Source organism: Pelomonas dachongensis, from assembly GCF_043555865.1.
GTDB classification, from domain to species: Bacteria; Pseudomonadota; Gammaproteobacteria; order Burkholderiales; family Burkholderiaceae_C; genus Pelomonas; species Pelomonas dachongensis.
The window spans coordinates 1-220,771 of the sequence record NZ_JBIGHY010000007.1 but is presented as its reverse complement, the minus strand read 5'-3'; the positions used below and the strand labels follow the sequence as shown (position 1 = coordinate 220,771).

Annotated in this window: 208 protein-coding genes and 1 tRNA gene (1 of these 209 cut by a window edge); 118 read left to right on the top strand and 91 right to left on the bottom strand. The window is 69.7% G+C overall.

The genetic code is table 11. The annotated features are described in order from the left end of the window. The 3 genes in view from secD to ACG02S_RS19235 are tightly spaced (at most 45 nt apart) and all read left to right on the top strand, a layout consistent with a single transcriptional unit that may run on beyond the window. Positions 1-706, top strand: partial view of a protein translocase subunit SecD gene (secD, locus tag ACG02S_RS19245; RefSeq protein WP_394472105.1) — the 3' end only. It extends 1,196 nt beyond the left edge of the window; only the last 706 of its 1,902 coding nucleotides appear in the window; its start codon lies beyond the left edge, outside the window; the stop codon is at positions 704-706. Between the two features lie 12 nt (positions 707-718). After that, the gene (gene secF / locus ACG02S_RS19240) at positions 719-1,756 is read left to right on the top strand and encodes a protein translocase subunit SecF (protein ID WP_394472104.1); all 1,038 of its coding nucleotides are present in this window, start codon (positions 719-721) and stop codon (positions 1,754-1,756) included. Positions 1,757-1,801: 45 nt separating this feature from the next. After that, positions 1,802-4,249, top strand: a complete 2,448-nt coding sequence (locus ACG02S_RS19235; RefSeq protein ID WP_394472103.1) for a DUF1631 family protein — start codon at positions 1,802-1,804, stop codon at positions 4,247-4,249. An 86-nt stretch (positions 4,250-4,335) separates the two neighbouring features. Here ACG02S_RS19235 and ACG02S_RS19230 read toward each other — a convergent pair whose 3' ends face one another. From ACG02S_RS19230 to ACG02S_RS19220, 3 genes are all read right to left on the bottom strand, one after another. Continuing rightward, on the bottom strand, positions 4,336-4,788 hold the full coding sequence (locus tag ACG02S_RS19230; RefSeq protein ID WP_394472102.1) for a Smg family protein: 453 nt from the start codon (positions 4,786-4,788) through the stop codon (positions 4,336-4,338). Between the two features lie 85 nt (positions 4,789-4,873). Beyond that, a complete protein-coding gene (gene dprA, locus ACG02S_RS19225; protein ID WP_394472101.1) occupies positions 4,874-5,971 on the bottom strand; it encodes a DNA-processing protein DprA in 1,098 nt (365 codons plus the stop codon). 157 nt (positions 5,972-6,128) lie between these two features. Next, entirely contained in the window at positions 6,129-7,283 is a 1,155-nt protein-coding gene (locus tag ACG02S_RS19220; RefSeq protein ID WP_394472100.1) for a LysM peptidoglycan-binding domain-containing protein, read from the bottom strand. Between the two features lie 127 nt (positions 7,284-7,410). Between ACG02S_RS19220 and def the strand changes: the two genes are divergently transcribed. The 9 genes from def (at position 7,411) to ACG02S_RS19175 (ending at position 15,877) form a co-directional block, all read left to right on the top strand. Beyond that, positions 7,411-7,947, top strand: a complete 537-nt coding sequence (gene def / locus ACG02S_RS19215; RefSeq protein ID WP_394472099.1) for a peptide deformylase — start codon at positions 7,411-7,413, stop codon at positions 7,945-7,947. A gap of 13 nt (positions 7,948-7,960) precedes the next feature. Next, entirely contained in the window at positions 7,961-8,893 is a 933-nt protein-coding gene (gene fmt / locus ACG02S_RS19210; protein ID WP_394472098.1) for a methionyl-tRNA formyltransferase, read from the top strand. Positions 8,894-8,951: 58 nt separating this feature from the next. Next, a complete protein-coding gene (gene htpX, locus ACG02S_RS19205) occupies positions 8,952-9,812 on the top strand; it encodes a zinc metalloprotease HtpX (protein WP_394472097.1) in 861 nt (286 codons plus the stop codon). A gap of 36 nt (positions 9,813-9,848) precedes the next feature. Continuing rightward, positions 9,849-10,196 (top strand): hypothetical protein, encoded by a 348-nt coding sequence (locus tag ACG02S_RS19200; RefSeq protein WP_394472096.1) that lies wholly within the window; start codon positions 9,849-9,851, stop codon positions 10,194-10,196. A 142-nt stretch (positions 10,197-10,338) separates the two neighbouring features. Further along, positions 10,339-11,085, top strand: coding sequence for a head GIN domain-containing protein (locus ACG02S_RS19195; protein ID WP_394472095.1), 747 nt, complete (start codon positions 10,339-10,341; stop codon positions 11,083-11,085). A gap of 24 nt (positions 11,086-11,109) precedes the next feature. Further along, a complete protein-coding gene (locus ACG02S_RS19190; RefSeq protein ID WP_394472094.1) occupies positions 11,110-11,826 on the top strand; it encodes an AzlC family ABC transporter permease in 717 nt (238 codons plus the stop codon). 8 nt (positions 11,827-11,834) lie between these two features. Then, positions 11,835-12,152 carry an AzlD domain-containing protein gene (locus tag ACG02S_RS19185; protein ID WP_394472214.1) on the top strand — a complete coding sequence of 106 codons (318 nt, stop codon included), beginning with the start codon at positions 11,835-11,837 and terminating at the stop codon, positions 12,150-12,152. A gap of 63 nt (positions 12,153-12,215) precedes the next feature. Next, positions 12,216-13,418, top strand: a complete 1,203-nt coding sequence (locus tag ACG02S_RS19180; RefSeq protein ID WP_394472093.1) for a phosphoglycerate kinase — start codon at positions 12,216-12,218, stop codon at positions 13,416-13,418. Positions 13,419-13,537: 119 nt separating this feature from the next. Continuing rightward, complete coding sequence (locus ACG02S_RS19175; protein ID WP_394472092.1) at positions 13,538-15,877, top strand: NADP-dependent malic enzyme; 2,340 nt, start codon at positions 13,538-13,540, stop codon at positions 15,875-15,877. Here the strand turns inward: ACG02S_RS19175 and ACG02S_RS19170 are convergent. Beyond that, positions 15,819-16,754: a DMT family transporter gene (locus ACG02S_RS19170; protein ID WP_394472091.1), complete on the bottom strand. Its 936-nt coding sequence runs from the start codon at positions 16,752-16,754 to the stop codon at positions 15,819-15,821. The two genes, ACG02S_RS19175 and ACG02S_RS19170, sit on opposite strands and share 59 nt — an antisense overlap. Before the next feature lie 18 nt (positions 16,755-16,772). Between ACG02S_RS19170 and ACG02S_RS19165 the strand changes: the two genes are divergently transcribed. The 3 genes from ACG02S_RS19165 to pyk all read left to right on the top strand — a co-directional run bounded on the left by ACG02S_RS19165 (position 16,773) and on the right by pyk (position 19,376). Continuing rightward, positions 16,773-17,366, top strand: coding sequence for a helix-turn-helix domain-containing protein (locus ACG02S_RS19165; protein WP_394472090.1), 594 nt, complete (start codon positions 16,773-16,775; stop codon positions 17,364-17,366). Positions 17,367-17,382: 16 nt separating this feature from the next. After that, positions 17,383-17,862, top strand: a complete 480-nt coding sequence (locus tag ACG02S_RS19160) for a GNAT family N-acetyltransferase (RefSeq protein WP_394472089.1) — start codon at positions 17,383-17,385, stop codon at positions 17,860-17,862. Between the two features lie 83 nt (positions 17,863-17,945). Continuing rightward, positions 17,946-19,376 (top strand): pyruvate kinase, encoded by a 1,431-nt coding sequence (pyk, locus tag ACG02S_RS19155; RefSeq protein ID WP_394472088.1) that lies wholly within the window; start codon positions 17,946-17,948, stop codon positions 19,374-19,376. Here the strand turns inward: pyk and ACG02S_RS19150 are convergent. Both ACG02S_RS19150 and ACG02S_RS19145 read right to left on the bottom strand, forming a co-directional pair. Next, positions 19,354-20,202 (bottom strand): alpha/beta hydrolase, encoded by an 849-nt coding sequence (locus tag ACG02S_RS19150; protein WP_394472087.1) that lies wholly within the window; start codon positions 20,200-20,202, stop codon positions 19,354-19,356. The genes pyk and ACG02S_RS19150 overlap by 23 nt on opposite strands. Before the next feature lie 56 nt (positions 20,203-20,258). Beyond that, positions 20,259-21,266, bottom strand: a complete 1,008-nt coding sequence (locus ACG02S_RS19145; RefSeq protein ID WP_394472086.1) for an MBL fold metallo-hydrolase — start codon at positions 21,264-21,266, stop codon at positions 20,259-20,261. A gap of 108 nt (positions 21,267-21,374) precedes the next feature. On the opposite strand from ACG02S_RS19145, the gene ACG02S_RS19140 reads away from it, so the two are divergent. After that, positions 21,375-22,127 (top strand): substrate-binding periplasmic protein, encoded by a 753-nt coding sequence (locus ACG02S_RS19140; RefSeq protein ID WP_394472085.1) that lies wholly within the window; start codon positions 21,375-21,377, stop codon positions 22,125-22,127. On the opposite strand, the gene ACG02S_RS19135 is transcribed toward ACG02S_RS19140, so the two are convergent. Then, positions 22,099-22,656 carry an ECF-type sigma factor gene (locus tag ACG02S_RS19135; RefSeq protein ID WP_394472084.1) on the bottom strand — a complete coding sequence of 186 codons (558 nt, stop codon included), beginning with the start codon at positions 22,654-22,656 and terminating at the stop codon, positions 22,099-22,101. The genes ACG02S_RS19140 and ACG02S_RS19135 overlap by 29 nt on opposite strands. 93 nt (positions 22,657-22,749) lie before the next feature. Here ACG02S_RS19135 and ACG02S_RS19130 point away from each other — a divergent pair, with 93 nt between their 5' ends. Beyond that, entirely contained in the window at positions 22,750-23,790 is a 1,041-nt protein-coding gene (locus ACG02S_RS19130; protein WP_394472083.1) for a hypothetical protein, read from the top strand. Positions 23,791-23,809: 19 nt separating this feature from the next. Continuing rightward, positions 23,810-26,680, top strand: a complete 2,871-nt coding sequence (locus ACG02S_RS19125; protein WP_394472082.1) for a protein kinase domain-containing protein — start codon at positions 23,810-23,812, stop codon at positions 26,678-26,680. On the opposite strand, the gene ACG02S_RS19120 is transcribed toward ACG02S_RS19125, so the two are convergent. The 4 genes from ACG02S_RS19120 to ACG02S_RS19105 all read right to left on the bottom strand — a co-directional run bounded on the left by ACG02S_RS19120 (position 26,601) and on the right by ACG02S_RS19105 (position 34,290). Beyond that, positions 26,601-28,169 (bottom strand): alpha-N-arabinofuranosidase, encoded by a 1,569-nt coding sequence (locus tag ACG02S_RS19120; RefSeq protein WP_394472081.1) that lies wholly within the window; start codon positions 28,167-28,169, stop codon positions 26,601-26,603. The genes ACG02S_RS19125 and ACG02S_RS19120 overlap by 80 nt on opposite strands. Continuing rightward, positions 28,166-29,290, bottom strand: a complete 1,125-nt coding sequence (locus ACG02S_RS19115) for a glycoside hydrolase family 43 protein (protein WP_394472080.1) — start codon at positions 29,288-29,290, stop codon at positions 28,166-28,168. The genes ACG02S_RS19120 and ACG02S_RS19115 overlap by 4 nt, the downstream gene beginning before the upstream one ends. Before the next feature lie 248 nt (positions 29,291-29,538). After that, positions 29,539-32,100, bottom strand: coding sequence for a cyanophycin synthetase (cphA, locus tag ACG02S_RS19110; protein ID WP_394472079.1), 2,562 nt, complete (start codon positions 32,098-32,100; stop codon positions 29,539-29,541). A gap of 15 nt (positions 32,101-32,115) precedes the next feature. Beyond that, on the bottom strand, positions 32,116-34,290 hold the full coding sequence (locus tag ACG02S_RS19105; RefSeq protein ID WP_394472078.1) for a cyanophycin synthetase: 2,175 nt from the start codon (positions 34,288-34,290) through the stop codon (positions 32,116-32,118). A gap of 91 nt (positions 34,291-34,381) precedes the next feature. Between ACG02S_RS19105 and ACG02S_RS19100 the strand changes: the two genes are divergently transcribed. Both ACG02S_RS19100 and ACG02S_RS19095 read left to right on the top strand, forming a co-directional pair. Next, complete coding sequence (locus ACG02S_RS19100; protein ID WP_394472077.1) at positions 34,382-36,640, top strand: cyanophycin metabolism-associated ABC transporter; 2,259 nt, start codon at positions 34,382-34,384, stop codon at positions 36,638-36,640. Further along, on the top strand, positions 36,637-37,110 hold the full coding sequence (locus ACG02S_RS19095; RefSeq protein ID WP_394472076.1) for a cyanophycin metabolism-associated DUF1854 family protein: 474 nt from the start codon (positions 36,637-36,639) through the stop codon (positions 37,108-37,110). Before ACG02S_RS19100 ends, ACG02S_RS19095 begins: the two co-directional genes overlap by 4 nt. A gap of 48 nt (positions 37,111-37,158) precedes the next feature. Here the strand turns inward: ACG02S_RS19095 and bfr are convergent, their stop codons facing one another. Continuing rightward, complete coding sequence (gene bfr / locus ACG02S_RS19090) at positions 37,159-37,635, bottom strand: bacterioferritin (protein WP_394472075.1); 477 nt, start codon at positions 37,633-37,635, stop codon at positions 37,159-37,161. Between the two features lie 114 nt (positions 37,636-37,749). Here bfr and ACG02S_RS19085 point away from each other — a divergent pair, with 114 nt between their 5' ends. The 5 genes from ACG02S_RS19085 (at position 37,750) to ACG02S_RS19065 (ending at position 44,327) form a co-directional block, all read left to right on the top strand. Continuing rightward, complete coding sequence (locus ACG02S_RS19085; protein WP_394472074.1) at positions 37,750-37,974, top strand: (2Fe-2S)-binding protein; 225 nt, start codon at positions 37,750-37,752, stop codon at positions 37,972-37,974. A 140-nt stretch (positions 37,975-38,114) separates the two neighbouring features. Next, positions 38,115-38,321, top strand: a complete 207-nt coding sequence (locus ACG02S_RS19080; protein WP_394472213.1) for a cold-shock protein — start codon at positions 38,115-38,117, stop codon at positions 38,319-38,321. Between the two features lie 86 nt (positions 38,322-38,407). Then, entirely contained in the window at positions 38,408-40,699 is a 2,292-nt protein-coding gene (locus tag ACG02S_RS19075; protein ID WP_394472073.1) for a YgiQ family radical SAM protein, read from the top strand. A gap of 118 nt (positions 40,700-40,817) precedes the next feature. Continuing rightward, positions 40,818-43,034, top strand: coding sequence for a putative bifunctional diguanylate cyclase/phosphodiesterase (locus ACG02S_RS19070; protein WP_394472072.1), 2,217 nt, complete (start codon positions 40,818-40,820; stop codon positions 43,032-43,034). Between the two features lie 66 nt (positions 43,035-43,100). Further along, the gene (locus ACG02S_RS19065) at positions 43,101-44,327 is read left to right on the top strand and encodes a 6-phosphofructokinase (RefSeq protein WP_394472071.1); all 1,227 of its coding nucleotides are present in this window, start codon (positions 43,101-43,103) and stop codon (positions 44,325-44,327) included. Positions 44,328-44,334: 7 nt separating this feature from the next. Here the strand turns inward: ACG02S_RS19065 and ACG02S_RS19060 are convergent, their stop codons facing one another. The 15 genes from ACG02S_RS19060 to ACG02S_RS18990 form a co-directional block, all read right to left on the bottom strand. Further along, positions 44,335-45,942, bottom strand: a complete 1,608-nt coding sequence (locus tag ACG02S_RS19060) for a hypothetical protein (protein ID WP_394472070.1) — start codon at positions 45,940-45,942, stop codon at positions 44,335-44,337. Between the two features lie 5 nt (positions 45,943-45,947). Continuing rightward, positions 45,948-47,660, bottom strand: a complete 1,713-nt coding sequence (locus ACG02S_RS19055; protein ID WP_394472069.1) for an Hsp70 family protein — start codon at positions 47,658-47,660, stop codon at positions 45,948-45,950. 480 nt (positions 47,661-48,140) lie between these two features. After that, entirely contained in the window at positions 48,141-49,049 is a 909-nt protein-coding gene (locus ACG02S_RS19050; protein WP_394472068.1) for a hydroxymethylglutaryl-CoA lyase, read from the bottom strand. A gap of 3 nt (positions 49,050-49,052) precedes the next feature. Further along, positions 49,053-51,035: an ATP-binding protein gene (locus tag ACG02S_RS19045; RefSeq protein ID WP_394472067.1), complete on the bottom strand. Its 1,983-nt coding sequence runs from the start codon at positions 51,033-51,035 to the stop codon at positions 49,053-49,055. Positions 51,036-51,128: 93 nt separating this feature from the next. Further along, positions 51,129-51,335, bottom strand: a complete 207-nt coding sequence (locus ACG02S_RS19040) for a hypothetical protein (RefSeq protein WP_394472066.1) — start codon at positions 51,333-51,335, stop codon at positions 51,129-51,131. A gap of 1 nt (position 51,336) precedes the next feature. Beyond that, on the bottom strand, positions 51,337-52,377 hold the full coding sequence (gene bioB / locus ACG02S_RS19035) for a biotin synthase BioB (protein WP_394472065.1): 1,041 nt from the start codon (positions 52,375-52,377) through the stop codon (positions 51,337-51,339). Beyond that, positions 52,374-53,051 carry a dethiobiotin synthase gene (gene bioD / locus ACG02S_RS19030; RefSeq protein ID WP_394472064.1) on the bottom strand — a complete coding sequence of 226 codons (678 nt, stop codon included), beginning with the start codon at positions 53,049-53,051 and terminating at the stop codon, positions 52,374-52,376. Before bioD ends, bioB begins: the two co-directional genes overlap by 4 nt. After that, entirely contained in the window at positions 53,048-54,262 is a 1,215-nt protein-coding gene (locus ACG02S_RS19025) for an 8-amino-7-oxononanoate synthase (protein WP_394472063.1), read from the bottom strand. The genes bioD and ACG02S_RS19025 overlap by 4 nt, the downstream gene beginning before the upstream one ends. Beyond that, positions 54,249-55,529 (bottom strand): adenosylmethionine--8-amino-7-oxononanoate transaminase, encoded by a 1,281-nt coding sequence (gene bioA / locus ACG02S_RS19020; protein ID WP_394472062.1) that lies wholly within the window; start codon positions 55,527-55,529, stop codon positions 54,249-54,251. Before bioA ends, ACG02S_RS19025 begins: the two co-directional genes overlap by 14 nt. Next, positions 55,526-56,137, bottom strand: coding sequence for a DUF4126 domain-containing protein (locus ACG02S_RS19015; RefSeq protein ID WP_394472061.1), 612 nt, complete (start codon positions 56,135-56,137; stop codon positions 55,526-55,528). Before ACG02S_RS19015 ends, bioA begins: the two co-directional genes overlap by 4 nt. Then, positions 56,137-56,730 carry a DUF7010 family protein gene (locus ACG02S_RS19010; protein WP_394472060.1) on the bottom strand — a complete coding sequence of 198 codons (594 nt, stop codon included), beginning with the start codon at positions 56,728-56,730 and terminating at the stop codon, positions 56,137-56,139. Before ACG02S_RS19010 ends, ACG02S_RS19015 begins: the two co-directional genes overlap by 1 nt. After that, entirely contained in the window at positions 56,727-57,518 is a 792-nt protein-coding gene (locus tag ACG02S_RS19005) for an enoyl-CoA hydratase/isomerase family protein (RefSeq protein WP_394472059.1), read from the bottom strand. The genes ACG02S_RS19010 and ACG02S_RS19005 overlap by 4 nt, the downstream gene beginning before the upstream one ends. A 4-nt stretch (positions 57,519-57,522) precedes the next feature. Next, on the bottom strand, positions 57,523-57,933 hold the full coding sequence (gene vapC / locus ACG02S_RS19000) for a type II toxin-antitoxin system VapC family toxin (RefSeq protein WP_394472058.1): 411 nt from the start codon (positions 57,931-57,933) through the stop codon (positions 57,523-57,525). Next, on the bottom strand, positions 57,920-58,210 hold the full coding sequence (locus ACG02S_RS18995; RefSeq protein ID WP_394472057.1) for a type II toxin-antitoxin system VapB family antitoxin: 291 nt from the start codon (positions 58,208-58,210) through the stop codon (positions 57,920-57,922). The genes vapC and ACG02S_RS18995 overlap by 14 nt, the downstream gene beginning before the upstream one ends. Positions 58,211-58,268: 58 nt before the next feature. Then, a complete protein-coding gene (locus ACG02S_RS18990) occupies positions 58,269-59,876 on the bottom strand; it encodes a carboxyl transferase domain-containing protein (protein ID WP_394472056.1) in 1,608 nt (535 codons plus the stop codon). Between the two features lie 150 nt (positions 59,877-60,026). On the opposite strand from ACG02S_RS18990, the gene ACG02S_RS18985 reads away from it, so the two are divergent. The 6 genes from ACG02S_RS18985 to ACG02S_RS18960 all read left to right on the top strand — a co-directional run bounded on the left by ACG02S_RS18985 (position 60,027) and on the right by ACG02S_RS18960 (position 71,488). Next, the gene (locus ACG02S_RS18985) at positions 60,027-60,716 is read left to right on the top strand and encodes a TetR/AcrR family transcriptional regulator (protein ID WP_394472055.1); all 690 of its coding nucleotides are present in this window, start codon (positions 60,027-60,029) and stop codon (positions 60,714-60,716) included. Positions 60,717-60,777: 61 nt separating this feature from the next. After that, the gene (locus ACG02S_RS18980) at positions 60,778-62,406 is read left to right on the top strand and encodes a FecR domain-containing protein (RefSeq protein WP_394472054.1); all 1,629 of its coding nucleotides are present in this window, start codon (positions 60,778-60,780) and stop codon (positions 62,404-62,406) included. After that, on the top strand, positions 62,403-64,775 hold the full coding sequence (locus ACG02S_RS18975; protein ID WP_394472053.1) for a hybrid sensor histidine kinase/response regulator: 2,373 nt from the start codon (positions 62,403-62,405) through the stop codon (positions 64,773-64,775). The genes ACG02S_RS18980 and ACG02S_RS18975 overlap by 4 nt, the downstream gene beginning before the upstream one ends. Positions 64,776-64,933: 158 nt before the next feature. Further along, positions 64,934-68,719 (top strand): ATP-binding protein, encoded by a 3,786-nt coding sequence (locus ACG02S_RS18970; protein ID WP_394472052.1) that lies wholly within the window; start codon positions 64,934-64,936, stop codon positions 68,717-68,719. 56 nt (positions 68,720-68,775) lie between these two features. After that, positions 68,776-69,234, top strand: coding sequence for a (2Fe-2S)-binding protein (locus ACG02S_RS18965; protein ID WP_394472051.1), 459 nt, complete (start codon positions 68,776-68,778; stop codon positions 69,232-69,234). A 10-nt stretch (positions 69,235-69,244) separates the two neighbouring features. Then, complete coding sequence (locus tag ACG02S_RS18960; RefSeq protein WP_394472050.1) at positions 69,245-71,488, top strand: xanthine dehydrogenase family protein molybdopterin-binding subunit; 2,244 nt, start codon at positions 69,245-69,247, stop codon at positions 71,486-71,488. 72 nt (positions 71,489-71,560) lie between these two features. On the opposite strand, the gene ACG02S_RS18955 is transcribed toward ACG02S_RS18960, so the two are convergent. Next, positions 71,561-71,761: a heavy-metal-associated domain-containing protein gene (locus ACG02S_RS18955; protein ID WP_394472049.1), complete on the bottom strand. Its 201-nt coding sequence runs from the start codon at positions 71,759-71,761 to the stop codon at positions 71,561-71,563. 349 nt (positions 71,762-72,110) lie between these two features. Here ACG02S_RS18955 and ACG02S_RS18950 point away from each other — a divergent pair, with 349 nt between their 5' ends. From ACG02S_RS18950 to ACG02S_RS18930, 5 genes are all read left to right on the top strand, one after another. Next, on the top strand, positions 72,111-72,470 hold the full coding sequence (locus ACG02S_RS18950) for a hypothetical protein (RefSeq protein ID WP_394472048.1): 360 nt from the start codon (positions 72,111-72,113) through the stop codon (positions 72,468-72,470). Between the two features lie 9 nt (positions 72,471-72,479). After that, the gene (locus ACG02S_RS18945) at positions 72,480-73,616 is read left to right on the top strand and encodes a carboxypeptidase regulatory-like domain-containing protein (RefSeq protein WP_394472047.1); all 1,137 of its coding nucleotides are present in this window, start codon (positions 72,480-72,482) and stop codon (positions 73,614-73,616) included. A 57-nt stretch (positions 73,617-73,673) separates the two neighbouring features. Then, positions 73,674-73,874, top strand: coding sequence for a hypothetical protein (locus ACG02S_RS18940; RefSeq protein WP_394472046.1), 201 nt, complete (start codon positions 73,674-73,676; stop codon positions 73,872-73,874). Positions 73,875-73,943: 69 nt separating this feature from the next. Then, entirely contained in the window at positions 73,944-74,507 is a 564-nt protein-coding gene (locus ACG02S_RS18935; RefSeq protein WP_394472045.1) for an NADPH-dependent FMN reductase, read from the top strand. Next, a complete protein-coding gene (locus tag ACG02S_RS18930; protein ID WP_394472044.1) occupies positions 74,504-75,412 on the top strand; it encodes a pirin family protein in 909 nt (302 codons plus the stop codon). The genes ACG02S_RS18935 and ACG02S_RS18930 overlap by 4 nt, the downstream gene beginning before the upstream one ends. On the opposite strand, the gene ACG02S_RS18925 is transcribed toward ACG02S_RS18930, so the two are convergent. Further along, on the bottom strand, positions 75,413-76,432 hold the full coding sequence (locus tag ACG02S_RS18925) for an STAS-like domain-containing protein (RefSeq protein ID WP_394472043.1): 1,020 nt from the start codon (positions 76,430-76,432) through the stop codon (positions 75,413-75,415). A gap of 146 nt (positions 76,433-76,578) precedes the next feature. Here ACG02S_RS18925 and fba point away from each other — a divergent pair, with 146 nt between their 5' ends. The 5 genes from fba (at position 76,579) to ACG02S_RS18900 (ending at position 81,987) form a co-directional block, all read left to right on the top strand. Next, entirely contained in the window at positions 76,579-77,643 is a 1,065-nt protein-coding gene (gene fba, locus ACG02S_RS18920) for a class II fructose-bisphosphate aldolase (protein WP_394472042.1), read from the top strand. Between the two features lie 7 nt (positions 77,644-77,650). Then, entirely contained in the window at positions 77,651-78,079 is a 429-nt protein-coding gene (locus ACG02S_RS18915) for a gamma-glutamylcyclotransferase family protein (protein WP_394472041.1), read from the top strand. A 42-nt stretch (positions 78,080-78,121) separates the two neighbouring features. Next, positions 78,122-79,021, top strand: coding sequence for a phosphoribosylaminoimidazolesuccinocarboxamide synthase (locus tag ACG02S_RS18910; protein ID WP_394472040.1), 900 nt, complete (start codon positions 78,122-78,124; stop codon positions 79,019-79,021). A 73-nt stretch (positions 79,022-79,094) separates the two neighbouring features. Further along, positions 79,095-80,222 carry a hypothetical protein gene (locus ACG02S_RS18905; protein ID WP_394472039.1) on the top strand — a complete coding sequence of 376 codons (1,128 nt, stop codon included), beginning with the start codon at positions 79,095-79,097 and terminating at the stop codon, positions 80,220-80,222. Between the two features lie 64 nt (positions 80,223-80,286). Continuing rightward, the gene (locus ACG02S_RS18900; RefSeq protein WP_394472038.1) at positions 80,287-81,987 is read left to right on the top strand and encodes a serine/threonine protein kinase; all 1,701 of its coding nucleotides are present in this window, start codon (positions 80,287-80,289) and stop codon (positions 81,985-81,987) included. A gap of 16 nt (positions 81,988-82,003) precedes the next feature. Here ACG02S_RS18900 and ACG02S_RS18895 read toward each other — a convergent pair whose 3' ends face one another. Further along, positions 82,004-82,954 (bottom strand): tetratricopeptide repeat protein, encoded by a 951-nt coding sequence (locus ACG02S_RS18895; protein ID WP_394472037.1) that lies wholly within the window; start codon positions 82,952-82,954, stop codon positions 82,004-82,006. A 70-nt stretch (positions 82,955-83,024) separates the two neighbouring features. On the opposite strand from ACG02S_RS18895, the gene purE reads away from it, so the two are divergent. The 4 genes from purE to ACG02S_RS18875 are packed head-to-tail and all read left to right on the top strand — an operon-like array spanning position 83,025 to position 86,660. Continuing rightward, positions 83,025-83,531 carry a 5-(carboxyamino)imidazole ribonucleotide mutase gene (gene purE / locus ACG02S_RS18890; RefSeq protein ID WP_394472036.1) on the top strand — a complete coding sequence of 169 codons (507 nt, stop codon included), beginning with the start codon at positions 83,025-83,027 and terminating at the stop codon, positions 83,529-83,531. Next, positions 83,531-84,694 carry a 5-(carboxyamino)imidazole ribonucleotide synthase gene (locus ACG02S_RS18885; protein WP_394472035.1) on the top strand — a complete coding sequence of 388 codons (1,164 nt, stop codon included), beginning with the start codon at positions 83,531-83,533 and terminating at the stop codon, positions 84,692-84,694. Before purE ends, ACG02S_RS18885 begins: the two co-directional genes overlap by 1 nt. Further along, complete coding sequence (locus tag ACG02S_RS18880; RefSeq protein WP_394472034.1) at positions 84,694-85,677, top strand: L-threonylcarbamoyladenylate synthase; 984 nt, start codon at positions 84,694-84,696, stop codon at positions 85,675-85,677. Before ACG02S_RS18885 ends, ACG02S_RS18880 begins: the two co-directional genes overlap by 1 nt. 29 nt (positions 85,678-85,706) lie before the next feature. Then, complete coding sequence (locus tag ACG02S_RS18875) at positions 85,707-86,660, top strand: SGNH/GDSL hydrolase family protein (protein ID WP_394472033.1); 954 nt, start codon at positions 85,707-85,709, stop codon at positions 86,658-86,660. A gap of 66 nt (positions 86,661-86,726) precedes the next feature. Here the strand turns inward: ACG02S_RS18875 and ACG02S_RS18870 are convergent, their stop codons facing one another. Next, entirely contained in the window at positions 86,727-88,457 is a 1,731-nt protein-coding gene (locus ACG02S_RS18870) for a long-chain-fatty-acid--CoA ligase (protein WP_394472032.1), read from the bottom strand. Between the two features lie 57 nt (positions 88,458-88,514). Next, complete coding sequence (locus ACG02S_RS18865; RefSeq protein WP_394472031.1) at positions 88,515-89,216, bottom strand: DUF8198 family protein; 702 nt, start codon at positions 89,214-89,216, stop codon at positions 88,515-88,517. Between the two features lie 35 nt (positions 89,217-89,251). Here ACG02S_RS18865 and ACG02S_RS18860 point away from each other — a divergent pair, with 35 nt between their 5' ends. Continuing rightward, positions 89,252-90,145, top strand: coding sequence for an esterase/lipase family protein (locus ACG02S_RS18860; RefSeq protein WP_394472030.1), 894 nt, complete (start codon positions 89,252-89,254; stop codon positions 90,143-90,145). Here the strand turns inward: ACG02S_RS18860 and hppD are convergent. Next, positions 90,097-91,236, bottom strand: coding sequence for a 4-hydroxyphenylpyruvate dioxygenase (hppD, locus tag ACG02S_RS18855; RefSeq protein ID WP_394472029.1), 1,140 nt, complete (start codon positions 91,234-91,236; stop codon positions 90,097-90,099). The genes ACG02S_RS18860 and hppD overlap by 49 nt on opposite strands. A gap of 108 nt (positions 91,237-91,344) precedes the next feature. Here hppD and ACG02S_RS18850 point away from each other — a divergent pair, with 108 nt between their 5' ends. Further along, the gene (locus ACG02S_RS18850) at positions 91,345-91,827 is read left to right on the top strand and encodes an Lrp/AsnC family transcriptional regulator (RefSeq protein ID WP_394472028.1); all 483 of its coding nucleotides are present in this window, start codon (positions 91,345-91,347) and stop codon (positions 91,825-91,827) included. A gap of 12 nt (positions 91,828-91,839) precedes the next feature. Here ACG02S_RS18850 and ACG02S_RS18845 read toward each other — a convergent pair whose 3' ends face one another. The 5 genes from ACG02S_RS18845 to fusA all read right to left on the bottom strand — a co-directional run bounded on the left by ACG02S_RS18845 (position 91,840) and on the right by fusA (position 96,249). Then, the gene (locus ACG02S_RS18845; RefSeq protein ID WP_394472027.1) at positions 91,840-92,682 is read right to left on the bottom strand and encodes an HDOD domain-containing protein; all 843 of its coding nucleotides are present in this window, start codon (positions 92,680-92,682) and stop codon (positions 91,840-91,842) included. Between the two features lie 65 nt (positions 92,683-92,747). Further along, entirely contained in the window at positions 92,748-92,996 is a 249-nt protein-coding gene (locus ACG02S_RS18840; protein ID WP_394472026.1) for a hypothetical protein, read from the bottom strand. Positions 92,997-93,061: 65 nt separating this feature from the next. Next, positions 93,062-93,253, bottom strand: a complete 192-nt coding sequence (locus tag ACG02S_RS18835; RefSeq protein ID WP_394472025.1) for a hypothetical protein — start codon at positions 93,251-93,253, stop codon at positions 93,062-93,064. 285 nt (positions 93,254-93,538) lie between these two features. Next, the gene (locus ACG02S_RS18830) at positions 93,539-94,129 is read right to left on the bottom strand and encodes a hypothetical protein (protein WP_394472024.1); all 591 of its coding nucleotides are present in this window, start codon (positions 94,127-94,129) and stop codon (positions 93,539-93,541) included. 53 nt (positions 94,130-94,182) lie between these two features. Beyond that, positions 94,183-96,249 (bottom strand): elongation factor G, encoded by a 2,067-nt coding sequence (fusA, locus tag ACG02S_RS18825; RefSeq protein ID WP_394472023.1) that lies wholly within the window; start codon positions 96,247-96,249, stop codon positions 94,183-94,185. 98 nt (positions 96,250-96,347) lie between these two features. Between fusA and ACG02S_RS18820 the strand changes: the two genes are divergently transcribed. Beyond that, on the top strand, positions 96,348-97,751 hold the full coding sequence (locus ACG02S_RS18820; protein WP_394472022.1) for a M28 family metallopeptidase: 1,404 nt from the start codon (positions 96,348-96,350) through the stop codon (positions 97,749-97,751). Between the two features lie 11 nt (positions 97,752-97,762). Here ACG02S_RS18820 and ACG02S_RS18815 read toward each other — a convergent pair whose 3' ends face one another. Beyond that, on the bottom strand, positions 97,763-99,178 hold the full coding sequence (locus ACG02S_RS18815; protein WP_394472021.1) for a DUF1501 domain-containing protein: 1,416 nt from the start codon (positions 99,176-99,178) through the stop codon (positions 97,763-97,765). Positions 99,179-99,189: 11 nt separating this feature from the next. Further along, entirely contained in the window at positions 99,190-100,995 is a 1,806-nt protein-coding gene (locus ACG02S_RS18810; RefSeq protein ID WP_394472020.1) for a DUF1800 domain-containing protein, read from the bottom strand. A 190-nt stretch (positions 100,996-101,185) separates the two neighbouring features. On the opposite strand from ACG02S_RS18810, the gene ACG02S_RS18805 reads away from it, so the two are divergent. Further along, positions 101,186-102,436: a PQQ-dependent sugar dehydrogenase gene (locus ACG02S_RS18805; protein WP_394472019.1), complete on the top strand. Its 1,251-nt coding sequence runs from the start codon at positions 101,186-101,188 to the stop codon at positions 102,434-102,436. Between the two features lie 13 nt (positions 102,437-102,449). On the opposite strand, the gene ACG02S_RS18800 is transcribed toward ACG02S_RS18805, so the two are convergent. Further along, positions 102,450-102,935 (bottom strand): hypothetical protein, encoded by a 486-nt coding sequence (locus ACG02S_RS18800; protein ID WP_394472018.1) that lies wholly within the window; start codon positions 102,933-102,935, stop codon positions 102,450-102,452. A 183-nt stretch (positions 102,936-103,118) separates the two neighbouring features. Between ACG02S_RS18800 and ACG02S_RS18795 the strand changes: the two genes are divergently transcribed. Next, positions 103,119-105,647 carry an EAL domain-containing protein gene (locus ACG02S_RS18795; RefSeq protein ID WP_394472017.1) on the top strand — a complete coding sequence of 843 codons (2,529 nt, stop codon included), beginning with the start codon at positions 103,119-103,121 and terminating at the stop codon, positions 105,645-105,647. Here ACG02S_RS18795 and ACG02S_RS18790 read toward each other — a convergent pair. The 4 genes from ACG02S_RS18790 to ACG02S_RS18775 all read right to left on the bottom strand — a co-directional run bounded on the left by ACG02S_RS18790 (position 105,644) and on the right by ACG02S_RS18775 (position 108,329). Next, complete coding sequence (locus ACG02S_RS18790; protein ID WP_394472016.1) at positions 105,644-105,964, bottom strand: hypothetical protein; 321 nt, start codon at positions 105,962-105,964, stop codon at positions 105,644-105,646. The two genes, ACG02S_RS18795 and ACG02S_RS18790, sit on opposite strands and share 4 nt — an antisense overlap. A gap of 102 nt (positions 105,965-106,066) precedes the next feature. Continuing rightward, entirely contained in the window at positions 106,067-107,512 is a 1,446-nt protein-coding gene (locus ACG02S_RS18785) for a CHASE3 domain-containing protein (protein ID WP_394472015.1), read from the bottom strand. Next, positions 107,478-107,888, bottom strand: coding sequence for a response regulator transcription factor (locus ACG02S_RS18780; protein WP_394472014.1), 411 nt, complete (start codon positions 107,886-107,888; stop codon positions 107,478-107,480). Before ACG02S_RS18780 ends, ACG02S_RS18785 begins: the two co-directional genes overlap by 35 nt. Positions 107,889-108,002: 114 nt before the next feature. Then, positions 108,003-108,329, bottom strand: coding sequence for a BON domain-containing protein (locus tag ACG02S_RS18775; RefSeq protein WP_394472013.1), 327 nt, complete (start codon positions 108,327-108,329; stop codon positions 108,003-108,005). A 187-nt stretch (positions 108,330-108,516) separates the two neighbouring features. Between ACG02S_RS18775 and ACG02S_RS18770 the strand changes: the two genes are divergently transcribed. Then, positions 108,517-109,167: a response regulator gene (locus ACG02S_RS18770; RefSeq protein WP_394472012.1), complete on the top strand. Its 651-nt coding sequence runs from the start codon at positions 108,517-108,519 to the stop codon at positions 109,165-109,167. Between the two features lie 84 nt (positions 109,168-109,251). Here ACG02S_RS18770 and ACG02S_RS18765 read toward each other — a convergent pair whose 3' ends face one another. From ACG02S_RS18765 to ACG02S_RS18755, 3 genes are all read right to left on the bottom strand, one after another. Beyond that, on the bottom strand, positions 109,252-109,446 hold the full coding sequence (locus ACG02S_RS18765; protein ID WP_394472011.1) for a hypothetical protein: 195 nt from the start codon (positions 109,444-109,446) through the stop codon (positions 109,252-109,254). A 148-nt stretch (positions 109,447-109,594) separates the two neighbouring features. Next, entirely contained in the window at positions 109,595-110,758 is a 1,164-nt protein-coding gene (locus tag ACG02S_RS18760) for a GGDEF domain-containing protein (protein ID WP_394472010.1), read from the bottom strand. Continuing rightward, on the bottom strand, positions 110,755-111,219 hold the full coding sequence (locus ACG02S_RS18755; RefSeq protein ID WP_394472009.1) for a CreA family protein: 465 nt from the start codon (positions 111,217-111,219) through the stop codon (positions 110,755-110,757). Before ACG02S_RS18755 ends, ACG02S_RS18760 begins: the two co-directional genes overlap by 4 nt. Before the next feature lie 132 nt (positions 111,220-111,351). Here ACG02S_RS18755 and ACG02S_RS18750 point away from each other — a divergent pair, with 132 nt between their 5' ends. From ACG02S_RS18750 to ACG02S_RS18730, 5 genes are read left to right on the top strand one after another with little or no spacing between them, the layout of a single operon-like run. Beyond that, positions 111,352-112,107, top strand: a complete 756-nt coding sequence (locus ACG02S_RS18750; protein WP_394472008.1) for a TetR/AcrR family transcriptional regulator — start codon at positions 111,352-111,354, stop codon at positions 112,105-112,107. Then, on the top strand, positions 112,104-113,501 hold the full coding sequence (locus tag ACG02S_RS18745; RefSeq protein WP_394472007.1) for a TolC family protein: 1,398 nt from the start codon (positions 112,104-112,106) through the stop codon (positions 113,499-113,501). Before ACG02S_RS18750 ends, ACG02S_RS18745 begins: the two co-directional genes overlap by 4 nt. Before the next feature lie 14 nt (positions 113,502-113,515). Beyond that, positions 113,516-114,625: an efflux RND transporter periplasmic adaptor subunit gene (locus tag ACG02S_RS18740; protein WP_394472006.1), complete on the top strand. Its 1,110-nt coding sequence runs from the start codon at positions 113,516-113,518 to the stop codon at positions 114,623-114,625. A gap of 9 nt (positions 114,626-114,634) precedes the next feature. Beyond that, positions 114,635-117,721, top strand: coding sequence for an efflux RND transporter permease subunit (locus ACG02S_RS18735; RefSeq protein WP_394472005.1), 3,087 nt, complete (start codon positions 114,635-114,637; stop codon positions 117,719-117,721). Beyond that, positions 117,699-118,418: a class I SAM-dependent methyltransferase gene (locus ACG02S_RS18730; protein ID WP_394472004.1), complete on the top strand. Its 720-nt coding sequence runs from the start codon at positions 117,699-117,701 to the stop codon at positions 118,416-118,418. The genes ACG02S_RS18735 and ACG02S_RS18730 overlap by 23 nt, the downstream gene beginning before the upstream one ends. Before the next feature lie 59 nt (positions 118,419-118,477). Here the strand turns inward: ACG02S_RS18730 and ACG02S_RS18725 are convergent, their stop codons facing one another. The 4 genes from ACG02S_RS18725 to ACG02S_RS18710 all read right to left on the bottom strand — a co-directional run bounded on the left by ACG02S_RS18725 (position 118,478) and on the right by ACG02S_RS18710 (position 124,369). Continuing rightward, positions 118,478-119,590 carry a lactonase family protein gene (locus ACG02S_RS18725; protein ID WP_394472003.1) on the bottom strand — a complete coding sequence of 371 codons (1,113 nt, stop codon included), beginning with the start codon at positions 119,588-119,590 and terminating at the stop codon, positions 118,478-118,480. Further along, positions 119,590-120,720: a DUF5009 domain-containing protein gene (locus ACG02S_RS18720; protein ID WP_394472002.1), complete on the bottom strand. Its 1,131-nt coding sequence runs from the start codon at positions 120,718-120,720 to the stop codon at positions 119,590-119,592. Before ACG02S_RS18720 ends, ACG02S_RS18725 begins: the two co-directional genes overlap by 1 nt. A gap of 119 nt (positions 120,721-120,839) precedes the next feature. Further along, the gene (locus tag ACG02S_RS18715) at positions 120,840-123,641 is read right to left on the bottom strand and encodes a TonB-dependent receptor (RefSeq protein WP_394472001.1); all 2,802 of its coding nucleotides are present in this window, start codon (positions 123,639-123,641) and stop codon (positions 120,840-120,842) included. Positions 123,642-123,682: 41 nt separating this feature from the next. Next, entirely contained in the window at positions 123,683-124,369 is a 687-nt protein-coding gene (locus ACG02S_RS18710) for a chitinase (protein WP_394472000.1), read from the bottom strand. Positions 124,370-124,456: 87 nt separating this feature from the next. Here ACG02S_RS18710 and ACG02S_RS18705 point away from each other — a divergent pair, with 87 nt between their 5' ends. Continuing rightward, positions 124,457-125,119 (top strand): response regulator transcription factor, encoded by a 663-nt coding sequence (locus tag ACG02S_RS18705; RefSeq protein WP_394471999.1) that lies wholly within the window; start codon positions 124,457-124,459, stop codon positions 125,117-125,119. Between the two features lie 142 nt (positions 125,120-125,261). Next, positions 125,262-126,644, top strand: coding sequence for a sensor histidine kinase (locus ACG02S_RS18700; RefSeq protein WP_394471998.1), 1,383 nt, complete (start codon positions 125,262-125,264; stop codon positions 126,642-126,644). 53 nt (positions 126,645-126,697) lie between these two features. Here the strand turns inward: ACG02S_RS18700 and ACG02S_RS18695 are convergent, their stop codons facing one another. Both ACG02S_RS18695 and ACG02S_RS18690 read right to left on the bottom strand, forming a co-directional pair. Beyond that, on the bottom strand, positions 126,698-127,480 hold the full coding sequence (locus tag ACG02S_RS18695) for an SDR family oxidoreductase (protein WP_394471997.1): 783 nt from the start codon (positions 127,478-127,480) through the stop codon (positions 126,698-126,700). Then, positions 127,477-127,803 carry a nuclear transport factor 2 family protein gene (locus ACG02S_RS18690; RefSeq protein ID WP_394471996.1) on the bottom strand — a complete coding sequence of 109 codons (327 nt, stop codon included), beginning with the start codon at positions 127,801-127,803 and terminating at the stop codon, positions 127,477-127,479. The genes ACG02S_RS18695 and ACG02S_RS18690 overlap by 4 nt, the downstream gene beginning before the upstream one ends. A 102-nt stretch (positions 127,804-127,905) precedes the next feature. On the opposite strand from ACG02S_RS18690, the gene ACG02S_RS18685 reads away from it, so the two are divergent. Then, positions 127,906-128,823: a LysR family transcriptional regulator gene (locus tag ACG02S_RS18685; RefSeq protein ID WP_394471995.1), complete on the top strand. Its 918-nt coding sequence runs from the start codon at positions 127,906-127,908 to the stop codon at positions 128,821-128,823. Between the two features lie 227 nt (positions 128,824-129,050). Here ACG02S_RS18685 and ACG02S_RS18680 read toward each other — a convergent pair whose 3' ends face one another. From ACG02S_RS18680 to ACG02S_RS18670, 3 genes are all read right to left on the bottom strand, one after another. Continuing rightward, positions 129,051-129,560: a DUF1993 domain-containing protein gene (locus ACG02S_RS18680; protein WP_394471994.1), complete on the bottom strand. Its 510-nt coding sequence runs from the start codon at positions 129,558-129,560 to the stop codon at positions 129,051-129,053. 186 nt (positions 129,561-129,746) lie between these two features. Beyond that, positions 129,747-131,168, bottom strand: coding sequence for an N-acyl-D-amino-acid deacylase family protein (locus ACG02S_RS18675; protein ID WP_394471993.1), 1,422 nt, complete (start codon positions 131,166-131,168; stop codon positions 129,747-129,749). Then, positions 131,168-132,445 carry an alanine racemase gene (locus tag ACG02S_RS18670; RefSeq protein ID WP_394471992.1) on the bottom strand — a complete coding sequence of 426 codons (1,278 nt, stop codon included), beginning with the start codon at positions 132,443-132,445 and terminating at the stop codon, positions 131,168-131,170. Before ACG02S_RS18670 ends, ACG02S_RS18675 begins: the two co-directional genes overlap by 1 nt. A gap of 159 nt (positions 132,446-132,604) precedes the next feature. Between ACG02S_RS18670 and ACG02S_RS18665 the strand changes: the two genes are divergently transcribed. The 7 genes from ACG02S_RS18665 (at position 132,605) to ACG02S_RS18635 (ending at position 140,111) form a co-directional block, all read left to right on the top strand. Next, positions 132,605-133,363, top strand: a complete 759-nt coding sequence (locus ACG02S_RS18665) for a carbonic anhydrase (protein WP_394471991.1) — start codon at positions 132,605-132,607, stop codon at positions 133,361-133,363. An 83-nt stretch (positions 133,364-133,446) separates the two neighbouring features. Continuing rightward, a complete protein-coding gene (locus tag ACG02S_RS18660; RefSeq protein WP_394471990.1) occupies positions 133,447-133,842 on the top strand; it encodes a RidA family protein in 396 nt (131 codons plus the stop codon). Positions 133,843-133,968: 126 nt separating this feature from the next. Then, complete coding sequence (locus ACG02S_RS18655; protein WP_394471989.1) at positions 133,969-136,125, top strand: family 20 glycosylhydrolase; 2,157 nt, start codon at positions 133,969-133,971, stop codon at positions 136,123-136,125. Further along, a complete protein-coding gene (locus ACG02S_RS18650; RefSeq protein WP_394471988.1) occupies positions 136,122-137,333 on the top strand; it encodes an ABC transporter substrate-binding protein in 1,212 nt (403 codons plus the stop codon). Before ACG02S_RS18655 ends, ACG02S_RS18650 begins: the two co-directional genes overlap by 4 nt. Further along, positions 137,333-138,196 (top strand): carbohydrate ABC transporter permease, encoded by an 864-nt coding sequence (locus tag ACG02S_RS18645; protein ID WP_394471987.1) that lies wholly within the window; start codon positions 137,333-137,335, stop codon positions 138,194-138,196. Before ACG02S_RS18650 ends, ACG02S_RS18645 begins: the two co-directional genes overlap by 1 nt. Beyond that, positions 138,193-139,002 (top strand): carbohydrate ABC transporter permease, encoded by an 810-nt coding sequence (locus ACG02S_RS18640; RefSeq protein ID WP_394471986.1) that lies wholly within the window; start codon positions 138,193-138,195, stop codon positions 139,000-139,002. Before ACG02S_RS18645 ends, ACG02S_RS18640 begins: the two co-directional genes overlap by 4 nt. 2 nt (positions 139,003-139,004) lie before the next feature. Further along, the gene (locus tag ACG02S_RS18635; protein ID WP_394471985.1) at positions 139,005-140,111 is read left to right on the top strand and encodes an ABC transporter ATP-binding protein; all 1,107 of its coding nucleotides are present in this window, start codon (positions 139,005-139,007) and stop codon (positions 140,109-140,111) included. Between the two features lie 6 nt (positions 140,112-140,117). Here ACG02S_RS18635 and ACG02S_RS18630 read toward each other — a convergent pair whose 3' ends face one another. Next, complete coding sequence (locus ACG02S_RS18630) at positions 140,118-141,014, bottom strand: LysR family transcriptional regulator (RefSeq protein ID WP_394471984.1); 897 nt, start codon at positions 141,012-141,014, stop codon at positions 140,118-140,120. Between the two features lie 107 nt (positions 141,015-141,121). On the opposite strand from ACG02S_RS18630, the gene ACG02S_RS18625 reads away from it, so the two are divergent. Together ACG02S_RS18625 and ACG02S_RS18620 are read left to right on the top strand one after the other, a co-directional pair. Continuing rightward, positions 141,122-141,805: a Bax inhibitor-1/YccA family protein gene (locus ACG02S_RS18625; protein ID WP_394471983.1), complete on the top strand. Its 684-nt coding sequence runs from the start codon at positions 141,122-141,124 to the stop codon at positions 141,803-141,805. A gap of 167 nt (positions 141,806-141,972) precedes the next feature. After that, positions 141,973-142,578, top strand: a complete 606-nt coding sequence (locus tag ACG02S_RS18620) for an exopolysaccharide biosynthesis protein (RefSeq protein ID WP_394471982.1) — start codon at positions 141,973-141,975, stop codon at positions 142,576-142,578. On the opposite strand, the gene ACG02S_RS18615 is transcribed toward ACG02S_RS18620, so the two are convergent. Together ACG02S_RS18615 and ACG02S_RS18610 are read right to left on the bottom strand one after the other, a co-directional pair. Next, the gene (locus ACG02S_RS18615) at positions 142,579-143,979 is read right to left on the bottom strand and encodes a serine hydrolase domain-containing protein (protein WP_394471981.1); all 1,401 of its coding nucleotides are present in this window, start codon (positions 143,977-143,979) and stop codon (positions 142,579-142,581) included. 41 nt (positions 143,980-144,020) lie between these two features. Continuing rightward, positions 144,021-145,037: a lytic transglycosylase domain-containing protein gene (locus tag ACG02S_RS18610; RefSeq protein WP_394471980.1), complete on the bottom strand. Its 1,017-nt coding sequence runs from the start codon at positions 145,035-145,037 to the stop codon at positions 144,021-144,023. 144 nt (positions 145,038-145,181) lie between these two features. Here ACG02S_RS18610 and ACG02S_RS18605 point away from each other — a divergent pair, with 144 nt between their 5' ends. From ACG02S_RS18605 to ACG02S_RS18590, 4 genes are all read left to right on the top strand, one after another. Next, the gene (locus ACG02S_RS18605) at positions 145,182-146,360 is read left to right on the top strand and encodes an isovaleryl-CoA dehydrogenase (protein ID WP_394471979.1); all 1,179 of its coding nucleotides are present in this window, start codon (positions 145,182-145,184) and stop codon (positions 146,358-146,360) included. Between the two features lie 23 nt (positions 146,361-146,383). Then, on the top strand, positions 146,384-147,058 hold the full coding sequence (gene can / locus ACG02S_RS18600; protein WP_394471978.1) for a carbonate dehydratase: 675 nt from the start codon (positions 146,384-146,386) through the stop codon (positions 147,056-147,058). Positions 147,059-147,139: 81 nt separating this feature from the next. After that, complete coding sequence (locus tag ACG02S_RS18595) at positions 147,140-147,724, top strand: hemerythrin domain-containing protein (RefSeq protein WP_394471977.1); 585 nt, start codon at positions 147,140-147,142, stop codon at positions 147,722-147,724. A gap of 52 nt (positions 147,725-147,776) precedes the next feature. After that, on the top strand, positions 147,777-148,136 hold the full coding sequence (locus ACG02S_RS18590) for an ankyrin repeat domain-containing protein (protein WP_394471976.1): 360 nt from the start codon (positions 147,777-147,779) through the stop codon (positions 148,134-148,136). A 30-nt stretch (positions 148,137-148,166) separates the two neighbouring features. On the opposite strand, the gene ACG02S_RS18585 is transcribed toward ACG02S_RS18590, so the two are convergent. From ACG02S_RS18585 to ACG02S_RS18575, 3 genes are all read right to left on the bottom strand, one after another. After that, positions 148,167-149,591 (bottom strand): M16 family metallopeptidase, encoded by a 1,425-nt coding sequence (locus ACG02S_RS18585; RefSeq protein WP_394471975.1) that lies wholly within the window; start codon positions 149,589-149,591, stop codon positions 148,167-148,169. 16 nt (positions 149,592-149,607) lie between these two features. After that, a complete protein-coding gene (locus tag ACG02S_RS18580; protein WP_394471974.1) occupies positions 149,608-151,038 on the bottom strand; it encodes a M16 family metallopeptidase in 1,431 nt (476 codons plus the stop codon). Between the two features lie 105 nt (positions 151,039-151,143). After that, positions 151,144-151,854 (bottom strand): hypothetical protein, encoded by a 711-nt coding sequence (locus ACG02S_RS18575; protein WP_394471973.1) that lies wholly within the window; start codon positions 151,852-151,854, stop codon positions 151,144-151,146. Between the two features lie 178 nt (positions 151,855-152,032). Here ACG02S_RS18575 and ACG02S_RS18570 point away from each other — a divergent pair, with 178 nt between their 5' ends. Next, on the top strand, positions 152,033-152,284 hold the full coding sequence (locus ACG02S_RS18570; RefSeq protein ID WP_394471972.1) for a DUF3297 family protein: 252 nt from the start codon (positions 152,033-152,035) through the stop codon (positions 152,282-152,284). Here the strand turns inward: ACG02S_RS18570 and ACG02S_RS18565 are convergent. Then, positions 152,253-153,623: a cytochrome P450 gene (locus ACG02S_RS18565; RefSeq protein WP_394471971.1), complete on the bottom strand. Its 1,371-nt coding sequence runs from the start codon at positions 153,621-153,623 to the stop codon at positions 152,253-152,255. The genes ACG02S_RS18570 and ACG02S_RS18565 overlap by 32 nt on opposite strands. Positions 153,624-153,683: 60 nt before the next feature. On the opposite strand from ACG02S_RS18565, the gene ACG02S_RS18560 reads away from it, so the two are divergent. Next, a complete protein-coding gene (locus ACG02S_RS18560) occupies positions 153,684-154,532 on the top strand; it encodes an AraC family transcriptional regulator (RefSeq protein WP_394471970.1) in 849 nt (282 codons plus the stop codon). Between the two features lie 16 nt (positions 154,533-154,548). Here ACG02S_RS18560 and ACG02S_RS18555 read toward each other — a convergent pair whose 3' ends face one another. Then, on the bottom strand, positions 154,549-155,067 hold the full coding sequence (locus tag ACG02S_RS18555) for an MOSC domain-containing protein (RefSeq protein WP_394471969.1): 519 nt from the start codon (positions 155,065-155,067) through the stop codon (positions 154,549-154,551). A gap of 59 nt (positions 155,068-155,126) precedes the next feature. Here ACG02S_RS18555 and ACG02S_RS18550 point away from each other — a divergent pair, with 59 nt between their 5' ends. The 5 genes from ACG02S_RS18550 to ACG02S_RS18530 all read left to right on the top strand — a co-directional run bounded on the left by ACG02S_RS18550 (position 155,127) and on the right by ACG02S_RS18530 (position 160,258). Beyond that, a complete protein-coding gene (locus ACG02S_RS18550) occupies positions 155,127-156,305 on the top strand; it encodes an acetyl-CoA C-acyltransferase (protein WP_394471968.1) in 1,179 nt (392 codons plus the stop codon). 2 nt (positions 156,306-156,307) lie between these two features. Then, positions 156,308-156,937: a LysE family translocator gene (locus ACG02S_RS18545; protein WP_394471967.1), complete on the top strand. Its 630-nt coding sequence runs from the start codon at positions 156,308-156,310 to the stop codon at positions 156,935-156,937. Further along, a complete protein-coding gene (locus tag ACG02S_RS18540; RefSeq protein WP_394471966.1) occupies positions 156,934-157,599 on the top strand; it encodes an SDR family oxidoreductase in 666 nt (221 codons plus the stop codon). The genes ACG02S_RS18545 and ACG02S_RS18540 overlap by 4 nt, the downstream gene beginning before the upstream one ends. Continuing rightward, positions 157,593-159,620 carry a GDSL-type esterase/lipase family protein gene (locus ACG02S_RS18535; protein ID WP_394471965.1) on the top strand — a complete coding sequence of 676 codons (2,028 nt, stop codon included), beginning with the start codon at positions 157,593-157,595 and terminating at the stop codon, positions 159,618-159,620. Before ACG02S_RS18540 ends, ACG02S_RS18535 begins: the two co-directional genes overlap by 7 nt. 149 nt (positions 159,621-159,769) lie before the next feature. Beyond that, on the top strand, positions 159,770-160,258 hold the full coding sequence (locus ACG02S_RS18530; protein WP_394471964.1) for a MaoC family dehydratase: 489 nt from the start codon (positions 159,770-159,772) through the stop codon (positions 160,256-160,258). A 50-nt stretch (positions 160,259-160,308) separates the two neighbouring features. On the opposite strand, the gene ACG02S_RS18525 is transcribed toward ACG02S_RS18530, so the two are convergent. Further along, positions 160,309-160,710 (bottom strand): response regulator, encoded by a 402-nt coding sequence (locus ACG02S_RS18525; protein WP_394471963.1) that lies wholly within the window; start codon positions 160,708-160,710, stop codon positions 160,309-160,311. Next, positions 160,707-162,518: an ATP-binding protein gene (locus ACG02S_RS18520; RefSeq protein WP_394471962.1), complete on the bottom strand. Its 1,812-nt coding sequence runs from the start codon at positions 162,516-162,518 to the stop codon at positions 160,707-160,709. Before ACG02S_RS18520 ends, ACG02S_RS18525 begins: the two co-directional genes overlap by 4 nt. A gap of 106 nt (positions 162,519-162,624) precedes the next feature. Here ACG02S_RS18520 and ACG02S_RS18515 point away from each other — a divergent pair, with 106 nt between their 5' ends. Continuing rightward, positions 162,625-163,758, top strand: coding sequence for an acyl-CoA dehydrogenase family protein (locus ACG02S_RS18515; protein WP_394471961.1), 1,134 nt, complete (start codon positions 162,625-162,627; stop codon positions 163,756-163,758). Here ACG02S_RS18515 and ACG02S_RS18510 read toward each other — a convergent pair. Further along, positions 163,748-165,085: a methyl-accepting chemotaxis protein gene (locus tag ACG02S_RS18510; RefSeq protein ID WP_394471960.1), complete on the bottom strand. Its 1,338-nt coding sequence runs from the start codon at positions 165,083-165,085 to the stop codon at positions 163,748-163,750. The genes ACG02S_RS18515 and ACG02S_RS18510 overlap by 11 nt on opposite strands. A 226-nt stretch (positions 165,086-165,311) precedes the next feature. Between ACG02S_RS18510 and ACG02S_RS18505 the strand changes: the two genes are divergently transcribed. After that, positions 165,312-166,298, top strand: coding sequence for an ABC transporter ATP-binding protein (locus ACG02S_RS18505; RefSeq protein ID WP_394471959.1), 987 nt, complete (start codon positions 165,312-165,314; stop codon positions 166,296-166,298). A 4-nt stretch (positions 166,299-166,302) separates the two neighbouring features. Further along, positions 166,303-167,460: an ABC transporter permease gene (locus ACG02S_RS18500; RefSeq protein ID WP_394471958.1), complete on the top strand. Its 1,158-nt coding sequence runs from the start codon at positions 166,303-166,305 to the stop codon at positions 167,458-167,460. A gap of 17 nt (positions 167,461-167,477) precedes the next feature. Here the strand turns inward: ACG02S_RS18500 and lepB are convergent, their stop codons facing one another. Next, the gene (gene lepB / locus ACG02S_RS18495) at positions 167,478-168,176 is read right to left on the bottom strand and encodes a signal peptidase I (RefSeq protein ID WP_394471957.1); all 699 of its coding nucleotides are present in this window, start codon (positions 168,174-168,176) and stop codon (positions 167,478-167,480) included. Between the two features lie 113 nt (positions 168,177-168,289). On the opposite strand from lepB, the gene ACG02S_RS18490 reads away from it, so the two are divergent. Together ACG02S_RS18490 and ACG02S_RS18485 are read left to right on the top strand one after the other, a co-directional pair. After that, positions 168,290-169,336, top strand: a complete 1,047-nt coding sequence (locus tag ACG02S_RS18490) for a hypothetical protein (protein WP_394471956.1) — start codon at positions 168,290-168,292, stop codon at positions 169,334-169,336. Between the two features lie 70 nt (positions 169,337-169,406). Continuing rightward, entirely contained in the window at positions 169,407-169,613 is a 207-nt protein-coding gene (locus tag ACG02S_RS18485; protein ID WP_394471955.1) for a hypothetical protein, read from the top strand. Between the two features lie 12 nt (positions 169,614-169,625). On the opposite strand, the gene ACG02S_RS18480 is transcribed toward ACG02S_RS18485, so the two are convergent. Then, complete coding sequence (locus tag ACG02S_RS18480) at positions 169,626-169,799, bottom strand: hypothetical protein (protein WP_394471954.1); 174 nt, start codon at positions 169,797-169,799, stop codon at positions 169,626-169,628. Positions 169,800-170,008: 209 nt separating this feature from the next. On the opposite strand from ACG02S_RS18480, the gene ACG02S_RS18475 reads away from it, so the two are divergent. The 8 genes from ACG02S_RS18475 to ACG02S_RS18440 all read left to right on the top strand — a co-directional run bounded on the left by ACG02S_RS18475 (position 170,009) and on the right by ACG02S_RS18440 (position 177,331). Continuing rightward, a complete protein-coding gene (locus tag ACG02S_RS18475) occupies positions 170,009-170,521 on the top strand; it encodes a TspO/MBR family protein (protein ID WP_394471953.1) in 513 nt (170 codons plus the stop codon). Positions 170,522-170,557: 36 nt separating this feature from the next. Beyond that, a complete protein-coding gene (gene tsaB / locus ACG02S_RS18470; RefSeq protein WP_394471952.1) occupies positions 170,558-171,244 on the top strand; it encodes a tRNA (adenosine(37)-N6)-threonylcarbamoyltransferase complex dimerization subunit type 1 TsaB in 687 nt (228 codons plus the stop codon). A 73-nt stretch (positions 171,245-171,317) separates the two neighbouring features. After that, positions 171,318-171,803, top strand: a complete 486-nt coding sequence (gene rimI / locus ACG02S_RS18465) for a ribosomal protein S18-alanine N-acetyltransferase (RefSeq protein ID WP_394471951.1) — start codon at positions 171,318-171,320, stop codon at positions 171,801-171,803. A gap of 2 nt (positions 171,804-171,805) precedes the next feature. Beyond that, entirely contained in the window at positions 171,806-172,612 is an 807-nt protein-coding gene (locus ACG02S_RS18460; protein ID WP_394471950.1) for a uracil-DNA glycosylase, read from the top strand. Next, entirely contained in the window at positions 172,609-174,678 is a 2,070-nt protein-coding gene (locus tag ACG02S_RS18455; protein ID WP_394471949.1) for a putative bifunctional diguanylate cyclase/phosphodiesterase, read from the top strand. Before ACG02S_RS18460 ends, ACG02S_RS18455 begins: the two co-directional genes overlap by 4 nt. After that, entirely contained in the window at positions 174,675-175,757 is a 1,083-nt protein-coding gene (locus tag ACG02S_RS18450) for a class I SAM-dependent methyltransferase (protein ID WP_394471948.1), read from the top strand. The genes ACG02S_RS18455 and ACG02S_RS18450 overlap by 4 nt, the downstream gene beginning before the upstream one ends. A 12-nt stretch (positions 175,758-175,769) precedes the next feature. Then, a complete protein-coding gene (locus ACG02S_RS18445; RefSeq protein WP_394471947.1) occupies positions 175,770-176,081 on the top strand; it encodes a c-type cytochrome in 312 nt (103 codons plus the stop codon). After that, on the top strand, positions 176,078-177,331 hold the full coding sequence (locus tag ACG02S_RS18440; protein WP_394471946.1) for an FCSD flavin-binding domain-containing protein: 1,254 nt from the start codon (positions 176,078-176,080) through the stop codon (positions 177,329-177,331). Before ACG02S_RS18445 ends, ACG02S_RS18440 begins: the two co-directional genes overlap by 4 nt. Before the next feature lies 1 nt (position 177,332). Here the strand turns inward: ACG02S_RS18440 and ACG02S_RS18435 are convergent, their stop codons facing one another. From ACG02S_RS18435 to ACG02S_RS18425, 3 genes are read right to left on the bottom strand one after another with little or no spacing between them, the layout of a single operon-like run. Further along, the gene (locus ACG02S_RS18435; RefSeq protein ID WP_394471945.1) at positions 177,333-177,767 is read right to left on the bottom strand and encodes a VOC family protein; all 435 of its coding nucleotides are present in this window, start codon (positions 177,765-177,767) and stop codon (positions 177,333-177,335) included. A 43-nt stretch (positions 177,768-177,810) separates the two neighbouring features. Continuing rightward, the gene (locus ACG02S_RS18430; protein ID WP_394471944.1) at positions 177,811-178,242 is read right to left on the bottom strand and encodes a DUF6970 domain-containing protein; all 432 of its coding nucleotides are present in this window, start codon (positions 178,240-178,242) and stop codon (positions 177,811-177,813) included. A 30-nt stretch (positions 178,243-178,272) separates the two neighbouring features. After that, positions 178,273-180,540, bottom strand: a complete 2,268-nt coding sequence (locus ACG02S_RS18425) for a C1 family peptidase (RefSeq protein WP_394471943.1) — start codon at positions 180,538-180,540, stop codon at positions 178,273-178,275. Between the two features lie 77 nt (positions 180,541-180,617). Here ACG02S_RS18425 and ACG02S_RS18420 point away from each other — a divergent pair, with 77 nt between their 5' ends. Further along, entirely contained in the window at positions 180,618-181,589 is a 972-nt protein-coding gene (locus ACG02S_RS18420; RefSeq protein WP_394471942.1) for a 2-dehydropantoate 2-reductase, read from the top strand. A 4-nt stretch (positions 181,590-181,593) separates the two neighbouring features. Here the strand turns inward: ACG02S_RS18420 and ACG02S_RS18415 are convergent, their stop codons facing one another. The 4 genes from ACG02S_RS18415 to ACG02S_RS18400 form a co-directional block, all read right to left on the bottom strand. Next, positions 181,594-182,358 carry a substrate-binding periplasmic protein gene (locus ACG02S_RS18415; protein ID WP_394471941.1) on the bottom strand — a complete coding sequence of 255 codons (765 nt, stop codon included), beginning with the start codon at positions 182,356-182,358 and terminating at the stop codon, positions 181,594-181,596. Between the two features lie 268 nt (positions 182,359-182,626). Beyond that, on the bottom strand, positions 182,627-182,824 hold the full coding sequence (locus tag ACG02S_RS18410; protein ID WP_394471940.1) for a hypothetical protein: 198 nt from the start codon (positions 182,822-182,824) through the stop codon (positions 182,627-182,629). Between the two features lie 88 nt (positions 182,825-182,912). After that, entirely contained in the window at positions 182,913-183,485 is a 573-nt protein-coding gene (locus tag ACG02S_RS18405) for an NnrU family protein (protein WP_394471939.1), read from the bottom strand. A gap of 77 nt (positions 183,486-183,562) precedes the next feature. Continuing rightward, entirely contained in the window at positions 183,563-184,027 is a 465-nt protein-coding gene (locus ACG02S_RS18400) for an Lrp/AsnC family transcriptional regulator (RefSeq protein WP_394471938.1), read from the bottom strand. Positions 184,028-184,147: 120 nt separating this feature from the next. Here ACG02S_RS18400 and ACG02S_RS18395 point away from each other — a divergent pair, with 120 nt between their 5' ends. From ACG02S_RS18395 to ACG02S_RS18385, 3 genes are all read left to right on the top strand, one after another. Further along, positions 184,148-185,242 carry a saccharopine dehydrogenase family protein gene (locus tag ACG02S_RS18395; RefSeq protein ID WP_394471937.1) on the top strand — a complete coding sequence of 365 codons (1,095 nt, stop codon included), beginning with the start codon at positions 184,148-184,150 and terminating at the stop codon, positions 185,240-185,242. 38 nt (positions 185,243-185,280) lie between these two features. Then, complete coding sequence (gene amaB / locus ACG02S_RS18390; protein ID WP_394472212.1) at positions 185,281-186,768, top strand: L-piperidine-6-carboxylate dehydrogenase; 1,488 nt, start codon at positions 185,281-185,283, stop codon at positions 186,766-186,768. A gap of 54 nt (positions 186,769-186,822) precedes the next feature. Continuing rightward, positions 186,823-186,907: transfer RNA gene (locus ACG02S_RS18385), tRNA-Leu, on the top strand. Positions 186,908-186,966: 59 nt separating this feature from the next. On the opposite strand, the gene ACG02S_RS18380 is transcribed toward ACG02S_RS18385, so the two are convergent. Further along, positions 186,967-189,021, bottom strand: a complete 2,055-nt coding sequence (locus ACG02S_RS18380; RefSeq protein ID WP_394471936.1) for a putative bifunctional diguanylate cyclase/phosphodiesterase — start codon at positions 189,019-189,021, stop codon at positions 186,967-186,969. A 102-nt stretch (positions 189,022-189,123) separates the two neighbouring features. Between ACG02S_RS18380 and ACG02S_RS18375 the strand changes: the two genes are divergently transcribed. The 8 genes from ACG02S_RS18375 (at position 189,124) to ACG02S_RS18340 (ending at position 198,094) form a co-directional block, all read left to right on the top strand. After that, a complete protein-coding gene (locus tag ACG02S_RS18375) occupies positions 189,124-189,477 on the top strand; it encodes an HU family DNA-binding protein (protein ID WP_474103951.1) in 354 nt (117 codons plus the stop codon). Between the two features lie 12 nt (positions 189,478-189,489). Then, the gene (locus tag ACG02S_RS18370; protein WP_394471934.1) at positions 189,490-190,527 is read left to right on the top strand and encodes a LacI family DNA-binding transcriptional regulator; all 1,038 of its coding nucleotides are present in this window, start codon (positions 189,490-189,492) and stop codon (positions 190,525-190,527) included. 417 nt (positions 190,528-190,944) lie between these two features. Next, positions 190,945-192,303, top strand: a complete 1,359-nt coding sequence (locus ACG02S_RS18365) for a GH1 family beta-glucosidase (RefSeq protein ID WP_394471933.1) — start codon at positions 190,945-190,947, stop codon at positions 192,301-192,303. Positions 192,304-192,573: 270 nt separating this feature from the next. Continuing rightward, a complete protein-coding gene (locus ACG02S_RS18360) occupies positions 192,574-193,878 on the top strand; it encodes a cyclic di-GMP phosphodiesterase (RefSeq protein ID WP_394471932.1) in 1,305 nt (434 codons plus the stop codon). After that, entirely contained in the window at positions 193,875-196,013 is a 2,139-nt protein-coding gene (locus ACG02S_RS18355) for a putative bifunctional diguanylate cyclase/phosphodiesterase (RefSeq protein ID WP_394471931.1), read from the top strand. Before ACG02S_RS18360 ends, ACG02S_RS18355 begins: the two co-directional genes overlap by 4 nt. 22 nt (positions 196,014-196,035) lie before the next feature. After that, positions 196,036-196,359 (top strand): DUF1840 domain-containing protein, encoded by a 324-nt coding sequence (locus ACG02S_RS18350; RefSeq protein WP_394471930.1) that lies wholly within the window; start codon positions 196,036-196,038, stop codon positions 196,357-196,359. 23 nt (positions 196,360-196,382) lie between these two features. Next, positions 196,383-197,003, top strand: coding sequence for a histidine phosphatase family protein (locus tag ACG02S_RS18345; protein ID WP_394471929.1), 621 nt, complete (start codon positions 196,383-196,385; stop codon positions 197,001-197,003). A gap of 149 nt (positions 197,004-197,152) precedes the next feature. Continuing rightward, positions 197,153-198,094: a porin gene (locus ACG02S_RS18340; RefSeq protein ID WP_394471928.1), complete on the top strand. Its 942-nt coding sequence runs from the start codon at positions 197,153-197,155 to the stop codon at positions 198,092-198,094. A 45-nt stretch (positions 198,095-198,139) separates the two neighbouring features. Here the strand turns inward: ACG02S_RS18340 and ruvB are convergent, their stop codons facing one another. The 4 genes from ruvB to ACG02S_RS18320 form a co-directional block, all read right to left on the bottom strand. Continuing rightward, positions 198,140-199,198 carry a Holliday junction branch migration DNA helicase RuvB gene (gene ruvB / locus ACG02S_RS18335; protein ID WP_394471927.1) on the bottom strand — a complete coding sequence of 353 codons (1,059 nt, stop codon included), beginning with the start codon at positions 199,196-199,198 and terminating at the stop codon, positions 198,140-198,142. Further along, positions 199,195-199,764 (bottom strand): Holliday junction branch migration protein RuvA, encoded by a 570-nt coding sequence (gene ruvA, locus ACG02S_RS18330; protein ID WP_394471926.1) that lies wholly within the window; start codon positions 199,762-199,764, stop codon positions 199,195-199,197. Before ruvA ends, ruvB begins: the two co-directional genes overlap by 4 nt. A 77-nt stretch (positions 199,765-199,841) precedes the next feature. Next, positions 199,842-200,495 carry a response regulator gene (locus tag ACG02S_RS18325; RefSeq protein WP_394471925.1) on the bottom strand — a complete coding sequence of 218 codons (654 nt, stop codon included), beginning with the start codon at positions 200,493-200,495 and terminating at the stop codon, positions 199,842-199,844. A gap of 25 nt (positions 200,496-200,520) precedes the next feature. Then, complete coding sequence (locus ACG02S_RS18320) at positions 200,521-201,933, bottom strand: sensor histidine kinase (protein WP_394471924.1); 1,413 nt, start codon at positions 201,931-201,933, stop codon at positions 200,521-200,523. A gap of 91 nt (positions 201,934-202,024) precedes the next feature. Between ACG02S_RS18320 and ACG02S_RS18315 the strand changes: the two genes are divergently transcribed. Next, a complete protein-coding gene (locus ACG02S_RS18315) occupies positions 202,025-202,993 on the top strand; it encodes a PhoH family protein (protein WP_394471923.1) in 969 nt (322 codons plus the stop codon). After that, on the top strand, positions 202,990-203,433 hold the full coding sequence (ybeY, locus tag ACG02S_RS18310) for an rRNA maturation RNase YbeY (RefSeq protein WP_394471922.1): 444 nt from the start codon (positions 202,990-202,992) through the stop codon (positions 203,431-203,433). Before ACG02S_RS18315 ends, ybeY begins: the two co-directional genes overlap by 4 nt. 19 nt (positions 203,434-203,452) lie before the next feature. Here the strand turns inward: ybeY and ACG02S_RS18305 are convergent, their stop codons facing one another. After that, positions 203,453-204,556, bottom strand: coding sequence for a magnesium transporter CorA family protein (locus ACG02S_RS18305; RefSeq protein ID WP_394471921.1), 1,104 nt, complete (start codon positions 204,554-204,556; stop codon positions 203,453-203,455). Between the two features lie 4 nt (positions 204,557-204,560). Continuing rightward, the gene (hemB, locus tag ACG02S_RS18300) at positions 204,561-205,577 is read right to left on the bottom strand and encodes a porphobilinogen synthase (protein WP_394471920.1); all 1,017 of its coding nucleotides are present in this window, start codon (positions 205,575-205,577) and stop codon (positions 204,561-204,563) included. Between the two features lie 360 nt (positions 205,578-205,937). On the opposite strand from hemB, the gene ACG02S_RS18295 reads away from it, so the two are divergent. The 6 genes from ACG02S_RS18295 to ACG02S_RS18270 are packed head-to-tail and all read left to right on the top strand — an operon-like array spanning position 205,938 to position 209,948. Continuing rightward, on the top strand, positions 205,938-206,366 hold the full coding sequence (locus ACG02S_RS18295) for a CopD family protein (protein WP_394471919.1): 429 nt from the start codon (positions 205,938-205,940) through the stop codon (positions 206,364-206,366). Between the two features lie 13 nt (positions 206,367-206,379). Then, entirely contained in the window at positions 206,380-207,483 is a 1,104-nt protein-coding gene (locus ACG02S_RS18290) for a VanZ family protein (RefSeq protein WP_394471918.1), read from the top strand. Between the two features lie 28 nt (positions 207,484-207,511). Then, positions 207,512-207,838 (top strand): (2Fe-2S) ferredoxin domain-containing protein, encoded by a 327-nt coding sequence (locus ACG02S_RS18285; RefSeq protein ID WP_394471917.1) that lies wholly within the window; start codon positions 207,512-207,514, stop codon positions 207,836-207,838. After that, entirely contained in the window at positions 207,835-208,458 is a 624-nt protein-coding gene (locus ACG02S_RS18280) for an alpha/beta hydrolase (protein ID WP_394471916.1), read from the top strand. Before ACG02S_RS18285 ends, ACG02S_RS18280 begins: the two co-directional genes overlap by 4 nt. 24 nt (positions 208,459-208,482) lie before the next feature. Then, on the top strand, positions 208,483-209,640 hold the full coding sequence (locus ACG02S_RS18275) for a D-alanyl-D-alanine carboxypeptidase family protein (RefSeq protein WP_394471915.1): 1,158 nt from the start codon (positions 208,483-208,485) through the stop codon (positions 209,638-209,640). A 14-nt stretch (positions 209,641-209,654) separates the two neighbouring features. Next, a complete protein-coding gene (locus tag ACG02S_RS18270) occupies positions 209,655-209,948 on the top strand; it encodes a DUF493 family protein (protein WP_394471914.1) in 294 nt (97 codons plus the stop codon). A gap of 10 nt (positions 209,949-209,958) precedes the next feature. Here ACG02S_RS18270 and ACG02S_RS18265 read toward each other — a convergent pair whose 3' ends face one another. Continuing rightward, on the bottom strand, positions 209,959-210,588 hold the full coding sequence (locus ACG02S_RS18265; RefSeq protein WP_394471913.1) for a tetratricopeptide repeat protein: 630 nt from the start codon (positions 210,586-210,588) through the stop codon (positions 209,959-209,961). Between the two features lie 56 nt (positions 210,589-210,644). On the opposite strand from ACG02S_RS18265, the gene lipB reads away from it, so the two are divergent. Together lipB and lipA are read left to right on the top strand one after the other, a co-directional pair. Beyond that, a complete protein-coding gene (gene lipB / locus ACG02S_RS18260) occupies positions 210,645-211,313 on the top strand; it encodes a lipoyl(octanoyl) transferase LipB (RefSeq protein ID WP_394471912.1) in 669 nt (222 codons plus the stop codon). After that, on the top strand, positions 211,310-212,278 hold the full coding sequence (gene lipA, locus ACG02S_RS18255; RefSeq protein WP_394471911.1) for a lipoyl synthase: 969 nt from the start codon (positions 211,310-211,312) through the stop codon (positions 212,276-212,278). The genes lipB and lipA overlap by 4 nt, the downstream gene beginning before the upstream one ends. A gap of 9 nt (positions 212,279-212,287) precedes the next feature. On the opposite strand, the gene ACG02S_RS18250 is transcribed toward lipA, so the two are convergent. The 4 genes from ACG02S_RS18250 to ACG02S_RS18235 form a co-directional block, all read right to left on the bottom strand. Continuing rightward, positions 212,288-213,289 (bottom strand): N-acetylmuramoyl-L-alanine amidase-like domain-containing protein, encoded by a 1,002-nt coding sequence (locus ACG02S_RS18250; RefSeq protein WP_394471910.1) that lies wholly within the window; start codon positions 213,287-213,289, stop codon positions 212,288-212,290. Positions 213,290-213,364: 75 nt separating this feature from the next. Beyond that, positions 213,365-213,850 (bottom strand): TlpA family protein disulfide reductase, encoded by a 486-nt coding sequence (locus ACG02S_RS18245; protein ID WP_394471909.1) that lies wholly within the window; start codon positions 213,848-213,850, stop codon positions 213,365-213,367. A gap of 21 nt (positions 213,851-213,871) precedes the next feature. After that, positions 213,872-215,020, bottom strand: a complete 1,149-nt coding sequence (locus tag ACG02S_RS18240; protein WP_394471908.1) for a hypothetical protein — start codon at positions 215,018-215,020, stop codon at positions 213,872-213,874. Positions 215,021-215,163: 143 nt separating this feature from the next. Next, entirely contained in the window at positions 215,164-216,429 is a 1,266-nt protein-coding gene (locus tag ACG02S_RS18235) for a CaiB/BaiF CoA transferase family protein (RefSeq protein ID WP_394471907.1), read from the bottom strand. Between the two features lie 71 nt (positions 216,430-216,500). On the opposite strand from ACG02S_RS18235, the gene ACG02S_RS18230 reads away from it, so the two are divergent. Genes ACG02S_RS18230 through ACG02S_RS18220 form a run of 3 tightly spaced genes read left to right on the top strand, consistent with a single transcriptional unit; the run spans position 216,501 to position 217,678 of the window. Then, positions 216,501-217,010, top strand: a complete 510-nt coding sequence (locus ACG02S_RS18230) for a hypothetical protein (RefSeq protein ID WP_394471906.1) — start codon at positions 216,501-216,503, stop codon at positions 217,008-217,010. 9 nt (positions 217,011-217,019) lie between these two features. Continuing rightward, positions 217,020-217,412 (top strand): PTS sugar transporter subunit IIA, encoded by a 393-nt coding sequence (locus ACG02S_RS18225; protein WP_394471905.1) that lies wholly within the window; start codon positions 217,020-217,022, stop codon positions 217,410-217,412. After that, on the top strand, positions 217,409-217,678 hold the full coding sequence (locus ACG02S_RS18220) for an HPr family phosphocarrier protein (protein WP_394471904.1): 270 nt from the start codon (positions 217,409-217,411) through the stop codon (positions 217,676-217,678). Before ACG02S_RS18225 ends, ACG02S_RS18220 begins: the two co-directional genes overlap by 4 nt. A gap of 12 nt (positions 217,679-217,690) precedes the next feature. Here the strand turns inward: ACG02S_RS18220 and ACG02S_RS18215 are convergent, their stop codons facing one another. After that, positions 217,691-218,500, bottom strand: a complete 810-nt coding sequence (locus ACG02S_RS18215; protein WP_394471903.1) for a GNAT family N-acetyltransferase — start codon at positions 218,498-218,500, stop codon at positions 217,691-217,693. 113 nt (positions 218,501-218,613) lie between these two features. Here ACG02S_RS18215 and ptsP point away from each other — a divergent pair, with 113 nt between their 5' ends. Further along, a complete protein-coding gene (gene ptsP, locus ACG02S_RS18210; protein ID WP_394471902.1) occupies positions 218,614-220,386 on the top strand; it encodes a phosphoenolpyruvate--protein phosphotransferase in 1,773 nt (590 codons plus the stop codon). A gap of 117 nt (positions 220,387-220,503) precedes the next feature. Here the strand turns inward: ptsP and ACG02S_RS18205 are convergent. Continuing rightward, positions 220,504-220,771 (bottom strand): hypothetical protein (locus ACG02S_RS18205; RefSeq protein ID WP_394471901.1); only part of this gene is annotated, 268 nt, incomplete at its 5' end.

Below are 220,771 nucleotides of genomic sequence, written 5' to 3'. Positions count from 1 at the left end.
TTTCCAGATCTCGGGTGCGATGACCACGCAGGAAGCCGCCGACACCGCGCTGCTCCTGCGCGCCGGCTCGCTGGCCGCGCCGATGGAGATCATCGAGGAGCGCACCATCGGCCCGAGCCTGGGCAAGGAGAACATCGAGAAGGGCATTGCCAGCGTGACCTGGGGCTTCGTCGCCGTGGCCGTGTTCATGTGCTGCTACTACCTGCTGTTCGGCGTGTTCTCGTCACTGGCGCTGGGGTTCAACCTGCTGCTGCTGATGGCCGTGCTGTCCATGATGCAGGCCACGCTGAGCCTGCCGGGCATTGCGGCCATGGCGCTCGCGCTGGGCATGGCGATCGACTCCAATGTGCTGATCAACGAGCGCGTGCGTGAGGAGCTGCGCAACGGCGCCGCGCCGCAGCAGGCCATCCACCTGGGCTACAAGCACGCTTGGGACACCATCCTGGACTCCAACGTAACGACGCTGATCGCCGGCCTCGCGCTGCTGATCTTCGGCTCCGGCCCGATCAAGGGCTTCGCGGTCGTGCACTGCCTGGGCATCCTGACGTCCATGTTCTCGTCCGTCGTGTTCTCCCGCGGCCTCGTGAACCTCTGGTACGGCCGCCAGAAGAAGCTCAAGAGCATCTCCATCGGCCAGGTATGGAGGCCGCAGGCCGACGCCCCGGCCGCCGAGGCCCCGACCGAAGACGCTGCCGCCAAGGCCTGAGAAAGCAACACGATGGAACTCTTCCGCATCAAACGGGACATCCCGTTCATGAAGCACGCGTTGATCCTCAACGTAATCAGCTTCGTTACCTTCGCCGCCGCCGTGTACTTCCTGGTCACGCGCCAGCTGCATTTTTCCATCGAGTTCACCGGCGGCACCGTCATCGAGGTGGCTTACCCCCAGGCGGCGGAGATCGACAAGACCCGCCTCACCATCGAGAAGATGGGTTACGGCGAGGTGCAGGTGCAGAACTTCGGCTCGTCGCGCGACGTGATGATCCGCCTGCCAGTGCGCCCCGGCGAGAAGCAGACCGAGGTGGTCGGCAAGGTGTTCAACGAGCTGTGCAGGGTCGAAGCCGGCACTGTCACCGAGCACCAGGAGATCACCGCGCAGGGCGAGCAGGTCAGCAAGCAGATCTGCAAGAAGGCCGATGGTGCCGAGCCGATCAAGCTGTCGCGCTCCGAGGTCGTCGGCCCCGCGGTCGGCGCCGAGCTGGCGCTGGACGCCGCCAAGGCGCTGGGCATGACCATCGTGGGCATCATGATCTACCTGGCCATCCGCTTCGAATGGAAGTTCGCGGTCGCCGGCATCATCGCCAACCTGCACGACGTGGTCATCATCCTGGGCTTCTTCGCCTTCTTCCAGTGGGAGTTCTCGCTGGCGGTGCTGGCGGCCATCCTGGCGGTGCTGGGCTACTCGGTGAACGAGTCCGTGGTCATCTTCGACCGGGTGCGCGAGGCCTTCCGCAAGTTCCGCAAGCTGAACACGCACGAGGTCATCGACCACGCCATCACGTCCACGATCAGCCGCACCATCATCACGCACGGCTCCACGCAGCTGGTGGTGCTGTCCATGCTGCTGTTCGGCGGCCCGACCTTGCATTACTTCGCCGTCGCGCTGACCATCGGCATCCTGTTCGGCATCTACTCGTCCGTTTTCGTGGCCGCTGCCATCGCGATGTGGCTGGGCGTGAAGCGCGAGGATCTGATCAAGAATTCGGCGACAAATCGGGACGACCCCAACGACCCGAATGCCGGGGCCGTCGTGTAGAGTGATTGCCAACCGCCATTCACGCCGCGCAGATCTGACGTTCCCATGACCGCCGCTCGCAACCAGGCCCTGGCCACCCAGGCACGGCGTGTCTACCTGGAAGCCCTGGTGCGGGGCATGACGCCGCTGTTGGCGGCTGTCGGCCAGGGCGCCCACAACCTGCTGTCCCAGGCGGCCTCGCATGCCGTCGTGCAGGCGCGTCGCGATGCGGTGCAGGCCTGGCAGAAGCTGGGCCCCAACTGGCAGATGGCCGTCGTCGGCGCGCTGCGCCACGCGGCCACGCACGGCGTGTCCGAAGCCGGCCGCGAAACCGACGCGTCCTCGGCCCCGTCGGTCAAGATGAGCCTGGTCGACGACAGTACCATCGAGCGCGAGATCACCAGCTCCCGGCTGGCGCTGGTCATGATGGACCGCGCGACGTGGGAGTTCACCGACCTGCGCACCCGCATGCAGGCGCTGGAGGCGCACGACGACCTGGAGCCGCTGGACCTGCTGCGCGCCCACGTGGTGGCGCGCATCGCGCTGGACGCGTGGACCCGCGTGGGCCTGGACGCGCAGGTCTGGCAGCTGCTGCACCACGAGCTGCACGAGGAGTTCGCGCAACTGGTCAGCGAGGCCTATCACGAGACCAACCGCTGGCTGATCGCCCAGAAGGTGCTGCCGGAGGTCGACCTGCGGCCCTTCATCCGCCGCACGGCGCAGGCCGCTTCCGCGGCGACCACGGCTGCCACTGCACAGCCGGCCCTGCCTGCCGCCGCCGGGCCGGTGTCGGCGCCAAGCTCGGGGCTGGCGCCGCTGTCCGAATCGTCGGGCGGCGTCGAGCAGCCGCGCAGCCGCGCCAGTGCGCAGGCCGACGAAGTGATGGCCCAGCTGCAGCGGGTGCTGTCGCGCCACGTGCCCGGTTTCCCAGTCACGAAGAGCCAGGTGCCCGCGCGCCCTGGCGCCGGCAGGCCCAGCCTGGCCGCATTGAGTGCTGCCGCCGAGACCGAGCCCGGCGCCGTTTCCGCACCGCGCCCTTCGCTGGCCACGGCGCCGCAGCTCGCCCAGCCGGCATCGCCGGCGTCGCCGCGCCTGGCGGGCGCCATCAAGCACGCGCAGGAGTCACTGCGTCGCCCTTCCGGCAACAGCAGCGCCGCGCATGCGGACACCACGCCGCAAAGCGCACCGCGCCAGCTGGAGGAGATCGGCGCGCGCAACCAGGCCTTCAAACAGGTCCTGAAGCAGGCTGCCAACACGCCGGCCGAGCGTGCCACCATCGAGATCGTGGCGATGATGTTCCAGAGCATCCTGACCGAGGAGCGCATCCCGGCCACGGTTCGGGTCTGGTTCGCGCGGCTGCAGATGCCAGTGCTGCGCGTGGCGGTCAGCGAGCCTGACTTCTTCGCCGCCGCCGACCACCCCGCACGCCGCCTCATCGACCGCATGGGCGCCTGCGTGATGGGCTTCAACGCGGCCCAGGCCAGCGGCCCGGCCGCCGAGCGGGCCAGCAACGACGCACTGGAGCGCGAGATCAAGCGCGTGGTGCAGGTCGTCGAGGCCTATCCCGACACCGGCCGGCGCGTATTCACGACTGTGCTGACCGAGTTCGAGAAGTTCCTCGACAACTACTTCGAGAACGAGAACCAGGCGTCCAAGCGCGGTGTGTCGCTGGCCCAGCAGGTCGAGCAGCGCGAGACGCTGGCCATCCAGTACACCATCGAGCTGCGCAAGATGCTGTCCGAGGTGCCGGTGCAGGACGGCGTGCGCGACTTCCTGTTCCACGTCTGGGCTGACGTGCTGGCCGTCACCGCCGTGCGCTCGGGCGCGCAGGCCGACATCACCAAGTCGATGAAGCGTGCGGCGGCCGACCTGATCTGGAGCGCCAGCGCCAAGTCATCTCGCGAGGACCGGGCCGACGTCATCCGCCGGCTGCCGCCGCTGTTAAAGACGCTGCGTGACGGCATGAGCCACGCCGGTCTGGCCATCGAGAAGCAGGACGAGCATGTGCGCCAGCTCAACAACGCGTTGGCCGCGGCCTTCACGGCCAAGACGGCGGCCATCCCGCGCGAGCGTCTGGACGAGCTGATGGACCAACTGGAGACGCTGGAGGCCATGCTGCCCGAAGACGTCGAAGGCGACAGCCATGTCGACGAGATGCTGGTGCGCGACCTGTCCGGCCACGAATCCGACGGCATGGAGGTGGTGGCCGAAGGCGGTTCCGCGCCCACGCCGGCGATGGTCGCCTGGGCGCGTGAGCTGCAGGTGGGCGGCTGGTTCATGCTGGACTACCGCGGCCGCAACGAGCAGGTGCAGTTGGCCTGGCGCGGCCTGCGCAAGCAGCTGGCGCTTTTCGTCACGCCCAAGGGCCGCGGCGTGCTGTTCTCGTTGAACCGCATGGCCGCGTTCCTGCAGGCCGGCCTGCTGCTGCCGGCGCAGGACGAGTCGCTGACCGTGCAGGCCACTCGCAAGGCGCTGGCCAAGCTGGACGCCGATCCCGAGCAGCTGCTCAAGTAAGTATTGGTCGGTCTGGGCCGACGCTGATTGGCTCAGGGAATTGAAAACGGCGCGTGAGGCGCCGTTTGCTATCCGGGGAGGCAATCTCAGTGGATCAGCCGCTCTTCCGGTGCGACGAACAGCTCGTCCAGGATCAGCGCGTCGGGCTCCTCGCCCAGGCTCCAGAACACCATCAGCACGATGATCTTCAGGTCTTCCAGGTCCATGCCGTTGCCGCCGATGGCCATCGCGCGGTCGATGACCATCTCGCGCATCGGGCCCGGCAGCACGCCAGCGGATTCGAGGAAGCTGACGAAGCCGATGGACGCCTCGCCCAGGTGGTCGACCTCGGCGGGCGAGTAGACGCGCAGCGCATGCGCACTCTGCTCGCCGTGGTACGCCTCGCCTGCGCTGGCCAGGCCGTCCAGCCAGCTGAGGGCCTCCTGGATCTCGTCATTCTCGAAGCCCACCGCCGTCAGCTTGCGCGTCAGCTGCGCATGGTCGGGACAGGCGTCCGGCCGCCAGTAGGTCTCGTAGAGGTAGACGAGGACATCGAACATCGTGGCGGGATGATAGCCCAGGGCCCCGCGGCGCCTGGACGCGAATAAGCCCTCGGATCCGCCGCGGATATCCGGCGTTAACCCGTCAACCCTGTCGGCGGCGCTGGAACAGCTGACCCGCCAGACGGGCAACGTGGCCTTCCAGTTCCAGCTCCAGCAGCGCCGCGCTCAGCTCGGGGGCGGGCCAGCCGCAGCGGGCCATCAGTGCGTCCAGGCTGACCGGATCGAAGCCCATAGCGTCCAGCAGCGCATGCTGTTCGTGCGGTGCCTGGGCGACCTCGGGGGCGGCCGGAGCCACCTGGCCCGACAGCTCCTCCCGCACATCCTCTGCCGATTCCACCAGCTTGGCGCCCTGCCGGATCAGCGCATGGCAGCCGCGCGACTGCGGCGAGTGGATGGAACCGGGGATGGCGAACACCTCGCGGCCGGCCTCGGCGGCCAGGCGGGCCGTGATCAGCGAGCCTGACTGCACCGCCGCCTCGACCACCAGGCAGCCCTGGCTGAGCCCGGCAATGATGCGGTTGCGCTTTGGAAAGTTGGCCTGCAGCACGGGCATGCCCAGCGCGTACTCGCTGAGCATCAGCCCGCCGCCGTCCAGCAGCCGCGCGGCCAGGCCGGCGTTGCGGCGCGGGTAGACCTGATCCAGCCCGGTGCCGACAACGGCGATCGTGGCGCCGCCGGCGTCCAGCGCGCCTTCATGGGCGGCGGCGTCCACGCCCAGGGCCAGCCCGGAGACGATGGTGTAGCCATCGCGTGCCAGCGCGCGGGAGAAGGCGCGGGCGTTGTAGGCGCCCTGGGCGGTCGGATCGCGACTGCCCACGATGGCCAGCGACGGCGTCGCCAGCAGTTCGCGCCGGCCTTGCAGCCACAGCAGCAGGGGCGGATCGGCGGTGGCCAGCAGTTGCGGCGGGTAGTCGGGGTCGCCCAGCGTCAGCAGCGCGTGGCCGGGCTGCTGCACCCAGGCGCCGGCGTTGGCGATCAGCTCGGCCAGGTGTTCGGGCGGGCGGCTGAAGGCGTCCCGCTGCTTGGGCGGCAGCGTTTGGTCGAGCGCAGCGGCCGGCAGCTCGAACACCGCCTCGGCACTGCCGGCCATGGCCAGCAACCGCCGGGCCGCACCGGGGCCGACGCTCTCCGTCAGCCGCAGCCAGGCGGCCAGCTCGGAAGAGGTCAGCGCGGTGTTCATCAGCGCAGCGGTTGCGTTTGCCGGGCCGGGCGCCGGGTCGCCCCCAAGCCGGCCCGTCTGGCGATGTGCTTGCGGCTCGACGCCGCAAGCATCGCCTTCCCCTCGGGGGACCGACCAGACTCGCTCGCGTTCAGCGATGCGAGGCTAGGCGAGGGGCTCATGGTTGCGTGAACCGGTCCCCAGGCTTGACCGGTTCCTTCACCGAAATGATCAGCGCGTAGGACACGCGTTCGTAGACCTCGAACACGAACAGCACGCCGTGGCGCTCGTCCGGCAGCTTGATGGCCTCGGGACGGGCGGTGGTCTTGTCGGTGACGCGGTCGCCGTCGCGCCACAGCGCAAACACGTGGCCGCGCTCCACGCCGTCGCGCTTGCCGCGGTTCAGCGCCACGATCTGGTTCTGGCCCGCGTTGACGGCCTCGCCGTAGACCGACACGATTTGACCCGCCATGGCCTGGTCGGGTGCGTGCGGCACATAGCGTTCCAGGTTGCGCTGGGGTGCGGGCGCCAGGCGGTCGCCGATGCCCACTTCCTGCTTGACATCCTTGATCATCAGCGTCGCGGGCACGATCTCGGTCTTGCCGTCGGGCGTTTTGCGGTCCGCGGCCGGGCGAATCAGGTCGGCCGTGCCCACGTAAGGCGCCTCGTAGCCAAGGATCTCCTTGGTGGTCGGGTCGCGCAGCGGGCGGGCGTTGCGGAACACGCGGAAGTCCGTCACGCCGCCAAAGTCGCCGCGCGCGTAGGCCAGCTCGCCTTTGCCCAGCATGACATGACCCTCCTGCGCTGCGACGACGCGCGGCGCGGTGGCGAGCTGGTCGGTGTCGAACACGACTGCTTCGGTCAGGAAAGGCTGGATCAGTTGCAGCGAAATCGGGGGGATCGCGTTGCCGCTCAGCGGCGAGACGCGCATCTGCGGGCTCAGCTTGACCGTGTCGCCGGCGCCGCCGCCCACGCGCTGGCCGAACTGCAGCCGAGCGCGGCCATCGGTCTTCACCAGAAACAGCACCTGGCCTGGGTAGATCAGGTGCGGGTTGCGGATCTGGTCGCGGTTCATGCCCCACAGCTCGGGCCAGCGCCACGGGGTCTTCAGGAACAAACCCGAGATGTCCCACAGCGTGTCGCCCGGCTTGACCACGTGCTGGTCGGGGGCGGTCGGTGACAGCTCGCTCAACGGCACGCCCGCTGCGGCGACCTGATCGGCCACGCGCCGTTGGTCGGCCGTGACAGGCAGCGAACTGGTCTGAGCCCAGGCCGACGTCAGCGCAAGGGTCAGGCAGGCCGCAACGATTTGGGCGGGACGGGCAGCGGGCATCGAGGGCAGTCTCCGAGGGAATTGCCGGATCGGCGAAAATCCGAGCGATTCTGCCCGCATTCAACCCGGCCGGCCCGCGCTTGCGAGTGCTTACAAAGCGCGCGCCGTGGCCGCAGCCCCACAAGTCATGGCCCAGCTCAACATCCTCCGCTTCCCCGACCCGCGCCTGCACACCGTCGCCAAGCCGGTGGCCGAGGTGGACGCCCGCATCCGCCAGCTCGTCGACGACATGCTGGAAACCATGTACGCCGCCGACGGCGTGGGGCTTGCCGCCACGCAGGTGGACGTGCACGAGCGTGTGGTCGTCATCGACACCTCGCAGGACCGCGACACGCCGCGCGTGCTGATCAACCCCGAGATCATCAAGACCAGCGAGCGCATGGTGGACGGCGAAGAGGGGTGCCTGTCCGTGCCGACGATCTACGACAAGGTGGTCCGGCATGCCGAAGTCACCGTGCGCGCGACCAACCGCGACGGTGAGCTCTACGAGTTCGACGCCGACGGTCTGCTGGCCGTGTGCGTGCAGCACGAGCTGGACCATCTGCTGGGCAAGGTGTTCGTCGAGTACCTGAGTCCGCTCAAGCGCGACCGCATCAAGACCAAGCTGGTCAAGAAGCAGCGCGAGGACGAGGCGGAAGCCAAGAAGCGCAACCAACGGCTGTGATGCGGGGCGCGTCATGAGAGTTGTTTTCGCCGGCACGCCGGAGTTCGCCGCCGTGGCGCTGGACGCGCTGCTGGCCGCCGGCTTCAGCGTGCCGCTGGTGCTGACCCAGCCCGATCGGCCGGCCGGCCGCGGCATGAAGCTGCAGGCCTCCAGCGTGAAGCAGCGGGCGGTGTCCGCGGGCATCACGGTCGCGCAGCCGCAGGGCCTGAAGCTGGACGGCAAATATGCCGCCGACGCCGCTGCGGCCCGTGACGCGTTGCTGGCCGTGGATGCCGACGTGATGGTGGTCGCCGCCTATGGCCTGATCCTGCCGCAATGGGTGCTCGACACCCCGCGCCGCGGCTGCCTGAACATCCATGCCTCGCTGCTGCCGCGCTGGCGCGGCGCGGCGCCCATCCACCGCGCGATCGAGGCCGGTGACGACCAGACCGGCATCACCATCATGCAGATGGACGCGGGGCTGGACACCGGCGACATGCTGTTGGTGGACCGCGAGCCCATCCGGGCCGACGACACGACGGCCGTGCTGCACGACCGCCTCGCCGTGATGGGCGGGCGGCTCATCGTCGAAGCGCTGCAAGCGGCCTCGCTGACTCGCACGCCGCAGCCGGTCGACGGCGTCACCTATGCCCACAAGATCGAGAAGGCCGAAAGCACCATCGACTGGCGCCAGCCCGCCACCGAGATCGAGCGGCGCCTGCGCGCGTTCGACCCGTTCCCGGGCGGCGTCGCGACGCTGGCGGGCGAGGTGGTCAAGGTCTGGCGCGTCGAGCTGGCCGCAGGGCAGGGCGCGCCGGGCGAGGTCATCGCGCCGGGGCCGGTCGTTGCGTGCGGTGACGGCGCATTGAAGCTGACGGAGCTGCAGCGCGCCGGCGGCAAGCGCGGGCCGGCGGCAGCATTCCTGCAGGCCCGGCCGGTGGCGACAGGCGAGCGTTTCGACGCTTGAAACTCGCCGGCATGGCACCATCTGCCACGTCGTTGTCCATCCACCGGAGTTCGAAGCAATGTTCAACCTCGTGAAGACCGCCGTCCTGATGGCCGCCATCACGGCGCTGTTCATGGCCGTCGGCGCCATGATCGGCGGCCAGACCGGCATGCTGATCGCGCTGGCCGTGGCCGTCGGCATGAACTTCTACAGCTACTGGTTCTCCGACAAGCTGGTGCTGAAGATGTACAACGCCCGCGAGGTCGACGCGAGTTCAGCGCCGCAGTTCTACGGCATGGTGCGTGAGCTGGCGCAGCGTGCCAACCTGCCCATGCCCAAGGTCTACCTGATCGACGAGCAGGCGCCCAACGCGTTCGCCACCGGTCGCAACCCGGAGAACGCCGCCGTCGCGGCCACCACCGGTATCCTGCGCGTGCTGTCCGAGCGCGAGCTGCGCGGCGTGATGGCGCACGAGCTGGCCCACGTAGCGCACCGCGATATCCTGATCAGCACCATCAGCGCGACCATGGCGGGTGCGATCTCCATGCTGGCCAACTTCGCGGCCTTCTTTGGCGGGCGTGACGAGAACGGCCGGCCGACCAACCCGATCGCCGGCATCGCGGTAGCGCTGCTGGCGCCGCTGGCGGCCAGCCTGATCCAGATGGCCATCAGCCGCTCGCGCGAGTTCGAGGCCGACCGCGGTGGCGCCGAGATTTCCGGCGACCCGGCCGCGCTGGCCTCGGCGCTGGACAAGATCCACCGCTATGCGCAGGGCATCCCGCTGAACACCGCCGAGGCTCACCCGGAAACGGCGCAGATGATGATCATGAACCCGCTGTCCGGCGGCGGGCTGCGCGGGCTGTTCTCCACCCACCCGGCGACCGAGGAGCGAGTGGCGCGCCTGATGGCGATGGCGCAGGGCGGCGGCGCGCGTCGTTGATTCAAGTTCCCGTGCCGGCGGCCGATACCTGACGCCATGAAGCGCTTTCCCGCCACCGCCCTGGTCTTGCCCCTGCTGATGGCCTTGTCGGCCTGCGAGCAGCTGGGCATCGACGACCCGGTCAAGGTGGCCGCCGCCAAGGAGGCCGAGGCGCGTGCCATCGGCAGTGCCTGTCGGCACGCGATGCGCGCCATCGAGGACTGCTACGTGCTCAATCCCAAGGCGCAGAAGGCGGCGGTCTACGCCGGCTGGCGCGAGATGGACGAGTACATGCGCGAGAACAAGCTCGAAGGCGTCGCGCCGGTGGTGCCGCGCCCGGGCACCGTGAAGCCGCCACCCGACGAAGAGGTCGAGGAGAAGCCGGCGCGCAAGGCGTCGAGCTGAGCCTGGCCTCGCGTTGCGGCGCAGCGCGCCCAGGTGCATTTCAGCCCCTCGTTCTTGCGCATCGTCGCGCCGGCCTCGGCAAGCGCCGGGCCGCGCCGGCAACATGGCGTCCATCAACACTTCGATCTCGATGGAGCCCGCCATGCACACCACTCGCCGCCTGTTCGCCCTCGGTCTCGTCAGCGCCGCCGTGCTGGGCGGTTCGGCCCAGGCCTGGAGCTGGAGCAACAAGGGCGAGCGCATCGTCGGCAATGGCGACGTGGCCACCGAGGCCCGCAGTACGGGCAGCTTCGACAGCGTGTCGCTGGCCGGCGGCTTCAACGTGCTGATCCGCCAGGGCACGGGCCACAAGGTCGAGGTCAAGGCTGACCGCAACGTGCTGCCCTACATCGAGGCCGAACTGGACGGCCGCACGCTGCGCATCCAGCCGAGGAAGGGCTTCCATCTGTCCACGAAGACGCTGCCCAGCCTCACCCTCGAGATGCCGTCGCTGCGCGCGCTGTCCGTGGCGGGGTCGGGCAACATCAAGGTCGAGGCGATGAAGACCGAGGGCGTCGAGGCCGCGATCGCCGGTTCGGGCGACATCCGCTTCGGCAACCTGGATGCCGAGCGCCTGGTCGTGAAGGTCAGCGGCAGCGGCGGGTTCACGGCGACCGGCCGGGCGCCGCAGGCGACGATCAGCATCGCCGGCAGCGGCGATGTGAAGGCCGCCGACTTCGCGGCCGAGGAGGTCAAGGTCAGCATTGCCGGCAGCGGCGACGCGCAGGTGCAGGCCACCAAGACGCTGAAGGTCTCCATCGCCGGCAGCGGCGACGTGAAGTACGTCGGCGCGCCGGAGATCAGCTCCTCCATCGCCGGCAGCGGCAAAGTCCGTCGGTTCGAGAGGTGAGCCGCTCCCGCCGACAATGGCGGGATGCAGTTTCCTGAACGACTGCGCGCGCTGACTGCGGACGACGACTTCCGCCAGGGCGTGCGTGACATGGCCTCCCCCTCGCTGGGGCTGGCCGCCTGGGGCCTGGTGACGGGCATCACGATGGTCAAGAGCGGCCTCAGCCTACCGCTGGCCATGGGCATGTCGCTGCTGGTGTTCGCGGGCAGCGCGCAGCTGACGGCGCTGCCGCTGATCGCGTCCGGCGCGCCGCTGTGGGTGCTGCTGGCGACGGCGTTCTGCGTGAACCTGCGCTTCGTCATCTTCAGCGCGCAGTGGCGCCACTATTTCGGGCACCTGCCGCGCGTGCGCCGGCTGATGACAACGTACTTCGCGGCCGACCTGAACTTCGTCTACTTCGTGAAGCGCTACCCCGACGCCCAGCCGGCCCCAGGCCAGCAGCGCTACTTCTGGGGCGGCGTGGCCGTGAACTGGCCGATGTGGCAGGTCGCCTCCTTCACCGGCATCCTGCTTGCTGACCGCATCCCGGCGCACTGGGGCATCGGCTTTGCCGGCGTGATGGCGCTGCTGGGGCTGTCGTACTCGCTGCTGGTTGAGAAGATGCTGTGGTGGGTGGCGATCACGGCGGGCGCCGTGTCCATCGCGACCTACTCGCTGCCGCTGAAGCTCAACATCCTGTGCGCCATCGTGGCAGCCGGTGCGGTGGGCTGGTGGCTGGATGCGCGAAAGGGCCGCCCGTGACGGAGTGGATGACCTGGATCGCACTGGTGGGTCTGGGCGCCATCACCGTGGTGACGCGCGGCTTCTTCATGATCGGCAGCAAGCCGCTGCCGACGCCGGACTGGCTGCGCGAGCTGCTGAAGATGGCGCCGCTGGCCGCGCTGGTGGCGGTCGTCGCGCCGGAGATCTTCATGACGCAGGGCCAGGTCATCACGACCTGGCAGGACCCGCGCTGGCCCGCCGCGCTGGCCGCGACGGCCTACTACTTCTGGCGCCGCGAGTTGCTCGGCACCATCCTCGTTGGCATGGCGGTCATGCTGCCGCTGAAGCTCGGTCTCGGCTGGTAACCGCTGCGGAACGCGCCAGGCGCGAGAATGCGGGCCGTTTCGGTTTTCAACTGCCTGCCCACCATGAACGTCATCCGCTTCTCCGACCTGATCGCCGCCGGCAAGGTGGCCGGCAAACGCGTCTTCATCCGCGCCGACCTCAACGTGCCGCAGGACGACGACGGCAAGATCACGGAGGACACCCGCATCCGCGCCTCTCTGCCCGCCATCCAGATGGCGCTGGACGCCGGCGCCGCCGTCATGGTCACGTCGCACCTGGGCCGTCCGACCGAGGGCGAGTTCAAGCCCGAGGACTCGCTGGCGCCCGTCGCCGAGCGCATGGCCGAGCTGCTGGGGCGCCCGGTGCCGCTGAAGTCCGACTGGGTGGACGCCGTCTCCGTCGCGCCGGGTGAACTGGTGCTGCTGGAGAACTGCCGCGTCAACAAGGGCGAGAAGAAGTGCAACGAGGAGCTGTCGAAGAAGCTCGCCGCGCTGTGCGACATCTTCGTCAACGACGCCTTCGGCACCGCTCACCGTGCGGAGGCGACGACCTATGGGATCGCCAAGTACGCCAAGATCGCCTGCGCCGGCCCGCTGCTGGCGGCCGAGATCGACGCCATCACCAAGGCGCTCGCCAATCCCCGCCGCCCGCTGGTGGCCATCGTGGCCGGCTCCAAGGTGTCGACCAAGCTGACCATCCTGCAGAGCCTGGCGGACAAGGTCGACGGCCTCATCGTCGGCGGCGGCATCGCCAATACCTTCATGCTCGCCGCGGGCCTGAACATCGGCAAGTCGCTGGCCGAGCCAGACCTGGTCGACCAGGCCAAGGCCGTCATCGAAGCCATGAAGGCGCGTGGCGCCGAGGTGCCCATCCCCGAGGACGTGGTCACCGCCAAGACGTTCGCTGCCGGCGCGACCGCGTCCGTGAAGGCCGCCACCGACGTGGCCGACGACGACCTGATCCTGGACATTGGCCCCAAGACCGCCGCCAAGCTGGCCGAGAAGCTGATGGCCGCCGGCACCATCGTCTGGAACGGCCCGGTGGGCGTGTTCGAGTTCCCGGCGTTTGCGCAGGGCACCGAGACCATCGCCCGCGCTGTCGCCGAGAGCCTGGCCTTCAGCATCGCCGGTGGTGGCGACACGCTGGCGGCCATCGCCAAGTACGGCATCGAGAAGGACGTGGGCTACATCTCCACCGGCGGCGGCGCCTTCCTGGAAGTGCTGGAAGGCAAGACGCTGCCGGCGTTTGAGATCCTCAGCAAGCGGGCGTCGACCGTCATCCTGTGAGGCGCAGGCGGACCTGGGCCGGGTGATACCGGCTTCGGCATGGATCGCCAAGAAACCTGCATCGGGCGGCGCTGAAACGCGGCGTAACCTCGCGGATTCCCTCCGCGAGACCCACCGCCATGGAAAAGAACAGCGCTCCCTACATCGACAAACTCGCGCCCGCCGAAGCCGCCCTGCGCGACGCGGCCCTCGACTACCACCGTGCGCCCACGCGCGGCAAGATCTCGGTCACTCCGACCAAGGCCCTGAGCAACCAGCGCGACCTGTCGCTGGCCTACTCGCCGGGCGTGGCCTATCCCTGCCTGGACATCGAGCGCGACCCGTCCCTGGCGGCCGAGTACACGTCGCGCGGCAACCTGGTCGGCGTCATCACCAACGGCACCGCCGTGCTGGGCCTGGGCGACATCGGGCCGCTCGCTGCCAAGCCGGTGATGGAAGGCAAGGGCTGCCTGTTCAAGAAGTTTGCCGGCATCGACGTGTTCGACATCGAACTGGCCGAGCGCGATCCGGACAAGCTCATCGACATCATCGCGGCGATGGAGCCCACGCTGGGCGGCATCAACCTCGAAGACATCAAGGCGCCCGAGTGCTTCTACATCGAGCGCGAGCTGTCCAGGCGCATGAACATCCCGGTGTTCCACGACGACCAGCACGGCACGGCCATCATCTCTTCGGCCGCCCTGCTGAACGGACTGGAGCTGGTGGGCAAGGACATCGGCGCGGTGAAGGTGGCGGTGTCGGGCGCCGGGGCGGCGGCCATCGCGTGTCTCGACGTGATGGTGGGCCTGGGCGTGAAGCGCGAGCACGTGTTCGTCTGCGATTCGCGCGGCGTCATCCAGAGCGAGCGAGAGGATGCCAAGGCCGGCAAGCTGGACGAATCCAAGCAGCGCTACTGCCAGGTCACCTCAAGCCGGACGCTGGCCGATGTGGTCAGCGGCGCGGACGTGTTCCTCGGCTGCTCGGCAGCGGGCGTGCTCACCGCCGAGATGGTCAAGACCATGGGCACGCAGCCCATCATCCTGGCGCTGGCCAACCCCGAGCCGGAGATCCGCCCCGAACTGGCCAAGGCCGTGCGGCCGGACTGCATCATCGCCACCGGCCGGTCGGACTACCCCAACCAGGTCAACAACGTCCTGTGCTTCCCCTACATCTTCCGCGGCGCGCTGGACTGCGGCGCCAGCAAGATCACCGAGGGCATGAAGCTGGCCTGCGTGCGCGAGATTGCGGCGTTGGCCAAGGCCGAGACCAGCGATGAAGTGGCAGCCGCCTATGCGGGCCAGGAGCTGGTCTTCGGCCCCGAGTACCTGATCCCCAAGCCCTTCGACGCGCGGCTCATCCTGCGCATCGCACCCGCCGTGGCCGCGGCTGCAGCGGCCGACGGCGTTGCGACCCGCCCCATCGCCGACCTCGGTGCCTATCGTCATTCGCTGGAGCGTTTCGTCTACCAGACCGGCATGTTCATGCGCCCGGTGTTTTCGGCCGCCAAGGCCGCGCCCGCCCGCGTCATCTACGCCGAGGGCGAGGACGAGCGCGTACTGCGCGCCGTGCAGGTGGCGCTGGACGAAGGCATCGCCAAGCCCACACTGATCGGCCGCCCGGCCGTGCTGCAAGCCCGCATCCAGCGCGCCGGCCTGCGCCTGAAGCTGGGCACCGACGTGGCCGTCATCGACCCCGAGGACGACCCGCGCTTCCGCCAGTACTGGGAGGCGTATCACCAGCGCATGAAGCGCAATGGCGTGACGCCGGAGATGGCCAAGTCCGCCGTGCGGCGCAGCAACACAGCGATCGGCGCGCTGGCCATCGAGCTGGGCGATGCCGACGCGATGATCTGCGGCCTGGTGGGCAAGTTTGACCGCCACCTGGAGCAGGTGCGCGACCTCGTCGGCCTGGCACCGGGCGCGCGCCAGTTCGCGGCGATGAATGCGCTGCTGCTGGACAAGATGACGCTGTTCATCGCCGACACCTTCGTCAACGACGACCCGACCGCCGAGGAGCTGGCCGACATCGCCGCGATGGCGTCGGAGGAGCTGCGCCGCTTCGGCCTGCCGCCCAAGCTGGCGTTTGTGAGCCACTCGATGTTCGGCTCCAGCGCGCGCCCGTCGGCCGTGAAGATGCGCCGCGCCTACCAGCTGTTCTCGACCGCGTATCCGGACGTCGAGTGCGACGGCGAGATGCACGGCGACGCGGCGCTGTCCGAGAGTGTGCGCCAGGCCTTCCTGCCAGACAGCAAGCTCACGGGTGCTGCCAACCTGCTGGTGCTGCCGACGCTGGACGCGGCCAACATCCTGTTCAACGTGCTGAAGATCAGCGCCAGCCAGGGCGTCACCATTGGCCCCATCCTGCTGGGCGCCGCCGCGCCGGTACACATCCTGACGCCGTCGGCGACGGTGCGTCGCATCGTCAACATGACGGCGCTGGCGGTGGCGGATGTGCTGGAGGCGAAGTCCGCGCGGGGCTGAATTGCGCCAACGCCACGCCGGCCAGGATGACGCCGGCGCCCAGCAGCTTCGGGAGCGTGAACTGCTCCCCGCCCAGCAGCCATGCCGCCAGGCCGGCCACCAGCGGCATCAGGTAGATCAGCGGCGCGGTGCGTGCCACGCCGCGGCGCTCGTTGGCCCAGCCCCAGGCCAGCCAGCCGATGAAGCCGCCGCCGGCGACCTGCCAGACCGTGCCCGTCCACACCCAGGCCGGCTGCGCAGCCCAGTCCAGCGCGGCGAGTTGCGGCGCGCACCACAGCAGCATGGGTAGCGTGCAGACCAGGCTGCCATAGCCCAGCACCGTCACCCCGCCGTGGTGCTGGATCAGCGGCTTGCTCGCCACCGTGTAGTAGCTGAACAGCGCCGCCGCAGCCAGCAGCGTCAGGTCGCCGAGCCCCGCCTGCCAGTCGGCGGCCAGCAGCTTGTCCGACGTGAACAGCAGCGCGCCCGTGGCGGCCGTCGCCACGCCGGCGATCTGCCCGCGCGACAGCCGCTCCACGCCGCTGAAGCGCAAGATCAGCAACGTGAACACCGGCCCGCAGGCCAGCAGCACGCTGGCGCTGAAGGCGGTGGAGCCCTGCATGCCGTAGGTCGACGCCAGCAGGTGCAGGCCCTGGCCCACCAGCGTCAGCCGCACCAGCGGCCCCACCTCGGCGCGGTCCAGCCGCGGCCAGCGCAGGCCGAAACGCCAGCACAGCAGCGCCACCGCACATAGGGGCATCAGCAAGTAGCGCACGCCGAGGAACCCGGCCGGCCCGATCTGGTTGAACAGCGCCTTGGACAGCGGGAAGTTCAGGCCCCATACCAGCACAACGGCCAGTGCGGCGGCCAGCGGAGCGGTGGTGCGGCGGTCATCCATGCGCTAGCATATTCTCATATGAGAGATGATTTCTCTGAATTGAGCGAAGACGGCCATTTCGAGCACCAGCTGGCCGAGCGCCTGGCCGCGCTGCGCCTGGCGGCGGGCTGGTCGCTGGACGAACTGGCCACGCGCAGCGGCGTCAGCCGGGCCACGCTCTCCCGGCTGGAGCGCGCCGAGACCAGCCCCACGGCGACGCTGCTGTCCCGCCTGGCGCGCGCGCATGGCCTGCCGCTGAGCCGCCTGCTGGCCGACGCCGAGGCACTGCCGGTGCGGCTGCTGCGCGCGGCGGACCAGCCGCGCTGGCACGACCAGCACAGCGGCTTCGAGCGGCTCATGCGCTGTCCGCCGCTGGCCGGCTTTGCCACCGAGGTCATCGAGGCGCGCCTTGCGCCTGGCGCCGAACTGGCCTACGACGAGCCCACCGTCGCGCGCCAGGAGCACCACCTGTGCTTGCTGGAAGGGCTGCTCCGGCTGACGCTCCAGGGCCAGGTCTTCGAGCTGGAAGCGGGCGACTCGATCAGCTTCCGCTGCGTGGGCCCCAGCGTCTTCGCCAATCCGGGGAAGGCTGCTGCGCGCTATCTGCTGGCGATGACCGTGCCCAGCCTGTAACCGGTATCTAACCACGATGAGTTCAGACCTGACCCCGCGCCTGGCGCCGCTCGACCCCGGACACCCTGCAGCGCAAGCGCTGATGGCCCGGTCTGAAGCGCTGATGAGCAGCCTCTACCCGAGCGAAAGCAATCACTTCGAACCGGCCGACGGCCTGCGCGCACCGCACGGCGCCTTCTGGGGGCTGTGGCTGGGCGAGACGCTGGCGGGTTGCGGTGGCGTCAAGCACCATGTGCCCGCGGGCGAGCCGGCGTACGGGGAGATCAAGCGCTTGTTCGTGCTCGACATCGCCCGCGGCCAGGGCGCGGCGAAGCGGCTGATGGCGGCGCTGGAAGCCGATCTGCTGCAGCGCGGCGTGCGTCTGGCACGGCTGGAGACGGGCATCCACCAGCCCGAGGCGCTGGGCCTTTACAAGCGACTCGGCTATGTCGAGCGCGGCCCTTTCGGCGGCTACGCGCTCGACCCGCTGAGTGTTTTCTTCGAGAAGGCGCTGTAGCCCCGGGTGCACCGAAACGCGGCGAAACTTCGGCGGCCATTGGCGGACCATAATTCCGCGCCCCCAGAAAGTTGAGACAAGCCATGACCCGCGCCACCAAGATCGTCGCCACCCTCGGCCCCGCCTCCAACACGCCGGAGGTGCTGGAAAAGATGATCCGCGCCGGCGTGGACGTCGTGCGCCTGAACTTCTCGCATGGCAAGGCGCAGGATCACATCGACCGCGCCACCATGGTCCGCGCCGCCGCCGAGAAGGTGGGCAAGTCGGTGGCGATCATGGCCGACCTGCAGGGCCCCAAGATCCGCGTCGGCAAGTTCGAGAACAACAAGATCGAGCTGGTGCCTGGCGCTAAGTTCATCCTCGACGCCGATCGCACCGAGCTCGGCAACCAGGACATCGCCAGCCTCGACTACAAGGAGCTGCCGCGCGACGTGAAGCCCGGCGACACGCTGCTGCTGAACGACGGCCTGCTGGTGCTGACCGTGGAACACGTGCGTGGCCAGCAGGTGCACACCATCGTCAAGCTGGGCGGTGAGCTGTCCAACAACAAGGGCATCAACAAGCAGGGCGGCGGCCTGACCGCCCCGGCGCTGACCGGCAAGGACATGGAGGACATCAAGACCGCGATGTCGTTCCAGTGCGAATACCTGGCCGTCAGCTTCCCGAAGAACGCCACGGACATGGAAATGGCGCGCCAGCTGGCCAACGTGGCCGGCGAGCCCTACCGCCACAAGCCCGCCATGATCGCCAAGATCGAGCGCTACGAGGCCATCCCGCACCTGGAAGCCATCCTGAAGGCGTCCGACGGCATCATGGTCGCGCGCGGTGACCTGGCCGTGGAGGTGGGCAACGCCGCCGTGCCGGCGCTGCAGAAGCGGATGATCAAGATGGCCCGCGAGCTGGACAAGGTGTCCATCACGGCCACGCAGATGATGGAGTCCATGATCGTCAACCCGGTGCCCACCCGCGCCGAGGTGTCCGACGTGGCAAACGCGGTGCTGGACGGTACCGACGCCGTCATGCTTTCCGCCGAGACGGCGGCTGGCCGCTTCCCCATCGAGACCGTCGAGCAGATGGCCGCCATCGCGTTGGAAGCCGAGCGCGCCGAGTTCGTCACGTTGGACACCGATTTCGCCGGCCGCCAGTTCGGCCGCATCGACCAGTCCATCGCCATGGGCGCGCTGTTCACGGCGCACCACCTCGGCTGCAAGGCCATCCTGGCGCTGACCGAGTCCGGCTCCACGGCGCTGTGGATGAGCCGCCACCGCATCAATGTGCCCATCTTCGGCCTGACCAGCCAGCCCGTCAGCATGCGCCGCATGGCGCTGTACCGCAACGTCACGCCGCTGCTGATGCCCGAGTTCAACGACCGCGACGCCGCCCTGGCCGCGGCCGAGAAGATCCTGGTGGACCGTGGCGTGCTGCGCCCTGGCGACACCTATGCCATCACTTGCGGTGAGCCGATGGGCTACCCGGGCGGCACCAACATGCTCAAAGTGTGCCGAGTGGGCTGACCCTGGCAGGCTGCGGCCTGCGCACGAGCGCGCTGAGCGCCTCGCGCACGGCCTGCAGGTAGGCCGGGAACTCCTGTACATCGCTGTGGCCCGCCCCTTCGACGCGCACATAGCGCGCCTGGGGCAGGCGGGCCTTCAGCGCCTCGCTGTGGGCAGCCGGGATCAGCGTGTCCTGGTCGCCGTGCAGCAGCAGGCTGGGGCCGTGGATGCGCGCGGCCAGCGCCTCGGTGTCCAGCGGGTAGCGCAGCAGCGCGGCCGGCACCCACGGGTAGTGCTGGGCGGCCAGCGCCCTCATGCTGCGGTAGGGCGAGATCAGCACGGTCAGGTCCGGCTGCAGCTCGGCCGCCAGGCCCGCGGCCAGGCCGCTGCCGAGTGAACGGCCGGCGATCACGCGCAGCTGGCCCGGTGCGTACAGCGGTTCGATCTGCTGCCAGGCGGCGCGGGCATCGGCGCGCAGCTCCGCCTCGCTGGCGATGCGTCCGCCGCTCTTGCCGAAGCCCCGGTAGTCCAACATGAATAAGTCGTAACCCGCCTGGCGGTAGAAGTCCGCATGGCTGAACCACGACTGCAGGTTGCCGGCATTGCCGTGCAGATAGAAGACGATGCCGCGCGGCGCTGGCAGTCGCAGGTGCAGCGCATGCAGCCGTGTGCCGTCGGGGCGGTCGATGACCACGTCTTGCACATCAGGGCCGAACTGAAAGACATGATCGGCCGGCAGCGGTTCCGGCTCAAACAGCAGGCGCTCCTGGCCCCACCAGAGGGCGAGCATCAGCGCGAGGTAGGCGGTGGCAGCAAGGCCCAATACGGTCAGCAGCATGCCTGGCATGGTCGCGTCCGTGCGAGCCGGGCGGCGTAGGACGACGCGCTGGGCGGGCGTCACTGTCAGCCCCGACGCGGCAGCTGGTGCGTACCTCCGATGGCCAGCGTGAAGAAGTCATTCACCGCCAGGCCCAGCGCAGCCCGCTGGCGCACCAGCTGCCGCGGCGGCTCGTCCAGCGCCTCGTCCGTCAGCGCGAAGGTGCCCCAGTGCACGCCCAGCGAGGCCCGGGCGCCCAGGTCCGCATGGATCTTCAGCGCCTCCTCGACGTTGACGTGTTGATCCGCCATGAACCAGCGCGGCTCGTAGGCGCCGATCGGAATCAGCGCGAGGTCGAAGCCGCCGTCGGTCTGACGTGCGGCGAAGCGGGCGCGGATGTCAGCGAAGTCGCGCGAGTAGGCGGTGTCGCCGGCAAAGAACAGCTGGCAGTCCGGCGCGAACACGGCGAAGCCGCCCCACAGTGTCTTCATGCGGTCGGTCAGCCCGCGCGCCGACCAGTGGCGGGCCGGCACCAGCGCGATGTCCACGTCTGCCAGCCGGATTTCCTGCCACCAGTCCAGCTCCACGATACGTGCGATGCCGCGCGCCTCGAACCAGGCCTTCAATCCCAGCGGCACGACGAACAGCGGCGAGCCGCCGGCCTGGCGGCTGAGCGCGCGGCAGGAGGGCAGGTCCAGGTGGTCGTAGTGGTTGTGCGATACCAGCACCGCGTCGATGCGCGGCAGTTCGTGCAGCGCGACGCCCGGCGGCTGCTCGCGCCTGGGGCCGACAAAGCTGAACGGCGAGGCGCGCTCCGAGAAGATCGGGTCGGTCAGCAGGTTGAGCCCGCCCAACTGGGCCACCACGGTGGCGTGGCCCACCCAGGTCACGGCGGGCTGCTGGGTCGGGCCCGTGTTGGCATGGATGAAGGCCAGGTCGGCGGCTTGTGTGGGGATCGGGGTTTGGGGTCGCGGCGGCAAACCCCTGCGCGACGCGTTCCAGCGCCAGCGCAGCACGTCGGCCAGCGACTTGGGTCGGAACTCGCCGGCACTGTTCTGGAAACCGCCATCGCGGTGGTGGCTGGGTCGGCTCAATGGACACCTTCAGTCGGGGGATGCCGGCGCATTTTCGTGCGCCGGTCACGCTTGGCCGATGACCCGACACGCGCAGGCCGTCGCGGCGGGCGGCATGATGCCGGCCTCATGACGAGAACGTGGTTGTTGCACCGGTGGGGACCGTGGTGCGGCGCGGTGGCGCTGCTGCTGCCGCTCGCCTGCATGGCGGCGCCGGCTGCGCCCGCGCTGGTGCTGCTCGTCGACACCAGCGCCCAGATGCCGCAGGCCCGCGTCGAGGATGACCGCGTCATCGAAGGCCTGCACCTGGACCTGGGCCGCGCGCTGGCGCGCCGGCTGGGCCGCGAGATCATCGCCAGGCCCGTGCCGCGCAAGCGGCTGGCCGAGGCGTTGCAGCGCGGCGAGGGCGACCTGTTGTGCGATTACCAGAGCGCCTGGGTGCCCGGCAGTTTTGCGTGGAGCCGGCCGTTCATCCCGGATCAGGCGCTGCTGGTCAGTGCCGCCACGGCGCCGGCCCCCGCCGGGCTCGGCGCGCTGGCCGGTCTGCCGGTGGGCACGGTGCGCGGTTACGTCTACCCGGAAATGTCGGAGGCGCTGCGGGAAGGGTTCCGGCGCGACGATGCGCCCGATGCCACCACCAACCTGCAGAAGCTGCAGCTTGGCCGCATCAGCCACGCGTTGACCGGCCGCCGTGCGCTTGAATACCAGCAGCGTATCGGCGCGCTGCGGCTGGCGCTGCATCCGCCGTTGGTGGTGTCGGAGGTGTTGGCGCAATGCGCGCTGTCGCCGACTGCGGCCATCGGCATCAACGCGCTGAACAGCGCCATCCAGGGCCTGGTGGCCGACGGCGAACTCAACCGGCTGCTGGCGCGCTACCGCTGACGTCGCCAGACAACTCGCGGTGAAGCCAGGCGCGGGCCAGCGCCCAGTCGCGCTTGACCGTCGTGCGGCTCAAGTTCAGCAGCTCGGCAATCTCGTCCAGCTCCAGGCCTCCGAAGAACTTCAGCTCGACGACCTTGGCGGCGCGCGCGTCATGCTGCTCGAACGCCAGCAGTGCCTCGTGCACGCGCAGCACGTCGGCGTCGATCCCGCCCACCACCTGCTGCGCCTCGGTCAGCGTCAGCGGCACCAGCAAGGCGTCGCGCTTGGCGGCCTGCTTGGCCAGCGCGTGATTGACCAGGATGCGCCGCATCATCAGCGCCGCCACGCCCAGGAAATGGCTGCGGCCCTGCCACTCGGTGCGCGTCTGCTCGGACAGCCGCAGCCAGGCCTCGTGCGTCAGCGCGGTGGCGCTCAGCGTGTGGCCCGCGTGCTCCTTGCGCATCTGCGCGCTGGCGTTGCGCTTGAGCTCGTCGTAAAGGCTGGCGAACAAGGCGTCGGCCGTGCCGGGAACGGGGTCAGGTTCGAGCATGGGCGGGTTTGTACCTGAGCCTTTTTGGCGCGCGGGCCTGCGTGAGTGGGGAGAGGCCTGCATGTCGCCAGGCCGCCACCAGGATTGCCCGCCATGCGAATGCTCACCACCACCTTGCTCGCCGCCGCCGTCGGCCTCAGCCTGCTGCCCACCGCCCGCGCGGCAGACCCGGCGCCCATCGAGATCGACGCCCAGTTCGACCCGGCTGCGGCCGCCGCGACGGCAGTGAAGGCGAGCGACCCGCAGGCGCTGAAAGGCCTCAAGCGAGCGGCCATCACGCAGTTCAACGTCGAGTTCGTCACCAGCGACAACGTCAGCAGCGAGACCTCGGGCTTCGCGATGGCCGGCCGCGCTAGCGTGACGGGCTACTACAAGCTCGTCGGCGTGGCCGAACCCGACTTTCAGGCGATTGCCGACCAGCTCTACGCCGGCTTCCAGCAGCAGCTGCAGGCTGCAGGGCTGGAGCTCGTGCCGGCGGCCGAGCTGGCTGGCTCGCCCACCTACAGGAAACTGCAGGCTGGCGGCACCGTGCTGCCGGAGCGCAGCAGCAACGGCGTCACGGTCGGCCCGCCAGGCATGGCCGTCTACGGCCTCAACCAGGCGCAGGCGGCGGATGGCAAGAAGGGCATGTTCGCTGCGCTGTCGGGACTCAGCGCCGGCATCAGCGCGGTCGGCGGCGCGATGGACAACATGACGCTGAGCAAGGAGCTGGGCGACGCCGCGCTGCTGGAGGTGTCGATGCGCGTGCACTTCGCCCAGCTCACTAACGAGGCCAAGGGCTTCTTCGGCCGGCTGGGCAGCACCGCCAAGGTCAGCGCCAAGCTGCACCCGATGGTGCCCAGGGCGGCGCTGACGGTGCAGTCGGGCGCCTATGTGTCGGTGCTGACGCTGCAGGGGCCGGCGCTGCTGGACCCGGCCGCGTTCGTCGAACTGCGCGAGGAGGCCGCCACCGCCGGTGACATCGCGGGCGCCGTGGCTGTGGGCCTGCTGCAGCTGGCCTCGGGCAGCAAGAACAGCCATTCGTCGACCAAGTACGAGGCCGTGGCCGACGCCACCCGCTACAGCGAGCGCGTGAGCACCGGCCTCAGCCAGGTCAACGCCCTGCTGATTGCCCGCATGGTGGCCGGCCGATGAGGGCCAATACTCCGCGCCCATGACCGACACGCAGAACCGCTGGGCGCGCCTGAAGGCCGTGTTCGACGCCGCCCTCGACGCCCCGCCCGGCGAGCGCGAGGTGCTGCTGGCCGCCGCCGGCCTGAGCGCCGACGATGCGGCCGAGCTGCGCAGCCTGCTGGCCCATCACGACGAGGCGACGGGCGAGCAGGGCTTCCTGGCACGGCCGGTGTCTCTCGCGCCGCCGGAACCGGCAGCGCCGGCAGCGCAAGTGGGCCAGCGCCTGGGTAACTGGACGCTCGTGCGGCCGCTGGGTGCGGGCGGCATGGGCGAGGTGTTCGAGGCTCGCCGTGCAGACGGCCAGTACCAGGGCCGCGCGGCCGTCAAGTTGCTCAAGCGCGGCATGGACAGCACCGCGGTGTTGGGACGCTTCGTGCTGGAGCGCCAGGCGCTGGCGCGACTCAACCACCCGGGCATTGCGCGGCTGCTGGATGCCGGTGCCAGCGCCGAGGGGCTGCCGTACTTCGTCATGGAGTATGTCGACGGCCGGCCTATCGACCAGGCCGCGCAAGACCTGGCCCTCGAACCCCGGCTGGAGTTGTTCCTGCAGCTGGCCGACGCCGTCGCCCACGCGCACCGCAACCTGCTGGTGCATCGCGACCTGAAGCCTGGCAACGTGCTGGTGGACGGCAGCGGTCAGGTCAAGCTGCTCGATTTCGGCATCGCCAAGGCGCTGGACCCGCTGGAAGGTATGGAGGGCCTGGAGGGCGATACCACGCTGGGCGGCCAGCGCCCCTACACGCCTCACCACGCCAGCCCCGAGCAGGTGCGGGGCGAGCCCGTCAGCACCGCGACCGACATCTACAGCCTCGGCGTGCTGCTGTACCAGATGCTCACCGGCACCCGCCCCACCGGCCGGCGCGCCAGCACCGTGGCCGAAGCCGCGCGCAGCGTGCTGGAGGACGCGCCCACGCGGCCCAGCCGCCTGTCGCCCTCCGAAGCCGTGGACCCGCAGTGGCTGCGCCACCGCAAGCGCCTGGAAGGCGATCTCGACAACATCCTGCTGAAGGCGCTGGAGAAGCAGCCCGCGCTGCGGTATGCGAGCGTGGATGCGCTGCGCGCCGACGTGCAAGCGCACCTCAGCGGCCACCCCGTCAGCGCGCGGGCGGCCAGTGTCGGCTACGTGACGGCCAAGTGGCTGGGGCGCCACCGCGCGGCGGCGGCAGCCGCGACGCTCGGCGGCATGGGCCTCGTGACCGGCCTTGTTGCCACATGGCTGAATGGCCGCGTCGCACTGGCGCTCGGCGTGGGCGGCATGGCCGCCGGCCTGCTGCTGGCGCTGGTGCAGGCGCGCCGCGCGCAGCTCGCGCGTGACGAAGTCGCCCGCGCACGCGACGCCGCCACGCGCCATCTCACTGAACTGCGCCGTCTGGCCCACAGCATGGTGTTCGAGGTCAACGATGCGCTGGAACGCGGCCTCATCGAGGGCCGGCGCCAGCTGGTGCACACGGCTGAGCTGTCGCTGGAGCGGCAGGCCGCCTTCGGCCCAATGGACGACGCCGAGCGCATCTCGCTGGGCTGGGCGCTGGCACGCCTGGCGCGGCTGGAGGGCCATGAGAACACCAACAACGTCGGCAACCCGCGCGGCGCGTTGGCCCACTACGACCGCGCGCTGCAGGTGCTGGAGCCACTTGCGCCGCGCCAGCAGCAGTCGGCCGACTGGCATGCCGCGATGGCGGCCGCGCTGGAAGGCCGCTACGCGCTGATGCGCCAGCTCCGCCAGGCCGACGCCGCCTTTGCCGCGCTGCAACGCGCTGTGGGCCACGCCTCACGCGCGGCCCGGCTGCAACCCGAAGCGTTGGCGCCGCGCCGCCACGAGTGCCTGTTGCGCACGCTTCTGGCCGACCAGGCCTACCCCATCGTCCGCACGCATGGCCTGTGCCGGCTGGCGCAGGCGCGCGAGCTGGCTGAAGAGGCGCTGGCCTGTGGCCGCGCGCTGGCCGCCTGGGCACCGAACGAGCCGGCGGCGCTGCGCAGCCTCGGGTTCACGTTGCGCATGGCGTCCGGCATCGAGGCCGTCCACGGCCGGCTGGATGAGGCGTTAGCACTCGACGCCGAGGCGCTGGCCGCGCTGGAGTGCGGCATCGCACTTCCGGGCGGCGAGAGCCTGCGCGTCAGCGACTTCGCCCAGGCCCGCATCCGCAGCGCCATGACGCTGCGCGCGGCGGGCCGCTACGACGAGGCCCACGCCGCGCTGGAGCCGGCACTGGCCCAGGCCGAGGGCGACATGCTCGGCAATGGCGGCGACGAACACCGCCAGCGGCAGTTCGTCGCCGTCATCCAGACGCTGCTGGACCTGTGCATTCACCGGGGCGACTGGGCCGGCGGCGCGGCGTTGTACCAGCGCGCCCAGCGCCGGCTGCCGCCGCTGACGGCCGCGCAGCTCGCCGACCCGCTGAGCCGCTGGGCCTGGCAGCATGGCTGGATGGACAGCCTGCAGGCGCTGTGCCTGGCGCGCGCCGGCGCGCTGGACGATGCTGACGCGCTGACGCAGCGATTGCGCGGCTGGATGGCGCAGGGCGTGCTGCGCCTGCGCAGCGACCCCAACCCGCTGGATGCCGAGTTGGAGGCCAACATCCACATCGCCTGCGCGCAAGTGGCCGCCGCGAGCAGCGACTGGCATGCCGCAACCGCGGCGGCCGAGGTGGTTCAGGAGCGCTTGCTGGCCATGCGCGCGTTGCGCGACCCCGCCGACGCCATCGAGCGCGTGCGCCAGACGCAACTGCTGGAGCGGCTGGCGCGGTCTCTCCAGCGCGCCGACTCTGCCTGCCTCAGCGAAGTTCCAGCGTCACCACCGACTTCGCCGGCAGCGCCACCGTCAATGTCGAGCCCGTCCAGCGCGCTCCGCTGAACTCACGCGGCGCTACCGTGGCGGGCGCGTCGAAGCTGTTGTGGCTGTCCATCGCCGGGGCCGTGATGACCTGGCCGCGCACCGCACCCGGCTTCACACCCTGCACGGCCAGCGTGAGCCGGCGCGGCTGGTTGGCATCGACGTTGGCGAGCGACACATGCACGCGGCCGGCCGCATCGACGCTGGCCGTGCCGCTGAGGCCCGGCACTTCTATGTCGCCGAAGCGGTAGGGCGCGGCGTACAGCTTCAGCGGCAGGCGGCGCGCGCCCTGGTGCACCTGGTAGAGGTCGAACACGTGATAGGTCGGCGTGACCAGCATGCGCGGGCCGTCCGTCAGGATCATGGCCTGCAGCACGTTCACCATCTGCGCGATGTTGGCCATGCGCACGCGCTCGGCGTGGTCGTGGAAGATGTTCAGCGTCACCGCCGCCACGAGCGCGTCGCGCAGCGTGTTCTGCTGCCACAGGCCGCCGGGGCCGTCGGGCTCTTTGTCGTACCAGGTGCCCCATTCATCGACGACGAGCGCGACCTCTTTCTTCGGGTCGTAGGTGTCCATGATGGCGCTGTGCTTGGTGACGAGTTCGTCCATCATCAGTGCGCGCTTCATCGTCGAGATCCACGCCGCCTCGCCGAAGCCGCGCGCGGGGTGCACGCCGCCCCAGCGGTTGCTGGGCAGCGTGTAGAAGTGCAGCGACAGGCCGTCCATCAGCGGCTTGGTCGGCGCGTAGAGGATGGGCGACGTGGCGTTGGGGCGGAAGCGAGTGGCCAACTTCATCACCGTGTCGGTCCACGCGTAGTCGTCGGTGTCCGGGCCAGTCGCGATCTTCAGCGCCTTGGGGCCGGAGTAGGTCTTCAGATAGCCCTGGAACTGCCGGTAGCGGTTGGCGTACTCCTCGGGATACATATGCCCGCCGCAGCCCCAGCTCTCGTTGCCGACGCCCACATAGGGCAGCGCCCACGGCTCGGTGCGGCCGTTGCGCGCACGCTCGGCGCCTTGCGCGGTGTTGGCCGGCGCGGTCATGTACTGCATCCAGGCCTGGCCTTCCTCGACGCTGCCCGAGCCCATGTTGACGCCCACGTAGGGCGCCGCGCCGATCTGCTCGACGAAGTCCATGAACTCGTGCGTGCCGAAGGTGTTGGGCTCGATGGCGTTGCTCCAACTCGAATTGATGCTGGGCTGGCGCTGCGGGCCGACGCCGTGGCGCCAGTGGTAGTCGTCGGCGAAGCAGCCACCGGGCCAGCGCACGACCGGCACCTTGATCTTGCGCAGCGCCGCGACTACGTCGTTGCGGATGCCGCGCGTGTTAGGAATGGGCGAGTCGGCGCCGACCCAGATGCCTTCGTAGACGCCGCGCCCGAGGTGCTCGACGAACTGGCCGTAGACCTCTTTGCGGATGACGGCGCCGGGCGTGGTCGCGTCGAGCTTGCCAGTGTCGGCCTGGGCGAATGTGGCGGCCAGCGCCAGCGTCGTGATGAACAGCGTCTTCATTGGGCGAAGTAGGTTCGCAGGCGCTGGGCTTCGTCCGGCGAGATGGCGATGACCGCACCATGCTTGGCGCCGACGAAATTGGTCGCCTTCATCGGCGAACCGGCTTCGTTGAAACGGCCGAGGTTTTTGAAGTTGACGAAGTCCGTCGTCTCCGAGAAACCCATGTTGTTGCGCGGCTTGGCCTTGAACACGTCGTACATCAGCACCCAGGTGTCGGTGCCGTGGCGGCGCCACAGGTTGGGCGCCTCGGTGCCGACGGTCTCGGGGTCGATCTTCTGCGGGTTGAAGACGTAGCCGCCGTTGATGCGGTCCGACACCGCCTGGCGCAGATGGCCCGGCTGGTCGTGCGCGACGTAGAACATGTGGAAGCGGTCGCCGATCTTCGTGATGTCGCCGTCGATGGCGTTCTTGCCCGCGATGGGGTAGGTAAACAGGCGCTCGGGCGGCGTCAGCAGCGTCGTGAAGTCGGCGTCGGCATAGGCGTAGACGAGGTGATCCTGACCCTTCTTCACGCGGGTCGTGTAATAGACCATCGGGCGCTGGGCCCGCTCGTCCCAGATCGTCTCGGGGGCCCACACCACGCCGAGGTCACCGCCCTGCGGGAACAGCCGCGCCACCGGCACGCGGCTGTGCGTCCAGTGGATCAGGTCGTTGGACTTCATGAAGATGAGGTTGCGGTTGTTGCCCCAGCCGTAGGTGTCGCCGGGCCGCTCCCATTCGGTCTCGCGCAGGCCGGCGGGCTTGGCGAAAATATGAAGGTCCGTCATCGCCAGGTAGAAGGCGCCATCGGGGCCGCGCATCAGGTGCGGGTCGCGTACGCCCTTCTGCTCGGCCAGCACGCGGCCCAGGAAGATGGGCTGGCCGCCGTTCACATCGGTGAAGGTGTAGCCGTCGGGCGAGGTGGCGAAGTAGATGTCGTGCGTCTCGTCCTTGAAGTAGACGAGCAGATAGGCCGTCAGGTCCTCATCGGCCGGGCGCGTGGCGGGCTGGGCGGGCAGCTTGTCGACGATGCGCAGCAGCTTGTCCGGGTTGGCGACTTCGAGCGGCGGGACTTGCGCCTGAACGCAGACGGCGAACGCCAACAGGCACAGGGCCGCGAGGGATTTCAGGAGGGGCTGCATGGCGTGCGATGTCTCTTCTCGGGTCTTTGACCACCGGCAGGGGCCAGGTGGGTGCGCGGCGCGCAGCCTATTCCCCAATCGCACGCGCAGGGATCACTCTTTCATCTTTGGCGATACCGGTTTGGAGATCGCTCCTTCGAGCCTGTTCGGCCGATCAACGGAGGCGGCATGCATTCGCTCAAAGGTTGAGCGGCTCGCTCTCCAGCACAGGGAGAGGAGCCGCTCTGGGTTGGCGAGAAGGCGCCGCGTCAGCCTTCAGCGATCCGCTTGGCCAGATGCGCCAGTGCTTCCTCGACCTGATCCACCAGCACCAGGCACAGGTCGCCCGGCTGCAGGCGCGCGAGCGCCCGGTCTATGGCCGTGAACTCGCCGACGATCTCCTCGATGTGCGTCGTGCGCTTGGCGCCTTCCAGGCCCGCGCGCAAGAGGGCCACGACCTCGCCGGCCTGGCGGCCGCGCTGGCAGGCGTCCTCGTACAGGATGACCTCGTCGAAGGCGGCGCCGAGGATCTCGGTCTGCACGCGGATGTCCTCGTCGCGCCGGTCGCCCGCGCCGCTGATGACCACGCTGCGAGTCTTGGCCGGCATCGCCGCCACGGCGCCTACCAGCGCCTTCATCGCATCGCCGTTGTGGCCGTAGTCGGCGATGACCGTCGCGCCGCGGTAGTCCATCACGTTGAAGCGGCCCGGCGCGTTGTCGGCGTCGTTGGCGAAGCTGCCCACGCCGCGGCGGATGGTGTCCCAGTCCAGCCCCACGCCCCAGGCAGCGGCTACGGCGGCCATCGCGTTCTCGACCTGGAAGCCGATGACGCCGTTGCGCGTCAGCGGGATGTCGCGCAGCGGGATGCTCTCGCGCCACACGCCCTGCGCGGCGACGAGCTGGTCGCCGTCCACATAGACGCAGCGCTTGCCCTGCGCGCGGTGCGTCGCCATCACCGGGTGGTGGCGGTCGGCGGCGAAGTAGATGACCTGGCCGGGACAGATGGCCGACATGCCGGCCGTCAGCGGGTCCACCGCGTTCAGCACCGCGAAGCCGTTGGGCGCCACGTTCTGCACGATGACGCGCTTGACCAGCACCAGGTCTTCCGCGGTGTGCAGGAAGTTCATGCCGAGGTGGTCGCCCTCACCGACGTTGGTGACCACGGCCACCTGGCAGCGGTCGAAGCCCAGGCCCTCGCGCAGGATGCCGCCGCGAGCGGTTTCCAGCACGGCGGCTTCCACGTCCGGGTGCATCAGCACGTTACGCGCGCTCTTGGGGCCGGAGCAGTCGCCGCTGTCGATCTGGCGGCCGTCCACGTAAACGCCGTCAGTGTTCGTCATGCCGACCTTCAGACCGCAGCTGGCGAACATGTGGGCGATGAGGCGCGTGACGGTCGTCTTGCCGTTGGTGCCCGTGACCGCCACCACCGGGATGCGGCCGTCCTCGGCCTTGTTGCCACTGCCGAACAGGTGGCCGACGATGCCTTCGCCGACATTGCGGCCCTTGCCGAAGCTCGGCGACAGATGCATGCGCAGGCCCGGCGCGGCGTTGACCTCGACGATGCCGCCGTTGATCTCCTCCAGCGGGCGCTGCACGTTCTCCGCCACGATGTCCACGCCACAGACATGCAGGCCCACGACCTGCGCCGCGGCGATGGCACGTGCAGCCACCTCGGGATGGACGTCGTCCGTCACATCGGTGGCGGTGCCGCCGGTGGATAGGTTGGCGTTGTTGCGCAGAATAACGCGCTGGCCCTTCTCGGGCACGGACTCCGGCGTCAGGCCTTGCTGCGTGAGGCGGGCGACGGCGATGTCGTCGAAGCGGATCTTGGTCAGCGAGGTGGCATGGCCGTCACCGCGGCGTGGATCGGCATTGACTTTATCGACCAACTGCTTGACGGTCAGCTGGCCGTCGCCGATGACGTGCGGCGGATCGCGGCGCGCGGCGGCGATCAGCTTGTCGCCGATGACCAGCAGCCGGTAGTCGCCGCCCGGCAGGAACTTCTCCACCATGACCTGGCCGATCTCGTCGGCGGCCTTGTAGGCGATGTCGAAATGCTCGCGCGTGACCACGTTGACCGTGACGCCCTTGCCCTGGTTGCCGTCCTGCGGCTTCACGACGACCGGCAGGCCGATCTCGAGCGCGACGGCCCAGCCGTCGTCCGGTGACTCGACCGGGCGGCCGATGGGCACTGGCACGCCGGCCGACTGCAGCAGGCGCTTGCACAGGTCCTTGTCCTGCGCGATGGATTCGGAGACGGCGCTGGTCGCGTCCACCTCGGCGGCCCAGATGCGGCGCTGCTTGGCGCCCCAGCCGAACTGCACCAGGCTGCCCTGCGTGAGGCGCCGGTAGGGGATGCCGCGCGCCATGGCCGCGTTGACGATGGAGCCGGTCGAGGGGCCGAGGCGGATGTCCTCGTCAAGCTCGCGCAGTTGGGCCAGCACGGCTTCGGCATCGAACTCGCCGCCGTCCTTCGCGGCCTGGATCAGCTGCACCGCATGCTGGAAGGCGAGGCGACCGACGTCCTCCTCGCTGTACTCGATGACGATCTGGTAGGTGCCTGCCTCGGGTGTCACGTGCGTCTGGCTGAACGTGACCGGGCAGCCGGCCTGGGCTTGCAGCGCCAGCGTGGCCTGCTCCAGCACCTGGGCCAGCGACGCATCGGCACGCAGCGCGCCGATGGTGGGGAAGCGCTGGCGCAGGCGCGGCTCGAAGCCGGGCAGGCGCTCCAGCGAGCGCTCTGAGTCGCTGCAGTGCACGACGGCCTCAATGGCCGTGTGGCGGCTCCACATGTTCGGGCCGCGCAGCGCGCGGGTGCGGGAAACGTCCATGTTCTTGGTCTTGGTTTAGGCGAGGTGGAGTTCGGGGACGAAGGTGTCCAGGCCGGCGGCGATCAGCTCAGGCGAGATGCCCAGCGCCCAGGCCGTGGCGACAGCGGCAAGCAGCGTGGCGGCGTCGGTCTTGTCGGTGCCGAAGCGGCCCAGCAGGGCATCGATGTTGGCGCCTGGTGTCTCGGCGGGGCCTTGCGCCAGCACGGCGGCGCCGCCGCGCAGGAACACGGCGCGGCCGCCGCGGTCGCGGTGGTGCTGCAGGGCGTCTAGATTGCCGTTCTCGGCGTAGAAGACGACCTCGCCGTCGCTCAGCTCGGCCATGTCGACCAGGCGTGCATGGGCCGCGTTCAGCACGCTGGCGCCATCGCGGAGCACCACGTCGATCTGCGTTCGCAGCACCTTGTAGAGCTGGTCGGTGTCCTGCACGTCGTAGTCGGCCAGCGCGGCGATGCCGTCCAGGTCGGTCACGACGCCGACCTGGCAGCGGTCATAGGCCAGGCCGTCGCGCAGGATGGAGGCAGGGTCGTTCTCGATGACGGCGGCGTTGACGACGCGGTTCATCAGCAGGCGGTGCGCGGCGTCCCAGCGGGCGCTGTCGCGCTGCTCGACACGGCGCGTGCCCAGGAACAGGCCGTCACGGCAGGCCAGCCCCACGTGGCGGCCATTCAGGTGCAGCAGCCAGGCAACCAGCCGCGCGATCTGGCGCCCGCCCTGCGAGCCGGCGATGCCGACGATGGGGATGCGACCGGTCTCGTCCTCGGCGAACAGGTGGTCGATGATGGCCTGACCCACCGGCTGCGGGGCGCCGCCGGCCGGCTTCAGGTGCATCAGCAGGCCGGGGCCGGCGTTGACCTCGACGATGGCGCCGCCGGTCTCGCTCAGCGGCTTGCCGATGTCCTCGGTGACCAGGTCCACGCCGGCAATGTCAAGCCCGACGGTGCGCGCGGCCAGTGACACGGCATGCGCCACCTCGGGGTGCACCTCGGCCGTGCAGTCGATGGCGACGTTGCCGTTGCGCTGGATCAGCACGCTCTTGCCCGCGGGCGGCACGCTCTCAGGCGCGAAGCCCTGGCGCTGCAGGTCCAGCAGCACGACCGGGTCCTCGCCCAACGTGATGCGGTTCAGCGGGAAGTCCTCGGTCAGGCCGCGGCGCGGGTCCGTATTGATCTGGCTGTCGATCAGCTCGATGACGGTCTGCTTGCCGTCGCCATGCACCCAGGCGGCCTCGCCGCGCGCTGCGGCGACGACCTGGCCGCCGACGACCAGCACGCGGTGCTCGTTGCCGCGGATGTAGCTCTCCACCAGCACGGACGACCCTTCGGCATCGGCCAGCAGATAAGCTGCCTCGCAGTCGGCCTCTGTCTGGATGTCCAGCGTGACGCCGCGGCCGTGGTTGCCGTCGCTGGGCTTGATGACGACGGGCAGACCGACGTCCTGCGCGGCGCGCCAGGCCTCGGCGGCGCTCTTGACCTCCTCGCCGGCCGGCACGGGCACGCCCACCGCCTTCAACAGCGTCTTTGTCAGATCCTTGTCGCCAGCGATGCCCTCGGCGATGGCGCTGGTCATGTCGGTCTCGGCCGTCCAGATGCGGCGCTGGCGCTGGCCGTGGCCCAACTGCACCAGGTTGCCGTCATTCAGGCGGATGTGCGGGATGCGTCGGTCGGTAGCGGCGGCCACGATGGCGGCGGTGGACGGCCCCAGGTAGCAGTCGTCCAGCTTGTCGCGCACCCGGGCGACGGCGGCGGGCACGTCGAACGGCTCGTCGTTGATGGTCGCCATGATCAGCGCGTGGCCCTCGGCCAGCGCCGCACGGGCGACCTGCTCGTCACGCGCCCGGAACACCATGCGGTAGACGCCGCGCTGCGACGTGGAGCGGGTCTGGCCGAAGCCGGTGGGCATGCCGGCCAGGTTCAGAAGCTCGATGACGATGTGCTCCAGCACATGCCCCATCCAGGTGCCGTCACGCAGCCGCTCGATGAAGCCGCCGCGCTCGCCGACGCCGCAGTGGTGCTCGATCAGCGCGGGCAGCGCGGTCGTCAGGCGGTCATTGAATCCGGGCAGCAGGTGGGAGGGGAAATCTTCCAGCTCACCCAGGTCCAGCCAAACTTCCAGCACCGGCCGGTAGGTCCACATGTTGGGCCCGCGCAGGTAGTTGATGCGCAGCAGGCGGATGTCGTTCTTCTTGCTCATGGAATGCGTGATTGGCGCTGGGGAAGCGCGGGACATTGTGCGCTCAGTCATAGCGGAGAATGGACCGACAGCCTGTCGACTCAACAACAAAATGCAAGACCCTTCTCCCGACGTCGCGTCCCACCCGCAGACTGCGACCTTGCATGGCCGCTTGCAGGCAGGCGAGAACGTCGTGGCGCCACTGGAGGTTGACCTGGACGGGCAGGGCCGCTTCGCCCGCGGCCTCATCGCGTTGACGAATTCACGACTGCTGGCTTTCGATCCGGGCAGCGGCGCCTGGACGGAGTACCCGCTGGCGCTGGGGCAGAGCCTGCGCCTCAGCGACCACGGCGGCCTGGCATTCATGGAGCTGTTCGACGCGCAGCGCCGGCTGGCCCGCTGGCGTTTCACGCTGGCTTGCAACCCGGCGGCGGTGCGCTTCGTGGAGGCGTTCGAGCGCGAGGTGCAGCGCCTTACCGGCCAGGTGGCGCGCGACGAGGACGAGGAGGGCGAAGACTCCGGCTTCGACTTCGGCGATGCGAGCGCACCGCCCAGCACCTGGGTGCTGCTGCGGCTTTGGCGCTTCGCCCGGCCCTATCAGGGCCAGCTGCTGCTCGGCTTCGCGCTGATGCTGGGCGCCACCGGCGCCACGCTGGTGGCGCCCTACCTGACCATGCCGCTGATGGACCGGGTGCTGATCCCGTTCCAGAACGGCCAGGCCATCGACACCGGGCTGGTCATGCTGCTGCTCAGCGGCCTGTTCGGCGCGGCGTTGGTGTCGTGGGTGCTGGGGTGGGCCAAGACGTATTTGTTGGCCTTGGTGTCAGAACGTATCGCCGCCGACTTGCGCACGGCGACCTTCGAGCACCTGCTGGGGCTGTCGCTGGAGTACTTCGGCAACAAGCGCACCGGCGACCTGATGGCGCGCATCGGCTCGGAGACCGACCGCATCAGCGTGTTCCTGAGCCTGCACGCGCTGGACTTCATCACCGACGTGCTGATGCTGGGCATGACGTCCATCATTCTGTTCAGCATCCATCCCGGCCTGGCGCTGGCCACGCTGGTGCCGCTGCCCTTCATCGCGTGGCTGATCCACCTTGTCCGCGACCGGCTGCGCACCGGCTTCGAGAAGATCGACCGCGTGTGGGGCGAGGTCACCAACATCCTGGCCGACACCATCCCGGGCATCCGCGTCGTCAAGGCCTTCGCGCAGGAGGCGCGTGAGGCGCGGCGCTTTAAGGAGGCCAACGCCAACAACCTGCACGTCAACGACCGGCTCAACAAGACCTGGAGTCTGTTCACGCCCACCGTCGCGCTGCTGACCGAGATGGGCTTGCTGGTGGTGTGGGGCATCGGCATCTGGCTGATCGCGCACCAGAGCATCACGGTGGGCGTGCTGACCGCCTTCCTGGCCTACATCGGGCGCTTCTACGCGCGGCTGGATTCGATGAGCCGCATCGTCTCCGTGACGCAGAAGGCTGCGGCCGGCGCCAAGCGGATCTTCGACATCCTGGATCACGTCTCCAACGTGCCCGACCCGGTCAACCCGCAGCCGTTCGAGAATGTGACGGGCGCCATCTCCATGCAGGGCGTCAACTTCCGCTATGGCTCGCGCTCGGTCATCCGCAGCCTGAACCTGGACATCCGCCCAGGCGAGATGGTCGGCCTGGTGGGCCACAGCGGTTCGGGCAAGAGCACGCTGGTGAACCTGATCTGCCGCTTCTACGACGTGACCGAAGGCGCCATCAAGGTCGACGGCGTGGACCTGCGCCGCATCAAGGTGAGCGACTACCGCCGCCACATCGGCCTGGTGCTGCAGGAGCCCTTCCTGTTCTTCGGCACCATCGCCGAGAACATCGCCTACGGCAAGCCGGATGCAACGCGCGACGAGATCGTCGCCGCCGCGCGCGCCGCCCATGCGCACGAGTTCATCCTGCGCCTGCCGCACGGCTACGACAGCCTCGTCGGCGAGCGCGGCCAGGGCCTGTCGGGCGGCGAGCGCCAGCGAATCTCCATCGCGCGTGCGCTGCTGATCGACCCGGCCATCCTGATCCTCGACGAGGCTACCAGCGCGGTGGACACCGAGACCGAGAAGGAAATCCAGCGCGCGCTGGACAACCTCGTGAAGGGCCGCACGACCATCGCCATCGCCCACCGGCTGTCCACGCTGCGCAAGGCCGACAGGCTGGTGGTGATGGACCGCGGCGAGATCGTCGAGCTGGGCCCGCACGACGAGCTGATCGCCCAGCAGGGCCACTACTGGCGACTGTGGGAGGCGCAGGCCCGCCGCGTCGATTCGGAGGACGCCGATGACGACGGCGGCCTGCTGGTCGTGGCGCCCAACCCCAATGCCCACACGGTGAACGCATGAGCGATCTACCCTTTCGCGACCTGCAGTTGGACGCCCACGGCAAGCTGCAGCTGACTGACCTGAACGGCACGGTGCACGCCGGCGTGACGCCCGTGCGCGCCCATCCCATCTCCGCGCCCGACGAGGGCCTCAGCCTGGTCGGCAGCCACGGCCATGAGCTGGCCTGGGTGGAGCGGCTGTCGACGCTGCCGGACGGCCCGCGTCAGCTGCTGGAGGCCGAACTGGCGGCGCGCGAGTTCCACCCGACGCTGCTGCAGCTGATCGCGGTCAACACCTTCGGAACGCCCAGCACCTGGCGCATCCAGACCGACCGCGGCGAGGTGGACTTCGTGCTGAAAAGCGAGGAAGACATCCGCCGGCTCGAAGAAGGCCGGCTGCTGATCACGTCCACGCACGGCGTGCAGCTGAACGTGCCGGACCGCTGGGCGCTGGACAAGGCTTCCAAGAAGCTGCTGGAACGCTTCCTCTGAAAACGAAAAAGGCCGCACTGAGGCGGCCCTTGCGATGAGCGGGCTGGATCAGCTCGCGTCGCCCATCTGAGACTGCAGGTAGTTCTGCTCGCCCACCTTGCCGACCAGGTCCAACTGGGTTTCGAGGTAGTCGATGTGCTCCTCCGTGTCGTCCAGGATCTGCACGAACAGCTCGCGGGACACGTAGTCGCGCACGCTTTCGCAGTAGGCCACGGCCTCCTTCAGGTGGGCATGGCCGGTGCGCTCGATCTTCAAGTCGCACTCCATCGTCTCGACGGCGTTCTCGCCGATGTAGAGCTTGCCCAGGTCCTGCAGGTTGGGCAGGCCGTCCAGCGTCAGCACGCGCTCGATGAGCTTGTCGGCGTGCTTCATCTCCTCGATGGATTCCTCGTACTCGTGCTTAGCCATCTTCATCAGGCCCCAGTTCTTCAGCATGCGGGCATGCAGGAAATACTGGTTGATGGCGGTCAGTTCGAGCTTGAGCTGCGCGTTCAGGTGAGCGATGACTTGCGGGTCGCCTTTCATGGAGGCCTCCTTGTTGTATGCGTGAAGAATGTGTGCAGTATCGGCAGCGATAGCCCCAGAGCAAAACCGGTTTTTCTGAAAATGAGACCGATTCGCATTAGACTTCGCTTCACCATGATCGTCTGTGTCTGCCACCGCGTCTCCGACCGCGACATCGCCATCGCCGCTTCGGCGGGCTGCCCGAGTTTCGAGGCGCTGCAGGAGGACCTGCGCGTGGCCACCGCATGCGGCGCCTGCCACGACTGCGCCTGCGAGGTGTTCGAGGAAAGCCGTGTGGCGGGTGGCGCAGCCAGCCCGCGTGGCAAGACGATTGCGATCCACGCGCGGCTCGCGGCCTGAAGGCGCGGCTAGAATCACGCCCAGGCGCCAGGCAATGGCGCCATTTTTTTGTTGTTCCCTGCCCCGAAGTCGTTGTGTTTCGCAGCCGCTCAAGGCGAGGACGGCACGACATCTTTGAGGAAAGAAACTCCATGAGCACCATGCAAACCGGCACCGTCAAATGGTTCGACGACGGCAAGGGCTTCGGCTTCATCACGCCGGCCGATGGCACCAAGGATCTGTTCGCACATCACAGCGAAATCAAGAACAACGGTGGCTTCCGCACGCTGGCTGAAGGCGCGCAAGTCGAGTTCGAAGTGAAGCAGGGCCCCAAGGGCCTGCAAGCCGCGAACATCCGCTCGCTGTAAATCCATCACGGCTCAGGCCGTTGATCTGAAGCCCGCGCCCAGCGCGGGCTTTGTGCTTTCTGGGTCCGCCCCGACAATCACCGGTTATGTCTGCACTGCCCGTCGCCCCTCCGAAGGCGCTGACCGCTTACCGCCCGTTCTGGGCCAAGCGCTTCGGCCCCGCGCCCTTCCTGCCCATGAGCCGGCAGGAGATGGAGCAGCTCGGCTGGGATTCCTGCGACATCATCATCGTCACGGGCGATGCGTACGTCGACCACGCCAGCTTCGGCATGGCCGTCATCGGCCGCACGCTGGAGGCCCAGGGCTTTCGCGTCGGCATCATTGCGCAGCCCGACTGGAACAGTGCCGACGCCTTCAAGGCGCTTGGCAAGCCGAACCTGTTCTTCGGTGTGGCCGCGGGCAACATGGATTCAATGATCAACCGCTACACGGCTGATCGCAAAATCCGCAGCGACGACGCCTACACACCCGGTGGCCAAGGCGGCAAGCGCCCCGACCGCGCGACGCTGGTTTACACGCAGCGCTGCCAGGAGGCGTTCAAGGACGTCCCCATCGTCATCGGCGGCATCGAGGCCTCGCTGCGCCGCATTGCGCATTACGACTACTGGCAGGACAAGGTGCGCCGCTCCGTGCTGGTGGACAGCAAGGCCGACCTGCTGGTCTACGGCAATGCCGAGCGCGCCATCATCGAGATCGCCCACCGCCTGGCGCGCCGCGAGCCCATCGAGTGCCTGACCGACGTGCGCGGCACGGCCTTCATGCGTCGCGACGACGACCCGTCGGCCGACGGCTGGTTCGAGCTGGACTCCACCGAGGTGGACCGCCCCGGTCGCGTCGACGAGCTGATCAGCCCATACCAGATCATTGACGAGAAGAGCACCTGCGCGTCCAACGACGAGCCGGACGCGCCCAAGCCGATCAAGATTCACAAGACCGGCCGCATCGCCATGCCGCCGCGTGAGCGCACCGTGGTGCGTCTGCCGGCGTACGAGGTGGTGAAGAGCGACCCGGTGCTGTATGCCCACGCCAACCGCGTGCTGCACCTGGAGACCAACCCCGGCAACGCCCGTGCGCTGGTGCAGCGCCATGGCGAGCGCGACCTGTGGATCAACCCGCCGCCCATCCCGCTCTCGACGCCGGAGATGGATCACGTTTTCGACCTGCCCTACGCCCGCGCGCCGCACCCCAGCTACGCGGACGAGAACGGCAGCCACGACGGCGCGACCAAGATCCCGGCCTGGGAAATGATCCGCTTCAGCGTGAACATCATGCGCGGCTGCTTCGGCGGCTGCACCTTCTGCTCGATCACCGAGCACGAGGGCCGCATCATCCAGAGCCGCAGTGAAGACTCTGTCATTCGCGAGATCGAGGAGATGCGCGACAAGGTGAAGGGCTTCACCGGCATCGTGTCGGACCTGGGCGGCCCCACGGCCAACATGTACCGCATTGGCTGCAAGAGCCCCGAGATCGAAGCCGCCTGCCGCAAGCCCAGCTGCGTCTACCCGGGCATCTGCCCGAACCTGAACACCAGCCACGACCCGCTCATCAAGATGTACCGCCGCGCGCGCGCGCTGCCGGGCGTCAAGAAGATCCTGATCGGCTCCGGCCTGCGGTATGACCTGGCCGTGCAGTCGCCCGAGTACGTGAAGGAGCTGGTCACCCATCATGTGGGCGGTTATCTCAAGATCGCGCCGGAGCACACCGAGAACGGCCCGCTGTCCAAGATGATGAAGCCGGGCATCGGCACATACGACCGCTTCAAGCAGATGTTTGAGGCGGCGAGCGCCGCGGCCGGCAAGAAGCAGTACCTGATCCCGTACTTCATCGCCGCCCACCCCGGCACCAGCGACGAGGACATGATGAACCTCGCCGTATGGTTGAAGAAGAACGGCTTCCGCGCCGACCAGGTGCAGACCTTCTACCCCAGCCCGATGGCCACGGCGACGGCGATGTACCACTCCGGCCGCAACCCGCTCAAGGGCATCAGCCGTGATGAGACTCGCGGCGAAAAGGTGGACATCGTGCGCGGCGAGCGCCGCCGCCGGCTGCACAAGGCCTTCCTGCGCTACCACGACGCCAACAACTGGCCGCTGCTGCGCGAGGCGTTGAAGGCCATGGGCCGCGCCGACCTGATCGGCAACGGCAAGCACCACCTGATCCCGAGCTACCAGCCCGTGACCGATGGCAGCTACGAAAGCGCCCGGCGCAAGAACTCGACCGGCGCCAAGCCCGCGCCTCAACCCGGCGGGTCCTCGCCGATGAAGCCGGCCACGCCGCGCAAGGGTCAGGTGCTGACCCAGCACACCGGCCTGCCGCCGCGCGTGACCGGCGCCGCCCGGGCGGCCGGCGCGCGTCCGGGCAAACCCGGTAAGCGTTGAGGGCTGTAGCGGGATATTTGCCCGCGCTTTTCGTGGCGATGGCTGCGTGGATGCACTACGCTTGCGGCTCCCGACCGGCGGGGCTGTAGCCGCCGCCCGTGCTTAAGCCCTCGCCCTCATGCAAGACACAACGCCTGCCGTTGACGACGACCTGCTCGAGTTGCTCGACGAGCCCGAGCATGCCGAGCTGGAGCATCGCCCCTACGACCGGCCCTGGCGCATCCTGATCGTCGACGACGACGGTGACGTCCATAAGGCCACCGAGCTGGCCATGCAGGGCCTGACCATCGAGGGCCAGCCGCTGATCTTCCTGCACGCGAGCTCCGCCGCCCAGGCGCGCCAGCTGCTGGCGAGCGAAGACGACCTCGCGGTGGTGCTGCTGGATGTCGTCATGGAGAGCGAGGACGCCGGTCTGCAGCTGGTGCGCCACATCCGTGACGAGCTGCGCCTGAATGCGCTGCGCATCGTGCTGCGCACCGGCCAGCCCGGCTACGCGCCCGAGATCGAGACGGTGCAGGCCTATGACATCAACGACTACAAGACCAAGTCCGAGCTGACACGCACGCGCCTGTACACGGTGCTGACGGCGGCGGTGCGCTCCTACCGCCAGATCTGCGCGCTGGAGGCCAACCGCCTCGGGCTGGAGATGATCGTCGAGAGCAGCACCTCGCTGTCTCGCATGCGCGGACTCTCCCGCTTTGCGGAGGGTGTCGTCACGCAGCTGTGCGCGCTGCTGGGCATCCTGCCCGAGGGCCTGGTCTGCGCGCAGGTGCACGGCGAGGCCAGTGACGAGGTGCGCATCGTCGCTGCGGCCGGCCAGTACAGCGGCCTCATCGACCGCCCGCTGGCCCAGGTCAAGATCGTCGCCGTGCGCGAGCGCCTGGAGCGCTGCCTGCGCGAGCGCCGCAACATCTACGATGACGGCACCTGCCTGTACTTCGGCATGGGCCCCGGCCGCGCGATGGCGGCGCTGGTGGACGTGGGCCGCGAGCTCGACGATCTGGACCAGCAGCTGCTGCGCGCCTTCTGCTCGAACATCGCCGTCGGCTTCGAGAACGTGCTGCTGTACACCCAGCTGCTGGATCAGGCCTACAACGACCCGCTGCTGCGCCTGCCCAACCGCAACCGCTTCGTCGAGTTGCTGGACAAGAACCTGAAGGACCCGCAAGGCGTCACGCTGGCGCTGATCGACATCGACGATTTCTCCGACATCAACGACGCCTTCGGCCAGCACTTCGGCGACCAGGTGCTGCAGGCCGTTGTGCAGCGCATGAGCGAGATGCTGGGCCTGAACACGGCGATGGCCCGCGTCGGCGCGGACACCTTCGGCGTGCTGGGCGAGCACGTCAAGGTCTGTCCGGAGAGCGTGCAGTCCGTGTTCGCCGACCCCTTCGTCGTGTCCGGCGAGCGCTTGCAGCTGTCAGCCACCACCGGCCTCGTGCGGCTGGGCGAATCCACCGCGGTCGGCTCCGAGCTGCTGCTGGACGCCCAGATCGCGCTGAAGCGCGCCAAGCAGCACCAGCGCGGCTCGTCTCAATATTTCTCCGCCGCCATGGGCAGCGACGCGCGCGAGCGCTTCAAGCTGCTGAAGGGCCTGCGCACCGGCTTCGAGGAAAGCCAGCTGTTCGTCGTCTACCAGCCGCAGGTGGACCTGGACACGCGCCGCGTCATCGGGGCCGAGGCGCTGCTGCGCTGGCGCACCGTCGACAACCGCTTCATCCCTCCCGACCAGTTCATTCCGCTGGCCGAGCAGAGCGGGCTCATCATTCCCATCGGGGAGTTCGTCATGCGCACCGCGTGCGGCCAGCTGAAGAAGATGCAGGCGCTGGGGCACGGCGACTTCCGCATGGCCGTCAACGTGTCCATGGCGCAGTTCCGCCACCCCGGCTTCATCGACATGTTGGAACGCGCGCTGCGCGACTGCGGCGTCAGCGGGCACCACCTCGAGCTGGAGATCACCGAGTCCATGGCGATGGAGGATGCCGAGCTGGTGCGCCGCGTGCTGGCCGACATCAAGCACCTGGGCTTCAGCGTGGCCATCGACGACTTCGGGACCGGCTTCTCGTCTTTGAGCCAACTGCGCCAGCTACAGGTGGACCGCCTCAAGATCGACCGCGCCTTCGTGCAGGAGGCGCAGACTTCGACCGCTGGCTCCACCATCGCGCAGATGGTCGTCAACCTTGGCCGCGGCCTGGGGCTGACCGTCATCGCCGAGGGCATCGAGACCGAGGAGCAGCGCCAGTACCTTGTTGGGCTGGGCTGCCACGAAGGCCAGGGCTGGCTGTTCGCCAAGCCCATGCCGGCCGACCAGCTCGAAAGTTTCATGGCCGGCTGAACCCCTGATGGCGCGGCCGGGGCGGAACCCTAAACTCCGCCGACCCTCAGACAGCCAGGAGCGCTCATGAGTCTTGCGAAGATCCTCGTCGCCCAGGGTGGCGGCCCCACCGCCGTCATCAACCAGAGCCTGGTGGGCGTGGTGCTCGAAGCGCGGCGCCAGGCCGGCGTGGCGGCGGTCTACGGCGCCCGCCACGGCGTGCGCGGCATCGTCAATGAGGACTTCGTCGACCTGGCTCAGGAGACCAGCCACAACCTGGAGCTGGTGGCCATGACGCCTGCGTCCGCGCTGGGCTCGACGCGCGACAAGCCCGATGCGGCCTACTGTCACGAAATCTTCGCGGTGCTGCAGGCGCATGGCATCACGCACTTCTTCTACATCGGCGGCAACGACTCCTCGGACACCGTGCGCATCGTGTCGGAAGAGGCCCAGGCGGCGAACTACCCGCTGCGCTGCATCCACATCCCCAAGACCATCGACAACGACCTGGTTGGCAACGACCACACGCCCGGCTACGCGTCGGCCGCACGCTTCGTTGCCCAGGCCTTCGCCGGCGCCAACCTCGACAACGCCGCGCTGCCTGGCGTCTACGTGGGTGTCGTGATGGGGCGCCACGCGGGCTTCCTCACCGCCGCCGCCGCCCTGGGCAAGAAGTTTGACGACGACGGCCCGCACCTGATCTACGTGCCCGAGCGCGACTTCCACATCGACCAGTTCCTGCGCGACGTGAAGGCCACGCACGAGCGCTTCGGCCGCTGCGTCATTGCCGTCAGCGAGGGCATCCACGACGCGAGCGGTGCGCCCATGCTGTCAAAGCTGGCCGGCCAGCATTCGGATCTCGAGCGCGACGCGCACGGCAATGTGCAGCTCAGCGGCACCGGCGCGCTGGCGGACCTGCTGTGCGAGGAGATCAAAGCCAAGCTGGGCATCAAGCGCGTGCGCGGCGACACGTTCGGCTACCTGCAGCGCAGCTTCCTGGGCTGTGTGTCCGATGTGGATCAGCGCGAGGCGCGCGAGGTCGGCGAGAAGGCCGTGCAGTACGCCTTCCACGGCGACCGCGACGGCTCCGTGGCCATCCAGCGCGTGGGCTACTACTCGGTGGACTACAAGCTGTTGCCGCTGGCCGCCGTGGCCGGCAAGACTCGCACCATGGAAGACGTGTTCATCAACGCCGCCGGCACCGACGTGACGGATGCCTTCCGCCTGTACCTGCGCCCGCTGCTGGGGTCGGGCATGCCGGACGCGTACCGACTGCGACCCAACCCGGTGGCTAAGGTGCTGAACAGGGGCTGAGCGTCGTTCAACCCTCGGCGGGTGCGGGCAATTGCTTCAGCGCCCACGCTTCCGCCTTGTCCTGCAGCCAGCCCACGGCGAGGTTGCCGATCACCCAGATCAGGAACACCGTGCTGGCGCGCACGGGGCCGTCGTTCAGCGTCATGTAGGCCGTGCCGACGACCAGCGGCAGCAGCGCGACGCCGTAGGTCCAGCGGTCTGAGAGCGCCAGGGTGTTCAGCATCGGCCGCAGCGGCCACTGCGCTAGGCCCTCAGCGCGCACGCGCTCCTCCTGCACCGCGGCGGCCAGCAGCATCCAGGCCACGGCCACCAGCAGGCAACTGGGCAGTGGTAGCCAGTGGCCCAGTGCTGCCCAGAACAGGAAACCCACCAGCGGCGACAGGCCGGCCACCACGCAGCCGTGCAGCGGGACCAGCGGCCACGCCGCCACCAGCCCCGCGAGGCCGAACAGCCAGGCGGCCGGCAGGTACAGCCAGCCGGGGATCACCGACAACGGCCCGCCCGTCGACGCAGCGCTGCCCGCATCCAGCCAGGCCATCCACGCGGCGAACAGCAGCCACACCAGGCCCAGCACCGGCTGCATCTCGTTGCGCCGCCAGCGCTCCAGAGGCAAGGCCAGACGTCGGGTGGGCGTCGTCAACGCCGGACCCACGTTGAGCAATGTGCCCACCATGAGGCCGGCGACGAGCAGCGCCCCGGTCGCCACCAGCCAGCCCGCTGCATGCGCGCCGCCGATCGCCGGGTCGCCGAACACGCCGACGCTGGCGGCGAGCATCAGTGCCGCCCCCAGCCCAGCACGCAGCCACAGGCCCCGCTTCTGGCCGGCGGCCAGCCAGGCCGGCGCCTGCGCGTCCAGCCCCAAGTGGCGCAGCCACGGCACGCTCAGCAGCCCCAGCGCCCGCGCAACCCGGGGCTGCAGCAGCAGCCACAGCAACTGCAGCTTGAACGCGTTGTCGCCGGCGTCGCGCAGCGCGGCGAGACCCAGCAGCGGCGCCACCAGCGCGCGCACGGCCGGGTCGATGGCCGCCGGCCGCAGCCGTGCGTCCAGCGCGTCATGCAGTGCATGGGCCAGCTCGACGCCCAACTGGCGTTCGGTGCGGAAGTCGTTCAGCCAGCCGAAGTGCGCGTCCAGCGCTTTCAGCAAGGCATCCGGCAGGCTGGGCAGGCTCAGCGCCCACTGCGCGAAAGCCGCCGAAAACTCGGCCTGCCGGCTCAACGGCTGCTGGTCCAGCACGTGGCGCACATCGCCCCACGCCTGCACCAACGCAGCCTCGCCGTCGCGGCGCCAGCGCAGTTCCAGCGCGTCGATCAGGTCCAGGGGTTGAACGGCGGGCTCCGTGTCAGCGGCCGGTGTCGTTTCGTTCGCGCGACAGACCGAGGGCGGTGCCGGCGGTGCGGGCACTGCCGGTTCATCGCCGGGCTGGGGCGACGCCGCGTTCTCGCACTGCCACTTCGCCCACTGCTGCACGCGCTCGTAGGCCGCGCGCAGTGCCTGGTAGGCCTCGGCATCGTCGTCGGGACGCGTGACCTTCAGCTTCAGCGCATAGGCCTTTTTGATCGCAGCCAGTTCCGTCGTCGGTTCAATGCCCAGCAGGGCCCAGTCCTGTTCCCACATGGCGGTCAGAAGCGGAACGAGGTGTCGATGCTGTCCAGCGCTTCCTTGAATTGCTGGCGTGCGCTTCGGATGGTGCGCGGGTCCTGCGTCTGCAGCGCCAGCTCGAACTGACCGAGCCAGTCCTGCAGCATCACGCGGTCGTTGCCCAGGCGGTCCTCGAACAGACGCTTGGCGCGTTCGATCTGGTAGCGGTTGTCCTGCTCGTCGCGCGGGTGGCGCTTCAGCGCCTGCAGCCGCTCTCGCGTGGCGGCGAGCTCGGCGGCGCTCAGGCGTGCGCCCTGGCTTTCAATGATCAGCTCGTGCCGCTGGCCGCCGGGGAAGTCGTGCGCCTCGACCTCCAGCAGCCCGTTGGCGTCGTAGGTGAAGCGCACGTCCACGCCGGCCTGGCCTGCGGGCGCGGCGGCGATGGGGATCTCCAGCTTGCCCAACGACAGGTTCTCCGACCCCACCGGCGACTCGCCCTGGCGCACGTCCACCAGGATGACCTTTTGCCCGTCGCCCAGCGTGCGGTACTGCTCCACGCGCGACACCGGCACCGGCGTGTTGCGCTCGATGATGGGGGAGAAGCGGTCGTTGACCATGCGGCCGGCGATCTGCGAGGCCGCCACGATGCCCAGCGAGTAGGGCATTACGTCGGTCAGCACCACGTCGTCCAGCGCCGCGTCGCGGGCCTTCAGGCCGGCCTGCACGGCAGCACCCATCGCGATGGCGAGGTCGGGGTCCAGCTTGCGCAACGGCAGGCGCTGGAAGAGGCGCGTGACGAGCTTCTGCACCATCGGCATGCGCGTGGCGCCGCCCACCAGCACGACTTCAGCCAGGCCCGCCGGATCCAGTTGCGCATCGGCCAGCGCCCGCTCGATGGGCCGGCGCAGGCGCTGCAGCAGATCCTGCGCGCCGGCCTCGAAGTCGGCGCGCGTGATCGTGGCGGTCAGCGTGCGGTCGCGCCAGACGGTGCTCATCGTGGCGCTGTCGCGCTCGCCGAGATCGCGCTTGGCCTGCTCGGCCAGGCGCCACCAGGTTTCGCTGGCCAGCCAGGCTTGGCGCTCCTCCGTCGTCAGGCCCTCGGCCTGCTTCGCGAACAGCTGCGCGATGGCGCGGCTGAAGTCCTCGCCGCCCAGTCGCGTGTCGCCCGCGCTGGCGCGCACCTCCACGACGCCGTCGAAGTACGCCAGCACCGACACGTCGAACGTGCCGCCGCCCAGGTCGAACACCAGGAAGCTGCTGTGCTCGGGCCGCTCCTGCAGGCCATAAGCCAGGCCTGCAGCGGTGGGCTCGTTCAGCAGCCGCTCGACCTTCAGCCCGGCAATCTCGCCGGCCGTGCGCGTGGCGCGGCGCTGGGCTTCGTTGAAGTACGCCGGCACGGTGATGACGGCCTCGGTGACCGGCTCACCGAGGAAGGCCTCGGCGTCGGCCTTCAGCGCCTGCAGCACCAGCGCCGACAGCTCCTGGGGCCGCAGCTCCTTCACGTGCGAGCCGGTGCGCAGCGTGACCTTGCGGTCGCTGCCCATCCAGCGCTTGAACGCCAGCGCCGTGGACTGCGCATGCAGCCCCGCACGCTCGCGCGCAGCCAGGCCCACCAGCATGTGGCCCTGCTCGTCCAGCGCCACGGCGGACGGCGTCAGGAAATCCCCGTGAGCGTTGGGGATGAGGACGGCCTCGCCGTCGCGAAACACCGCCGCCGCGCTGTGCGTGGTGCCCAGGTCGATGCCCAGGATCATTGCAGGAGCCTCTCGTTGGAACGGGCGCAAGCGTAGCCGCTTATGCGGTCAGCGCTGGGGCTGGATCAGCCGGGGATGCCACCTGTTCGACCCCCTTCAGCGTCGCCGAGCCGAAATGGCGGTGGCTGTAGGACACGTCTCGTCGTTGCCGATGACGGGATCGGCGTCCACGACCTTGCGCGCGATGACCGCTTCGACGCGACGCGCCGCCCCGGCGCGGACGCGCGCCTGCGCGCCTGCGCGCGCTTCGGTAAGGATGGGTCCTCACGAGGAAGAGCGCTCCACGGTTGTCATGCGGCATGTCTGCCTGGTTTTCGATCAACTCGCCGACTTGCAGGCCCGGCTCGACGCGAGCGACACGCGCGCCAATGCGGCAGCGGCGGCGTCCGTGCTAGTGCAGATCTACAGCGCCATCGTGCAGCGGGACTGGATCGCCTCGGTATCCGTTAGCGTGCGGGCCCAGCCGCGCCTTGAGCGTCGTCAGCCGCCGCGCTTGGCCAGCACGGCCCTCGCCACGCGCGACACCGGCGGGCGGCCCAGCACGTTGGAGATGAAGGCGCCGGCGTCCACCAGCTTGTCGAGATCGATGCCGGTCTGGATGCCGAGGCCGTCCAGCATGAACACGGCGTCCTCCGTCGCCACATTGCCCGTCGCGCCCCTTGCATAGGGGCAGCCGCCCAGGCCGGCCACGCTGGCGTGGAAGCTGTGGATGCCCAGCTCCAGGCTGGCGTAGATGTTGGTCAGCGCCTGGCCGTAGGTGTCGTGGAAATGGCCCGACACCTCCGCCAGCGGGAAGTGCTTCAGCGCCCGCTCCATCGCGGCCTGCACCTTGCGCGGCGTGCCCACGCCGATGGTGTCGGCGATGTCGATGGCGTCCACGCCCAGTGCGCGCAGCGGGCGCACGACGGCCTCGACCTGGTCTGCGCTGATGTCGCCTTCATAGGGGCAGCCCAGCGCGCACGACAGCGCCGCGCGCACCTTCACGCCGGCCGCATGCGCGCCCTCGATGACGGGCGCGAACCGCTCCAGGCTCTCGGCGATCGAGCAGTTGATGTTCTTCTGAGTGAACGCTTCGCTGGCCGCGGTGAAGACCAGGATCTCGTCGGGCTTTGACGCCAGCGCCGGCTCCAGCCCCTTCAGGTTGGGCACCAGTACCGAGTACCGAACGTCGGGCTTGCGCGCGATGGCCGCCATGACGGCGGTGTTGTCGCCCATCTGCTGCACCCACTTCGGGCTGACGAAGCTGGTGACCTCGATCTCCTTGAGACCGGCATCCTGCAGCATCGCCACCAGTTGCGCCTTGTGCTCGGTGGCGACGTTCTCCTTCTCGTTCTGCAGCCCGTCGCGCGGGCCGACGTCGAGGATCTTGACGTGCGAGGGCAGGGCCATGGTTCAGGCTTGCAGCTTGAGGAGTTCCGCGCCGTCGCTGACCTGGTCGCCGATGGCGAACAGCAGCTCGGCGACCTTGCCGTCGCGCGGCGACGAGATCGTGTGCTCCATCTTCATGGCCTCCATGACGGCCAGCGGCTGGCCTTTGGTGACGGTGTCGCCGGCCTGGGCCAGGAAGGCGATCAGCTTGCCCGGCATGGGTGCGGTGAGGCGGCCACCATCGGCCGGGCCGTCGCCGGCATGGGCGATCAAGTCCACCTGGGTCAGCACGGCGGAGTCATCGGCTGCGAACACGGCGACGCGCTCTCCCTGGGCGTAGGTCTTCACGCGCTGGCGCTCGGCGCCCAGAAATAGCTCGTGCGCTTCTGCGTCCTGCGATTGCACGGCGAACGGGATGGCTTCGCCCTCGACGGTCAGCGTCATGCCACCACGGTGATGGCGCGACAGCTGCACCTCGTGATGCGCGCCGCCGGCTTCCAGGTCGAAGCGCCGCGTTGCCGCGCCAAACAGGCGGAAGCCGTCGCGGGCGCTCCACGGGTCGCTGCCCTGCGTGGCGCCTTCGACGGCCAGCGCGTGGGCGACGACGGCGGCCGCGCTGATGCGCAGCGGCAGGCCGGGCTGGTCGAACAGCACCGCCTTCTCGCGCTCGATGAGGCCGGTGTCGAGGTCGGCGCCCGAGAACGACGCGGTCGCCGCGCAGCGGCGCAGGAAGGCGACGTTGGTGTGCAGGCCGACGATGTGCGTGTCGCGCAGCGCGGCGTCCAGCCGGGCCAGCGCCTGCGCCCGATCCTCACCCCAGACGATGAGCTTGGCGATCATCGAGTCGTAGAACGGGCTGATCGCGTCGCCCTCCCGCACACCGGCATCAATGCGGGTGGTGCCGCGCTCGAACGCGACATGCGCCGGCCAGCGTGCCACGTCCAGCGTGCCGGTGGCGGGCAGGAAGCCGCCGTCCGGGTTCTCGGCGCAGATGCGGGCCTCGATGGCGTGGCCGCGCATGCGCAGTTCGTGCTGCTTCAACGGCAGCGGTTCACCCGACGCGACGCGCAGTTGCCACTCCACCAGATCCTGGCCGGTGATCGCCTCCGTCACCGGATGTTCCACCTGCAGCCGGGTGTTCATCTCCATGAAGTAGAAGCGGCCGTCCTGCTCGGCGATGAACTCGACGGTGCCCGCGCCGACATAGCCCACGGCCTTCGCCGCGGCCACGGCGGCCTCGCCCATCTGTGCGCGACGTTCGGCGGTCATGCCCGGCGCGGGTGCTTCCTCCAGCACCTTCTGGTGGCGGCGCTGCACGGAGCAGTCGCGCTCGAACAAATAGACGCAGTCGCCGTGCGAATCGCCGAACACCTGGATCTCGATGTGGCGGGGCTTCTGCACATAGCGCTCGATCAGCACCGCGTCGTCACCGAAGCTGTTGCTGGCCTCGCGCTTGCACGAGGCCAGTGCGGCGTCGAACTCATCGGCGTTGTAGACCGCGCGCATGCCCTTGCCCCCGCCGCCGGCGCTGGCCTTGATGAGCACGGGGTAACCGATGCGCTCAGCTTCACGCTTCAGTAACGCCGGATCTTGATCCGCACCGTGGTAGCCGGGCACCAGCGGCACGTTTGCCGCTTCCATCAGCCGCTTCGATTCGGCTTTCAGGCCCATCGCCTGGATGGCGCTCGGCGGCGGACCGATGAAGGCGACGCCGGCATCAGCGCAGGCCTGCGCGAACGCCTCGTTCTCGCTCAAGAAACCGTAGCCGGGGTGCACGGCTTGTGCGCCGGTCGCCTTGGCGGCGGCCAGGATGCGCTCCCACTGCAGGTAGGAGTCGCGCGGCGCGGGGCCGCCGATGTGGACGGCTTCGTCGCAGGCCTGCACGTGCTGCGCATCTCGGTCGGCGTCGGAAAAGACTGCAACGGTCTGGATGCCGAGGCGGCGCGCAGTCGCGGCCACCCGGCAGGCGATCTCGCCGCGGTTGGCGATCAGGATCTTCTTGAACATCTCTTCTTGTCTCCGGTCTCGTGAACCTTCTACACGGGTTGTTCAGCTGCGGCCAGGATCACTGGCGTTGATGGCAGGGGCAGGCGGGAACGGTCACCCCGGCTTGTTGCCTTCCTGCAGCCGTTTGCGGCGCGCCTCGTACTGGTCGTAGTCCGGCGCGTTGCGGCGCTCGCACGCGCGCTGCTCCTGGGCATTGCTCAGGTTGGCGCACTGACCCTGCGCGACGGCCTGCACCTGGTCGTAGACGAAGGCGCAGCCGGACAACGAGAGGACGGCGAGCAAGAGCAGGAGTTGCTTCATGTCAGTGCGTGCAGACCTGCACCTTGGCCGCCGCGTCGGACGGCGTCAGCTCGGCTTCGGTCGAGCAACGCATGCCCAGCCGGTCCAGCAACGCCCGGTCCTTCTCGGCCTGCGGGTTGCTCGTCGTCAGCAGCTTGTCGCCGTAGAACATCGAGTTGGCGCCGGCCAGGAAGCACAGCGCTTGCATGGTCTCGGGCATCTCCTCGCGCCCGGCGGACAGGCGCACCATGGCGCGCGGCATCGCGATGCGGGCGACGGCAATCGTGCGGATGAACTCCAGCGGGTCCAGCGGCGCGACGCCGGCCAGCGGCGTGCCTTCGACTTGCACGAGGTTGTTGATGGGCACGCTCTCGGGGTAGGGGTCGAGGTTGGCCAGCTGCACGATGAGGCCGGCGCGCTGGCGGCGCGTCTCACCCATGCCGACGATGCCGCCGCTGCACACCTTCAGGCCCTGCTGGCGCACGCGGTCCAGCGTGTCGAGACGGTCCTGGTAGGTGCGCGTCGTGATGATCTGGCCGTAGAACTCGGGCGCGGTGTCGAGGTTGTGGTTGTAGTAGTCCAGCCCCGCCTCCTTGAGCTGCTCGGCCTGGCCGTCTTCGAGCATTCCGGCGGTCAGGCAGGTCTCCAGGCCCAGCGCCTTGACCTCGGAAATCATCTCGCCGATGGCTTCCAGGTGGCGGGGCTTGGGCGAGCGCCAGGCGGCGCCCATGCAGAAGCGCGTCGCGCCGTTGGCCTTGGCCGCGCGGGCGGCTTCCATCACTTCCTGCAGCGGGATCAGCTTCTCGGCCTTCAGGCCGGTGTCGAAGTGGGCCGACTGCGGGCAGTAGGCGCAGTCCTCCTCGCAGCCGCCGGTCTTGATGGACAGCAGCGTGGACAGTTGCACCGCATTGGCATCGAAGTGTTCGCGGTGCACCTGCTGGGCGCGGAACAGCAGGTCGTTGAAGGGCAGGTCGAACAGCGCCACGACATCCTTGACCGTCCAGGGCGTGGCTTGGCGGCGGTCGGCGTCGGTGGTGGGCGTGAGGGTCTGGATCTGGTTCATGCGAAGGCAACCAAGGGAGAAATGTCGAGATGCGCCGGTGCGTCCAGCGGATCGGAAAGTCGGGGGATGTGCCCCAGGCAGGGCGCCTTCAGGCCGGCCTGCAGAGAGGCCAGATTGTCGGCGACGTGCGACTGGTGCGGGTCGGCGGTGTTGGCCACCCACGCGCCCAGCGTCAGGCCACGCGCGCGGATGGCCTCCGCCGTCAGCAGCGCGTGGTTGATGCAGCCCAGCCGCAGGCCCACGACGAGTATGACCGGCAGGCCCAGGTCGAGGGCGAGGTCGGCGGTGTCCCAGTGGGCGGTGAGCGGCACGCGAAAGCCGCCGACGCCTTCGACCAGGGCGATGTCGGCCTTGGCCGCCGTGGCGCGGATGGCATGGAGCAGCGCATCGCGGTCGATAGCTCGGCCTTCGAGCTTGGCAGCGATGTGCGGTGCGCAGGGCTCGCGGAACTGCAGAGGACCGACGTCCGCGTCGCTCAGGCCCAAGTCTTGTGCTTCCAGCAGCTCGGCGACGTCCTCGTTGATCCAGCGGCTGTTGCGCCACGTCTGCCCGGCGGCCAGCGACTTGATCGGTGCGACGCGGTGGCCCGCCGCGGCCAGTGCACGGGTCAACGCGGCGGTGACGAAGGTCTTGCCGATCTCGGTGTCGGTGCCGGTGATGAAGAAGCCGTTCATGCCGCCTGCTCCTGCGTGGCGGCGGCGCGCTCCAGCGCAGTCAGCAACGCATCGACGTCAGTTGCCGTGTGCGTGCCGCACAGCGTGATGCGCAGTCGCGCGGTGCCCGCCGCAACGGTGGGCGGGCGGATGCCGGGTACGCGAAGGCCAGCGGCCTCCAGCGCGGCGGCGAGTGCCATGACTTCGGCGTTGCCGCCGACGATGAGCGGCTGGATGGGTGTAGACGAGTCGGTGAGCTGCCAGCCCAGGCGTGGGTGCTGGTCGATCAGTGCCAGCAGCCCGTCGCGCAACTGCGTTTGTCGCGCGACGAGGTTGGCGCGGCGGGCGGTGCCGAGTGGGCCTTCTATCAATGCGAAGCTGGTCAGTAGTGCATGCTCGATGGCCGGCGGCGATGCGGTCGAGAAGATGAAGTTGCGCGCGGACTGCAGGAGGTATTCAACGATGGTGGCGTGGGCCGCGACGAAGGCGCCCGCGAGGCCGGCGGCCTTGCCCAGCGTGCCGACAAGGATCAGCCGTTCGCTATGCAGGCCGAAGTGCTCCAGCGTGCCGCGACCTCTTTCGCCGAGCACGCCGAAGCCGTGCGCGTCGTCGACGACGAGCCAGGCGTCGAACTCGTCGGCCAGGGCAAGCAACGCGGGCAGCGGCGCGAGGTCGCCGTCCATGCTGAACACGGCGTCTGTGACGATGAGCTTGACCCTGGCCGTGCTGGCCGTGAGGGCCGCGCGCAGCGCCGTCAAGTCGGCATGCGGGAAGCGCGTGACCTTGGCTTTCGCCAGCCGCGCCGCGTCAATCAGCGACGCATGGTTGAGCTGCTCCGAGAAGATCTCGGTGTGCTCGTCGCCCAGCGTCGTAACGACGGCGAGGTTGGCCATGTAGCCCGTGCAGAAGCCGATGGTGCGGGCCTGCGGGATGTGCGGTGCGTACCAGCGCGCCAGCATGTCGGTGACGGCCTCGTGCGCGGCGCTGTGGCCGCTGACCAGCGGTGACGCGCCGGAGCCGCCGCCCCAGGTGCGGGCGCCTTCCGCCAGTGCCTCTGCGATGGCAGGCTCGGCGGCCAGGCCCAGGTAGTCATTGGAGCAGAACATCAGCAGCGGCCGGCCGTTGATGTTCTGGCGGGGCGCGGTGCCGTCGTCGGCGCGGCGCAGAGTGCGCGTCAGGCTCTGCGCGGCTATTGCCGAGAGCTTGGCGCTCAGGTGATCAAGCAAGGACATCGTTCAGCGTCGCCGTCACGGCATCGGCCAGGAAGGCCGCGGTCGCGTCGTCGATCAGGTAAGGGGGCATCAGGTAGACGGTGTTGCCGATCGGTCGGATCAGCAATTCGTGGGCGCGAGCCGCGAGGTGGAAAGCTTCAGCGAAGCGCGGGGGCGCTGCGGGCACATCGAACGCCAGGATCATGCCTCGCTGACGCAGGTGGGTGATGCGTGAGGACAAGGGTGCGAAGGCGCGGGTCAGGCGGTCGGCTTGCGCATGGTTGTCGTCGAGCTGTCCGCCGTCGAAGCGATCCAGCACCGCGTTGGCCGCCGCACAGGCCAGCGGGTTGCCGGTGTACGAGTGCGAATGCAGGAAGCCGCGCGTGACGTCCTCGCTCCAGAAAGCGGCGAACACGTCGTCGGTGGTCAGTACCAGCGACAGCGGCATCGTGCCGCCGGTGATGCCCTTGCTCAGCAAGATGAAGTCGGGCCACTCGGCTTGCGCTTGTTCCCAGGCGAAGAAGGTGCCGGTGCGTCCGCAGCCGACGGCGATCTCGTCGGCGATGAGATGCACGTCGAACTCGCGCGTCAGCTCGCGCAGTCGCTTCAGGTAGGCCGGCGAGTACATGACCATGCCGGCCGCGCCCTGGATCAGCGGCTCAACGATGACCGCCGCAATGTGGTCATGACGCTCGGCCAGCAGCGCGCGCATCGCTGCCAGCGCCTGGGCCTCGTTGCCGAGCCGCGCATCGGGCGACATGACGATATGCGCGCGCATCAGCAGTGGGTCGTAGGCGTCGCGGAACACCTGCACGTCGGTCACGCTCAGCGCGCCCAGCGTCTCGCCGTGATAGCTGTTCTTCAGGCAGACGAACTCGCGCTTCTCCGGACGACCGCGGTTCTTGAAGGAATGGAAGCTCTGCTTCAACGCGATTTCGACGGCGCTGGCGCCATCGCTGCCGAAGAACACATGGCCCAGCGCGCCGCCGGTGCGCGCCGACAGCCGCTCGGCCAGCCGCACGGCGGGCTCGTGTGTGCAGCCGGCCAGCATCACATGCGGCAGTGTGTCGAGCTGCGCCTTGATGGCATCAATCAGCGGCTGGTCACTGTGGCCGAACAGGTTGACCCACCACGACGAGTTGGCGTCGAAGTAGCGGCGGCCGTCGGTGTCGAACAACCAGGGGCCTTCGCCACGGGCGATGGGCAGCGGCGGCGCGGCGTCCAGCCGGGCCATCTGCGTGCAGGGGTGCCAGACGGCCTGGCGGCTGCGGTCTTGGAGAGAAGTCATGCAGGAGCGGGGCGGCGCACGCGGCGGACCAGTGCGCGCAGGAATTTGAAGCAGAACCAAATCAGCGCCGCCGTGACGAGCAGCGCGAGCGCCAGCAACGGGAAAAAGATGAACGGATGTGCCCAGGCCAGCCACAGCATGGTGGGCACGGCCACGTCGCCGATCAGCGACAGGCCGATGTTGGAGAAGGGCTCGGGCGAGGTGTTCGCCGCCGCCCGCGTGCTGGCCTTGGCCGTGTGGGCCGCCGCTGCCAGGCTACCGCCCACGAGGGCCGCGACGATACCCCAGGCCTGCCCGTCGTCGCCGGACCAGCCGCTGACCAGACCGGCCACCAGCGCCGCGCCGGCGGGGATGCGGATCAGCGTGTGCAGCGCGTCCCAGGCGCTGTCGATGAGCGGGATCTTGTCGGCCAGAAACTCGACCAGCGCCAGCAGGCCGGCGGCGCCCATCACCAGCGGTGACGACAGGATCTGCAGCCCGGGCGGCAGCGCGATCCAGCCGAGATGCCCGGCCACGCCGACCAGCAGCACCGTCAGGTACAGCCGCAGGCCACTGGCCCAGCCGAGGGCGGCGGCAAGGGCGATGAGCTGGACGGCGTCGAGGGTCATCAGCGGGCCCTCGCGCGGCCTTGCCGCAGCAGCAGGGCGCCGAACAGCGCCTCGATGACGGCGCCGGTGGCGGCGCCCAGCAGCGGGCCTGCGGCCTTCAGCTCGGACGACGGTGCGGCCAGCAGAAGACCCAGCACCAGACCAGCCGTGGCGAGCGCGAGGCCGCAGGACCAGTAGATGCACAGGCCGTACACCTTTGTGAACACGAGGTAGCGCAGGCCAATGACCAGCAGCATGGTCGGGAAGAACCATTCCAGCTTCTGCGTCGCCACGCCCAGCGCCAGTGCGCAGCCCACCAGCAGCCCGACGGTGCTGAGCATCGCCAGCCGGCCGAGCGGATTGGACTTCTCGTGCATGCCGGTGCGGCCCGCAAGTTTGGCCATCACCATGCTCAGCGGAAAGATGAACATGCCGCCGATCAGCAGCGTCCACACCGCCTGCTGCGGTTGGCCGAGAGCCGTCACACCGGCGGCAACGGCCCAGACCAGCGCCGAGGACAGCACCCCGAAGGCGGCATGCCAGTAGGCGGTGCGCATGTCGGCCTGGGCCCGGGCGATGTCGGGCGCCTGTGAGGTGAGGGCGGCTTCGTTCATCGTGTGGGTGCCTGGGTCCAGGGGGGCGGGGTCTTGGAGAGGAAGCTTTGCACGCCCGCGCGCCCTTCGCCACTGGCGCGGATGTCGGCGATGCGGCGAGCTGTGTCGTCGCGCAGTTCCGGCGTGATCTCGCGGCCGGCCACGTCCTTGACGAGTTGCTTGCAGGCGCGCGCAGCAGCAGGCCCGTTTGCCGCAATGGCGGTGACCAGCTCGTCCACCTTGGCATCCAGCGCGTCGGCGGCCACGACCTCGTGCACGAGGCCCAGGCGCCGAGCCTCATCGGCGGAGAAGCGCTCCGCCGTCACGAAGTAGCGCCGGGATGCCTGCTCGCCCAGCGCCTTGACGACGTAGGGGCCGATGGTGGCCGGCAGCAGGCCCAGCTTGGCCTCGCTCAGGCAGAAGCCCGCCGCATCCACCGCGACGACCATGTCCGCGCAGGCCACCAGCCCCACGCCGCCGGCGTACACATCGCCCTGCACGCGAGCGACGACCGGCACCGGGCAGTTGTAGATCGCCCACAGCATGTCGGCCAGCTTGCTGGCATCGGCCTGGTTTTCCTGCCAGCTGTAGCCGGCCATGGCCTTCATCCAGTTCAGGTCCGCACCGGCGCAGAAGGCCTTGCCTTCAGCCGCCAGCACGATGGCGCGCAGGTCGTTGCGCGCGCCCAGGACGTTGAAGGTGCCGGTCAGCTCGGCGATCAGCGTTTCGTTGAACGCATTGCGCACCTCGGGGCGGTTCAGCGTGACGCGGGCGATGTGGCCCTCGTGGGTGATGTGCAGGGTGTTCATGGCATCAGCTGTCCAGGTGCGGCCAGGCTTGCAGGCCGAGGTGGTCCACGTAGGCGTCGTAGTCGCGATCACGGTGCAGCAGCGCAAACCCGCGCTCGATGCAGAAGGTGGCGATCAGGCTGTCGATGCCGTTGCGCACCGTCAGGCCCAGGCGGCGAAGCTGGCGGTATTGGTCGGCCGCGCTGTGGGCCAGGTCGGCCCCGCCGGTGCTGTCGACGGGCAGACGGGCGAACAGCGACCGTGCAACGCGCAGGTCGCTCTCGGCGCGAAAGCCACGCAGCACCTCGAGCAGCACCAGGTCCGGCACTACCAGCCGGGTCTCGCCATCGGACAGCAGGCGCTCCAGTGCCGCCGTGGCGCCGTTCTCGCGGCCGCCGAACAGATCGATCCAGACGCCGCTGTCAACGACGACCATGCTTGACGGCTTTGGCTGCAGGTGTCGTCGCCGCCTTGGCGCGGTACGTCGCGGGCGGCTCGGCGGCCTGGACGATGTTGGGCTGACCGTCCAGACGCGGCTCGCCATCGTCCCAGCCCCACTGCAGCTTGCCCTTCCACTTCAGGATCTCGCGGTAGGCGGCCTGGCGCTCCAGCAGGGCCAGGCCTGCCTCCACGGCTTCCTTCTTGGTCTTGAACGGGCCGGCCGCCATGGCGCGGGCCATCAAATCGTCGTCGATGTCGATGTTGGTGCGCATGATGTGTATGGAATGTGCGACGTCGTGTGTATCTTACTCGGCGCCCCGGCATTGGGCATCACATCCGGAACACGCCGAACTTCGTCTCGGGGATCGGCGCGTTCAGCGATGCGCTCAAGCCCAGTGCCAGCACACGGCGCGTGTCGGCGGGGTCGATGACGCCGTCGTCCCACAGCCGCGCCGACGCGTAGTACGGGTGGCCCTGGTCCTCGTACTGCTGCCGCAGCGGTGCCTTGAACGCTTCCTCTTCGTCGGCGCTCCACGCACCGCCCTTGCTCTCGATGGCGTCGCGGCGCAGGGTGCTCAGCACGCTGGCTGCCTGCTCGCCACCCATCACCGAGATGCGCGCGTTGGGCCACATCCACAGGAAGCGCGGCGAGTAGGCGCGGCCGCACATGCCGTAGTTCCCGGCGCCAAAGCTGCCGCCGATGATGACGGTGAACTTGGGCACCTGCGCACAGGCCACGGCCGTCACCATCTTGGCGCCGGCGCGGGCGATGCCTTCGTTCTCGTACTTGCGGCCGACCATGAAACCGGTGATGTTCTGCAGGAAAACGAGCGGGATCTTGCGCTGGCAGCACAGCTCGATGAAGTGGGCGCCCTTGTTGGCGCTCTCGGCGAACAGGATGCCGTTGTTGGCGACGACGCCCACCGGCATGCCCTCGATGTGGGCGAAGCCGCAGACCAGCGTCGCGCCGTAGCGGGCCTTGAACTCGTCGAACTCGCTGCCGTCGACGATGCGGGCGATGACCTCGCGAATGTCGAAGGGCTTGCGCGTGTCGGTCGGGATCACGCCGTGCAGTTCGGCGGGGTCGAATGCCGGCGCCCTGGGCTCCTGCATCGCCAGCGGATTCGCCTTGGTCCAGTTGAGGCGCGCGACGGACTGGCGCGCGATGGCCAGCGCATGCGTGTCGTTGTTGGCCAGGTGGTCGGCCACGCCCGAGAGACGGGTATGCACGTCGCCACCGCCCAGGTCCTCGGCCGTGACGACCTCGCCGGTCGCGGCCTTCACCAGCGGCGGGCCGCCCAGAAAGATCGTTCCCTGGTTCTTCACGATGATGGTCTCGTCGCTCATCGCCGGCACGTAGGCGCCGCCCGCGGTGCACGAGCCCATCACGACAGCGATCTGCGGGATGCCTTCGGCGCTCAGGTTGGCCTGGTTGAAAAAGATGCGGCCGAAGTGGTCGCGGTCCGGGAAGACCTCGTCCTGATTCGGCAGGTTGGCGCCGCCGCTGTCCACCAGGTAAATGCAGGGCAGGCGGTTCTGCTGGGCGATCTCCTGCGCGCGCAGGTGCTTCTTGACGGTGATGGGGTAGTAGGTGCCGCCCTTCACGGTCGCGTCGTTGCAGACGATGACGCACTCAACGCCCGACACGCGGCCGATGCCGGCCACCACGCCGCCGCCCGGCGCCGCGTTGTCGTACAGGTTCAGCCCGGCCAGCGGCGCCAGCTCCAGGAAGGGCGTGCCCGGGTCCAGCAGCATCTCGACGCGGTCGCGCGGAAGCAGTTTGCCGCGGGCGGTGTGCTTGGCGCGGGCCGCTTCGCCGCCGCCCTGGGCAATCTGCGCGAGCTTGGCGTTCAGGTCTTTGAGTAGGCCGCGCATCGCGTCGGCATTGGCCTTGTAGTCGGCGGAGCGCGGGTTGAGCTGGGTGGTCAGGACCGGCATGGAGTCTCCCGGCGAGCCTCGCTTAAGCGAGGCTCAACTTATGAGTGGTCGGCCTTGTGAGCCGCGCGAGGGCCGCCAGGATAGTCGAGCACTAAGGTGGATGCAATCCGACTTGAGCGATCCTCAACAATTGCGCAGAATGCGGCCCCGATGACGACCCCAACCGCGCCACAACGCCGCTCCCCTGCCGGCCCCAAGGCAGAGCAACGCGTGCGCGACCTCCTGCGCATCGGCCGAGAGGTGTTCGCCGAGCGCGGCTACGAGCGCGCCACGACGACCGAGATCGCGCAGCGCCTGGGGATCTCGGAAGCCACGGTGTTCACCTACTTCCGCGGCAAGCGAGAGCTGTGCATGCGCGTCATCCAGGATTGGTACGACGAGATCATCGACGCCATCGAGGCCGGCCTGCCGCGCGACCAGCCGGTACGCGCACAGCTGGAGTTCGTTGTGCTGACGCACCTGCGGCTGTTCCTGATCCAGGGCACCGGCCTGTGCGCGCTGGTGCTGTCCGAGGGCAGAACCAAGGGTCAGGACCTCGGCGAGGGCTTCGTCGAGCTGCAGCGCCGCTACACCGCGCCGCTGATGGACCTGCTGGCGCGCGGCCAGCAAGCTGGCGAGGTGCGCGGCGACATCCCGCTGCGCCTGCTGCGCTCGCTGGTGTTCGGGCCCATGGAGCACATGCTGTGGGAGGTGGTCATCACCGGCCGGCAGCTCGACGTGGAGGCCAGCGCGCGCGACCTCGTCGCCCTGCTGTGGCCCGCGCTGCAGGCGCCCGAACACGAGCTGCAACAGCTGCGCCGGCTGCGTGGCCGGCTTCAAGAAGCGCTGGATCAGGTCTGATTCCCCTTTCGTCTGCCAGCCGGATGGCTAGTATTCGGCTTCCTTCAGGGAGGACGCGGCGATGAACACACCAAGAACCTGGCTCGCCACAGGCCTGTTGCTGGCCATCATGGGCGGAGCGCGTGCGCAGGCCGAGTCTGCCGACGCGGACTGGCGCTACCGCATCCAGCCCGGCGACACGCTCATCACGCTGACCGACGCCTGGCTCGCGCCTGGCAAGACCTGGCGCGACCTGCAGCAGCTCAACCGCGTGCCCGACCCGCTGCGGCTGATGCCGGGCCGCACGCTGCGCATGCCGGTTGGCTGGCTGCGGCGCGAGGCCAGCGTGGCCGAGGCGCTGTTCGCGCGCGGTCAGGTCACGCGGCTGCGCGGCGGCGTCAGCGAGGCGCTGGCCACGGGCGCGCAGCTGCACAGTGGCGACCGCATCAAGACCGGCGCGCAGTCCAGCGCTTCGCTGCGTTTCGCCGACGGCTCGCGACTGCTGGTGCCGCCCGACAGCGAGGTCACGCTGGAGCAGCTGCTGGTGCTGGGCCGCGGCGCGCTGCCTGCCGTGCGGGTGGGCGTGCAGCAGGGCGGGGCGGACAGCCGTGTCGCGCCCAACGCGCAGCGCGTGCCGCTGTACGAGATCCGCACGCCGCACGTGAACCTGGGCGTGCGAGGCACCGAGTTCCGCGTGCAGACGGCCACCGACGCGACGCGCATGCAGGTGCTGTCCGGCGCCGTCGCGGCCGACGGGTTGAAGGCCGACGTCCCGTCCGGTCAAGGGCTGCTGGCGCAGGGCGGGGCGCGCACTGTCGCGCCGCTGCTCCCGCCTCCCGACCTCGGCGGCCTGGCCCCCGTGGCCGAGCGGCTGCCGCTGCGGCTGGCCTGGACCGGCGGCCCCACTGGCGCCGTCACCTGGCGCGCGCAGCTCTATCCCAAGGGCGACTTCGACCGCCTGCTGCTGGACGCCCATGTCGGCGAGCCCGTGGCTGCGTGGGCCGAGGCGCGCGAGCTGGCCGACGGCGACTACACGCTGCGCGTGCGCGCCGTCGACGCGCGCGGCCAGGAGGGCGCTGCCGCCGATGCCGACATCCGCCTGGCGGCGCGCCCCGAGCCGCCGTTCATCCGCGGGCCGGCCGAGGGCGCCGTCAGCTACGACGGTGGCATGCAGCTGGCCTGGGCACAGAACACTGCCGCGCCGCGCGTACGGGTGCAGATCGCCCGCGACGCCGCGTTCAAGGAGCTGGTGCTGCAACCCCCGCCGCTGGAGGCGGCCGAGTTCAGGGCCATGCTGCCCGACGGCGCCTACTTCTGGCGCATCGCCGCCGTGGAGGGGGGCGGGCGCGCCGGCCCGTTCGGCGACGCACAGCGCTTCGAGATCCAGCCGCCGCCTCCCGCCCCGCCGCCGGCCGAGCCCGAGCTCAACGGCGACCAGCTGAAGCTGCGCTGGCGCGCCGACCCCGGCGTCGTGCGCTACGAGCTGGAGCTGGCCAAGGACGACAAGTTCGAGGGCCCGGGCGTGCAGCGCCTGGGCACCGACAAGCCGGAGGTCGCGCTGCCCAAGCCGTCGGCCGGCAAGCACTTCTTGCGCGCGCGCGGCTTCAACGCAGCCGGCGCGCCCGGCCCGTGGGGGCAGACGCAAATGATCGAGGTGCCCTACCCGCGCTGGTTGTGGCTGCTGCCCCTGCTGCTGATTCCCGTCCTTTGAAGCACTGGCCCTGGCTGGCCTGGCCGGCAGCGCTGCTGCTGTGGGTGCTGCTGAGCCTGGCGGGCGCGCAGCGCCGCATCGACGACGTGCTGGGCGACGCGCTGCTGCGCACGGCCGCCCCCGCGCCCAGCGCCGAGCCCGGTGTCGTCATCGTGGACATCGACGACGCTTCGCTGCGCGCGCTGCGCGAGCCGCTCGGCGAGTGGCCGTACTCGCGCGACGTCTACGCGCTGATGCTGGACTACCTGGGCCAGGCCGGCGTGCGGCTGGTGGTGATGGACGTCGTGTTCGCCGGCGCGCGCGACGGCGACGCCCGGTTGGCCGCGGCGCTGGGCGGGCCGCCGCCCGTGGTGCTGGCCGGCGCGGGCCTGACGCGCGGCCAGCGCGCCGGCGTGGAACTGCCAGCGCCCAGCGCCAGTGAGCAGCGAGCTCTGGCGCGGCTGGGCCAGACGGGTGCGCCCGGCATGGCCTGGGGCGGCGTGACGCTGCCGGCCGACGCGCTGCTGGACGCACTGCCCGCGCCGGCGGGCCTGGGCCTGATCTCCGTGCGCCTGGACGATGACGGCATGCTGCGCCGGCTGCCGCTGCTTCACCGCGTGCAGGGCCTCAGCCTGCCCAGCCTGGCGCTGGCCGCGCGGCTGCGTGCCGATGGCGCCGATGGCTGGCGCATGGAGGGCGGCGATCTCGTCGCCGGCACCCGCCGCTGGCCGCTGGACGATGATGGCCGCTTGCGGCTGCGCCTGCCGCCCGAGGCCGGCGAGCCGCCGAGTCTGCCGTGGCAGCGGTTGATGCGCGCGGCGCTGGGCGAGGTCGATGACGCCGGTCTGCCGCAGCTGCTGAAGGGCCGCAGCGTGTTCGTCGGCAGCAGCGCTTTCTTTGCCGACGACGTCATGACGCCGCAGGGGCGGCTCAGCGGCGTGGCGCTGAATGCGGCTGTCTTCGAGGCGCTGGGGCAGCAGCCGCTGCCGCTGATGCAGGAGCGCGGCCCCGCGGTGTGGGCCCTCAACGCGCTGGTGCTGGCGCTGGGCGGGCTGCCGCTGCTGCTGCGGGCGCAGGGGCGGGCCGCGGGCGTCGCGATGGCGCTGATCTGCCTGCTGGCGTGGGGCGGCGCGCAGGCCGGCGTGCTGGCCACGCCCGCGCCCGCGCTCTACCTGCTGGCGCTGGCCTTGCTGTTGACCGCGGCGGCACACCAGCGCCAGGCCCGCGAGCGCGAGCACGAGCTGCTGCGCCAGCGCGAACTGGCCGAGGCGCGCAGCCGCGCCAAGACCGAGCTGCTGGCTCAGGTCAGCCACGAGATGCGCACGCCGATGAATGCGGTGCTGGGCTTCTCCGACATCCTGGCGCGCTCGCCGCTGCGGCCCGAGCAGGCCCACCACGTCGAGATGCTGGGCCACGCAGGCCGACAGGCCTTCGCGCTCATCAACGACCTGCTGGACAACGCGCGCATCGAGAGCGGGCGTCTGGAGTTGATGGCACGCCCCTTCCACCTGGCGGACCTGGTGGAGATGCAGCTGGAGCTGCTTCGAGAGCGCGCGCAGGGCCGCGGCCTGTGGCTGCGGGTGTTCGCGCGCACCGAGGCGGCGGGCTGGGTGAACGGCGACGCGCAGCGCGTGGCGCAGATGGTGGCCAACCTGGTGGGCAATGCGGTCAAGTTCACGCGCAGCGGCGGCGTGACGGTGGAGCTGTCGCGCGGCCCGGACGGCTTGGTGCACATCGTCGTGCAGGACACCGGCATCGGCATCGCGCCGGAGGTGCTGCAGCGCATCTTCGAGCCGTTCGCGCAGGCCGATGCCAGCGTCGCGCGCGAGTTCGGCGGTACGGGGCTGGGCCTGTCCATCACGCGCAGCCTGGCGCGGCTGATGGGCGGCGATGTCAGCGTGCAGAGCCGCCCGGGCGAGGGCAGCCGCTTCGACCTGTGCCTGCAGCTGCCCGCCGTGCCGCCGCCTGCTGAAGACGCTGCCCCGCAGCGGCCCGAGCGCGTGGCGCCGGCGCGTGCGCTGCATCTGCTGCTGGCCGAGGACAACGAGGTCAACGTGCTCGTCATCGAGGGCATGCTGGCGCCGCTGGGACACCGCATCGAGCGCGCGCACGACGGTGCCGAGGCGCTGGCGATGCTGCGCGCGCAGGATTTCGACCTCGTGCTGATGGACATGCTGATGCCCGAGTTGGACGGCCTGTCTGCCACGCGGCAGTGGCGGGCCATCGAGGCGGCCGAGGGACGGTCCCGCACCCCCATAGTCGCGCTGACGGCGAATGCATCGGACGACGATGCGCGACAGTCACTGCAGGCCGGCTGCGACGCCCACCTGACCAAGCCCATCGGGCTGCCCGAGCTGCTGCAGGCGCTGGCGCGTCACGCGCGGCTGTGACCCGGGGCGGCGGCCGCCGCCACTGAAGCAAGCCGCCTCTGATTCCGGCGCCACGACGCTTCTGTGGGCCGAGCGCGAGCCGCCCGGTGAAATGACCCGTGGCCTGCGGCGGGTGCGGCTGCGGTTATCGTGCGGTCCGACAAGGACGCCACCACTGCATGCACGACCCCGCCGAAGCGACGCGAGATCTGGAAACCTCTTTTCTTGCCGGCGGCGGGGAGTTGGGCGAGCACATCCGCGCGTTCGACTGGACCACCACGCCGCTGGGCCTGCCCGCGGGCTGGCCGCGCAGCCTGAAGACGGTCGTGCGCATCATGCTGACGTCGCGCCAGCCGATCTGGATCGGCTGGGGCCCGGAGCTGGTCTACATGTACAACGACGCCTACAAAGCCATCATCGGCGGCAGGCATCCGCAGGCGCTGGGGCAACCGACGTTGCAAATCTGGAGCGAGATCCGTTCGGCGGTCCAGCCGCTGCTGGAAACCGCGATGAGCGGCGACGGCGTCTTCGTCGAGAGCCAGCTGTTCATCATGGAGCGCAACGGCTACCCTGAGGAGGCGTACTACACCTTCTCGTACAGCCCCATCCCGGGTGATGACGGGGTGCCCGCAGGTGTCATCTGTGCCAACTTCGACGAGACCCAACGCGTCATGGGCGAGCGCCAGCTGTCGCTGCTACGCGAGCTGGCGACGCGCGCGGCGGATGCGCGTACGGTGGACCAGGTAGTGCGCGGCTGCACCCGTGCGTTGGGCACCAACGACCGCGACATGCCGTTCGCGCTGGTGTGCCTGCGGGCCCAGGGCGAGACGCCGCTGACGCTGGCCGCGGCGGCCGGCGGCGACGGCGCGTGGCTCGACGCGATGCGCGGGCTAGACCTGCAGGCCGCGCCCTGGCACGCGGACGAGGTGATCACGTCGCAGCAGCCGCGGCTGGTGTCCGCACTGCCGGCGCTAGATGCGGGCGTCGCCTGGCCCGGTGGCAGCTGGCCGCAGCCCGCGGAGCGCGCCTGGATGCTGCCGCTGCGCCCCGCTAGTGACGCCGGGCAGGAGGGCGTGCTGGTGGTGGGGCTGAACCCCTTTCGCATGCTGGACGAGCGCTACGCAGACTTCCTGCGCCTGGTCGCCCAGCAGCTGTCCAGCGCCATGGGCAACGCCGAGGCGCACGAGCTGCAGCAGCGCAAGGCCGAGGAGCTGGCGCGGTTGGACCGCGCCAAGACGCAGTTCTTCTCCAACATCAGCCACGAGTTCCGCACGCCGCTGACGCTGATGATGGGGCCGCTGCAGGACGCGCTGGCGCACGACGAGCTGCCCGCCGCGCTGCACGAGCGGCTGGACATGGTGGCCCGCAACGCGCTGCGGCTGAACAAGCTGGTGAATGCGCTGCTGGAGTTCTCGCGCATCGAGGCGGGCCGCGTCACGTCCGCGTTTCGGCCCACCGACCTGGCCGCGCTGACCGGTGAGCTGGCCAGCACGTTCCGCTCGGCGATGGAGCGGGCCGGACTGGTCTTCAGCGTCAGCTGCCCGCAGTTGTCGCAGCCGGTCTACGTGGATCGCGACCACTGGGAGCGCATCGTGCTGAACCTGCTATCCAACGCGCTGAAGTACACGCTGCAGGGGCGGGTCTCGGTGCGGGTGGGCGCCGAGGACGGCATGGCCGTGGTGAGCATCGAGGACAGCGGCATCGGCGTGGCAGAGCGCGAGGTGCCGCGGCTGTTCGAGCGCTTCCATCGTGTCGAGAGCGTGCAGGCGCGCACGCACGAGGGCAGCGGCATCGGCCTGGCGCTGGTGCAGGAACTGATGCGCCTGCACCATGGCGACATCGCAGTTGACAGCCGGCTGGGCGAGGGCACGCGTTTCACGCTGCGGCTGCCCTTCGGCTTCGCGCACCTGCCGGCCGAGCAGGTGCACCACGAGCAGGCGCACCTGCCTGGCACCAGCCGCGCCGCCGGCTATGTGCAAGAGGCGCTGCGCTGGCTGCCGGTGCAGGAGGGCGACGCGGTGACGGGCGCCAGCGCCGGCAGCCCGATGCCGCAGCTGGGCGAGCGCTACCGCGCCACGCTGGGGGCGCGCGTCGTCGTGGCCGACGACAACGCCGACATGCGGCAGTACCTGCGCGGGCTGCTTTCGCCGTACTACCGCGTGGAGGGCGTGGCCGATGGCGAGCAGGCGCTGGCAGCTGTGCAGCGCGAGCGCCCGGCGCTGCTGCTGACCGACGTGATGATGCCCAGGTTGGACGGCTTCGGGCTGCTGGCCGCGCTGCGCGCCGATGCCCGGACGCGCACGCTGCCGGTCGTGCTGTTGTCGGCCCGCGCAGGCGAGGAGGCGCAGATCGAAGGGCTGGCCGCCGGTGCCGACGACTACCTCGCCAAGCCGTTCTCGGCCCGCGAACTGCTGGCGCGCGTGTCGGCGCTGATCGAGCTGGACCGCCAGCGCCGCGCGGGCGAGCAGCAGCTGCGGCTGTCGCTGGCGAGCGCGCAGATGTTCACCTGGGACGTCGACGCGCTCACGACGCGGCTGACACTGTCGGACAACGCGGCGGACGTGATGGGCGTGGCGCCGGCCGACCTGCAGACGTCGTTCGACCTCGTGCACGCCGACGATGTGCAGCGCTTTCGCAACCACGTCGATGTCGCGCTGCGCGATGGCGTCGCCTTCACAGACGAGATCCGCATCCGGCGCCCGGACACCGGCGAGGAGCGCTGGCTGGAGGTGCGGGCGCTGCCGGTGCGGGCCAATCCCGACGAGGCTGGCAGCGCGGTCGTGCGCCTGAGCGGTCTGACCTTCGACTTCACGCCGCGCAAGCGCATGGAGCAGGCGCTGCGCGAGTCGGACCGCCGCAAGGACGAGTTCCTGGCGATGCTGGGCCACGAGCTGCGCAACCCGCTCGCACCAATCCGCAATGCGGCCGAGCTGATGCTGCGCACGACGCCCGCCGACGGCCCGGCGCGCCACGCAGTGGAGATCGTGCACCGGCAGGTGCAGCAGATGGCGCGCATGGTGGACGACCTGCTTGACGTGTCGCGCATCACGCACGGCCGCATCGAGCTGGAGTGCCGGCCGGTGGCGCTCAGCGCGGTCATCGCGGCGGCGGTCGAGGCCAGCGGGCCGGCCATGTTGGAGCGCGGCCACCGGCTGCAGGTGGTGTCGGGCCTGCCGCTGACGGTGCTGGGCGATGCGGCGCGGCTGCAGCAGTGCGTCGTCAACCTGCTGTCCAACGCGGCGAAGTACACCGACCCCGGCGGCGACATCCGCGTCGAGCTGACCCGCGCCGGCGACGACGCCGTGTTGTGCGTGCAGGACAGCGGTGCCGGCATCCCCGCAGATGTGTTGCCCGTGGTGTTCGACCTGTTCGTGCAGAGCACCCGCACGCTGGACCGCGCGCAGGGCGGGCTGGGCATCGGCCTGTCGGTCGTGCGCCGCCTGGTGGAGATGCACGGCGGCCGCGTCGCGGCCAGCAGCCTGGGTGCGGGGCACGGAGCCACGTTCGAGATCCGCCTGCCGCTCTCGGCGGCCATGCCGGCGGTCGTGCTGGAGGTGCCGGCCCCGCTGCCCGCGCGCCGCGTGCTGCTGATCGACGACAACGAGGACGCGGCCGAGTCGCTCGCGATGATGCTGAGCCTGGACGGCCACGAGGTGCGCACCGGCTTCAGCGCCGAGGCCGCGCTGAAGATGGCGCTGGACTGGCTGCCCGACGTCGTGCTGCTGGACATCGGGCTGCCCGGCATGGACGGCTACGAGGTCGCGCGCCGCCTGCGAGCCGCGGCGCCGGCCGCGCCGATGCGGCTGGTGGCGCTGACCGGCTACGGACAGCCCGAGGACCGCCAGCGCTCGGCGCGCGCCGGCTTTGACATGCATCTGGTCAAGCCCGTCGCGCTGGAGGCACTGGCCGACGCGTTGCGTGTCGATGCGGGCCAGGGAGAGCCGGCGGGCAAGCGGGATACCTGACTGATGTACGGGGTTGCGGCTTCTGGCTAGAGTGCGCTCCTTACCTGGAGCCCCCCATGATCAACCTGACCGTGAACGGTCGCGCCGTCTCGATGGACGCCGACCCCGACATGCCGCTGCTATGGGCAGTGCGCGAGGAGCTGCAACTGACCGGCAGCAAGTTCGGTTGCGGTGCGGCCCAGTGCGGCGCCTGCACGATGCACGTGGCCGGGGCGCCCGTGCGGGCCTGCCTGACGCCGATCTCGTCGGTCGCCGGCGCGCAGGTCACCACCATCGAGGGCATCGCCACTGACCCCGTCGGCCAGGTGGTGCAGGCGGCGTGGGTGGCCCAGGACGTGGCGCAGTGCGGCTACTGTCAGAGCGGCCAGGTGATGGCCGCCGTTGCGCTGCTGAAGGGCAACAAGAAGCCCACCGACGCGCAGATCGACGAAGCCATGGCCGGCAACATCTGCCGCTGCGGCACCTACGCCCGCATCCGCGCCGCCATCCACACGGCTGCGGCTCAACTGGCCTGAGGAGGACGACATGCTGAATCCACGTCGCATCGATCAGGCCTTCTCCGCGGCTGCCGGCGGCCTGTCTCGCCGCACCTTCGTCACAACCACCGTCGGCGGCGCTGTCGGTCTCGCTTTGCTCGGCGGCTTGCCCGGCGTGGCCGCCGCGCAGGCGCCCGACGTCAAGCCCGGCGCCAAGCCGACCGAGCAGCCGCTGGCGTTCATCGCCATCGCTGCCGACGGCACCACCACCATCCTGTGCAACCGCATGGACATGGGCCAGGGCATCGAGACCGGCCTGGCCATGATCTGCGCAGAGGAACTGGACGCCGACTGGAGCCAGGTGCGCACCGGCTTCGGCGACCAGAAGGGCGCCTACGTCGACCCGCTGTTCGGCATGCACCTGACCGGCGGCTCCAACTCGGTGAAGAACAGCTACCAGCAATACCGCGAGCTCGGCGCGCGCTGCAAGGCCATGCTGCTGGGCGCCGCGGCGCAGCGCTGGGGTGTGCCGGTGGCGTCGCTGAAGGCCGAGAACGGCGTGGTCTCGGGCGGCGGCAAGAGTGCCGGCTATGGCGAACTCTTCGACGCCGCGATGAAAGGTCCGGTCCCCGAGGCGGTCACGCTGAAGGACCCCAAGGCTTTCAAGCTGATCGGCCAGCCCACCGGGCTCGTCGTCGGCAAGGCCAAGAGCACCGGGGGCCAGGCCTACGGCATGGACGTGCAGTTGCCGGGCATGGCGGTGGCCGTCATCCAGCGTCCGCCGGTCTTCAACGGCAAGATCGGTAAGCTGGACGCGGCCGAGGCGCTGAAAATCAAGGGCGTGAAGGCCGTGTTGCCGGTGACCCTGGACCGCGGCGGCCAGGGCGTGGCCGTCGTCGCCAGTGGCTACTGGGCCGCCAAGAAGGGGCGCGACGCGATCAAGGTCGAGTGGGACCTGAGCGGCCTGGCCAAGCCTGACACCGCGGCCTTGACCAAGCAGTACCTCGCGCTGGCCAAGACGCCCGGCACGCCGGCGCCCAAGCCCGAGTTCCAGACCGACGTGGGTGGCTGGACCAAGGCGCCGAAGAAGATCACCGCGGACTTCGTCTTCCCCTACCTGAACCACGCCCAGATGGAGCCGCTGGCCTGCACGGTGGACCTGAAGGACGAGCGCTGCGACGTCTACTACGCGGCGCAGATGCCGGGCCTGGATGCCATGGCGCTGGCCCGGACAGTGGGCCTGAAGCCGGAGCAGGTGCAGGTTCACGTGCAGATGGCGGGCGGCGGTTTCGGGCGGCGGGCGACACCCGCGAGCGAATGGCCGCGTGAGGCGGCGGCGGTGGCGGTGGCGCTGGCGCAGGCCGGCCAGCGCATGCCGGTCAAGGTGATCTGGAGCCGCGAGGACGACGTGAAGGCGGGCTACTACCGGCCCATGACCGTGCACCGCGCCGAGATCGGCTTCGACGCCAAGGGCAAGATCACCGGCTGGCAGCACCGCATCGTCAGCCAGAGCATCCTGAAAGGCTCGCCGCTGGAAGGCTTCGGCTACCAGAAGGGCGTGGACGGCACCACGACCGAGGGCATGCGCGACCCGTACGACATCCCGATGAACCTCAGCGTGCACCACCCTGACGTCAACGTGCCGGTGCTGTGGTGGCGCTCGGTCGGCTCCACGCACACGGCCTACGTGATGGAGACGCTGATCGACGAGATCGCGTTCACGACCAAGCAGGACCCGGTCGCCTACCGTCTGGCGCTGATGGCCGGCAATGCCAAGGCCGAACGCCACCGCCAGGCGCTGCAGGCGGCCGTCGACAAGAGCGGCTACGGCCAGCGCAAGCTCAAGGCCGGTCAGGCCTGGGGCGTGGCGGTGCACGAGAGCTTCGAGTCGGTCGTCGCCTATGTGGTTGTGGCCAGCCTGAAGGGCAAGGGCAAGGACCGCCAGCCGGTGCTGCAGGAAGTGCATGCCGGCGTGCATTGCAACCTCTGCATCAACCCGCGCTCGGTCGAAACGCAGGTGCAGGGCGCCGCCATCATGGCGTTGGGCACGACGATGCCGACCCACCGCGTCACGCTGAAGGACGGCGTCGTCGAGCAGAACAACTTCTACGACATGGCGATGCCGCGCATCACCGACGCACCAAAGGTGATGACCGTCAGCATCGTTCCCAGCAGTGACGCCCCCAAGGGCATGGGCGAGCCGGGCGTGCCGCCGCTGGCCCCGGCACTGGCGAACGCTGTCGCGCGGCTGACCGGCCAGCGCCAGCGCGAGCTGCCGTTCAAGTTCGCCTGAGCCTGGGGAACGGGCATGAAAAAGGCGGGCTCGAGGGGCCCGCCTTGCTTTTGATGAGCGCGCCCCTCGAAGCTAGGCCTGGGTGGCGGGCGGATAGCCGGCTTCCTCCAGCGCGGCGGCCAGGACTTCGCGGGGCAGTGCGCTGTCGACCCGGGCGGTCCGAGCGTCGAGGTCGATGCTGATCTGCGCTTGATCGTCGGACGCCATCAGCGCCTGGGTGATGGCCGCGACGCAATGGCCGCAACTCATGTCGGGCAGTGAGAAAAAGTGCATGCGGCCATCCTAGCAACACGTTGTTGCGGATGGCGCCTTCGCTGGGTGTGGCGCTGCTTTGCAGCCCCCCGTCAGCAGGGGCGGAGGCGTCGCGTGACATGGGACGTAGGCGGTGAGCTGGGCCGGTGCGGTTGCGGTGCAACCCTGGGATGCTCGGCATTTCGCGGGCCGCCGGGGCCTGCGCACGAGCTCACGGGAGTATCGGAATGACGATCAAGCAACGTGGCAGCTGGGCCGCGGCGATGGCCTCGCTGGCGCTGCTCAGCGCCTTCGGCGGCGGCGATGGCGAGGCCACGAAGGTGGGGCTGCAGCTGACACCCTGGCGCTGGGCACCGGCCAGACGGCCTCGGTGCTGGCCAAAGACACGGTCGGCGGCGCCGCTGCCCGCGCCGGCAGCGGCGGCAATGCGACGGTCACTTTTTCTGGCGCGCTGCCTGCAGGTGTCACGGCGACCGAAGGTGTCGTGGCCGTGGCCCGGGGCACGGCGCCCGGCAGCTACACGCTGAACTACCAGCTTTGCGAGGCTGCCGCGGCCACCAATTGCCAGACGGCCAGCGTCGCGCTGACGGTGCCGGTGCCGGTCATCCGCGCGGTCGCGGATACGGCGACCCTGGGTGTGGGCGAAACCGCATCATTGCTGACCAACGACTTGCTTGACGGCATCGCCGCCACGCCGACGACCGTCGTCGCGACGGCCACCGGCACCTGACCGGCCAACGTGTCGCTGGGCACCGATGGCGTGCTGACCGCGGGCGCGGGCGCCGCACTGGGCACGGCCACGCTGGCCTACCGCATCTGCCAGACCGGCGCGCCCACGAACCGCGCCGATGGCAGCGTCGCTTTGACGCTGGAAGCACGCCTGGCCGTCAGCGGCCGCGTGGTCGACGGCCTCAGCGGCGCGCCGTTGCCCGGCGTGCGTGTCGCGTTGGGCGCGCGCACCGCCACCAGCGATGCGCAGGGCCAGTTCAGCGTCTCCGCTGTACAGGCCAGTCCGCGTGCCGTGCTGACGTTCAATGGCGCCGGCTATTCGGAGAACGCACGCATCATCACGGTGGGCGACAACGGCGCCAGCGGCGTGCCGGCGCGCCTGGTGCCGGTCAGCGCGAATGGCAGGCTGGACGCCAGCGTCGGCGGCACCGTCGGCAATGCGGCCGGCACGGCGCGCGTCGTGCTGCCTGCGGCGGGCCTGGCCCGTGCGGACGGCAGCGTGGTGACCGGCAATGCGTCGGTCAGCATCGCAGTCATCGACCCGTCGCTGGACTCCACCCTGATGCCCGGTGACTTCACGACGATCCGCGGCGGCAATGCAGTGCCCATCGAGAGTTTCAGCGCGATCTCGGTGCAGATCGCGGACGCCGTCGGCCAGCCGGTCAACCTGCGTACCGGTCAGACCGCCACCATCCGCATTCCGCTGGGCTCGCGCAGCGCCAGTGCGCCGCCCACCATCCCGCTGTTCTTCTTCGACATGGCGGCGGGTCGCTGGCAGCAGGAAGGCTCGGCCACACTGCAGGGTACGGGCGCGGCCCGCTACTACGAGGGCACGGTCACGCACTTCAGCGTGTGGAATGCCGACAGCAACACGCTGCGCGCAACCACCGGCGCCGCCGACATCACGCTGGGTGAATGCCTGGTGCTGGTTGCCAACGCCAACGGCGTGTCCATCAAGCTGACCTGGGGCACCGAACCGTCGGAGCTGGGCAGCCACCTGCGGACACCCAGTGGGAGCCATGTCTACTTCAGCAGCAAGGGCCAACTGGCTGCGGCGCCGTTCGCCAACCTGGACGTCGACGACACCAGCAGCTATGGCCCCGAGGTCATCACGTTGACCAAGCTGATGGTGGGCACTTACAAGTAAGCGGTTCGCAACTACAGCGGCTACTGCGACGGCCCCATCGCGGCCAGCGGTGCGCGCGTGGAGCTGATCCTGCCGGGCGGTCGCACCGAGCTGTTCGCGCCTCCGGCCAGCGGTGAGACGGCATCGACCGATTACTGGACGCTGTTCGATCTGACCGTAGACGCGCAGTGCAATGTGACGGTGACCCGTACCGAGGGCCACTCGGCAACGACGCCTCAGGTGCCCACCAGCACGCCGGTCTACTGCACGCGCTCCTGATCGCGGCGGGCCGGAGGCGGGGTGCAGGGGCTGGCATCATGACCAACCCCTGTTCCCGCCGATCCCGTCATGACGATCAAGATCATTGCCCTCAGCGGCGCGTTGCGGCGCGCTTCCTACAACACCGCGCTGCTGCGGGCCGCTGCCGGCCTGGTGCCGGCCGATGTCACGCTGGAGCTGCACACGCTGCACGGCATCCCGCTGTATGACGGCGACGTGGAGGCCCAGGGCATCCCCGAGGCCGTCACCGCGCTGCGCGAAGCCATCCGGGCCGCCGACGGTCTGCTGATCTCGACGCCCGAGTACAACAACGCCATCCCCGGCGTGCTGAAGAACGGGCTGGACTGGCTGTCCCGCCCCAGTGGCGAGGGCACGAAGCTGTTCGGGGCCAAGCCCACCGCGCTGATGGGCGCGACGCCGGGCGGCTTCGGCACGGTGCAGGCGCAGGACGCGATGCTGTCGGTCTTGCGCACCTTCGGCAGCGACTTCTGGATGGGCGGGCGGCTGATGGTGTCCAAGGCCGGCTCGGTGTTCGATGCCGACGGTGAACTCGTCGACGACAAGGTGCGCGAGCAGTTGCAGAACTTCCTGAAGGGCTTCGCGGCCTTCGTGCAGCAGAGGGCCGGGGCATGAGCGCGCCATTCGTCGAGCGCATCACCAGCCATGTCGGCGACGTGGGCGGCCTGCCCATCCAGCGCTCGTTGCCCAACAAGGCGCGGCGCACCGTGGGGGCCTGGTGTTTTGCCGACCACGCCGGCCCGGCCACGCTGCCGCCCGAGCGGCGCATGAATGTGGGGCCGCATCCGCACACGGGGCTGTCCACGTTCAGCTGGATGATCGAAGGCGAGATCCTGCACCGCGACAGCCTCGGCTCCGAGCAGGTGCTGCGGCCGGGCCAGGTCAACCTGATGACCGCCGGCCATGGCATCAGCCACAGCGAGGAGTCGCTCAGCGACCGCATCCACCTGGCGCAGTTGTGGATCGCGCTGCCTGATGCCGAGCGCGAGCGAGCGCCGAGCTTCCAGCATTTCCCGGTGCTGCCGCGCGTGTCGCTGGACGAGGGCTGGGACGCTACGGTGCTGGTGGGCGAACTGGCCGGCCGCACATCGCCGGTGCCCAGCTTCACGCCGCTGCTGGGCGTCGATCTCGCCGCGAGCGGCCCCGCCTGCACGACGCTCGCGCTCGACGCCCGCTTCGAGCACGGCGTGATGCTGCTGGAAGGCGAGGTTGAGGTCAGCGTGGCCGGCCACGACGCGGTCGAGACCGTCGCGCCGGGCACGCTGCTCTACCTCGGTGCGGGCTGCGAATCCGTCGAACTGCGCTGCGCCGCGGCGTCGCGTCTGCTGCTGCTGGGCGGTGAGCCCTGGGCCACGCCGCCGCTGCTGTGGTGGAACTTCGTTGGCCGCGAGCCGGCGGAGATGCAGGTGTGGGCCGACGACTGGGCCAGCGCTGACGGCGGGCGCTTCGGCGTGGTCGAGGGCTATGTCGGTCCGCGCCTCTCGGTGCCGCCGGTGCCGGCGCTGAAGATGCCGGGCTGATCAGCCGGCGCGGGCGCTCTGCACCAGCGCCGCAATGCGCGGGCTGGTGTTGATGGCCACCAGCTCGATCTGTGGGTGGGCCTTGGCGAACACGCGGAACAGCTCGTCGGTAAAGCCATGGCCCACGTCGGTCACGCCGTCGAAGTCGATCTCCGCGCGCTTGAAGGTCGTCAGCCGCGAGCCGACGCGGCGCGCCGCCGCGCGCGAGTCCAGCGCCTGGCCATCGGTGGTCAGCAGCCGCAGCTGCACGCGGGTCTGGTCGAATTCGATGCCGTCGCCCGCGATGCTCCAGGCGGCCATGATGCCGTCCAGCGTGCGCGTGGTGTTCAGCGCGATGGCCATGTAGATGGAGCTGCCCTCGCGCGGCAGCGCGCGGCCCTTCTTCCAGCCGGCGCTCTCCCACGCGCGGCGCTGGTAGGCGGTGTTGTTGGCGTGGATGTCGAACACGTCGGCCAGTTGGCTGCTGAAGAACAGGCCGCGGCCGGTGTGGGCATCGGGCGCGCTGGTCAGTCGCCCCTTGCTGAGCTCCAGCATCGCGTGCTGGGGGTCTTCAAGCTGGAAGGCGGTGCAGATCTTGTCGAACACGCCGACGCCGTCGTCGCTGACCAGCAGCTGCGCATGGGTGGGTGTCTGTCGCAGCGACACGGTGACGCTGCTGCCGCCCGAATGGTCGGCCGCGTTGTTGACCAGCTCGGTGAAGCCGTGCTGGATCATGCGTTCGACATGCCTGGGTAGCGCGAAATGCGGTGCGAAGTCGCGCTGCCAGGGCAGGTCTTCCTGCAGGCCGTACAGCGTGTAGCTGCGCACCACCTGGCGCAGGCTGCCAGGCCCGAACTGCGGCCGGCGGCTGGTGCCGCTGCGCGTCAGCCAGCCGGCTTCGACCAGCCGCTTCAGCGCCGCTAGCACCGCGCGGTGGCTGGCGCCGGTGCGCTCCTCGACGTGGGCGGCGAGGTCCAGCGAGTGTTCGCTGGCCGCGGCGGTGATCCAGGTGGTCAGGTGGTCAAACACCAGTCTTGTCATGAGCGCGCATTGTGCTGACTACTCTCAGACGAGGGGGTGGGGCATGCCCGCGCCTACATAGAATCCCCTATCAGTTACGGCGCGGTTACCACCTACGTTGGCACTCGCAGTCGGCCCAGATTTCTCAACTCCACCCGGGAATTTCCATGCCTCTCGTTTCCATGCGTCAGTTGCTGGACCACGCCGCCGAATGCGGCTACGGCATTCCAGCCTTCAACGTGAACAACCTGGAGCAGGTGCAGGCCATCATGTCCGCGGCCGACGAAGTCGGCGCACCGGTCATCCTGCAAGCCTCCGCCGGTGCCCGCAAGTACGCGGGCGAGCCGTTCATCAAGCATCTCATCCAGGCCGCTGCCGAGATGTACCCGCACATCCCGCTGGTCATGCACCAGGACCACGGCACCAGTCCCAAAGTCTGCGCCGGCGCCATCGAGCTGGGCTTCGGCTCCGTGATGATGGACGGCTCGCTGCGCGATGACGGCAAGACGCCCGCTTCGTTCGACTACAACGTCGACGTGACCCGCACCGTCGTCGAGATGGCGCACAAGGTCGGCGTGACCGTAGAGGGCGAGCTGGGCTGCCTGGGCAATCTCGAGACCGGTGACGCCGGCGAGGAAGACGGCATCGGCGCCGACGTCAAGCTGGACCACAGCCAGATGCTGACCGACCCGGAAGAGGCCGCCACGTTCGTGAAGGCCACGCAGTTGGACGCGCTGGCCATCGCCATCGGCACCAGCCACGGCGCCTACAAGTTCAGCCGCAAGCCCACCGGCGACATCCTTGCCATCAGCCGCGTGAAGGAGATCCACGCGCGCATCCCCAACACCCACCTCGTCATGCACGGCTCGTCCAGCGTGCCGCAGGACTTGCTGGCGCTGATCAACCAGTACGGCGGCAAAATGAAGGAGACCTTCGGCGTGCCGGTCGAGGAGATCCAGGAAGCCATCAAGCACGGCGTGCGCAAGATCAACATCGACACCGACATCCGCCTGGCGATGACCGGTGCGGTGCGCAAGTTCATGGCCGAGAACCCTGACAAGTTCGACGCCCGCGAATGGCTCAAGCCGGCGCGCGAGGCCGCCAAGGTCATCGCCAAGGAGCGGTACCTGCAGTTCGGTTGCGAAGGCCAGGCTGGCAAGATCAAGCCGCGCACGCTCGTTGACACTGCGGCTGCCTACGCGCGCGGTGAGCTGGCCCAGCAGGTGCAGTAACCGTCCGGTGACGGCAGGCCACTGCTTCACCTACGGCTCGCTGATGTGGGCCGACATCATGGCCCGCGTCTGCGGGCGTGAGTTCGCCAGCGAGCCCGCCTCGCTGGCAGACCACCATCGCCACCCGGTGCGCGGGCAGGACTACCCCGGGCTGCAGGCCGCACGCGGCGGCCTGGTGGCCGGGCGGCTCTACCGCGATGTGGACCCCGCTGCCTGGGCGCGGCTGGACGCCTTCGAGGGCGAGGAGTACGAGCGCGTGCCCGTCAGCGTCATGCTGGCTGATGGCACCGCGCTGCCGGCGCAGGTCTATCGCTTCCGGCCCGAGTTTGCCGCCCGCCTGCTGCCCGGCGACTGGGACGAGGCTGCCTTTGCCCGCGAAGGTCACGCCCGCTTCACCGCGCGCTACATCGGCTTTGCCGCCGTGCCGCCGCGCTGAGCACGAAGCCTGGCGGCGGGGCCGGCACCTAAAATCGCCCCCATGCCTCAAGCCCTCTACGAATCCAGCCTGACCTCCCTGCCCCTGCTCGGCCGCGGCAAGGTGCGCGAGAACTACGCCGTCGGCGAGGACCGCATCCTGATGATCGCCAGCGACCGGCTGTCGGCCTTCGACGTCATCATGGGCGAGCCCATCCCGGGCAAGGGCGCGCTGCTGACGAAGATGGCGCTGTTCTGGTTCGACAAGCTGGACGGCATCGTCCCCAATCACCTGACCGGCGACGACCCGCTGGGCGCCGTGGCCACCGACGCCGAGCGTGCGCAGATCAAAGACCGCGCGATGCTGGTCAAACGCCTGAAGCCGCTGCCCATCGAGGCCGTCGTGCGCGGGTATCTCGCCGGCAGCGGCTGGGCCGAGTACCAGCAGAGCCAGAGCGTCTGCGGCGTTGCGCTGCCCGCCGGCCTGCGCAACGCCGACAAGCTGCCGCAGCCCATCTTCACGCCGGCCACCAAGGCCGAGATGGGCGACCACGACGAGAACATCTCGTTTGAGCGCGCCGCCGACATCATCGGCGCCGACCTTGCCGCGCGTGTGCGCGACATCTCCATCCAGCTTTACCAGCGCGCCGCCGATTTCGCGCTGACCAAGGGCATCATCATTGCCGACACCAAGTTCGAGTTCGGCCTGGATGCCGACGGCACGCTGACGCTGATGGACGAGGTGCTGACGCCCGATTCCTCGCGCTACTGGCCGGTCGAAAGCTACGCGCCGGGCAGCAACCCGCCCAGCTACGACAAGCAGTTCGTTCGCGACTGGTTGGAGCAGGCTTCCGTCGACGGCAAGCCTTGGGGCAAGGTGGCGCCGGCGCCGGCGCTGCCGGCCGAGGTCATCGCGCGCACGGTGCAGAAGTACGAGGAAGCCTTGCAGCGCTTGACCGCATGAGCGCCGCGCCGGGACGCCCCGAGCAAGCGCGCTCCCGCGTGGCGGGAGCGGCCGCAGGCCGCAGGGTGCGCCCGTGACTGTCAAGCTGCGCAGCCGGCTGGCCCAACGACTGGACGGGGAGATAGCCGCCGTCGCCGCGATGCCGGCGCGTAGCGCCACGCTGCAGGTCCAGCGAGCCATCCTGTGGCTGCGCCACGGCCGTGAGGCCGAGGCCCGCGAGGAGCTGGACCGGCTGCACGAGCGCGCGCTGGCGCATCCGCGCATCGAGCTGGCCGCCTGGCTGCACCTGGCCGAAGGCCTGTGGACCTACTTCGGCGCCTTCGGCGGCGACGGCCGCGACCGCGTGCGCCGCGCCCGCGTGATGGCGGCGGCCAGCGGCCTCGCGCCGCTGCAGGCGCTGGCCGATGCGTGGCTGGCGCAGATGGACTTCGTCGGGCGTGACATCGGCGGGCTCATCGAACATGCCCAGGCCGCATTGGCGGCACTGCAGCCCACCGACCATGGCGCCGCTTACCGCGTCGCTACCGCACTGGCCTCGGCGTGGAGCCTGGCCGCCGGCGAGGCCGCGGCGACACCTTGGTATGCCTGGGCCCGCCAGTCCGCCATCGCCGAGGGCGACGACGCCGGCCTGGCCGGGCTGCTCTACAACCAGACGCTGATGCGCGCGCTGCGCATCCGCGATGCGGCGCTGGCCGCCGAACCCGGCGAGGCGCCGGCCGTGCTGTTAGGCGTCGAGTCGATCGACCGCTACGACGACGCCGTGGGCGGATCGGCGCGCGCCGACCTGACGCCGCTGCTGCGCGCCCAGTTGCTGACGGTGCAAGGCGATTTCGCCGCGGCGGGCGCGCTGCTGGAGGCCCATTTGCCCGAGGCCACCGCCGCGGGCCTGGCGCGCATCGGCAGCAGCCTGCTGGCCGACCTGGCCTGGTGCTGGGCCAACAGCGGCGAGGCCTTGCGTGCCCGCGCGCTGGCCGACCAGGTTGCCATCGAGGTGCAGGCCGAGGAGCCCGGCCGCTGCGACACCGACGAATGCGCCGCGCTGCACGCGCGGCTGGCGCAGGTCTATGCCCGGCTGCGCGAGGACGGCCTGTCGTCCCGCCACGCGGACGCGGCGCAGGCGGCACGCGCACACGACGCCGCGCTGCGGCACGAATGGGCGCAGCGGCTGGGCGTTGCAGGACTGAGCACTCCGCCACGCTGAGCGCCCCGCCGCTAGGGCTTGCCAGGTTTGGCCCCCGCAGGGGCTGCGTTACCCTCGCCGGCCTATGACCGCTGATGCCCGCGACGACGACAGCTTCCATGCCTTGCCCGCCGGCACCCGCTTCGGTGAACTGGAGATCCTGGGCACGCTGGGCGTGGGTGGTTTCGGCATCGTCTACCTGGCGCGTGACCACTCGCTGGAGCGTGAGATCGCGATCAAGGAGTACATGCCCAGCCAGTTCGCGCAGCGCGACGGGCAGTCCCAGGTGTCGGTGCGCTCGGTGTCGATGGCGGAGACCTTCGAGCTGGGCAGGCGCAGCTTCGTCAACGAGGCCAAGCTGTTGGCCCGCTTCGACCACCCGTCGCTGCTGAAGGTCTACCGCTTCTGGGAGGCCAACGGCACGGCCTACATGGCCATGCCACGCTTGGTTGGCCAGAGCCTGCGCGAGGCGCGCAAGGCTCGCCCGACGCCGCCGCCCGAAGACTGGCTGCGCCGCATCTTCGACGCCGTGCTGGGCGGGCTGGAGACCCTGCATGCGCAGAACGTATGGCACCGGGATGTCGCGCCGGACAACATCTTTCTGCCGGCCGATGGCAGCCCGCCCATCCTGCTGGATTTCGGAGCCGCCCGACAGGCCATTGGCGACCGCACGCAGGTCTTCACAGCCATCCTAAAACCCAGTTACGCGCCCATCGAGCAGTACGCCGAGGCCGCCGGCCTGAAGCAGGGCCCGTGGACCGACTTCTACGCGCTGGCCGCTGCCATGCACGACCTGCTGACCGGCCGCCCGCCGCCGCCCTGCACCGCGCGGGCGATGGCCGACGAGCTGATGCCGCTGTCGGTGCCGGGCTATTCGCCGAGTTTCCTGGCCGGGCTGGACTGGGCGCTGCGCGTGTCGCCGCAGCAGCGCCCGCAGAGCGTCGCGGCGTGGCGCGCGGTGGTGGAGGGCCGCGCAGTCGCGCCGCCGCGGCCTGCACCGCCGCCCGCGATGGGGTTGCCTCTGGACCTGGAGTTCGCCGACACCGTGCAGGTCATGCCGGACGAAGACCCGGCGGCTACCGTCGTGCCGGCCAAACCCCCGGTAGCGGGCCGGCCTGCGCCGGTCGCCAAGCCCACACCGCCCGCCGCTCAGCCGCCCGCGCCGGCTCAGGCCAAAGCCGCCCGCCCTAGCCGCACCGTCCTCGCTGGCGGAGCGCTTGTCGCGGTGCTGCTGCTCGGGTTCTTCGTCATGCAGGTGAAGAACCTGGGCAAACCGGCAGCGCCGGTGCCGCCGCCCGAGGCAGCCATCGCGGCGGCCTCGGCCGTCCCCGCGGCTTCGGTGCCCGAGGCCGTGCCGGTGAGTGACGCGGCGTCGGCGGCCGCCGTGCCAGCGTCAGCGCTGGAACCGCAGGCGCCGATCACCGCGCCCCTCGTGGCCCAGGCGCGGCCGCAGCCGGCATCAGCGCCCGCTGCGGCGAACCGCCCGGCGCGCCGCGACGGTGCGGCGCGGTCCGTGACCACCGAAAAAGCGGCCGACGTCCGCCCGGTGGCGCGCAGCCCAGTGTTCGCGGCACCGGAGCCGGCCGCAGAGCCCGTGGTGAGTGCCGTCGCCAGGCCCGCATCGGCTGAGTCGGCAGAGCCGACCAGCCCCGCCGAGGCATGCGGCAAGCGGGTGCTGCTGGCGAAGGCCTGGTGCATTGACCGCCAGTGCGAGCGCCCGCTGTTCCAGAACCACGCCGAGTGCGTGAGGCTGCGCGAGATCCGCAACCAGAACCGCGTGCCCTGAGGCCGCGGCCCGCGCGTCAGAACAGCGCCATCGACAGCTTGCGGCGGTACTGATCGATCAGCGGGTCGCTGTGCACGACGGCAGCCTTGCCGGCGATCTCCAGCGCACCGCCCTTGGCTTCGGCGGCGGGCTTGGGCGCGGGCTTGGTCAACAGCTCCAGGATGGCGACGTAGGCCTTGCGCGCGGCTTCGCCGTTCCAGGCCTTGTCGCGCATGATGATCTCGAGCAGCTCGTCCATCGCTTCGGTGAAGCGTTGCTGCGCGAGGTGGTGCTGTGCCAGCGCAAAGCGGGCATCGAAGTCGCGCTTGTTGGCGGCGATGGCATCCCGCAGCGCGCCGGGGTCTGCGCTGGCCGCCGCCTCGAACGCGGTCAGCCATGCAGCCAGCGCGGCGAAGCGCGCATGCGGCGTGAGGGTGTCGGCGGCCTTGGCAGCCACCGGCGCGAACGCCTCGCGGGCCTCGGCCACCAGGCCCAGTTCAAGCAGTGCCTTGATGTAGTCGAAACGCGCGGCCTCATTGGCCGGGTCGGTCTGCACCGCGTGCGCCAGCTTGGCCAGTGCCGCTTCCAGGTCGCCCTCAGCCATCAGGTCCTCGGCCTCGGCCAGGTCGGCTTCGGCTTCCAGCTCCTCGCCGGCGGGCACGTGCTTGTCCAGAAATTCGCGGATCTGTGCCTCGGGCAGCGCGCCGACGAAGCCGTCCACCGGCTGGCCGTCCACGAACATCACGCAGAACGGGATGGAGCGCACGCCGAACATCTGGCTCAGCTGCGTGGCGATCTCGGGCACCTCGTCGCTGTTCAGCTTGGCCAGCGCGAAACGGCCGGCGTAGGCGGTCTCCAGCTTCTCCAGGATGGGGCCGAGCGTGCGGCAGGGGCCGCACCACGGCGCCCAGATGTCCAGCAGCACCGGTTGCTTCTGGGAGGCGCCGATGAGCTCGGCTTCGAAGTTCTGGAGGGTGATGTCGATCATGGCGGAGGGGAAATTGAGGGGCGCCACCTACAATTCAAGGCTTTTCTGAGCCTTGGAGCGCGCTTTGTCCATGTCGACCCCCCAGAACCCTGATGCCGTCATCGGCATCGTCATGGGCTCCAGCAGCGACTGGGAGACGATGAAGCTGGCGGCCGAGATTCTGACCGAGTTCGGTGTCGCCTTCGAGGCGCGGGTCGTGTCGGCGCACCGCATGCCCGACGAGATGTTCGCCTATGCCGAGGCGGCGGCCGGCCGTGGCCTGAAGGCCATCATCGCCGGCGCCGGTGGCGCGGCGCACCTGCCGGGCATGCTGGCCGCCAAGACGACGGTGCCGGTGCTGGGCGTGCCGGTGGCCAGCCGCCACCTGCAGGGCGTCGATTCGCTGCACTCCATCGTGCAGATGCCCAAGGGCATTCCGGTCGCGACGTTCGCCATCGGCACCGCCGGCGCGGGCAACGCGGCGCTGTTCGCGGTCGCGATGCTGGCCACGGCCGACGCGGCTCTGCTGGCGCAGCTGAACGCCTTCCGTGCGAAGCAGACGGCGGCGGCCATCGCCATGACCGAGGAACTGCGCTGATGGCGGCCTTGCTTCCGGGCGCCGCGACGCTCGGCGTGCTCGGCGGCGGCCAGTTGGGTCGCATGTTCGTGCACGCGGCCCAGGCACTGGGCTACCGCTGCATTGTGCTGGACCCGGATGCGATCAGCCCGGCCGGCGCCGTGGCCGAGGTGCACATCAAGACCGACTACCTCGACTCCTTCGGTCTGGCCCAGCTGGCCCGCGACTGCGACGCCATCACCACCGAGTTCGAGAACGTGCCGGCGCTGGCGCTGCAGACGCTGGCGGGCATGCGCGTCGTGGCGCCTGCCGCCGCCGCCGTGGCCGTCTGCCAGGACCGCGCCGTCGAGAAGGCGCATTTTGAGGCCGCCGGCGTGCCGTGCGCGCCGCATGCCGTCATCACCAACGACATCGAGCTGGCTGCGGTGGATCCGGCGCTGCTGCCCGGCATCCTGAAGACCAGCCGCATGGGCTACGACGGCAAGGGCCAGGTGCGCGTTTCCACGCCGGCTGAGCTGGCGGCGGCCTGGGCCGACCTGAAGCGCGTGCCCTGCGTGCTGGAGCAGCTGCTGCCGCTGCAACGCGAGCTGAGCGTGCTGGTCGCGCGGGGCGCAGATGGCCAGATCGTCCACTGGCCCGTGCAGCAGAACCTGCACCGCGGCGGCATCCTGGCCGTCACCGAGGTGCCGGCGCCGGACGTGCCGGCCGAGGTGGACGAGCTGGCGGTGAACGCCGCCCGCCAGGTCGCCGCGGCGCTGGACTACGTGGGCGTGCTGTGCGTCGAGTTCTTCTGGCTGACCGACGGCCGGCTGGTCGTCAACGAGATGGCTCCGCGCCCGCACAACTCCGGGCACTGGACGATGGATGGCTGCGAGCATTCGCAGTTCGAGCTGCAGGTGCGCGCGCTGGCCGGCCTGCCGCTGCCAGAGCCGCGCCAGCACTCGGCCGCCGTCATGCTGAACCTGCTGGGCGACCTGTGGTTCACCGAGCAGGGTGGCCCCACGCCGCCGGCCTGGGACCGCGTGCTGGGGCTGCCGGGCACGCACTTGCACCTGTACGGCAAGACGGAAGCGCGCCATGGCCGCAAGATGGGCCACCTGAACGTCACCGCCGCGACGCCCGAGGCCGCGCACGCGGTGGCGCTGCGGGCCGCTGCGCTGCTGGGCCTGCCCACCGACTTCTGATGCTGCTTCCTGGCAACGATCCGGCGTCGATCCAGTCCGCCGCGCAGCGGCTGGCCGATGGCGAGCTGCTGGGCCTGCCGACGGAGACCGTCTACGGCCTGGCCGCGCGTGCCGACCAGGATGACGCCGTCGCGAAAATCTTTGCCGCCAAGGGCCGCCCCAGCGACCACCCGCTGATCGTGCACGTGCTAGACGCTGCCGGTGCCGAGCCGTTCGCCGACCACCTGCCCGCCACCGCGCGCCGGCTGATGGACGCCTTCTGGCCCGGCCCGCTGACCGTCATCGTGCCGCGTGCGGCCGGTATGGCCGAGGCTGCGGCAGGCGGGCATGCCACGGTGGCGTTGCGTGCGCCGGCCCACCCGGTCGCCCGCGCGGTGCTCGCCGCCGCGCGCGAGCGGGGCGTGCAGGGTGTGGCCGCGCCCAGCGCAAACCGCTTCGGCCGCGTCAGCCCCACGCTGGCCCGCCACGTGGTGGAGGAGTTCGGCACCGGGCTGATGGTGCTGGACGGCGGCGCCTGCGAGGTGGGCATCGAGTCCAGCATCGTGGACTGCAGCCGTGCGCTGCCGGCGCTGCTGCGCCCCGGGCTGCTCAGCCGCACACGCATCGAGGCCGTGCTGGGCCAGTCGCTGGCCGAGCCCGACGTCGAGGCGCCCAAGGCTTCGGGCACGCTGGCGGCTCACTACGCCCCCAGCGCCCGCGTGCGGTTACTGGAAGCCGAGGCGCTGGCTTTACGTCTGGCGACAGCTTCGGCCAGCGGGGCGCTGGAGGGGCTGGCGGTATATTCACGCGCCCAACTGCCGGCTTGGCGCTGGCAGCCACAGCCGGTCGACCCGGCGGCGGTGGCCCACGAGCTGTTTGCGGTGCTGCGCCAACTGGATGCGGCCGGCGCCCGCGAGATCTGGGTCGAAGCGCCACCGCGCGATGCCGCCTGGGATGGTGTGCGGGACCGGCTCAGCCGGGCCGCTGCCGCCTTCACCGATTGATATTTGCCCCTGTCCCTGAGTTGATCGTCATGCAACGTGTTGTGTCCAAGAATCTGAAGCGTGGCCTGGCCGCGTTGGTGGCAGCGGCGCTGATGGCCGGCTGTGGTGGCGGTGGCACTGCGCAGATTGAGCCCTTCGCGCCGACCCGCATCATTGCCTTCGGCGACGAGAGCGGCACGATCCTGCAAAGCGGCAAGAAGTACACGATCAACGGCCTGGCCTCAGACACGCTGCAAGTCGATTGCCGCGCCAACCCGGTCTGGACTCAACTGGTGGCCAGCGGCTTCGGCTTCGTCTTTCCGCAGTGCAACTCCGATTTCGTCGCGCTGCCGCAGGGCGTCATGTATGCGGCCGCGGGCGCCAAGGTGGCCGACGTGCGCGACCGCATCGACCAGCATCTGGCCAACGACCGCTTCAGCTCCAAGGACCTGGTGGTCATGATGGTGGGCGTGAACGACATCCTGGAGCTGTACCGCCAGTTCCCTGCAGTCAGCAAGGCCTCGCTGGTCAACGAGGCGAGGGCGCGGGGCAAGCAACTGGCCGATCAGGCCAACCGCATTGCCAATGCCAACGGCCGGGTCGTGATCTCCACGATCTTCGACGTGGGCCTGACGCCCTTCGGCCAGCGCGAGCGCCAGCAGGCGACCGACATCGACCGCGCGGCTTTCCTGGACGAGCTCAGCACCGCGTTCAACATCACGATGCGGCTGAACCTGCTGAACGACGGTCGCCTGATCGGCCTCGTGCTGACGGACGAAAGCATCCAGCAGATCGCGCGTTTCCCCGGCGCCTTCGGATACTCCAACGTGACGCAGGCGGCCTGCCGTACCGACGTCGCGGCGCAGGACTGCACGACCAGCACGCTGCAGGCCGATGCCAGCCCCACGCAATGGCTGTGGGCGGGCGACACGCTGCTGGGCCCGACGGCGCAGCAGCGCATCGGCCAGCTGGCGCTGTCGCGCGCCAAGAACAACCCGTTCTAAGGCTTTGCGGGACAGACCGGGCGAGCGCAGCCAGCAGCGCTGTCCCCAACCGGCTAGACAGCCCGCTCAGGCGGTCGTCGTGCGCAGCTCGCGGCGCAGGATCTTGCCGACGTTGCTCTTGGGCAGCTCGTCCCGGAATTCGATGAACTTGGGCCGCTTGTAGGCTGTCATCTGCCCGGCGCAGTAGCTGACCAAGTCTTCCTCGGCCAGGGCCGGGTCGTTCTTGACGACGAACAGCTTCACGGCCTCGCCGGACTTGGCGTCCGGCACGCCCACGGCGGCGCATTCCAGCACGCCGGGGTGCATGTTGACGACCTGCTCGATCTCGGTCGGGTACACGTTGAAGCCGCTGACCAGGATCATGTCCTTCTTGCGGTCGACGATGCGCACGTAGCCGCGCTCGTCCATGATGCCGATGTCGCCGCTCTTGAAGAAGCCGTCGGCGTCCATGACGTGCGCGGTCTCGTCGGGGCGCCGCCAGTAGCCGGCCATGACCTGCGGGCCGCGGATGCAGATCTCGCCGCGCTCGCCGATGGCGACATCGCGGCCGTCGTCGTCGCGGATGGCGATCTCGGTGGACGGGATGGGCAGGCCGATGCTGCCGTTGAAGCCGCGCTGATCCAGCGGGTTGATGGTGGCAGTCGGCGAGGTCTCGGACAGCCCATACCCTTCGATGACCGGGCAGCCGGTGACTTTCAGCCACTTCTCGGCCGTGGCCTGCTGCACAGCCATGCCGCCGCCGTTGGAGATGACAAGCTCGGAAAAGTCCAGCCGCGAGAAGCCGGGCTCGTTGGCCAGCGCGTTGAACAGCGTATTGACGGCCGGGAACAGGTGGATCTTGTGGCCGCGCAGCGTGTCGATGAAGCCGGGGATGTCGCGCGGGTTGGGCACCAAGATGTTCAGGTAGCCCAGCCGCGTGCCGAGCATGAAGCAGGCGGTCAGCGCATAGATGTGATAAAGCGGCAGCGCGCAGATGTTGGTGAGCTGCTTGTCCCCCGGCAGCTTGGTCAGCATGGGCTGGAACCAAGCCTCTACCTGCAGGATGTTGGCGACGATATTCCGGTGCAGCAGCGTCGCGCCCTTGGACACGCCGGTCGTGCCGCCGGTGTACTGCAGGAAGGCGACGTCGTCGGGGCCCAGGTCCGGCTTCTTCAGGTGCAGCCGGTCGCCATGGGCCAGCGCCTCGTTGAAGCGCACGACGGTGCGGCCGTCGCCGACCGCGAGTCGGAACTCCGGCACCATCTTCTTCAGATGACGCACGGCGAAGTTGATCAGCGGGCCCTTCCACCAGCTGAGCAGGTCGCCCATGGAGGCCAGCACGACATGCTTCACGTCGGTCTGCGCGATAACCTCGGACAGCGTGTGCGCGAAGTTCTCCAGCACGATGATGGCGCGCGCGCCCGAGTCCTTCAGCTGATGCTCCAGCTCGCGCGGCGTGTACAGCGGGTTCACGTTCACGACGACGAAGCCAGCGCGCAGGATGGCGGCGATGGCCACGCCGTACTGCAGTACGTTGGGCATCATGATGGCGACGCGGTCACCCTGCTTGAGCCCCTGTGCCTGCAGCCAGGCGCCGAGCTGCGTCGAGAGCCGGTCCATCTCGTCGAAGCGCATGCGCTGGCCCATGCAGATGGCGGCGTCGCGGTGCGCATGCTTGCGAAAGGCCTCGTTCAGCAGGTCCACCAGCGAGCGATAGACCTGGGTGTCGATCTGCGCCGGCACGCCGGCCGGATAGCTGGCCAGCCAGGGCTTGACAGCGGATGTCGTCTCGGGGACTTCGGCAAGGACGGCGGTCATGGGGGGCAGGCCTCTTCGCTTGAAGCGGAAGATGGTCGTGGCGGGGCGTCCCCAGGACTAGGGGAGTTGCCCTAGGACCAAGGGATTTGCCTGAAACAAATCGTCTGCCAATGTGCTTTCGCGGTGTCGCACAGTGGACAGGAACTCGCCGGCCCCACGCATCTCGCGGAACGTGTCGAAGCCGGTCTCCAGGAAGGTCTGCAGCGCGCTCAGGCCGGCCAGCATGGCGGGGCCGCGCATCAGCTTCAGCGACTGGCGCAGCAGCGGTTTGCGCGTGAGCCGGTCGAGCGACTCGCCCACGGCCATCGTCAGTGCGACCTGCCTCGCGCGCGCGTCAGGCTCGCCGCAGGCGCGCCACGCGATCGCGTACGCGCTGGCCGTGATCTCGGGCGACGCCAGGTGCTCGGCCATGCACGTGTCCAGCCGCTCGGACAGCGCGTGCAGCCGCGCGAGCTTGGCAACGGTGTCGATGACCTCGGCGGGGAACAGGCGCGTCAGCGTCGGCACCACGCGGGCGAACTGGGCGTCGCGCTGGCGGTAGTCGCCGGGGCCGTACAGCTCATGCAGGAAGAAGCGCGTGGCCGCCGCGTAGCGCGGCGTGGCCAGCAGGTCGGCATAGGTGTGGGCGAAGCGGCGCTGCTGCCAGGCCTTCAGCGCCTGCACGCGCGCGGCCAGTGCGGGATCGGCGGCGCGGCGGGCGCGCTCGGCGTCGACGGCGCGCAGCTCCTTCAGTAGGGATTCGGCACTCAGGTCATCCATGGGGCGGGCTCATTCTGCCCGCTTAGACTGGGCCGATGAATGGGAGGCTGCAGAGGATCTGGATGCTGTTGCGGCTGGCCGTGGCGGCGTTCGTCGGCTGGCGCTTCGGCTGGGCCTGGGGTGTGGCCACGCTGGCGCTGCACGCCGTCGTGCTTGCCGGCGGCTTCGTGCAGCTGCGCTGGGTCAACCGGCCGGCGCCAAGCTGGGGTCAGCTCTGGCGTGCGTGGCGGCGCGAGGTGGTGGCCAGCGAGCTGGCCTTCTCGTGGCGACAGCCGTGGCGGGAGTGGGCCGAAGCCGATCACCTGCCGCCCGGGGCGCAGGTCGGCGTGCTGCTGGTGCACGGCTTCGCCTGCAACCGCGGGCGCTGGAACGGCTGGATGAAGCGGCTGCGCGCACAGGGCGTGGCTTTCGTCGCGCCGTCGCTGGAGCCGGTGTTCGGCAGCATCGACGACTACGCCGAGGAGATCGAGGTCGGCGTGCGTCGGCTGGAGGCCGCGACCGGTCGCATGCCGGTGCTGTGCGCCCACAGCATGGGCGGCTTGGCGTTGCGGGCGTGGTGGCGCAGGTTCGGCGCCGGCCATGCGGTGCCGCCGCGTGTTATCACGCTGGGGTCGCCGCATGGCGGCACGCGCATGGCGCGGCTGGGGCAGGGCATCAACGCCCGGCAGATGCGGCTGCGCAGCCCCTGGGTGATGGAGCTGTCGCTGCTGACTGATGTCGACTGCTTCTGGACGCCGTGCGATCAGGTCGTCAACCCGGCCGAGACGGCCATCTTGGCCTGCTCGCGCGCGCACCGCGTGGACGGCGTGGGCCACATGGGCCTGGTCCACTCGGACGAGGCCTGGGACTGCCTGCAGGAGGCCCTGCGGGCGTCGGGCTTTCAGACCGCGTTGGCCGGCTCGTCCTTGAGCACCCCGCGGCGGATCTGATCCAGCTCTATGCTCTCGAACAGCGCCTTGAAGTTGCCCTCGCCGAAGCCCTCGTTGCCCTTGCGCTGGATCAGCTCGAAGAAGATCGGACCGATCACTTCCTTGGTGAAGATCTGCAGCAGCAGCTCGTTGTCCACGCCCAGGTGCGTGGCGCCGTCGATGAGTATGCGCAGACGGCGCAGTTCGGCGACGTTCTCGCCGTGGCCGGGCAGGCGCTTGTCGACGAGGTCGAAATAGGTGTCGATCGTGTCCTGGAACGCGACGCCCGTGCCCTTCATGCCCTCGACCGACGCGTAAATGTCGGTCGTGCCCAGCGCCACGTGCTGGATGCCCTCGCCGTGGTACAGGTCCAGGTACTCCGCGATCTGGCTTTTGTCGTCGCTGCTCTCGTTGATCGGGATGCGGATCTTGCCGCAGGGGCTGGTCATGGCCTTGGACTTGAGGCCGGTCAGCTTGCCCTCGATGTCGAAGTAGCGCACCTCGCGGAAGTTGAAGAAGCGCTCGTAAAACTCCGACCACTCCTTCATGCGGCCGCGGAAGACGTTGTGCGTCAGATGGTCGATCTCGGTCAGGCCGTGGCCGACGGGGTTCGGGTCCACGGGCTGGCCAAGTGCGTCCAGCACCGGCACAAAGTCCACGTCGTAGATCGAGATGTTGCCGATGGCGCCTGCGGCAGCGCCGTGCTTGCCCTGCCAGCGGTCAACGAAATAGATTAGCGAGTCGCCGATGCCCTTGATGGCCGGGATGTTCAGCTCCATTGGGCCGGCCTTGTTGTCGAAGCCCCAGGCGCCCAGCTCCAGCGCACGCTGGTAGGCGTGGGCGGCGTTGTCCACGCGGAAGGCTATGGCGCAGATCGACGGGCCGTGCAGGCGCGCGAAGCGCTGCGCGAACGAGTCCGTCTCGGCGTTGATGATGAAGTTGACGCCGCCCTGGCGGTACAGCGTCACGTTCTTGTGGCGGTGACGGGCCACGGCCGTGAAGCCCATGGTGCGGAACAGCTCGCCCAGGGCTGCCGGATCGGGCGCGGCGAACTCGATGAACTCGAAACCGTCGGTGCCCATGGGGTTGTCCCATGGAGTGAACTTGGCCATTTTTGTCTCCAGCGAAACCGAAAATTCTGCGGCGCGGGATGCGCAGGTTTCATGCAATCTACGGCGTGAAGTTCTCTTCAAACGCAGGAAAGCTGCAAAATCTGTCCTATGGAAGCCGTTATCGAGCTGGACGCCATCGACCGCCGCATCCTGCGCGCGCTGCAGCAGGATGGCCGCATCACCTACGACACGTTGGCCGGCGAGGCCGGGCTGTCCGCGTCCGCCGTGCTGCGCCGCGTGCGCCGACTGGAGGAGGCAGGCGTCATCACAAGCTACGTCGCCCTGGTGCCGCCAGAGAAGATCGGCCTGGGCCTGACGGCCTACCTGAACGTACGGCTGGAAAAGCAGACCGACAACCCGCTGCGCAACCCGCGCGACCTGTTCCGCGCCGCCGTGCAAACCTGGCCCGAGGTGGTGGAGTGCGCCGCGCTGACCGGCGAGATGGACTACCTGCTGCGCGTGCTGGTGCAGGACATGCAGCACTACGCCCGCTTCATCAGCGACACGCTGCTGATGCACCCCAGCGTGCAGGACTGCAAGACCAGCTTCGTGCTGGAGCGGCTGAAGAACACCACCGCCGTGCCGGTGTAGCCCGGCAGGGTGTCAGTCGAACTCGCGCAGCAGCTTCAGGGCGTGGGCTTCGCTGAGGTTCAGCAGTGCGGCGATGTCGTGCAGGTCGTCCGGCACGGCGGCGTCGTCCCAGCCGCGTGCGGTGTGCCGCGCGACGCGCACGGCCAGCTGCACGCAGCGCACCTGCGGATCGCGCTCGTGCTGCTCGCTGGTGATGTGCGTCAGCAGCGCGGGCAGGTGCCAGCGCGTCATCAGCGCGTGTTCAAGGTCGGCCAGCACGATGCCCAGCACCTGGCGCTGCGCCACGGCGCTGCGCAGCGTGCGGTCACCGTCCTGCAGCCGCGCGATCTGCAGCGCCAGCGCGGGCGCATGCACCCACAGCAGCATCTCGGCGAAGTCGTGCAGCAGCGCGGCGTTGTGGATGATGGCGGCATCGGGGTCGGCACGGTGGGCAGCGAAACCCAGCGCGTAGCGCGACGCCCGCTCGGCGCGCTGCAGCACGCGTGACAGGCCCAGCAGCGCCTCGTCGTCATCGGCCAGCACGGCCTCCAGCGTGGGCTGCGGGCCGAAGTTGCGGAAGAAGGGCGTGATGCCCATCAGCACAATGGCCGCGGTCACCGTCTCGGCGTCGGCGCGCAGCCCGCTGCTGCGGCCGCGCTTCAGTTCGCTGGCGCTGGCCAGCACCTTCAGCGTCATCAGCGGGTCGGTGGCGATCAGCTCGCCCAGACCGTGCGCGTCCACGTCGTCCTCGGTCGCGCGCATCAGCTCTAGTGCCTCGGCTGTTTCGGACAGCACCGGGATCTCCGCGTGCGTGAACGCGTCCGCCCAGGCTTGCAGCGTGGGCAGCGGCGTGGTCAGGCGCAGGCGGTCGGGCATGGCGCGATGCTAGGCCGTGTTGGGGTCGCATGGTCGGTCCATGCGACCCCGATTTGCGTGCCAGTTCACAGGCGCCTGATGCCGTCCAGTTGTGCCACCAACTGGCCGTCGACGTAGAGCGCGCCTTCCGGCGCACCGGCCTCGGCGTAAAACTCCAGCTGGCTGCGGGCGCGGCGGCGCCGGCGGTAGGCGGGCGAGAACACCAGCCGGATCGCGCGGGCGGCGCGCTTGATGCGGACCCAGCGGCGGGCCCAGGCATCGTGGGTTTCGGCGGCTTCAGCGGCACTCAGGCCGCGCAACTCGATCAATCTCATGAGGGTCTCCTTGGCACCAAGCCGGCCCTCATGAGATGGATGAGAGGGCGAGCGGTGCCGGTGTGTCAGGGGCTTTCGTCCGGGTAGCGGTCGCGCAGCAGGCTGCGCAGTTCAAGGCGGGCCTGCTGGCGCTGCGCGTGGGCGTCGTTGGGGCTCTGGTGTCGGCCTGCCTGGCGTTTGTTGGCCGGGGCGACGAGCGGGTTGCGCGGCTTGGCGAGCTTGATGCGCATCGGGCGCGGAGAGGTGTACTGGGGCATGGAGTGCTCCGTTGAGTGCCGCGAGGGCGGCGGGCAGTGCAGCGGCTTGACCCGGGATGGGTCAGCTTTTGCAGACAAGGGTTGAGGCGCTCGGGGCTTGCGCGCGAGGCAGGCGGGGCCGAGCAGGTCAGGACTTCAAGGGTGTGACCTCGCCGTGATGCCCGGGGACTTCAGCATCACGACTTGCGCAAATGATAAACAAACGTTTCTCTTGCGCAAGCAGCTTTTATCCAACACCCCTAACGTGGAGGGCGTGCGTCGTCCAATGACGGATGCGCAGAACGATCAGCGCTTCCTGGGCTTCAGCGGGGCGATGCCGGCTTGCAGCTTGCGCCACGCATCAAGCTCGGCCTGCGCACCGGCCGCGGGCTTGGCCGCGGCACGCGGTGTCGGCGCGGGCGCGGGTTCGGGCGTCAGCACCTCGCCCAGCAGGTCCAGCAGCCGCGTGCGGGCGCGCTGCGGGTGGCGGCGGTAGTAGGTCAGTACCAGGCCCACGATGAAGCGCTCGTCATCGTCCTGCGGCAGGCTGGGCGAGGGCTCCGGTGGCGGCGGCGCCACGTGGCCGAGGGCGGCCGCCATCGAGGTGATTGGTGCCGGGCCGGTGGCAACGGCACCATGCTCGATGTCCATCCAGCCCGGCGGCTTGTGGCACAGCTGCTCGAACTGGCGGGCCAACCGTTCGCCGATCTGGCGCGAGCGGCCCTTGATCTGGCTCCAGTAGCTGGGCTGGATCTGCAACCGCTCGGCAAAGCGCCGCTCCAGGCCACGCAGGGTGGCGGCATCGGGGTGTTTGACGGTGGCGCTGACGAACTCTTCGAACAGCCGCATCGCGTTGTCCATTCGGATCTGCGCGACATCGCGGGGGGCGCTGGGCATGGGGCAGGATGATAAATGAGCGTTGACCACCGCCCGCCCGGGCGTGCCCGCGCTCAGTCGCCTTCGTCACCCGCCTGGTAGGCGCCCATCAGCGCGGTCTGCGTGTGGGGCGGCACGGGTTCGTAGTGCGACAGCAGCAGCGTGTAGCGGCCCTGGCCGGCGGTCATCGCGTTCAAGCGCGTCTGGTAGCTGGCCAGCTCCGCCAGCGGCGCCAGGCCTTGCACGATGAGGCTGCCCGGCAAGGCGGCGCGCGTGCCGTTGACTTGGCCGCGGCGCGAGGCCAGGTCGCCGGTGATGTCGCCGATGCTGGCATCCGGCGCCGTGATCTCGACCTGCACGATGGGTTCCAGGACCAGCGGTTTGGCGGCGCGCACGGCTTCGATGAGCGCGCGGCGGCCGGCGCTAATGAAGGCGATCTCCTTGCTGTCCACCGAATGGTGCTTGCCGTCGTAGACGGTCACGCTCAGGTCCACCAGCGGGTATCCGGCCACGACGCCGCTGGCCAGCGCAGAGCGCACGCCCTTCTCGACGGCCGGCATGAAGGGAGCCGGAATGACGCCGCCCTTGACCGCGTCGACGAACTCGAAGCCCGCGCCGCGCGCCAGCGGCTCCACGCGCAGGTAGACCTCGCCGAACTGGCCCGCGCCGCCGCTCTGCTTCTTGTGGCGGTAGTGGCCCTCGGCGGGGACCGAAATGGTCTCGCGGTAGCCGATGCGCGGCGGCTCGGTGATGACCTCGCCCTTGTACAGCTCGCGCACGCGCTCTAGCAGCAGGCGCAGGTGCAGCTCGCCCAGGCCGTAGACCAGGGTCTGATGCCCGGAAGTTCCATCATGGCCTGCCTGCTCGATGCGCAGGCAGGGGTCTTCGTCCACCAACCGGGCCAGCACCTCCCACAGTTTCTGCTCGTCGCCGCGCCGCGCGGGGCTGATGGCCAGGCCGTGTACCGGCGTCGGGAAGTCGAGCGGCTTCAGAAAGATGTGCTCGTCTGCCAGCGCGTCGTGCAACACCGCGTCGAAGGCGATGTCATCTACCTTGGCGATGGCGCACAGCTCACCGGGTAGCGCCTCGTCCACGTCCACATGTTTTGCGCCCTGCAGCATGAACAGGTGGCCCACGCGGATGGGCTTGCGCGCATGCCCCACGAACAGCAGGCCGCCCTTGGCGACGCGGCCCTGGTGCACGCGCATGACGCCCATCTTGCCGAGATATGGGTCGGCGACGATCTTGAACACATGGGCCAGTACGTGGGCCGCCGGGTCCGGCGTGGCGGGGTAGGGCGCGGGTTCGGTGCCCTTGCCTTCGAGGAAGGGTGGCGGGTTGCCTTCGGCCGGATTGGGCATCAGCGCCTCGATGGCCACCAGCAGCTCGGCCACGCCCGCACCGGTCTTCGCCGAACAGAAGCACACCGGGATCAGGTGCCCCTCGCGCAGCGCCTGCTCCAGCGGCGCGTGCAGCTCCTTCGGGTCCACGTCGCCCTCGGTCAGGTAGCGGTCGACGAAGGCGGCGTCTACCTCCACGACCTGTTCCACCAGCGCGCGATGCGCGTCGGCCACCGACGAAAAATCGGCCTCTCCCGAGGCCGCGAAGAAGCAGTCCGCCACGCGCTGGCTGCCGTCGGCGGGCAGGTTCAGTGGCAAACATTCCTTGCCGAACACCTCGCGGATCTGACCGAGCAGCGCCGGCAGGTCCACGTCTGGCGCATCGATCTTGTTGACGACGATGAGCCGCGCCAGCCCCCGCTCGCCGGCCGCCGTCAGCAGGCGCTGCGCCATCATCTCGACGCCGTTCTGCGCGTTGACGACGACGATGGCGGTATCTGCCGCCTCCAGCGCCGGCAGCGCCTGGCCGACAAAGTCCGGCGCGCCCGGCGTGTCGATGGCGTGCACACGAATGCCGCCATGCGTGAAGTGCGCGAGGCTGGACTGCAGCGAATGCCCCAGCCGCTTCTCCAGCGGGTCGTGGTCGCTCACCGTGTTGCCGCGCTCGATGCTGCCGGCCTGCGGGATGGCGCCGGCATGCGCCAGCAGCGCGTCCAGTAGCAGCGTCTTGCCGGCGGCGGCTGGGCCGACCAGCGCGACCGTGCGGATCGCGCTCACTCGTGAATCCAGGCTGGCGCTCATCGGACTCTCCTCGTGTGGGGCATCCGATCCCCAGAGGGATCGCAGGCCCGTCCAGCGTAGAAGAACCCAGCCCACACAGCAAGGGCAGAATCTTCCGCATGCATCTGCGATTCGCTGCGCTCACCCTCGCCCTGTTTGCCGCCACGGCCCAGGCCCAGACACCGGCCGACGACCTCCAGGCCATGCTCGCCGAGGTCAGCGCGCCGCGCATCGAGGCGCGCATCCGCAAGCTGGTGTCGTTCGGCACGCGGCACACGCTGTCCGACATCGCGTCCGAGACCCGCGGCATCGGTGCGGCCAGGCGCTGGATCACGGCCGAGCTGCAGGCCTGCGCCAAGGCGCCGGGCAGCCGGTTGAAGGTCGAAGAGCAGAGCTTCATCGAACCTGCCGGCGCGCGCGTGCCGCAGCCCACCGAGCTGGTCAACATCATCGCGACGCTGCCGGGCCGAGGGGCCAGCAAAGGCCGCTACTTGGTCGTCAGCGGCCACTACGACTCGCGCAACAGCGACGTGATGGATTCCCTGGGCGAGGCACCCGGCGCCAACGACGACGCCTCCGGCACGGCGGCCGTCATGGAGCTGGCCTGCGTGATGGCGACGCGGCAATTCGACGCGACGCTGGTGTTCATGGCCGTGCCGGGCGAGGAGCAGGGTCTGCTGGGCGCCGCGCAATGGGCGCGCGATGCACGCGCCGAGGGGCTGAACGTCGAGGCCATGATCACCAACGACATCGTCGGCAGCTCGCGCGGCGACGCCGGGCAGCGCGACCCCAAGCGCATGCGGCTGTTCGCCGACGGGCTGGACCCGCTGGTGCGGCTGCTGCTGCAGGCCCAGGCCAACCGCCCCGCCACGCCGGCCGACCAGAAGGCCTATGCCGCGATGCAGGCCGAACTGCTGCCGCTGCTGCAGGCCGGCGCCAACGAGGATCTGCCCACGCACCAGCTGGGCCGCCACCTGAAGGCGGCGGCGGAAAGTGCGATGCCCGGCTTCACCGTGCAGCTGATCCAACGCCGCGACCGCTATCTGCGTGGTGGCGACCACTTGCCCTTCCTGGAGCGCGGCTATGCGGCCGTGCGCTTCACCGAGCCCTTCGAGAACTTCGCGCACCAGCACCAGAACCCCAGGACCGAGAACGGCGTCGTCTACGGCGACCTGCCCGAGTTCGTCGACTTCGGCTACGTGGCCGACATCAGCCGCGCCAACCTGGCGGGCCTGGCCACGCTGGCCTGGGCGCCGGCGCCGGTCAAGGGCCTGCGGCTGGACGCCAGCGGCCTGACCAACGACTCCACGCTGGAGTGGACCGCCAGCGACGACCCCGAGGTGGCCGGCTACCGCATCGTCTGGCGCGACACCGACTCGGCCACATGGCAGCAGTTCAAGGACGTCGGTAAGACCACGCGCGTGACGCTGCCGGTCAGCAAGGACAACGTCGTGTTCGGCGTGCAGGCCGTGTCGAAGAAGGGCTACGCCAGCCTGGCAAGCTACCCGCTGCCCAAGCGCTGATCAATCGCTGGTCAGAGAAATCCCACCGACCGCGCGCTGCCGAAGTTGGCCAGGTTGGGCAGCACGCTGTCCAGCTGGCCGGGGCTGGCGCCCATCCAGCCCAGCAGCGTCGCGGCGTACTGGTCGACCGAAGTGGTCGGGATCCAGCGGCCGTGTTGCTCCCAGCTGTCGACGCCGACATCGTCCGGCCCGCCCAGCGCCAGCATCGGGTACTTGCCGTAGAAGCCGCCCTTCACCGCGCCGCCCAACACGAGGTGGTGGTTGCCCCAGGCGTGGTCGGTGCCATTGCTGTTGTTGGGCTTGAAGGTGCGGCCGAAGTCACTCTGCGTGAAGGTGGTGACCGACTCGGCCAGGCCGAGCGCCGTCAGCGCGGCCTGAAAGCAGGCCAGCGCATCGCCCAGCTGCTTCAGCAGCGCGGCATGCGTGCCCGACAGCGCGTCGCCAGCGATCTGCTCGCCGTGCGTGTCGAAGCCGCCCAGCTGCGCGAAATAGATCTGCCGGTTACCGCCCACCGTGGCGCGCACGTCCATCAGCTTGGCCGCCTGGTAGAGCTGCTTGCCGATACCGGTCGTCACGTTGCCGTTGGCGATCAGCGGCGCGAACGCGGCGTCGACGGCCGCGTTGCTGCCCGCCTCACCCGGCTTGCGCTTGATCAGCGGCCCCAGCTGCTCGGACAACGCGAAGGCATCGCGCTGCTGCTTCTGGAAGGCGTTCGCCAGGTCGGTGTCGGACGTCTGCTCCGTCAGCGCTTTGATTGCGTCCTGCTTCAGCGCGTTGGGTCGCCAGGTGATGTCGCTGCTGGACAGGCCGGCGGCGCCGAAGCTGTCGCCCGGCCCCGGCAGCACCAGCGGCGCGGTCAGCTCTGACAGGCCGAAGTGGCCGTTGCCGCCCACGCTGATGACGGGGCTGGACAGGTTCAGTGCCGCCGCACTGCGCCCGCCCCAGCCGGTGCGGCTCTGCGCGTCGGTGCTGGCACTCTCCCACAGCACCTGCTGGTCGCTGTGCGAGAACAGGCTGGGCGGCGTCAGCACGGTCTTGCCGGCGTCGGCGCGGTATTGCGCCTTGGTCAGCGGTGCGTACAGTGGCCCGACGTTGAACTGCAGCGCCAGCCTGCCGGCGGCGAACAGCGGGTTCAGCGCGGACAGCGCGGGGTGCAGGCCGTAGTCGCTGGTGCCCAGGCGGCCAAGACTGCCCTGCGGCAGTGCCAGGCCGGCACGCACGCGGGCGTAGTCGGCGTAGCGCGTCGCGTCCATGGGCACGACCATGTTCATGCCGTCATTGCCGCCGTACAGGAAGATGCAGACCAGCGCCTTGAAGTCGGCCGCGCGTGCGGTGCGCAGCGGGGCGAGGGCGCCCAGCGCGCCCAGGCCGAGCGCGCCGGCGAGCAGGCGGCGGCGGGAGGGGTGGTGAGGATGGTGGTGTGCCATGAAGTGACCCCTCAACGGACGATTTGGAACTGAGGTGCGGCGAAGATGAGGTAGGCCGCCGTCTTCACGCGGTTGCGCTGCCAGTTCTTGCTGTCGGTCTTGTCGGTCCACCAGGACACAGCCTCCAGCACCTTGGCGCGAGGGCCGCTGGGCAGCACCTCGCCGTGGGCCAGCAGCGACAGGCGGTCGACCAGCTTGGCGGCGTCGGCCGCCTCGGCATCGAACGCGTCCAGCGTGACCTGCGTGCCCACCGCGCTCGGCACGCTGGCAACGGGTTGCGAGCCGCCCCAGTCGATCAGGTAGGTCAGGTAGTTCAGCCGCTGCAGCGACGTGTTGGCGTTGTGGATGCCGAACGCACCGCCGGTCAGCTGCGTGCCGGGCACCGGGTAGTCGGGCGGGTAGAAGTTGAAGACCGACGGCGAGCGGAACACGTGCTGGCGCAGCGTCTCGCCCCACCACCAGCCCAGGGCGTCGCCGTCGGTGCGGCCGTTCAGGGCGCGCAGCACGGCGGTCATCATCAGCACCGGCTCGCGCAGCCGGCCGCCAGATGATCCGGGCGATGCATCGCCGCGTGCATCGGCATCCAGCAGCACGGCGGCCACCGTGGCCGACAGGTCGCCCGCGCGGCCGGCGCCGAAGTTCTGGCCGTCCTTGCTGAACCGACCGGCCTGGAAGGCCGAGGCGACGCGGCCCACGTAGGCGGGCGATGGGTTGGACCGCACCAGCGCCTGGATCAGCTGCCGGCCGATGAAGGGGGCCGTGTTGGGGTGGGCCATCAGGCTGTCCAGCACCGCATCCAATGCCTGCGCCGGCGTGCTGTTGGCGGGCTTCTTGCCGCCCGACAGCAGCGCGCGCTCGGCCGTGTCGTGCACGCTCGCCAGCGGGGCCATCTCGCCGTCGTAGAACTGGCAGTTCGCGCCCTTGGGCGAGCATGTCCACTTGGATTTGCCGCCTGCGGGGTAGGTCCAGCCGGTCAGCGCGTACGCGTAGGCGCGCACGGTGGCGTTGTCGTACGTTGCCTGGCAGCGCCCGCCCTTCAGGCTGCCGTCGGCCTCCAGCAGGCAGGTGCCCACGGAGAACAGCTGCAGCAGCTCGCGCGGGAAGTTCTCGTTCGGTGCGGCCTTGTCGTTGTTGACGCCGTTCAGATAGTCGCCCATGACCGGGCTCAGCGCCACCTGGCGCAACACGTCGCGGTAGTTGCCGAAGGCGTTGTCCAGCAACGCGTTCTGGTAGCGGCGCAGGCCGTAGGTGCCTTCCACCTCCAGGTTGCTGACGACCAGGATCTGCTGCAGCGCGAAGGCCACGCGCTGGCGCAACTGGTCGGGCTGGTTGATGGCGTTGCGGTAGAAGTCCCACATCAGCGGCTGGCTGGAGAAGGCGTCGCGCCAGCAGTTGTCGCCCTTGTTCGCGGCCAGGTCGCAGTAGCCGGTGCCCGTGGTGTTGGTGTGGATGGCGCTGCTGCCACCGGCGCTGTAGCGCGAGGTCTGCGGCAGCTGCAGCTGGGCCTGCACCCAGCTGGCCGCACTTTGCGTGCGCATCTGCGTGACGAGGCCCTCCGTCGCGCCGAAGCTGGCCTGCGACGCGAGCCGCACGGCATCGCGCTGTGTCATCGGCGGCGCGGCGGGTGTGGCTGGAGTAGTGGGTTGCTGCGCGACGGGCGGGTCCGACGCCGTGGGCGTGCTGCCGGGGCTGGCACTGCTGCCGCCCCCGCCGCCGCCGCCACAGCCGATCAGCAGTGCCGCGGGCAAGGCCAGCAGGCCGGGCCACATGGCGCGGCCACGCCTGGGCAGGAAAGGCAGGGGGGCGGGCAGGCGCATCGTGGAGGTCCGGTGGGGCTGGCGGTGGCGGAAGCGGATGATGGCGGAGCCCCCCAGGTTGACGTAACGGCAGGTTGCGACTGGCGCCTAGCGCTTACCGATGGCAACAAGCGTCCGCTTGAAGCGAGCTTTGGCGTGACAACCGTCCGCCCGCCGCGACGCAAGATTTGCTTACCTGGCGCGGGTGGCAATGCGCGATATTGGCCGCGTCATCTTCCTCGGGTCTCAGCAAATGCCGCCTCTCAAGCCGCCGCCTCGTCCCCATGCCGTGTGTCTGGGCCTGGCCTTGCTGGTTGGGATGGCTGCCTGCGGCGGTGGCGGCGGGGGTGGTGACACGCCAGTACCCGCCCCCGCGCCGGTTCCGGTGCAGGCCCCGCCACCGCCCGCTCCGGCTGGGCCGGCCACGGTCACTGCGCAGGCCGTGCGGCTGGATAGCCCCTGGGGCATGGCGCCGCTGCCGGACGGCAGCTGGCTGGTCACGCAGCGCCGCGGCAGCCTGGTGCGCGTGGCGGCAAACCTTGGCAGCAGCCAGCCGGTCAGCGGCGCCCCGGTGGTGGACAGCAACGGTCAGGGCGGCCTGCTCGATGTGGCGCTGGACCCGGACTTCGCAACGACCGGCCACATCTACCTGAGCTATGCCGAGCCCGGCAGCGGCGCCGAAGCCGGCAAGGCCGGAACCGCCGTCGCGCGGGCGCGGCTGGTGGGCACCGCGCTGCAGGACGTGACCGTCATCTTCCGCCAGGCGCCCAAGGTCAGTGGCGGCGGGCATTACGGTTCGCGGCTGGTGTTCGCGCGCGACAAGACGCTGTTCATCACGCTGGGCGAGCGCCAGCTGGGCAACCCTGCGCAGGATGTGGCGCAGACGCTGGGCAAGGTGGTGCGCGTGAACCGCGACGGCAGCCTGCCGGCCGACAATCCGTCGTTCGGCGCCGGCGCCCGGCCGGGACTGTGGAGCATCGGCCACCGCAACCCGCAGGGGGCGGCGCTGCATCCGGCGAGTGGTGACCTGTGGGTCAGCGAGCACGGCTCGCAGGGCGGCGACGAGATCAACATCGCCCGCGCCGGTGCCAACTACGGCTGGCCGCTGGTCAGCTATGGCTGCAACTACGGCGACCCGGTCGGCACCGCATGCGCCATCGGCGGGGGTACGCACGCGCCCCGCTACGCAGAGCCGCTGACGACCTGGGTGCCCACGTCGGTAGCGCCGGCCGGCATGGCCTTCTACGCCGGGGCGATGTTCCCTGAGTGGCAGGGCAACCTGTTCGTCGGCGCGCTGGCGGGGCAGGCGCTGTGGCGGCTGACGCTGGCAGGCGACACCGTCGCGTCGCGGGAGGCGCTATTCGCGTCGCAGAACGAGCGCATCCGCGATGTCGACGTGGCGCCTGACGGCGCGCTGTTGTTGCTCACCGACAGCGGCAAGCTGCTGCGGGTGGCGCGGTGACGCGCCCGCTCACTCAATCGCGGTGGCCGTGCCGGTCATGTCTGTCATGCCGGTCGTGCTTGTCATGGCCCCGGCCGCGACCGCGGTCATGGTCGTGATGATGGTCATGGCGGTCACGCCAGTGCGGCGGCGGGCGATGCGCGACGACGTGGCTGCGGTACCAGCCGTCTTCCACGAAGTAGACCGGATGGCCGCAGGCGCCGTAGCTGCCACAGTAGCGGCGCCAGTTGCTGCGGTGCGCAGGCGGTACCCACAGGTAGACCGGATCGCGGTAGGCCGGACGGCCTACGTACACCGGTTGGGGCGCGATCAGCACGGGCTGCGGGTAGCGGCCGATGTCTACACGGCCGTAGATGCCGGGCTGGCTGAAGCCGATGGAGACGCCGACGTCGGCTGCGCGTGCAGCGGCCGTGGCGGCCAGTGCGGCCATGCCGACCAGCAGCGGCGCGAGCCAGCGGGAGAGGCGGTAGCGGTAGCGGTTGGGGTTGTGGGTGGTCATGGCAATCCTTTCCGGTGGCGATTCCGCCAGGCCGATATTGAACGTGCCAGCCGGCGTCCGGTTGGCCGCCATGTCGTAACAAAGTTCAGTGTCGGCGCCGTCCTACAAATGCGTCCCTCACCTTCCGACGCCGGCCCAGCCGGCCGGGCGGCAAGCTAACAGGCTGATGTACCGGAACCTTTCATGAGCGATCTGCCGCCCGTCCAGGAGTCAGCGCGCGCCGCACCGGCTGGCGCTCTGGCGCTAGCGCTGGCGCAGAACGCGCGCTTCCTGGAGCGTTGCAGCCGCCTGGCCGGTGTGGGCGCCTGGGAGTGGGAGCCGGATTCCGAGGCGTTGGTGATGTCGGATTCCGCTTGCGAGCTGCTTGGCCTGGCCGCCGGACGGGTGCCCACGCTGGCGGATCTGCTGCATCGCTTCGGTCCCGATGGCAGCGCCATGCTGGACGCGGCGCTGCAGCGCGCGGCGGTCGAAGGCCAGGGCTGGGACGTCGAGCTGCCTTGCGATGCCGGCCCGCGCGGACAGCGGGTGCTGCGCGTGGTGGGCGGTCCGGATGGCGCCGGCAGCGCACCACGCATCGGCGTCGTCATGCTGGACGTCACCGAGCCGGCCGCCGTGCGCGCCGAGCTGGAGCGCACGCTGGACCGGCTGGCCCTGGCCACGCATGGCGGCGGCATCGGCGTATGGGACCTGGATCTGCGTGCCCGTGAACTCGCCTGGGACGAGATCATGTGGCGCCTGCACGGCGAGGCGTCGCACGGCCATCGCATCGAGCCGCGCGGATGGCGCCGCCGCCTGCACCCCGACGACCGCCGCCCCGCCGTGCGCGCGCTGCGCGAGGCGTTGCAGGGCGGCTCGCAGCTGGCCGGCGAGTGGCGCGTGCTGTGGCCCGATGGCAGCGAGCATGTGTTGCGCGCGTCCGCCCGTGTGCTGCGCGACGCCGGCGGCCGGCCGCTGCGGCTGGCGGGCGTGTGCCTGGACGTCAGCGAGCAGCGCCGCCTGCAGCGCGAGCTGCGCGAGCAGCGCGAACTGCTGGAGGTCACTCTGCATTCCATCGCCGACGCGGTGCTGACCACCGACGCCGAGGGCCGCGTCAGCTGGATGAACCCAGTGGCGCGCCGGCTCACCGGGTGGACGGTCGAGGAGGCCCACGGTCGGCCGTCGGACGAGGTGTTCCAGGCGTGGCGCGAGGACGGGCAGGAACGGCTGCCCGACCCGGTGCGCCAGTGTCTGGACAGCGGCGAGCCCACGCAACTGCAGACTGATGCGGCACTGCTGGGGCGCGATGGTCAGATGCTGGCCGTGGACGACTCCGTCGCGCCCATCCGCGATGCGGCGGGCCGGGTGCTCGGCGCGGTGCTGGTGTTCCGCGACGTGACGCAGCAGCGCCGCCAGTTCGACGAGATCCGCTGGCGCGCCAGCCACGACGGGCTGACCGGGCTCGTCAACCGCGGCGAGTTCGGCCAGCGCCTGGCACGCACCTTCGAGCGCGCGTGCCGCGACGGCAGCCATCACGTCGTGCTGGCTTTCGACCTGGACCGCTTCAAGCTCGTCAACGACCACTGCGGCCACGCCGCGGGGGACGAGGTGCTCAGGCAGGTTGCGCGCCGCCTGGAGGCAGGCGTGCGTGCGCGCGACACCGTGGCGCGGCTGGGCGGCGACGAGTTCGCCGCCATTCTTGAAAACTGCTCGCTGGAAGAGGCGCTGCACGTCGCGCAGAAGCTGTGCGATGCGCTGGACCAGTACCGCCACGTGGAGGGCGAGCAGAGTTTCCGCATCGGCGTCAGCATCGGCGTGGCACCGCTGGACGACCGCTGGGCCGACGCCGAGGCGGCGCTGCGCGAGGCCGACGCGTGCTGCATGATCGCTAAGGAGCAGGGCCGCAACCGCGTGCAGGTCTGGGCGCGGGACGACGCCGCGCTGCGCAGCCATCAGAGCGAGCACCGCTGGGCCACGCGGCTGCAGCAGGCGCTGGACGAGGACCGTTTCGAGCTGGACCTGCAGCGCGTGTTGCCGGCCCAGGGCACCGAAGACGACGGCCGGCTGCGCGGCGAGCTGCTGCTGCGATTGCGCGAGCGCGATGGCAGCCGCGTGCTGCCGGGCGCGTTCATGCCGGCGGCGGAGCGCTTTCACATCGCGCCGCGCTTGGACCGCTGGGTGCTGCGCCAGGCGGTGGAGCTGCTGCAGCGCGAGAGCGGCCCGCCGATCGCGTCGCTGGCCGTCAACGTGTCCGCGCTGACGCTGCAGGACGCCGCCTTCCACCAGGAAGCGCGCGCGCTGCTGCAACAGCTGGGGCCACAGCGCGCCTCGGCGCTGTGCCTGGAGATCACCGAGACCGCCGTCATCACGCGGCTGGCCGACGCGGCCCGCTTCATCACGCAGATGCGCGCTTTGGGCGTGCGCATTGCGCTGGACGATTTCGGCGCTGGCGCGTCGTCATACAGCTACCTGAAGGCGCTGCCGGTGGATGTGCTGAAGATCGACGGCCAGTTCGTTCGGGCGCTGATGACGGACAAGCTGGATCAGGTGGCCGTGCGCAGCTTCGTCGACGTGGCCCGCACGCTGGGGTTGACGACCGTGGCCGAATGCGTGGAAACGCCCGACGTGCTGCTGGAGCTGGTGCGGTTGGGTGTGGGCGAGGTGCAGGGCTATCTGCTGCACCGCCCCGAGCCGGTTGCCGCCGTGCTGGCGGCGGAAGCGGTGTCGGTGTTCTAGCGGGGCCGAACGTCGCGCGCGACGACTGCGGCGGTGGCCGTTGCGGCTGCGGAAGGGGCGCTAGCGGGATGGTCGCGACCATCAGCAACTGCGCGCAACGACACCTGCAGGCCGCGCGCAATCTGTGTGCGCCATTGCTTCATGTCGCTCAGCATGTCGGCGCTGTCAGCGTGCCATGCGGCACTGCCCAGCAGCGCTGCGGTGATGGCCAGCAGCGCCAGCATCTGCGCGCGGCGACTGCCGCGTGACGGCGGCGAAAAGTCGTGCGACACGACCGGCCCGGTGAGGGTGTGGTTGTTGAGGTTTTGAGCGGACATGGTGCACTCCTGGCAGGGCGACCGTGCGTCACGGTGCGCTGTCAGTGTGGCTGCGCACGCTGGTGCAGCCTGTCGGCGCCCACAGGCTCGCCCTGTAGGAATTCAGGAAATCGTGGCGGGGCCGGGGCTGTCCGGCGCATCCAGGCTGGCACGGCGCGGCAGCCGCGCCAGCACGAGCGTGCCACGACCCGGCGCGGACAGCAGTTGCAGCGTGCCACCCAGGCTTTCGATGCGGTGGCGCATGCCCAGCAGGCCGTGATGCCCCGAGCCCACGGCCTCGGGATCGAAACCTTGCCCGTCATCGCGGATCTGCAGTTGCAGCCAGCCGTCGGCCTCGCCCAGCGTCACGCGGACCTGCTGGGCCTTGGCGTGGCGCAGCACATTGGTCAGGGCCTCCTGCACCAGCCGGTACAGGGCCAGGCGGTCGGCATCGTCGGTGGGGCTTTCGGCCAGATCCAGGTGGAGCTGCAGGCCGGAGCGCTGCGAGAACTCGCTGGTCAGGATTTCCAGCGCCGGGATCAGGCCCAGGTTGGACAGCGCCGATGGGCGCAAGTCTTCGATGATGCGGCGCTTCAGCGCGATGCCCTGGTCGAGCAGCTCGCTCATGTGCTTGAGCCGCTCGTCGATCTCGGGCGCAGCTGTCTTGGTCATGCGCCGGATGCGAGCGACGTCCAGCTTGGCAGCGGTGAGCAGCGCACCCAGTTCGTCGTGCAGTTCGCGCGCCAGGCGGGCGCGCTCGTCTTCACGCACGGTCTGCAGATGGCGGGCCAGCTCGCTGAGTTCGGCGGTGCGGCGGGCAACCTCGCGGTCCAGCCGGTCGCGTTCGCTGGCCAGCTCGGTGGCATGCTCGCGCCGCGCCTTGTGCAGCGCCTCGTTGCGGCGCAGGAAGATGGCCAGCCCGAACAGGCTCAGCAACGTCAGGCCGTGCACGCCCAGGCGGCCGTAGGTCAGCGACTTGAAGACGGCCTCGCGCTCGCGGGCGATCTGGTCCAGCTCGTGGCGGTCCAGTTGCGCCACCGCGTCGCGCACCGCCTGCATCTTCTCGCGGCCGATGTCGGATTCGACCAGCCCCTGCCAGGCCGGCGCATTGCCGTCGCGGTACAGCTTGACGACCAACTGCAGCTCAGACAACTTCTCGTTCGCCCGCAGGCTGGCGTCGTTGACCAGCGCCGCCCAGGCCGAGCTTTCGTACTGGCCGCGCAGCCGGGACAGCACGGCCGGCAGCTCGCGCTCCGCCTGCTGCACGGGGGCCAGGTAGTCGTCCCGACCGGTCAGCAAGAAGCCCCGCTGCCCGGTTTCGGCGGTGGTCAGCAGCTCGCGCAGGCGCAGGCTGTCGTCGCGCGCCGAGTGGCGCACCTGGGATTGCTTCAGCGCTTGATCGGCGCCGGAAAAGGCGGCCTCGCCCACGCCCATGACGGCCGCCGCGGCGAGCGCGGCAAAACCCACGGCCAGCCCACGGTTGCGTGCGGCGCCCTCCAGCAAGGGATCGAGATGACGCAGCACCGTCAGGCGCTCAGCTCGCTGCGGCAGGGGGGCGGGGAGGGACATGTTCGGCGAGTTCGGCGCAGTAGCTGATGAGGTCGTCCAGTTCGCGGCTCTTGTCGAACACGCGTTCGGCGCCGAGGCTGGCGCAGCGGCGGCGCATCTCCTCGGTGGCGTAGTTGGTCAGCACCACGCGGCGTGCACGTACGCCGAGTTGCTGGGCGGCCTGCAGCACGCCCAGCCCGGTGCCAGAGCGCAGAAACACGTCGACGATGAAGAGATCCGCGTTGGCGTCGGGATCCCGACTCATCCAGCGCACGGCGCCGGCCTCGTCGGGTACGGAGCCCACCACCTCGACCTGCGCCAGCTCTTCCAAGGTGGCGACGAGGTTCTCCAAGATGACCGGGCTGTCTTCGACGATGAAGGCTTTGAGTGCTGGCATGGCCCGACGATTCAGCGGCATGGCGCGATGGGTTCGAGTATGGACCGCTTCAGCGTCGGGCTGGCTGCGCCAGCAACGCGTCACGTTGTAGGAATAGTCCTATGGCGCGACTTTTTACTGAGGCTGACGGACCAGGATGTCGTTGCGCACGGCAACAACGCCCGAGGTTTCGCGGGCCAGCTTTTCCGCCGTGGCGCGCTCTTCGCCGCTCTTGGCGAAGCCGGACAGCTGGACCGTGCCCTTCAGCGTCTCAACGCTGATGGCCATAGCGCTGACGACCGGGTCGGCGGCGAACTTGGACTTGACGCGAGTGGTCAGCGTGGCGTCGTCAATGTAGGAACCGACGGTCTGCTGCTTGCTGGACACGGCGCAGCCGGTGGTGGTGGCCAGCGTGGCGACCAGGGCGGTGGCGAGGGCGAGGGACAGGACGGGCTTCTTCATGATGTTTCTCCTTGTTGGGCGGCTCGCAGCCGCTGGAGTGAACTATCGAAGCCGGGGCGGGTCGCCGGAATAGTCCCGCGGCTTGGGGCTCTGTCAGACACCGCTGGCACGTTTGTAGGACATCGGCCGCTGGAGAGCGTCGCTCCCGGCTGTTACGCTGAATCATCATCTCTACCAAAGCGACACCATGATCCGCATCGGCATCGTTGACGACCACGCCATCGTGCGTACCGGCCTGCGTCAGTTCCTGTCCGACCATGTGGACCTTCGCGTGACCGGCGAAGGCAGCAGCGGCCATGAGGCGCTGGACATGGCCCGCAAGGGCGACGTGGATGTCCTGCTGTTGGACATCTCCATGCCCGACCAGAGCGGCGTGGATGCGCTGGCCGCCATCAAGGCCCGCTTCCCGGAACTGCCCGTTCTGATCCTCAGCGGCTTCCCCGAGGCCCACTACGCGACGACATTGTTGCGCCAGGGTGCCAGCGGCTACCTGAACAAAGAGTGCGACCCGGACGAGATCGCCAACGCGATCCGACTGGTGGCGCGGGGCCGGCGCTACATCAGCCCGGCGGTGGCTGAGCAACTGGCCGACAGCGTGGTCGGCGGCAGCGGTGCCGGCGGGGCCACCGACAAGCCGTTGCACGAGGCGCTGTCGGAGCGCGAGTTCCAGGTCTTCCTGCGGCTGGCGCAGGGCGAGACCGTGGGCCACATCGCCGAGGCGCTCTTCCTCAGCGTGAAGACCGTCAGCACCTACCGAACCCGCGTGCTGGAGAAGCTGAAGCTGGCTACCAACAGCGACCTGACCTACTACGCGCTGAAGAACGGGCTGATTCAGTAATCGCGGCAGGCCCTGCGGGGCCCTCACGAACAAAAGCCCCCGCGGCGTGCGCCGAGGGGGCTTTTGTTCGTGAGCCGGGAGGTATCAGTAGGGTGGACGGTAGGCGTCCTCTTCCACGTCGACCAGTGCCCACGGCTGAGCAGACTCGTAGCCGAGCACGGGATCGACGACGGGCTTGGCATGGCCGCCGGGCCAGAAGCGCGTCAGCGCCGTCAACAGCGGGTGCCCGGCGCCAGCGGGCTGCATCGTGGACTCGTAAGTGCTGCTGAGGTCGGCCATGTCGGGGCTCCGGGTGCTGGGATTTGTTGTCGCTCAGCATCGGCGAGCCTTGCCCCGATTCGCATCGGTGTCCGGCGCGTCGGCGTGTCGGAATTGGCTGACACGCCACCAAAGTTTGGTTTCACTTGCGCCGCCTGAGCGGCCGCTCTCACCCTTGCGAGACCCCCGGCTCGGCCATCAGAACGCCCTTGCCGGCGCGCGTCGCCTCGTGCAGCGCCACACCGGCGCGGCGCTGAAGGTCGGCCAGGCCGCGGTCGCCTGGGCGCAGGCGGGCCCAGCCGGCGCTGAATGACGGCTGCAGGCCTAGCTCCATCTGCGCGCGTTCGGCCAGCGCGACCCGCAGCCGGCGATCCAGCGCCTGCGGGCCCTCGGGGAGGCAACGTGCCATCAGCACGCCGAACTGCGCGCCGTCCAGCCGCCCGGCCAGATCGCCCAGCCGCATCTGCGCCTGCACGCAGGCCGAGAACAGCACCAGGGCGCGGTCGGCGAATTCGGCGCCGTGCTCGACACGCAGCGTCGCGAAGTCGTCCAGCTCCATGACCACCAGCGCCAGCGGCTCGTCGTAGCGGCGCGCCATCGACAGCAGCTCCACGGAGCGCTTGTCAAAGGCGCTGGCGTCCATCAGCCCGGTGATGCCGTCGGTCTGCGCCAGCCGCGCCAGCTCAGCCTCGGTCTGGCTGCGCCAGGCCAGCAGCAGCATGGGCAGCGTCAGCAGCAGCGCCAGCTGGCCGGCCAGGCCCAGCAGCAGGTCGGGCAGGGCCGTGTCGGCACCGGTGCGGCCCAACACCACGGCACGCCAGGCCAGCGCTGCCAGCAGCGGCAGCACCGCGGCCAGGCCCAGCCAGCGCCAGCGCCGCGCGTTCAGGCCTTGCAGCACGGGGCTGCGACCGGGGCGTGCCAGCAGCGTGCCCAGCCAACCCAGCTGCGCGGCCAGCACCGCGTCGGCCAGCGCCAGCGCCAGCACGCGGTCGTTCCACAGCAGCGCATGCAGGCCCATGATCAGCAGCGGCGCCGCGCCCATGGCCTGGCGGCCGGGCTGCGGCACGAACCACAGGCCCAGCGCCCACCACAGTGCCGACAGCCCCGCGCTGACCGCGGCCAGCCCGACCACCTGCGCGCCCAGCGGCGCGTCCAGCCGGCCGCCGAACATCGGGCCCAGCAGCACCAGGCCGGCGGCCATCACCAGCAGCGCGCCCTGAGCCCAGCGCCCGCCCGCGTGCGCGCTGCGGCCGCCGATGAACGCGACCAGCACCAGCGCCGCGGCCATGGCCTGCAGCGGCATCAATGCGAACAGCGCTTCGGTGAAAGTCATTTTTTGACGGGGATCGGCATCTCGCGCGCCACTGGCACCGCCGTCACGCTGTTCTGCGGCGAGCCGTCGATGAGGCGGTCCGAGTAGGTCAGGTAGACCAGGGTGTTGCGCTTCACGTCCACCATGCGGACGATGCGCAGCCGCTTAAACACCAGCGAGATACGCTCGTTGAACACCTCCTCCTGCGCCGGCAGCGGCTGGCTGATCTGCAACGGGCCCACCTGGCGGCACGCGATGGAGGCCTCGGCCTTGTCCTCCGCCAGCCCGATGGCGCCCTTGATGCCGCCCGTCTTGGCGCGCGACACGTAGCAGGCAACACCCGAGACCTTCGGGTCGTCGTAGGCATCCACAACGATCTTGTGGTCGGGGCCGATCAGCTTGAAGGCGGTGTCGACCGCGCCGATGGGTTCGGCGCCGGCCGCCGAGGCCAGCACCAGCAGGAGGAGAGAGGCGTGCTTCATCGGCCCAGTCTAGGGCCTGCGCAGCGCACTGGCGCCGGGTGCCAGCCCGTCAGCACCGGCTGCCGCCAGCGATACAAAACGAAATCTAATGAAATCAAGCAAGCGCTTGATTGCCGGCTACAGTGCGCGCCCATGCCCACCTCCCGCAAAACGTCCAAACGCCTCGCCGCCCAACGGCCGGCTGCCCAACGCCCGGCCGCCGCGGCCCGGCCGGGCGCCGGCCGCCGCGCCAAGCGGGACGCCGTTGACGCGCGCGCCGCCCTGCTCAGCGCAGCCACGCGCCTGTTCGCCGAGCAGGGCATCGCCGTGACGACCACCCGCGAGATCTGCGCCGCCGCGGGCCTGAACCCCGGCGCCATCCACTACCACTTTGGCGACAAGGACGGCCTGTACCGCGCCGTGCTGACCGATCCCATCGAACAGCTGAATGCCGAGCTGGCCGGCTTCGACGACCCGGCGCTGCCGCTGCGCGACATGCTCAAGCGCGTGCTGCTGCCGTTCATGGCCGATGACGACCACCCGGACGAGCGCGCGTTGATGCAGCTGTTCCTCAACGAGATGCAGCGGCCCAGCCCGGTGTTCTCGCAGGTCTTCCGCGAGTTGATCGCGCCGGTGCACGAGCGCATGGCCGTGGTGCTGGCGCGCCACATGGGCCTGGACGCGCCTGACGCCAGCGTGAACCAGCTGCTGTACGGCCTGCAGGCGATGGCGCACGACTACTGCCTGAGCCGCCCGCTGATGGACCTGATGACGCCCGGCTGGCTGGACACGCCCGGCGCGCTGGACGCCGTCGGCGAGCGCCTCGTCGACTGGGGCCTGGTGCTGATCGAGCACGAGAAGCGCCGCCGCAGCGCGACCCAGAAAACACCCAAGAAGACCGCCCGATGACACGCTTGCTTTCAAGACCGCTCCCGATTGCCGCCGTGCTGCTGCTGCTGCTGGCTGGCTGCGCCACCCCGCGGCAGCCGGCCAGTGAGCCGCCCGCGCGGCTGCCCGCCGCGTGGCTGGCGGCGCAAGTCGATCCTGCCGGTTCGGCCCTCGCGCCTTCCTGGTGGCGGAGCCTGGGCGACCCCGCGCTGCCCGGCCTGGTCGACAAGGCCTGGTTGCAGAGCCCAACACTCGCCCAGGCCCGCGCGCGGCTGGCCCAGGCGCAGTCGCAGCGCCAGGCGGCCCAGGCCGCGCTGGGCCCAGGCCTGCAGACGCAGCTGGCGCCCAGCCGCGGCCAGATGGCGCCGCCGCTGACGCCCAGCACCGCCGCCACCTGGACGGTGCAGTCGCGCTGGGAGATCGACCTATTCGGCAGCGCCCGTGCCGCGCGCGATGCGGCCGGCGCCCGGGCCGATGCTGCGGGCCTGACGCTGACGCACGCCCGCCAGACGCTGGCCGTGGAGGTGGCGCAGGCGTTGTTCGCGTGGCGCCATGCCGACGCGCAGCTGACGCTGGCACGCGCCGACGAGGCGCTGGCTGGGCGGCTGGCGCGGGCCGACAGCGAAGCCGCGCAGGCCGGAACGCTCAGCCCCGCGCAGGCCGCGCTGGGCCAGACGCTGGCCGCCAATGCCCGAGCCGCCACGGCGGCCTGGGTGGAGCAGCGCGGCAGCTGGCTGCAGACGCTGGCCCAACTGGTGGCCGACGACGCCACCGCCATCGCGGCGCAGCTGGGCAGCCAGCCGCTGCCGCAGCCGCAGGCGCTGGTCGTCGACGTGCTGCCCGCCACACTGCTGGAGCGCCGCGCCGACCTGGCCGCCGCGTTGCGCCAGTGGCAGGCCGCCGCGCTGGACGCACACGGCCAGGCCATCGCCGAGCGCGCGCCGCAGCTGAGCTTCTCGGCGCTGGTGGGCCGTGGCCGCTGGCAGGTGGACGGTGCGAATCTGACGGGCTCGATCTGGAACCTGGCGCCTACGCTGACGCTGCCGCTGTTCGACGGCGGTGGCCGCTCCGCGGCGACGGCCGGCGCACGCGCCCAGGAAGACGAGGCCCGTGCGGGTCTGGAGGCGCAGTGGCGCGGCGCGGTGGCCGAGGTGGAGCAGGCGTTGCTGCGCTGGCAGGCCGCTACCGCCAGCCGCCGCGAGGCCGAGATCACGCGCGGCCACTGGCGGCGCATCGCCGACGCCAGCCAGGCCCAGGCCCGCGCCGGCCTCATCAGCGGCCAGGCGTTGGCCCGGGATGAGCGCAATGCCGTGGTGGCCGCCAGCGCCGCGCTGGATGGCGCCCGCGAGCAGACCGCCGCCTACCTGCAACTCGTCCGCGCCCTGGGTGGTGGCTGGACCGCGAACAAGATTTGAGAAACGACGACCCCATGAAGATCAAGAAGCCGTCCCTCCCCATCGTCGCCAGCACCATGCTGCTGGCGATGCTCGCCGCCGCACTGCTGTTGGCGCTGCAACCCGCCGACGCTGCCGATGCGGCTGACAAGGCCACGGCGCCCAAGCCGGCGCTGACCGTGGCTGCCGTGCAGCCGCGCAGCGAGACCTGGCCCCGCACACTGTCCGCCAACGGCAGCCTGGCCGCGTGGCGCGAGGTGCAGGTGGGCACCGAGGCCAGCGGCCAGCGCATCGAGACGGTGGCCGTGGACATTGGCCAACGCGTCAAGAAAGGGCAGTTGCTGGCGCAACTCGCGTCCAGCAGCCTGAGCGCCGAGCTGGCCGCCAGCAAGGCGGCGCTGCTGGAGGCACAGGCCGCCGCGCAGGACGCAGCCGCCAACGCGGCGCGGCTGAGGAGCCTGGCCGGCACCGAGGCCGTCAGCGCGCAGCAGGTGGACCAGGCGACGGCCGCCGACGCGACGGCACGGGCCCGCGTGGCTGCGGCGCAGGCGCGTGTGAAGGCCGACGAGCTGCGGCTGTCGTTCACGCGCGTGGTGGCACCGGCCGATGGCGTCATCGCCACCAAGGAGGCCGTCGAAGGCGCGTTGCCGCAGCCGGGCCAGACGCTGTTCACGCTGATCCGAGACGGCCGCCTGGAGTGGCGTGCCGAGGTGCCGGGTGCCGATCTGGCCGCGCTGTCGCCGGGCCAGAAGGCGCGCATCACGCCGGCCGGGGGCGCGGCCGTGGACGGCAAGGTGCGCCTGGTGGCACCCACCGTGGACCCCGCCACGCGCATGGGCCGCGTGCTGGTGGACGTGCCGGCCGCAGGTGCGGCGCGCGCGGGCATGTTCGCGCGTGGCGAGTTCGTGCTGGGAGAGGCGCCGGTGCTGACGCTGCCGCAGGGCGCGCTGCTGCTGCGCGACGGCTTCGCCTACGTGTTCCGCATCGAGGGCACCAAGGTGCGCCAGCTCAAGGTGGAGGCCGGCCGCCGCCAGGGCGACCGCGTCGAGATCCGCGCGGGCCTGAAGGCTGGTGAGGCCGTCGTGCAGCAGGGTGTGGGCTTCCTGGCCGACGGTGACACCGTCAAAGTCACCGCGGCCAAGTAAGAGGACAGCATGTTCAATTTTTCTGCCTGGGCGATACGCCAGCCCATCCCCGCCATCCTGCTGTTCATCATGCTGACGGCGGCGGGCCTGCTGGGCTTTCGCGCGATGAAGGTGCAGCAGTTCCCCGACATCGAGCTGCCCACCATCATGGTCACCACCAGCCTGCCCGGAACCGCGCCGGCGCAGATGGAGACCGAGGTTGCACGCAAGGTCGAGAACGCCATTGCGACCGTGCAGGGCCTGAAGAACCTCTACACCAAGGTGCAGGACGGCACGGCCACCATCACGGCCGAGTTCCGCCTGGAGAAGCCCGCGCAGGAGGCGCTGGACGATGTGCGCAGCGCCGTGCAGGGCGTGAGGGCCGACCTGCCCGCCGACCTGCGTGATCCGGTCATCACGAAGATGAATCTCAGCGGTGCGCCCATCCTGACCTACACGGTCTCGTCCCAGGGCATGGACGACGAGGCGCTGTCTTGGTTCATCGACAACCAGGTCACCAAGCGCATGCTGGCCGTGCGTGGCGTGGGCTCGGTGGCGCGTGTGGGCGGTGTGTCGCGCGAGGTGCGCGTGGAGCTGGACCCGGCGCGGCTGCTGGCGCTGAACGCCAGTGCCGCCGACGTGTCGCGTCAGCTGCGTCAGACGCAGCAGGAGGCCCCGGGCGGTCGTGCCAACCTGGGCGGCGCCGAGCAGAGCGTGCGCACCATCGCCACGGTGGGCAACGCGCAGGAGCTGGCCGCGCTGGAGATCCTGCTGTCCGACGGCCGCCATGTGCGGCTGGACCAGGTCGCCACGGTCAGCGACACGACGGCCGAACAGCGCTCCGGCGCGTTGCTGAACGGCCAGCCGGTCGTCGGCTTCGAGATCACACGCACCCGCGGTGCTGGCGAGGTGGATGTGGCTGAGGGCGTGCGTGCGGCCATCGAGGAGTTGAAGGCTGCGCACACCGACATCACCGTCACAGAGGCATTCAACTTTGTGGACCCGGTCATCGAGAACTTTGACGGCAGCATGTCGTTGCTGCTGGAAGGTGCCTTCCTCGCGGTGTTGGTGGTGTGGGCCTTTTTGCGCGACTGGCGCGCCACCTTCGTCAGCGCGGTCGCGCTGCCGCTGTCGGCCATCCCGACCTTCGCCGTCATGCACTGGATGGGCTTCACGCTCAACGTCATCACGCTGCTGTCTCTGTCGCTGGTCATCGGCATCCTGGTGGACGACGCCATCGTCGAGATCGAGAACATCATGCGCCACCTGACGGCGGGCAAGTCGCCCATCGACGCGGCGCGCGAGGCGGCGGACGAGATCGGCCTGGCCGTCATCGCGACGACCTTCACGCTGATCGCGGTGTTCCTGCCGACGGCCTTCATGGCCGGCGTGCCGGGCAAGTTCTTCGTGCAGTTCGGCTGGACGGCGGCCATCGCCGTGTTCTTCAGCCTGGTGGTCGCGCGGCTGCTCACGCCCATGATGGCGGCCTACATCCTGAAGAAGCCGGCCAAGGACCACGGCGAGCCGTTCTGGATGGCGCGCTACCTGCAGCTGACGCGCTGGTGCCTGAAGCACCGCGGCAAGACGCTGGCCATCACCGCCGCGTTCGCGGTGGCCAGCTGCGCGCCGCTGTTCGCCGGCAAGATCGCTGGTGCCTTCATCCCGCCAGACGACCTCAGCCAGACGCAGGTGTCCATCCAGCTGGAGCCGGGCAGCACCTATGCCGACACGCTGAAGGTGGCTGTCGCCGCGCGCGATTCGGTGGCCAAGCACCCGCACGTGAAGATGGTCTACACGGCCATTGGCGGCGGCGCGGCGGGCTCGGACCCGTTCGCGGTGGGCGGTGCCGCCGAGGCCCGCAAGGCCACGCTGACGCTGAACCTGACGCCGCGCGGCGAGCGCAAGGGCACCAGCAAGCAGGACATCGAGCGCGAGCTGCGCGCCGCGGTGGAAGGCATTCCGGGCGCGCGATTCACGGTGGCTTTCGGCGGCTCCAGCGAGAAGTACGTGCTGGTGCTGGCCGGCGAAGACGGTGACGCGCTGCAGGCGCATGCGGCCAAGGTGGAGCGCGAGTTGCGCGCCTTGAGCGGCATCGGCCAGGTCACCAGCAGCTCGGCGCTGCAGCGGCCCGAGCTGATCGTGAAGCCCGACTCGGCGCGCGCCGCCGACCTGGGCGTCAGCACCGCGGCCATCGCCGAGACGCTGCGCATCGCCACGGCCGGCGACTACGACCAGCTGCTGCCCAAGCTCAATCTCGCCCAGCGCCAGGTGCCCATCGTCGTGAAGCTGCCCGAGGCCGCACGCAGCGATGCCGCGCTGCTGGGCCAGCTCAGCGTGCCGGGCGCGCGCGGCCCCGTGCCGCTGGAGCAGGTGGCCGACATCTCGCTGGGCACTGGCCCGGCGCAGATCGACCGCTACAACCGTGCCCGCAACGTCAACTTCGAGATCGAGCTGAACGGCCAGGCGCTCGGCGACGTGCAGCAGCGCGTGGCCGCGCTGCCCACGCTCACCAACCTGCCGCCCGGCATCATCAAGACCGAGATCGGCGACGCCGAGGCCTTCGCCGAGCTGAGCGCCAGCTTCCTGCTGGCGATGGGCACGGGCGTGGCCTGCATCTACATCGTGCTGGTGCTGCTGTTCCACGCGTGGGTGCAGCCGGTCACCATCCTGGGCGCGCTGGTGCTGTCCATTCCGGGGGCAATCCTGGCGCTGTTCGTGACAGGTACCGACCTGTCCATGCCGGCCATGATTGGCATGATCATGCTGATGGGCATCGCGACGAAGAACTCCATCCTGCTGGTGGAGTACGCCATCATGGCCGAGCGCGAGCACGGCATGACGCGCATGGAGGCGCTGCTTGACGCCTGCCACAAGCGCGCGCGGCCCATCGTCATGACGACGCTGGCCATGGGCGCCGGCATGCTGCCCATCGCGCTGGGCTTCGGCACGGATCCGTCGTTCCGCGCGCCGATGGCCATCGTCGTCATCGGCGGGCTGATCACCAGCACCTTCCTGAGTCTGCTGGTGATCCCGGTGCTGTTCACGCTGGTGGATGACATGATCCGCAAGCTGACGCCGAGGCGCTGGCGTCGCGATGAAGTTGCGGTGGGGGGCTGACGTGGACCAGGACCAGATCAAGGCCCTGTTCGACCAGCAGGCGACCAGCTACGACAAGCAGTGGGCCAGGACGGCGCCGATCCGACATTGCCTGCACCTGTTGCTGGACTCGCAGTTCGCGGCGTTGCCGGCGGATGCGCGGGTGTTGTGTGTCGGGCTGGGAACGGGTGCTGAGCTGGCGCACCTGGCGCTGAAGAACCCGGGTTGGCGCTTCACGGCCGTGGAGCCGTCGGCGGCGATGCTGGACCAGTGCCGGCGGCGCGCGGAGGAGGGCGGGTTCGCAGCGCGCTGCGAGTTTCACGAGGGCTATCTGGCGTCGCTGCCGGGGAGGGCGGCTCATGACGCGGCGACGTGTTTCCTGGTATCTCAGTTCATCCTGGACCGACCGGCGCGTGTCGCGTTCTTCCGTGGCATTGCGGATCGGTTGAAGCGGGGTGGGCTGCTGGCCAGCTCTGACCTGGCATCGGATGTGCGCTCACCGGCGTACGACGTGCTGATGGCGGCGTGGGTGCGGATGATGGCGGCGGCCGACGTGTCGCCGGAGGCCATGGCGCGCATGCGGCACGCTTATGCCCACGACGTCGGCGTGTTGCCGCCGACCGAGATCGCTTCAATGATCGCAGCGGGTGGCTTCGAGCCGCCGGTGCAGTTCTTCCAGGCAGGGCTGATCCACGGCTGGGTCTCGCAGCGGGGTTGAAGTTGGCCTTGGCGGGCAGGCGCCTGCTTTGCAAACGCAACCCGACCTGTCTGTCGGCGCTACAGCCAGCAAGCCCCCGCCGGACTCGGCACCCCCGTCTGCCTGCCCGTGAACCTCGGCGCCTCCGGCCGGCTGACATCGAAGTGGCTGAGCTGATCGCTGCGCTGGTTGCACACATACATCCAGGAACCGGCGATGCACGCACTGCGCGGGTAATTGCCGTGCACCCAGTGATGGTCCAGCAGCCGAGGCGCTCGCGGCTTGTCCAGCGACAGAACGCCGATGCTGTCGTGCAGCCGCCCCAGCGCATACAGGTGCCGCCCGCCCGGCGCCACCAGCAGGTCGGACGCGTAACTCGTGCCTTCAAAACCCGCTGGCAGCACGCTGATCTCGTCCAGCAACTGCGGCCCGCCGGCCGTCAGCGCGACGGTGGACAGTGTGGACGACTCTTCCTGCAGCACGTAGACGAGACCCGCGTCCTGCGGATGGAAGACGAAATGGCGCGGACCCGAGCCGGCGCTCAGCACCAGCTCGTGCACCAACGTCTTCGGTGCCGCATCGGTCAATGGCCACACCAGCAACCTGTCGCGGCCCAGGTCGGTGCCGACGATCCAGCGGCCGTCGGGGCTCAGTTGGATGGCGTGCGCATGCGGCGCCTCATGGCCGCTGCTGGCCTGGCTGCCGGGCGGTGCCTTCAACGGCTTCGTCGGGCCGGGGCTGCAATCGGCGTCGCAGCTGCGCCAGGTGACCGCGGTGCCGAGTCCACCTTCCGCCTGCACCGGCAGCGCGGCAAAGCGCGAATCACCGTAGTGCGCCACCCACACCCGCCCCGCGCCGACGGACAGGTGCACCGGGCCCTTGCCTCCACTGGGCTCGCGGTGCAGCAGGCGCAGTGCACCGCCGCTGTCGGGTGTGTAGACGGCGATGTGGTCGGCGCCTTCCTCGGCGGCATAGACGCGGCCCGCGTGCGCCACCAGCCAGCTGGGGCTACCGGCGTCGGCGGTGACGCCCAGCGGCTTGAGGTCGCCATCGGCGCTGATGGCGAAGCGGTAGATGCCCTGGCCTTGCGGCGCATAGCTGCCCACGTGCAGGTGGCAGGGGGTAGACGAGGCCATGGCGGAGGGCATCAGCGCGGAGGAGGTGGCGAGTTGCAGCAGGTGGCGGCGTTGCATCACAGCTTGAGGCGAAGGCCCAGGCGCAGCAGCAGTTTCAGCAGCAGCAGCACCACGGCGAGCATGAGGACGCCGCGCAGCAGCCCCGGCCAGCCCGCGCCGAGCGCGGCGGGCCATTGCCAGCCCGCCAGAGCGAGCATGGCGCCGATGACAAAGGGCAGCAGATAGGCCAGCAAGGGGTGACGGGCGGCGTCGCCCAGCAGGCGCAGTGCCCCGCGACCCAGCGACGTGCGGGCCAGTGGCTGCACGAACAGGTAGACCAGCAGCGTGGCGCCTGCACAGACCAGGCCCCAGCTGGGCGTTGCCTGAATCTTGGACAGCGGCCAGTGCGCACGCAGGCTGAAGCCGACGGCCAGCAGCATGAACGCGGTCAGCAGCGCGACACGCGCGGCGCGGTCGGGCGCCACACGGTGCTGGGGGTCGTGCAGCAGCCGCGAGGTGCCCATGCCGGCCAGCACCAGCAGCGCATGCGTGGCGTGCGCCCCGCCGCCGACATGGGGTGCAGCGAGCGCGTACCAGGCCACGCACAGCGGCAGCGCGGCCAGCACCGCGATCAGCCGGCTGTTCTGCGGCGTCTGCAGGAACAGCAGGGCCACCAACCCGTAGGCCCAGCCGATGAGGCCCAGGATGCCCCACCAGTGCACGCTCATGCCGCCGGGATAGACCACGGCCAGCCCACCCAGCAGCGCCAGGCCGGCCAGTCGCATCGGCCAGGGCAGAGCGGGTCCGCCGCTGATGCTGCCCCAGACGAGGAAGACGCCGCCGAACGCCGCCAGCAGCCAGCCCGACGCGTTGAAGCCCGCGGGCGCCATCTCAGCGTTGACCATGAACAGCCCGGTCACGATAAGTGCCGCCGTGCGTTCGGCCGCGGTGCGCAGCGCGCCGTGGCGGCCGGCCTGTTCCAGCCGCGCCTGCAGCGCCAGCGGCAGCGACAGGCCCACGATGAACAGGAAGGCCGGGAACACCATGTCCACCCCCGTCATCGCGTCCGCGTCCCCCGGCGCGTGCTTCAGCCAGCTTGGCAGCCCCGCCACGCTGGCCCATTCGTTGACGAGGATCATCACGGCGACGGTGAGGCCGCGCAGCAGGTCGATGGCGGTTTCGCGGGGGGCGGTGGCGCTGTCAGTCATGGGCCGCGATTACAAAGCAAAAATGGGCGGCCCGCGACGCGCCGCCCGAAAGTGAGGCAGCAGACTGCCACCACAAGGAACGTTGTCGGCCCGTCTTGCGGGCCAAGACTGACAGGGGGTCAATAGCTGTACCGCAGCACCGCCTGGTAACGCTTGCCGGTGCGATAGATGCCGCGGGTCAGCAACTCGGTGTTGGCGACGCCGGTCACGTCCGCGTAGTTGCGGTACTCGCTGTCCAGCAGGTTCATCGCGTCCAGGCCCAGGCTGAGGCGATCGGTCAGCTTCACGTTGACGCTGGCGGCCAGATCCTTGCTGCCGTCGGTGACCAGGAAGTTGCCGCGGTCGGCCTGCGTGTAGTACTTGGAGCGGTAGGTGTACGTCACGCGGGCGCTGAAGCGGTCGCTTTCGTAGAACGGGCTGAGGCTGTATTGGTGCTTGGAGTTGAACGGCAGGTGCGAGCCGGCTTGGGCTGATGTGGCGTCCGAGAATGTGTATGTGGTCAGCGCGCCGAAGCCCCAGCCGATGTTGGCCTGGAAGGCCAGGCTCGCGCCCTTGATGGTGGCGCTGCCGGCGTTGTTCGGGCGCGAGACGGCGTAGGTCGTGTTCTGGCGCTCGAACTGGTTGTAGTGCACTTCCGGCTGCGTGGTGACGAGCACGTAGTCGGTGACCTTCTTGTTGAAGATCGTGCCGGCCAGGATCGCGTTCTTGGCGAAGTACCACTCGGCCGAGAAGTCCAGGTTGGTGGACTTGTAGGGCTTGAGGTCGGGGTTGCCACCGCCGCCTGTCTTGGTCTGGTCGCCGATCCACAGGTAGCTGGACATGTCGCCATAGTTCGGCCGCGACATGACCTTGGCGGCCGAGGCGCGCAGCACCAGGTTGCCGCTCAATTCGTAGGCGATGTTCAGGTTGGGCAGGATGTTCTTGTAGTTCTTCTGCACGATCGTCGCCACGTACTTGTCGGCCGGGCAGGCCTGGCCCGTGGACACCGTGCAGGCCCAGCCGCCGCTGCTGGAGGTGGTGTCCACGACACGCACGCCGAAGTTGCCGCGCAGCGCGTCGATGGCGTAGTCGGCTTGCAGGTAGGCGGCATCGACGACTTCCCTGACCGACCAGGTGTTGGCGACGAAGGAGGGATCGTTGAACGTGGCGGGCTGTGGCATGGTCTGCCACGGAGCCAGCCATTTGCCGCTGGTGATGTAGCCGGCCAGCGCTTCACCGTCGATGGTGTAGCGGTTGCTCAGGTCGCCGACGTTGCCGAAGCCGCTGAGATAGTTGCCCGGCAGCGGCTTGGGCGAGAACTGGCTGGCCCGGGCGTCGCCGTAGGTACTCACCGAGGCCAGCGAGACGCCGCCCATCGTCTGCGTGGTGTTGTGCTCGCGGTGCTTGATGCCAAAGCGCACCTGGTAGATGGGGCCGTCGAACTTCAGCCCGCCGTCCACCTGCATGAACTCCTCCTTGTCCACCGTCGGCTTGAAGACGATGTTGCCGCCCCAGCCGGTATTCCAGGTGGCCTGCTTGGTGGGGTCGGAGCCCCAGCCGCCGTCGATCTGGAAGGCGCTCGGCTCCTTCAGCGGGTTCACGCCGGTGATGCTCAGCTGGGGCGTGCCGCTGCTGATGTCGTAGCGGTAGTCGGACCAGTTCAGGAACTCGCCGTAGACCTGCAGCTTGGTGCCGCCGGTGGCCTTGGAGGCGCCGACGTGGAACGCCGCGAACCAGCGGTCGTCCTTGTAGTTGCCCTTGAGGTCGTAGGACTGGGTGTCCACCGTCGCCTTGCGGTCGATCAGGTCATAAACCATCAGCGCGTTCTTGAACGTGCCCTTGGTGATGACGCCACCGTCCACGGTCAGGTCGGTCATCTTCATGAGGCCGTTGTAGGCATTGCCCTGGAAGGCGAACATCGAGTGGCTGCGGTTGTCGTAGCCGGCCTTCACGTTCAGCGCGTTGAACTCGAAGTCGAGCTTGTCGTTGGCGCGGGCCTGCAGCGACAGCGACATCGTGTCGCGCTTGCGCGTCTGCTCGAAGTAGTGCGCGCTGATGGAGTTGGGGCCGACGGCGTTCGGGTTGGCCAGCAGCGTGGTGGCGCAGCTGCCGACGCAGGAGGCCGGCTTCTTCGGCTGGCTGCCGTCCGGGTTGGGCGCGACAGACCAGTCGGTCGGCAGGTTGTTGATGGAGCCGCCACCGCCGCTGCCGTTGATGTAGTCGCTGCCCTTGACGGTGCCGTACGACTCGATGCCATCGCGGCGGATGCCTTCTTCCGAGCGCTGCGCCGAGAAGATGAGACCGAAGGTCTTGGCCTCGTTGCGCCAGCCGACCAGGCCCGCCAGCGTGGGCTTGCCCGTGCCGATGCGGTCGTTGTAGAGATAGCCGACCGAAGCCGCCAGCGTGAAGGCCTTCTGGTCCAGCGGCTTGCGGGTGGAGATGTTCACCGTGCCGCCGATGGAGCCTTCGTCGATCCAGGCCTCGGGCGACTTGTAGACCTCGACCCTATTGATCAGCTGCGGGGCCAGCAGCGAGTAGTTGAAGGTGCGGCCGGGCTGGTCGGCGATGAACCAGTCGGCCGAGGCGATCGTCTGGCCATTGATCAGCGTGCGGTTCAGCGCCGGGTCGGTGCCTAGGATAGACACCTTCTCACCCTGGCCGAAGGCCTTGTCGATGGTGACACCAGGGATGGTGGTCAGCGCCTCGGCGACGTTGGTGGCGGGCAGCTTGCCCACGTCTTCAGCGGTGATGACGTCGACGATGGCGTCGGCATTGCGCTTGGTCTGCAGGGACTTCTCCATGCTGGCGCGGATGCCAGTGACGACGACGGCATCAAGGGTTTCAGTCTTCTTCTGGGCCTCCTGCGCCAGCGCGGGCAGCGCGGTCAGCAACATGGCGGCGGCTGCGATGGCCGTCGGGCGGGGGCTTGAATGCTTCCTCATGATTCTCTTTCTCCGGGGTTACAGGGCGAGCAGGGGCAGGGTCAGCACCCGAGCGGGTGCAGCAGGGGCACACCGAACAAATCGCTGGCGTGCTTGTAGAAGTCGGCGCGGCGCGCGTTCTTGCGCTTGGCGTCGGGGTCGGTCGGCTTGTCACATTCCAGCGGGCCGTTGATGGCGCGCGTGGTGGCGCCAAAGCCGGCGCCGCTGCGGATCGCCGCGTGCGAGGGTTGGGATGACTCGCCGGGCTGCGTCATCCAGTACCAGAGCGCCGTGCGCCAGGCCACCGTGGAGTCGCGCGCGACGCGGTCGGGGTCGCTCCACAGGTCCAGCCCCAGGAAGTCGCCCGCGGCCTTGTATTGGTAGTTCCAGCTCAACTGGATGGGGCCGCGTCCGTAGTACTGCTGGCCGGCAGCGCAGCCCAGGCGGGCGTCGTTGCGGCAGTACTTGTGCCAGTTCTCGCGCTTGTATTCGCGCTGCGCGCGCAGCTGATCGCTCTCGTGCGCGATCTGGCCCAGGAAGGCCGCCATCTCCTGGCGGCGCTGCGTGTCGCTGCCCCAATCGGCAAAGCCCGGCGTCTGGCGCACGGCCTCGGCGAAACCTTCGTAGGTGTAGAACGCGATGCGCTCCGGGAACAGCGTGTCGAACTGCGCCCGGCTGGGCAGGAACGGAGTACCCGCGGTGGCGGTCAGCGCCAGCAGCAGGGCCAGAGAGGCAAGGGCTCGGATCATGGCCGCGACTGTCTGCCCGGCCGCCTATGTGCTGCTTCAACGGCTTGTTAAGGCCGCCTTAACGCGAATGTCACTAAAGTCCGCGCCATGCGCATCTGTCTGCTCGAAGACGATCTGGAACTGGGCCGCTCGCTGCAGGCCCTGCTGCAGAACGCCGACCATGACGTGATGTGGCTGCGGCGCATCGCCGACGCGCGGCTGTGGATCGCCGAGGGCGGTTTCGACGCGGTGGTGATGGACCTGGGTCTGCCCGACGGCGACGGCATGGAGCTGCTGCGCAGCTTGCGCCGTCACCATCGCAAGCTGCCGCTGATCGTCATCACCGCGCGCGATGCTATCGAGGACCGGCTGGACGGCCTGGACGGCGGCGCCGACGACTACCTCGTCAAGCCCTTCGCCGGGCCCGAGCTGCTGGCGCGGCTGCGTGCGGTCGTGCGCCGCTCGCAGGGCGAGGAGGCGGCCGATCAGCCCGCCGAGTGGCAACTGCGCGACCTCGTGCTGGATGAGCCGCGCATGGAAGTGCGCCGTGGCGCCGAGCGCGTGGCGCTGTCGCGCACCGAGTTCACGCTGCTGCTGACGCTGATCAAGCTGCCCGACCGCGTCGTCACGCGCCGCCAGCTGGAGAACCGCGCGCCCTGCCAGATGGACGGGCGCAGCCTGGACGTGCACATCTCCAATCTGCGCCGCAAGATCGGCGAGGGCTACATCCGCACCGTGCGCGGCGTGGGCTACCTCGTCGAGCGGGGATGATGAGGCCCTCGTCCAAGGAGTACCTCGGCCGGTCCACCGAGGGGACGGCGATGCTTGCGGCATTGAGCCGCAAGCGCATCGCCAGACGGGCCGGCTTGGGGGCGGCGCGGCGCTCGGCCCCCAATGCACCAGCGTCATCGACATGACGGCTGACGCCAGCCCAGCGCCGCGCTCGCTGTTCCGCCGCAGCCTGGGTGCCGTGTTCGCGGTGCTGTTCCTGTGCTGGATCTTCCTCGTCGCGCGCGAGCTGATCGACATCCGCGTGCTGCAGGTCAGGAACGGCCAGGCCGAGAACCTGCTGTGGGCCGAGCTGGCGCTGGAGGGTGCGCGCGACACGCACGCCGACGCGCGCCAGCTGCACGACGCGTTGCAGGCGCTGGAAGGCATGCGCGAGCGCGAGTGGCGGCTCAAGGGCCACCGCACACCGTTCCGCGTGCTGCAGGTGCTGCGCCGCGGCGAGGTGCTGTCCGACCTGCAGCCCGACCTGACCGGTCGCGACCGCGTGCTGCCGCAGGAAACAGCGCCGGGTGAAGACGAGCGCTGGCTGTACGCCGAGGTGCGCGATGACGCGCGCGCACTCGTCGTGCGGCGCTGGCAGGAGCGGCCCGGGGACTGGCACTTCAGCCTGGCGGGCCTGAGCTACTACGCCCGCCCGCTGCTGTACGGGTTGCCGCTGCTGGCGCTGCCGCTGTGGCTGCTGTTTCGGCTCGGGTTCGCGCCGCTCAAGCGCATGGGCGCCACCATCTCGGCCCGCTCCGCGCAAGACCTGACGCCGCTGCCCGCCACGCGTTATGTGGAGCTGGCTCCGCTGGTGAACGCCGTCAACTCGCTGATGGCGCGGCTGCAGCAGCGGCTGGACCGCGAGCACGAGTTCCTGGCCGACGCGGCCCACGAGCTGAAGACGCCGCTGGCCGTCATCCAGCTGGGCGCGGAAGGGCTGGACCAGGCCGACCCACGCGCCCGCGACGAAGCCAAGGAGCGCCTGCGCCTGGGCGTGCAGCGCGCCACGCACACGGTGCACCAGCTGCTGGCGCTGGCGCGCTCGGGCGCCGACACGCTGGACCTCAGCAAGGTGCGCCACGACCTGGTTGACCTGGTGCGCGAGCGCATCGCGCTGGCCGTGGGGCTGGCGCTGCAGCGCGGTGTCGAACTGGAGTTGGTGGCGCCCGACGAGCTGCCGCTGTGGATCAACCGCGAGTCCCTGTGCAGCCTGGTGGACAACCTGGTGGACAACGCGGTCAAGTACTCACCGCCGGGCGGCCATGTGACCGTGACGCTTGCCGAGGCCGCCGAGGCAGTGGTGCTGACCGTCAGCGACCAGGGCCCCGGCATCCCTCCAGAGCTAAGGGAGCGCGTCTTCGAGCGCTTCGTGCGCCTGAACGGCGCGCACGGCCATGGCAGCGGGCTGGGGCTGACCATCGTCGAGCGGGCGGCGGCACAGCATGGGGCGCGCGTTGAGCTGCTGGATGGGGCGGAGGGGCGGGGGTTGACCGCGAGGGTGGGGTTCCCGCAGGCGCAGGGGTGAGGGGTGCGGCTCCTGCCTGGATTCGACCCACGAGCTGCAGGGAGGGAGGCGGCCTATACGGTGGGCACCGTACCGCCATCGATGACGTGCTCCGAGCCCGCCACCGAGGCCGCCCGAGGAGACACCAGGAAGGTGATGAAGTCGGCCACCTCCTGCGGCTTGGCGGGGCGGCCGACCGGAATGCCGCCGAGCCAGTCCATCACCATCTTTTTGCCGCCCTCGTAGTCTGTGCCGGCCTGGTCCGCCATGCGCTGAGCGAACGCGACCGAGGCTTCCGTTTCGATCCAGCCGGGCGAGACGCGCAGCACGCGAACCCCCTTGGGCGTGACCTCTCTCGACAAGGCCTTGCTGTAAGTGGACAGGGCGCCCTTCGCCGCCGCGTACGCAGTCGTTGACTCCGGCAGCGGCAGTGCGCGCTGGATCGACGTCACGTGCAGCACGACACCGTCGCCCTTGGCGAGCATGGCCGGCAGCAGCGCCCGGTCCAGGCGAACAGCGGGCATCAGGTTCAGGTTCAGTTCGTTGAACCACACCGCGTCGTCCAGCGCTGCGAACCCGCCCGGGGGCGCGGTCGATCCGCCCAGGGAATGGATCACGATGTCGGCGTGGCCCCAGCGCTGCTGGACCGTCTGCGCCAGCTGCGTCACACCGTCTGCGGTCGTCAGGTCGGCCTTCACGTACGTCACGCCGGCCACGGGGCGCTCGGGCGCGGAGCGCGCTGTCGTGATGACTTCGACGCCAGCGTCATGCAGGCTCGTGACGAGAGCAGCGCCCAGGCCCTTGGTGCCACCGGTCACGACGGCGCGCTGGCCTTTGAGTTGGAGGTCGAAGCTCATGCCGTGATCTCCAGCGATGCGATCAGACCGCGTTCGAGGCGGAACCGGTAGGACAGGTCTATCGGGCTGCCGGGGAAGTTCCCGCTGACCTTGGCGCGCACGACCTCGACGCCCTCTTCGCGGTCGCATGTGATTGGCACGCTGGTGGCGCCGTACTTGGCCGACGCCTCTGCCATGAAGGACTTGATGGCCTCCCGGCCCTCATGAAGGTGGCCGTCGTCTTTCATGACGGCGTGGGGTGTGAAGCAACGTGACAGGGCTTCGGGGTTGTGTTCGGCCGCAAAGTAGGCGGCGACCGGCGCGGGGAGCGTGGAGGAGGTCATGGGAATGTCGGTTGAGTGGAGAGACGGAACAAAGAATGCGCGCCGCCCTGTGTTTGGTGAATAGGCTAGAATCTTGATGAGCTATGCATTAAAAACTACATAATGCGCGGGTCTGAGTATGCGGAGCTGAGGGCTTTCGCTGCGGTGGTGGAACGAGCCAGCTTCGCGCGGGCGGCCGAATACTTGGGCCTGTCGCCGTCGGCCCTCAGCCAGACGATCCGGCAGCTCGAGAGCCGGCTCGGTGCACGGCTGCTCAACCGGACGACCCGAAGCGTCGCGCCCTCGACCAGCGGCGAGCGGCTTTACAAGCGAATTGCGCCGCTGTTCCGCGAAATGGATGCCGCCGTCGCCGAGGCCAGCGAGGCCACCGGCCGGGTGACCGGCACGCTGCGCGTCAACACGCTCGGCATTGCCGCCAGAACCCTCATCGGGCCGCGGCTGGCGCGCTTTCACCAGGCCTATCCAGACGTGGTGCTCGACGTGGTGGTCGACGATGCGCTGGCCGATATCGTCACAGGCCGGTTCGACGCCGGCATCCGTGTGGGGGGGCGGCTGGAGAAGGACATGATCGCCGTGCGCCTGACGCCGGACCTTGACATGGTGGCCGTGGCGTCTCCGGACTACCTTGCGCGCCGTGGCACGCCCAAGACGCCCACTGATCTGCAGCAGCACGCGTGCATCAACTGGCGACTGCAGATGGACGGCCGGCACTACCGCTGGGAGTTCGAGAAAAGGGGCCGCCGCGTTGAGGTCGCGGTCGAGGGCCCGATCGTCACCAACCACGCCGACATCGGCGTCGCCGCTGCGGTGAGTGGGCTGGGCATCGCCTATCACTTCGAGCGGGACGGCGTGGCCGAACTGCTGGCGCAGGGCCAACTGGTCCAGGTCCTCTCGGACTGGTCAATCTCACGCCCGGGGCTGTTCCTGTACTACCCGAACCGCCAGCACCGCGCGGCGCTGCTGGGCGCGTTTATCGACTGTCTGCTGGACAAGGACTTGGTAGCGCGGCAGCCGAATTGAACCCAACGATGAGCATTGGATTGCGCGTTGGGGGCCGAAGGCTCACCCCAGCCTACGGGCTGCGCGCCCAGTCGAGCGCAATGTCGCCAGCCACCGGCCGGCGAGTTCCGGATGGCTCTCGCGCCAGCTCAGTCGGATTGCGTCCGCAGTCGGCGGGGTCCGCGCCGCACCGTTGAGCCCGCCGGGGCGAGGTCGTGCGCTAGGTCGTGGCGAACGTGGTTGCCTGCTCAGTACGCGCCCATGTAGTCCTTCTTGCCAATCTGGATGCCGTTGTGGCGCAGGATGGCGTAGGCGGTGGTGGCGTGAAAGAAGAACTGCGGCAATCCGTAGTGGGCCAGGTAGGCGCGGCCGCTGAACTTCCGTTCCTTGGGCGTGCCAGGGCGCAAGACGATCTCGCGCTCTTCGGCGGCGTCGAACTGTGCCGGCTGCAGGCTGTCCAGGAAGCGCAGGCTGTCGTCCAGCAGGGCGGTCAGGTCGGCGAAGGTCTGCTCCTGTCCGTCATTCGCGGGAACGGCCACGCCCGCAAGACGCGCACTGACGCCGCGCGCAAAGTCCGCTGCGATCTGCACCTGCTTCAGCAAGGGAAACATGTCGGGGAAGAGCCGTGCCTGCAGGTAGGCCGCAGGGTCGATGGCGTGCGTGGTGGCGTGGGTTTCAGCCGTCGCCAGCACGGCCTTCATGGCGCTGAGCATTTGCTTGAAGACGGGAACCGATTGCGTGTACATGGTGGAGGTCATGGGCGTTGTCCTGGTAGGGGCGTGGAAGTTGGCGCGTGAGAGACGGCCGGGAGCAGCCAGTCCGCGCGGCGTGAATGGCGGAGCGGCGCCGCGCTCGCAGGCGTGCATCATCGCCGCCTGTCGCAGCAGCGGCTGCTGGGCACCCGATGGCGTGTTGGGGTTTGCAGGCTCACCCCAAGCGACGGACTACCCCGGTCGATGCCAGAGGGCACGCCCGGCACGCGCATGGGGCTCACCGCCGGCCCAGGCGAGCTGGCCGTTGACCCACACCGCCGTGAGACCAGCGGCGGGCAGCTCGGGTGTACCGTAGTCGGCGCGGTCCGACAGCTGTTCGGCATCAAACAGCACCAGATCCGCCGCCGCGCCCGCGCGCAGCAGCCCGCGGTCCTTCAGGCCGAAGCGTTGTGCCGTCAGCCCGGTCATCTTGTGCACCGCCTGCGCCAGCGTCAGCAGCCCGCGTTCGCGGCCGTAGTGAGCCAACACGCGCGGGAAGGTGCCCCACAGCCGCGGGTGCGGGAAGCGGTCGTGCGGCAGGCCGTCGGAGCCGATCATGGCCAGCGGGTGCGTCAGGATGCGGTCCACGTCGTCCGCGTGCATCTGGAAATAGCAAGCGCCGCCGGGTTGCAGCCGCGCCACCGCTTCGGGTTCGTTGCAGGCCCACTCGGCCGCGATGTCGGCCAGCCACTGACCCTCGCGCTCGGGGTGGGCCTCGCTCCACGTCAGGCGTATTGGCGTGAGGCCGTCGGCCAGGTCCTCGCGCAGCACGGTGGAGCCGGCCAGGTAGGGGTAGACGTCCAGCCCCAGGGCCTGGCGCTCGCTGAGCCGTTCGATCAGTGCCAGCGTCTGCAGGCTGTGTCCCCACTGCGCGCGGCCGGCGCACTTGTGGTGGGAGATGACCAGCGGCAGGCCGGCGGCATGTGCGCAGTCTGCGGCCTCGATGATCGCGTCCAGCACGCCAGCCATCTCGTTGCGCAGGTGTACCGCGTAGACGCCGCCGTGGCGCGCGGCAACGCGAGCTAGCGCCAGCAGCTCGGCGGCGTCCGCGGCAGCGGCCGGCGCATAGAAGGTGCCGGAGGACAGCCCGGCGGCGCCGTGGCGCATGGCCTCGTCCAGCAGCGCGGCCATGGCCTCGCACTCGGTGGCGGTGGCGGGGCGGTTGAGGTCGGCCACGCAGCGCAGCCGCAGCGCCGTGTGACCCACCAGGCCCACCGCGTTGACGGCCGGGCGCGCGGCGTCCACGGCATCGCGCCAGGCGGCGAACGTCGAATGCCGGAACTGCTCGCGCGCCAGCAAGTTCAGCGGCGGCGGCGGGTCGGCCGTGACCAGAGGCGCCAGCGAGATGCCGCAGTTGCCGGTGACGACGGTCGTCACGCCCTGGCTGAGCTTGGGCCGCATGTCCGGCGCGGTCAGCAGGGCCGCGTCGTCGTGGCTGTGCGCGTCGATGAAGCCAGGGGCCAGCACGAGGCCGCGGCAGTCGCGCCTGGGCACATCGGCCGCGACCTGCAGCGCCGGTCCCAGCGCCGCAATGCGCTCGCCCTCGATCAGCAGGTCGCCGTGCCAGCCAGCGGCACCGCTGCCGTCGACGATCAGGGCGCTGTGCAGCAGCATCAGCTGAACTGCGTCGTGATCGCGTCCACAACGCGGTCGTCTTCGTCCACGACGGCCATCCACGCCCACTTGTCAAAGGTCGTGCAGGGGTGCGACGGCCCCAGCGCCACGCGCTCGCCGACGGCCGGTCCGTCGCCCGTGGCCGGGTCCCAGCGCAAGTAGGCGTGCTGGTCGTTCAGCCCGGTCACCTGCCAGCCGGCGGGTGCCTTCGCGCGCTGGCCCTCGCGGCCGTGCCACACAGGCACCGGCCAGCCCTGGTCGAACGACACGTCGCGCCGGCCGGCGTTCAGCAGCGCCAGGCCCGGCTCGGGGCACGACAACACCTGCGTCCACACCTCCAGCGCCGGCTGCAGGCTGGGTTCGGCGAGCGGCGTGGCCATGCGCGCGTCCATCGCCTGCAGGTAGCGACCGTAGTGCGCATGGTCGTGGCAGACATAGCAGCCCGAGCGCAGCAGGCCGATGCGGCGAGTCGGGCCTGGCCGCGCGGCGATGACGGGTGCGACCAGGTCGAAAAGCGCCGAGCCGCCGCCGCTGAGCCACAGCGGCTGCACGCTGATCAGGCCCTCGGCATCGATGGCGGCCAGCAGCGCTTCGACACGCGCCTGCCATTGCTGCATCAGCGCCGCGTCGGGCCCGGTCTCGCCGACGACTTGCAAGCCCTCGTAGAAGCCCACGCCGCGCAGCCGCAGCGCCGGGTGCGTTGTCAAGGCGCGTGCCAGCGCCAGCGCCGTGTCATGGTCGCGCACGCCGCAGCGCGAAGTGCCCAGTTCGATCAGCACGTCCAGCTTTGCCTCGCCGGTGCCCAACGTCTGCCAATGCGACGCGATCAGGTCCAGCTGCGCCTGCGAGTCGACGAAGAACGCGATCTCCGGGCCGCCATGGCGGCGGCGCAGTTCCAGCAGCAGGGCGAGGTCGGCGTGCGCGACCACCTGGTTGGCGATCAGCGCGCGCCGCGCGCCGGCGGCCAGGCCCAGGCGCAGCTGGTGCACGTTGGCGAACGTCAGCCCCCAGGCGCCGGCATCGAGCTGGCGCTTGAACAGCTGCGGGCTCATCGTCGTCTTGCCGTGCGGCGCCATCTGCACGCCGCGCGCCGTGGCGAAGTCCTGCATCCACTGGATGTTGTGCGCCAATGCGGCCTGCCGGATCACGGCCAGCGGCATCGGCAGCAACGTGCCGTGCAGCGTCCAGCCTTGCCGTGCCACGTCCTCCAGGCGCAGCGGCGCCTGCAGCGGCGGAAAGCCCTTCAACCACGGGCCCAAGGTATGCGTGTCCTTCATGCCGGACATCATCGCGCGGCTGCCTCAAGGGCTTGTAAAGGCATGCGGGCGCGGCCTGTGTTGCTGCCTTGTGAACAGGCCGGCGCGGCGCAGGCCCTTCAGGCTCGCTTCAGCTTGGCTGCCACCAATGGGGTTCTCTTCACCACCTGAACGCGCTCCATGACGCCTCGTCTCGCCGCCGCCTGCTCCGTGCTCCTCGCACTTCTCGGCTCCCCGGCCGCACATGCCGCACAGGCCGCCGCCCCGCATTGGGACTATCGCGGCCTGCACGGCGCCGCCCACTGGGGCGCGCTGGAGCCCGGCTTTGAAACCTGCGCCCGGGGTGCGCAGCAGTCGCCCATCGACATCCGCAGCGCCGTGCCCGCGGCGCTGCCGGCGCTGCAGTTCGGCTACGGCAGCGTGGCACCGACCATCGTCAACAACGGCCACACGGTGCAGGTCAACCTGCCGCCCGGCAACACGCTGACGCTGGACGGGCAGCGCTTTGAGCTGCTGCAGTTCCACTTCCACACGCCCAGCGAGGAGCGGGTGGCGGGCAAGCAGGCGGCCATGGTGGCCCACTTCGTGCACCGCGATGCCGAAGGCCACCTGGCCGTGGTGGCTGCGCTCATCCAGCCCGGCAAGTCCAACGCGAGCTTCGAGTCGGTGCTGGACCATCTGCCGCCGCATGCCGGCGAGACGCTGACCGTTGACGGGCTGCAACTGGACGTCGCCGCCCTGCTGCCGGCCGGGCGGGGCTACTACGATTTCGAAGGCTCGCTGACCACGCCGCCCTGCTCGGAAGGCGTGCACTGGCTGGTGCTGAAGCAGCCGGTCACGGTGTCGGCCGCGGCGATCCGCAATTTCCGCGCGCTGTACGCGGCGAATGCCCGGCCCGTGCAGCCCCTGAACGGCCGCGTGGTGCGCGTGTCGCAGTAAGCCGCCACGTCGGGCGGCGCTGTCTGAAGACCATCCAAAGGGCGCTCTTGCGTGCGGCGCAAGGTGACCACAGACTGCCGCGCATGACTTCCGCTCTTGTCTTCCTCGGCGCCGAGCCCACGGCCAGCGACCGCCAGCCCCGCCCGCTGTCCCCCGCCGTGCGCGCGGGCGACTTCGTCTACGTCTCCGGCCAGGTGCCGGTGGATGCGCAAGGCCACATCGTGGAGGGCGGCATCGAAGCGCAGACGCGCCAGGTGTTTGCCCACCTCGAAGCCGCGCTGGCGCTGGCCGGCTCGACGCTGGCCGACGTGTGCAAGGTGAACGTGTGGCTGGAGGACGCGCGCGACTTCGGCGCGTTCAACCGCGTCTACCTGGGCTACTTCCCCGGCGGTAAGCCGGCGCGCTCCACCGTGGAGTCGCGGCTGATGATCCCGGCCAAGGTCGAGATCGACGTGGTGGCGTACCGGCCACTGACCTGACCTGACGCGCCCGGCCCGGTCGGCAGGGCGACGGCCGGCGTGCGGGAGCAGTGTCCGCGCCCCTCTTGAGACAACCTTCAGATGGGCTTGAGGTGGCCCGTAGCCGAGCCAGCGCAAGATCGCTGCATGCCCTCTGTTTCGGCCATCACCGCGGCGCTGCTGCCCCAGCCGCAAGCCCTGACCCCGCTGCCCGGCCCCGGCCCGGCCGCGGCCGGCCTGCGCGATGTACCAGCGGCGCTGCGCGCGCTGCTGCCCGCCTCAGACGGCGGCGGCGCGGCCCGCCTGGTGCTGCCCGACCTGGCGCCGCGCCTGCCGCAGCTGGGCGACGACGAGTCCTTCCGCCTGCGGCTGACGGTCGACGTCGTGCGCATCCAGGCCGCGACGCCGGCGGGCGTCAGCCACGGCCTGCACGCGCTGTCGCAGCTGTGGCACGCGGCGCGCGAGTCGGGGCTGGACGCGCTGCCGGCGCTGCAGATCGACGACGGGCCCCGCCACCCCTGGCGTGGCCTGCTGGTGGACGTGGCGCGGCGCGGGCTGCCGTTCGACGCACTGCTGCAACTGCTGGACGGCATGGCCGCCGCGCGGCTGAACGTGCTGCACTGGCACCTGACCGACGACCAGGCGTGGCGTCTGGAGTCGCGTTTCGAGCCGCGGCTGCATCAGCGCGGCAGCGACGGCTGCTTCTACACGCTGGACCAGGCACGGCGACTCGTGCACGAGGCCGCGGTGCGCGGCATCCGCGTGGTGCCCGAGCTGGATCTGCCCGGCCACTGCTGGGCGCTGGGCCTGGCGCGGCCCGACCTCATCTGTGCGCCGGCCGCGCGCGAGGCGCAGCGCGGCTTCGGCGTGTTTGGCGCTGCGGTCGACCCGGATGCCGAGGCGCTGTACGCGTGGCTGGACGGCATGCTGGCGGAATGGGCCGAGGTGTTCCCGGACCGCTTCATCCACCTCGGCGGGGACGAGCTTGCGCCGGCGGCCTGGGCCGCGCTGGCCGCGCAGCGCGGCTGCGACGTGGCGGCGCTGCAGGCGCGCTACATGACGCAGGTCGGTTCGCTGCTGCGCCGCCACGGCCGCCGCCTGGTGGCATGGGACGAGATGGGCCAGGCCGGCGCGCTGCCGCCGGGCAGCCTGCTGCAGTGCTGGCGCGGCGGCGAAGCCTTGCGTCTGGCGCCCCAGGGCCTTGGCGGCCGCCTGCGCAGCGCCGGCTTCTATCTGGACCAAATCCATCCGGCGGCCTATCACTGGCGGCGCCCGTTGCGTGTGCCCGCGCGGCCCGATGCACCCGCTGCCGACGTGCGGGCTTGGGACCTCCAGGCCCAGGTGGGCGCGTGGACCGTGCAGGGCCGGCTGTGGCTGGCTGGCGGCCAGGCGAGGCTGCATTTGCGCAGCACCGGCACGCTGGACGAATGGCTGGCGCCGCACTGCGTTGCCGATGGCTTGGCACCCTGGCGATTGCGCTGCGACAGCGACCTCGGCGAGCTGGAGTTCTGGGGGGCGACCGACGGCGACACGGGCTGGATGCGGTTGGGTGCGCTGCGCCAGCGCTGCGACTGGCGGCCGCTGCACGGCGCTGTGCCGCACTGGCCGGCCGCCGAGCCCGTCTCGCCCGCGCCGCTGCTGGGCGGGGAGGCGGCGCTGTGGGCCGAACTGGTGGAGGCGCCGCAGCTGGGGCTGCGCTGCTGGCCGCGCGCACTCGCCGTGGCCGAGCGTTTGTGGAGCGACCCAGCCGACGAGAGGGACCTCGACGCTCGACTGGCTGCCGCACAGCGCTGGCTGGTAGCGACCGGGCGCATCGAGGCCGACCCGGCGGCGGTCCTGTGGTCGGCGCTGTGCCCCGACGCTGCCGATCGCGCCAGGCTGCGTGCGCTGGCACTGTGGCTGGAGCCCGGCTCGGGCTACGGCCGTCAACACGCGAAAAAGCGCGCCGGCCGCTATCACCAGGGCGAGCCGCTCGACCGGCTGGCCGACGCGCTGCCGGCCGAGAGCCCGCTGATGGTGGCGCTGGGCGACGACGGCGCCGCGTGGCGCGTGGCGCTGCTGCAGGCCCGCGCAGCGCTGCCGGCCTGGCGGGCGCTGCTGGCTGCCTCGCCGCGCCTGGCACCGGCGCTGCCGCTGCTGGATGTGCTGGCCGGCCTGTTCCAGCTGGGGCTGTTGCTGTGGACCGACGCCGCACGCGCCAGTGCTGCTGCGCAGCGGCGCCTGCACGAGGCTGCCGCACTGGTCGACGAGATGCTACCGGCGCTCGTGCAGCCGCTGCAGCGCCGGCTGGATGCGTTGGCATGACACGCGCTGCCATCGCCGCGCTGCTGATGGCCGGCAGCGCCCACGCCGCCGACCTGGAGCTGCTGCATGGCTGGACCTCGGGCAGCGAGGCCGCGATGGTGGCCGAACTGGCCGCGGCAGCGAAGCGCGGCGGCGTGGACCTGAAGGCGACGGCCGTGGCAGGCTCGTCCAACGCCAACACGTTGCTGAAGGCGCGTTTCTTGAGCGGCCAGCCGCCCGCGCTGGCGCAGACCGACAAGCCGCTGCGCATCTGGGCCGAGGCCGTGCCGCTGGCCGACCTGGGCGCGGCGGTGAACGCGGAGTTCGCCGCGCTGCCGCATGCCATCGCGGCTGAGCTGCGCGACGCCAGCGGCGCGACCGCCGCGGTGCCGCTGAACGTGCACCGCCTCAACACGCTGTGGAGCAACCTGCGCCTGCTGCGCGCGCAAGGTCTGGCCGTGCCGCGCGACTGGGACGAGTTCCATCGCACGGCCGCGCGGCTGCGCGCCCAAGGCTTGCTGCCGCTGGCCATCGGCAGTTCGGCAGGGCAGAAGCTCAGCCTGTTCGTCGCCGTGGTGCTGGGTCGCGCGGGACGCGACTATTTCGAGCGCGCGCTCGTGCAGGCCGACCCGGCACTGCTGGCGGACGCGCGCATGGCCGCATTGCTGCAGGAGTTCCGGTCGCTTAAAAGCTACACCGACGCCGGCCAGGTCAGCCGCGACTGGGCCGGCGCGACCGCGCTGCTGCTGCAGGGCCGTGCGGTGTTCCAGTTCACTGGCGACTGGGCCAACGGCGAGTTCCAGAAGGCTGGCTGGCAGCCGGGGCGCGACTACGACTGCACGACGGCGCCGGGCAACCACGGCCTGCACTACTTCGAGTTCGACCGGCTGGTGTTCTTTGGCCAGGCCGCGCGGCTGGGCGCGCAGCGGCGCCTGGCAGCGGCGCTGCTGCAGCCTGCTGTGTCCACGGCGCTGGCGCGCACCAAGGGCGGCATCCCGGTGCGGCGCGATGCCGACCTGACCGGTTTCAACGCCTGTGCGCAGCGTTCGGCGGCAGACTTCCGCGCCGGCGAGGCGCAGGGCGCACTGGTGCTGGCGCTGAGCGCAAGGCTGGGCGAGAGCGCCCACGGCGGCTTGAAGGACGTGCTGTCCGCCTACTGGGCCAGCGAGCGCATGACGGTGCAGCAGGCGCAGACGCGTCTTGCGCAGGCGCTGAGGCAGGTGGATTGATGAGCGAACGCCGCAGCGCCCTGGCCTGCCTGATCCCGATGCTGCTGATCGGCGCGGTGTTCTTCTACGGCTTCCTGCTGTGGACGGGCTGGCTGTCGCTGACGCGCTCGGGCTTGATGCCCAGCAACGAGTTCGTCGGCCTGAAGCAGTACGAGCGCCTGCTGCTGGACCCGCGCTGGCAGGCCGCGCTGTGGAACCAGTTGCGCTTTGGTGCCGGCTTCGTGCTGCTGCCGCTGGCGCTGGGCTTGGGTCTGGCGCTGCTGCTGGACCAGAAGCTGCGAGGCGAGGGCCTGCTGCGCTGGATCTGGCTGCACCCGATGGCGTTGTCCATGGTGGTCACCGGCAGCGCGTGGCGCTGGCTGATGGACCCCGAGCAAGGCATTGCCGAAGGCGTGCGCGCTTTGGGCTGGACGAGCTTCCGCTGGGACTGGCTGGCGCAGGAGGACATGGCGGTCTACGCGCTGGTGGTGGCGGCGGTGTGGCAGATCACCGGCTTCGTCATGGCGCTGTTTCTGGCCGGACTGCGCGGCATTGACGACGCCATGCTGCAGGCCGCGAGGCTGGACGGCGCGCAGGGCTTCACGCTGCTGCGCCGCGTGATCCTGCCGCAGCTGGGGCCCAGCCTTGCCTCCGCGTTGCTGGTGCTGCTGCCGGCGGCCATCAAGACCTTTGACCTGGTCGTCGTGCTGACCGAGGGCGGCCCCGGCCAGGCCAGCGAGCTGCCGGCGTTCTACATGTTCCAGATGGCCTTCGAGCGCAGCCGCCTGGGCCTCGGTGCAGCCAGCGCAATGGTGCTGGTGATGATGTTGTTGTCGATTGCACTCCCCTACCTGATCGTGCGATCACGCAAGGCCGCGGCATGAAACGCGCCGGCCTCTACCTGCTGGCCGCGCTGGCCGCGCTGCTGATCGCGCTGCCGCTGCTGCTGATGCTGCTGAACAGCCTGAAGAGCAGCGCCGAAGTGCAGGGCGGCTTCCTCGCGCTGCCGCGCGATCCCAGCGTCGCAGCCTGGCGCCAGGCCTGGGCGCAGCTGTCGGGCAGCTTCGGCGCCAGCCTGATGCTGGCGGTACCGGCCGTGCTGCTGTCCGCGGGCTTCGCGGCGGTGAACGGCTTCGTGCTGTGCAAGGTCCGCTTCCGCGGCGAGCGCTGGGTGGGGCTGGCGCTGGTGCTGGCGTTCTTCCTGCCGATCAAGGTCTACCTGCTGCCGCTGGCCATCACGATGGCGCGGCTCGGCCTGGAGCGTTCGCTGCCGCTGCTGATCGCCATCCACGTCATCTACAGCCTGCCGCTGGCGCTGTTCTTCCGCAACCACTTTCTGGCCTTCCCGGATGAGCTGCTGCAGGCCGCGCGGCTGGACGGCGCGGGCTTCTGGCGGCTGCTGTGGCGCGTGGTGCTGCCGCTGTCCAAGCCCATCTTCGTGGTCGTGCTGATCCTGCAGTTCACAACGATCTGGAACGAGTACCTGTTCGGCCTGGTGTTCGGGCCCGACGGCGCACGCCCTATCACGGCAGCGCTGGCGCAGCTGAGCGCGCAGACTGAGACCGGTGCGCGCGCCTACCCGCTGGAGATGGCCGCGGCGCTGCTGGCGGCGGCGCCCACGCTGGTGGTCTACCTGCTGGCCGGCCGGCACTTCACGCGTGGCCTGGTGGCGGGCGCAGTCAAGGGATGACGATGGTTGAGAAAGCGACGGGATTGACGATTCGCGGCCTCACGCGCCGCGTGGGCGCGCACACCATCCTGGACGACGTGACGCTGGAGTTGGATGCCGGCGAGATGCTGATCCTGGTGGGCCCGTCGGGCTGCGGCAAGTCGTCGCTGCTGGGCGTGGTGGCGGGGCTACAGCCGTTGGACGCCGGCGAGATCCACCTGGACGGCCGACGCATCGAGCACTTGAGCCCGCGCGAGCGCGACATCGCGATGGTGTTCCAGAACTACGCGCTGTACCCGCACATGAGCGTGGCCGAGAACATCGGCTTCGGCCTGGAGATGCAGGGCTGGCCGCGCGCGAAGCGCGACGAGCGCGTGCAGGAGGTGGCGCGCATGCTGCAGCTGGAGCGCCTGCTGAGCCGCAAGCCGGCGCAGCTGTCCGGCGGCCAGCGGCAGCGCGTCGCGATGGGGCGGGCGCTGGCGCGCCAGCCGCGGCTGTTCCTGTTCGACGAGCCGCTGTCCAACCTCGACGCGCAGCTGCGGACCGAGATGCGCAGCGAGATCAAGCTGCTGCACCAGCGCCTGGGCCGCAGCGCCGTCTACGTGACGCACGACCAGACCGAGGCGATGACGCTGGGCCAGCGCATCGCCGTGCTGAAGGCCGGCCGGCTGCAGCAGCTGGGCACGCCGCAGCAGGTCTACCAGCAGCCGGCCAACCTGTTCGTCGCGCAGTTCCTGTCCAGCCCAGCGATGAACCTGCTGCCGGCACGGCTGGAGCCCGAGGGCGAGCTCACGCTGCTGACGCGCGGCCTCGCGCCGCTGAGCTGGCACGTGCCGTTACCGCTGCTGCCACCGCGGCCGCGCCTGCTGGGCCGGCCGCTGCTGCTGGCTTGGCGCGCCGAGTCGCTGCGCGCGGGACAGGGCAGCGACACCTGCCTGCACCTGCGCGCGCCGGTGCTGCTGGTGGAGCCCACCGGCGTGGACAGCCTGGTGCAGCTGCAGCTCGGCGAGCACCGCCTGCACTGGCGCTGCGCGGGGTGGCCCGACCTGAAGCCGGGCGATGCGGTGGACTTGGGCCTGCCGGCCGAGGGGCTGCTGGTGTTCGACGAGGAGACGGGCGAGCGGCTGTAGCTGCCGTCAGTCCGACGCGTCGGCGGGCTGCGGCAGCAGCCGGCTGACCAGCGGGTGGACGATCTTCTTGTCGGTTCCCACGGCGTAGAACGCCTCTTCTACGCCGGTGCAGTCGCCCACGCGCACCAGGCCGTCGCGCTGCACCAGCTTGTCGCTCATCAACGCGGCTGCCGGGAACACGCCCATGCCGGCCGCGCCGAACTCGGCCAGCAGCGCACTGTCCTCGAACTCGCCCGCCACGCGGGCGCGCACGCCGTGGCGCTCCAGCCATTGGTCCAGCCGCATGCGGACGGCCGCATGGTCGGTGGGCAGCAGCAGCGGCACGTCGGCCAGCGACGCGGGGAAGTCGCGCATCGCCGCCTCGGCCCAGCGTGGCGCGGCGAACCAGGCCATCGGCGAGCTGCCCAGTGCATGGCTGTAGACGCGCAGGTTGGGGTTGGGCGGTGCGGGCCGGTCGGCCAGCACCACGTCCAGTCGGTGGAGCGCCAGGTCACCCAGCAGGTCGTCGAACTCGTCCTCGTGGCACAGCAGGCGCAGGTGCGGTGTATCGATGATGGGTTGCAGCAGGCGCTGCACGACCAGCTTGGGCAGCCCGTCGGAGATGCCGACGGCCAGCCGCACCGCCGGCGCGGTGGAGGCCTCGTGCACGCGCTCCGCCAGCGTCTCGCCCAGCACGAATATCTGCTCGGCCACCTCCAGCGCTGCCTGGCCCGCGTCCGTCAGCGTCAGGCCGCGGCCGGCCGGCTTCAGCAGCGCCGCACCCAGCGACTGCTCCAGCTCGCGCACCTGGGTGGACACCGTCTGCACCGACAGCCCCAGTCGCTCGGCCGCCCGCGTCAGCCCGCCCTCCTTGGCCACGGCCCAGAAGTAGTACAGATGACGGTAGCTGAAGCTCATGCTCACGGCGCGTTCCCAATGTTTTTAAGAAGTTTCCCTTCTCGATTCTCTGCTTTTTTTAGCGACTGTCGTTGGCTAGTCTGCAACCCGTTTCATTCCCTTGGAGGTTTGCCATGCAAGACCGTTCCCGCTCCGTCGCCATCCCGATGCCTTATGGCACCGCGGTCGATCGCGGCACTGCCCATCGCGTGCTGCGCAACACCTACGCCCTGCTGTCGATGACGCTGTTGTTCAGCGCCGCCGTCGCGGGTGCCGCCGTGGCCTTCAGCCTGCCGGCGCCGGGCCTCATCCTGACGCTGGTCGTCTATTTCGGTCTGCTGTTCGGCATCCACAAGCTGAAGAACAGCGGCGCGGCCGTCGGCCTCGTGTTCGCGCTGACCGGCTTCATGGGCTGGACGCTGGGCCCGTTGCTGACCCGCACGCTGAGCCTGCCCACCGGTGGCCAGACCGTCATGCTGGCGCTGGGCGCCACCGGTGCCGTGTTCCTGGCGCTGTCCGCCTACGCGACGACGACCAAGCGCGACCTGTCGTGGATGGGCGGCTTCCTGTTCGCTGGCATGATCGTTGCCGTGCTGGCCGGACTCGCGGCGGTTTTCTTTCAGATCCCCGCGCTGGCGCTGACCGTCTCGGCCGTGGTGGCCCTGTTGTCGGCTGGCTTGATCATGTACGAGACGCAGCAAATCGTGAACGGCGGTGAGACCAACTACGTGCTGGCTACGGTCAGCCTGTTCGTGTCGATCTTCAACTTGTTCACCAGCCTGCTCAGCCTGTTCGGCTACAGCAGCTCGAACGACTGAAGTGAAACGTGATCCCCTCGCCCAGTCCCGCCGCGCTGGACACGGGTGTGACTGGTCGATCCCCCGAGGGGATGGCGATGCTTGCGGCATCAAGCCGCAAGCACATCGCCTGACGGGCCGGCTTGGGGCGGCCCGGCGTTCGGCCCGCAGATGCAAAGGGGCACAGCGTGAGCACGCGTGACCTGGCCTCCCGGCTGCGCGACACCGCCGGCCGGCTGCCGCCGGGCCCGGTGCCGCTGGCGGCGCTGGCCGAGGCGCATGGCGGCGCCTGGCAGGCCAGCCTGCTGGTGTTGCTGGCGGCGCCCTGCCTGCTGCCCATCCCGGGGGTGGGCAGCGTGCTCAGCGTGGGTCTGGCGCTGCTGGGCATTCTCATGTGCGGCGCCCACTGCGCCGACATGCCGCCGCGCCTGGGGCGCCTGAGCCTGCCGCGCGAGGGCGCGTCACGCAGCCTGGCGCTGCTGGCGCGCTTCTACGACTTCATCTACCGCCTGACGCGCCCGCGCATGACCTCGCTGGCCGGCCCGCATGCCCGCTGGTGGCTGGGGCCGATGACGTTGCTGATGGCGGTGCTGATCTTTCTGCCCATCCCGTTCGGCAACGTGCTGCCGGCGGTGGCGCTGATGCTGGCCGGCGTGGCGCTGGCTGCGCGCGACGGGGCGCTGATGCTGGCGTCGCTCGGCGTGGGCGCCGGCGCGCTGGCGGCCTCGGCCGGCTTGATGGCGCTGGGCTGGCAGGCGGGCGCGACGCTGCTGGCCTGGGTGGGGCTGGCCTGACTACGGCGTCAGGCGCACCACCAGTTTGCGTCCCGCCACGCCGTCCACGCGGAAGCTGCCGTCGGCCTGCGCCTGCCAGTCGGACAGCCCGATGGGCGAGGCCAGCGCCGCGCGGGCGAGGCCGCCCTGCAGGCCGATGACGACCAATTGATCGGCCGGCGGCTGCGGCCCCTGGTTGACGACCTTGGCCAGAACGGCCGGCAGACCCAGCTCGCCGCGGCACAGCCCGTCCTCGTCGACGCGGAAGCGCGCGCGGCCCTGCAGCGGCGCGCCGTCCAGTTCGGCGTCGAAGCCGGTAGTCTTCACCGGGCAGGCGCGGGGCGGGAGGTCCGGCAGCGGTGCGCGGAACGGTGCGCTCAACAGCTCGGCGCTGCGTTCGATGGACGAGGTCCACATCACATTCGACAGCAGGCTGACGCTGGTGTCGGCCTGCGGCCACAGCAGCAGCACGCTGCGTGCGCCCAGCGCGCTGCCGGCGTGGTGGACGATGCGCAGTCCTTGCGCATCGACGCCCAGCCGCCAGCCGAAGCCGAGCGTGGAGTTGCCACTCGTCACCGGCTGGCCGGCGTTGTTGAGCGTCGGCTGCCACATCCAGTCGCGCGTGGCGGCGTCCACCACGCGGCCCTGCAGCACGCGGCTGCCCCATTCCGCCAAGGCCGGTGCGCTGGCGGCGAGGCCGGCACCGCCCCAGCTGTAGCTGAAGTCGTGGGCCGGCGCGGGCTGCACGCCGCCGTTGGCGTACTCGTAGGCCCCGGACATCGTGGCCGACGTGCCGGTCTCGTCGGGCCCGATGTCCAGCCCCGGCGCGACGCGGCTGTGCAGCCGGTCCAGGTAGGGCTGGCCGGCCGCGGCCTCGGCGGCGGCGCCCAGCAGCGTGTAGCCCCACGACGAGTACAGGTAGCGGCTGCCTGGGGTGGCGACCAGTTCACGGCCCTTCATGTGCACCAGCGCGTCGCGCGCCTTGGCGTGGTGGGTGTGGCCGCGCGTCACGTCGCGCCATTCGTAGTGCGGCATGCCGCTGAGGTGTGCAGCCAGCTGGCGCGGGGTCAGCGCGGCAATGGCCGTGTCCAGCCCAGGCAGCAACGCGCCCACCGGCTGGTCGGCGTCCAGCTTGCCTTCGGCGCGCAGTTGCGCGGCCATCGTCACGGCAAACAGCTTGGACACACTGGCCAGGCGAAAGCGCGTGCCGGCCTGCACCGGCAGCTGGTGCTCGACGTCGCGCCAGCCGCTGCTGCCCTGCCAACGCATGCGGCCGCCTTGCCAGATGGCGGCTGACATGCCGGGCACGGCCGCGGCGTCGCGCATCGCGTCGAGCAGCGCCTGGGCGTGGCGCTCGGGTGTCGGCGCGGCAGCCACGGCCTGCGCGGCGGCCAGACAGATCAGCGTGAGGGGTGTTCGCATGGTGACGGCATTCTGCGCAGCGCCGGCACGCGTGCCGAAAGTCAACGCTGCGGGTTGGCGAGGCCGCCCTGGATGGCCTGCATACGTGCCTTCACGCGCGTCAGCATGGGAGACGCGGGCGTCACGCTGGCGTCGAAAGGGTGCATCCGCTGGCCACCTACGGCCGCCATGATCTTGCGCACGTACAGCCGCGTCTCGGCATAGGGCGGCACGCCCAGGTACCGGTCCACGGCGCCTTCGCCGGCGTTGTAGCCGGCCAGCGCCAGCATCACGTCGCCTTCGAAATAGGCCAGCAGCCAGCGCAGGTAGGCCATGCCGCCGCGGATGTTCTGTGCCGGGTCGGTGATGCGCGTGACGCGAAAGCGCGTGGCCGTGTCGGGCATCAGCTGCATCAGGCCCATGGCCTTCTTGGGCGACTCGGCGCCGGGGTCGAAGTTGGACTCGGCCGCCATCAGCGCCAGCACCAGCGCCGGCGACAGCTGGTACTCGGGCGCCATCAGCTTCACGTAGTTGACGAGCGCCGGCGGCGCGTTGGCCGGCAACGGCAACGTGGCCCACAGCGAGACCGGCGACGGCGGCCGGGCGCCCCGGGCGGGCAACGGTGTGGCCACCGGCTCGGGGTCCATCTCGGGCGGGCGCAGGCAGGGCGGTGGGTCGCCCAGCGGCGTGCCGCCCAGGCGGTCCAGGATGTTCTGCGCCTGCTGCATGCCCTGCTCGGCGGCTGCGGCGAACATGTGCGCGGCCTCCGCGTCGTTGCGCTGGATGCCACGCGCATTGGTCAGCATCCAGCCCAGGCTGTACTGGGCCTCGGCGTCGCCATAGCGGGCCGCGCGGCAATACAGCTTCGCCGCGGCCACTTCGTTGCGGGGCAGGCCGTCACCGTACTCCAGAGCCTTGGCCTCCTGGCGCCAGCGCTCCACCTGCGCAGGCACCACCGGGCCGCGCTCGCCGGGCGGCATCGTCGGGCGCGGCAGCTGCTCCAGCGTCAGCGTGGGCGCGGCCGACTGCGCCAGGGCGATGAGCGGCGCGCACAGCAGCGCCAGAAGCAGGGGTCTCACGAGGCGGATGGAGCGACGAAGGCGGGCCGCGAGTCTAGCGGTGGCCTGCCGGACCGCTTGCTACAGTTGACGTTCACGTCAATCAAAGCGCGCCGGCCGCGCCGCTACCCGCGGTGCAGGCCCGGCCCCCAGGAGACCACGACCATGAATCTGCCCGGCCTGAACTTCCAACTCGGCGAAGACATCGACGCGCTGCGGGACGCGGTGCGCGCGTTCGCGGACGAGGAGATCGCGCCCCGCGCCGCCGAGATCGACCGCAGCGACCAGTTCCCGATGGACCTGTGGCGCAAGATGGGCGCTTTAGGCGTGCTGGGCATCACCGTGCCCGAGCAGTACGGCGGCGCGGACATGGGCTACCTGGCCCACATGATCGCGATGGAAGAGATCAGCCGCGCGAGCGCGTCGGTGGGCCTGAGCTACGGCGCGCACAGCAACCTGTGCGTGAACCAGATCAAGCGCAACGGCAACGACGCGCAGCGTGCCAAGTACCTGCCCAAGCTGATCAGCGGCGAGCATGTGGGCGCGCTGGCGATGAGCGAGCCGGGCGCGGGTTCGGACGTGCTGTCGATGAAGCTCAAGGCCGAAGACAAGGGCGGCGTCTACCTGCTCAACGGCAGCAAGATGTGGATCACCAATGGCCCCGACGCCGACACGCTGGTGGTGTATGCGAAGACCGACCCCGAGCTGGGCGCGCGCGGCGTGACGGCCTTCCTCATCGAGAAGGGCATGAAGGGTTTCAGCATCGCGCAGAAGCTGGACAAGCTGGGCATGCGCGGCTCGCACACCGGCGAGCTGGTGTTTGACAACGTCGAGGTGCCGGCCGAGAACGTGCTGGGCGCTGTGAACGGTGGCGCCAAGGTGCTGATGTCGGGCCTGGACTACGAGCGCGCGGTGCTGACCGGCGGGCCGCTCGGCATCATGCAGAGCGTGATGGACAACGTCGTGCCCTACATCCACGACCGCAAGCAGTTCGGCCAGAGCATCGGCGAGTTCCAGCTCATCCAGGGCAAGGTGGCCGACATGTACACCGTGCTGCAGGCTGCCCGCAGCTTTGCTTACACGGTGGCCAAGAACCTCGACATGCTGGGCGCCGAGCATGTGCGCCAGGTGCGCAAGGATTGCGCCAGCGTCATCCTGTGGACGGCCGAGAAGGCCACGTGGATGGCCGGCGAGGGCGTGCAGATCTTCGGCGGCAACGGCTACATCAACGAATATCCGCTGGGCCGGCTGTGGCGCGATGCGAAGCTGTATGAGATCGGCGCCGGCACCAGCGAGATCCGCCGCATGCTGATCGGCCGGGAGCTGTTTGCAGAGACGATGTAACTCCGGCCTGAGAAAATGGCGGCATGACCACCACCCATCACACCCTCCGCGATCTTCTCGACAACAACAAGCGCTGGGCCGCTGAAACCGAGGCCAGGGAGCCGGGCTTCTTCTCGCGGCTGCTGAAGCAGCAGACGCCGCAGTACTTGTGGATCGGCTGCGCCGACAGCCGCGTGCCCGCCAACGAACTGGTCGACCTGCTGCCGGGTGAGCTGTTCGTGCACCGCAACGTGGCCAACGTCGTCGTGCACTCGGACCTGAACGCGCTGTCTGTCATGCAGTTCGCGGTCGACCACCTGAAGGTGCGCCACATCATCGTGGTGGGCCACAGCAACTGCGGCGGCGTGCGCGCGGCGCTGTACGACTCGCGCGTGGGTCTGGTGGAGAACTGGATTCGCCATGTCCAGGACGTGCGCCGCATGCACCAGGACTGGCTGGACGGTGTGCCCGAGCTCCAGCGCGTGGACGCGCTGTGCGAGCTGAACGTGGTGGAGCAGGCCCGCAACGCCTGCCACACCACCGTCGTGCAGGATGCCTGGTCGCGCGGCCAGGCGGTGGTGGTGCACGGTTGGGTCTACGGCCTGCACAACGGTCTGCTGGAAGATCTGGCACTCACGGCAGGCAGCGCCGACGACGTGGAGCCCGCCTACCGGCGCGCGCTGGCCAACGTGAAGCAGCGCTACTCATCGGCTGGCTGAGCGAAGCGGTTTCGTCCGACAGCCGCGCGCCGCACCGGCCAACACAATCGCTGGCAGTAACCGCTGCCCTGGGACGACCCGATGATCTTCGACGCCATCCGCGAAAGCCACGACCTGCAACGCGACCTGTGCCGCAAGCTCACCGCCTCGCGCGGCGACATGGCAGCCAGGCAACTCCTGTTCCTGCAGTTGAAGGTCGAGCTGATGGCGCACGCGGCGGCCGAGGAGCGTTTCCTGTACGTGCCGCTGCTGATGGAAGACGGCGGGCTGGACTCGTCGCGCCATGCGCTGCACGAGCACCACCAGGTGGATGAGCTGCTGGAAGACCTGTCCGTGCGCAACAAGCAGCAGGACGGCTGGATCGCGACGGCCAAGCAGCTGAGCTTCAAGGTGCGTCACCATCTGAAGGAAGAGGAAACCAAGTTCTTCCACGTCGCCGGCCGGCTGCTGTCGGACACGAAGAAGCAGCAACTCGGCAGCAAATACAAGCGCGAGATCGTGCGCATGCGCAAGCACTACGCCGCCGAATTCCAGACGGTGGCGGTTTCCGACGCGACCGGTCTGGTCAAGCCGGCGAAGGTGGCGGCCGACAGGCCGTCGACTCGCGGCAACGCCAGGGCCGGTGCGCAACTGCGCGGCAAGAGCGAGCCGCGGCGCACGCGCTGAGCGGCGCACGCTAGAGTCGCCGTCCACCACCAACCACCACGGAGGCGGCCACATGTCAGGCGGAGACTGGAAAGAGATGTTCAACGCCGGCTGCGACGGCGACCTGCCGCTGGTGCAGTACCACGTCAGGGCTGGCGTGGACGTCAACTACGCCCACCCGGAGTTCCTGTCCACGCCGCTGGTGGGCGCCATCCTGGCGGGCCAGGAGGCGGTGGCGCTGTACCTGCTGGAAAACGGCGCCATCGCGAGCCTGCCGTCGGAGTTCGACGGCGCCACACCGATGCAGGCGGCGCGCCGTGCCGGCCTCACAGCGGTCGAGGACCGTCTGCATGCGCTGGGCATCCCGCGGCCCCCGGTGCCGCCGCAGCCGACTAGCTGGCTGCAGCGGCTGCTGGCACGCAGCGCGGCCTGAAGCCGCACCGGCGCCCGCACCCGCGCTCGTTCAGGGCTTGACCGTCGCAAACTCGCCGAAAGCCTTCAGCTGCTCGGCGATCTGGACCGGGTCGCCCACCACCACCCAGCTCTGCTCGTCCGGATTGAAGTACTTCTTGCCGACCGCCTGCACCTGCGCGGCGGTGACCTTCTGCAGCGCCGGTACGAAGTTGCCCAGGAACTCGGCCGGCAGACCCACCAGCCAGTTGTTGGCCAACTGGCGGCCCAGCGAGCCCTGCAGCTGCGTGCTGACGAGGTAGCTGCCGGCCATGTAGCGCTTGTTCATCGCCAGCTCGGCCTCGGGTACGGGCTCGGCACCCAGGCGGCGGTACTCCTTGACGTACTCGGTCATCGCGGCGGCCGTCACTTCGTTGCGCACGTCCGCGCCACCGGTGATGGCACCGCCCACGCGCCAGGACTGGCCGCCGGCGCGGGCGCCGTAGGTGTAGCCCTTTTCCTCGCGCAGGTTCTGGTTCAGCCGGCTGGAAAAGCCCGTGCCGATGACCGTGCTGGCCAGGCGCAGCGCGACCTGTTCGTCACCGCTGGCGGCCATGCCGGGGCGGCCCAGGCGCAGCGTGGCTTGCACGCTGCCGGGGCGTTCCAGCAGCAGGCGTTGCACCGGCGCAGTGGCGGCGGGCGCGGGCAGTGCGGGCACGGCGTCTCCCGTGGGCTTCCAGTCGCCGAAGGCGTCGCGCGCCAGCTTCAGCGCCTGCTCGGACGTGATGCGGCCGGTGATGACCAGCAGCGCATGGTCGGGGCGCAGGCGCCGGGCATGCTCGGCGCGCAGGCCCTCGGCCGTCACCGCCTGGATGGCGGCCTCGGTCTCCTGCGTGCGGCCGTAGGCATGGGTGCCGTAGATCGCGCCGTCCAGCGCCTTGGCGGCGCGGAAGGCGGGCTGCGTGCTGCTGGCCTTCAGGCCTTGCAGGGCGTTGGTCTTGGCCAGTTGCACCTCGCTCTCCGGGAAGGCCGGGCGGCGGACCACGTCGGCCAGCAGCTGCGCCATGCCGGCGGCGTGCGAGGCCAGTGCATTGCCGTAGACGCTGATGCCGTCGTTGCTGGCACCCGCGCCGACGCCGCCACCCATGGCCTGCGCGGCCTCCGCGATCTGTTTGGAACTGCGGGTGGTGGTGCCTTCGGACAGCAGGCCGGCCAACAGCTTGGCACGGCCGGGTGCGTCGGCCGCGTCGGCACCGAAGCCGGCACCGCGCACGGCCAGCACGAAGTCCACGCGCGGTATGCCGGTGCGCGGCACGACCCAGACCTGCAGGCCGTTGGGCAGCGTCTGCTGGGTGATCTTCGGGACCGCCAGCGGCTTGTCCTGGCCGAAGGGCGGCAGCTCGGCGGGCATCTTGGCGGTGGCCGCCTGCACGGCACCGGCCAGCAGCACGGCGGCGGCGATGAAACCGAGGCGGAAGGAAGCGTTGATGTTCTTCATGTCGTCGGCTCCGGCGTCAGGGTTGGGATGCCGACGGGGCCGGCTGGTTGGCGGACGCGGCGGCGGCCGGCGGTGCCAGCATCGCGGCGGGCTTGCGGTCGATGACCGAACGGTTGGCGGTGGTCAGATAGGTGGCGGCCACGCGCTGCACGTCCGCCGACGTGACGGCGTCGATCCAGCCCGGCACCTTGTTGATGACCGTGGCATCGCCCCACAGCGCCTGCAGCTTGGCCAGGCGGTCGGCGCGGTTCAGGAACATCTCCGCGCCGTTGTACCAATCGGCCAGCAGCGCGGTCTTCAGGTTCTTCAGCGTCGCCGCGTCCACGCCGTCCTTGACGACGCGGGCGATCTCTTCGTCCATGCCGGCCAGCAGCGCATCGGCCGTGGTGTTGGGCTTGTACAGCGCGAACACGGTGAACAGGCTGGGGCCGTCGTACTCCCATACGCCGGTCAGGCCGTACAGCGAGTCCACGTTCAGCGCTAGCTCGCGGCCCTTCACGAGGCCCTGGTACAGGCGCGACGCGTCGCCACCGGCCAGCAGCTGGCCCAGCACGGCAAACGGGGCCTGATCCTTGCTGCCGCGGTCGGGCAGCTTCCACGCGGCGGCGATGGCCGGCACCTGGGCGAGCTTGTCGGGCTGCGTCAGGCGGCGTTCCTTCGTGTTCAGGCCCTCGCGGAAGTCGCTGGGCTTGGGGGTGGGGCGCGCGGCAATCTTGCCGAAGTACTTCTCGGCCAGCGCAAAGCCCTGGGCCGGCGTCACGTCGCCGGCGATGGACAGCACGGCGTTGTTAGGGCCGTAGAAGTCGCGGTGGAAGGCGCGCACGTCGTCCAGGTTGGCGTTCTCCAGATCGACGAAGCTGCCGTAGCCATCGTGCGCGTTTTCCCACTTGTCGAAGGCCAGCGCGGAGATGTCCAGCCACATGAAGCCGCCATAGGGCTGGTTCTGCACGTTGACGCGGATCTCCTCCTTCACCACGTCCTGCTGGTTCTTCAGCGTCGTGGGGTTGAAGTCCAGCGTCGTCATGCGGTCGGCTTCCAGCCACAGCATGGATTCCAGCGCCGACGACGGCGCGGTCTCGATGTAGTTGGTGAAGTCGGGCCGGGTCGAGCCGTTGTTGTTGCCGCCCCCGGACGTGATGACCTGGTCGAACACGCCCTTGGGCGCCTTGGGTGTGCCCTGGAACATCAGGTGCTCGAACAGGTGCGCGAAGCCGGTGCGGTTCTTCGGCTCCAGCCGCATGCCCACCTTGTAGACGACGCTGACACCCACTGTGGGGCTGCTGGCGTCGGGCGAGATGACGACCGTCAGGCCGTTGGCCAGTTGCTTGGTGTGGACGGGGATCTGCCAGCGGTCGGCCTGGGGTGCGGCCGCGGCGGGGCTGAGGGCAAGCGCGAGCGTGGCGGCGCTGATGGCGCCCAGCACCGCGCGGCGGGTGGTCTTCAACATGGGGTCTCCTGTGCGGGAACGGCGCGCAGTGTCGCCCGGATGCGCCGGCGTGCCGAAGGGCACGCCGGGCTTGTCCCTAGACCGCAGCCGCGGGGCGCCACGTGTTCAGCGTGCGGTGTCGCCGCTCAGATCGAAGTCGAAACTCCGCTCCACCAGCGGCGTGTCCGCCGGACATTGCGCAGCCATCATTGCATCGGACACGGCGCGAAACAGCGCGCTGTGGAGCGCGGGGTCGTTCGGCGCCGTGACGGCGCGGGTGCGCACGGTCAGCAGGCGCCCGTCCCGGAAATCCGCCTGTGAGCGATAGGCCGCCTTGCCACGCCAAGCCGAACTGGCGGCGGCGGCCGGCAGCGCCGGGGTCGGCACCTCGCAGGTGTCGGGCACCAGCACGGGCTTCCAGTCCGGCATCGGTCGGGCGACGATGGGCCGCTCGCCCGGGCCCTGCGGCTTGCCGTCTTCGGCAGCGAGCGTGGTGGGTGGCTGCCCGGCCTGGCCCTGCGAGCGCACATCGAAATCGAAGCGTTGCTCGAACACATGGTCGCCCTGCTGGCAGCGGGCGCCGCGTAGAGCGTGCTCGATGGCCGTGATCAAGGCACGTTGCGACCGCCGGTCCACGCCGCCGGTCAGCGACCTGATCTCCAACTTCGTGACTCGACCCCCGCGGACCTCGGCCCTGGCCTGGTAGGCCGCCTGGCCGCGCCATTCCACGGAGGGCACCTTGGGTGGATTCACCTGGCAGACCGGCTCTGTCGGCTGCGCCTGTGCGTACCCGGCCAGCAGCAGCGCTGCCAGGCCGGCGAGGAACATCTTCGTCATTCGGTCTCCTTGTGGGCTGGCTGTCACTGCCGGCGTGGGCCGGAGCCTAACGAGTTATCCCGGTGAATCATCACCTCGCCGATCCGTCTGCTGATTGTTTGTGCCTGCCGGGCGGTCGCCGGGCCGTCGCGGCGCATCCCCGACAATGCGCGCCCCGCTTCACCGCACCCGAACAGCCATGTCCGATACCGCTGCCGTCCGCCCCGAACTGCCCGACCACCTCAGCGTGGACCCGCGCAGCCCCCACCACGTCGCCGCCGTGTTCGAGCACGACATCGGCATCCGCTTCAACGGCAAGGAGCGCAACGACGTCGAGGAGTACTGCATCAGCGAAGGCTGGGTGAAGGTGCCCGCCGGCAAGACGCTGGACCGCAAGGGCCGGCCGCTGTGCATCAAGCTCAAGGGCGCCGTCGAGGCGTTCTACCGATAAGCGTCAACCTCAGGCCCTTCTCCGGCCGCAGCGTGACCGCCATGCGCGGCTTCGGCGCTTCGGTGCCGACCGGGGCCAGCTCGAAGCGCTGTAGCAGCAGCGCCGCAATCAGCGTCATCTCCAGCACCGCGAAGTGCTGGCCCAGGCACACGCGCGGGCCGATGCCGAAGGGGATGTAGGCGCCACGCGGAATCTCATGTGCGGCCCCGGGCAGGAAGCGCTCGGGCTTGAAGCCCAGAGGTGCGTCCGGCCACCAGCGTGGGTCGCGGTGCAGCAGCCAGGGAGTCACGCGCACGAGCGTGCGCGCCGGAAGGCGCACGCCGCCAACGCTGATGTCGCGCTTCAGCCGCCGCGTCATCAGGGCCGCCACCGGCGGGTACAGGCGCATCGCTTCCTTCAGCGTGGCGCTCAGATAGGGCAGGGCAGCGGCGTCGTCGGGCGTCGGTACGCGGCCGGCCAGCACCGTGTCCACTTCGGCATGCACTCGGGCCTGGGCCTCGGGGTGGGCGGCCAGCAGCCAGCTCCACCACAGCAGCGCCGTCGCGCTGGTCTCGTGGCCGGCCTGGAAGCTGACCATGCACTGGTCGTACACCTCCTGCGGCGACAGCGCCTCGCCGGTCGTCTCGTCGCGCAGTGCCTTCAGCATGCCGAGCAGGTCGGTCTTGCCGTCATCGCCCGCCGTGTGGCGCGCGGCGATGTGCCCGCCCAGCAGCCCGTGCAGCAACCTGCCGGCCCGGCGCTTGGCGGCCTTGCCCGGCAGGGGAAGCCAGTCGGGCAGAGTGAAGGGCCAGAACATCTCGGCCAACGCCGTCTCGCTGAGCACCTGCACGGCGTGGGCTGCCGCGGCCGTGTCGCTGCCGATGGGCGTGCTGAACAGCGTGCGCGAGATGACGTCCATCGTCAGGTGGCTGAAGAGGGCGTCCATGGCCACCTCGCCGGGGCGAACGGCGTCCAGCCCCTGCACGGCGGCCTCGGTCATCAGCGCCGCGTAGCCGGCGACGCGCTTCGGGGAAAAGGCCGGCATCAGCATGCGGCGCTGGCGCTGCCAGGTGGCGCCCTCGGTAACGAGCACCGACTGGCCCATCAGCTCGGCGAACACCTCGGGTCCGCGTTGCCAGCGAACCAGCGCGTCGGCGTTGTCCACCATGACGGCGCGCAGCAGCTCGGGATCGAAGACGTCCACGCTGCGCTCGCCGAGGATGCGCTGCGTCACCAGATCGCCGAGCGGGCGCTGTGCCGCGACGACGGCCAGGTAGTCGCGCCGCATCGCCATCAGCACGGGCAGGCCCCACCAGCGGTGGTGATGGCTTGGGAGATCGTTCCAGCTCAGAGCAGTCATGCCTGCATGCTGCGCCTTCCCGGCGCCCGAGGTCTTGAACGAATGCGACACTGCCGCGCCATGGACGACGCAGGCACCCGGCTCTGGCTCCCGCCGCTGACCCTGGCCGGCTGCGTGCGCGGCGTGATGCTGCGCGACACGCGGGGCCGTGTGCTGAGCGTTGCGGAGCGCGAGAACTACTTCCCTGCGACGCCGCTGGTGCAGCTGTTCTGGTTTTCTGAAGGCGGTATCGAGTGGCTCGCAGCGCCTGGCTTCTCGGTGCCGATGCCGGACCTGCGCCCGGCACCGTTCATGCTCGGCGGCCCCTTCACGCGGCCCACGCACACGCGCAACGTGGGAGCGATGGCGGCATTCAAGCTGCTGATGCTGCCAGACGCGTTCACCGCGCTGACGGGTATTGCGTTGGACGCCCATGTCAACCGGATCGTCGACCCGCGGGCACTGCTGCCGACGGACTGGCGCGCGTGGGCCGAAGCGATGTCTTGCGCCGGGGACGATGCGGCGCGGCTACAGCTGCTCGAAGCCTTCCTGGCGCCGCGCTGGCAGGCGCTGGGCACGCAGCAGCCGGGGCACCGTTACGCCGCGTGGCGCGAGGCGTTGACCGTGCGTGCGGCCACCAGCGCGGCAGGCCGCAGCCTGCGCCAGCTGGAGCGCCGCATCAAGGCCTGGGCCGGCCTGCCGTTGCGCGAGCTGCGCGCCGTCAGCCGGGCGGAGAGTGCCTTTTATGCGGTGGCTGCCGCGGAAGGCCGCGGCGGCGTGAACTGGGCGGAGATCGCCGCCGACAACGACTACGCCGACCAGAGCCACCTCTGCCGCGAAACGCGCCGGCTGACCGGCTTGAGCCCGGAAGACCTGCGCCGCCGCATCCAGACCGAAGAAGCCTTCTGGGCCTACCGGCTCTGGCGCTGAGACCAGCTTGGCGCTGTCAGCCGGGCAGCACCGTCACCTTCATGCCCACCGCCAGGCGCCCGCCGCGCAGCACCCGCGCCGTCATGCCGCCGTGCCCGCGCATGGCGTTGTAGCCGCCGGGGCCGAGCAGCTCCTCCATGCGGGAGCAGGGCTCGGCCGGGCCGGTCACCTGCAGCCGCACCTCGTCGCCCAGGGCCAGCACCAGCGGGTTGTCAGCGAACAGCGCCCGCGCCGCCAGCAGGTTGAGGCCCGACACCAGCAGGTTGCGGCGCAGCAGGGCGGCGTCCAGCACCTGGCCCGACCGGCCGCTGAGGGCGGCAATCACCGGCAGGTGCTCAGCCTGGATCAGCGTCACCTGGCGCTTGCCACCGCCGCGGCTGGTGCTGCTGCGGTCACCCACCAAGCCAAGGCCTTCCAGCGTCATGGCGGTCGCCTCGGTGAGCACCGGCAGGCGCCGGCCGGGCCGCAGGTAGATGGCTTCCAGCCGGCCGGGCGTGGCGAACTGGCGGGAGAGGTCGCGCAGATCCTGGGGCATGGGTGGGGGCGGCGCAAAAGTCAGAGAATGATGCATTGCACCATCACAGGAGACACCTCATGTCTGACGCTGTTGTCATCGTGTCCGCCGCCCGCACGCCCATCGGCGGCCTGCTCGGCGATTTCGCTGGCCTGGCCGGCTGGGAGCTGGGGGCGGTTGCCATCCGCGCCGCCGTCGAGCGCGCAGGCGTCCCGGGTGATGCCATCAATGAAGTGCTGATGGGCAACTGCCTGATGGCCGGCCAGGGCCAGGCGCCCGCCCGCCAGGCGCTGCGCAAGGCCGGCCTGCCGGACTCGGCCGGCGCCGTCACCCTGAGCAAGATGTGCGGCTCCGGCATGCGCACGATGATGTTCGCGCACGACATGCTCGCGGCTGGTTCCGCCGAGGTCATGGTGGCCGGCGGCATGGAGAGCATGACCAACGCGCCGCACCTGATGTTCGCGCGCAAGGGCATCAAGTTCGGCGCCTCCGCCGTGTTCGACCACATGGCGCTGGACGGCCTGGAAGACGCCTACGAGCGCGGCAAGGCCATGGGCGTGTTCGCTGAAAGCTGCGTGGCCAAGTACGGTTTCAGCCGCGAGGCCATGGACCAATACGCCATCGCGTCCACGCAGCGCGCCAAGGCCGCCAACGAGGACGGCAGCTTCGACTGGGAGATGGCGCCGGTGACCATCAACGGCCCCAAGGGTGACACCGTCATCAAGTTCGACGAGCAGCCCTTCAAGGCCAAGCTGGACAAGATCCCGACGCTGAAGCCCGCGTTCAAGAAGGACGGCGCCATCACTGCCGCCACTTCGTCCAGCATCTCCGACGGCGCCGCCGCGCTGGTGTTGATGCGTGAGAGCACGGCCCAGGCGCGCGGCCTGCAGCCCATTGCCCGCATCGTCGGCCATGCGGTGCATGCGCAGGCGCCGGAGTGGTTCAGCACCGCGCCCGCCGGCGCCATACAGAAGGTGCTGGCCAAGGCTGGCTGGCAGGCCGGCGACGTGGACCTGTGGGAGGTCAACGAGGCCTTCGCCGCCGTGACCATGGCCGCTATGGCCGACTTCAAGCTGCCGCACGACATCGTCAACGTGCACGGCGGCGCGGTCGCGTTAGGCCACCCCATCGGCGCCAGCGGCGCGCGAATCGTCGTCACGCTGCTGGGCGCGCTGAAAAAGCGCGGCTTGAAGAAGGGCCTGGCCGCGCTGTGCATCGGCGGCGGCGAGGCGACGGCGCTGGCGTTGGAAATGGTCTGAACATGCTCGGCACCCACGATCTGCTGCTGTTCACCGCCACAGTCTTCGTGCTGAACGCCACACCCGGCGTCGACATGGCCTACACGGTGGCCAGCACGCTGCGTGGCGGCTGGCGCCAGGGCGTGGCGGCGGCGGTGGGGATCATGGGCGGCTGCGTGCTTCACACGCTGGCCGCGGCGTTCGGCCTCGCGGCACTGCTGGCGACGTCGGCCGAGGCGTTCACGGTGGTCAAGCTGGTTGGCGCGGCCTACCTGCTGTACGTGGCCTGGGGCATGGCCCGCGCCGGCTTGCGGCCGGTGTCGGCGACGGCGCCGGTGCAGGCGCCCGAGGCCTGGTGGCGCACGGTGCGCCAGGGCTTCCTGACCAATGCGCTGAACCCCAAGGTGGCGCTGTTCTTCCTGGCGCTGCTGCCGCAGTTCATCTCGGCGGATGCGCCGGACAAGACGCTGGCCTTCCTGTTCCTGGGCGGCTGGTTCATCGTGCAGGGCTTCGTGTTCCTGTTCGGGCTGATCGCCCTGGTCATGCCGCTGCGCCGCGCGCAGCCGCGGCCCTGGGTGGCGCGCGGCCTGAACCTCGGCGGCGCCGGACTCTTCACTGCACTGGCCGCCAAGCTGGCCCTCACCAAACCATGAATGTCCTCATCATCGGCGCCTCCCGCGGCCTGGGCCTGGAGTTCGTGCGCCAGTACCGCACGGCCGGCGCCCGCATCACTGCCACGGCACGCGATGAGGCCGCGCTGGAGCGGCTGCGCGAGCATGGTGCCCGCGCTCTGAAGCTGGACGTGGCCGACGCGGCCAGCGTGTCCGGCCTGGCTTGGCTCGTCGACGGCGAGCGCTTCGACGTGGTGGTTATCAACGCCGGCGTGCTCGGTCCCGCGACCTCCGGCCTGCAGGCCCCCACCGAGGCCGACTTCGACGCCGTCATGCACACCAACGTGCTGGGCCCCATGCGGCTGCTGCCGCAGATCGCCGAGGCGCTGGCACTTGGTGCGCGCGTGGCCATCCTGTCGTCGCGCATGGGCTCGATCGCGCTGCGCGGCAACGCCGACCACTGGCTGTATCGCGCGTCGAAGGCGGCGGCCAACTCCGTCATGAAGGACGCGGCGCTGGCGCTGGCGGGTCAGGCGACGGTCATCAGCTTTCATCCTGGCTGGGTGCGCACCGACATGGGCGGCGCGGGCGCCGACATCGACGCCGCCACCAGCATCGCCGGCATGCGCACGGTGCTGGCTGCCGTGAAGCCGGCCGATTCGGGCAGCTTCTTCAACTACGACGGCCAGCGGCTGGCATGGTGATGGGGTTGCTGCGGCTGTTGGCCGCCGCCGCAGCGGCGCTGAGCCTGGTCGCCTCGGCCGCGCCGCTGCACTACAGCTTCGCCGCCGCACCCGCGCCGGGCGCGGTCAGCGTGCGCTGGCCGGCCGACGGCGCCGCGGCGCGTTTCGATGCGGCCACCGGCTACGGCTTCGTCGAGCGCACCGGTGCGCTGCCGCCGCGCGTGGTGCACGTGTCGACGCTGCGCAGCGTCGATGCCGGCGCGACGCTCACCGAGACGGCGGTCGACGCCGAGGGCGAGCATGCCAACCGCTTCGGCCTTGCCTTCCGCATCCAGGCGCCGCCTGGAGCCTACGCGGTGCACGTGCGCACCACGACGGGCGCCGACAAGGCAACCGTGTCCATCAGCGGCCTGCAGACCAGCCGCCTGCTGTCCACCGCGTTCTGGGACGCCGCCAGCCTGCTGCCGCATCGCAATCGCATGACGGTGCAGGGCCGCGATTGGCACTATCGCCACGTCAACGGCCGCGGCTTCATCGACATCGAGGTGGAGCCGCGCCGCGCCGGCGAGGCCGTGGGGCTGGAGGAGGTCCGGTTGACGCCGCTGCCGCCCGCGCCGCGACCGGCCGGTGAGCGGCCCACGCTCTTCACGCTCGGCGACTCGACGATGAAGAGCTACACCTTCGAAGAGGCGCCCATGAGCGGTTGGGGCCAGGTGTTGCCCCGGTTGTTCGACGCCGAGCAGGTGCGGCTGCAGAACTACGCGATGGGCGGTCGCTCCTGGCGCAGCGCCTATGCCGAAGGTCGGCTCAACGACCTGCTGCTGGCGGGCCGCGTGGGCGATGTGGTGCTGATCCAGTTCGGCCACAACGACGAGAGCGCCGACGAGACGCTGCGCTGGGGCCGCGGCGGCAGCGAGGCCATGGTGGAGGCGCTGGTCCGCGAGGTTTACCTGCCGGCCCTGCGCGCGCGCGGCCTGCGCCCCGTGCTGGTGACGCCGATGGCGCGGGTGCCCGGCGCGCTCAAAGCCGGCGAGGTGTATGCGGACTCGTTCCAGACGCGGCGCTTCCCTGCGCTGCTGCGCCGGCTGGGCGCCGAGCTGGGCGTGCCGGTGGTGGACCTGAACGCGCGCAGCGTCGCGTACTACAACCAGGCCGGGCCGGCCGCCATCACGGCCATGGTGATGTCCATCGAGGCCGGCGAGACCCCCGGCAAGACCAACACCGGCAGCTACGCCAACGGCCATCCGGCCGACAAGATCGACGGCACGCATTTCAAGGAGGCGCTGTCCAAGCAGTACGCGCGCCTGGTGGCCACCGAGCTGGCGCGGCTGGCGCAGGGCGGCGACGCCACGGCGGCGGACGTGGTGGGCTGGCTGCGGCCCGACGTCAGGGCGGCGCTGGCAGCAGGCGACGGGACGGCCGTCTACCCCGAGATCGCGCGCGACATCGTCGACGGCGACGGCGCCTACTACCGCAACCAGATCGAGAAGCTGCTGCAGCTCGGCGTGCTGAGCACGGATGGCGAGCGCCGCTTCCACTCCGAGCAGCCGATGGGCGCCGCCGGCTTCGCGACGGCGCTGGCCCGGCTGTTGCGCCTGCCGCCCGGCGCGGTCGACGCCGGCAGCGCACCCCTGACCCGCGAGCGCATGGCCGTGCTGCTGCTGCAGGCCTACGAGGCCCGTTTCAGCAGCCGGCCGGCCTACATGACCGACTACAACGGCGCCACCGTGGTGCCCGGCGCGCCCGGCTACGACCCCAACCTGGACGGCGGCGACCGCGGCGCGATGTATTACCCGCTGCGGCCATGGGCCGGGCTGGTCGACACGGCAGACGTCGAGCCAGCGCTGCGGGCGCGGGTGCAGCAGGCCTACGAGCTGGGGCTGATCCGTTCTGAACAGGGCATTGCACGGGGCCGCATGGTTAACGGCCGGGCGCTGGAGCCGCGCCAGACGGTCAGCCGCGCCAAGGCAGCGAAGGCGCTTTACTTCATGTGGGTGCTGGCCCAGCCGCCCAAAGCCGAAAATCAACAGGCGTCGCCCTGAGCACGCAGCGCGGTGACGAGTGACGCCGTTCATCCGGATCGGGTGGTCGCCCTGCTAAGGTGTCGCCCCCGGCATCGGGCTTGCTTGTTCAGGAAAGGAACGGCGGCCCGCCTGCCCGACCGCACCCCACAGATACATCAGGAGTTTTGATGGACACCCCCGTTGCCGACGCCGCCACCACCAGCCTGGTCCTGGTCGGCGAGACCTGCGAGCGCAGCGTGCGTTTCTCGCGCGAAGACATCGCGACCTTCGCGCAGCTGACCGGTGACACCAACCCGCTGCACCATGACGTGCAGGCGGCCCAGCGCGCCCGCCACGGCGAGATCATCGCCAGCGGCCAGCAGACCACGGCGCAGATGATCGGCCTTGTTGCCAGCCACTTCTCGCGCAGCGGCGACGGGCAGGAGCGTGAGCTGCTGTGCTTGAATTTCAACTTTGCCTTCAAGGCGCCTGTGTTCGCCGAGCAGGAGCTGCTGCTTCACTGGCGCGTGGCCAGCGTGGAATGGAACCACTCGCTGGACGGCTGGCTGTTTCACGCCGACGGCCGTGCCACCGTGCGCAATGCCCACCCCTGCGTCATCGGCCGCGGCACGCTGCTGGTGCGCAAAGCCAAGGGCCTGTTGACACGACAGGAGTAGGTCGCGAAGGCCCGCCACAACGCGGCCCGCTCCCGCCGTGTTAACAGGCCCTAGTCTCCCGGGCCAGCGGCCTCCGGGCGCGGGGCCAGCCATGCTTTGACCTGCGCCGCCAGCCGCCGCACATCGATGGGCTTGCCCAGGTGGCCCACGCAGCCGGCGGCCAGCGCGCGCGCCTGCTCCTCGGGCAGCGCCTGGGCGCTGACGGCCAGCACCGGCACGTCGCACAGCGCCGGGTCGGCCTTCAGCCGGCGCGTGGCCTCGAAGCCGTCCAGCACCGGCATGCGCAGGTCCATCAGGATGATGTCGGGGCGTCGCGCGGCGGCGGCTTCGAGCGCGAGCTGGCCATTGACCACCCACTCGACATCGAAGCCGTCGGCTTCCAGCACGTAGCGCGCGAGGTAGGCGTTGACCTCGTTGTCCTCCACCAGCAGCACGCGCAGGGGGCGGCTCATGCCAGCGCCTCCAGCTCGACGACGAAGCGTGAGCCACCGCCCTCGGCGGGCTCGTGGCGCAGCGTGCCGTTCATCAGGCCCAGCAACTGGGCGGTGAGGTACAGACCCAGGCCACTGCCCTGGCTGGGCTGCGCGGCGCCGGCGTCGAGCTGACTGAAGGGCTGGAACAGCCGCGCCCGCTGATCCTGGGGCACGCCGGGGCCTTGGTCGCGCACGGCGATGCACAGGCGAGCGTCGACATGCGCGGCGCTGACCTCCACGTCGCCGTTGGCGCTGAACTTGATGGCGTTGCCCACCAGGTTCAGCAGCACCTGCGTCAGCTTGAGCCGGTCGCCGCGCCAGGGCAGCGGTGCGGGGATGGCCAGTGCCAGCGTCAGGCCGGCCGCGTCGGCCAGCGGCTGCAGCTGGCCGGCAACCTCAGCGGCGACCTCGGCGATGTCCATCGTCTCGATGCTGAGCACCGTCCGGCCGGACTCGATGCGCGACAGGTCCAGCAGGTCATTGATCAGCTTCAGCAGATGTCGGCCCGCGCTGGCCACGAAGCCCAGCTGCCGCGCCTGCTCTGCGGTGATCGGGCCGCTGCGGCCGCTGTGCAGCAGGTCGGTGAAGCCGAGGATGGCGTTCAGCGGCGTGCGCAGTTCGTGGCTCATGCAGGCCAGGAACTCGGCGCGGGCGCGGTCCACCTCCTGCAGCCGGCGGTGTTCGTTGGCGACGCGCTCGGCGGCCCTGCGGGCCGACAGGTCGTGCAGGAAGCCGACGAACAGCGGCTCGCCGTCCAGCTCAAAACGCGCGAAGCGGATCTCCACCGGCAGTTCGTGGCCATCGGCATGGCGGGCCCGTGTCTCGACGCCGCGCCAGTTCATGCGCTTCTCGCCCGTGGCCAGATGACGCGCCAGGCCGGCGACATGCCCCGCGCGCAAGGCCTCAGGCTGCAGCACCGCCAGCGGTTCGCCCGTCAGGCTGCCCGGCGCGTGGCCCAGCAGCAGGTGCAGGGCCGGGTTGGCGAAGTGGATGCGGCTGTCTGCATCCACGATGACGGCGCCGTCGATGCTGGTCTCCCACATCGACCGGAACAGCGCCTCGCTGCGTTGCACGGCATGGGCGGCCGCCTGGTCCTGGCGGGCGCGGCGCAGCACCAGCGTCGCTGCCGCTGCCCCAAAAAGCAGGGCGCTGGCGATCATCACGACGTTCAACGTGGCGGCCGCGATGCGTGCTGCACGGACCAGGCTGGCGGAGAAGCGCTGGGCCATCGGCGTCAGCTGTGCATCCAGTGCGAGCACGCGGGGTTGCAGCGCGGCCCGGTCCTGCGGCGACAGCGAGCGGGCTTGCTGCGCCAGTGCGGCCATCTCGGCCGTCAACCCGTCGGCCTCGCGCCAGATCGCCACCGCGTCGGCGAGGTAGGGCAGGCGGCGGCAGCAGTGATAGAGCCGGATCATGCCGGGCACATCGTCGGGGTGATTGCGGCCTTCGATGAAGGCCTGGCGCGCTTCGGCGTCGTGCGCGTGGCCCCGGTCCATCGCCGCGCGGGCGCGCTCGTCGCTCAACGGCACGGCGATCTCACGCTCGAAGGTCTGCAAGTGCGCTTTATCGCCGGACTGCAGGTACAGCACGAGTGCCAGCGTGGCGCTCTTCTGCGCGCGAGACCACTGGCTCTCACCCGCCACATACGCCCTCGCCGCCGACATCGACGTGACTGTGAACAGACCCAGGGCCGCCAGCAGCACCGCCATGCCCAACAGCAGCCAGGCTAAGCGGCGCGCACCGCGCGGCAGCGCGTCGGACCGGGTGGGGGCGGGCGGAGAACTCACCACGGGCCCAGTATGCCCAGCGACACGGCGCGTGGGAACCTCCGCCGGAACTGCAGCCGCCGCCGGCGCCGCTCACAATGGCGGCCCCACACCAACGGGCCAACCCATGCTTCTTACCGAAGACCACCTGGCCGTGCAGGATGCCATCCGCGTCTATGTGCAGGCCGAGATCGCCCCCCACGCTGCGGCCTGGGACAAGAACCATCACTTCCCCGCCGAACAGCTGAAGGGCCTGGCCGCTTTGGGCTGCTACGGCGTAGCCGTGCCCACCGAGTGGGACGGCGCGGGGCTGGACTACCTGGCGCTGGCCGTCATCCTGGAAGAGATCGCGGCCGGCGACGGCGGCACCAGCACGGTGGTCAGCGTCAACAACTGCCCGGTCTGCGCCATCCTGATGGCGTTCGGCAACGCCGATCAGAAGCAGCGCTTCCTGAAGCCGCTGGCGCGCGGCGACATGCTCGGCGCGTTCTGCCTGACCGAGCCGCACGTCGGCTCGGAGGCCGGCGGGCTGAAGACGACGGCCACCCGTGATGGCGACGGCTACGTGCTCAACGGCGTCAAGCAGTTCATCACCAGTGGCAAGCGGGGTGACGTGGCCATCGTGATGGCCGTGACCGACAAGGCCGCCGGCAAGAGGGGCATCAGCGCCTTCGTCGTGCCGACCGACACGCCTGGCTACACGGTCGCGCGCGTCGAGGAGAAGCTGGGCCAGCACAGCAGCGACACCGCGCAGATCGTGTTCGAGAACTGCCGCGTGCCAGCCGCCAACCGGCTGGGCGACGAAGGCCAGGGGCTGAAGATCGCGCTGTCGGGCCTGGAGGGCGGGCGTATCGGCATCGCGTCGCAATCGGTGGGCATGGCGCGCGCGGCCTTCGAGGCGGCGCTGCGCTACAGCCAGGAGCGCATCACCTTCGGCCAGCCCATCTTTGAGCACCAGGCCGTGCAGTTCAAGCTGGCCGACATGGCCACGCAGATCGAGGCCGCGCGCCAGCTGATCTGGCATGCCGCGGCGCTGAAGGACGCGGGCCGGCCCTGCCTGAAGGAGGCGGCCATGGCCAAGCTGTTCGCCAGCGAGATGGCAGAGCGCGTCTGCTCAGACGCGATCCAGATCCACGGCGGCTACGGCTACCTCAGCGACTTTCCCGTCGAGCGCATCTACCGCGACGTGCGCGTCTGCCAGATCTACGAGGGCACGAGCGAGGTGCAGAAGATCCTGATCGGGCGCGCGCTCAGCCGCTGATGACGGCGCTTTCCAGCTGGGCGACGGCCTGATGCACGGCGCCCAGCCGGGCCTGCTGGGCGCGGGAGGACTGCGTGATGCCGTCCATGATGGTGCTGGCGCGTTCGGCCGACGCGCACATGTCGTGGAGCATGCGGCCGGCATCCTGCACGCGCGCATAGCCACGCTCCACGCTGGCGGACGAGGCTCCGATGATCTGCTTGATCTCCTTGGCGGCCTCGGCGCTGCGCTGCGCCAGCAGGCGCACCTCGCTGGCGACGACGGCAAAGCCGCGGCCCTGCTCGCCGGCACGCGCGGCCTCGACGGCAGCGTTCAGCGCCAGCAGGTTGGTCTGGAAGGCGAGACCTTCGATGAGGCCCACCATGTCGCCGATGCGTTGCGAGTTGGCGCGGATGTCGACCATGGCCTCGACCGCCCCCTTGACCGCCACCTCGCCGGAGCCTGCGACGGCAGCGGCTTGCGTGGCCTGTGAATGCGCCTCGTCGGCGCGTGCGGCGCTGGCCGCCACCAGCTGGTTCAGCTGCCCGAAGGCGTCCTGCACCAGCCGCGTGGCCTGGACGCGGGCGGTGATGTCGGTGGCGTACTTGACGACCTTGAAGGGCTTGCCGGCCTGGTCCAGCACGGCGCTGTAGTTGGCCTCGATCCAGACCTCGTTGCCGTCGCGGCCGATGCGGCGGAACTGGCCGCGGTGGTGGTGGCCACTGGCCAGGTGGCGCCAGAAGGCCGCGTACTCGGCCGACTCGCGTTCCTCGGCGGCGACGAACAGGCGGTGGTGGCGCCCGACCAGTTCCCGCTCCGACCCGTAGCCCAGGGCGCCCAGGAAGTTGTCGTTGCAGCGCAGGATGTGGCCGTCCAGCGTGAACTCGATGACCGCCTGCGCTCGCCCGACGGCGTCCATCTGGCTGGAGGCCTCGGCGTCGCGCAGCACCTCGGCGGAGATGTCCATTGCGTACTTCACGACGCGCGTGACGCGACCCGCCGCGTCCAGCACCGGGCTGTAGTTGGCCTGCAGCCAGACGACCTTGCCGCTGCGCGTGCGGCGCTTGCAGCGGCCCATGAAGGCCTCGCCGCGCTGCAGCCGCGCCCAGAACTCGCGGTACTCGCCCTCATCTTGCGACGTGGGATCGATGAACAGACGGTGATGCTGTCCGCGCATCTCCTCAGGCCGGTACTCCATCAGGTGTCGAAAGCGCGCGTTGCCGTACAGCACGTTGCCCTGGGCATCGAACTCGACGATGGCCTGGTTGCGGTAGAGCGCGTTCAGCTGGCGGCGATGCCGGCCATAGGACAGGCCGACTCGGCTTGCCAGCATTCGTATCAACTTCATGGGATCGGGCTCAGGTCGGTGCAGGAGCTGCGGAGGACGGCTTCGGCCGGGGCAGTGGTGATTCTTCCGGAATAGTGAAAATTCACCGAGGCATTACTGCACGTCTTGCATCGCCTGCCCCCTGCGTCGGGGCCTGCAGCCGCCGGGGGGCGTCGCAATTCGCGCTGCCGGCTGTCGATTCGTCGCGGGTGGCGGCCCATCCGTCGCAAGTCCATCCGTCCTGCCGGTGCGCCTGCCCAGCATGCGCGGCATCGAGATTCCAGAGGACGGCATGAACGACGAGGTGTTGGTGGCGACAGGTCTGCGAAAGGCCTACGGCGACCGCGTGGCGGTGCATGAGGTCGGCCTCGCGCTGCGCGCGGGCGAGGTGCTGGGCCTGCTGGGCCCCAACGGCGCCGGCAAGTCGACGACGGTGGGCATGATCAGCGGCCTGACGGTGCCCGATGCGGGCCACGTGACGCTGGCTGGCGGCGTGAGCCTGGCGGCCGACGAGGCGGGCTACAAGCGCCGCATCGGCCTGGTGCCGCAGGACATCGCGCTGTACGAGGACCTACCCGCACGCATGAACGTGGCGCTGTTCGGCGCGCTGTACGGCCTGGCACCCGACGTGCTGAAACGCCGCACCGACGAGGTACTGGCCATGGTGGGCCTGAGCGACCGCGCCGCCGACAAGCCGGCGACCTTCTCTGGTGGCATGAAGCGGCGGCTCAACATCGCCTGTGCGCTGGTGCACGACCCCGAGGTCCTGCTGCTGGACGAGCCGACCGCCGGCGTGGATCCGCAGAGCCGCAACGCCATCTTCGACAACCTGGAGATGCTCAAGCGCGCCGGCAAGGCGCTGATTTACACGACGCACTACATGGAAGAGGCCGAGCGCCTGGCCGACCGCATCACCATCGTCGACCGCGGCCGCGTGGTGGCCAGCGGCACGCAGGCCCAGCTGTTCGCGCTGCTGCCGGCGGCGCAGGTGCTGCAAGTCGAGATCGCCGGCGAGCCGGCCGACATCGACTGGACGGCGGCGCTGCAAGGCCTGCCGGGCGTCACGCGCACCGGCCAGCGGCTGGACGTGGCCGTCGCCGATCTGGGGCGCGACGCCGGTGCCGTGCTGGCCGCACTGACCGAACGCGGCGTGCAGGTGCGCGGCCTGGGCACGGCGCGCGCCATGCTTGAAGACGTGTTCCTGCAACTGACAGGCCGCGCGCTGCGGGACTGAAATCATGCAAGCCTTGATCGCGCTCGTCCGTGCAGAACTGACACTGCATTTCTCCAACCGCCGCGCGCTGCTGCTCAGCATCGTGGCGCCCATCCTCATCGCTGCCTTCTTCGGCAGCCTGTTCGGCGGTTCCACCCAGCCGGCCGGTATCGCCATCGGCGTGGTGGACCATGACGGCAGCCCGCTGTCGCAGCGCGTCGTCGCGGCGCTGCAGGCCGAGCCCGGGCTGAAGACCTCGCTCGGCGACGAGGCCCAGCTGCTGGCGCAGGTGCGCGCCGGCAAGCTGCGCGCGCTGGCCGTGCTGCCGCTGGGGCTGGGCCGGCAGGCGTCAGCCGCCCTGTTCGGCGCCGGGGCCAAGCCCGAGATCACGCTGCACTACGACCCGTCGCAGGCCAGCGTGCTGGCCGTCGTGCGCGGCCTGCTGGCGCAGACGCTGATGCAGGAGGTCAGCCGCGGCAGCATCACTGCCGCGGCGGGGGCTGGAGGTGGCGCGGGCCTGTCCATGCCCTACACCACGCGCGAGGTCGAGGCCGTGCAGTCCACCGCCAACGCGGCGCCGGCGGCCTACAACAGCTATGCCCATTCGTTCGCCGGCATGGGCGTTCAGTTCATCCTGATGGCCAGCATCGACATGGCCGTGGGCCTGCTGCTGATGCGCCGGCTGGGCCTGTGGAAGCGGCTGCGCGCCGCGCCGCTGTCGCGTGCCCAGCTGCTGGGCAGCCGGGTGGTGGCCAGCGCGCTGATCTCGCTGATCGTGTTTGCCTTGATCTACGTCGTCGCGATCGCCGCGTTTGGTGTGCGCGTGCGGGGCAGCTGGCCGGGCTTCGTGCTGGTGCTGGTGTGCTTCTCGCTGCTGACGGCCAGCTTCGGCCTGCTGGTGGCCGCGCTGGGCCGCACGCCGGAGGCCACGCGCGGCCTGGCAATCCTCGCCACCTTGCTGATGGTGATGCTGGGCGGGGCCTGGGTGCCGGCATTCATCTTCCCGGCGTGGCTGCAGACCGTGTCGCTGGCCGTGCCCACGCGCTGGGCAGTGGACGCACTGGACGCAATGACCTGGCGCGGCCTCGGCTTCAGCGAGGCGCTGCTGCCAAGCGCGGTGATGCTGGGCTTCACGGCGGCGTTCATGGTGCTCGCCCTGTGGCGCTTCCGCTGGGAGGAGTGAAGGGGCGCCAGCGCCGCTCACTGCAGCGGCGACATCCAGCGCGCGAATCGCGGCGCCAGGCGCCAGCCGTCCTCGCCCAGCCAGTCGGCCGACACCAGCAGGCGGTGGGCGCGGCCGATCAGCTTCTCGCGCGGCACGGTGCCGATGTAGCGCGAGTCCACGCTGAGGTCACGGTTGTCGCCCAGCATGAAGTAGTGGCCCGCCGGCACTGTGATCTCTTCAACGTCGCGCCGTGCCTGCAATGCCGGCAAGGCCTGCACGGCGTGCGGCCGGCCGTCCAGTGTCTCGGTCCCCCTCATCGCCTCGACGACCCAGCCCGGCGCAATCGTCTCGCCCGCGCTGTGCCGCGGCGCGGGTGTCAGCGGCTGGCCGTTCAGCACCAGCACGCCGGCTTGCAGCGCGACGCGGTCGCCGGGCAGTCCAACGACGCGCTTGATGAGCCGCGTGCCATCCAGCGGCGAGCTGAATGTGACCACATCCCCGCGGCGCGGTTCGGCAAGCTGCCGCAGCACTACGTCGGTCAGCGGCAGCTTGAGGTCGTAGGCCAGCCGGTTGACCAGCACCACGTCGCCCTCCAGCAGCGTGGGCCGCATCGACGCGGACGGGATCGGGTTCCAATCGGCCACCGCGGTGCGGAACAGCGCGAAGCCGAGCAGGAAGACGATGAAGCCGCGGTGGGCCTTCAGGGTGAGCAGCAGGGAGGTCGGTGGGTTCATGCGGCCATGTTGGGGCGACAGGACGCGCGGCTGCCCGGCGGTCGGGCGAATGGCAGTCTGGGCCGCGTGACCGGCCGGCTGGCCGAACGGACGGTGGGAGGTACAAAGCGGCCATGTTCCATCGACTGAAGACGCTGTTCCAGCGCCCACTGGAGATTGCAGGCACCGCGGCCGAAGCGGCCGCGCCGGTGGAGATCGCCGCGCCCGGTGTGCCGCCGTTCGACGTGAAGGCCGCACTGATCGATGCCGACGGACTGCCTGTCATGGACTGGCAGCGGGCGGGCGCCTGGGTGCAGACGATTGCCGACGAAGCCGCCCAGGCCTCAGCATGGATCGACTGCGAGCGAGCCTGGCTGGCGCATCTGCGCGAAGCGCTGGGCCCGGCCTACCGGCTGCAAGCCGAGGGCGATGCCCTGCTGCTGTCGTCGCTGTCCCGGCCTGTGGCGCAGGCCACGTTGACTTTCGTCAACCGCACGCAGCAGCGCATCCTGCGCACGCTGGACGGCGTCGCGCAGGCCGGCGGCTCGGGGCACGACATCCTCATCGTTTTCAGCGACGAGGATCTCTACTACCGCTATGTGGCGCACTACTACCCCGAGGCCGGCGAGTTCGCGGCCAGCAGCGGCATGTACATCAACCATGGCTGCGGTCACTTCGTCACCGTGAGTGCCGACCTGCACGTCGTCGAGCCCGTCATCGCACACGAGCTGACGCATGCGTGTCTGGGCCACCTGCCCATTCCCGCCTGGCTGAACGAAGGGCTAGCCGTCAACACCGAACGGCGCCTGACCCCGCGGCCCGGTCTCGTGCAGGACGCGCGGCTGATGCACCAACGCCACCTGGCTTTCTGGGGCGAGACGGAGATCCAGCAGTTCTGGTCCGGAAAATCCTTCCTGCGCAACGACGAGGCCAATGAGCTGTCGTACGACCTGGCACGCTTGCTGGTCGAGCAGTTCGCCACCGACTGGGTGCCGTTCGCGGCGTTCGCCTGCGCGGCCGAGCTGGGTGATGCAGGCGCGGCCGCGGCACGCGAACATCTGGCGCTGGACCTGGGCGGTGCGGTCTGCGCCGTGCTGGGGCGTGAGCCCGAGCCGGCCTGGTCACCCCAGCCCCAAACCTGGGCAGACTCCCCCGAGCGCGGGGCTTTCCACTGGCATTGAGGGGAGGTGCAGGTGCACAGCGCAGCGCTATAACGGTGGCGCTTGACCAAAGCCCCACCGGGAGAGTCGCATGAACGCCCAGCACGTCTTGATCGCCATCGTCCTGATAGCCGGCCTCACCGGCCTGGCCTTCGTCGGTCTCGCGGCGGGGCACGGCCTGCAGCTGGTCGATCCTTGGGCCATGGCACGCCACCCGCTGTTCAGTTCGGGCGCGGCATCGTTGACGTCGGCCCTGGTCTGCGCGCTGCTGTGGCTGCGGTTCGGTCGCGGCCACTGAGCACGCTGGTCATCAGGCCGGTGGATCCTTGGCCCGCGTGCGGGACACCGCCATCATGATGCCGATGCCGGCCACGATGAGGCAGGCGATGGCCACGTAGGTCATCGCCAGGCCGGCGGTGATCAGGGCCCAGGCAACGCCACCCAGCAGGATGGCGAGGCCGAGGATGTACAAGGCGAAAGACATGGCACCTCCGCAAAAGGGTGACACGGGCACGCGGGATGCGGTGCGCGTCGTCGTGGCTGTACTCTAGGCGGGCGTCCCCGGCCTGCCGGTCGAACTTCTGCGCTGCCGACCGTAGGCAGCTTCCTACTGCGGCGGTTGGTCTCGGCCGGCAGGGGTGCGGGGCCAGGACGGCTAACGTCGCCGTGACCCGCCATACTCTCGAGACTCCCATGCCAGACGTCGCCTTGACCCGAAACTCCGCGCCCGCACAGGCCCTGGCTCTGGTGGGCTGGCTCGCCCTTACCGGCGTTGCCGCGGCAATGGGGGGCATCGCGTCGGCGGATGCGCCCGGCTTCTATGCGCAGCTTTCCAAGCCCGGCTGGGCGCCGCCGGCCTGGCTGTTTGGGCCGGTGTGGACGGTGCTGTACCTGATGATGGGCGTGTCGGCCTGGCTGGTGTGGCGCGCACATGACCCGCAGCGTGGCGAGCGCACCGCGCTGGGGCTGTACGCCGCCCAGCTGGTTCCCAACGCGCTGTGGTCGTGGCTGTTCTTCGGTTGGCGGCAGGGGGCGCTCGCCTGCCTAGACATCTTGCTGCTGCTCGCCCTGCTCGCCGTGATGATTCCTGCCTTCTGGCGCATCAGCCGGATCGCCGCGCTGTTGCTGCTGCCCTACTTCGCGTGGGTGAGCTTTGCCGCGGCGCTGACCGCGGTCGTCTGGCAGCGCAACCCCGGCCTGCTGTAGGGCGGTGCCGTCGGACCCCGACGGTAAACTGCCTCGATGCCCGTTCTGCTTGCCCTTGACAGCGCCACCGAGATGATGGCCCTGGCCGTCGTGACCCCGGGGCCAGCGAAGCTGTTCGAGGCCGCCGGCGGCGCGCAGGCGTCGGCCCGCATGCTGCCCGAGTTGAAGGCCTTGCTGGCTGATGCGGGCTTGAAGCTGGCCGATGTCGATGCCGTCGCGTACGGGCAGGGTCCGGGCGCCTTCACCGGCCTGCGCACCGCTTGCGCGGTGGCCCAGGGGCTGGCATTCGGCCTGGACAAGCCGGTGCTGGCCATCGACAGCCTGATGCTGGTGGCCGAGGACGCGCGCACGCAGGGCGCCGGCGACGACATCTGGGTGGCGATGGACGCGCGCATCGGCGAGATCTATGCGGCGCACTACCGCTGGGTCGACGGCGCCTGGCAGGTCGCGTCGGCACCCGCGTTGTATGCGCCGGCGGCGCTGCTGTCCCGCTGGGGCCAGCCTGCCGCGGTGGCGGGTACGGCGCTGTCCGCGTACGCGGACGGGCTGGGCAGCCTGCCGAGCGCCTGGCCGCAGACGCAGTCGCGCGCCGCGGCGCTCGCACGACTGGCCGGCGCTGCCTGGCAGCGCGGCGAGGCGCGCGATGCGGCCGAGGCCGTGCCGGTTTACGTGCGTGACAAGGTGGCGCTGACGACGGCCGAGCGCGAGCTTGCGAAGTCATGAGCGCCGCGCCGGACCGTCCCAAGCAAGCTCGCGCCCCCTCGAGGGGGCAGGCCGCAGGCCGAAGGGGGCATGCATGAGTGCTGTGCTGGATCGCGGGCTGCCGCCCTTCGAGGCCGCCGGCATGCGGCTGCCCGACCTGACCGAGGTGCTGGCCGTGGAGCGCCGGGCCTATCCGGTGCCGTGGACACATGGCAACTTCGTCGACTCGCTGGCTGCCGGCTACCCTGCCGAGGTGCTGCGGGGCCCGCGCGCGGAGCTGCTGGGCTACTGGGTGGCCATGCCCGGGGTGGACGAAATGCACCTGCTCAACATCACTGTCGTGCCGGCCTGGCAGGGCCGCGGCTTGGCCGTCGTCATGCTGGACCGCCTCGTAGGCGCCTGCCGGCAGCGCGGCCTGACGCAGCTGTGGCTGGAGGTGCGCGTCAGCAACGAGCGGGCGCGCGAGGTCTACCGGCGCTACGGCTTTGCCGAGGTGGGACGGCGTCGCGCCTACTACCCGGTGGTGGAGGGCCCGCGCGAGGACGCGATCCTGATGAGCCTGTCGGTGGCGGCGGTCTGACGATGGGCTGGGATTCGCGTCAACGGGCCATGCTGGCCGAGATGGGCTACCGGCTGCCGGTGCGCAGCGAAGCGCGCGAGGTGCTTGAGGTGGCAGAGACAGTCGCTGCCGAGGCGCCGGTCGTTGCAGCCTCGCCAGCGCCCCTCGTGCCGCGTGCGCCGCTGGCTGCCCCGACGGCGCCAGCCGCGCGGCCGCGCCTCCCCGCGGCCGCGCCTGCTGGGCTGGTGGGCCTGGCGGACCTGGCGGACCTGGATTTGGCCGCGCTGCGCGACGCCGTGATGGACGGCCGGGCTTGTGGCGGCAGTTGTGAGCACCGCGGCCACCTGTTCGGCCGCGGCGCGCTGCCGCAGGCGCACTGGCTGGTGGTCACCGACCCGCCGGAAGAGGGCGACGAGAGCGCCGGTGAGCTGCTCAGCGGCGACGCGGGCCGGTTGCTGGAGCGCATGCTGCTGGCCGCGGGCCAGCGGCTGGGCGGTGAGGCGGCGAGCGCCTTCGTCGCACCCGTCGTGCCGGGGCGGGCGCCGCGCGGCCGGCCGCCGCAGCCGCACGAGCTGATGGCGGGCGAGGCGGTCCTGGCGCGGCTGGTGCAACTGCTGCAACCGCGCCTGGTGCTGGCCATGGGACTGCACGCGGCGCGTCGGTTGACCGGCAGCACCGAGCCGCTCGGGCGGATGCGCGGACGCCCGCATTCGTGGGGCGGTCTGCCGGTGGTGGTCACCTACCATCCGTCGTATCTGTTGCGATCACCGGCTGACAAGGCCGGCGCCTGGGACGATCTGTGTCTGGCCCTCAAGACCGCTGCCAATTGAGCGCCGCCGACGAGCTGGCGCAGCGTTCCACCGAGGCCGCGCGCTTCAAGCTGCTGGCCGACTACGTGCCGGCCTGGATCGCCCTCTATGAAGCCAAGACGCAGGCCTGCCTGTTCGCCAACCGGGGCTACGCGGAGGCATTCGGCCTGACTGAGCAGAGCATCGTGGGCCTGACGTTCGCCCAGATCATCGGCGCCGAGGCGGCCGCCCTGATCCAGCCGTCGGTGGACCGCGTGCTGGCCGAGCGCAGGGCCGTCAGCTACGAGCGCGAACTGCCCGAGGCGGACGGCACGCCGCGCTGGATCGAGGTGCATCTGATCCCGCAGCTGGGCGCCAACGGGGAGCCGGTGGCCAGCTGCGTGCTCATCAACGACATCACCAAGTTCCGGCTGGCCGAGCGCGCCGTGCGCGAGTCCGAGTCGCGGCTGGACAAGTTCATGCAGGCGACGGTCGAGGGCATCCTCTTCCACAAGGACGGCATCACCACCGATGTGAACCCGCCGTGCTGCGAGCTGGTCGGCTACACGCTGCAGGAAATGGTGGGCCGGCATGTGTTGTCGTTCATCGCGCCTGACGAGCTGCCCAAGGTCAAGGAGGTCATGCGCCTGGGCCGCGAGCTGCGCTATGAAACGGCGGTGAGCCACAAGGACGGCACGCGCATCCCGGTCGAGTTCATCGTGCGCACGCTGGAGCGCGATGGAGAGAAGCTGCGCATGACCATCGTGCGCGACATCCGCGACCGGCTGGAGAGCGAGGCGCGCATCCAGCATCTGGCCCATCACGACGCGCTGACCGGACTGCTGAACCGCGCCGCCTTCATGGAACGCATGGCGCTGCTGCTCAAGCGCGCCGAGCGCAAGGGCGAGATGCTGGCGCTGCTGTTCGTCGACCTGGACAACTTCAAACGCGTCAACGACTCGCTGGGTCATCTGGAAGGCGACCAGGTGCTGACCACCGTTTCTGAGCGCCTGGTGGGCGCGCTGCGTGGCAGTGACCTGGTGGGCCGCTTCGGCGGCGACGAGTTCGTCGTACTGCTCAGCGACCTGGAGAGCCGCGCCGACATCGTGGTCGTGCTGGAGGCGTTGCTGTCCGTCGTCGAGGTGCCGGTCAAGGCGGACGGCCGCTCGCTGTCCGTCACGCCGTCCATCGGCGTGGCCGTGTTCCCCGAGCATGGCCGCCAAGCGCACGAGCTGATCCAGCATGCCGATACGGCCATGTACCGCGCCAAGGCGCGCGGACGGGCGACCTATCAGTTCTTCGAGCCCGCACTGGCGGAGACCGCCTATGCCGACCTGGTGCTGGAGTCGGAGCTGGCGCAGGGCCTCACGCGCAACGAGTTCGAGCTGTACCTGCAGCCGCAGGTGGAGGCCAACACGGGCCAGCTGTCGGGCGCCGAGGCGCTGCTGCGCTGGCGCCACCCTGAGCGCGGCCTGCTGTCGCCCGACCGTTTCATCTTCGTCGCCGAGCGCCACCGGCTGATGCTCGCGCTGGGCGAATGGGTGCTGCGCGAGGCCGCGCAGACCGCGCGGCGCTGGCGCGAGGAGGGGCTGATTCAGGGCCACGGGCCCATGCGCATTGCGGTCAACTTGTCGCGCATGCAGTTCAATCTTGACGGCTTCGCCGACACCGTCAAGCGCGTGCTGCACGAGGTCGGCGCGCAGGGGCAGTGGCTGGAGCTGGAGCTGACGGAGCGCATGCTGATTGAGGACATCGAGCACGCGCCGACCACGCTCGCCGCGCTACGCGCGCAGGGGCTCACCGTGTCGGTGGACGACTTCGGCACCGGCTACACGTCGTTGGCGCACCTGACCGAGCTGCCGCTGGACAAGCTGAAGATCGACCAGAGTTTCGTCGCGCGCCTGCCCGACGACGTCGGCGCGCAGGCCATCACGCGGGCCATCGTGCAAATGGCCGTGGGCCTGGGGCTGGCCGTCACCGCCGAGGGTGTGCGCACCGCGGCGCAGTGGCAGCTGCTGGCCGGCTGGGGCTGCCAGCAGTTCCAGGGCGACCTGGTCGGCTCGCCCATGCCGGTGGCCGAGTTCGAGGCGTGGGTCAAAGCCAGATGACATCGTTGAGCGACAAGATCCACGCGGTCATCGCGGCAGCCGGCGGCTGGCTGCCGTTCGACCGCTTCATGGCGATGGCCTTGTATGAACCGGGGCTGGGCTACTACACGGGCGGGCGGCGCAAGTTCGGCACGATGCCGTCGCAGGGGTCCGACTTCGTCACCGCGCCGGAGATGTCGCCGCTGTTCGGCCGCGCGCTGGCGCGGCAGGTGGCGCAGGCTTTCGCCGCCAGCGGCTGCCGCGAGGTGATGGAGTTCGGCGCCGGCTCGGGCGCGCTGGCCGCCCATCTGATCGCCGAACTGGACATGCTGGACGCCGGGCTGGTGCGCTACCGCATCGTGGAGCTGTCGGCCGAGCTGCGCGAGCGCCAGCAGGAGCGCCTCGCGCCGTGGCAGGGCCGCGTCGAGTGGCTGGACGCGCTGCCAGAACACATCGAGGCGGTGGTCGTCGGCAACGAGGTGCTGGATGCGATGCCGGTGCAGCTGATCGCATTCGACGGCCAGGTCTGGCGCGAGCGCGGCGTCGTGTCGTCCGCTGACGGCTTCGCGTTTGCCGACCGCGACAGCCCGCTGCGGCCGCCGGTCGACACGGGCTTCGTGCCCGGCACCGTCACCGAGATCCACCCGCAGGCCGAAGCGTTCACGCAGACGCTGGCGCGCGCGCTGAAGCGCGGCGCGGCGTTCTTCATCGACTACGGCTTTCCTGAGGCCGAGTACTACCACCCGCAGCGCCACGGCGGCACGCTGATGTGCCACCAGGGCCACCTGGCCGACCCCGACCCGCTGGTGGCGGTGGGCGCTAAGGACATCACGGCTCACGTCAACTTCACCTGCATTGCGCTGGCGGGGCAGGACGCCGGCCTGACCGTGCTGGGCTACACCAGCCAGGCCAACTTCCTGCTGAACTGCGGCATCGCCGATCTGCTGGCCGACGCGTCCTTCAGCGAGCGCACGATGGCGCACCGCCTGCTGGCCGAGCACGAGATGGGCGAGCTGTTCAAGGTGGTCGGCTTCGCGCCGCAGAACGGTGTGTTCGACGCGCTGGGTTTCGGGCGCGGGGACCGTTCGCACAAGCTCTGACAGGAGGTGCGCATGAAGGCCTGGCTCCCGCTGCTGCTGCTGTCTTGTGTGCCGTCGCTGGCTCCGGCGCAGGATCGCCCCGTCGACCTGACCGGGCGCAACCTTGCGGCCACCTGTGCCAGCTGCCACGGCACGCAAGGCCGGGCGCGCGGCCCCGCGATGCCGCCTCTGGCCGGCATGCCTGCCGACGCGTTGCTGGCGCGGCTGGCCGACTACCGCAGTGGCCGGCAACCTGGCACGGTGATGCCGCAGATCGTCAAGGGCTACTCCGAGGAGCAGTTGCGCCTCGTCGCGGCCTACTTCGCCGCGCAGCCCAAGCCATGATCGGACGCCGCCAGATCATCGCAACCGGCGCCCTGGCGCTGGCAGGCTGCGAGTCCCCGCGCGTGGCGGGCACGCTGGGTCGCGTGGTCGTCGTAGGCGGTGGCTTCGGCGGCGCGACGGCAGCCCGCTACCTGAAGCTGTGGGCAGGCTCGGCGGTGGACGTGACGCTGGTGGAGCGTGAGGCTGCGTTCACGTCCTGCCCGATGTCCAACCTCGTCATCGGCGGCACGCGGGACATGGCCGACATCCGCCACGCCTACACCCGGCTGTCCCTGCACGGCGTCAAAGTGATGCGCGGTGAGGTGACGGCCATCGACCCCGCCGACAAGACCGTGCGCCTGGGTGACGGCCGCCGGCTGGCCTGGGACCGCCTCATCCTCGCGCCGGGCATCGATTTCCTGCTGAACGACACGCCCGGCCTCGCCACCGCGCTGGCCAGCGGCCGGGCCGTGCACGCATGGAAGGCGGGCGTGCAGACGCTGGCGCTGCGCCGCCAGCTGGAGGCCCTGCCCGACGGCGGTGTCGTGCTGATGAGCATCCCCAAGGCGCCGTACCGCTGCCCGCCGGGGCCGTACGAGCGCGCCTGCCTGATCGCCAGCTACCTGAGGCGCCACAAGCCGCGCTCCAAGCTGCTGGTGCTGGACGCCAACCCCGAGGTGCAGAGCAAGCGGGCGCTGTTCGAGCGTGCGTTCGCGCAACATCATCCCGGCGTGCTGGAGTACCGGCCCAATGCGGAGCTGAAGGAGGTGACTGCCGATGGCGTCGCGCGCTTCGAGTTCGAGGACGTGCGCGCCCACGTGCTGAACCTGATCCCGCCGCAACGGGCCGGCGATTTGGCGCTGCCGCTGGCCAACATGAACCGGCGCTGGGTCGGCGTCGACTGGCTGACGATGCAGGCCCAGGCCGCGCCCGTCGTGCACGTGGTGGGCGACGCCATCCTGTCGGCACCGGGCATGCCCAAGTCCGGGCACCTGGCCAACCAGCAGGCCAAGCTGGCCGCCGCGGCCGTGCTGCAGCTGATGAAGGGCGAGGCGCCCGACCCGGAGCCGCTGGTGATGAACACCTGCTACAGCTTCGTCACGCCCGACGAAGCCATGCACGTGGCCTCGGTGCACCGCTACAACGTGGCCGAGCGGACGATGAAGACGGTGCCCGGCGCGGGCGGCGTGTCGGCCGTGGCCAGCGCGGCCGAGGCGGCCTACGCGCGCGGCTGGGCGGAGAACATCTGGGCCGACTCGCTGGCCCTTTGACTTACCAGGAGCCGGTGTTGGGCATGGAGGCCCACGGCTCGGCCGGCGCCAGCGCGGGGCCGTGCTGCAGCAGTTCGACCGAGATGCCGTCCGGCGAGCGCACGAAGGCCATGCGACCGTCGCGCGGAGGGCGGTTGATGGTCACGCCGTGGTCGGCCAGCTTCTGGCAGGCGGCGTAGATGTCGTCCACCGCATAGGCCAGGTGGCCGAAGTTGCGGCCGCCGGTGTAGGCCTCGCCCTTGCCGTCGGCGTCGGGCCAGTTGTAGGTCAGCTCGACCTGCGCGTCGTCGTCGCCGGGCGCGGCCAGGTAGATCAGCGTGAAGCGGCCGGCCTCGCTCTCGTGGCGGCGCACCTCGCGCAGGCCGAGGGCGTCGCAGTAGAAGCGCATCGAGGCGTCGACGTTCTCGACGCGGACCATGGTGTGCAGGTATTTCATGCCGCGATTGTCCCCGTCGCCGGCCCGGTCTGCAGGGGCTGGGTCAACGGGCCGGCGCCGAGGCGGGATTGGCGGGTTCTTGCTGGGCCAGCACGACGCCGGCCTTCAGCCGGCGCGCCCAGGCGGGGCAGCGGCCATCGCCTCCACCAGCAAACCCGCCCGACGGCGCGCAGATGTAGCGGCCCTGGGCGTCGTACAGCGGGTTGAACTGGTCGCAGCACATCGACAGCACCAGGTAGACCGGCTGGCCCCTGTCGTCCTGCAGGCGGAGCATCTGCGGCTGGCCGGCGTGACTGCCGGCCTCGAAGGCCTTGATGCGTTGGCGCATGCGCTGCTGCGCCGGCTCGGACGCCATCACCGGCTCCGTGACGGCGACCAGTTCGGCGTCCTCGACGGGCGACTTGGCGCAGGCCAGGGTCGCGGTCAGGGGCGTGGTCAGGCACAAGGCCAGCGCGGTGGCGAGTCGAGCGAGCATCATGGGGCGGTAGTGTGCGGGCATCGGGGGTCAGTAGTCCAGCCATTCCATCGGCGCCACCAGCGCGCCGCCGCGCATGCGCTCCAGCGTGCCGGTCAGCACGTCGATGTTGTTGTCGAAGCTGCCGTGGCTGGCGGGGATCTGGTCGCCGGTGCGGGTGGTGCGCACCTTGGGTGTGTCCACCAGGTTCAGCAGCCCGCCGGCGGGCCACCGCTGGAGCCAGGCGGCGATGTCGGGTTCCGCAGCGTCGGCCCACTGGTCGAGCGGCCAGTCGGGCAGCGGCTTGACCAGCGCGCGCTCCATGCCCAGCAGCGGCTGCTTGCGGATGTCGTCCAGCGCGCGCGACACGAGGTACAGCAGACTCTTGCCGTAGATGTCGTGCGAAGCGGTGGGCAGGCCGTCGGCGCGTTCGTTGCTGTCGCTCAGCACGTGCAGGCGCAGCTGTTTCAGCGGCAGCACGCCGGCGTCGTGGGCGCCGCCGTAGTGCTGCACGGCGAAGCGGATGGAGCAGGCGGGCGCATACAGCTCGCAGCTCGCCACGGCCACCTGCTGGGGGCCCGCCAGGCGCCCCAGCAGGTGGCCCAGCAGGATGGAGCCGGCCGAGTGGCCCACGAGGTGCAGTTCCAGCGTCTGGCCGTTCTTGGCCAGCGTGTCGCGCAGCTCGCGCAGCAGGCGGGCGGCCAGGTCCAGCACATGGTCGGCCGTCGCGCCGCCCGCGGCGTTCTCGCGCATCTCGCTCCAGATGCCGCGCGCGAACTGCCGGCTCACGGCCTCGATGGCCCGGTCCTTGGCCTCGGCGGCGGCGTCGCGCAGCCGGTCCAGCCAGCCCTCGCTGCGCTCGTCGGTGTCGAGGATGCGGTGCTTCAGATCTTCGAGGAGATACTTCAGCGTCTCGCCCGGGCCGGTCTTCCACGTGAAGAACAGCGGGTAGATGCCGTTGGCCAGGAAGTAGGGCGCCAGCACGCGGATGCGCTGCACCGAGCCGACCTCAGAGTTCAGCCCGCCGTGCGCGTAGAGGGCGAGCTTGACGACCTTCGCCTTGCCGGCCTTGAACCACGCGGCGGGCCGCTCGACGACCAGTTCTCGCGCCAGCCCCTCGCGGTCGGTGCGCTCACGCGTGAAGTCGGTGGCCATCAACTGACCGTCGTTGCCGGACACCAGCGTGTGCGTGTAGGCCTCGTCGGTGCGCAGGGGTTGGTAGGGCTCGTGGTCGAACGCGTGGTTGAACGGCCAGGGGTCGTCGCGCGGGTTATCGGGCTGCCGAAGCGTGCCGGCCACGTTGGACATGCCGCCGCCGGCCATCACACGGAAGCCGCTGGCAGCGGCGCGGGCGCCCTTGGCCGGCTTGCCGCTGCCGGCTGCACCGGGCTGGCGCGCCCTCACATCGGACAGGTCCTGCGGCACACCCAGCGCGACGGCCCACGCGTCGGTCCCGTTGGTCACCCAGTCTTCATACGGCAGGATGGCGAAGCCGCTGGCGCCCCAGCCGGTGCCCCAGCTGTTCTGCACAACGAAGCCGTGCTCGTTGAAGCCCACCAGCGCGAAGGCATGGCCGCCGGTTTTTTGCGTCATGCGCGCGATGCGCGGCAGTTTGTCGTGGCTGCTGGGCGCGGGCGAGGCGTCCAGGCCCCAGCCGTCGTGCACGTCGGCCGACACGTAGACGGCGCCGATCTCGTAGATGGCGGCCTGCATGTCCACGACGCTCTTCTTGTCGACGCGGTAGTACACGCCCAGCGCGCGGCCGGTGGCGTCGTCGTCCCAGCCGGCCAGCGGGCGCGCGAACGTGCCGTTGCCGTCACGGTCCAGCGGGTAGGGCCACAGCGTCTCGGAGCACACGCCGTGCTTGTGCCAGCCCTTCAGCGCGCCGCGGCAGGACGAGCCCTCGTAGTCCTGACCCGGCCATTCGTCGTACAGCTTGGCCAGCTCGTAGAACATGCGCGGGCTGACGAGCTCGGGCGCCTTGCGGCTGCGCGCCGGCAGCGCGAGATGACGCAGCCAGTACAGGTAGTTGGTCACGCAGGCGAGACCGAAACCGGTGCACGCGCCTTCGTTGCCCTGGTTCAGGATGCGGCCGGCCTTCACGTAGGCAGGCAGCAGCAGCTTCAGGTCGGCGTCCATCGGCCAGCGGGCGGGCAGCGAGCGCAGCGGCGCGCGGTACACCAGGTCGCGCAAGTCGAGGCGGTCGGGGCGGGCGTCCAGCCGCGGCGTGATGGTCGTTGCGGCGGCCTTGCTGGCGTCCTTGCTGGCGGTTTTGGCGGGGGGCTTGATGCGGGTCTTGGCGGCGGTCGGGGTGGCCATGGTCGTCTCCTGCGTGAGCGTCGCATGATGGCTGCGCCCCCCCGGCCCGGACAAGCGCGCGTGCGAGACTGATCCCCATGATGAAGGACGTCTGCATCGTCGGTCTGGGTGCCATCGGCGGATGGCTGGCGGCGCATCTCGCGCGCCTGGAAGGGCTCAACGTCAGCGCGCTTGCGCGGGGCGACACGCTGGCTGCCGTGCGCGGGCAGGGGCTGCGCCTGCACAGCGGCGGTGAGGCGGTGAACGTGTCGCTGCGCGTCAGCGCCGACCCCGCGGAGCTGGGGCCGCAAGACCTGGTCATCCTGGCCGTCAAGGGGCCGGCCCTCGCCGGCGTGGCGGCGCAGGTGGCACAGCTGTGCGGCCCGCACACGCGCGTGCTGACAGCGCTGAATGGCCTGCCGTGGTGGTTCACGGCCGGCCTGCCGGTGCCGGGTCTTGCGCTGCACAGCGTGGACCCCGGCGGCTGCATCGCCGCGCTGATACCGCCCGCGCGCGTCATCGGCTGCGTGGTGCACGCCAGCTGCTTCACGACGGCGCCGGGCTGCATCAGCCACGTGATGGGCAACGGCCTGCTGGTCGGCGAGGCGCAAGGTGGCGGCAGCGCGTCGGTGGACGAGGTGGCCGCGCTGCTGGCGCGGGCCGGCTTCGGCGCGCAGGCCGTGGACAGCATCCAGCGCGAGGTGTTCTACAAGCTGTGGGGCAACATGACCACCAACCCGGTCTCGGCGCTGACGCGTGCGACGACCGACCGCATCCTGGCCGATGACCTGGTGCGCGAGTTCACCACGGCCATCATGCGGGAGGCCGCGGTCATCGGCGAGCGCGTGGGCTGCCCCATCGCGCAGTCGCCGCAGGACCGGCACGTCATCACGCGCTCGCTGGGCGCGTTCAAGACGTCGATGCTGCAGGACATCGAGGCCGGCCGCGCCATCGAGACCGACGCGCTGCTGGCCGCGCCTCGCGAGCTGGCGCAGCAGCTGGGCGTGGCGACGCCGATGCTGGATGCGTTGCTGGGGCTGACGCGGCTGATGGACGCCTGCCGTCGCTGATCTTTCAGTACGGCAGCTTGCCGGCGTGGCGCCGCCAGTGGCGTGCGACTTCGCCCGTGCGCCGAGCGTCGGCGAACGCAGCGTTCAATTGAGGCAGCAGGGCGGCAGCCGCGCTGTCGCGGGCGGCGACGAGGTGGAAAGCCGGCGCCGGCACATCCGACAGCGGCGCGTGCGCCAGGCCGGGCGTGGCCAGATGGTCGACCTTGCCCAGCTCCAGCTGTTCGATGACCTCGAGTTCCTCGACGAAGTAGTCGCAGCGCCCGACCAGCAATTTCTCGATGAGCTGCTGGTAGTTGCGGGCGCCCTGGTCCAGGTCGCCGGGCCCCAGCCCATAGTGGGCGTAGCTCGCGCCGTTCTTGCCGCAGCCGCGCCAGCGCTTCAGGTCGGCGCGGCTGGTGATCTTCAGCGGCTTGGCCGTGCGAAAGAACACCTGTGGAGTGAAGGTCTTGTACGGCGCGGAAAACGCCAGCGTGCGGGCGCGCTCTTCATCGCGGTAGGCCGCGAGCGCAAAGTCGATCTCGCCCTGCGCGACCGCGCGCAGGCATCGCTTGAAGGGCAGGTCGCCGATCAGCTTCAGCGTCACGCCCTGCTGCGCAAACAGCGGCGTCCAGAGGTCGACCAGGAAGCCTTTGAGCTGTTGCGGCTGGCCCGGCGTGCGGTACAGCCACGGCGGGCCCAGGCCGGGCTCGCCACAGGCGGTCATGGGCTGCTTGGCCTGCGCCGTCGCGGCCATGGCCGCCAGCCCGAGTAGCGCCGCCAGCAGGCGCATCCAGCAGCGGCTCGAGAAGTGGGAGCGGCAATTCATCTGCAGCAAGTCTAGTCGGCTGCCTGGCGTGCTAACGCTTCAATCGCGCCCATCGCTCATGGTCTCGCCAGAGGCCGGCGATCTTCGGGTAGCACGCCAATAGCCTTCAAGCTTGAAGTTGCAGCGCTTCACCGGCGCGATGGAGGCGGTGTTGGCAGGTTGGATGTTGGCCTCGATGCGGTGCAGGCTGAGGGCCTGAACGCATGGCGTACGACAGCGTCAAGACCGGCGGTCACATCAGGCCTCGGCGCTCGTGACCGGAAAAGTCGCAGTCGCCGAGGTGGCCGCTGCGAAAAGCACCCAGAACGACATTCGTCAGGTTCGCACTGGCGAGTTGCCCCTCGGACTCGACAACGAAGCCGTGGTTGGCCAGGTCGTCGTATCGGGCCAGACAGCCGGCGAACGCGTCCGCGTCGCGCGGCGGCTGCACCGAGGCGCCGTGCAGCGCACGGCTGGCACTGGCGGCGTTGCCGAAGGCTCTGGCGTCTGCTGCCGTAACGGCCCGGATCAGCGGCGCTTCAGCGGCCCAGTGGGGCGATGCCCAGCCACGCGGCGTGCAGCCAGAACGCGAACAGCGCCCACAACGCCACACCGGCCACGACGGTCGCCGCTGTCCCTGCTGGTGTGGGCGTCGCCAGTGCCACGGCCGGCCGCCGTCGCGCCGCGCGGAACACGAGAATGGACCACACCAGGAAGCTGCCGAACAGCATCACGTCGGCCAGCGTGTTGTTGGCCAGCAGGTGGGCCAGCGCCCAGACCTTGACCGACAACGTCATCGGGTGCTGCAGCCGCGCCTTGAAGTGGTTGCGTGGCACGTAGGCCGCGGCCAGCAGCACCAGCGCTACCAGCATCAGCAAGGCGGCGAGATGGTTCATGCCGCGGATGGGCGCCCACAGCACCACGGGGTTCAGCCGGGCCTGCGAGTAACCCCATAGGATCAGCGCGAAGCCTAGCAGGGACACCAGCGTGTACAGACCCTTCCATCCCTTGTCGCCGAGCCGGGCGATCTGCGCGTCGCGCCAGCGCGGCGCGATGGCGCGTGTCATGTGGATGCCGAGAAAAAGTGCGAGGCCGAGGGCGAGCCAGGTCATGACGGAACTCCTTTTGCGGGGCGGATGATGCCGTCTTTTTAGGGAGCAGACCGGCGCAGCGCCGGCCTCCGCCTGATTCAGGTCTGCCGGTCGACGCGCAGCGCCAGCACCACCGAGCTGTTGGTGCGCAGCACGCCGTCGATGTCTCCGATCTCGTCGAGCAGCGCGTCGAGCCTTGCCGTCGTGTCGGCGCGCAGCAGCGCCATGTAGTCGAACTCGCCGCTGACGGATGCCAACTGGCGCAGCTCGGGCAGTTCCGACAGCCGCTTGACGACCTCGCGCCCGGCTTTAGGGCTGACAGTGATGCCCACGAAGGCTTGCACGCTGCGCCCGGACTCGTCGCCGCCCAGTCGTGCCGTGTAGCCGACGATGCGCCCGCCGGCTTCCAGCCGCGCCAACCGCGCGACGACGGTGGTGCGCGCCACGCCCAGCTTGCGCGCCAGCGTGGCCGTGCTTTCCCGTGCGTTGGCCTGCAGCAGCAGGATCAGCTGGCGGTCGAGGTCGTCGGTCGAGGAGAGGGGATTTACCCGTGATTCATCCATAGTGGCGAATCATCTCGTCGATTCGACGAATCAGCAATTGCTTTCGTCGGAACATCGCTTTCTTTCGTCGGCAACCCTGCCTAGAGTGCGGCCCAACGCAAACCCTGCCTGGAGCCCCTCATGAAGATCGCCCTGCTCGGCGCTGGCCACATCGGACAGACCATCGCCCGCCTGCTGCACGCCACCGGCGACTACCAGGTCACCGTGCTCGACAAGAACGCCGGCTACCTGAAGGTGCTGGCCGACGAGGGCATCGCCACCGCCGAGGTCGACAGCGACAACCGTGCGGCTCTGGCCGCCCAACTGCGCGGCAAGGACGCCGTCGTCAACGCGCTGCCCTACCACCTGGCCATCACCGCCGCCGAGCTGGCGCTGGAGTGCGGCTGTCACTACTTCGACCTGACCGAGGACGTGGCCGCCACCAAGGCCATCAAGGACATGGCGAAAGGCGCCAAGACCGCCTTCATGCCGCAGTGCGGCCTGGCGCCGGGTTTCATCGGCATCGTGGCCCACCACCTGGCCAGCGGCTTCGACAGTGTGCGCGACGTTCAGATGCGCGTCGGCGCGTTGCCCGCCTTCCCTACCAATGCGCTGAAGTACAACCTGACCTGGTCGGTCGACGGGCTCATCAATGAGTACTGCCACCCCTGCGAGGCCATCCACGAGGGAGAGACCATCGCCGCGCTGCCCTTGGAGGGGCTGGAGCACTTCAGCCTGGACGGCACCGAGTACGAGGCCTTCAACACCTCCGGCGGCCTGGGCACGCTGTGCGAGACCTGGGCCGGCAAGGTCCGCAACTTGGACTACAAGACCGTGCGCTACCCCGGCCACCGCGACCTGATGCAGTTCCTGCTGGGCGACCTGGGCCTGAAGAGCGACCAGGGTAACCTGAAGGACATCATGCGCAAGAGCATGCCTGCGACGATGCAGGACGTGGTGCTGGTGTTCGTCACCGTGTCGGGCATGAAGAACGGCGTGCTGCTGCAGGAAGTGTTCGCGCGCAAGATCTTCGCGACGCGCGACGGCAAACAGCCGCTGAGCGCCATCCAGATCACGACGGCCGCCGGCATCTGCGCCGCCGTGGACCTGTTCCGCGAAGGCAGGCTGCCGCAGCGGGGCTTTGTGCGTCAGGAGGAAGTGGCGCTGCCGGACTTCCTGGCCAACCGCTTCGGCTCGGCGTATCAGCAATCGCGCCAGGTCGAATCCATCTCCTGAAGAGAATGCCGAGCATGAAGCAACAAACCCTCTCCCTGATGGACGCGCTTGGCGTCCACCTGCCTGCATCCGGCGACCTGACCGTGCGCTCGCCCATCGATGGCGGCGTCATCGCGCAGCTGCCGACCGCCAGCGCCGCCGACATGAAGGCCGCCGTGGGTCGCGCGCATGAGGCCTATCTGGCTTGGCGTGTCGTGCCGGCGCCCAAGCGTGGCGAGCTGATCCGCCTGTTCGGTGAAGAGCTGCGCGCGCACAAGGCGCAGCTTGCCGCGCTGGTCTCCATCGAGGCCGGCAAGGTGACCAGCGAAGGTCTGGGCGAAGTCCAGGAAATGATTGACATCTGCGAGTTCGCGGTCGGTCTGTCGCGCCAGCTGCACGGCCTGACCATCGCCAGCGAGCGCCCCGGCCACCGCATGATGGAGCAGTGGCTGCCGCTGGGGGTGGTCGGCATCATCTCGGCGTTCAACTTCCCCGTAGCCGTGTGGGCCTGGAATTCCGCGCTGGCCCTCGTGGCCGGCGACGCCTGCGTGTGGAAACCTTCTGAAAAGACGCCGCTGACCGCGCTGGCCACGCAGGCGCTATTCGAGCGCGCCGTGAAGGCGTACCGCGCCGCCGGCAACGCGGCGCCTGACGGCCTGTCCGAGCTGATCATCGGCCGTGCCGATGTGGGTGAGGCGATGGTGGACGACGCCCGCGTGGCGCTGGTGTCGGCGACCGGCTCGACCCGGATGGGCCGCGCCGTCGGCCCGCGCGTCGCCGCGCGCTTCGGCCGCTGCCTGCTGGAGCTGGGCGGCAACAACGCCATCATCGTGACGCCCAGCGCCGACCTGGACCTGGCCGTGCGCGGCATCCTGTTCGGCGCCTACGGCACGGCCGGCCAGCGCTGCACGACGACGCGCCGCGTCATCGTGCACGAGAGCATTCATGATGCCCTCGTCGAGCGCCTGGACCGCGCTCGTGCGCAGCTGCCTATCGGCTCGCCGGTGGAGCCCGGCACGCTGATCGGGCCGCTGATCGACGCGCAGGCGTTCGACGCAATGCAGTCCGCGCTGAAGGCGGCGCGAGAGCAGGGCGGGCAGGTCAGCGGCGGCGAGCGCGCGCTGGCTGACCGCTTCCCCGAGGCGTACTACGCCGTGCCGGCGCTGGTGCGCATGCCGGCGCAGACCGAGGTGGTCTGCCACGAAACCTTCGCGCCCATCCTGTACACGCTGAAGTACGCGACCCTGGACGAAGCCATCGCGCTGCAGAACGGCGTGCCGCAAGGCCTGTCATCGGCCATCTTCACGACCGACCTCCGCGAGGCCGAGCGCTTCATGAGCGCGGCCGGCAGCGACTGCGGCATCGCCAACGTCAACATCGGCACCTCGGGCGCAGAGATTGGCGGCGCGTTCGGTGGCGAGAAGGAAACGGGCGGCGGCCGCGAGAGCGGTTCGGACGCGTGGAAGGCCTACATGCGCCGCACCACCAACACGGTGAATTACTCCAGCGAACTGCCGCTAGCCCAGGGCGTGAAGTTCGACATCTGAGTCGAATTCGCCGGGGAGTACCGAAAACTGGGCTATAGTCTGTGGCTCCTGAAAGCCCAGGTGGCGGAATTGGTAGACGCACTAGTTTCAGGTACTAGCGGGTAACTCCGTGGAGGTTCGAGTCCTCTCCTGGGCACCAAACAAGAAAGGCCAGCACGCGAGCGCTGGCCTTTTGCTTTTCGGGGCTTCATCGGCGCATCAGCGCGTGGCGGCAGGAAACCAGCGCTCCTCGAACTCGGCGGAGGGGACTCCCTTGCCGAACCACCATCCCTGTCCCCAGTTGCAGCCCATCTCGCGCAGCGCCAGCATCTGCGCCTCGGTCTCCACGCCTTCAGCGACGACCTCAAGCGCCAGTTCGCGCGCCATCGTCACGATGGCGCGGCACAGTGCCAGAGCCTTGCCTCCGTTCTCCAATCCGGCGATGAAGCTGCGATCGATCTTCACCGTGTCGATGTCGTGGTGCTGGAGGTAGCTCAGCGAGGAATAGCCAGTGCCGAAGTCGTCAAGCGCGATGGCCAGCCCCGCCTCGCGCAGCGCGCGTAGTCGCTCGGCCACCGCTTCGTCGCGCTCCAGCAACAGACCTTCTGTGATTTCCACCGCAAGGGCATCGCCGCCCAGGCCCAGGCTGCGCAGGTGCGAGATCCAGTCGGGCTGCAGGCGGTGGCCGCGCTCGCTGAGGAACTGCACCGGCGACTTGTTGATGCTGATCTGGAAGCCTTCGTGCCCCGCCGCGCGCCAGGTTTGCGCCTGGGCCGCCGCCTCGCGGAACACCCAGTTGCCGATGTCCACGATGAGGCCGCTGCTCTCGGCGATGGGGATGAACTGCGCGGGGCTGACGTCACCCAGCTGCGGGTGCCGCCAGCGCAGCAGCGCCTCCGCCTTGCGCGGCGGTGCGGCCGGGTCGCGCAGCGACAGGATGGGCTGGTAGACCAGGCTGAGCTGCTGCAGCTGCAGCGCCCCGCGAAGCTCGCCGGCCAGCCGGGCGCGGCGCTGAGCCGCGTCGTGCAGTGACGGCGTGAACATGGCCATGCGGTTGCGACCGGCGCGCTTGGCCTCGTACAGCGCGAGGTCGGCGTGCTTGAACAGGGCTTCGATGTCCAGCCCGTCGCGTGGCGCCAGGCTGACACCGATACTGGCCGACACATACACCCGCTCGCCCGCGACCTGGAATGCTTCGGACAATGCCTCCAGCACGCCATGTCCGGTGCGCTCGGCTTGCGGTTGAACTTGCGCTGCCGCTAGCAGCACGGTGAACTCGTCGCCGCCCATTCGCGCCACGGCGCCGTTGCTCGCGCCGTCCGCAGGCATGCAGTCCTGCAGACGGCCGGCGACCTGCACCAGCAGCGCGTCGCCCACGTCGTGGCCCAGAGAGTCGTTGACTTCCTTGAAGTGGTCCAGGTCGACGAATAGCACGGCGAGTTCCTCGCCGCGCGAGGCGCGCTGCGCGAGAGCCCGCTCGATGCGTTCGCGCAGCGCGCGTCGGTTGGGCAGGCCGGTCAGCGCATCGACGCGTGCCTGCTGCCAGACCAGTGTCTCCTGGCGCTTGCGCTCGGTGATATCGGTGTGCGTGCCGACCATGCGCAGAGGCTTTCCGGTCGTATCGCGGGCGATGACCATGCCGCGGCTGAGGACCCATCTCCACTGGCCGTCCTTGGACAGCACGCGATGCTCATTGCGGTAGACCGGCGTACGGCCGGCGAAATGGTCCTCACGATCCTGCGCCATCCGGGCCAAATCCTCGGGGTGCGTGCGGGCATCGAAGGCCTCCGGCGTGGCGTCCAGGTCGCCGGGCTCGAAGCCGTATAAGCGCAGGTAGCGGTCGGAGAAGTGCTCGATGCCGGCCTGTACATGCCAGTCCCACACGCCGTCGCCGCTGCACTCCAGCGCCAGCTTCCAGATGGCATCAGCCTCATGCAGGCGATGCTCCGCGGCGCGGCGCTCTGCAATGTCGGTGTGCGTACCCAGCCACAGCGCTGACTCCGCCAGACGCTGCGCCTGCGCCAGCATCCAGTGGCCGCCCACGCGGTACTCCAGCTCGAAGCGCCCCGTCGCCTGCGCATCGGCCCAGCGCTGCGCGAAGGCGGCGCGGTCGTCTTCGTGCAGCCACTGCGCCAGCGGCGTGGGCAGGTCGGGGCGATTGAGCGCCTCGGCCAGGCGTGCGTTCATCCACAACAGGCGCCCCTGCGCGTCGGCCTTCCAGACCTGCTGGGGCAGGGCGTCGAGGACAGAGGCAAAGTGCACAGGCGAGGACATTGCGATGGATACGGGACTCTGCCGACGGAGTATGCCCGCCGCCATGGGCCACAATCGCGCCCGCCCGAGCCGTTCGGGCGCGTTTTGGACGAGACCCCCCGCATGAACAAGACCGATCTGATCGAACATCTGGCCGCCAAGCACGAACTGAGCAAGGCCGAAGCCGGCCGCGTCCTCGAGACGCTGCTGGACGCCATCGTCACCACCGTGAAGAAGGGCGGCGCCGTGTCGATCCCGGGCTTCGGCTCCTTCAAGCAGCACGCCCGTGCCGCCCGCAATGGCGTGAACCCCAGCACCGGCGCCAAGATCAAGATCGCCGCCGCCAAGCTGCCCAAGTTCACCCCGGGCGCTGGCTTCAAGGCCGCCGTGGACCCGAAGGCCGCCGCCAAGAAGGCAGCTGCCAAGCCGGCAGCCAAGGCTGCAGCGAAGCCGGCCGCCAAGGCCAAGAAGAAGTAATCCTTCGCTATCGTGAGCCCGCGCGGCACCAGCCCCACCATTGTCGACGTCGCCCGTGAGGCGGGCGTGTCGATCAAGACGGTGTCCCGCGTGCTCAACCATGAACCCGGTGTGCACGAAACCACCCGGGATCAGGTGCTCAAGGTGGTGGAGGCGCTGCGCTACCGGCCCAAGCAGTCGGCACGCAGTCTGGCAGGCGGACGATCCTTCCTGATCGGCCTGCTCTATTACGACCCGAGCGCCAACTTCGTCGGCAGCGTGCAGCAGGGCGCCACGCTGCGTTGCCGCGAGCTGGGCTATCACCTGGTCGTCGAGTCGCTGCACAACGACGCACCCGACCTGCGTCAGCAGATCGACCGCATGGTCATGGCGCTGCGGCCCGACGGCATGATCCTGACGCCGCCGCTGTGCGACAACCCCGAGGTGCTGGCAGCGCTGCGAGACAGCGGCACGCCCTGCGTGCTGATGTCCCCGGAGCGCGACATCCGCAGTGTGCCGTCTGTGCGCATGGACGATGTGCACGCGGCCGAGGAGATCACCAACCTCTTGCTGAGCCTGGGGCATCGCCACATCGCGTTCATCAAGGGGCCGCCCGACCAGTCCGCCAGCGCCGCGCGCTACCAGGGCTTCGTCAATGCGCTGCAGGCACACGATCTGCAGCCCGATCCCGAACTGGTCCAGCCGGGCAACTTCACTTTCGCCAGCGGTCGTGACGCAGCCCACAAGCTGCTCAGCGGCCGTCAGCGTCCGACCGCCGTGTTCGCCAGCAACGACGACATGGCGCTTGGCGTGCTCGCCGCCGCGCATCGGTTGGGGCTGAACGTGCCCAATGAGCTGTCGGTGGCCGGCTTCGACGATTCACCGACGGCTGCGCTGGTGTGGCCGCCGTTGACGACCGTGCGCCAACCGGTGGTCGAGATGGCCCGCATGGCCGTCGAAATGCTGGTGACCGGTCCGCGCAATGCGGTTAGCGCGCCGGTGGACGAGACCGACCTGCACCGGGTGCTGCCGCACGAACTGGTCGTGCGCGATTCGACGCGAGCACGCTGAGCGCCGCCCACCTTCCGCAAGGCGACGGCCGCGCCGACCCCTGTCAGCCGACCTGACGCTCCCTAAAACCGCGGGTTAACTGCTGCCAAATCCTCAACTGATACCGCTGTCATTGCGTATTGACAACGTTGTCAGTGCTCGGCAACATGCTTGCTAGCTGGCAGGCCGACGCCAGCGCACCGGTTGCGGATATCCGCGGCGGGCGCGCCAGACCAGCATCAGGAGACTGCATGCCTTTCCGCTTTTCTTCGGCTGCCGGCATCCCGCCGCCATGCCGCAGGCTGTCAGCTGCGCCGCCCCCGCCGTAGCTGACTGGCGGCCGGGCGCCTTCACCCCACAGCCGTTCTTCCTTTCACCTCCCCCGCTCGTCCCTTCGTGCCCGACGCCTGCTCGTCGCGCCCCCTTTCCTGCCGCGCCATGAACCTCTTCGACCCCGATCGCCTGACTCCCGCCAGCCTTGCCGAGGCGTTTCCGCCCGACTTCTTGTGGGGCTCGGCCACCAGCGCTGCGCAGATCGAGGGTGCCGCCTTCCAGGATGGCAAGGGCGCCTCCATCTGGGACGCCTTCTGCCGCCAGCCGGGCCGCATCAAGGACGCCTCCAACATCGACGTCGCCTGCGACCACTACCACCGCTTCCGTGAAGACGTGGCGCTGATGAAGGGCTTGGGCCTGGACTGCTATCGCTTTAGCTTTTCCTGGCCACGGGTGCAACCGCAGGGCCGTGGCATCTGGAACGAAGCCGGCTTCGGCTTCTACGACCGCCTCATCGACGCGTTGCTCGAAGCCGGCATCAAGCCGCACGCCACGCTCTACCACTGGGACCTGCCGCAGGCGTTGGACGAGGGAATCGGCGGCTGGCTGTCGCGCGACATCGCGGGCCTGTTCGCCGACTACGCGGCCGAGGTCGCGCGCCGTTTCGGCGACCGCCTGGCCAGTATCGCGACCCACAACGAACCCTGGTGCACGGCCACGCTGGGCTATGAGACGGCCCAATTTGCACCGGGCCACACCAGCCGCGCCGAGAGCCTGCAAGTCGCCCATCACCTGATGCTGTCGCACGGTGATGCCATCGCCGCCATGCGCGCCGTGACGAGGGCGCCGCTGGGCATCGTGCTGAACCACACGCCGTCGTTCCCGGCCACGCCGAGCGAGGCCGATCGCCGCGCCGCCCGCATCGACGACGGCCTGAACGTGCGCTGGTACATGGACCCCATCTTCCGCGGCGCCTATCCGCAGGACGCCATCGACTTCGTCGGCGCCGATGCGCCGCAGGTTGAGCCGGGCGACCTGGCGCGCATCCACCAGCCACTGGACTTCCTCGGCATCAACTTCTACACGCGCAGCCTGCTGGCCGCGGACGGAAAGCCGGTCACCGGCCCGGGTCAGCGCGGCTTCACGGACATGGGCTGGGAGATCGTGCCTGAGGTGTTCGCACAGCACCTGGTGCGTCTGGCTCGCGAGTACAACCCGCCGCCGATGTACATCACCGAGAACGGCATGGCCAACGCCGATCGCGTCGTCGACGGCCGTGTGCCGGATGTCGAGCGCATCGCGTACCTGTCGGCCCACCTGCGCGCGCTGGCGACGGCCATCAGCCTCGGGGCCGACGTGCGGGGCTATTTCTATTGGAGCCTGCTGGATAACTTCGAGTGGAACTCCGGCTACCTGAAGCGCTTCGGCCTGTTCCACGTCGACTACGCCACGCAGCAGCGCGTCGCCAAGGACAGCGCGCACTGGTACCGCGATCTGGTCAGCCGCCATCACGCGCGTCGGTGACACGGGTCCGCGGGCGCGGCTGAGCCGCCTCCAGTACTGCGCGAATCTGCATTCGTTCGCGTTTGCACCGACTAAGCTGCGGAATTTCGGTCACGATCAGGCGCTAAGCTCTCCCCTGCACCGCCAGGCGAGAAGCAAGGGGATGACCCCCGCTGCGCGTGAGGGCGTTCCGATAATTTGACGTATAGCAGGAGGCTGGTTCCGGGCCGCTGCGGCAGTCGTGCCGCGACGGAACCATGTCGAGGGGTGCCCGGAGTACGGGTGTAGCGAATGCAGGAAAGAGCCAACGATCCGCTGATCGACGTCAATCAATTGACGGTCGGTATGTTCATTCATCTCGATCTGGGATGGATGTCGCATCCGTTTCCGTTGTCGAGCTTCAAGATCGTTTCCACCGACCAGTTGCTGACGCTGCGTCGCCTTGGCCTGACCCAGGTGCGCTGGAGCCCCGCCAAGAGCGACCTGGCGACCCAGCCGAACCCCGCGCCGCTGGACGAAGCCGCCCCCGCCTCGACCGCCGGCGGCGACCCGCGCGCCGACGGCACGGTGCCGACCCCCGAGGAGCTGGCTCGCGAAGCCCATCGCAGCGCGCTGGCAGCACAGCGCGAAGCCCTGCGCCTGTGCGAGCAGCAGTACGGCGAGGCTACGGATGCCTTCCGTGGCGTCATGGACCAGGTGGCCTCCGATCCCCACCAGGCGCGCAAGCAGGCCGAAGGCCTGACGGCGGCACTGCTCGACAAGATGTTGGTCGAGGGTGATCTCAACATGCGGCTGCTCAACGAAGCCGCCGGCGACCGCAGCACCGCGCACGCGCTCAACGTGTGCATCGTCGCCTTGCTGCTGGGCCGCTCGTTCGGACTGGGCCGCGACGAGATGATGGACCTGGGCGTCGGCGCGCTGCTGCACGACGTCGGCAAGCTGGAGGTTGCCGCGCGTCTGCGGCACCGCGACGAGAGTTTCACCTCCGCCGAGACGCAGGCCTACCAGCAGCACGTCGCCAAGGGCGTGGCCATCGGCCAGGCCATGGGCCTCGCGCCAGGCCCCCTGCTCATCGTCGCGCAGCACCACGAGCATGCGGACGGCACCGGCTTTCCGCAGCGTATCAACATGGACCGCATGAGCACCGGCGCGCGCATCGTCGCGCTGGTCAACCGCTTCGACGGCCTGTGCAACCCGCTGATCACCTCCAAGGCCATGACGCCGCACGAGGCGCTGTCGCTGATGTTCGCGCAGGGGCGCAACCGCTTCGACGCGACGATGTTGAACGCTTTCATCCGCATGATGGGCGTGTACCCGCCGGGCTCCACCGTCCAGCTGACCGATGACCGTTACGCGCTGGTCGTCTCCGTCAACTCGGCACGGCCGCTGAAGCCGCGCGTGATGGTTCACGACCTGAAGGTGGCCAAGGAGGAGGCGTTGATCCTCAACCTGGAAGACATGCCGGACCTGGGTATCCGTCGCAGCCTGAAGCCGCAATTCCTGCCGCGCGCTGCGCTCGACTACCTGAGCCCGCGCGCACGCATCGCCTACTTCTTCGACGCCGTCAGTACGGGGCCCGGGGAGCTGACGGCGTGAACGCCCGCCGCGAGGCGAACTCCAACCAGACTCGCGCCGCCGAGGCGCCGTCCGTCATCGGCGCGCTGCTCGAAGGGTTGCCCGAGCCCGCCTGGCTGGTGGACGGCGAGAGCCTGACGGTCAGCGTGGTCAACCGCGCCGCGCTGCGGCTGCTGGGACTGAAGCCGGAGCGAGCGCTCGGCCAGGCGCCCGGCGCGTTGTGCGGCTCGCTGGAGGACGAGGCCTTCTGGCAGGGCGCCGCGCGCGACCCGTTCGCGCGCATCCGTTCGGACACCGTGCTGACGCACAGCGACGGTCAGCCACGCTGGGTGAGCCGCTCCATCAGCCCCATCCACACTCCGCAAGGCAGCCGCTACTGGCTGGTGCTGTTGCACGACCAGACGCGCCGTCGCCGCGCCGAGGCGGAGCGTGAGACGCTGCTGGCCGAACTGCGCGCGACGCTGGAATCCACCGCCGACGGCATCCTGGTCGTCGACCTGGGCGGCCGTGTGCGCAGCTTCAACCGGCGCTTTGCCAAGCTGTGGGGCCTGCCGGGCGGGTTGCAGCACGAGCCGGGCGATGCCGGTCTGTGGCTGAGCCTGCAGCGCGTCATGCGCGACGGCGAGCAGTACCGCCTGCGCATCGAAGCCTTGCTGGATGCGCCGCTGATGCGCTCCAGCGACGTGTTGCGCCTGGCCGATGGCCGCGTGCTGGAGCAGGTCTCGTTGCCGCAGATGAGCCGCGGCGAACCCATCGGTCGCGTGTTCTCCTTCCGCGACCTCAGCGAGAAGCTGGCGGCGCATCAGCGCATCGAGGAACTGGGCCGGTCCGACGCGCTGACCGGCGCACCGAACCGCCGCGCACTGGCTGACCGCATCGTTCAGCAGATGTCGACTGTCGCGACCGGCGAGCCGCTGCCTTCGTTCGCGCTGATCCACCTCGACCTGGACCGCTTCAAGCAAATCAACGACACGTTGGGGCACAGCTATGGCGACCGCGTGCTGCGCGAGATCGTCGAGCGCCTGCGCGGCGCGGCCCGGCCCGACGACACGCTGGCGCGGCTCGGCGGCGACGAATTCGCGCTTCTTGTCGATGGTGCACAGATGTTCGAGGCCGAGGCCGTCGCGCGTCGCATCCAGCAGCTGCTGGCGCAGCCGTTCAGCTTCGACACGCTGAGCTTCACCGTGACGGCGAGCTGCGGCATCGCGCTGTATCCCGGCGATGGCGGTTCGCCCGACGAGCTGATGGCCAGTGCCGAGCGCGCCATGCACTGGGTCAAGGAAAGCGGGCGCGCGGGCTTTCGGTTTCACGTGCCGCGCAAGGAAGTGGACCTGCTGTCGCGCATGCGCCTGGACCACGACATGCGACGGGCGCTGGCCGACGGCAATTTCCAGCTGCACTACCAGCCGCAGGTCGAACTGGGCAGCGACCGCGTCATCGGCGCCGAGGCCCTGATCCGCTGGCGCGACCCGCAGCGCGGCGACATTTCGCCGGCAGAGTTCATCCCCTTGGCCGAGGAAAGTGGCTTCGTCATCCCCATTGGCGAATGGGTGCTGCGCGAGGCCGTCGAGCAGGCCGCCTACTGGCTGGGGCGCGGCCTGCGCATGCCGGTGGCTGTCAACGTGTCGGCGCTGCAGTTTCAGCAACCGCATTTCGTCGAGAACGTCGCCGCGGTGCTGCATGACGCTGCCTTGCCCGCCAGCATGCTGGAGTTGGAGCTGACCGAAGGTGTGCTGATCGGCGACGCCGACGAGGGCCTCAAGCGCATGCAGGCGCTGGCGGCGCTGGGCGTGACGCTGTCCATCGACGACTTCGGCACCGGCTACTCGTCGCTGGCCTACCTGAAGCGCTTTCCGATCCAGCGCCTCAAGATTGATCGCAGTTTTGTGAAGGGGCTGCCTGGTGACGCCAGCGACTGCGGCATCGCCAACGCCATCGTGCAGATGGGCCGGGCGCTGGGTCTGCAGGTCATCGCCGAAGGCGTCGAGACCGAGGCACAACGCGACTTCCTTGCACAGGCGGGCTGCCACGAGTTCCAGGGCTACCTCTACGCGCCGGCGCTGCGCCCCGACGAATTCGAGCAGCGGGTGCGACCGCGGCGTCACGTGGTGGATGCCGCCGTGTCGGGCTGGCTGGGGCTGGCGAGCGCCGGCTGAGCCTGGCGCGCACAATGCGCGCATGCTTTACACCTTCAAATCCAAGGCCGGGGCGGATGTCCTGATGCTCGGCGAAGCCGGCGATGCGGTGCTGCGCCTGATGGGCCGCGAGCCTGCGCCGCGCGGCATCCTGCAGTGCGGCGACCTGCCGGCGCTACTGCAGGCGCTGGACGCGGGCATCGCCGCCGACGAGGCGGAGTTCCAGCGCCAGGTCGCCGAGGCCACCGCCGCCGGGGAGCCAGCTCCCGTGCGCGCAGGCGTCGGCCTGCGCCAGCGCGCCTGGCCGCTGCGTGAACTGATGACTGTCAGCCATCGCGACGGTGCCGACGTGGTCTGGGGCGTGTAGTGCAAGAGGCTGCCACCCGTGTCGTGCTCATCCGCCACGGCGAAACGCTGTGGAACCGCGCGACCCGCATCCAAGGGCACACCGACATACCCCTGAGCCCGCTGGGCCTGAGTCAGGCCCGGCGTCTGGCGCAGGCGCTGGCCGACGAACCGCTGGATGCCGTCTATGCCAGCGATCTGACCCGGGCGCTGCAGACGGCCGAGGCCGTCGCACAGGCTCATGGACGGAAGGTGGTGACGGACGCGGCGCTGCGCGAACGCGCCTTCGGCCGCTTCGAAGGGCTGAGCTGGGATGAGATCAATGAGCGCTATCCGGACGAGGCGCTGCGCTGGCGCCGGCGCGACCCCGACCACCCGGTCGGTGGCGGCGAAAGTCTCCAGGCCTTCAGCGCCCGTTGTCACACGGCCGTCAAGCGGATCTGCGACAGTCATCCGGGCGGAAACATCGCGGTGGTGGCGCACGGCGGGGTGCTGGACTGCCTCTACCGTGCAGCGACGAGGGTGACGCTGCAGGCGCCGCGCAGCTGGCAGCTGGGCAACGCGAGCATCAACCGCCTGCTGGCCACGTCGGAGGGCTTCAGCCTGATCGGCTGGAACGACGACCGTCATCTGGCTGGTCTCGGCGCCGATGACATCGCCGCCTGAGAGCGGGGCCTGATTCCAGGCCCCTAGGCCCACTGTTGCATCCACGCGTCGCTTTGGGCGGACCGTCGGGTGTCGACTCCTATACTGCCGCCACTTGTCGCCCATGGCGGGCATGTCAACCGCCGCAACCTATCTGTAAAAGGTACACGATGAAGAAGACCGCCCTCGTCGCCGCCCTGGCCGCCATCACGGCTGTCCCGGCATTCGCTCAAAGCTCGGTCACCCTGTGGGGCCGCATCAACACCACCGTCGAAAGCCAGAAGGTTGGCTCGCAAGACCGCAAGGTGGTCGTGCAGAACAACTCCTCGCGTCTGGGCTTCAAGGGTCAGGAAGACCTGGGCGGCGGCCTGAAGGCTTCGTTCTCGCTGGAACACGGTCTGGATAGCGACACCGGCGCCGCGTCCGGTGGTGCTGCCGCCTACTGGAACCGCGCTTCGTGGGTTCAGCTGGAAGGCTCGTTCGGCGCCGTGCGTCTGGGCAAGTGGTTCCCGGGCTCGTACTTCGCGACCGCCGACTACGTGAGCATGCACAACCATGACACGGGCACCTCGGCCGACGCTCTGTACGGCACCCGTTTCACGACCAACAACAAGGTCTCCTACTTCACGCCCACCGTCGCTGGCTTCAACGCCGAAGTCGGCGTGGCCGCTGGCGAAGGCACCGCACCGCGCGCCTGGGACCTGGCTGTCAACTACGACATGGGCCCCCTGCATGCAGGTTTCGGCTACGAGAAGGTCGGCATCTACAAGCAGTACGCCCTCCGCGGCCTGTATGAACTGGGCGCATTAACGTTCGGTGGCTACTACCAGCGCGAAGAAGTTGACGGTTTCAAGAGCCGCAACGTGGGCCGTCTGGCTGCCATGTACACGGTCGGCCAGTCCGAGTTCCACCTGAACGTCGGCGGCTCCAAGGCCGGTGGCAATGGCGACTTCCGCTTCGGTGGCGGCAAGCAGTTCACTGCTGGCTACAACTACAACCTGAGCAAGCGCACCAAGGTCTACGGCTTCTACACGAAGACCGACTACAACGGCTCCAACGTGCAGTCGAAGGACTTCAACTCGCTGGCCGTCGGCGTCCGCCACAACTTCTGATCCTGCGGGACCAGAAACAAGAAAGCGCCCCTCGGGGCGCTTTTTTCATGGCCCGAACAGATCGGGCGAGCCCTTGTTGCCGGGGGGCGCCAGTCCGAGGTGGCGGTAGGCGGCCAGCGTCGCCACACGACCGCGCGGCGTGCGTTGCAGGAAGCCCTGCTGGATCAGGAAGGGCTCGATGACGTCCTCGATGGTGCCGGCCTCCTCGCCGATGGCGGCGGCCACGTTCTCCAGGCCGACCGGCCCGCCGTCGAAGCGGTGCACGACCGCTTCGAGGAACTTGCGGTCCATCAGGTCGAAACCCTGCGCGTCTACGTCCAGCATGGCCAGTGCCTTGTCGGCGATGCCGGCCACGATGCGCCCGTCACTTTTCACCTCGGCGTAGTCGCGCACGCGGCGCAGCAGCCGGTTGGCGATACGTGGCGTGCCGCGCGAGCGGCGGGCGATCTCCAGCGCGCCGTCGGCGTCGATGGGCGCGTTCAGCAGGCCGGCCGAGCGCGTGACGATGCGCTGCAGCTCGGCCGGGGTGTAGAACTCCAACCGGGCGACGATGCCGAAACGATCACGCAATGGATTGGTCAGCATGCCGGCGCGCGTCGTTGCACCGACCAGCGTGAAGGGCTGCAGGTCTAGCTTGATGGAGCGCGCAGCCGGCCCCTCGCCGATCATGATGTCGATCTGGTAGTCCTCCAGCGCGGGGTAGAGGATCTCCTCGACGACCGGGCTCAGGCGGTGGATCTCGTCGATGAACAGGACATCGTTCTTTTCGAGGTTGGTCAGGATGGCCGCCAGGTCCTTGGGCTTTTCCAGCACCGGCCCCGAGGTCTGGCGCAGGTTGACGCCCAGTTCCGCCGCGATGATGTGCGACAGCGTCGTCTTGCCCAGGCCGGGCGGGCCGAACAGCAGCACATGGTCCAGCGCCTCGCGACGCTTGCGGGCCGCGCCGATGAAGATTTCCAGCTGTTCTCGGGCCTTGGCTTGGCCGACGTAGTCGTCCAGCAGCTTGGGGCGCAACGCGCGCTCCAGTGCCTCCTCGCGGCTGGACTCGGGCGCGGCGCTGACGATGCGCGGCGCCGGGGCAAAGTCGTCGGTCTGGATGCTCATGACAGCTTCTTCAGCGCCAGCTTGATGCCGTCACTGACGCCAACATCCGGCGGCAGCACCTTGAGCGCAGCGGCGGCGTCCTTCTCGCTGTAGCCCAGTGCGACCAGCGCCTGCAGGATGTCGGCCTGGTTGTCATTGGTGACCGTGGCTGGCAGGGCGAGATCTGGGCCCAGCTTGCCCTTCAACTCCAGCAGCAGCCGCTCGGCGGTCTTTTTGCCGATGCCGGGCACCTTGGTCAGCCGACCCAGTTCCTGGCGGGACACGGCCTGCGCCAGCTCCGTGACCGAGAGGCCGGACAGCACGCCCAGCGCCATCTTCGGGCCGACACCGCTGATCTTGATGAGCTGGCGGAACGTGCCGCGTTCCTCGTGGGTGAGGAAGCCGAACAGCTGGTGCGCGTCCTCGCGCACGGTCAGGTGGGTCAGCAGCACGGCGCGATCGCCCAAAGCGCCCAGGTTGAAGAACGTGCTCATCGGCACGTCCACTTCGTAGCCGACACCGGCCACGTCGATCACCACCTGCGGTGGCGTTTTCTCGGCAATGACGCCGCTGAGTCGTCCAATCATGGCCCGATTATCCGGGCCGGTTCTCAGTCAGTGAGGACGGAGCTGCTCGCTACGCACGCAGGTCCATCCCCAAGCCATCAGTTCCTGCCGAACAACCCGAGGCGCTGGGCCTCCAGCGCGGCCTCGGCGCGCGAGCTCACGTTGAGCTTGCGGTAGATCTGCTTCACGTAGTCGGCAATCGTGTGGCGCGACAGGCCCAGTTGCACGCCGATCTCCGGCAGCGTGTAGCCTTTGGCCACGCGCAGCAGCACCTCGGTCTCGCGGTCGGTCAGCGACACCTCATGCAGCAACAGCGCGGCCGGCTTCTTGACCTGCGCGGCGAAGTAGGCGATGACTTTGCGCGCGATGGACGGGGACAGCGGCGGCTCGCCCTGGCTCATGCGTTGCAGTTGCTCGACCAGCAGCTCGCGCGACTGCTCCTTCAGCAGGTAGCCGAAGGCGCCGGCCTGCAGCGCCGGGAACAGGTGCTCGTCGTCGTCGTGGATGGTGACGATGACCGATTGCACTTCGGGCTGTTTCTCGCGCAGCGCGGCGATGACCTCGACACCGGAGCCGTCGGGCAGACCGAGGTCCAGCAGCGCCAGCGTGAAGCGCTGGCCGTTGACGAGCGACAGGGCGTCCTGCACGCGCGAGCACTCGGTGATCTGGGCGTTGGCGAACACCTGCTTGACGAGCGCCTTCAGCCAGGCGCGGATCTCGGGGATGTCTTCGAGCAGCAGGATGTGATTCATGGGGACCTCGGATTCGGGGCGCTGTTCAGAGCGGAATGGTCAGGCGGATGACGGTACCCCAGCCGGGACCGGATTCCACCAGGCACTGACCTTGCATTTGCTTGGCGCGTGACTTCATGCTCGCCATGCCGTGGCCGCGGTCCAGCCTGCCGTCGAGTTCGGTCGGAATGCCCTGGCCGTTGTCCTGGATGGTCAGGATGAAGTCACCGGACTGCACGACGCTGGCGATGGTCGCATTCGTCGCGCCGCTGTGCTTGATGATGTTGGACACCGACTCGCGCAGGATGCGCGTGGTCTGCACGTAGGAGCGCGCCTGCAGCGTGTGCTCCACATCCTCGGCGGGCGACTTCCATTCGGCCAGGATGTTGGCCTGGCCCAGCCGCGACACGACCTCCGCGCGCCAATCGCCCAACGCGTCGATCAGATGCACCGGCTTGCCGGTCAGGCCGCGCACGGACAGGCGCATCTCCTCCAGCGCCTCGCGCGCCAGCGTGGAGATGCGGTCGGACTCGCTGGTGTGCACGATGGTGAGCAGCTTGGCGCCCAGGTCGTCGTGCAGGTCAGCGGCGATGCGCTTGCGCTCGCGCTCCGTCACCTGCTCCAGCTTTTGCTCGGCCAGCTGGCTGTGACTGCGCTCCACCTCGGCGATGCGCTCGGCCATGCGCTGTTCCATGGCCGTCGAGCGCTTCTCGGCATCGACGCGCGCATGCGCCACGCCGCTGACCAGCTGCAGGCCCAGCGCCAGCATCAGCAGCGGCAGCATCAGCCCCAGCCAGGGCGAGGCCGTCCACCACAGCGTCTCGTTCAGCGCCGCCAGCAGCATCTCGGCCAGCAGGGCCAGCATCGTGGGCACCAGCAGCACCGCCATCCAGCGGAAGTCCTGCACCAGCGCCGGTTCCGCTGCGGTCTTCAAGCGCTCGCGGCGCAACCACAGCGCCCAGCCCATCGCCACCACCAGCTCCAGGCTCAACACCGCGTGCCACAGCGTGCCCAGCAGGCCGACCTGCCCGCCAATGAGCATCAGGCTGGCGGGCACCACCAAGCACTGGATCAGCAGCGCGTGGTCGATCCAGCCGCGCTTCCAGTTCATCTGCCGCAGCAGGTACTGCACGCCGCACAGCACCAGCAGTGTCATCAGCAGCGGGCGCAGGCCGGCGGCACTGGGCGCGGCGGCCGCGCGCAGCACGACCCAGCTCAGCATCATGCCGACCAGGAAGCTGGCCGGGCGCTCACGGTGGTGATGGCCGGACAGCAGGCCCACGACCGTCGCCATCAGCGCCAGCATGGCGGCCACCCAGCCGTGCATCGTGCCGGCCCAGTACAGCGCCGCCTGGCTCTGGGCATGGGCGACGGCAGGGGCCAGCAGGCCCGCGGTCATCGTCAGCAGAAGGGGCAGGCGCCGGGCCACGGCAGCGCCCGGCGCGATAGCGAAATTCATGGGCCGGGATTGTGCGGGACGGCGGCGCCGGCCCGCGCAGGGGAATGCACCAGCGGCGACAATTCCCGTCCATTTGCCTTCATCGCCCGCCGTGATCCTGCGTCTCACCTTCGAGCCCGTCGACAACACCCGCCTGGCCCGCGTCTGCGGCAGCCTGGATGCCCACTTGCGTGACATCGAGGCGGCGCTGGGCGTGAAGATCACGCGTCGCGACGCCGAGTTCCGCCTGAATGGCGCCAAGGCGGCGGCCGAGCGCGCCAAGACCCTCCTGGAGAACCTGTACGAGCGCGCCCGGCGCCCGCTGTCGGCAGAGACGCTGCAACTCGCGCTGGTCGAGGCCAAGGCGCCCGCCAGTGCGGCGCCCCCGCTCCCCGGTGCAGACGACCCGCTGGTGCTGCGCACCCGCCGTGCCGACCTGTCCGCGCGCACGCCGCGCCAGCACCAGTACCTGCAGCAGATCCTGTCGCACGACATCACCTTTGGTCTGGGCCCGGCCGGCACGGGCAAGACCTTCCTGGCCGTCGCCTGCGCGGTGGACGCGCTGGAGCGTTCGACCGTGCAGCGCATCATCCTGACGCGGCCGGCCGTGGAGGCCGGCGAGCGCCTGGGCTTCCTGCCCGGCGACCTGACGCAGAAGGTCGACCCTTACCTGCGCCCGCTGTACGACGCGCTGTACGACCTGCTCGGCTTCGACCGCGTCACCAAGGCCTTCGAGAAGGGCCAGCTGGAGGTCGCGCCGCTGGCCTTCATGCGTGGCCGCACGCTGAACCACGCGTTCGTCATCCTGGACGAGGCGCAGAACACCACGCCCGAGCAGATGAAGATGTTCCTGACCCGCATCGGCTTCGGCAGCCGCTGCGTCGTCACCGGTGACACCAGCCAGATCGACCTGCCGCGCGGCACGCAGTCCGGCCTCATCGATGCCGAGCATGTGCTGGCAAAGGTCAAGGGCATCGCGATGACACGCTTCACCAGCGCCGACGTGGTGCGCCACCCGCTGGTGGCGCGCATCGTGGAGGCCTACGAGGCGCGCGCCAAACGCGAGGCACGCGAAGCATGAGCCAACCTGAATTGAGCCTGTCCCTGCAATTTGCCGACCCGCGCCACCGTGCTCAGCTGCCGCGGCACAAGGTGCAGCGCTTCATCCGCGCCGCGCTGGAGCTGCCGGGCGAGATCGCTGTCCGCATCGTCGATGCCGAGGAAGGCCGTGCGCTGAACCGCGAGTACCGTGGCAAGGACTACGCGACCAACGTGCTGACCTTCGACTACAGCCACGAGCCGGTCGTCGGCGCGGATCTGGTGATCTGCGCCGAGGTCGTCGAGAAGGAAGCGGCCGAGATGGGCGTGCCGCTGCTGGACCACTACGCGCACATGCTGGTGCACGGCACGCTGCACGCGCAGGGCTACGACCACGAGGTCGACGACGAGGCCGAGTGCATGGAGGCGCGGGAGACGGAAATCATGCGCAGCCTGGGCTTCGCCGACCCCTACCAGCGCTGACGCCGCGGCGTCCGACGTCTCAGCGGCTGCTGAGGTAACGCTTGCGGCGGAACAGCAGCCACAGCCCGACGGCCAGCACGCCGATCAGTACGACAGCTTCCCAGAAGCCGGCGGGGTTCTTGATCAGCGGCATCCACTCGAAGTTCATGCCGAAGATGCCGGTGATCAGGTTCAGCGGCAGGAAGATCGCTGTCAGCACCGTCAGCGTGCGCATGATGCTGTTGGTTCGGTGGCCGAGCGCGCTGAAGTGCATCTGCACCGCCGATTCGGCCGACGACTGCAGCCGCCGCACATGGCTCAGCACGCGTTCCACATGCTCCAGCACGTCGCGCGAGCGCACCCTCAGCAGCTCGCGCTCGCGGGCCAGCTGCGGGTCGCTGTGCACCGGCCATTCGTCCAGCGCGTCTATCCACTCTGATACCGCGCTGCGCTGGTCTTCGCAGATGTCTTCCAGCCGGTGCAGCGCGTCGCGGCTTTCCAGCAGCAGCGGCCAGTCGCTGAACTCGCTGTTCGGGTCCAGCAGCACACGTTGCAGCGTGGCAAGCTGGCGGGTCAGCAGCCGGCGCAGCTCCAGGTAGCTGTCCACCATGTGGTTGACCATGCGCAGCATCAGCTCGGCGGGGCTGGCCGGCAGCCGGGCGCCGCCGCGTGGGTCGCGTTTGTCGCGGCCTTCGGTCAGGCGGTCGAGCTTGTTGGCGAAGAACTCGCGCACCTGACAGTCGGTCGGGTGTACTGTGACCAGCACGCGGTCAAACACCGCGAAGCCTACGGGGCTGGTGTCGATGGCGCGCAGCGCGCGCTGCGCCGAGGCCAGCGTGCCGTGCTCGTCGTCGACGAACAGATCCTGGCTGCCGGGTGCTGCGGCCAAGCGGCGAAACACCAGCATGTCGTACCAGGACGTGTAGTCGAAGTGCGAGGGCAGCTGGTTGTTGATCAGGTCCGCCACGTGCAGGTCGACGAGATTGCCGCAGCCCCAGCGTGCCAGCGCCTGCTGCACGGCGGTCTCGCCCACCTCGAACTCGCGCCGGCCATAGCCCATCCACAGGAAGCCGGCCTCCGGCAGCGACTCGGGCAGCGCCGGCAGCTCGGTGAAGCGGTCCGCCTCGATGTGGAAGACCCGCACGGGATCAGCCCTGCTTCAGCAGCCGCGCGGCGTCCAGCGCGAAGTAAGTCAGCACGCCATCGGCGCCGGCCCGCTTGAACGCCAGCAGGGACTCCATCATCACGGCGTCGTGGTCCAGCCAGCCGTTGGCCGCGGCGGCCTTGACCATCGCGTACTCGCCGCTGACCTGGTACGCGAAGGTCGGCACGCGGAACTCGTCCTTCACTCGCCGCACGATGTCCAGGTAGGGCATGCCGGGCTTCACCATCACCATGTCGGCGCCTTCGGCCAGGTCCAGCGCCACCTCGCGCAGCGCCTCGTCGCTGTTGCCGGGGTCCATCTGGTAAGTCTTCTTGTCGGCCTTGCCCAGGTTGCCGGCCGAACCCACCGCGTCGCGGAAGGGGCCGTAGAAGCTGCTGGCGTACTTGGCGCTGTACGCCATGATGCGCGTGTGGATGTGGCCGGCGGCTTCCAGCGCCTGTCGGATGGCGCCGATGCGCCCATCCATCATGTCGCTGGGCGCGACGATGTCCACGCCGGCTTCGGCCTGCACCAGCGCCTGCTTGGCCAGGATGCCGACGGTGACGTCGTTGATGATGTAGCCGCTGTCGTCGATGACGCCGTCCTGGCCGTGGCTGGTGAACGGGTCCAGCGCCACGTCGGTCAACACGCCGAGCTGCGGGAACTTGGCTTTCAGCGCGCGCACCGCGCGCGGCACCAGGCCGTCGGGGTTCAGCGCCTCGGCGCCGTCTGGCGTCTTCAGCGCGGCGTCGATGACCGGGAACAGCGCGATGACTGGCACGCCCAGCTCGACACACTGTTCGGCAGTGCGCAGCAGGTGGTCCAGGCTCTGGCGCGACACGCCGGGCATGCTGGCGACGGCATCGACGCGGTTCTCGCCCTCTTGGATGAAGACCGGCAGGATCAGGTCGTTCGCCGTGACGGCGTGCTCGCGCACCAGGGCGCGCGTGAACGCATCACGGCGCAGCCGGCGTGGGCGCGCGGCAGGGTAGGCGGGGGGTGTCAGAAGTGAGCGGCTCACGTGCGAATCCTTGATCTGCGGGGGCTGCGGCCCGGCGCGTGATGGACAACACATCGCGGCATCATTTATTCGTGACGCCTCCGCTCAAGCGCGCTAAAATCGTTCGCGAATGATAGCCGCAAGGTGGTCGTTCCCTGCTTTTCCTCCCTGAGCAGGAGCCTTGACGTGATGACAGCGATAAGGCTTTGCGGGCCCCGGTTCTACCGGGGCCTTTTTTATTGGTGCGCCCGGCAGTGCGCACCTACTCGGAGGTGAAAGTCCTCTACCAGCCCGGCAAGGGGAATGGTTAGCCGATGGCAAGGGCTCCGCAGGCGACTTCGGCTGACAACGCGGTGATGGCACGGCTTTCATAATGACCCCATGCTCTGGGTCAAAGCCTTTCACATCGTCTTCGTCGCGGCCTGGTTCGCCGGCCTGTTCTACCTGCCTCGCATCTTCGTGAACCTGGCCACGGTGCCGGCCGACAGCCATGCCGAGCGGGAGCGCCTGCTGCTGATGGCGCACAAGCTGCATCGCTTCAGCAGCATCCTGATGGGCGTGGCACTGCTGCTGGGCCTGTGGGTGTGGATGGGCTGGGGCGCCACGCGCTTTGCGGGCAGCGGCTGGCTGCACGCCAAGCTGGCGCTGGTGGTCGCGGTCGTCGGCTATCACCACTACAACCGCCGCCTGCTGCGCGACTTCGAGCAACTGGCGAACCGCCGCAGCCACCGCTGGTTCCGCGTCTACAACGAGATGGCAGTTCTGCTCTTCGCCGCCATCGTCGTGCTGGTGACGGTCAAGCCGTTCTGACGGAGACGCTGGCTTGCGCCACCGCCGCCAAAGCTCCGCCACATGGCTGATGCTGGCTCACATCGGGCTGGTGGTCTACGCCAGCCTGTACCCGTTCTTCCCGTGGCGCTGGCCGCCGGGCATGGGCATGCCCTGGCTGTTCGGGCTGCCCTGGCCGCCACGTTTTTATGTCTACGACCTGCAGGCCAACCTCCTGGGCTACGTCCCTCTGGGCCTGCTGGGCTTTGCCGCGGCGATGCGTTCGGGCTGGGGTCTGCGAGGCGCGCTGCTGCTGGGACTGCTGCCGGGGCCGCTGCTGTCGTTCGCGATGGAGACGCTGCAGTTTTTCGTGCCCGGCCGCGTGCCGTCGTTGTCGGACTGGACGCTGAATTCCGCCGGCAGCACGCTGGGCGCAATGCTGGGGCTGCTGCTGCATGCGCTGGGCGGGCTGGAGCGCTGGGAGGACATGCGCGACCACTGGTTCGGCGCCAGCAGCGCGCCGGCGCTGGCCCTGCTGGCACTGTGGCCAGTGGCGCTGCTGTACCCGACGCCGCTGCCGTTCGGCCTCGGACAGTGGCTGCCCTGGTTGCGCGAGGCGCTGGTGGACGCGCTGGCCGGCACGCCGTGGGCGCTGGACTGGGGGGACGCGGCCGTCGTCGAGCACCAACTGCCACCGGGGCTGCAATCGCTGGCCATTGCGCTGGGGCTGGTGGCGCCCGTGCTGCTGATGATCACGGTGGCGCGACCGGGCCTGCGCCGTGTGGCGCTGGCCGCCGGCGCGGTGCTGCTGGGCCTGCTGGGCACGGCAACTGCGACAGCGATGGCCTTCGGCCCAGACCACGCCTGGGCCTGGCTCAGCGACGCGACGCGTCCCGGCGTGGGGCTGGGCATGGTGCTGTGCCTGCTGGCCTGCCTGCTGCCGTCGCGCGTGGCCGCGGCGCTAGGCTTGTTGGTGTTCTGCACGCTGATCGGCCTCATCAGCGTGGCACCCAGCGACCCCTATCTGGCGCTGAACCTGCAGGCCTGGGAGCATGGCCGTTTCGTCAACCTGTACGGCCTCACGCGCTGGGCCGCCTGGACCTGGCCTTTCGTGGCGCTGATCTGGCTGACCGCCCGGCTGGTGCAGCGGCCGGGCTGAGTGGGGCACGGTGCGAGAATCGATGGTCATGAGCTACTACGAGCGACACGTCTTCTTCTGCCTGAACCAGCGCACCAATGGGGAGGGCAGCTGCGCCGACCACAACGCGCAGGCAGCCTTCGACCACTGCAAGTCGCGCGTGAAGCAGCTGGGCCTGGCGGGCAAGGGCGGCGTGCGCGTCAACAAGGCGGGCTGCCTGGACCGCTGCGCGGGCGGCCCGGTGGCCGTGGTGTATCCCGAGGACGTCTGGTACTCGTGGGTCGACCAGGGCGACATCGACGAGATCGTCGAGAGCCATCTGCGCGACGGCCAGGTCGTCGAGCGCCTGGTGCTGCCGGACAACGTCGGCCGATGAACGCACAGACCGAAAAGCGCCTGGTGTCCGGCCCGGCCGGCCAGATCGAGATCGCCATCGACCTGCCCGCCGGCGGGACGACGCCGATCGGCACGGCGCTGATCTGCCATCCCAACCCCACGCAGGGCGGCACGATGGACAACAAGGTCGTGCAGACGCTGGCGCGCGCCTTCATCCAGCTCGGCTGGCGGGCCGTGCGCTTCAACTTCCGCGGCATCGGCCAATCCGAGGGCGGCTGGGACGAAGGCCGCGGCGAGGTGGATGACGCGCTGGCGGTGCTCGACGCCGTGCGCGCGCCCGGCGAGACGCTGATCCTGTCGGGCTTTTCCTTCGGCGGCTATGTCGCGTCGTGTGCTGCACAGCGGCTCAGCGATCCGGCGCAACGCCTCGTGCTGGTCGGCCCCGCCACCAGCCGGTTCGATACCGCTCCCGTGCCGGCCGACACCGTGGTCATCCACGGCGAGGTCGACGACGTGGTGCCGCTCTCCGCCGTGCTCGACTGGGCACGGCCGCAGAGTCTGCCCGTCACCGTCGTCCCCGGCGTGGGCCACTTCTTCCATGGGCAGCTGCCGCTGCTCAAGTCTCTTGTGGTGCGCGCGTTCGACCCCACCAAGGTCTGACCCTCGCGCCCTGAAACCGATTCGATGAAAAGACTGCTTGCCTCCTTCCTCGCTGCGGTTCTCGCCACTTCGACGCTGACCGCCCGGGCCCAGGCGCCCCAGCCGCCCGAGATCGCCTCGCGCAACTACGTGCTGATCGACCTGACCGCGCAGAAGACGCTGACCGAGCGCGACGCCGACACGCCGCAGGACCCTGCCTCGCTGACCAAGCTGATGACGGCCTATGTCGTCTTCGGCGCGCTGCGCGACAAGAAGCTGACGCTGGAGCAGACGCTGCCGGTGTCCAAGCGCGCGTGGGACGAGCGCAAAGGCGACCCGTCGCTGATGTTCATCGACACGACGATGACGCCCAAGGTCGACGAGCTGCTGCGCGGCCTCATCATCCAGAGCGGCAACGACGCCGCCGTGGCGCTGGCCGAGGGCGTGGGTGGCACGGTCGAGGGCTTCGTGCAACTGATGAACCGCCAGGCCCAGGCCTGGGGCCTGAAGAACACCGAGTTCCGCAACGTGACGGGCATGAGCGAGCCCGGCCACAAGGCCAGCGCGCGGGACATCGCCATCATCGCGTCGCACATCATCAAGGACTTCCCCGAGTACTACGGCTACTACTCGCAGCGCGACTACACCTTCAACAAGATCCGCCAGGACAACCGCAATCTGCTGCTGCGCCGCGACCCGTCGGTGGACGGCATGAAGACCGGCTACACCGAGGCCGCCGGCTACTGCCTGGTGTCCAGCGCCAACCGCGATTTTCCGAACGGCAAGCGCCGCCTGCTGAGCGTGGTCATGGGCACCAGCTCCAAGGAAGCGCGCGCCAGCGAGAGCCAGAAACTGCTGAATTGGGGCTACACCGCTTTCGACGCGATCAAGGTCTTCGATGCCGGTAAGGCCATCGCGACCGTGCCGGTCTGGAAGGGCGACGCCAAGGAAGCCAAGCTGGGCGCGCCCGATGCGGTGTTCGTGGCCGTGCCGCGTGGTGAGTCCGCCAAGCTGCAGACGCAGGTCGAGCGCACCGACCCGCTGGTGGCGCCGCTGAACAAGGGCCAGCGCGTGGGCACGCTGCGCGTGACGACCACGGGCGGCACGCTGGTGGCCGAGGTGCCGCTGATCGTGCAGGAAGGCGTGCCACAGGCCGGCATCCTCGGTCGCGCATTCGACTCCATCCGCCTGTGGATCAAGTGAGCGAGGACGCCGCCATGAACCTGCCCCCTGAGTTGCCCGAGGTCCCGCCCGAGCAGTCGCTGATCGAGTACCCGTCCCAGTTCCCCATCAAGGTCATGGGCGCGCAGGTGGAGGGGTTCGTCGAGGCCATCGCCCACGTGGCGCGGCAGTTCGACCCGACCTTCGATGCGTCCACCATCGAGCAGCGCCCCAGCAAGGGCGGCAACTACCTGGGCCTGACGATCACGATCACGGCTACCAGCCGCGAGCAGCTGGACGAGATCTACCGCACGCTGACCACGCACCCCATGGTCAAGGTCGTGCTCTGATCCTCGCCCCTCAGCTCGAGGCGGCGGCCGCGTCCATCGCCTTCACCTTGGCCCGTGCGGCCACATCCCCGTTGCTGGCCGCCGCGGCATACCAGTAGCGGGCCAGCCGGTCATCCGCCGCCACACCCAGCCCGGTCTCGAACATCGACGCGACCAGGTATTGCGCGCCGACGTCCCCGGCCTTGGCGGCTTCCAGGTACCAGCGATGGGCCTGGACCATGTCCTGCGCGCGGCCTCTGCCGAGGTAGAAGCAGGTCGCGGTCGCCAGCGCCCCGTCGCCGTTGCCATGTTCGGCCGCGCGTTCGAACCAGTCGCACGCGGCCGTGGGGTCGGGCTTGCCGTGACGCCCCTGCTCGATCATCTCGCCCATCGCGTTCTCGGCGAGCGCGTACCGCTGCGCGGCGGCGCGCTGCAGCAGCTGCCATGCCTGGGCATCGCTGGGGCCGGGCAGTTCGCGGCGCAGATGCATCATGGCGAGGTTGAACTGGCCCAGCGCCTCGCCCCGGGTGGCCGCTTCGGTGAAGCCCCGGGCCGCCGTCTTCAGGTCGCCGTCGTCGTAGGCGGTCAGCGCGTCGGACAGCGTGGCGGCATGGGTCAACGCTGCGGCCAGCAGCAGGGTGGCGGTCAGTGCGGTCTTCATCACGGCGAGTCGGCTCAGCAGAGCGAGGGCTTACAGGCGCTGCCTATGATGCCTGCATGATCGTCAAGACTCTGGGGCGGGTGGATTACCTGCCCACGCTGGAGGCCATGCGCGCCTTCACGGCCACGCGCAATGCCGACACGCCCGACGAGTTGTGGCTGTGCGAGCACCCGCCCACCTTCACGCAGGGCATCGCGGGCAAGCCCGAGCACCTGCTGCTGCCGGGCGACATCCCGGTCGTGCCGACCGAGCGTGGGGGGCAGGTCACGTACCACGGCCCGGGTCAGGTCACCGCCTACCCGCTGGTGGACCTGCGTCGCCTGGGCATCTACGTGAAGGAGTACGTGTTCCGGCTGGAGACGGCGCTGATCCAGACGCTGGACGGCTACGACGTGACCGGCCTGCGCGTCGCCGGCGCACCGGGCATCTACGTGCGCCCGGCCGACCCGGGGGGCCACGCCGCGCTGACCGGCCCCACCGATCCGACCCACGCCTTCCAGGGCCTGGCCAAGATCGCCGCTCTGGGCATCAAGGTCAACCGCCACTGCACCTTCCATGGCCTGGCGCTGAACGTCGCGATGGACCTGGAACCCTTTCAGCGCATCAACCCCTGCGGCTACCAGGGCCTTGAAACCACATCCCTCGATAAAATCGGGGTTTCCACCGACTGGCCGACTGCGGCCTCCCGGCTTGCCGAGCGGCTCTCGGCCCAGTTGACACCATGACCGACACGACGACCTACGACCCGACGATCAAGCAGAAGGCAGAGGCGAAGACCTCGCGCATCCCGATCAAGATCGTGCCGGCCGAGGTGCTGAAAAAGCCCGACTGGATCCGCGTGAAGGCCGGCTCGCCCAGCACCCGCTTCTACGAGATCAAGCAGATCCTGCGCGAGCACAAGCTGCACACGGTCTGCGAGGAGGCGTCCTGCCCCAACATCGGCGAGTGCTTCGGCAAGGGCACGGCCACGTTCATGATCATGGGCGACAAGTGCACCCGCCGCTGCCCGTTCTGCGATGTGGGCCATGGCCGCCCGGACCCGCTGGACGTGGACGAGCCGCTGAACCTGGCCAAGACCATCGCGGCGCTGAAGCTGAAGTACGTGGTCATCACCAGCGTGGACCGCGACGACCTGAAGGACGGCGGCGCCGCCCACTTCGCCGAGTGCATCACCAGGACGCGTGAGCTGTCGCCGTCCACGCAGATCGAGGTGCTGGTGCCTGACTTCCGTGGCCGCGCCGACCGCGCGCTGAACATCCTGAAGGCCGCGCCGCCCGACGTGATGAACCACAACCTGGAGACCGCGCCGCGCCTGTACAAGGAAGCGCGCCCGGGTTCGGACTACCAGTTCAGCCTGAACCTGTTGAAGGACTTCAAGGCCGCCGTGCCGGGCGTGCCGACCAAGAGCGGCATCATGGTGGGCCTGGGCGAGACGGACGACGAGATCCGCCAGGTCATGCGCGACATGCGTGCGCACGACATCGACATGATCACCATCGGCCAGTACCTGGCGCCGTCCGGCCACCACCTGCCGGTGCGTCGTTACGTGACGCCGGACATGTTCAAGCAGTTCGAGAAGGAAGCCTACGAGCTGGGCTTCACGCACGCGGCCGTGGGCGCGATGGTGCGTAGCAGCTACCACGCGGACCAGCAGGCCCACGGCGTGCTGAACCCCGTGGCCGTCGCCTGATCGGGCTGATCAACCCGGCAGCACCACCGGCTTGCCGGGGCGCGGCTGCGGCGCCATCGGGGGCACCTGCGGCGCATCGTTCAACCGCAGGAACTTGAAGCCCGACAGCGTCACCTTGTTCTGACCGGCGTTGCGGGCATCGCGCTGCGCCATGCGGGCGATGAAGCCCTGCAGCGTTTCTTCGCGCACCTGCGGCTCGGCGGAATGCAGCAGCCGGCGCGAGCCATCGGCGCCGGTGACGATCAAACCGACGTGCGATGCGTAGTGGTTGCCGTTGCGGCCCGAGATCACGTTGACGAAGTCACCGTCCTGCAGCTGCGCCTCGATGGCGGCCACGTCCTGTTTGGCGATGTAGACGTCGTCGAACGGCTGCACCGGCACGTCGCGCTGGATCTTGAACTGCTTCAGCAGAAAGGCCTGGCGGTCGATGCGCTGGTGGTAAGGCTGCGTCGGCGCGCCCAGCGTGCGGGTCACATCGGTCACCAGCCAGTTGTTGGCGACGTTCCAGTCAGCTTCCGTGTAGTGGTTGCGCGTGGCGGTGCCGATGACGCCGTCGCGGTAGCGGATGCGCTGCAGCACCCAGAAGAACTCCTCCCACGACGAACTCAGCGCCATGGCGTAGGTGTGCTCGACGAACACCACGCAGTCGCTCTTGGCAAGGCTGAACAGCGGCTGGGTGTCGTAGGTCTCGTACGGGAACTCGCCCAGCAGGAACAGCTCGTAGGGCTGGCCGATGTTCTTTCGCGCGATGGCCGCGATGCGTTGGCGCAGGTCCGGCTGGTCCAGCTGTTGCCAGGCCAGGTAGCGGCCCACCTCGACCGGCTGCATCTGGTACAGCGGCTTGTTCATCAAGTAGGCGATCTGCGTCGCGTCCAGCCCGGTGCGGCGCGCATGCGCCACCTGGGCGGCGGTGGGCTCGACCTTGGGCGGCGCGGGCGGCGTTGGCGGTTGATGGGCGCAGGCGGCCAGCAGCAGCGTGACGGCCAGCGCGGCAAGGGTCTTGGTGGTCATCTCCGCAGTGTCAGCCCGCGGCCCGCCGTGCGGTCATGAGAGCTTGTGCGGCTCCCATAACGGCGGCTGAAGGGCTCAGGCCTCAGCCAGCAGCTTCTCGATGAGGCCGTGCAGCGCTGCGAAGTCGGGCTCGCCGACGTAGCGCTTGACGATCTCGCCGCGCTTGTTGATCAGCAGCGTCGTGGGCGTCATCTGCACCGGGCCGAAGGCGTTGGCCACGCTGCCGGTGTTGTCGATGGCCACGCCGAACGGCAGCTTGCGCGTCTCGGCGAAGCGGGCGACGAAGGCCGGGGGGTCGTAGCTCATGGCCACGGCCAGCGTGTCGAAGCCGCGGGACTTGAACTTGTCGTGCGTGGCGACGATCTGCGGCATCTCCTTCACGCAGGTCGCACAGCTGGTGGCCCAGAAGTTCACCAGCATGACCTTGCCGGCCCATTGCTGTGAGGTGACTTTGCTGCCGTCCAGCAGCGTGTAGTCCACGGCGGGCGCCTGCTCCTTGGCGCAGCCCGCCAGCAGGGCGACGCTCAGGGCGGACAGGGCAAGGGCGCGGCGATTCAGCATGGCCGCATTCTAGAAAGAAGGCTAATTCCGACGCGACAGCTCGAACATCAGCAGCGACGGCAGGGCTTCGGCCAGGTTGCGGCGCGAGATGCGCGCCACGCCATCGCGGGTGGCGGTGGACAGCTGTGTGCGGTGCTCGGCGTCGAACATCTCGACGAAAGCCACGTCAGGCGCTTCGCGCGAGACCGAGGCAATCAGCTGCAGCAGGGCGTCGTCCGTCAGCGCGGCGTCGAACAGCACCGCATGCGGCAGGCCTTCGCGGCAGAACTGCTCGGCTTCGGCGACGCTGCCCACCACATCCACCAGCATGCCCATCTGTCGTACGGCCGTCTGCGCCTCCGTGCGCAGATCGCGGTTGGCCGACAGTATCAGCAGCTGGCAACCCGCCAGCGGCCGCGAATTGCCGCCCATGCGCTCAGCCTCGGCCTCCAGCCGGGCGTGCGTGCTGTCCGGCGGCGGCGCTTCATCGGGCGCCAGTTGGTTGAACTCCAGCGTCAGCAGCGTGATGCCGGCCTCCTGCTCGCGCAGCGGCAGCACGCCGAGCGTGATGGCAGTCTGTTCTAGCAGGCGCCAGGCCAGCGAATCCAGCCCCGGCGTCTGGCGCTCCTCGCTGGGCGGGGCGCTGATCAGGTCCAGCGAGCGGTGCGCAAAGCGGCAGCTCAGCCGCGCCTTGACCGGCCAGGGTGTCAGGTCCAGGCGCAGATCCACCGACGAGTGCGTGTTGGCCAGCGCCCAGTCCATCAGCGCGTTCAGCAGCGCGAACAGCAGGGCGCCATCGGCCCAGATCTCCACCGGCTTCAACGCCTGGCGTACCTGCACGCCGCGCACCTGCGTCTCGCGGCTGCGCTGGGCCAGCACGCTGCGCAGCATCTGCGTCAGGTGCTGGCGCTCGCGGTTCAGGCGCAGCCGGCCCGAGGCCAGCCGGGCCAGTTGCTGGCCCAGCATGCCGGCGGTGCGGGCGTCATCCACGCTGCGGCGCAGCAGGCGCAGGCCGCGGCGGTCGATCTGGCCCGTGGTGGCCAGATTCTGGATCTGCTCCAGCGCCGCGCTCAGCGGGCCCGCGATCTCGGCGCCCAATTGCTGGACGATGTCCGCCCACTGCACCGGTGAGGGTTCAGGGGTGACATCGTTGGCAGCGCTGGCGGGCGCAGAGGACGGCGGTGTGGACATGGCCCGACGGAGACGAAGCTGCGGCAGCGGAACTTCATATTAGGGATTGCCGCGAACGGTGAAACGTCATCCTCAATGCTTGCGGGCTTGCTCTCCATCCCTTGGCCTGGGGGGAAACCCTGGGTTCAGGGGCGGGTTTGCCCTCAAGCGACGACGCCTGCGGCCAGCCACGCATCGATGTCGGCGTCGCTGCAGCCGGCCTCCCGCAGCAGCTCGCGGCTGTGCTGGCCCAGCAGCGGCGGCGCATGGCGGTATTGCACGGGCGTGGCGGACAGTTTCATCGGGCTGGCGATCAGCCGCAGGTCGGGCGTCAGCGGATGGTCGAGCCCCACCACGGCGCCGCGTGCTTCGGCCTGCGGGTCGGCCAGCGCCTCCGCAATGGAATTGATGGAGCCGCACGGCACCTTGGCCGCCTCCAGCGCGGCCAGCCAGTCGGCCCGCGGACGCTGGCGCACGGCGTCTTCCAGCAGCGGCACCAGCGCCGCGCGGTGGCGCACGCGCTCGGCGTTGGTCGCAAAGCGCGGGTCGGCCGCCCAGTCCGGTCGGCCGGCGATGTCGCAGAACTTGGCGAATTGGCGGTCGTTGCCCACGGCCAGGATCAGGTGGCCGTCGCGGGCCTCGAACACCTGGTAGGGCACGATGTTCTGGTGCGCGTTGCCCATGCGGCCGGGCGCCTTGCCGCTGCACAAGTAGTTGCTGCCCAGGTTGGCGAGCATCGCCAGCTGGGTGTCGAACAGGGCCATGTCGATGACCTGGCCCTGGCCGGTGGCGTCGCGGTGGCGAAGGGCGGCCAGGATGGCGACGGTGGCATACATGCCGGTGAACAGGTCGGCCACGGCCACGCCCACCTTCTGCGGGCCGCCGCCGGGCAGGTCGTCGCGCTCGCCGGTCACGCTCATCAGTCCGCCCATGCCCTGTACCGCGTAGTCGTAGCCGGCACGCTCGGCGTAGGGGCCGGTCTGACCGAAGCCGGTGATGGAACAGATCACCAGGCCCGGGTGATCAGCCAGCAGGCTTCGCGCGTCCAGCCCGTAGCGGGCCAGGTCGCCGACCTTGAAGTTCTCCACCAGCACGTCCACCTGGCCGGCCAAGCGGCGCACGATGGCCTGGCCCTCTGGCGTAGCCAGATCCACGGCCAGCGAGCGCTTGTTGCGGTTGGCGCCCAGGAAGTAGGCGGCCTCGGACGTGTCCTGCCCGTCGGCGTCCTTCAGATAGGGCGGTCCCCAGGCGCGCGTGTCGTCGCCGCTGCCGGGGCGCTCGATCTTGATGACATCGGCGCCCAGGTCGGCCAGCGTCTGCGTGCACCAGGGGCCGGCGAGCACGCGCGACAGGTCCAGCACGCGCACGCCAGACAGCGCCTGGGGTGTTTGGGGAACTTGGGGAGCTTGGGGGAGGGGCAACGCTTGCATCACGGAATTGTGGCCGTGCGGCTGCCGATAATTCGCCGATGCGCCCCCGTCCTCCCGCCGGATTTGTCCTCGTGCTCCCCTTGCTGGTCGTGTGCCTGTCGGCCTGCCAGCCGACGCTGAACTGGCGGGAGGCCCGACCGGAAGGCGCAGGCGTCGCTGTGCTGTTCCCCTGCAAGCCTGATGTCGAGCAGCGTCCGGCCCGGCCGGGCCAGGGCGCGATGGGCCTGGCGCGCTGCGAGGCCGGTGGCCTGAACTTCGCGCTCTCCTGGGCGGACCTGCCCGATCCCGGCAAGTCGCCCGCGGCACTGCAGGCCATGCCGCGGGCGCTGGCCGCCAAGCTCGGCCAGCCGCTGCCTGCCCCGCAGCCACTGCAGGTGGCGGGCATGACGCCGCTGCCCGATGCGGGCAACTACCGCATCGCCGGCATCGAGGGCGGTACGGGGGTCACGAGAGTGGCGGTGTTCGCCCATGGCGTGCGCGTCTATCAGGTGCTGATGGCCGGGCGGCAGGACGATGCGGCGACCTGGGACGCTTGGGTGAGCAGTCTGCGCGTTGGCGCCGCACTGCGGCCCGCCGGCTAACATCCGCGCATGCCCGGCCTGCTCATCATCGCCCACGCCCCGCTGGCCTCTGCGCTGCGGGAGGTGGCCGAACACACCTACCCGGACTGCGCACGCACGCTGTCCGTGCTGGACGTGCCGCCGGACATGGGGGCCGACGCCGTCGAGGCTGCCGCGCGCGACCTGATGGTCCGCAGCGGCCAGCCCGAGTGGCTGGTGCTGACCGACGTCTTCGGCGCCACCCCCAGCAACGCCGCGCAGCGGCTGGCCGGCATCCAGGTGCGCGTGGTCAGCGGTGTCAGCGTGCCCATGCTGTGGCGCTCTCTCTGTTATTCGGCCCAGCCGCTGGACGCGCTGGCCGACCGCGCGGCCCAGGGCGGCGCTTCCGGCATCGTTGCCACTCCCACCGCTCAGGACGCATGATCAAGTCCACGCTCACCATCAGCAACAAGCTGGGCCTGCATGCCCGCGCCTCCGCCAAGCTGACCAAGCTGGCCGGCAGCTTCAAGTGCGAGATCTACATGAGTCGCAACGGCCGCCGTGTGAACGCCAAAAGCATCATGGGCGTCATGATGCTGGCCGCCGGGCTGGGTGCCAGCGTCGAGCTGGAGACGGACGGTGTCGACGAACAGGCGGCACAGGACCAGATCACCGCGCTGGTCAACGACAAATTCGGCGAAGGCCAGTGAAGTGATGGGCCGTCAGGCCGCTGTGCGACGGAAGCGCGCCGGCAGGTCGGCGGTGCGCACCAGCAGCGGCAGGTCGGCGGAGTTGAAGTCCGGGTCCCAGGCCGGCTCGCCCATCAGCTTCGCGCCACAGCGCAGGTAGCCGCGGATCAGTGCCGGCGGTTCGACGGCCAGGTCTTGACGCAGGTGCTCGACGGGCAACGGCAGGCGCGGGCGCACCTGGCAGTCGATGGGGGCGAGGTGGGTCGCCGCGATCTGCTTCCACAGACTGGCGGCGAAATGCCCGCCGTCACGCATGCTGACGCTGGCGCAGCCGATGATGGCATCCATGCCATTGCGGCTGACGAACTCCGTCAGCGCACCCCACAGCGCCAGGATGGCGCCGCCGCTGCGGTGGTCCGCATGCACACAGGAGCGACCGATCTCCACCAGCCGGGGCCGCAGCGCGCGCAGGCGGGTCAGATCGAACTCCGTGTCGCTGTAAAGGCCGCCGGCACGCTTGGCGGCTGCAGGCGTCAGCACGCGGTAGGTGCCGACGACGGGGCCCGGCTCACCGGCCATGCCCCCGGCACGTACCAGCAGATGTTCGCAGTAGGCGTCAAACAGATCGACGTCCAGGCCGGCCGGCGCGCCTTTGGGCGGTGACAGGCGAGCGCCCATCTCAACGGCGAAGACCTGGTAGCGCAGGGCCTGCGCCTCGCGGACCTCGGTCTCGTCCCGGGCCCAGCTCACGCTGAGCGCAGCCGTCAGAAGGGGCGGCGTGACGCGCGCAATCAGCGGGGCATGCTGCAGCGCATGCGGGAGGAGGTCGTTGCTCGTGTTCATGGACCGCATGCTGGGCAAACGGTTTGACGTGGCGGTGAAGCGCTCGTGAAAAAACCATGACGGCGCGGGGCGGCTGAGCAGCTACATTGGCCGCTCGACTGCAGGGTGCATTGATGAGCTTCCAGGTGTTCGGCATTGCGGTTTCGCGCGGCGTGGCTATCGGCCGGGCCGTGCTGGTGGCGTCCAGCCGCGTCGACGTGGCGCACTATTTCGTCGGGCCGGATGAGGTGGCGCCCGAGATTGCCCGGCTGCTGCGCGCGCGCGACGCCGTTGTGCAGGAGTTGCAGACGCTGAAGGACGAGTTACCCGACGACGCGCCGCACGAACTGGCCGCGTTGCTGGATGTGCACCTGATGCTGCTGCACGACGAAGCCCTGACGGGCAGCGCCAGTCAATGGATCACCGAGCGGCACTACAACGCGGAGTGGGCACTGTCCGCGCAGCTGGAAGTGCTGGCGCGCCAGTTCGACGAGATGGAGGACGACTACCTGCGCGAGCGCAAGGCCGACCTGGAGCAGGTCGTCGAGCGCGTGCTGCGCGCCCTGACGCAGGCGCAGGGCGATGCGCCTGCTGTCGCATCGCGCGACTTCGGTGGCGAAGACCCGCTGCTGTTGGTGGCCGCCGACATCGCGCCAGCCGACATGATCCAGTTCAAGCGCAGCGTGTTCCGCGGCTTCATCACCGACATTGGCGGCAAGACGTCGCACACCGCCATCGTCGCCCGCAGCATGGACATTCCGGCCGTGGTCGGTACGCGGGAGGCCTCGCGGCTCATCATGCAGGACGACTGGGTCATCATCGACGGCGATGCCGGCACCGTCATCGTGAACCCCTCGCCCATCGTGCTGGAGGAGTACCGCTTCCGGCAGCGCCAGAGCGAGCTGGAACGCGCACGGCTGGCCCGTCTGCGCCACACGCCGGCCGTCACGCTGGACGGCGAGCACATCGAGCTGCACGCCAACATCGAGATGCCGGCCGACGCGGAAGCTGCCGTTGTCGCTGGTGCGACCGGCGTGGGGCTGTTCCGCAGCGAGTTTCTATTCATGAACCGCGAGGGCGAACTGCCCAGCGAGGAGGAGCAGTTCATCGCCTACAAGGCCGCCGTCGAGGCGATGAAGGGCATGCCGGTCACCATCCGCACCGTGGACGTGGGCGCCGACAAGCCGCTGGACCGCCTGACAGTGAACGAACTGCGCCACGAGCATGTGCTGAACCCCGCGATGGGTCTGCGCGCGATCCGCTGGAGCCTGGCGGAGCCCAGCATGTTCCGCCAGCAGCTGCGCGCCATCTACAGAGCGAGCGCGTTCGGTAAAGTCAAGCTGCTGATTCCAATGGTCGCTCACCTCGCCGAGGTGCGGCAGATCATCGAGACGGTCAAGAAGGTGCAGCAGCAGCTGTCTGATGCGGGGCATGCGTACACGCGAGTTGAACTGGGCGTGATGATCGAGATCCCGGCTGCTGCTGTCATGCTGCCGCTGCTGTTGCGCCACGTGGATTTCGTCTCCATCGGTACCAACGACCTGATTCAGTACACCCTGGCGATCGACCGGGCCGATGAAGCGGTTGCTCATCTGTATGACCCGTGGCACCCGGCCGTGCTGCAACTGATTGGCCAGTCCATCGCGCAAGCGCGCTCGGCGGGCAAGGGCGTCAGCGTCTGCGGCGAAATGGCCGGCGACCCGGACTTCACCGAGCTGTTGCTGGCCATGGGGCTGCGCAGCTTCTCTATGCATCCCTCGCAGATACCCGCCGTCAAACAACGGGTGTTGCGCGCAGACGCCGCGCGGCTCTCCGCTGCACTGCCGCGCGTGCTCGGTAGCGAGGATCCGCAAGCAGAAGCGGAAAAGGCGCTGGCGCCGGTGCGTAGCGGCCCAGTGGTGCATTGACCTGCCAGGCAAGGGCTGTCGGGCGCGACTCCTATATGTATAGATCCGCGGCTGCCCGGCCCTGCAGACCGGGTCAGCCGTGAGGGCGGCCTCTTTGGAGACAGCCGGCGACCTCGTTCAAGATGTGCAGCCGACTTTGACGAGCAGTGGTTGAAAGTTTTTCGCCGAACTTCTTGCAAGCTCCGGATTTGCTGTGCTACAGTCGTGGGCTTCGCTGATCACAGCACTGAGTTGAAAGACGCAGACGTGGTTGGCGAGGCGGACCGAAAGGTTCGGGCGAGCTGGAGAGCTTGTCGAGTGCTTCGAAAAATTATTTTTCAAAAGTACTTGACGACGCTGCGAAAGCAGATCAAAATCTCGCCTCTTTGCTGATGACTGCGACGCG

Excerpts from the sequence above, each read along its gene's own strand:
- ACG02S_RS18515 (WP_394471961.1), top strand. The coding sequence starts at position 162,625 with ATGCTTCTTACCGAAGACCACCTGGCCGTGCAGGATGCCATCCGCGTC.
- secF (WP_394472104.1), top strand. The coding sequence starts at position 719 with ATGGAACTCTTCCGCATCAAACGGGACATCCCGTTCATGAAGCACGCG.
- ACG02S_RS18490 (WP_394471956.1), top strand. The coding sequence starts at position 168,290 with ATGTTCCATCGACTGAAGACGCTGTTCCAGCGCCCACTGGAGATTGCA.
- ACG02S_RS18360 (WP_394471932.1), top strand. The coding sequence starts at position 192,574 with ATGCAGGAAAGAGCCAACGATCCGCTGATCGACGTCAATCAATTGACG.
- ACG02S_RS18420 (WP_394471942.1), top strand. The coding sequence starts at position 180,618 with ATGATGAAGGACGTCTGCATCGTCGGTCTGGGTGCCATCGGCGGATGG.
- ACG02S_RS19095 (WP_394472076.1), top strand. The coding sequence starts at position 36,637 with ATGAGCGATCTACCCTTTCGCGACCTGCAGTTGGACGCCCACGGCAAG.
- ACG02S_RS19220 (WP_394472100.1), bottom strand. The coding sequence starts at position 7,283 with ATGCCCGCTGCCCGTCCCGCCCAAATCGTTGCGGCCTGCCTGACCCTT.
- ACG02S_RS18375 (WP_474103951.1), top strand. The coding sequence starts at position 189,124 with ATGAACAAGACCGATCTGATCGAACATCTGGCCGCCAAGCACGAACTG.
- lipA (WP_394471911.1), top strand. The coding sequence starts at position 211,310 with ATGACCGACACGACGACCTACGACCCGACGATCAAGCAGAAGGCAGAG.
- ACG02S_RS18645 (WP_394471987.1), top strand. The coding sequence starts at position 137,333 with ATGAGCGAACGCCGCAGCGCCCTGGCCTGCCTGATCCCGATGCTGCTG.
- ACG02S_RS18745 (WP_394472007.1), top strand. The coding sequence starts at position 112,104 with ATGACACGCTTGCTTTCAAGACCGCTCCCGATTGCCGCCGTGCTGCTG.
- ACG02S_RS18220 (WP_394471904.1), top strand. The coding sequence starts at position 217,409 with ATGATCAAGTCCACGCTCACCATCAGCAACAAGCTGGGCCTGCATGCC.
- ACG02S_RS18440 (WP_394471946.1), top strand. The coding sequence starts at position 176,078 with ATGATCGGACGCCGCCAGATCATCGCAACCGGCGCCCTGGCGCTGGCA.
- ACG02S_RS18295 (WP_394471919.1), top strand. The coding sequence starts at position 205,938 with ATGCTCTGGGTCAAAGCCTTTCACATCGTCTTCGTCGCGGCCTGGTTC.
- ACG02S_RS18705 (WP_394471999.1), top strand. The coding sequence starts at position 124,457 with ATGCGCATCTGTCTGCTCGAAGACGATCTGGAACTGGGCCGCTCGCTG.
- ACG02S_RS18710 (WP_394472000.1), bottom strand. The coding sequence starts at position 124,369 with ATGATCCGAGCCCTTGCCTCTCTGGCCCTGCTGCTGGCGCTGACCGCC.
- ACG02S_RS18480 (WP_394471954.1), bottom strand. The coding sequence starts at position 169,799 with ATGTCTTTCGCCTTGTACATCCTCGGCCTCGCCATCCTGCTGGGTGGC.
- ACG02S_RS18725 (WP_394472003.1), bottom strand. The coding sequence starts at position 119,590 with ATGCAACGCCGCCACCTGCTGCAACTCGCCACCTCCTCCGCGCTGATG.
- ACG02S_RS18760 (WP_394472010.1), bottom strand. The coding sequence starts at position 110,758 with ATGACTTTCACCGAAGCGCTGTTCGCATTGATGCCGCTGCAGGCCATG.
- ACG02S_RS18660 (WP_394471990.1), top strand. The coding sequence starts at position 133,447 with ATGACTTCCGCTCTTGTCTTCCTCGGCGCCGAGCCCACGGCCAGCGAC.
- ACG02S_RS18535 (WP_394471965.1), top strand. The coding sequence starts at position 157,593 with ATGGTGATGGGGTTGCTGCGGCTGTTGGCCGCCGCCGCAGCGGCGCTG.
- ACG02S_RS19140 (WP_394472085.1), top strand. The coding sequence starts at position 21,375 with ATGACGAGAACGTGGTTGTTGCACCGGTGGGGACCGTGGTGCGGCGCG.
- bioA (WP_394472062.1), bottom strand. The coding sequence starts at position 55,529 with ATGACTTCTCTCCAAGACCGCAGCCGCCAGGCCGTCTGGCACCCCTGC.
- dprA (WP_394472101.1), bottom strand. The coding sequence starts at position 5,971 with ATGAACACCGCGCTGACCTCTTCCGAGCTGGCCGCCTGGCTGCGGCTG.
- ACG02S_RS18675 (WP_394471993.1), bottom strand. The coding sequence starts at position 131,168 with ATGCTGCTGCACAGCGCCCTGATCGTCGACGGCAGCGGTGCCGCTGGC.
- ACG02S_RS18845 (WP_394472027.1), bottom strand. The coding sequence starts at position 92,682 with ATGCCCGACCGCCTGCGCCTGACCACGCCGCTGCCCACGCTGCAAGCC.
- bioD (WP_394472064.1), bottom strand. The coding sequence starts at position 53,051 with ATGAACGGCTTCTTCATCACCGGCACCGACACCGAGATCGGCAAGACC.
- lipB (WP_394471912.1), top strand. The coding sequence starts at position 210,645 with ATGATCGTCAAGACTCTGGGGCGGGTGGATTACCTGCCCACGCTGGAG.
- ACG02S_RS18655 (WP_394471989.1), top strand. The coding sequence starts at position 133,969 with ATGCCCTCTGTTTCGGCCATCACCGCGGCGCTGCTGCCCCAGCCGCAA.
- ACG02S_RS18435 (WP_394471945.1), bottom strand. The coding sequence starts at position 177,767 with ATGAAATACCTGCACACCATGGTCCGCGTCGAGAACGTCGACGCCTCG.
- ACG02S_RS19100 (WP_394472077.1), top strand. The coding sequence starts at position 34,382 with ATGCAAGACCCTTCTCCCGACGTCGCGTCCCACCCGCAGACTGCGACC.
- ACG02S_RS19045 (WP_394472067.1), bottom strand. The coding sequence starts at position 51,035 with ATGTTCAAGAAGATCCTGATCGCCAACCGCGGCGAGATCGCCTGCCGG.
- ACG02S_RS18270 (WP_394471914.1), top strand. The coding sequence starts at position 209,655 with ATGAACCTGCCCCCTGAGTTGCCCGAGGTCCCGCCCGAGCAGTCGCTG.
- ACG02S_RS18500 (WP_394471958.1), top strand. The coding sequence starts at position 166,303 with ATGCAAGCCTTGATCGCGCTCGTCCGTGCAGAACTGACACTGCATTTC.
- ACG02S_RS18770 (WP_394472012.1), top strand. The coding sequence starts at position 108,517 with ATGATCCGCATCGGCATCGTTGACGACCACGCCATCGTGCGTACCGGC.
- ruvB (WP_394471927.1), bottom strand. The coding sequence starts at position 199,198 with ATGAGCATCCAGACCGACGACTTTGCCCCGGCGCCGCGCATCGTCAGC.
- ACG02S_RS18815 (WP_394472021.1), bottom strand. The coding sequence starts at position 99,178 with ATGGCACACCACCATCCTCACCACCCCTCCCGCCGCCGCCTGCTCGCC.
- ACG02S_RS19070 (WP_394472072.1), top strand. The coding sequence starts at position 40,818 with ATGCAAGACACAACGCCTGCCGTTGACGACGACCTGCTCGAGTTGCTC.
- ACG02S_RS18840 (WP_394472026.1), bottom strand. The coding sequence starts at position 92,996 with ATGAGATTGATCGAGTTGCGCGGCCTGAGTGCCGCTGAAGCCGCCGAA.
- ACG02S_RS18820 (WP_394472022.1), top strand. The coding sequence starts at position 96,348 with ATGCATCTGCGATTCGCTGCGCTCACCCTCGCCCTGTTTGCCGCCACG.
- ACG02S_RS18240 (WP_394471908.1), bottom strand. The coding sequence starts at position 215,020 with ATGTCCACACCGCCGTCCTCTGCGCCCGCCAGCGCTGCCAACGATGTC.
- ACG02S_RS18735 (WP_394472005.1), top strand. The coding sequence starts at position 114,635 with ATGTTCAATTTTTCTGCCTGGGCGATACGCCAGCCCATCCCCGCCATC.
- ACG02S_RS19130 (WP_394472083.1), top strand. The coding sequence starts at position 22,750 with ATGCGAATGCTCACCACCACCTTGCTCGCCGCCGCCGTCGGCCTCAGC.
- ACG02S_RS18400 (WP_394471938.1), bottom strand. The coding sequence starts at position 184,027 with ATGGATGAATCACGGGTAAATCCCCTCTCCTCGACCGACGACCTCGAC.
- ybeY (WP_394471922.1), top strand. The coding sequence starts at position 202,990 with ATGAGCCAACCTGAATTGAGCCTGTCCCTGCAATTTGCCGACCCGCGC.
- ACG02S_RS18665 (WP_394471991.1), top strand. The coding sequence starts at position 132,605 with ATGACGCCTCGTCTCGCCGCCGCCTGCTCCGTGCTCCTCGCACTTCTC.
- ACG02S_RS18405 (WP_394471939.1), bottom strand. The coding sequence starts at position 183,485 with ATGACCTGGCTCGCCCTCGGCCTCGCACTTTTTCTCGGCATCCACATG.
- ACG02S_RS19075 (WP_394472073.1), top strand. The coding sequence starts at position 38,408 with ATGTCTGCACTGCCCGTCGCCCCTCCGAAGGCGCTGACCGCTTACCGC.
- ACG02S_RS19170 (WP_394472091.1), bottom strand. The coding sequence starts at position 16,754 with ATGGATGACCGCCGCACCACCGCTCCGCTGGCCGCCGCACTGGCCGTT.
- ACG02S_RS18700 (WP_394471998.1), top strand. The coding sequence starts at position 125,262 with ATGACGGCTGACGCCAGCCCAGCGCCGCGCTCGCTGTTCCGCCGCAGC.
- ACG02S_RS19060 (WP_394472070.1), bottom strand. The coding sequence starts at position 45,942 with ATGTGGGAACAGGACTGGGCCCTGCTGGGCATTGAACCGACGACGGAA.
- ACG02S_RS18450 (WP_394471948.1), top strand. The coding sequence starts at position 174,675 with ATGACATCGTTGAGCGACAAGATCCACGCGGTCATCGCGGCAGCCGGC.
- ACG02S_RS18320 (WP_394471924.1), bottom strand. The coding sequence starts at position 201,933 with ATGAATTTCGCTATCGCGCCGGGCGCTGCCGTGGCCCGGCGCCTGCCC.
- ACG02S_RS19235 (WP_394472103.1), top strand. The coding sequence starts at position 1,802 with ATGACCGCCGCTCGCAACCAGGCCCTGGCCACCCAGGCACGGCGTGTC.
- ACG02S_RS18780 (WP_394472014.1), bottom strand. The coding sequence starts at position 107,888 with ATGCCAGCACTCAAAGCCTTCATCGTCGAAGACAGCCCGGTCATCTTG.
- ACG02S_RS18640 (WP_394471986.1), top strand. The coding sequence starts at position 138,193 with ATGAAACGCGCCGGCCTCTACCTGCTGGCCGCGCTGGCCGCGCTGCTG.
- ACG02S_RS18935 (WP_394472045.1), top strand. The coding sequence starts at position 73,944 with ATGACGATCAAGATCATTGCCCTCAGCGGCGCGTTGCGGCGCGCTTCC.
- ACG02S_RS18575 (WP_394471973.1), bottom strand. The coding sequence starts at position 151,854 with ATGACGAAGATGTTCCTCGCCGGCCTGGCAGCGCTGCTGCTGGCCGGG.
- ACG02S_RS18970 (WP_394472052.1), top strand. The coding sequence starts at position 64,934 with ATGCACGACCCCGCCGAAGCGACGCGAGATCTGGAAACCTCTTTTCTT.
- ACG02S_RS18565 (WP_394471971.1), bottom strand. The coding sequence starts at position 153,623 with ATGACTGCTCTGAGCTGGAACGATCTCCCAAGCCATCACCACCGCTGG.
- ACG02S_RS18325 (WP_394471925.1), bottom strand. The coding sequence starts at position 200,495 with ATGAATCACATCCTGCTGCTCGAAGACATCCCCGAGATCCGCGCCTGG.
- ACG02S_RS18560 (WP_394471970.1), top strand. The coding sequence starts at position 153,684 with ATGGACGACGCAGGCACCCGGCTCTGGCTCCCGCCGCTGACCCTGGCC.
- ACG02S_RS19025 (WP_394472063.1), bottom strand. The coding sequence starts at position 54,262 with ATGTCCTTGCTTGATCACCTGAGCGCCAAGCTCTCGGCAATAGCCGCG.
- ACG02S_RS18810 (WP_394472020.1), bottom strand. The coding sequence starts at position 100,995 with ATGCGCCTGCCCGCCCCCCTGCCTTTCCTGCCCAGGCGTGGCCGCGCC.
- ACG02S_RS19160 (WP_394472089.1), top strand. The coding sequence starts at position 17,383 with ATGAGTTCAGACCTGACCCCGCGCCTGGCGCCGCTCGACCCCGGACAC.
- fba (WP_394472042.1), top strand. The coding sequence starts at position 76,579 with ATGCCTCTCGTTTCCATGCGTCAGTTGCTGGACCACGCCGCCGAATGC.
- ACG02S_RS18785 (WP_394472015.1), bottom strand. The coding sequence starts at position 107,512 with ATGTCCCTCCCCGCCCCCCTGCCGCAGCGAGCTGAGCGCCTGACGGTG.
- ACG02S_RS19115 (WP_394472080.1), bottom strand. The coding sequence starts at position 29,290 with ATGCAGCCCCTCCTGAAATCCCTCGCGGCCCTGTGCCTGTTGGCGTTC.
- htpX (WP_394472097.1), top strand. The coding sequence starts at position 8,952 with ATGTTCAACCTCGTGAAGACCGCCGTCCTGATGGCCGCCATCACGGCG.
- ACG02S_RS19105 (WP_394472078.1), bottom strand. The coding sequence starts at position 34,290 with ATGAGCAAGAAGAACGACATCCGCCTGCTGCGCATCAACTACCTGCGC.
- fusA (WP_394472023.1), bottom strand. The coding sequence starts at position 96,249 with ATGAGCGCCAGCCTGGATTCACGAGTGAGCGCGATCCGCACGGTCGCG.
- ACG02S_RS18545 (WP_394471967.1), top strand. The coding sequence starts at position 156,308 with ATGCTCGGCACCCACGATCTGCTGCTGTTCACCGCCACAGTCTTCGTG.
- ACG02S_RS18740 (WP_394472006.1), top strand. The coding sequence starts at position 113,516 with ATGAAGATCAAGAAGCCGTCCCTCCCCATCGTCGCCAGCACCATGCTG.
- ACG02S_RS18960 (WP_394472050.1), top strand. The coding sequence starts at position 69,245 with ATGCTGAATCCACGTCGCATCGATCAGGCCTTCTCCGCGGCTGCCGGC.
- ACG02S_RS18765 (WP_394472011.1), bottom strand. The coding sequence starts at position 109,446 with ATGGCCGACCTCAGCAGCACTTACGAGTCCACGATGCAGCCCGCTGGC.
- ACG02S_RS18250 (WP_394471910.1), bottom strand. The coding sequence starts at position 213,289 with ATGACCACCAAGACCCTTGCCGCGCTGGCCGTCACGCTGCTGCTGGCC.
- ACG02S_RS18865 (WP_394472031.1), bottom strand. The coding sequence starts at position 89,216 with ATGGATGACCTGAGTGCCGAATCCCTACTGAAGGAGCTGCGCGCCGTC.
- ACG02S_RS18690 (WP_394471996.1), bottom strand. The coding sequence starts at position 127,803 with ATGACCTCCTCCACGCTCCCCGCGCCGGTCGCCGCCTACTTTGCGGCC.
- ACG02S_RS18265 (WP_394471913.1), bottom strand. The coding sequence starts at position 210,588 with ATGAAGACCGCACTGACCGCCACCCTGCTGCTGGCCGCAGCGTTGACC.
- ACG02S_RS18525 (WP_394471963.1), bottom strand. The coding sequence starts at position 160,710 with ATGAGCCGCCCCCTGCGCGTGCTGCTGGTGGAGGACAACGAGGTCAAC.
- ACG02S_RS18860 (WP_394472030.1), top strand. The coding sequence starts at position 89,252 with ATGAATGGGAGGCTGCAGAGGATCTGGATGCTGTTGCGGCTGGCCGTG.
- ACG02S_RS19055 (WP_394472069.1), bottom strand. The coding sequence starts at position 47,660 with ATGATCCTGGGCATCGACCTGGGCACCACGCACAGCGCGGCGGCGGTG.
- ACG02S_RS18445 (WP_394471947.1), top strand. The coding sequence starts at position 175,770 with ATGAAGGCCTGGCTCCCGCTGCTGCTGCTGTCTTGTGTGCCGTCGCTG.
- ACG02S_RS19175 (WP_394472092.1), top strand. The coding sequence starts at position 13,538 with ATGGAAAAGAACAGCGCTCCCTACATCGACAAACTCGCGCCCGCCGAA.
- ACG02S_RS18955 (WP_394472049.1), bottom strand. The coding sequence starts at position 71,761 with ATGCACTTTTTCTCACTGCCCGACATGAGTTGCGGCCATTGCGTCGCG.
- ACG02S_RS18985 (WP_394472055.1), top strand. The coding sequence starts at position 60,027 with ATGACGACCCCAACCGCGCCACAACGCCGCTCCCCTGCCGGCCCCAAG.
- purE (WP_394472036.1), top strand. The coding sequence starts at position 83,025 with ATGTCGACCCCCCAGAACCCTGATGCCGTCATCGGCATCGTCATGGGC.
- ACG02S_RS18235 (WP_394471907.1), bottom strand. The coding sequence starts at position 216,429 with ATGCAAGCGTTGCCCCTCCCCCAAGCTCCCCAAGTTCCCCAAACACCC.
- ACG02S_RS19010 (WP_394472060.1), bottom strand. The coding sequence starts at position 56,730 with ATGAACGAAGCCGCCCTCACCTCACAGGCGCCCGACATCGCCCGGGCC.
- ACG02S_RS18925 (WP_394472043.1), bottom strand. The coding sequence starts at position 76,432 with ATGACAAGACTGGTGTTTGACCACCTGACCACCTGGATCACCGCCGCG.
- ACG02S_RS18430 (WP_394471944.1), bottom strand. The coding sequence starts at position 178,242 with ATGCTCGCTCGACTCGCCACCGCGCTGGCCTTGTGCCTGACCACGCCC.
- ACG02S_RS18485 (WP_394471955.1), top strand. The coding sequence starts at position 169,407 with ATGAACGCCCAGCACGTCTTGATCGCCATCGTCCTGATAGCCGGCCTC.
- ACG02S_RS19050 (WP_394472068.1), bottom strand. The coding sequence starts at position 49,049 with ATGGCCCTGCCCTCGCACGTCAAGATCCTCGACGTCGGCCCGCGCGAC.
- ACG02S_RS19195 (WP_394472095.1), top strand. The coding sequence starts at position 10,339 with ATGCACACCACTCGCCGCCTGTTCGCCCTCGGTCTCGTCAGCGCCGCC.
- ACG02S_RS19065 (WP_394472071.1), top strand. The coding sequence starts at position 43,101 with ATGAGTCTTGCGAAGATCCTCGTCGCCCAGGGTGGCGGCCCCACCGCC.
- ACG02S_RS19230 (WP_394472102.1), bottom strand. The coding sequence starts at position 4,788 with ATGTTCGATGTCCTCGTCTACCTCTACGAGACCTACTGGCGGCCGGAC.
- rimI (WP_394471951.1), top strand. The coding sequence starts at position 171,318 with ATGAGTGCTGTGCTGGATCGCGGGCTGCCGCCCTTCGAGGCCGCCGGC.
- ACG02S_RS18475 (WP_394471953.1), top strand. The coding sequence starts at position 170,009 with ATGCCAGACGTCGCCTTGACCCGAAACTCCGCGCCCGCACAGGCCCTG.
- ACG02S_RS18680 (WP_394471994.1), bottom strand. The coding sequence starts at position 129,560 with ATGACCTCCACCATGTACACGCAATCGGTTCCCGTCTTCAAGCAAATG.
- ACG02S_RS19150 (WP_394472087.1), bottom strand. The coding sequence starts at position 20,202 with ATGCCAGGCATGCTGCTGACCGTATTGGGCCTTGCTGCCACCGCCTAC.
- ACG02S_RS18720 (WP_394472002.1), bottom strand. The coding sequence starts at position 120,720 with ATGACTGACAGCGCCACCGCCCCCCGCGAAACCGCCATCGACCTGCTG.
- ACG02S_RS19185 (WP_394472214.1), top strand. The coding sequence starts at position 11,835 with ATGACCTGGATCGCACTGGTGGGTCTGGGCGCCATCACCGTGGTGACG.
- ACG02S_RS18425 (WP_394471943.1), bottom strand. The coding sequence starts at position 180,540 with ATGGCCACCCCGACCGCCGCCAAGACCCGCATCAAGCCCCCCGCCAAA.
- ACG02S_RS18555 (WP_394471969.1), bottom strand. The coding sequence starts at position 155,067 with ATGCCCCAGGATCTGCGCGACCTCTCCCGCCAGTTCGCCACGCCCGGC.
- ACG02S_RS19200 (WP_394472096.1), top strand. The coding sequence starts at position 9,849 with ATGAAGCGCTTTCCCGCCACCGCCCTGGTCTTGCCCCTGCTGATGGCC.
- ACG02S_RS18605 (WP_394471979.1), top strand. The coding sequence starts at position 145,182 with ATGAATCTGCCCGGCCTGAACTTCCAACTCGGCGAAGACATCGACGCG.
- ACG02S_RS19005 (WP_394472059.1), bottom strand. The coding sequence starts at position 57,518 with ATGAACACCCTGCACATCACCCACGAGGGCCACATCGCCCGCGTCACG.
- bioB (WP_394472065.1), bottom strand. The coding sequence starts at position 52,377 with ATGAACCAGATCCAGACCCTCACGCCCACCACCGACGCCGACCGCCGC.
- ACG02S_RS18365 (WP_394471933.1), top strand. The coding sequence starts at position 190,945 with ATGAACCTCTTCGACCCCGATCGCCTGACTCCCGCCAGCCTTGCCGAG.
- ACG02S_RS18995 (WP_394472057.1), bottom strand. The coding sequence starts at position 58,210 with ATGCGCACCAACATCGACATCGACGACGATTTGATGGCCCGCGCCATG.
- ACG02S_RS19125 (WP_394472082.1), top strand. The coding sequence starts at position 23,810 with ATGACCGACACGCAGAACCGCTGGGCGCGCCTGAAGGCCGTGTTCGAC.
- can (WP_394471978.1), top strand. The coding sequence starts at position 146,384 with ATGACCACCACCCATCACACCCTCCGCGATCTTCTCGACAACAACAAG.
- ACG02S_RS19015 (WP_394472061.1), bottom strand. The coding sequence starts at position 56,137 with ATGACCCTCGACGCCGTCCAGCTCATCGCCCTTGCCGCCGCCCTCGGC.
- ACG02S_RS19120 (WP_394472081.1), bottom strand. The coding sequence starts at position 28,169 with ATGAAGACGCTGTTCATCACGACGCTGGCGCTGGCCGCCACATTCGCC.
- ACG02S_RS18350 (WP_394471930.1), top strand. The coding sequence starts at position 196,036 with ATGCTTTACACCTTCAAATCCAAGGCCGGGGCGGATGTCCTGATGCTC.
- ACG02S_RS18580 (WP_394471974.1), bottom strand. The coding sequence starts at position 151,038 with ATGTTGAAGACCACCCGCCGCGCGGTGCTGGGCGCCATCAGCGCCGCC.
- ACG02S_RS19135 (WP_394472084.1), bottom strand. The coding sequence starts at position 22,656 with ATGCTCGAACCTGACCCCGTTCCCGGCACGGCCGACGCCTTGTTCGCC.
- ACG02S_RS18215 (WP_394471903.1), bottom strand. The coding sequence starts at position 218,500 with ATGAACACGAGCAACGACCTCCTCCCGCATGCGCTGCAGCATGCCCCG.
- ACG02S_RS19040 (WP_394472066.1), bottom strand. The coding sequence starts at position 51,335 with ATGAAGCAACTCCTGCTCTTGCTCGCCGTCCTCTCGTTGTCCGGCTGC.
- ACG02S_RS19080 (WP_394472213.1), top strand. The coding sequence starts at position 38,115 with ATGCAAACCGGCACCGTCAAATGGTTCGACGACGGCAAGGGCTTCGGC.
- ACG02S_RS18795 (WP_394472017.1), top strand. The coding sequence starts at position 103,119 with ATGAGCGATCTGCCGCCCGTCCAGGAGTCAGCGCGCGCCGCACCGGCT.
- ACG02S_RS18415 (WP_394471941.1), bottom strand. The coding sequence starts at position 182,358 with ATGCGCCTGCTGGCGGCGCTACTCGGGCTGGCGGCCATGGCCGCGACG.
- ACG02S_RS18225 (WP_394471905.1), top strand. The coding sequence starts at position 217,020 with ATGCCCGGCCTGCTCATCATCGCCCACGCCCCGCTGGCCTCTGCGCTG.
- ACG02S_RS19165 (WP_394472090.1), top strand. The coding sequence starts at position 16,773 with ATGAGAGATGATTTCTCTGAATTGAGCGAAGACGGCCATTTCGAGCAC.
- ACG02S_RS18685 (WP_394471995.1), top strand. The coding sequence starts at position 127,906 with ATGCGCGGGTCTGAGTATGCGGAGCTGAGGGCTTTCGCTGCGGTGGTG.
- ACG02S_RS18730 (WP_394472004.1), top strand. The coding sequence starts at position 117,699 with ATGAAGTTGCGGTGGGGGGCTGACGTGGACCAGGACCAGATCAAGGCC.
- ACG02S_RS18595 (WP_394471977.1), top strand. The coding sequence starts at position 147,140 with ATGATCTTCGACGCCATCCGCGAAAGCCACGACCTGCAACGCGACCTG.
- ACG02S_RS18930 (WP_394472044.1), top strand. The coding sequence starts at position 74,504 with ATGAGCGCGCCATTCGTCGAGCGCATCACCAGCCATGTCGGCGACGTG.
- ACG02S_RS19085 (WP_394472074.1), top strand. The coding sequence starts at position 37,750 with ATGATCGTCTGTGTCTGCCACCGCGTCTCCGACCGCGACATCGCCATC.
- ACG02S_RS18990 (WP_394472056.1), bottom strand. The coding sequence starts at position 59,876 with ATGCCGGTCCTGACCACCCAGCTCAACCCGCGCTCCGCCGACTACAAG.
- ACG02S_RS18910 (WP_394472040.1), top strand. The coding sequence starts at position 78,122 with ATGCCTCAAGCCCTCTACGAATCCAGCCTGACCTCCCTGCCCCTGCTC.
- ACG02S_RS18590 (WP_394471976.1), top strand. The coding sequence starts at position 147,777 with ATGTCAGGCGGAGACTGGAAAGAGATGTTCAACGCCGGCTGCGACGGC.
- ACG02S_RS19180 (WP_394472093.1), top strand. The coding sequence starts at position 12,216 with ATGAACGTCATCCGCTTCTCCGACCTGATCGCCGCCGGCAAGGTGGCC.
- amaB (WP_394472212.1), top strand. The coding sequence starts at position 185,281 with ATGGACGCGCTTGGCGTCCACCTGCCTGCATCCGGCGACCTGACCGTG.
- ACG02S_RS18625 (WP_394471983.1), top strand. The coding sequence starts at position 141,122 with ATGCAAGACCGTTCCCGCTCCGTCGCCATCCCGATGCCTTATGGCACC.
- pyk (WP_394472088.1), top strand. The coding sequence starts at position 17,946 with ATGACCCGCGCCACCAAGATCGTCGCCACCCTCGGCCCCGCCTCCAAC.
- ACG02S_RS18715 (WP_394472001.1), bottom strand. The coding sequence starts at position 123,641 with ATGAGGAAGCATTCAAGCCCCCGCCCGACGGCCATCGCAGCCGCCGCC.
- ACG02S_RS18615 (WP_394471981.1), bottom strand. The coding sequence starts at position 143,979 with ATGCGAACACCCCTCACGCTGATCTGTCTGGCCGCCGCGCAGGCCGTG.
- ACG02S_RS18805 (WP_394472019.1), top strand. The coding sequence starts at position 101,186 with ATGCGCGATATTGGCCGCGTCATCTTCCTCGGGTCTCAGCAAATGCCG.
- ruvA (WP_394471926.1), bottom strand. The coding sequence starts at position 199,764 with ATGATTGGACGACTCAGCGGCGTCATTGCCGAGAAAACGCCACCGCAG.
- ACG02S_RS18775 (WP_394472013.1), bottom strand. The coding sequence starts at position 108,329 with ATGAAGAAGCCCGTCCTGTCCCTCGCCCTCGCCACCGCCCTGGTCGCC.
- cphA (WP_394472079.1), bottom strand. The coding sequence starts at position 32,100 with ATGGACGTTTCCCGCACCCGCGCGCTGCGCGGCCCGAACATGTGGAGC.
- ACG02S_RS18980 (WP_394472054.1), top strand. The coding sequence starts at position 60,778 with ATGAACACACCAAGAACCTGGCTCGCCACAGGCCTGTTGCTGGCCATC.
- ACG02S_RS19190 (WP_394472094.1), top strand. The coding sequence starts at position 11,110 with ATGCAGTTTCCTGAACGACTGCGCGCGCTGACTGCGGACGACGACTTC.
- ACG02S_RS18790 (WP_394472016.1), bottom strand. The coding sequence starts at position 105,964 with ATGTCCGCTCAAAACCTCAACAACCACACCCTCACCGGGCCGGTCGTG.
- def (WP_394472099.1), top strand. The coding sequence starts at position 7,411 with ATGGCCCAGCTCAACATCCTCCGCTTCCCCGACCCGCGCCTGCACACC.
- ACG02S_RS18750 (WP_394472008.1), top strand. The coding sequence starts at position 111,352 with ATGCCCACCTCCCGCAAAACGTCCAAACGCCTCGCCGCCCAACGGCCG.
- ACG02S_RS18650 (WP_394471988.1), top strand. The coding sequence starts at position 136,122 with ATGACACGCGCTGCCATCGCCGCGCTGCTGATGGCCGGCAGCGCCCAC.
- ACG02S_RS18965 (WP_394472051.1), top strand. The coding sequence starts at position 68,776 with ATGATCAACCTGACCGTGAACGGTCGCGCCGTCTCGATGGACGCCGAC.
- ACG02S_RS18695 (WP_394471997.1), bottom strand. The coding sequence starts at position 127,480 with ATGAGCTTCGACCTCCAACTCAAAGGCCAGCGCGCCGTCGTGACCGGT.
- ACG02S_RS18755 (WP_394472009.1), bottom strand. The coding sequence starts at position 111,219 with ATGAAGCACGCCTCTCTCCTCCTGCTGGTGCTGGCCTCGGCGGCCGGC.
- ACG02S_RS18875 (WP_394472033.1), top strand. The coding sequence starts at position 85,707 with ATGCAACGTGTTGTGTCCAAGAATCTGAAGCGTGGCCTGGCCGCGTTG.
- ACG02S_RS18285 (WP_394471917.1), top strand. The coding sequence starts at position 207,512 with ATGAGCTACTACGAGCGACACGTCTTCTTCTGCCTGAACCAGCGCACC.
- bfr (WP_394472075.1), bottom strand. The coding sequence starts at position 37,635 with ATGAAAGGCGACCCGCAAGTCATCGCTCACCTGAACGCGCAGCTCAAG.
- ACG02S_RS18540 (WP_394471966.1), top strand. The coding sequence starts at position 156,934 with ATGAATGTCCTCATCATCGGCGCCTCCCGCGGCCTGGGCCTGGAGTTC.
- ACG02S_RS18870 (WP_394472032.1), bottom strand. The coding sequence starts at position 88,457 with ATGACCGCCGTCCTTGCCGAAGTCCCCGAGACGACATCCGCTGTCAAG.
- ptsP (WP_394471902.1), top strand. The coding sequence starts at position 218,614 with ATGAGCTTCCAGGTGTTCGGCATTGCGGTTTCGCGCGGCGTGGCTATC.
- ACG02S_RS18900 (WP_394472038.1), top strand. The coding sequence starts at position 80,287 with ATGACCGCTGATGCCCGCGACGACGACAGCTTCCATGCCTTGCCCGCC.
- ACG02S_RS18530 (WP_394471964.1), top strand. The coding sequence starts at position 159,770 with ATGGACACCCCCGTTGCCGACGCCGCCACCACCAGCCTGGTCCTGGTC.
- ACG02S_RS18880 (WP_394472034.1), top strand. The coding sequence starts at position 84,694 with ATGCTGCTTCCTGGCAACGATCCGGCGTCGATCCAGTCCGCCGCGCAG.
- ACG02S_RS18670 (WP_394471992.1), bottom strand. The coding sequence starts at position 132,445 with ATGAAGGACACGCATACCTTGGGCCCGTGGTTGAAGGGCTTTCCGCCG.
- hppD (WP_394472029.1), bottom strand. The coding sequence starts at position 91,236 with ATGGCCAAGTTCACTCCATGGGACAACCCCATGGGCACCGACGGTTTC.
- fmt (WP_394472098.1), top strand. The coding sequence starts at position 7,961 with ATGAGAGTTGTTTTCGCCGGCACGCCGGAGTTCGCCGCCGTGGCGCTG.
- tsaB (WP_394471952.1), top strand. The coding sequence starts at position 170,558 with ATGCCCGTTCTGCTTGCCCTTGACAGCGCCACCGAGATGATGGCCCTG.
- ACG02S_RS18340 (WP_394471928.1), top strand. The coding sequence starts at position 197,153 with ATGAAGAAGACCGCCCTCGTCGCCGCCCTGGCCGCCATCACGGCTGTC.
- ACG02S_RS18800 (WP_394472018.1), bottom strand. The coding sequence starts at position 102,935 with ATGACCACCCACAACCCCAACCGCTACCGCTACCGCCTCTCCCGCTGG.
- ACG02S_RS18585 (WP_394471975.1), bottom strand. The coding sequence starts at position 149,591 with ATGAAGAACATCAACGCTTCCTTCCGCCTCGGTTTCATCGCCGCCGCC.
- ACG02S_RS18850 (WP_394472028.1), top strand. The coding sequence starts at position 91,345 with ATGGAAGCCGTTATCGAGCTGGACGCCATCGACCGCCGCATCCTGCGC.
- ACG02S_RS18460 (WP_394471950.1), top strand. The coding sequence starts at position 171,806 with ATGGGCTGGGATTCGCGTCAACGGGCCATGCTGGCCGAGATGGGCTAC.
- lepB (WP_394471957.1), bottom strand. The coding sequence starts at position 168,176 with ATGAACCCACCGACCTCCCTGCTGCTCACCCTGAAGGCCCACCGCGGC.
- ACG02S_RS18550 (WP_394471968.1), top strand. The coding sequence starts at position 155,127 with ATGTCTGACGCTGTTGTCATCGTGTCCGCCGCCCGCACGCCCATCGGC.
- ACG02S_RS18275 (WP_394471915.1), top strand. The coding sequence starts at position 208,483 with ATGAAAAGACTGCTTGCCTCCTTCCTCGCTGCGGTTCTCGCCACTTCG.
- ACG02S_RS18245 (WP_394471909.1), bottom strand. The coding sequence starts at position 213,850 with ATGCTGAATCGCCGCGCCCTTGCCCTGTCCGCCCTGAGCGTCGCCCTG.
- vapC (WP_394472058.1), bottom strand. The coding sequence starts at position 57,933 with ATGGTCGTCGTTGACAGCGGCGTCTGGATCGATCTGTTCGGCGGCCGC.
- ACG02S_RS18895 (WP_394472037.1), bottom strand. The coding sequence starts at position 82,954 with ATGATCGACATCACCCTCCAGAACTTCGAAGCCGAGCTCATCGGCGCC.
- ACG02S_RS18830 (WP_394472024.1), bottom strand. The coding sequence starts at position 94,129 with ATGCCCAGCGCCCCCCGCGATGTCGCGCAGATCCGAATGGACAACGCG.
- ACG02S_RS18635 (WP_394471985.1), top strand. The coding sequence starts at position 139,005 with ATGGTTGAGAAAGCGACGGGATTGACGATTCGCGGCCTCACGCGCCGC.
- ACG02S_RS18510 (WP_394471960.1), bottom strand. The coding sequence starts at position 165,085 with ATGAAGTTGATACGAATGCTGGCAAGCCGAGTCGGCCTGTCCTATGGC.
- ACG02S_RS18835 (WP_394472025.1), bottom strand. The coding sequence starts at position 93,253 with ATGCCCCAGTACACCTCTCCGCGCCCGATGCGCATCAAGCTCGCCAAG.
- ACG02S_RS18280 (WP_394471916.1), top strand. The coding sequence starts at position 207,835 with ATGAACGCACAGACCGAAAAGCGCCTGGTGTCCGGCCCGGCCGGCCAG.
- ACG02S_RS18570 (WP_394471972.1), top strand. The coding sequence starts at position 152,033 with ATGTCCGATACCGCTGCCGTCCGCCCCGAACTGCCCGACCACCTCAGC.
- ACG02S_RS18380 (WP_394471936.1), bottom strand. The coding sequence starts at position 189,021 with ATGTCCTCGCCTGTGCACTTTGCCTCTGTCCTCGACGCCCTGCCCCAG.
- ACG02S_RS18395 (WP_394471937.1), top strand. The coding sequence starts at position 184,148 with ATGAAGATCGCCCTGCTCGGCGCTGGCCACATCGGACAGACCATCGCC.
- ACG02S_RS18885 (WP_394472035.1), top strand. The coding sequence starts at position 83,531 with ATGGCGGCCTTGCTTCCGGGCGCCGCGACGCTCGGCGTGCTCGGCGGC.